We start from the raw sequence: 177,928 nt of genomic DNA on the forward strand, positions 1-177,928 counted from the left end.
GAGCCGCCGTGGTAGTTTCGTTCTACGGGTGCAGCCGTTGTATGCTGCTCCGGTTGCCCGATCCGATCGGGCCTCTCCCCCCGGTAACGCCACTCAGATTCCGCAGGGCTCCTGGAGCCCGGGATTTTGATCCCGGCCTGCCGGGATCAACCGTAAGTGCATCTGAAGTCTTTGGAGTGACCCGTGGCTGCCAACTGCGACGTCTGCGGCAAGGGGCCGGGCTTCGGCAACAACATCTCGCACTCGCACCGCCGTACGCCTCGTCGCTGGAACCCGAACATCCAGCGTGTACGTACCGTGGTCGGTGGGACGCCGAAGCGCGTGAACGCCTGCACCTCGTGCATCAAGGCCGGCAAGGTCTCGCGCTGACGCTTTCGCTGAGCGCGCGGCCATAGTCGGTTTCGCCGCAACCAGCCGGTCCACCTTGGGGTGGGCCGGCTTCTTGCTGTGGCCGACGTGTTCGCGGGGTGCCCGGCGTCGTCGGCCGGGGCGGGTCTGCGCAGCCCGCCCCTTGCAGGGCGTCTCCCCCGCTCCCGGCTTCGTTCGAGCGGGCCCCATCACCCCGGGGGCACCTCCCGGGCCCTTAAGGCACCGGGGGGACACGACTGCCCGCGGGAACGGCGTCGGCGGTCATCCGCGGCCGGCGGGACGGGTTCAGGTTCCAGGCGTGGTTCACCGGGCCTATGCCCGCGCCCAGGGCGAAGCCGGATGCTATCGCTCCGGTGACGTAGGCCTTGGCCGTCGTCACCGCCTCCGGCACGGACCGGCCCTTCGCCAGTTCCGACGCGATCGCCGACGCCAGGGTGCAGCCCGTGCCGTGGGTGTGACGGTTGTCGTGCCTGGGGGCGCGCAGCCAGTGTTCCTCGGAGCCGTCGGTGAGCAGGTCCACGGCGTCGCCGGACAGGTGACCGCCCTTGATCACCACCCAGCGCGGCCCGAACGCCAGCACCGCCCGGGCCGCCCGGCGCATGTCGGGTTCCGACCCGACCCGTACGTCCGTGAGCTGTGCCACCTCGTCCAGGTTCGGCGTGGCCACGGTCGCCACCGGCAGCAGCCTGGCCCGCACGGAGTCCAGCGCGGAGGACGCGAGCAGCGGGTCCCCGTGCTTGGAGACCCCCACCGGGTCGACGACCGCCGGCGCGTCCGTACCGGCGATCAAGTCGGCCACGGTCTCGACGAGTTCGGCGGAGGACAGCATGCCGGTCTTGACCGCCTGCACCCCGATGTCGTCGACGACGCTGCGGTACTGGGCCCGCACCGCCTCCACGGGCAGTTCCCAGGCGCCCTGCACGCCCAGGGAGTTCTGTGCGGTCACCGCGGTGAGCACGCTCATGCCGTGCACGCCGAGCGCCAGCATCGTCTTCAGGTCGGCCTGGATTCCCGCGCCGCCGCCGGAGTCGGAGCCGGCCACGGTGAGCACCCCGGGCGGCGCGCTCATGACTCGATGTCCCCGAAGTGGTCCCAGCCGCCCTGGGTCGTCCAGGGCGCCCCGTCCACCGTCACCTGGGGCAGCGCCGACGGGTTGAGCACCTCGCCGATCACCTTCCAGCGGGCCGGCAGCTTCACGTCCGGCGGGAAGGTGGCCACGATCGCGTGGTCCTCTCCCCCGGTCAGCACCCACTGCATGGGGTCGACGCCGACGGCCTGGCCGATGTCGTGCATCTGCGAGGGGATGTCGATCGCGCCGGAGCGGATGTCGATGCGGACCTTGCTGGCCTCGGCGATGTGACCGAGGTCGGCGATCAGCCCGTCGCTCACGTCGCACATCGCGGTGGCGCCCAGCCCGGCGGCCGCGGGCCCCGCGTGGTACGGCGGTTCGGGACGCCGGTGCGCCTCCACGAAGGCACGCGGCGAGCGGAAACCGCGGGAGAGCACCGCGTGCCCGGCCGCGGACCAGCCCAGCCAGCCGGTCACCGCGACGAGGTCACCGGGCTGCGCGCCGCCCCGGGTGACGGGCTCCTGGTTGCGCAGGTCACCGAGCGCGGTGATCGACACCATGATCGTGTCGCCGCGTACGACATCGCCGCCGACGACCGCCGCGCCTGCCACCTGGCACTCGTCGCGCAGGCCGTCCATCAGCTCGCTGGGCCAGGTCACCGGTAGCTCCGCCGGGACGACGAGGCCGAGGAGCAGCGCGGTCGGCACGGCGCCCATGGCGGCGATGTCGGCGAGGTTCTGCGCGGCGGCCTTGCGGCCGACGTCGTAGGCCGTGGACCAGTCGCGGCGGAAGTGCCGGCCCTCCAGCAGGATGTCGGTGCTGGCCACGACCCTGCGGTCGGGCGCGGAGACCACCGCGGCGTCGTCGCCGGGGCCGACCCGGACCGCCGGGGTGGTGGTGAGGCGGGAGGTGAGCTCCCTGATGAGCCCGAACTCCCCGAGCTCACCAACAGTGCCCTTCATTTCCCTTTCGACCCTCTCTATCCCTGTCCGTGCCCGGTCGCGAGTCGTTCGAGTCCTCGCTACGGTCGAAGTGACCGTCAACTTCTCTCGTGCCTGTGCCCCGGCGCGCAAGGCCCGGTTTTCGCGGGTCTCCCCGCGAGGAGCGGCGACGCGATACCGTGGCGTTCCTTTTCCCCACATGATCCTCGTGGCCGCCCTGGAGGTTCCGTGGTACAGGCGTACATCCTGATCCAGACGGAGGTCGGCAAGGCGTCGTCCGTCGCCGAGCTGATCGGCAAGATCCCTGGAGTCGTCCAGGCCGAGGACGTGACCGGACCGTACGACGTGATCGTGCGCGCCCAGGCCGACACCGTCGACGAACTGGGTCGCATGGTGGTAGCCAAAGTCCAGCAAGTGGACGGCATCACCCGAACCCTGACCTGCCCGGTCGTCCATCTGTAGCCCCCCGTCTACCCTGTGCCGGTGAACTCTTCCCGTCACCGGCACACCGTCCTGTCCGCGCTCGCGGTGCTGGTCACCGTCGCGGGCTGCTCCTCGGCAGACGACAGCGCGTCCGCGGCGGTTCCCCGCCCGGACGCGAAGGTCACCGAGCTGTGCCGGAACCTGGACGAGGCCCTGCCGGCGAGGGTGGACGGTGAGAGTCGCGACGATCCCGAACCCGCGTCCGAACTGACCGCGGGCTGGGGCGGCGTGGCGATCATACTGCGGTGCGGCGTCGAGCGGCCGCCGAAGATGACCGACCCGAAGGTGGCCAACGGCAACGACGCCGACGCGGTGCCGGGCGGAGTGAACGGCGTCGACTGGCTCATGGAGAGGCGAAGCGACGGCGTGCAGCGCTTCACCACCGCCAACCGCGAGGCGTACGTCGAGGTCGAGGTGGCCGACGGACGGGACAGCACGGGCGTGCTGATCGACCTCGCCCCGGCACTGAGAAGGACGATCCCCGAGGGGATCGCCCCCTGACGCGTGCGTGCGCGGCTCAGCGCAGTCCGGTCGACCGGCGCAGTGCCGCCCGCACCAGCAGGTCGACCAGCTCCGGGTAGCTCACCCCGGTGGCCTGCCACATCTGCGGGTACATCGAGATGGGCGTGAAACCGGGCATGGTGTTGATCTCGTTGATCACGAACTCGCCGTCCTCGGTGAGGAAGAAGTCCGCGCGGACCAGCCCCTCGCAGGAGGCCGCGTCGAACGCCTCCACCGCGAGCCGCCGCACCTCGGCCGTCTCCTCGTCGGTCAGCGGCGCGGGCACGATGCCGGGCGTGGAGTCGATGTACTTGGCCTCGAAGTCGTAGTACGCGTGCGCGTCGGGCGGCGGGATCTCGGCCGGCAGCGAGGCGCGCGGGCCGTCCTCGAACTCCAGCACACCGCACTCGATCTCCCGGCCGCGCAGCGCCGCCTCGACGAGGATCTTCGGATCGTGCCGCCGGGCCTCGGCGATCGCCTCGTCCAGGCCGGACAGGTCGTCGACCTTGGTGATGCCGATCGACGATCCCGCGCGCGCGGGCTTCACGAACAGCGGCCAGCCGTGCTCGCCGGCGAAGTCGACGATCCTCCTGCGGGCGGCGGACTCGTCCCGCTCCCACTCGCGCGGCCGGATCACCACGTACGGGCCGACCTTCAGCCCGAAGGAGGTGAACACCCGCTTCATGTACTCCTTGTCCTGGCCGACGGCCGAGGCGAGCACGCCCGAGCCGACGTAGGGGACGCCGGAGAGCTCCAGGAGCCCCTGGAGGGTGCCGTCCTCACCGTAGGGGCCGTGCAGCACCGGGAAGACCACGTCGACCTCGCCGAGCGCCTTGGGCACCGAGCCCGGCTCGCTGTAGACGACTTCGCGGTTGGCGGGGTCGACGGGCAGCACCACAGCGCCCTCCGCCGACTCGGCGAGCTGGTCGACGCTGGGCGTACTGCGGTCGCTGATCTCCATGCGTTCCGGCTCGTCGGCGGTGAGCGCCCAGCGGCCGCCGGGGGTGATGCCGATCGGCAGGACGTCGTACGCGGTCCGGTCGATGGCCCTGAGGACGGCTCCGGCGGTGACCACGGAGATCCCGTGTTCGGAGCTGCGCCCGCCGAACACGACGGCCACACGCGGCTTGCGGGACGGCTGCTCGGGGCTCTGGGGGAGGTTCTCGGTGCTCATATCGCGATGAGGGTACCTGCCCGCGGTGCCGGGACACAGCGCCCGCAACGCCGTCCGTGAGCCGAACGGAGGGGGCCGTCGCTCAGCGTCGTTCGGGCTTCGCGCTGCGCGACATCAGTTCCTCGACGGCGACCGCCGGGGGCTTGCCCTCGTGCACGATGGAGACGACCGTTTCGGTGAGCGGCATGTCGACGCCGTGCCGGCGGGCCAGGTCCAGCACCGACTCGCAGGACTTCACGCCCTCGGCGGTCTGCTTGGTGACCGCGACGGTCTCCTCGAGGGTCAGGCCCTTGCCGAGGTTGGTGCCGAAGGTGTGGTTGCGCGACAACGGCGAGGAGCAGGTGGCCACCAGGTCGCCCAGGCCCGCGAGTCCGGAGAAGGTCAGCGGGTCGGCGCCGAGCGCGACTCCGAGCCGGGTGGTCTCGGCGAGGCCGCGGGTGATGAGCGATCCCTTGGCGTTGTCGCCGAGCCCCATGCCGTCCGCGATGCCGACGGCCAGCCCGATCACGTTCTTCACGGCGCCGCCCAGCTCGCAGCCGATGACGTCGGTGTTGGTGTACGGCCGGAAGTACGACGTGTGACAGGCGGTCTGGAGGCGACGGGCGACGGCTTCGTCGGGGCAGGCCACCACGGCGGCGGCGGGCCTCCGGGCGGCGATCTCCCGGGCCAGGTTGGGACCGGTGACCACGGCGATGCGGTCGGCGCCGACCTTGACGACGTCGTCGATCACCTCGCTCATCCGCATCGCGGAGCCGAGTTCGACGCCCTTCATCAGCGACACCAGGACCGTGCCGGGAGCGAGCAGCGGCGCCCAGTCGGCGAGGTTGCCGCGCAGCGTCTGCGAGGGGACCGCGAGGACGGTGAAGTCCGCGCCGCGCGCGGCCTCGGCGGCGTCCGCGGTGGCCCGCAGGTTCTCCGGGAGTTCGATTCCGGGCAGGTAGTCGGGGTTGGTGCGGGTGGAGTTGACCGTCTCGGCGAGTTCGGGGCGCCGCCCCCACAGCACGACGTCGCAGCCCGCGTCGGCGAGGACCATGCCGAAGGCCGTGCCCCACGATCCCGTGCCGAAGACGGCCGCCTTGACCGGCTCACTCACGTGCTCAGCCCTTCTTCCCGTGCGGCGGTCCTGCCGCCGCGCGTCCGTTCCTGCGCCCGCTCGTCCCGCCGCTGCGCGTGCGTCCTGCGGCGCTGCTCGACCCGCTCACGGCGCGGGTCGTACGGCGTCTCGGGGGCCTTCTCACCGCGGATCTGCTCCAGCTGGCGCGTGACGGCCGCCATGATGACCTCCGTCGCCTCCTTGAGCAGTTCCGGGGTCATCTCCCGCCCGTAGAAGCGGTCGAGGTCCACCGGCGGACCGGCCAGCACGCGGTGGGTCTTGCGCGGCAGCAGGCTGGGCTTCCTGGCGTACGGCGGCAGCAGTTCGTTGGCGCCCCACTGGGCGACCGGGATCACGGGGCACCTGGTCTGCAGGGCGACGCGCGCGGCACCGGTCTTGCCGGTCATGGGCCAGCCGTCCGGGTCGCGGGTGAGGGTGCCCTCGGGGTAGAAGGCGACGCACTCGCCGCGCTCCACGGCGTCGATCGCGGCCCGGAAGGCGCTGAGCGCGTCGGTGCTCTCGCGGTAGACGGGGATCTGCCCGGTGCCGCGCATCGCGGCACCGATGAACCCCTTGTTGAAAAGCCCGCTCTTCGCCAGGAATCGCGGAACACGTCCGGTGTTGTACTGAAAGTGCGCGTAGGCGAAGGGATCGATGTGCGAATTGTGGTTCACCGCGGTGATAAATCCACCCTCGGCCGGGATGTTCTCCATTCCGCGCCAGTCCCGCTTGAGCAGAACCACCAGCGGCGGTTTGCAGAGAACCGCGGCGAAGCGGTACCAGAAGCCGATTCTGCGGCGCGGCACAAGTACACCTTCCTCTTCCGAATGACAGGCCCAGGGCCCGGCCCCGGCGGCCCGGCGGGCCGCACAAGTGTCGCCCCGGACCGCCGGTCTGTCGAGAACACCGTACGCCCCGCCCCCCTCGCCGCCCCGTGTGCCGGGTGACAATGGCCGCGACAAGAGAGGGACGTAACACTCGTGCAGTGGACCTTGGTGGTACCCCTGAAGCCGCTGGACCGGGCCAAGAGCAGGCTCTCGGACACCGCGGACGACGGCCTGCGCCCGGGCCTGGCGCTCGCCTTCGCCCAGGACACGGTGGCGGCCGCGCTGGCATGCCCGGCGGTACGGGATGTGGTGGTCGTCACGGACGACGCCCTCGCCTCCCGGGAGCTGGCCGCGCTGGGGGCCGGAATCGTCCCGGACGAGCCGCGCGGCGGCCTCAACGCGGCTCTCGCCCACGGTGCGACGGTGGCGGGCACCGCTCGCCGCGCGGCCTGCGTCGCGGCCCTCAACGCCGACCTCCCGGCGCTCCGCCCGCCGGAACTGGCCCGTGTCCTCGATGCGGCCGCCACGTTCCCGCGCGCGTTCCTCGCCGACACGGCCGGGCTCGGCACGACGCTGCTGGCCGCGAGCCGGGGCCGGGAGCTGCGTCCGTTCTTCGGCCCCGGTTCGCGGGTCCGGCACCGGGAGTCCGGAGCCGTGGAGCTGGACCTCGACGGGGTGGACTCGGTGCGGCAGGACGTGGACACCGGCGACGACCTGCGGGCGGCGCTGGCGATGGGCGTCGGCCCCCGCACGGCCGCGGTCGCCGCGCGGTCGCTCATCACGGAGCAGTAGGCTGCCGGCATGCAGGCCACCGCGTACACCTACGACCCCGACAGCCGCAGCGGTCAGGTGCTCCTGGACGACGGCACACCGGTGCCCTTCGACGCCCCGGCGTTCGACGCGGGGGGTCTGCTGCTGCTGCGCCCCGGGCAGCGGGTGCGCATCGAGACCGAGGGCGAGGGCGGGGCCCGGCGGATCACCCTGGTGACGCTCCAGACGTTCTGACCGCCCGGGGCGCCGGACGGACCCCGGAACGCACCGCGGGCCGGGCTCCCGAGGGAGTCCGGCCCGGCGCGTGAGTGCCGCTTGTCCGAAGGGACGGACCAGGGCCCGCTACTTCTTGCGGGTGGTGGTCTTCTTGGCGGTGGTCTTGCGCGCGGTCGACTTCTTGGCGGGCGCCTTCGTGGCCGTCGCCTTCTTCGCCGGGGCCTTGCTGGCGGTCGTCTTCTTCGCGGCGGTGGTCTTCGCCGTCGCCGCGGTCTTGGCGGGCGCCTTCTTGGCCGTGGTCTTCTTGGCCGCCGCCGTCTTGGTGGTGGCCTTCTTCGCCGTCGTCTTCTTGGCCGCCGCCGTCTTGGTGGTGGCCTTCTTCGCCGTCGTCTTCTTGGCGGCGGCCTTCTTGACCGTGGCCGAAGCGCCGCCGCTCAGGCTTCCCTTGGGGGCCTTCTTGACCGAGACCTCACCACCGCGCGGCAGCTTCTTCGAGCCGCTCACCAGGTCCTTGAAACCCTGGCCCGCGCGGAAACGCGGAACGGAGGTCTTCTTGACCCGAACCCGCTCGCCCGTCTGGGGGTTACGGGCGTAGCGGGCCGGGCGGTCGACCTTCTCGAACGAACCGAAGCCGGTGACCGAGACCCGCTCCCCCGCGACGACCGCGCGGACGATGGCGTCCAGTACGTGGTCGACGGCGTCGGCGGCCTGCTGGCGGCCGCCCACCTTGTCGGCAATCGCTTCTACGAGCTGCGCCTTGTTCACGTATTCCCCTTCGGAGACATCGCCAGAACGAAAGTGTTCAAGCTTTTTCGCACGTTAGGCAGATATATACCGCAAATCAAACACGAAACGGGCTAATCACCCTTGTGCCGCAACGGACTCGGCCGCCTCGACCGGTTCAGCGTTCCCCTTCGGGGAATCGACCCCTGTCGAGGTCCTCGGCGAACCGCTCCAGACGCCCTGCCGCACCGGCGAGATCATGTTTGGCCACGGCCGTAATGACCAGCAGCTTCCGGGTCAGCGCCATCCGTACGCCCTCCGGGACTTGCAGTGCGCGCACCTTCGCGTGCGCTTCCTTGAGCTGGACCGCGACCGCCGCATAGAGCTGGAGTTGGCCGTCGTGTTCCATGCACAGATTGTGCCATCTGGGGCGAGTTGTCGCCTGCGCAGGGGGCAACTGCCGCCTCGGACGGCCATCCGGACACACGCGCGGATCACGGGCACGTGACACGTGTACCCCAACAACCACCTTCTTAACGTGGCAAGTTGAAGGACATCAAGGAAGCACGCGGGGCCGAACGGGTGCAGACATGCCCGTACCCCCGATCGGGGCGATCGGGGGTACGGGAGGGTGTTCCGGTGGCCGAAAGTCGACCTATGGAGAGGACTTCGGCCGCGGTGCGGGTCAGGCCGTGAGCGTCCTCGGCTTGAACGACGGGCGCTTCGCCTCGTACGCGGCGATGTCCGGCTCGTTCTGCAGCGTGATGGAGATGTCGTCGAGCCCGTTCAGCAGCCGCCACCGGGAGTTCTCGTCGAGCTCGAAGGCGGCGGTGACGCCCTCGGCGCGCACCTCGCGGGCCTGGAGGTCGACGGTGATCTCCGCGGTGGGGTCGGCTTCGGTGAGCTCCCACAGCGCGTCCACGGTCCTCTGCTCGAGGACGACCGTCAGCAGGCCGTTCTTCAACGAATTGCCGCGGAAGATGTCGGCGAAGCGGGAGGAGATCACGGTCTTGAAGCCGTAGTTCTGCAGCGCCCAGACGGCGTGCTCACGGGAGGAGCCGGTGCCGAAGTCGGGGCCGGCGACCAGGACGGTCGCGCCCGCGCGCTCGGGCTGGTTGAGGACGAAGGACGCGTCCTTGCGCCAGGCCTCGAACAGTCCGTCCTCGAACCCGTCCCGGGTCACCTTCTTGAGCCAGTGGGCGGGGATGATCTGGTCGGTGTCGACGTTGCTGCGGCGCAGCGGGACGGCCCGGCCGGTGTGGGTGGTGAATGCTTCCATGACTGATCAGACTCCAGCGGGCGTACGGGCGTCGGCGTCGGCGAGGTCGGCCGGGGAGGCCAGGTGACCGAGGACCGCGGTGGCGGCTGCGACCTGCGGGGACACCAGGTGGGTGCGGCCGCCCTTGCCCTGCCGGCCCTCGAAGTTGCGGTTGGAGGTGGAGGCGGAGCGCTCACCGGGGGCGAGCTGGTCGGGGTTCATGCCCAGGCACATCGAGCAGCCCGCGTGCCGCCACTCGGCGCCGGCCTCCTTGAAGACCACGTCCAGGCCTTCGGAGACAGCCTGCAGACCCACCCGCGCGGAGCCGGGGACGACCAGCATCCGTACGCCGTCGGCGATTTTCCGGCCCTTGATGACGCCCGCGGCGGCGCGCAGGTCCTCGATGCGGCCGTTGGTGCAGGAGCCTACGAAGACGGTGTCCACGTTGATGGAGCGCAGCTCCTGGCCGGCTTCCAACCCCATGTACTCCAGAGCCTTTTCGGCGGCGTGGCGCTCCGAGGCGTCCTCGTACGAAGCCGGGTCGGGGACGGAGGCCGAAAGCGGGGCGCCCTGGCCCGGGTTGGTGCCCCAGGTGACGAACGGCGACAGTTCGGCGGCCTCGATGACCACCTCGGCGTCGAACTCGGCGTCCTCGTCGGACTTCAGCGTCCTCCAGTAGGCGACGGCCGCGTCCCAGTCCTCGCCCTTCGGGGCGTGCGGACGGCCCTCCAGGTAGGCGAACGTCGTCTCGTCGGGGGCGATCATGCCCGCGCGGGCGCCGGCCTCGATCGACATGTTGCAGATGGTCATCCGGGCCTCCATCGAGAGCTTCTCGATGGCCTCGCCACGGTACTCCAGGACGTAGCCCTGGCCGCCGCCGGTGCCGATCCTCGCGATGATCGCCAGGATCAGGTCCTTGGCCGTGACGCCCTCGGGCAGTTCGCCGTTGATCGTGATCGCCATGGTCTTCGGGCGGGCCATCGGCAGCGTCTGGGTGGCCAGGACGTGCTCGACCTGGGAGGTGCCGATGCCGAACGCCAGAGCGCCGAAGGCGCCGTGCGTGGAGGTGTGCGAGTCACCGCAGACGACGGTCATGCCGGGCTGGGTCAGACCCAGCTGCGGGCCGACGACGTGCACGACGCCCTGCTCGACGTCGCCCAGCGGGTGCAGCCGCACGCCGAACTCGGCGCAGTTCCTGCGCAGCGTCTCCAGCTGGACCCGGGAGACCGGGTCGGCGATCGGCTTGTCGATGTCGAGGGTGGGGGTGTTGTGGTCCTCGGTGGCGATGGTGAGGTCGAGACGGCGCACCCGGCGACCGTTCTTGCGCAGGCCGTCGAAGGCCTGCGGGCTGGTCACCTCGTGCAGCAGGTGCAGATCGATGAAGAGGAGGTCGGGCTCGCCCTCGGCGCGCCGGACGACGTGGTCGTCCCAGACCTTCTCCGCGAGTGTCCTACCCATCGCTGTCCCTCCGGCCGGCAGATGGTGCGCCGGCCCAACTAGATCTGTGGGGAGACGGCGCCCGCACCCCTGCTTCCGGGCGTCCGCCGCCAGGCCCGGTGGTCCACGGGCCGCATTGCTTCCGTGCGTCCAGAGTGGCGGGTTCCACGAAAAATTGAACTTGCGTTTCACAGAGTGAGACGCAAGTATCGTTGCATGGACAACAGTAGCGGCGTCGGCGTTCTGGACAAGGCAGCCCTCGTCCTGAGCGCTCTGGAGTCCGGTCCGGCCACCCTCGCGGGGCTGGTCGCGGCGACCGGACTGGCACGACCCACGGCCCACCGCCTGGCCGTGGCGCTGGAACACCACCGCATGGTGGCGCGCGACATGCAGGGCCGGTTCATCCTCGGTCCGCGCCTGGCCGAACTGGCCGCGGCGGCCGGCGAGGACCGGCTGCTCGCCACGGCGGGCCCGGTGCTCACGCACCTGCGCGACGTGACCGGCGAGAGCGCCCAGCTCTACCGCCGCCAGGGCGACATGCGCATCTGCGTCGCCGCGGCGGAGCGCCTCTCGGGCCTGCGGGACACGGTGCCGGTGGGCTCCACGCTGACGATGAAGGCCGGTTCCTCGGCGCAGATCCTGATGGCCTGGGAGGAGCCGGAGCGGCTGCACCGGGGCCTGCAAGGCGCACGGTTCACGGCGACGGCCCTCTCGGGCGTACGGCGCCGGGGCTGGGCCCAGTCGATCGGCGAGCGCGAGCCGGGCGTGGCGTCCGTCTCCGCGCCGGTGCGCGGGCCGTCGAACCGCGTGGTGGCCGCCGTCTCGGTCTCCGGCCCCATCGAGCGCCTGTCCCGCCACCCGGGCCGGATGCACGCCCAAGCCGTCATCGACGCCGCCGGCCGCCTGTCCGAGGCGCTGCGCCGCTCCTGAACCCCGTCCGTACCGTCCCGTGGGAACGGGACCCGCCTCAACGCCGCGGCGGGCCCTTCCCCGGTCCCGGATACGGCCTCGTGCCGACACGCCGAAGGCCCTCCACCGAGGTGGAGGGCCTTCGCTGTGTACCCCCGACCGGATTCGAACCGGCGCTACCGCCTTGAGAGGGCGGCGTGCTAGGCCGCTACACAACGGGGGCGTGGATCACGCGTTGCCGCGGATCCTGCTGGTCTACCTGGACTCGAACCAAGACTAACTGAACCAGAATCAGTCGTGCTGCCAATTACACCATAGACCAATGATGGTTTAGACCAGTCAGTACCCCCGACCGGATTCGAACCGGCGCTACCGCCTTGAGAGGGCGGCGTGCTAGGCCGCTACACAACGGGGGCCCTAGCGGTCCCGAGATGATCGGAACCAGTACCCCCGACCGGATTCGAACCGGCGCTACTGCCTTGAGAGGGCAGCGTGCTAGGCCGCTACACAACGGGGGCTTTGCGGATCAGATCCGCAGGTGCAGATGAGCTCTGCGAGCTGGCCTACCTGGACTCGAACCAAGACTAACTGAACCAGAATCAGTCGTGCTGCCAATTACACCATAGGCCACTGGAACGCAAGCCCCTGGGGGGTTCTTGTTCTAGTTCGACGCTTGGGGTTCCGGCCTTTCGGCCCGCTCCCCGCGGCGCAGGAAGAACATTACCCGAAGGTGGACGGGGCTCCAAAACGAGTATCCGCGGCGAGTACCGCGGGAAGTTCGGAGAGGGAGGCGATACGGCGTGGTCCCACGGGCGGCTCGACGGCCACCCACGCCTTCCCCCGGTCGATCCACACCGACAGCAGCCCGGCCTCCGCGGCGCCCCGGGCGTCGATCTCCGGGTGGTCGCCGACGTACGCCACCTGGTCCGGGGGCAGCCCCAGCGCGTCACAGGCGGCGAGGAACGCGCCGGCCTCGGGCTTGGAGACGCCCAGCTCCGCGGCGCACAGGATGGCCTCGAAGCGGTCGTGGACACCGAGGGCGCGCAGCTTGCGGTCCTGGACGTGGAGGCTGGAGTTGGAGAGCACGGCGTGGCGGTGGCTGGCGGCGAGGGCGTCGAGGACGGGCAGCACGTCCGGGAAGAGGCTCCAGGCGGACTCGTAGTGCGTGACGTACCGCCGGAACCAGTCGTCGGCCTCGGCGTCCGTCAGCTCCGGCCGGCCCAGGAAGACCCGGGTGCGGTCGCGCCGCTGCGTCTCGAAGTCCACCTCCCGCGCGGCGAACCGCGCCCACTGCTGCTCGGTCGCCTCCCGCCACCGCTCCAGCGCCTCCTCGGCCGATCCGTACCCGGCGAGGAGCCCTTCGGCCGCCAGGTGGGCACGCATGCCCTCGCGGTCGGCGGTGGTGTAGTCGAAAAGTGTGTCGTCCACGTCCCAGACAACTGCTCGGATCACCATGGGGCCGACGGTACCCGGGAACGTGAAGGGGCGGGACCCGGATGATTCCGGGCGCCGCCCCTTCACGCCCTGCGGCTACGCGGTGAGCTTGGCCAGCGCCGCGTCGATCCTGGCCAGCGTCTTCTCCCTGCCCAGGACCTCCAGGGACTCGAAGAGCGGCAGGCCGACCGTGCGGCCGGTGACGGCGACGCGGACCGGGGCCTGGGCCTTGCCGAGCTTGAGGCCGTGGGCCTCGCCGGCGGCCAGGACGGCCTCCTTGAGGGACTCGGGGGACGTCCAGTCCGCCGCGTCCAGCTTCTCGCGGGCCGTGCGGAGCAGGGCGTCGCTGCCCTCCTTCATCGCCTTGTTCCAGGACGCCTCGTCGAAGACCGGCTCCGGCAGGAACAGGAAGTCGACGTTGTCCGTGATCTCGGAGAGGACCTTGAGACGGGTCTGCGCGTGCGGGGCGATGGCCTGCCACTTGGCCTCGTCGAAGGCCTCCGGGTCCCAGGGCGCGAAGGGGGCCTTGAGCCAGGGCGCGCAGCGCTCGGTGAAGTCCCTCCCGTCGAGCATGCGGATGTGGTCGCCGTTGATCGCCTCGCACTTCTTCAGGTCGAAGCGGGCCGGGTTCGGCTGCACGTCCGTGACGTCGAAGGCCGCGATCATCTCGTCGATCGAGAAGACGTCCCGGTCGGCGGAGAGCGACCAGCCGAGCAGGGAGAGGTAGTTGAGCAGGCCCTCGGGGAGGAAGCCGCGCTCGCGGTAGAGGTTGAGGGACGACTGCGGATCGCGCTTGGAGAGCTTCTTGTTGCCCTCGCCCATCACGTACGGCAGGTGGCCGAAGGCGGGGGTCCGCTTGGCGAGGCCCAGCTCGGTGAGCGCCTTGTAGAGGGCGATCTGGCGCGGGGTGGAGGAGAGCAGGTCCTCGCCGCGCAGGACGTGGGTGATCTCCATCAGGGCGTCGTCGACCGGGTTGACCAGCGTGTACAGCGGGGCGCCGTTGGCGCGGACGATGCCGTAGTCCGGGACGTTCTCCGGGGTGAAGGTCAGCTCGCCGCGGACCAGATCGGTGAAGGTGATCGTCTCGTCGGGCATCCGGAAGCGGACGATCGGCTCGCGGCCCTGGGCCTTGTACTCCTCGACCTGGGCGCCGGTCAGCTCGCGGCAGTGGCCGTCGTAGCCGGAGGGCTTGCCGGCGGCGCGGGCGGCCTCGCGGCGGCTGTCCAGCTCCTCCTGGGAGCAGTAGCAGTGGTAGGCGTGACCGGCGTCGAGCAGCTTCCGCGCGACGTCCTTGTAGATGTCCATGCGCTGCGACTGGCGGTACGGCGCGTGCGGGCCTCCGACCTCGGGCCCCTCGTCCCAGTCGAAGCCCAGCCAGCGCATCGAGTCGAGCAGCTGGTTGTACGACTCCTCGGAGTCGCGGGCCGCGTCGGTGTCCTCGATGCGGAAGACCAGGGTGCCGCCGTGGTGCTTGGCGAACGCCCAGTTGAACAGGGCGGTGCGGACCAGGCCCACATGGGGGTTGCCGGTGGGCGACGGGCAGAAACGTACGCGTGGGGGTACCCCCTGCGCGAGCGGAGTCGAGGGCTTGGGGGAGGGTGCGCTAGCCACGCTTGACAACCTTGTTGGTGAGAGTGCCGATGCCTTCGATGGTGACGGCGACCTCGTCGCCGACGTTGAGGGGGCCGACCCCGGCCGGGGTGCCCGTGAGGACGACGTCGCCCGGGAGCAGGGTCATGGCCTCGGAGATGTTGACGATCAGGTCCTCGATGGAGTGGGTCATCTCGCTGGTGCGGCCGAGCTGGCGCTGGGCGCCGTTGACCGTGAGCTGGATGGTCAGGTCGCCCGCGGCGGCGATGTCGATGTCCGTCTCCACCCAGGGACCGAGCGGGCAGGAGGTGTCGAAGCCCTTGGCCCGTGCCCACTGCTTCTCACGCTTCTGGACGTCGCGCGCGGTGACGTCGTTGGCGCAGGTGTAGCCGAAGATCACGTCCTTGACCCGCTCTCGCGGGACCTCTCGGCACATCCGGCCGATCACCACGGCCAGCTCGGCCTCGTGGTGCACCTCCTGGGAGAAGGAGGGGTACCGGATCTCGTCGCCGGGGCCGATCACCGAGGTGGAGGGCTTGAAGAAGGCGAAGGGGGCGTCGGGTACCTCGTTGCCCATTTCCTTCGCGTGGTCGGCGTAGTTGCGGCCGAAGGCGACGACCTTGTTGGGGAGCACCGGGGGCAGCAGCCTGACCTTGCTCAGCGGGACCTTGGTGCCGGAGAGCTCGAAATCCGCGAACGGGATGCCCTTGATGATGTCCAGGACGAGTTCGTCCTGCCGGTCGCCCTCGACCGCGCCGAAGGCGACGTTCCCGTCGATGGAGAATCTGGCGATGCGCACGGGATGCTTGTCCCCTTGACCGATCGGCTGAAGTCTGACGCCCCAGGCTAACGCGCAGGGGTCCTCGCCCCGTGCAACGACGAGGGGCGCCCCCCTCGTCGGGGGGCGCCCCTCGTTCAGCGGGCCTTGAGCGCTTCGCGGCCGGTGTGCGTGTGAACCGGTGTCACTGCGCGGCGTCGGCCGCGACCGGGATCTCCATGAGGACGGTGCGCCTGGGGTTGGCGGTCTGGGCCGGGAGGTCGACGGTGTGCTCCTGCTGGACCGGCGCCTGCAGTCCGTCTGCGCCGTCCAGGTGGGCCAGCGTGGTGCGCCGCGGGTTGGCGATCTTGTGGAACATCGTCGTCGTCTTCACTGTTTACTCGACCCTGTCCTGTTCACGGGCGCCCGGAGGGGGTAGGAGACCCCGGTGAGGGCGCGGATTGTCGGTTCTGCCGTCCCTGTAAAGCGTCAGGCTAAACATCCGATTCCCCGCCGACTGAGGCCGGAGGCCCTGATCAGGGTGTGAGTTTGCTCACGACTCACCGGACAAACCGGCTATTTCACTCCGGTCTCCGAGGAGACGGAATCGGACATTGACTCCCTGAAGCCATCATTCCGCTCCCGATCATGGCGACTGGGACAGGAGGGCCGCCCTGCCGACTCGTGGACATACGTCCCTTATGGGAGAGGTCGCTTTCTACCCGTGGTGACTCGCCACTCACGTGGTGTCACGTATCCCACCTGTAAGACGGTGGGCCTTGTTGGAGATCCTGCACTGTGCTGGAATTCCACGGAACCGCCGCAGGATCGAGCCGGCGCACAGGGGGCGCACAGACGCGCCGAGTGGCGGGCGAGAAGGGGGAACCAGCGCCGGTCACTCACGACCACCACGGGGGCGTATTCAGGGCGCCCCTATGACGCCGACACCGTGCCTCGCCGTTCACGCGGAGGGGTGCCTGGTTCAGAGGTTGCGACGCTAGTGCAGGGACGTTTCAAGAGGGATGGCAGCGCTTCGGCGGAGCCGGAGCCGCACGGCGGGACTGGCCCCAAGGCCGTCAGCTCCTCGCCCCAGCACGCCCAGAACCAAGGCCCGACCACGCCCGGCAACGGCGGCGAAGACTCCGCCGCGCCGGCCGGAACACCGGACCCGGCGTCGGCCGCGCCGAAGGATCCGACCGGTCCGGGGCCGCGAATAGCCCTGCGGAACTGGCGGATCTCGACCCGTCTGGTGTCGCTGCTCGCCCTCCCGGTGGTCGCGGCCACCTCGCTGGGCGCGCTGCGCATCAACCAGTCGATGGACGACATCCAGCAGCTCGACAACATGAAGCTGCTGACGGACATGACCAAGCAGGCCACCGAACTGGCCCACGCGCTCCAGGAGGAGCGCGACCAGTCGGCCGGCCCGCTGGCGCACGGCGGCAAGGCCACCGACTTCTCGGTCAAGGGCTACCGCGAGAAGACCGACCGGGCGCGCAACGTCTTCATCGACAGCTCCGAGGAGATCGACAACGCCAGCAAGGACGGCGATCTCAAGGGCGTCCGCGACAACCTGGTGCAGCTCGCCGGTGAACTGGGCGAGCTCGAGAGGATCCGCAACACGGCGTTCCAGTCGAAGGACAACTCCACGCAGACCGTCGAGGGGTACCACCGTCTGATCGAGAAGCTGGTCGAGCTCTCGCAGGACATGGCGGAGGCGACCAGCAACCCCGAGATGATCCAGCGCACCCGCGCCCTGGCCTCCTTCTCCTCCGCCAAGGAGTACGCGTCGATCCAGCGCGCGGTCCTCGCCGCGGCGCTGCCCGCCAGCAACACCACCAAGGGCAAGCTCTCCGACAACGACCGGCTCTACGCCGAGTCGGCGCTGGCGAGCCAGAAGTCCGAGATCCGCAGCTTCAAGAGCATCTACGGCGATGTCGACGCCACCGAGCTGCTGCTGCCGATCGAGGAGGGCAACAGCACGATCAAGGCCACCGACGAGTACGCCGGGCGTGCCCTGGCCTCGGAGTTCGGCCTCTCGTCGGTCGGCGAGCGGTCCTACCGCGACTGGCTGGACGACAGCTCCACCAAGATCCAGCAGATGAAGAACATCGAGCTCACGCTGCTCGAGGACATGGAACAGCAGGCCCGTGAGCTGCGCAGCGCCACCGAGCGCGACGCGATCATCTCCGGTGTGCTGATCCTGCTCGTGCTCGGTGTGTCGCTGGTCGGCGCCTTCGTCGTGGCCCGCTCCATGATCCGCTCGCTGCGCCGGCTGGAGGAGACCGCCACCAAGGTCGCCCAGGAGCGTCTGCCCGAGCTGGTCAAGCAGCTCTCCGAATCCGACCCGCAGGACGTCGACACGTCCGTGGAGTCGGTCGGTGTGCACTCCCGGGACGAAATCGGCAAGGTGGCCGCGGCCTTCGACGACGTGCACCGCGAGGCGGTCCGCCTCGCCGCCGAGCAGGCCCTGCTGCGGGGCAACGTCAACGCGATGTTCACCAACCTCTCGCGCCGCTCCCAGGGTCTGATCCAGCGTCAGTTGTCGCTGATCTCCGAGCTGGAGTCCCGCGAGGCCGACCCGGACCAGCTGTCCTCGCTGTTCAAGCTGGACCACCTCGCCACGCGTATGCGCCGTAACGGTGAGAACCTGCTGGTCCTCGCGGGCGAGGAGCCCGGCCGCCGGTGGACCCGTCCGGTCCCGCTGGTCGACGTGCTCCGAGCCGCGGCCTCCGAGGTGGAGCAGTACGAGCGCATCGAGCTGGCCTCCGTGCCGAGCAACGAAGTGGCCGGCCGCGTGGTCAACGACCTCGTGCACCTGCTCGCCGAGCTGCTGGAGAACGCGACCTCGTTCTCCTCGCCGCAGACCAAGGTCAAGGTCACCGGTCACGCGCTGCCCGACGGCCGGGCGCTGATCGAGATCCACGACACCGGTATCGGTCTGTCGCCGGAGGACCTGGCGGCGATCAACGAGCGGCTCGCCGCGCCGCCCACCGTGGACGTCTCCGTCTCGCGCCGCATGGGTCTGTTCGTGGTCGGCCGTCTGTCCCAGCGCCACGGCATCCGCATCCAGCTCCGTCCGTCCGACTCCGGTGGCACGACCGCGCTGGTCATGCTGCCCGTCGACGTCGCCCAGGGCGGCAAGAAGCCGCAGGGCAAGCCGGGTCAGCCGGGCGGCGGTGGCCCCGCCGCCGCGCAGGCGGCCGCGGGCGCCGCGGCCGCACGGCGTGCCGCCGGCGCCGGTCAGGCCGCCGGCGGTGCTCTCGGCGCCGGCGCGCCCGGCGGTGGCCGGCTCGGCGCCGGCCAGGGGCCGCGGACCGCGCTGCCCGGGCGGGACGGCGCGGGCCGACCCGACGGGGCGCAGGGGCCGCAGGGCCAGCCGGGCAACTCCACGCCGTCGCTGTTCGACCGGGGTGCTCCCGGTGCGGCTCCGCAGGGCCGTCCGGCTCCGGCCGGCTTCGGCGGTCAGGCGCCCGGCGCCCCGCAGGGCATGCAGGCCGGGGGCCCGGGCGGACAGCAGGAGCAGGATGCCTTCGGCGGCGGTCGCGGCCAGGTGCCACCGCAGCGCGGCGGCGGAAAGCCCGAGCGCGGCCGCCGTCCGCAACTGCCGCCGCGCGGTGGTGCGCGCCCGGAGCTGCCCGGCGGTGACCAGCAGCAGCCGCGCGTGCCCAGCTGGAGCGACGAGAACGCCCAGCCGCCGGTACCGCGCGCCTCGCTGGACGCCCCACGCGGTCACGAGGAGCCGGACGCCGCCCGCACCTCGGCCCTGCCCCGGTTCGACGACCGGCAGGGCTCCGGCGCGACGACGGAGATGCCCCGGTTCGACGAGTACCAGAACCCCGGCGCGCCCGCCTACGGCGCCGACGCCCCGCAGAGCACGGACCAGTACGCCCAGCCCGGCACACACGACGCCCAGAACACCGGCCAGTACCCCCAGCCCGGCACACACGACGCCCAGAACACCGGCCAGTACACCCAGCCCGGCACACACGACGCCCAGAACACCGGCCAGTACGCCCGCGGTGACATCTTCGGCGCCTCGCAGGGCGGTCCGGGCGGGCAGGATCCGGCCACGACGAGCCGGTTCCCCGCCTCGCAGGGCTACGACAACGGCTCCACCGGCCAGTTCCCGATGTCGGACCAGGACAACGGTGCCACGGGCCGTCACTCCCTCCCGGAGCGTCCGAACGCCGCGGACCCGGCCGTCACCGGTCAGTTCGAGCATCCGCAGCCGAACGGCGCACACCGAGCCGGCCCACTCGCCCCGCGTCCGTCGGCCCCGCAGCAGCGACCGGTCCAACCGGAACCGCAGGGTGACGGCGATGCCGCGCGGCGGCCCGGCCAGCGCGCGGTGTCCGACGCGTGGGCGCTGCCGCCCGCGTCCGGTCCGGGCGACGGTCGTACGCCGCTGTACGACACGCTGGAGACCAACTGGTTCCACGGCAGCGGGCAGGAGCAGGGCAACGGCTCGGCTCCGACGTCCCAGCAGCCGCAGCAGCCCCAGCAACAGCAGCAGCCGCAGGGCCCCACCGGCCCGCAGCGGTCCGCTTCCACCGCTTGGCGCAGCTCGCCCAACGACGAGCTGGTCCGGCAGGCCGAACGCGTCCGGCAGCCGGCCGCGGGCGGCGTCACCACCTCCGGCCTGCCGCGCCGGGTGCCCAGGGCGAACCTCGTCCCGGGTACGGCTCAGCAGCAACAGCACCAGAGCGGTCCTCAGGTCTCGCGCGCCCCCGATGACGTGCGCGGCCGGCTGACCAATCTCCGCCGGGGTATCGCACAGGGTCGTCAGGCCGGCACCACCCAGACCGGCACCTTCCCGAACCCCACTCACCAGCAGGAGCGTTAGTTGAGCCCGATGAGCCAGGCGGCACAGAACCTCAACTGGTTGATCACCAACTTCGTGGACAACACCCCAGGGGTGTCCCACACCGTCGTCGTGTCCGCCGACGGTCTCCTGCTGGCCATGTCCGAGGGGTTCCCGCGCGACCGCGCGGACCAGCTCGCGGCCGTCGCTTCGGGACTGACCTCCCTGACGGCCGGCGCCTCCCGGATCTTCGAAGGCGGCAACGTGGCACAGACGGTCGTCGAGATGGAGCGGGGATTCCTCTTCCTCATGTCCGTCTCGGACGGCTCCTCCCTGGCCGTTCTCGCACACCCCGAATGCGACATCGGCCTCGTCGGCTACGAGATGGCTCTCCTGGTCGACCGCGCGGGGGCGGTCCTCACCCCGGACCTGCGCGCCGAGCTACAGGGAAGTCTGCTCCACTGATCGGCCCCGGCACCACCCGTCTCACCACATCACCGTCCGGCCGCCACACTCCCCCCACCGGCCCCGTCAGACGGCTTGACTGCCCGACTTGCTGTCCCGTCCGGAGGACCCATGACCCCGCCCACCGCCTCTCATGATCCGTACGCGGAACCGTACGAGGACGAGGGCGATCAGCCACTGGTACGTCCCTATGCGATGACCGGTGGCCGGACCAGGCCGCGTTATCAGCTGGCCATCGAGGCACTGATCAGTACGACGGCCGACCCGGCAGCGCTCATGGGGCTCCTTCCGGAGCACCAGCGCATCTGCCACCTGTGCCGTGAGGTGAAGTCGGTCGCCGAAGTCTCGGCGCTGCTCAACATGCCGCTGGGTGTTGCCCGGATCCTGGTGGCCGACTTGGCGGAGGCGGGTCTCGTCGCCGTGCACCAGCCGGGCGGCGACGAGACGACCGGCGCCCCGGACGTGACACTGCTCGAAAGGGTGCTCAGTGGACTTCGCAAGCTCTAACGGCGGGGCGGTCTCCGACAACCGTGCCACCACCTCGGCGAAGATCGTGGTGGCGGGTGGCTTCGGCGTGGGCAAGACCACGTTCGTCGGGGCCGTTTCGGAGATCAACCCGCTGCGCACGGAGGCCGTCATGACGTCTGCTTCGGCAGGCATCGACGACCTCACCCACACCGGGGACAAAACGACCACGACGGTCGCCATGGACTTCGGCCGCATCACACTGGACCAGGACCTGATCCTGTACCTGTTCGGTACACCCGGCCAGGACCGCTTCTGGTTCATGTGGGACGACCTGGTGCGCGGCGCCATCGGCGCGGTGGTCCTGGTGGACACCCGCCGGCTGGCGGACTGCTTCCCGGCGGTGGACTACTTCGAGAACAGCGGGCTGCCCTTCGTGGTCGCCCTGAACGGCTTCGACGGGCAGCAGCCCTACCAGCCGGAAGAGGTGCGCGAAGCGCTGCAGATCGGGCCCGACACCCCGATCATCACCACCGACGCGCGGCACCGCGCGGACGCGAAGTCGGCGCTGATCACCTTGGTCGAGCACGCCCTCATGGCGCGCCTCAGGTAGGAGCGCACCAGGACGGGAAGCGGTGTACGGCGGTTGTCGTAGCCGCACCGGGGCCGGCTGTGTCCTCCGACACGGCCGGCCCCTGCGTTCATAACGTTTCGGCAGAGGAATCGGGGAAGTCCGACACGCGACGCGGTCGCGCGGTACCGCTGCGCGCACGAACGGCCCGCCTTTTGCCGGTGCTCGCTCTGTATGACCGTTTTATCTGGGACTTACATCACTCGGGTTTCCCGCCTTCCAGTGTTTGGAAGAGCGTTGGTCGGCATGCTGAAATGCCTGAACTGCCCAATAGTCAAAGACGTAATACTCAGTCGATGGCACACCGGGCTCTGAGATACAGCGGCACAACGATGGTGCCGACCGCCGAGAGGTTGTTGGTCGAGTGAGGCGAAGCAAGAACAGTCCCGAGCCGTCGTCGGCCCGGGGCAACTTCACGCCGCCGCCGCGCACAGCGGCACCCGCCCCCGTTCCCGGACCGACGGCCGTACCCGCCAGGAGCGGAGGACGCCTCTCCCCGCGCAACTGGCGCGTGACGACCAGGCTGAACGCGATCCTGCTCATACCCGTGCTGGTCGGCCTGGTCATGGGCGGCTTCCAGGTGAAGAGCTCGATCGACACCTGGAACGAGGCCGAGGACGCGGAGAACACCGCCCACCTGGTCCAGGCCTCCCTCACCTACGCCAACGCCCTCTACAACGAGCGGGACATCACCGCGGTCCCGCTGTTGCAGGGCAAGGGCAAGGACGACCCGGACGTCACCAAGGCCCGCGCCGCGACCGACAAGGCCGCCGACGCCTTCGACGAGGCCGCGCAGAGCATGCCGGACAAGCCCGGCCTGGAGCGCCGGCTGAAGCTGTTCCGCGAGGCCGAGCCCCAGCTGACCTCGCTGCGCGCCGCGGCGTACACCTCCAAGCTCAAGGGCGTCGCGACCGAGGAGGGCTACGTCTCCGTCGCCCACCCCCTGATGGAGTTCGCCAACGAACTCGGTCTCGGCACCGGCAACATCACCAGCTACGGACGTACGGTCTACGCGATCTCGCTGACCAAGTCGGCCCTGTCGCTGGAACGCTCCATCGGCATGCACCTGCTGGTGAAGCCCGGCCCGACCGACAGCCAGCTCGCCAGCCAGCGCGTCGCCCTCTCCTCCTACGCCTACCTCGAGCGCATCGCCGTCGAGGAGTACAGGGGCGGTGGCACCGAGGCCGACGTGGAGAAGCTGGAGCAGACGGCGCAGCGGATCCAGGCCGAGGGCACGGCCATGGCCCAGGAGGCCAAGCGGAGGGACCCGGACTACGTGGCGCCGCCCGCGAAGACGGAGACCATGATCTCCGAGCTGAGCCGGCTCTCCTCCACGGACGCGTCCGCACGCGCCGAACTCGCCGCCCAGGGCATCACCCCCGCCAACTGGTGGTCCGTGAACACCCTCAAGTTCGACGGTTACCGCGAGATCGAGTCCGACCTCGCCGGCGCCGCGGTGAGCGAGGCCTCCCGGATCGCCGACGACGCCCGGCGCGACGCCTTCATCACCGGTGCCGCCGTCGTGGTCGCCCTGCTCGCCGCGTTCATCCTGGCCGGCATGGTGGCCCGCCAGATGATCCGCTCCATGCGCCAACTGCGCAACGCCGCCTTCGACATCGCCGAGCAGCGGCTTCCGATGCTCGTCGACCAGCTCTCGCGCACCGACCCCGGCCGGGTGGACACCAAGGTCGTGCCGATCCCGATCTCCTCGACCGACGAGATCGGCGAGGTCGCCCGCGCCTTCGACCAGGTGCACCGCGAGGCCGTCCGGCTCGCCGCCGAACAGGCGCTGCTGCGGGGCAACATCAACGCGATCTTCACCAACCTGTCGCGCCGCAACCAGTCGCTGATCGAGGGCCAGCTGACCCTGATCACCGACCTGGAGAACAACGAGGCCGACCCGGACCAGCTGGAGAACCTCTTCCGCCTGGACCACCTCGCGACCCGTATGCGCCGCAACGGCGAGAACCTCCTCGTCCTCGCCGGCGAGGAGCCCGGCCGCCGCTGGGACCAGCCGGTGCCGCTGGTCGACGTGCTGCGCGCCGCCTCCTCCGAGGTGGAGCAGTACGAGCGCATCGAGCTGTCCGGCATCCCCGAGGCCGAGATCCACGGCCGCGCGGTGACCGACCTCGTGCACCTGCTCGCCGAGCTCCTGGAGAACGCCACCACGTTCTCCTCGCCCCAGACCAAGGTCCGCGTCACCGCGACCCGTCTCCCCGACGGCCGCGTGATGGTGGAGATCCACGACAAGGGCATCGGCCTCACCGCCGAGGACTTCGCCGACATCAACCACAAGCTGGCCAACCCGCCGACCGTGGACGCCGCGATCTCGCAGCGCATGGGTCTGTTCGTGGTCGGCCGGCTGTCCGACCGGCACGGCATCCGGGTCCAGCTGCGCCCCTCCGGCGAGCAGGCCGGCACCACGTCGCTGGTCATGCTGCCGGAGGCGATCACCCACGGCGGTGGCGGCGAGCAGCAGGTGGACCGCGACGAGTTCACGGTCTCGCAGATCATCCCGGAGCAGAACTCCCCGGGTGAGGACTTCGGCCGGCAGCCGCTGCGCACCGCCGCGGAGCTGGGCTTCGACGACACCCGCTACTCCGAGGTCCCGGACGACATCCGCGATCTGGACCCGGTCGGCCGTTCCCTGATGCGCGAGGAGCGCCGGACGCCCCTGGAGTCCCAGGCGCAGCCCGAGCCGACCGCCGCGAACGCCCAGGAGGCTCCCGAGGCGCCCGCCTACCCGGACGAGTTCGCCGCCCCGCAGGGCTACGGCGACGGCCAGGGCTACCACGGCGACGGCCAGGGCTTCGACGGCGGCTACCAGGAGCAGCAGACCGCCGGGTACGACCAGCAGGCGTACGGCAACGGGCAGCGGGGCACGTACGAGCAGCCGCAGCAGCAGACGTACGGCGAGGGGTTCCACGCGCCGAACGGCGGCCCGGCGCAGAACGACGGCTTCTCGTCCAACGGTGGTTACCCCGGCCACTCCTACACGGAGCCGGTCCAGGACGGCAGCACGGCGGCGGGTGCCGCCGACCCCTTCTCGTCCTTCACCGGACGACGCCAGGAGGACGACTGGCCGCAGCAGGACGGTTACCGGAACGATCATCCGGACCGGTACCCTGCTCAGGCCCCGGAGCCGGAGAGTGCGCAGGCCGCTGACGCGCGTGAGCAGGACAGCGTAGGCTTCGGCCGTCCGGGAACGACTGCCTCCGACGCCCACGCGTTGACCGACACCGGCCTTCCCCGCCGTGGCTCCACCGCGGGCGACACGAACGGCTCGGGCGGCGCACGGCACATGGACCAGGAGCCGCCGGCTTCCACTCCGGAGGGCGCCAGCGGCTGGCGTTCGGCGAACGACGAGCGCTGGCAGCAGGCATCGTCGCTCCGGAAGCCCAAGGCGGGCGGAGTGACCTCCTCCGGCCTGCCGCGGCGGGTCCCCAAGGCCAACCTGGTCGAGGGCGCCGCCGAAACCACCCCTCAGGGAGGCCCCCAGGTCTCCCGCGCCCCGGAAGACGTCCGGGGCAGGCTGAGCAACCTGCGACGCGGTGTCCAACGGGGCCGCAGCGCGGGCAGTGAAACGAACGGTCAGGGCTTCGGTTCTGACAGCACCTACAACCAGGAGCGTTAGTGTGAGCCCGATGAGCCAGGCGGCACAGAACCTGAACTGGTTGATCACCAACTTCGTGGACAACACCCCGGGGGTGTCCCACACGGTGGTGGTCTCCGCCGACGGACTCCTTCTGGCGATGTCCGAAGGCTTCCCCCGTGACCGCGCCGACCAGCTCGCGGCCGTCGCCTCCGGTCTGACGTCTCTGACGGCAGGCGCCTCCCGGATCTTCGAGGGCGGCAGCGTGAACCAGACGGTTGTGGAGATGGAGCGGGGATTCCTGTTCATCATGTCCATTTCCGACGGTTCGTCGCTCGCGGTTCTCGCACATCCGGAGGCGGACATCGGCCTCATTGGGTACGAAATGGCCCTTCTGGTCGACCGGGCGGGTACGGTCCTGACCCCGGATCTCCGAGCGGAGCTCCAGGGGAGCCTTCTCAACTAGAGGACAGACGGTGCGTTTCGGCGTCCCGGGGCCGTAAGGTTTCGGGACGCGGCTCCACAGTGATGGGTGCGAGGCACAGTCGGAGGAGGAGAAAGTGGCAACACCCCCAGGCGGTTCATCCGTGGGCGACTGGTCGTACGGTCCTGCACAGGGCCAGAACGACGGCGCCCAGAGCGGGTACGGCTACCCCTCCACCCCGAACCACCGGCAGCCGTACGCGCCGCAGGGCCCCGGCCCTTCGCCGTACGACCAGCCGCACGCCCCGCACGTCCAGCCGCAACGCCGAGCACCCGAACCGGCGCCCGCCGGGGCGTCGAACAATCCCCTGGTGCGCCCGTACGCGATGACGGGCGGTCGCACCAGGCCGCGGTACCAGCTCGCCATCGAGGCGCTGGTGCACACCACCGCGCAGCCGCACCAGATGCAGGGCCAACTGCCCGAGCATCAGCGGATCTGCCACCTCTGCCGGGAGATCAAGTCGGTGGCCGAGATCTCGGCCCTGCTGACCATCCCTCTCGGCGTGGCCAGGATCCTCGTCGCCGACTTGGCGGAGGCGGGACTGGTCGCCATCCATCAGCCCGGCGGCGACGAGAGCGCCGGCGGCCAGCCAGACGTGACACTGCTCGAAAGGGTGCTCAGTGGACTTCGCAAGCTCTAGCGGCGGTCCTTCCCGCTCCACCACCTCGGCGAAGATCGTGGTGGCGGGTGGCTTCGGCGTGGGCAAGACCACGTTCGTCGGGGCCGTTTCGGAGATCAACCCGCTGCGCACGGAGGCCGTCATGACGTCTGCTTCGGCAGGCATCGACGACCTCACCCACACCGGGGACAAGACGACCACGACGGTCGCCATGGACTTCGGCCGCATCACACTGGACCAGGACCTGATCCTGTACCTGTTCGGTACACCCGGCCAGGACCGCTTCTGGTTCATGTGGGACGACCTGGTGCGCGGCGCCATCGGCGCGATCGTGCTGGTGGACACCCGGCGTCTCGCCGACTGCTTCCCTGCGGTCGACTACTTCGAGAACTCGGGTCTCCCCTTCGTGATCGCCCTGAACGGCTTCGACGGGCAGCAGCCCTACCAGCCGGACGAAGTCCGGGAGGCGCTGCAGATCGGGCCCGACACCCCGATCATCACCACCGACGCGCGGCACCGTGCCGACGCGAAGTCGGCGCTGATCACCCTCGTGGAGCACGCCCTGATGGCCCGCCTCCGCTAGTCGGCCGGCCTGCGCCACTGGGCTGCCGGGGGCCGTCGCATGCCGGGGGCGGGGGGCCCGCGGCTTGCCGCGCGGTTCCCCGCGCCCCCGGGAGGCGTCGCGCCGGCCGGGGTACGAAGAAGGGCCCCTCCCTTTGTGGAGGGGCCCTTCTCGTCGATGAGGTCAGCGCCAGCTGTGGGGGGCCCGGAAGCCCGGTTCGCGTTCCAGACGGCGCCAGCCGGCCCGGGCGCGGCCACGGTGGACCGGGGCCGCCGGCTGCGCGGCAGCCCTGGCCAGCAGGATCGCCGTGATCGCGGCGACCTCCTCCGGCCCGGCGTGCCCCTTCTCGACACGGATGTCAGGTGTGCTCATGGCTATCGGTCTCCCTGGGAGAGATGTCCGCCGGATCACTGCGGCGGGTTGCCGTGCTTGCGGGACGGCAGGTCGGCGTGCTTGGTCTGCAGCATCGCCAGCGAACGGATCAGCACCTCACGCGTCTCGGCGGGGTCGATCACGTCGTCGACCAGACCGCGCTCGGCCGCGTAGTACGGGTGCATCAGCTCGGACCTGTACTCCTTGACCATGCGGGCCCGCATGGCGTCGGGGTCCTCGGCCTCGGCGATCTGGCGGCGGAAGATGACGTTGGCCGCGCCCTCCGCGCCCATCACCGCGATCTCGTTCGTCGGCCAGGCGTAGGTGAGGTCGGCGCCGATGGACTGGCTGTCCATGACGATGTAGGCGCCGCCGTACGCCTTGCGCAGGATCAGCGAGATCCGCGGCACCGTGGCGTTGCAGTACGCGTACAGCAGCTTCGCGCCGTGGCGGATGATGCCGCCGTGTTCCTGGTCGACGCCCGGGAGGAAGCCGGGGACGTCCAGGAAGGTGAGGATCGGGATGTTGAAGGCGTCGCACATCTGGACGAAACGGGCGGCCTTCTCGGACGCCTCGATGTCCAGCACGCCCGCCAGCGACTGCGGCTGGTTGGCGACGATGCCGACGACCTGGCCGTCCATCCGGGCCAGGGCACAGATGATGTTGCGCGCCCAGCGCTCGTGGACCTCCAGGTACTCGCCGTCGTCGACGATCTCCTCGATGACCTTGGCCATGTCGTACGGCCGGTTGCCGTCGGCGGGGACCAGGTCCAGCAGGACGTCGCTGCGGCGCTCCGCCTCGTCGGAGCACTCCACGCGCGGCGGGTTCTCCCGGTTGTTCTGCGGGAGCAGGGAGAGGAGGTAGCGCACCTCGTGGATGCACGTCTCCTCGTCGTCGTAGGCGAAGTGGCAGACGCCGGAGGTCTCGGCGTGCACGTCCGCGCCGCCCAGGCCGTTCTGGGTGATCTCCTCGCCGGTGACCGCCTTGACGACGTCCGGGCCGGTGATGAACATCTGCGAGGTGTCGCGGACCATGAACACGAAGTCGGTGAGGGCGGGACTGTAGGCCGCGCCGCCCGCGCAGGGGCCGAGCATCACGCTGATCTGCGGGATGACGCCGGACGCCTTGGTGTTGCGCTGGAAGATGCCGCCGTACCCGGCGAGGGCCGACACCCCCTCCTGGATGCGGGCGCCGGCGCCGTCGTTCAGCGACACCAGCGGCGCGCCGGCCGCGATGGCCATGTCCATGATCTTGTGGATCTTGGTGGCGTGGGCCTCGCCCAGCGCACCGCCGAAGATCCGGAAGTCATGGGCGTAGACGAAGACCGTACGGCCCTCGACGGTGCCCCAGCCGGTGATCACGCCGTCCGTGTACGGCTTCTTCTCCTCGAGACCGAAACCGGTGGCCCGGTGCCGGCGCAGCTGCTCGACCTCGCGGAAGGACCCCGCATCCAGCAGCAGTTCGATGCGCTCCCGCGCGGTCAGCTTGCCCTTGGCGTGCTGCGCCCGGGTCGCCTTCTCGCTCGGGCCGGCCAGCGCCTGGGCACGGATCTCGTGCAGTTCGGCCACGCGTCCGCGCGCATCGGTCGGCTCACCCGGCGCCTCATCCAAAACGGTCATGTAGTGACCTTACGAAGCCCACCCGTGAATGCGAGCCGTTCACTCCTCACAGTCCTTGGGGTGTTTTCCTGGTACCCCTGAACAGAACCTGGGCGGCATGCAGCCGTTCCGACTGCTCAGAGGGCATCCGGCTTGTAGGAGTCACACAAAGACGTCACCTGGGAGCCGCCTCGCATTCATGGGCGGCGCGTGCACCCGTTCGGGTCGGTCCGCCCCTGGAGCGTAGCGGTGGCCGCGGCCCGCCCCTCCCCCGGGGTCTCAGCCGAAGCGGTTCAGGAGCTTGCGGTAGAGGCCGGGGGTGAGGGCGCGCACCCGGGAGGGGAGGGCGAGCCAGGCGGGGATGTAGGTGTCGTCGCGGCTCCGGGAGACGGCGCCCCAGACGGCGGCCGCGACCCGGCCGGGTGAGGTGGGGCGCGGGTGGGAGCGGCGGTACGGCGTGCCGCGGCGGGCGAAGAAGCCCGTCTCGACGGGGCCGGGTACGACGAGCGTCACCCCCACCCCCGTACCGCGCAGTTCCTGCCGGAGCGCCTCGGCGAACGCGGCGAGCCCGGCCTTGGCCGCGGAGTACACCGCCTCCTCCCGTACGCCCACCGAGCCGGCCACCGAGCCGACGAGCACCACCCGGCCGCCGCCGGCCTCCACCATCGCGGGCAGCACCTCCCGCACGAGGTGCAGCGTCGCGTTGAGGTCCAGGAACAGCACCCGGTCGATGTCGGTGTGCGGCATCGTCAGGAACGGCCCCGCCCAGCCGATGCCCGCCCCGGCGACCAGCACGTCGATGCGCCCGGTCTCCCGCAGCGCGGCCTCCGCCAGCATCCTCGCCCCGTCCGGCGCGGCCAGGTCGGCGGGCAGCAGGACCGCCGAGGTGCCGGCCGCCGTCTCCTCCAGCCGCCGGCGGTCCCGGCCGCTGAGCAGCAACTGCCAGCCCCCGGCGGCGAAGCGCCGCGCGGTGGCCGCGCCGATGCCCGAGGAGGCGCCGGTGACGAGGGCGACGCGCCGGTCCGTGTGCGGCGGCCCGTGGCCGTGCGCCGCCGGGGCCGGTGCGGCGGCGCCGCGTGCGGGGTCCGCCGGGGGGTCGTAGGTGGAGCCGGAGCCGGTGGTGGTCACGAGTCGGTCTCCCATGCGCTGTCGCTGCGGGTCCTCGTCATCCAGGACACCCCCACTCCGGTGTGCCGCGCCAGCGCTGGAGTCCCGTCGGCCCGGTCCGCCCCGGCCGCCACCGGCGGGCGGTTTCCGGGCTCCCGGGCCCTGTGCGCCGCGCCGCGGGACCACCCCTGCGGGCCGTGGGATGCGGCCAGGCGGGCGTACGGCGGGCGGGTGCGCGACCTCGTGCGCCGGGACGTGAGCGTACGGATCGAGGGGTGCGCCGCCGGGGAGGCGTCGGGCAGACGCTCCGGGAAGCGGGTGGCGCTCCACGCGGAGTGCTCCCGGCACTTCGTCCGGCGCAGCCGCCGCACCCACTCCACCGGAACCGCGACCGGGGACCCCACCCACTGCGGCGGCCCGATCGCGCCATCCTCGCCAGACATGTTGAAAGTTCAACGTAATGGGTCTACGGTGGACCTCGTCGAATTAGTTGAACGTTAAACCTCACTCTTCCAGGAGGAACACCATGGGTATCTTCGGCCGCAGGAACGACGAGACCGCCACCGTGACCACCGGCTCCACGGTGAACCCGGACCTGACCGGGCTGACGGGCGAGTACACGATCGACCCCGCGCACTCCACGTTCGGCTTCGTCGCCCGGCACGCCATGGTCACCAACGTCAAGGGCAGCTTCCAGGACTTCACCGGCACGCTGCACCTGGACGGCGCCGACCCGTCCAGGTCCACGGCCACCATCGACGTGGTGATGGACAGCATCGAGACGGGCAACGCCGACCGTGACGGCCACCTGAGGAGCGCCGACTTCTTCAGGACGGACGAGTTCCCGACGATGACCTTCCGCACCACCACGGCGGAAGCCCTCGGCGGAGACGACTACCGCATCACCGGCGACCTGACCGTCCTGGGCACCACCAAGCAGCTCAGTATCGACCTGGAGTTCAACGGCGCCGCGAAGGACCCCTTCGGCAACGAGCGCGTCGGCTTCGAGGGCAAGGCGGAGATCCTGCGCTCCGAGTGGGGTCTGACCTGGAACGCGGCGCTGGAGACGGGCGGCGTCCTGGTCTCCGACAAGATCAGGCTGAACTTCGACATCTCGGCGATCCGCAACGCCTGATCCCTCCGACGGCTCCCCTCCCGGCGCCTCCCGAGCACGCCCGCCCCGCCCCCGTACGGGAGGGCGGGCGCTCGGCATGTCCGGAGGGGAACCCATGACGGCTCAGAAGTCCCCGCCGAAGCCGCCTCCCCCGCCGAAGCCGCCACCGAAGTCGCCGCCGCCGCCGAAGCCGCCGCCGCCGAAGCCGCCACCGAAGTCGCCGGCGTCGAAGTCCGCGCCGGAGACGTCGCCTCCCTCGTAACCGCCGAAGTCGCCGTAGCCGGCGCCGTAACCGGCGCCGTAGGCGGGGCCGGCCATCATGCCGCCGAGCATGGTGCCGACGAGCAGGCCGGGCAGCAGGCCGCCGCCGAAGTAACCGCCGGCCCAGGGGCCGTACGCGGGGCCGGCGTCCCAGTAGGGGCGGCGCCCGTAGTCGGTGTCGACCTCGCGGACGACGGGGTCCAGACCGTCGGCGAGACGGGTCCGGTCGGCCGCGCAGACCGGGACCTCGCGCTCGGCGCCACCCGGCGGCGTCCAGACGGCGTCGGCGACCGAGGGGCCGTGACGCGGGTCGAAGAAGCAGGGCGGACGGCGCTCCGGCAGCGGCCGTCCCTCCCGGCGGGCGGCGAGGGAGGCGAGGGCGAAACGACCGTCCTCCACGGCGTGGGTGACGGCCCGGACGTCCTCCGGTTTGCGGGCCGCGGCCATGAGCGACTTGGACCGCTCGTAGTCGTCCAGCGCGTGCGCGTAGTCCGCGCGCATCGCGTCGTCCGCGCCGGGTTCGCCGGGGTGGAAGTCGAGGCGGTCGAGCTCCTCGCCGAACGCGGTGATGTCCTCGTCCACCACCACCCGCAGCTTCTCCAGCGCGGCCCGCTGCTCCTCCTCACGGCGGCGCCGGTTGCGGCGGGACACGGCGTAGACGCCCGCGCCGCCGGCCGCCACCAGCGCACCGACGGTGATCAGCCCGCCGACGGGGACCTCACCCGAACCGTCGCTCCACGAGTTCGGCGCGGAGCCGCCGGTGTTGCGCAGCGCACTGTCGACGAAGTCGTTCAGCTGGGCCTTGGCGTCACCGGCGCCCTGCACGGACATGACCAGGTTCCGCACGCCCTGGCGGCTGAGCACGCTGCTGTCGGCGCGCGCGTCGAACCGGTCGCCGAGGCGGATGCCGTACAGACCGGTGACACCGGTCTCGGTGCGCAGGTTCTGGAAGAGGTTCTGCGTCGGGTGGTCCGCCGGGAGGACCGCCACGAAGACGGGCTCGTCCGCCTCCTCGATCTTGTCGGCGAGTGCCTCGGCGTCGGACTCCGCCAGGATGTCCCGGGCCGCGGGATCGACGTAGACGGGGCTCTCGCGCAGCGCGCGGGCGATCTCCGAGACGTCGGTGGCCGCCTGCGCCCCCGGCGCACCGGCCGTCAGGACCGCCAGTACGGCGGTCACCGGCACGATCAGCAGGCGTACGAGGGTACGCATCGTCGCGTCCTTCATATCTTCGAAGCTACCCCAATCCATCCGCAAACGGACATCGGGGCCGGCGGGGGCTCCGGAGACACCCCTGCCGGACGGTCCCGTACGGGGTCCCCTATGCGGCCGGTTCCACGCCTGCCCGCAGCAGCCCGTACGCGTAGGCGTCCTCCAGCGCCTGCCAGGACGCGGCGATGACGTTCTCGGCGACGCCCACCGTCGACCACTCCCCCGCCCCGTCGGACGTGGAGATCAGGACGCGGGTGGTGGACTGGGTGCCGTGCTTGCCCTCGAGGATGCGGACCTTGTAGTCGACCAGCTCCAGTCTGGCGAGCTGCGGGTAGATCCTCTCCAGGGCGACGCGCAGGGCGCGGTCCAGGGCGTTGACCGGGCCGTTGCCCTCCGCGGTGGCGACGATGCGCTCGCTCTTGGCCCACAGCTTCACCGTGGCCTCGTTGGCGTGGGTGCCGTCGGGGCGGTCCTCGACGATCGCGCGCCAGGACTCGACGTCGAAGTACTTCAGCGGCCTGCCCTCGGCCTCCGCGCGCAGCAGCAGCTCGAAGGAGGCGTCGGCCGCCTCGTACGTGTAGCCCCTGAGTTCGCGCTCCTTGACCCGCTCGACGACCCGGCCGACCAGCTCGCGGTCGCCGCCGAGGTCGATGCCGAGTTCCTTGCCCTTGAGCTCGACGGAGGCGCGCCCGGCCATGTCGGAGACCAGCATCCGCATGGTGTTGCCGACCTGCTCGGGGTCGATGTGCTGGTAGAGGTCCGGGTCGACCTTGATCGCGGAGGCGTGCAGGCCCGCCTTGTGCGCGAAGGCGGAGACACCGACGTACGGCTGGTGCGTGGACGGGGTGAGGTTGACCACCTCGGCGATGGCGTGCGAGGTGCGGGTCATCTCGCGCAACCGGCCCTCGGGCAGGACCCGCTTGCCGTACTTCAGTTCCAGGGCCGCCACCACCGGGAACAGGTTGGCGTTGCCGACGCGCTCGCCGTAGCCGTTGGCGGTGCACTGGACGTGGGTGGCGCCCGCGTCGACGGCGGCGAGGGTGTTGGCGACCGCGCAGCCGGTGTCGTCCTGGGCGTGGATGCCGAGCCGGGCGCCGGTGTCGGCGAGCACGGTGGAGACCACGGCCTGGATCTGCGCCGGAAGCATGCCGCCGTTGGTGTCGCACAGGACGACGACGTCGGCGCCGGCCTCGGACGCGGCGCGGACCACCGCCTTCGCGTACTCGGGGGCGGCGCGGTAGCCGTCGAAGAAGTGCTCGCAGTCGACGAAGACCCGGCGGCCCTGTTCCTTGAGGTAGGACACCGTGTCGCGGACCATCTCGAGGTTCTCCTCGAGGGTGGTGCGCAGGGCGAGCTCGACATGGCGGTCGTGGGACTTCGCGACCAGCGTGATCACCTGCGCACCGGAGTCGAGGAGCGCCCTGACCTGCGGGTCCTTCGCGGCGATGGTGCCGGGGCGACGGGTGGCGCCGAAGGCGACCAGCTGGGCGTGCCGGAACTCGATCTCCTGCTGGGCGCGGGCGAAGAACTCGGTGTCCCGCGGGTTCGCGCCGGGCCAGCCGCCCTCGATGAAGCCCACGCCGAACTCGTCCAGGTGCCGGGCGATGGCGAGCTTGTCGGCGACCGTGAGGTTGATGCCCTCGCGCTGGGCGCCGTCGCGCAGGGTGGTGTCGAAGACGTGGAACGAGTCGTCGGGCTCGCTGGGTGCGGTCATGGTCTGAAGGCTCCTGAGTTGATCTCGGTCTACCGGAATGACCGGTTCCGCCGTTCCCTCATGGTCCCCCACGCCCCGCTCCCTGGCTGTGGGTGGGCCAGGAAACAGAAAAACCCCTCGCGGGTGCGAGAGGTCTGCGCGCGGGTCGAGGACGACGGTGTCCGCCCGTACCGTGTCGTACGTGCGGTCACTGCGGACCGGCGCGCCTGCTGCCAATAATCGTGGCGAACGAGAGCACGGGGGGAGTCTGGCACAATCCGCCCCCGCGCTCACGGTCCGTCTCAGGATGCGGGCGGTACGTGCTCGGCGCAGACGGCGGGCGAAGACGTCCCGCAGGCCGTCGGCGTCGTCCGGGACCAGGTCGGCGGCCCGGCTGCCGAGAGCCTCGACGCGTCCGTCGCGGCTCATCGCGACGGACGCCCCCACACGGCTCTCTGTACGGCCCCCCTGCTTACCCGTTTCCCCGCTCCCCCATGGACGCTTCTCCCCCCTGCCCCGCGCCGAGGGCTCGCCCGGGCCGACCGCGCCGTCGGGTACCCGGTCGATCCGCTGTTTCGAGTACGGCCCGGGCGCTGGTCCACACGTCCGCGAAGAGCGTCTCCACGAGGCCACTCAGGCCGGAGGGCGCGAAGCCGGAGCCACAGAAACCGGAAGGCACAGAACCGGAGGGCGCGGAGCCGGAGCCAGAAACCGGAAGGCACAGGGCCCCGCCCGGCCCCGCACCGGCGTCGGGCGCCCCGGTCAGCCCAGCCGGTGCATCCAGCCGTGCCTGTCCTCGGCGGTGCCGCGCTGGATGTCGAGGAGGGCCTGGCGCAGCCGGAGGGTGACCTCGCCGGGCTCGCCGTCGCTCTGCCGCCATTCGGCCCCGGCCCGCTTCACCGTGCCGACCGGGGTGATGACGGCCGCCGTACCGCAGGCGAAGACCTCGGTGAGGGTGCCGTTCTCCGAGTCGCGCTGCCACTGCTCGACGGAGACGCGCTCCTCGACGGCCTCGTAGCCGAGGTCACGGGCGACGCCCAGCAGGGAGTCACGGGTGACGCCCTCCAGGATGGAGCCGCTGAGGGTGGGGGTGACGATCCTGTCGCCGTAGACGAAGTACAGGTTCATGCCGCCCAGTTCCTCGACCCACCGGTGCTCGACCGCGTCGAGGTAGCAGACCTGGTCGCAGCCCTTGGCGGCGGCCTCGGCCTGGGCGAGCAGGGAGGCCGCGTAGTTGCCGCCGGTCTTGGCGTCGCCCATGCCGCCGGGGACGGCGCGGACGCGGTCCTCCGAGACCCAGATGGAGACCGGCTTCACGCCGCCCGGGAAGTAGGCGCCGGCCGGGGAGGCGATGACCAGGAACAGGTACTCGTTGGCGGGCTTCACACCCAGCCCGACCTCGGTGGCGATCATGAAGGGGCGCAGGTAGAGGGACTCCTCGCCGCCGTGCGCCGGCACCCATGCCTTGTCCTGCGCGACGAGGGCGTCGCAGGCCTCGATGAAGGTCTCGACCGGCAGTTCGGGCATCGCGAGGCGCCTGGCGGAGCGCTGGAAACGCTCGGCGTTCTTCTCCGGGCGGAAGGTGGCGACGGAACCGTCGGGCTGGCGGTAGGCCTTCAGCCCCTCGAAGATCTCCTGCGCGTAGTGCAGGACGGTGGTCGCGGGGTCGAGGGGGATCGGCGCGTACGGGACGAGCCGGCCGTCGTGCCAGCCGCGGCCCTCGGTCCACTTGATCGTCACCATGTGATCGGTGAAGCGGCGGCCGAACCCGGGGCTGGCCAGGATCGCCTCGCGCTCTGCGTCCGAGAGCGGGTGCGCCGAGGGCTTGAGCTCGATCGTGGGCGTCGTCATGAGTGGTTGTCCTTCACCGGTTGTAGTGACGGGCCGCGCACGCGTCCGCACGGCCGGTGGCCAGTACTAGGACGTCCGAGCATTCCCTCATTCCGCGGCTCCGCGTCCGATTATCGCCCGGAGGCGACGGCGGAAGGAACAGGGTGGATGCGGCCCGGTGGTCGATGGTGGCACCCGGCGGGACAGGGGGAGGCCGCCGGGTGCGGATGCGACCCGGCGGCCTCGAATGTTTTCGACAGGGCGCGCCGGGTCAGCCGGCTACTCGCGCGGCGAGCGCGTCGCCGATCTGGGAGGTGCTCCGGGCGGGCAGAGCGCCACGCTCCGCGAGGTCGGCGGAGACGGCGGCCTCGATGCGGGCCGCCTCGGCGTCGTGGCCGAGGTGGCGCAGCAGAAGGGCGACGGACAGGACCGTGGCACTGGGGTCGGCCTTGCCCTGACCGGCGATGTCCGGGGCCGAGCCGTGCACGGGCTCGAACATGGACGGGAACTCGCGGCTGGGGTTGATGTTGCCGGAGGCCGCGACGCCGATGCCGCCGGAGACGGCCGCGGCGAGGTCGGTGATGATGTCGCCGAAGAGGTTGTCGGTGACGATGACGTCGAAGCGGGCCGGGTCGGTGACGAGATAGATCGTCGCGGCGTCGACGTGGATGTAGTCGGTGGTGACCTCGGGGTACTCCTTAGCCACCTTGTCGAAGACGTTCGTCCACAGGTGGCCGGCGAAGGTCAGCACGTTGTTCTTGTGGACCAGCGTGAGCTTCTTGCGCGGGCGGGCCTGGGCGCGGGCGAAGGCGTCGCGGACCACGCGCTCGACGCCGAAGGCCGTGTTGACGGACACCTCGGTGGCGACCTCGTGCGGCGTGCCCTTGCGGATGGTGCCGCCGTTGCCCGTGTACGGCCCCTCGGTGCCCTCGCGGACCACGACGAAGTCGATCTCCGGCTGACCGGCGAGCGGGGTGGCGACACCCGGGAGGAGCTTCGACGGACGCAGGTTGACGTGGTGGTCGAAGGCGAAGCGGAGCTTGAGCAGGAAGCCGCGCTCAAGGACGCCGGAGGGGACCGACGGGTCGCCGATGGCGCCGAGCAGGATGGCGTCGTGCCGCCTCAGCCCGTCGAGGTCGGCGTCGGTGAGGGTCTCACCGGTGGCGTGGTAGCGCTTGGCCCCGAAGTCGTACTCCTTGGTCTCCAGCTTCACATCCTGCGCAAGGACGGCGGAGAGGACCTTCAGGCCTTCGGCCACGACTTCCTGGCCGATGCCGTCACCGGGGATCACTGCGAGATCGATGCTGCGAGACATGCGGGCACCCTACTCTTCGTCCCACGGGATGACATGCGACGTCCGGCATGCGGACGCCGACGGGGTGTCAGTGGCCGGTCGAGCCGCCGTTGTCCCTGCGGTCGAGGGCGCGCTGGAGCGCCGCGGCGGCGTTCTTGCGGTCGGATTCGCTGGTGCGGGAGGTGTGACGGACGCGGCGGACGGTCGTCTCGGCCATGGGTCATCGACTCCTTCGGCATACGTGGAGCGCGGGAAGGGGGTTGCGAGACACCGGAAGGGGCGGGGAGCGGCGGGCCGCAGGGATTGCCTGCACGGGGCCCGGCTCACAACCGCCGTTCGCTTGGTCGAGCGAGTCGTTCGGCTCCTACAAAGTTAGAGGAGCGGACTGCTTCCGTCTGCACAATTACTCGGACTTCCTACTATCTGAGACGGTGGACCGGGCCGCACCGCTCCCGCCTGCGAGAACACCGGACGGGCCAGGTCGGGGGCGACCTGGCCCGTCCGGTGTCGGGGTGGGCGTCAGCCCATGTGCGGGTAGCCGTAGTCGGTCGGCGGGACCAGCGTCTCCTTGATGGCGCGGGTCAGCGTCCAGCGCATCAGGTTCTGCGGGGCACCGGCCTTGTCGTTGGTGCCGGAGGCGCGGCCGCCGCCGAAGGGCTGCTGGCCGACGACGGCGCCGGTCGACTTGTCGTTGATGTAGAAGTTGCCGGCCGCGTAGCGCAGCTTCTCCATCGTGTACGCCGCCGCCGCGCGGTCGTTCGCGATGACCGAGCCGGTGAGGGCGTAGTCGGAGACCGACTCCATCTGGGTCAGCATCTCGTCGTACTTCTCGTCCTCGTAGACGTACACGGCGAGGATCGGGCCGAAGTACTCGGTGCGGAACACCTCGTTCTCCGGGTCGGTGCACTCGATGACGGTCGGGCGGACGAACCAGCCGACCGAGTCGTCGTAGGAGCCGCCCGCGACGATCGTGCAGGCCGGGTCCTCCTTGGCACGGTCGATGGCGGCCTTGTTCCTGGCGAAGGACCGCTCGTCGATGACGGCGCCGATGAAGTTCGACAGGTCGGTGACGTCACCCATGGCGATGTGGTCGACCTCGGCCGCGAACTCCTCCTTGAAGCCGGAGTTCCAGATCGACGCCGGGATGTACGCGCGCGAGGTGGCGCTGCACTTCTGGCCCTGGTACTCGAAGGCGCCGCGGGTCAGGGCGGTCCTCAGCACCGCGCGGTCGGCGCTCGGGTGGGCGACGACGAAGTCCTTGCCGCCGGTCTCGCCGACCAGGCGCGGGTAGGTGCGGTACTTCTCGATGTTCTGGCCGACCGTCTTCCACAGGTACTGGAAGGTCCTGGTCGAACCGGTGAAGTGGATGCCGGCCAGGTCCCGGTGTTCCAGGGCGACCTTGGAGACCTCGATGCCGTCGCCGGTGACGAGGTTGATGACGCCCTTGGGCAGACCGGCCTCCTCGAGAAGGCGCATCAGCAGCACGGCGGCGTGGGTCTGGGTGGGGGACGGCTTCCAGACCACCACGTTGCCCATGAGGGCCGGCGCGGTGGGCAGGTTGGCGGCGATCGCGCTGAAGTTGAACGGCGTGATCGCGTAGACGAAGCCCTCCAGCGGACGGTGGTCGAGGCGGTTCCACACGCCCGGCGAATTGGCCGGGGGCTGCTCGGCGAGGATGCCCCGCGCGTAGTGGACGTTGAACCGCCAGAAGTCGACCAGCTCGCAGGGGCTGTCGATCTCCGCCTGCTGGGCGGTCTTGGACTGGCCCAGCATGGTGGAGGCGGCGATGGTCTCACGCCAGGGACCGGCCAGCAGCTCGGCGGCGCGCAGGATGATCGCCGCGCGGTCGTCGAAGGCCATCGCGCGCCAGGCGGGCGCGGCGGCGAGGGCCGCGTCGATGGCGTCCTGGGCGTCCTGCTGGGTGGCGTTGGCGTACGTGCCCAGGCGGGCCTTGTGGTTGTGCGGCTGCACGACGTCGAAGCGCTCGCCGCCGCCCATCCGCTGCTCGCCGCCGATGGTGCAGGGAAGGTCGATCGGGTTGTCGGCCAGTTCCTTGAGCCTGGCCTCCAGCCGGGCGCGCTCGGGCGTCCCGGGGGCGTAGCCGTGCACCGGCTCGTTGACGGGGGTGGGGACCTGGGTCACAGCGTCCATGGGTTCCGTGGCTCCTTATCTGAGCGGTGTGGTGTCAGCCCTTGGTGATCATGCTTCGCGCGAAGAACCGCAGGTTCGCGGGCTTCTCCGCCAGTCGCCGCATGAAGTAGCCGTACCAGTCGGTGCCGTAGGCCGTGTAGACGCGCATGCGGTGGCCCTCGGCGGCCAGTCGCAGGTGCTCGTCGCCGCGGATGCCGTAGAGCATCTGGAACTCGTACTCGTCGAGCTTGCGTCCGGCGGTGCGGGCCAGTTCCTGGGCGATGGAGATCAGGCGCGGGTCGTGGGACCCGATCATCGGATAGCCCTCGCCCTCCATCAGCGTCCGCAGGATGCGCACGTACGCCTTGTCGATCTCGTGCTTCTGCTGGTAGGCGACCTCGGCGGGCTCCTTGTAGGCGCCCTTCACCAACCGTACGCGGCTGCCGGCCGCGGCGAGGCGGCGCGCGTCCTCCTCGGTGCGGAAGAGGTAGGCCTGGATGACGCAGCCGGTCTGCGGGACGTCCTTCCGCAGCTCCTCGTGGATGGCGAACATCGAGTCGAGGGTGGTGTGGTCCTCGGCGTCCAGCGTGACCGTGGTGCCGATCCCCGCGGCGGCCTCGACGACCGGGCGGACGTTGGCGAGCGCCAGCTCGTGGCCGCCGGGGAGGGCCTGCCCGAACATCGACAGCTTCACCGAGAACTCGGCGCGGGCGCCGAGCTCCAGCGGCCTCAGCCGGTCGATCAGTTCCAGGTAGGCGTCCCGCGCGGCGGCGGCCTGCCCGGGGGTGGTGATGTCCTCGCCGACGACGTCCATCGTGAGTTCGAGGCCGTTGCCGGTGAGCTCCCGGATGATCGGCAGGACCTCGTCGACGGTCTCCCCGGGGATGAACCGGTCCACGACCTGTCTGGTCACCGGGGCCGCCGAGATCAGGCGTCGCATCCGGTCGCTGCGCGACGCGGCGAGAATCACGGGACCCAGCACGGGGCACCTCCACAAGCTGCACGAGGCCGTCACCCGACGCTTCGGGAACGGCACGGAGAACCACCGTGAAACCTACGGATGCCCCCGATCGTGGGCCATCGACAGCTGTCACGCATCCGTGCCACGGATCTCGGACAGATGTATGAAGACTCCGCGGTTCTGCGGCAGAATGCCCGGGTGACACCGGAACACAGGGACGACTACCAGGAACTGGTGGACGAGATCTCGGAGCTGCTGGGCGCTCCGGCGACCCTGGAGAACCGCGACTTCGAGCTGATCGCCTTCGGGGCGTACGACAGTGAGGGCGACCTCGATCCGTCGGCGCTGGACCCGGTGCGCACCCGCTCGATCCTGACCCGCCGTTCGACGGCCGCCGTCCGCGCCTGGTTCGAGGGCTTCGGCATCACCCGCGCGACCGGCCCGGTCCGCATCCCGCGCACCCCCGAGGCGGGCGTCCACCGGGGACGCATCTGTCTGCCGGTACGCCATCGGGGGGTCGTCCTCGGGTACGTCTGGCTGCTCGACTACGACCCGGGCCCCTCCGGGCGGCAGCTGGACGCGGCCATGCGGGTGACGGCCCGCATCGGGGCGCTGCTCGCGGACGAGGCGCAGCACGGCGCCGACCTCACGCGGGAGCTGCGGGCGGTGCTGACCGCGGAGCGGGACTGGCAGCGGGAGATGGCCGTCGCCGAGCTGCGCACCGCCCTCGGCAGCCGCGCCGAGGGCCCGCACACGGTGGTCTGTGTCGCCCCCTGGCCCTCCGCCGACCCGGACGACGCCCCGTCGGTCCGTACGGTGCCGGGGGCGACGGCGCTGTGCACCCTGCCGTGGGGGACGACCGGCCTGTCCCTGGCCCTGCTGCTGCGGCTGCGCTCGGCGGACGTACTGGCCCCGGCGACGACGGCGGCCTCACGGCTGCTGGAGCGGGCGGGTTCGAGCGGTCCCGGAAGCCGGGGCGGCCCGTCGGCGGCCGCGGGGATCGCCGCGCCCCGCGCGGGTCTCGCCGCACTGGGCGCGGCCTGGGCGGAGGCGGAGGCGTCGGCGCGGGCGGCGCTGGCCGAGCCCCGGCTCGGACCGGTCGCCCAGTGGGCGTCGCTCGGCCCCTTCCGCCTGCTGACCGCGCTGCCCCGGGGCGCCGCCCACGATCCCGTCGTCGGCCCCCTGCTCTCCCCCGCCCACGCCGAACTGGCCCGCACCGCCGAGGTCTACCTCGACCTCGCGGGCCAGGCCGGCCGCACGGCGGCCGAACTGGGCATCCACCGTCAGACCCTCTACTACCGCCTGTCCCGGATCGAGCAGCTCACCGGCCTGGACCTGGACGACGGGGAGGACCGGCTGCTGCTGCACATGGCGCTCAAGGCCGCGCGTCTGTAGCGGCGGCCTCGATCACCCGGCGTCCTCTGCTTCGCGGTCCCGGAGATCAGCGCGGACCTGCAGCCGAGCGGCACGCAGCAACTGTGGATCTTCGACATCTACGCCTTCGCCGTGGCCGGTCCCCTGATGACCATGGGCCCGGTGGGCGATCGGATCGGCCGCCGCAGGCTGCTGCCGGCCGGCGCCGCCGGGTTCGGCGCCGCCTCCCTGGTGGCGGCGTACGCGCACAGCGCCGAGACCCTGCTCGTGGCCCGCCCGCTGCTCGGCATCGGTGGTGCCACCCTGATGCCCTCCGCACTGGTCCTGGTGCGCTCGTTAGGAGCGCTCCGGAGGCGGCCCCCGTGGGCACTGGTGCCGTCGGTTCCCATCGGCTTCACGGCACCGTTCGCGGCCCGTCCGGTGCAGAAGGGCGTCAACCGCGCCCATGTGGTGACGGCGGGCTTCGCCACCGCCGTGTGCGGTTACGCGGTGCTGCCGTTCGTGGACACGGACGACCTGGTACTCGTCCTGGTGGCCTGCGGTGTGCTCGCCATGGGCGTCACCGCGGTGATGTCCCAGGTCATGGACCTCGCGCTGGGCGCCGCTCCGGTGGAACGGGCGGGCTCCGCCTCCTCCCTGATGGAGACCGGCTCCGAGTTCGGCGGGGCGCTGGGCATGGCGTTCCTCGGCTCCATCGGCACCGCCGTCTACCGGGACGGGGTGCCGGACTCCGCTCCCGCGGCGGCCCACGAGACGCTGGGCGGCGCGCTCGCCGTCGCCGAGCGTCTGCCGGAGCAGGCGGGGGGCACCCTCGCGACGGCGGCTCGGGAGGCCTTCACACAGGGGATGAACGCGGCGGCGATCGCGGGTGCCGTGGTGTTCGCCGGGGCGGCGGTCCTGGCGTCGGTGGCGCTGCGCAGGGTGCGGGAGGAGGCGGACGCGGAGAACGCCGGACGGGCTGATCTGGTCAGCCCGTCCGGCGTCTGAGGACGAGCCCGTCCGGGGCGGACGGGGAGGGCGGGGACGGAGCCCCCGGACAGGTCAGACCAGGTTCACCGACCGCGCCGACGTCGCGCCGATCTCCGCCGACAGCTCGGCCAGAACCCCGGCGGCCACCGTGTCGTCGACCGTCAGCACGGCGAGCGCCTCGCCGCCGACCGCCGCGCGGGCGACCTGCATGCCGGCGATGTTGATGCCGGCCTCGCCGAGGATGCGGCCCACGGTGCCGACGACGCCCGGACGGTCCTCGTAGCGCAGCACGACCATGTGGTCGGCGAGCGCGAGGTCGACGTCGTACTCGCCGACCGCGACGAGCTTCTGGACGTGCTTGGGACCGGCCAGCGTGCCGGAGACCGAGATCTCCTCGCCGCCCGAGAGGGTGCCGCGCACGGTGACGACGTTGCGGTGGTCGGCCGACTCCGAGCTGGTGGTCAGCCGGACCTCGACACCGCGCTCCTGGGCGAACAGCGGGGCGTTGACGTAGGACACCGTCTCGTCGACGACGTCCTCGAAGACGCCCTTGAGCGCGGACAGCTCCAGTACCTTCACGTCGTGCTGGGTGATCTCGCCGTACACCTCGACGTCGAGGCGGGCCGCGACCTCGCCGGCGAGCGCGGTGAAGATCCGGCCGAGGCGCTCGGCGAGCGGCAGGCCCGGCTTGACGTCCTCGGCGATGACACCGCCCTGCACGTTCACCGCGTCCGGGACCAGCTCGCCGGCGAGGGCGAGGCGCACCGAGCGGGCGACGGCGATGCCGGCCTTCTCCTGCGCCTCGTCGGTGGAGGCGCCGAGGTGCGGGGTGCAGACGACCTGGTCGAACTCGAACAGCGGGGAGTCCGTGCAGGGCTCCTTCGCGTACACGTCCAGGCCGGCGCCGGCGACCCGGCCCTCCTTGAGCGCCGAGTACAGCGCCTCCTCGTCGACGATGCCGCCGCGCGCGGCGTTGACGATGCGCACGCTCGGCTTGACCTTGCGCAGCGCCTCGTCGCCGATGAGACCGACGGTCTCGGGGGTCTTGGGCAGGTGGACGGTGATGAAGTCGGAGACCTCGAGCAGTTCGTCCAGCGACAGGACCCTGACACCCATCTGCGCGGCACGCGCGGGCTGGATGTAGGGGTCGTAGGCGACGACCTTCATGCCGAAGCCGGACATGCGCTGGGCGACCAGCGCGCCGATGCGGCCCAGACCCACGACACCGAGGGTCTTCTCGGCGAGCTCGACGCCCGTGTACTTGCTGCGCTTCCACTCGCCGTTCTTCAGCGCGGCGTTGGCCTGCGGGATGTGGCGGGCGGTGGCGACGATCAGACCGCAGGCCAGCTCGGCGGCGGTCACGATGTTCGAGGTGGGGGCGTTGACGACCATCACGCCGGCCTTGGTGGCGGCGGAGACGTCGACGTTGTCCAGACCGACGCCGGCGCGGGCGACGACCTTGAGTCTGTGCGCGGCGGCGATCGCCTCGGCGTCGACCTTGGTGGCCGAGCGGATCAGGATCGCGTCCACCTCGGCGATGGCCGGGAGCAGTTCGGCGCGGTCCGCGCCGTTGCAGTGGCGGATCTCGAAGTCCGGACCGAGTGCGTCGACGGTGGCGGGCGACAGCTCTTCAGCGATGAGTACGACGGGTTTCGAGCTCACGTGAGTCCTCACAAGTCCAATGCGGACGGCCGTCCCGACGGCCGCAGGCGGTGAAGAAGTGCTAGCCGCGTGGAAGACGCACGACGTTGTGGGCCTGACGCGTTGTTGTACGGCAGTCTAGTGGCGCGGGGCGGGTCGTCCTGCGCCTCTGCGGAACGACCACCCGGAAGTGGCCGTACGAGCCGGCCGCCTGAGTCGACTCCTCCGGCGGGGTCCCGGGCGAAGCCCCGCGACGGCGCCGGGAACCACCGGCGCCGTCGCGGGGCGCAAAGGCTTACGCCTCCTCGTCGACCCAGCTCATGAGCTTGCGCAGCTCCTTGCCGGTGGTCTCCAGCAGGTGCTCGGAGTCCTGCTGCTTGTACTCGTTGTACTTCTTCAGACCGCCGTGGTACTCGTCCATCCAGTTCTTGGCGAAGGTGCCGTCCTGGATCTCGGCGAGGACCTTCTTCATCTCGGCCTTGGTGGCGTCGGTGATGATCCGCGGGCCGGTGACGTAGTCGCCCCACTCGGCGGTCTCGGAGATCGACCAGCGCATCTTCTCCAGGCCGCCCTCGTACATGAGGTCCACGATCAGCTTCAGCTCGTGCAGGCACTCGAAGTAGGCGATCTCCGGCTGGTAACCGGCCTCGGTCAGGGTCTCGAAGCCCGCCTTGACCAGCGCCGCGGTGCCACCGCAGAGGACGGCCTGCTCACCGAAGAGGTCGGTCTCGGTCTCCTCGGTGAAGGTGGTCTTGATGACGCCGGCGCGGGTGCCGCCGATGCCCTTGGCGTACGACAGGGCCAGCGCGAAGGCGTCGCCGCTGGCGTCCTGCTCGACGGCGGCGATGCAGGGGACGCCGCGGCCCTCCTCGTACTGACGGCGCACCAGGTGGCCCGGACCCTTGGGGGCGACCATGCAGACGTCCACGCCGGCCGGGGGCTTGATGAAGCCGTAGCGGATGTTCAGGCCGTGACCGAAGAACAGGGCGTCGCCGTCCTTCAGGTTGTCCTTGATGTGCTCCTCGTAGACCTGGGCCTGGATCGGGTCCGGGACGAGGATCATGATGACGTCGGCCTCGGCGGCGGCCTCGGACGGGCTCACCACGCGCAGGCCCTGCTCCTCTGCCTTGGCCCTGGACGTGGAGCCCTCGTGCAGACCGACGCGGACGTCGACGCCCGAGTCACGCAGCGACAGGGCGTGGGCGTGGCCCTGGCTGCCGTAACCGATGACCGCGACCTTGCGGCCCTGGATGATGGACAGGTCGGCGTCGGCGTCGTAGAACAGCTCGGCCACTGGGTTCTCTCCTTGTGTGCAGGTGTTGCGTCCCACCGTATGACGGTGAGGGAGGGGGAAGGTTGGGGGTCTCGCGATACGGGCGGACGGTCGTGTCCCGGCCGCCCGTTTCAGGTCCTACGCCGACCGGTCCAGGGCACGCAGCGACCGGTCCGTGATGGAACGGGCACCGCGTCCGATCGCGATCGTGCCGGACTGGACGAGCTCCTTGATGCCGAACGGCTCCAGCATCTTGAGCATGGCGGACAGCTTGTCGCCGCTGCCGGTGGCCTCGACGGTCACGGCGTCCGGGGAGACGTCCACGGTCTTGGCGCGGAACAACTGGACGATCTCGACGATCTGGGAGCGCGTCTCGTTGTCGGCGCGCACCTTCACCAGAACGAGTTCGCGCTGGACGGCCTGCCCGGGTTCGAGCTCGACGATCTTCAACACGTTGACGAGCTTGTTGAGCTGCTTGGTGACCTGCTCCAGCGGGAACTCCTCGACGCTCACCACGATGGTGATGCGGGAGATGTCGGGGTGCTCGGTGACGCCGACGGCGAGCGAGTCGATGTTGAAACCGCGGCGGGAGAACAGGGCGGCGATGCGGGCCAGGATTCCCGGGGTGTTCTCCACCAGGACGGAGAGCGTGTGCTTGGACATGATCTGCTTCCTCTGCTTGAAGGTCCTGACGGCTCTCAGTCGTCCTCGTTGTCGCCGAAGTCGGGACGGACGTCCCGGGCGGCCAGGATCTCGTCGTTGGAGGTGCCGGCGGCGACCATCGGCCACACCATCGCGTCCTGGTGGACGATGAAGTCCACGACGACCGGGCGGTCGTTGATCGAGTTCGCCTCCTCGATGACCTTGTCGAGGTCGGCCGGGTCCTCGCAGCGCATCGCGTAACAGCCCATGGCCTCCGCCAGCTTCACGAAGTCGGGGACCCGGGTGCCGGCGCTCCTCTCGGCGGCGTCCGCGCCGGGACCGGAGTGCAGCACCGTGTTGGAGTACCGCTGGTTGTAGAAGAGGGTCTGCCACTGGCGGACCATCCCGAGCGCGCCGTTGTTGATGATGGCGACCTTGATCGGGATGTTGTTCAGGGCGCAGGTGGTGAGCTCCTGGTTGGTCATCTGGAAGCAGCCGTCGCCGTCGATCGCCCAGACGGCGCGGTCGGGGGCGCCGGCCTTGGCACCCATGGCGGCCGGGACCGAGTAGCCCATGGTTCCGGCGCCGCCGGAGTTCAGCCAGGTGGCGGGCCGGTCGTACCGGATGAAGTGCGCGGCCCACATCTGGTGCTGGCCGACACCGGCCGTGAAGATCGTGCCCTCGGGCGCCAGCTGTCCGATGCGCTCGATGACCTGCTGCGGGGAGAGCGAACCGTCCTCGGGCAGGTCGTAGCCGAGCGGGTAGGTCTCGCGCCAGCGGTTGAGGTCCTTCCACCAGGCGGTGTAGTCGCCGTGGTTGCCCTCGGCGTGCTCCTTCTGGACGGCCTGGACGAGGTCGGCGAGGACCTCGCGGGCGTCACCGACGATCGGCACGTCGGCGGCGCGGTTCTTGCCGATCTCGGCCGGGTCGATGTCGGCGTGGACGACCTTGGCGTGCGGGGCGAAGCTGTCCAGCTTGCCGGTGACGCGGTCGTCGAAGCGGGCTCCGAGGGCGACGATCAGGTCGGCCTTCTGCAGCGCGGTGACGGCGGTGACCGAACCGTGCATGCCCGGCATCCCCACGTGCAGTTCGTGACTGTCGGGAAACGCGCCGAGTCCCATCAGGGTGGTGGTGACGGGGACTCCGGTGAGTTCGGCGAGGACCTTCAGCTCGGTGGTGGCGCGGGCCTTGAGGACGCCGCCGCCGACATAGAGGACCGGCCGCTTCGCGGCGGTGATCAGCTTGGCGGCCTCGCGGATCTGCTTGGCGTGCGGCTTGGTGACGGGCCGGTAGCCGGGCAGGTCCATGGTGGGCGGCCAGGAGAAGGTGGTCTTCGCCTGGAGGATGTCCTTGGGGATGTCGACCAGGACCGGTCCCGGGCGGCCGGTGGAGGCGATGTGGAACGCCTGCGCGATCGCCCGGGGGATGTCCTCCGCCCTGGTGACCAGGAAGCTGTGCTTGGTGATCGGCATGGTGATGCCGACGATGTCCGCCTCCTGGAAGGCGTCGGTGCCGATCGCCTCGGACACGACCTGCCCGGTGATCGCGACCAGCGGCACGGAGTCCATGTGCGCGTCCGCGATCGGGGTGACCAGGTTGGTGGCGCCCGGACCGGACGTCGCCATGCACACCCCGACCCTGCCGGTGGCCTGGGCGTAACCGGTGGCCGCGTGGCCCGCGCCCTGCTCGTGGCGGACCAGCACGTGGCGCACCCGCGTGGAGTCCATCAGGGGGTCGTACGCCGGCAGGATGGTGCCCCCGGGAATGCCGAATACCGTGTCGGCGCCGACCTCCTCGAGAGAGCGAATGAGGGACTGTGCGCCCGTGACGTGCTCGACGGGGGCGGACTGTCCTCCGGATCGGGGCCGGGGCTGCGGGTGATGGGCCCCGGTGGCCTGCTCGGTCATCGGCATTCTCTTCTCGATGCTGAGGGTTTTCTGCGAAGTTCGTGCGGGTTGCGCGTGCTGCTCGGCGGGTGCCTGTGCAACAAAAAACCCCTCGTGCCATGAGGCAAGCGAGGGGAGCGCGTCGGGTGGTGGTCGCTGAGCGGTCGAGGCTCAGCGTCAGCCGACGCGCTTTCCAAGTACGAGAATTCGGGTGCGCATGGCACTGACCCTCCCCCCGGCGCGCACTCACTGTCAAGTGGGTGGGACGGGAGTCTCATCATGTGAGCGCAGTGCCGCACCGCCCTGGAGTACGGCGGTCACTCCGGTGGGGTACACCCCGGCACTCCCGCCGACGAACACCGGTTCGGTCGGTCCGGACGGCACCGGATAGTGCCCGGCGGCCAGCGCCCTGCGCAGCCGGTACTCGTCCAGTGGCCCGGAGAAGGCCTTGCCCTGCCCGTGCGTGCAGCCCATCGCGCGCAGGGCCGCGACCTGCTCGGGCCGGTCCACGCCGTCGGCCACGGACTGCGTCCCGAGGTCGGAGGCGATTCGCAGCAGACCGCTGGTGATCTTGCGCAGCCGCGCGGACTCCACCACGCCGTCGACCAGGCCCCGGTCGAGCTTCAGCACGTCGACGGGGAGCCGCCGCAGGACCGTGAACGCCGCGGGACCGCTGCCGAAGCCGTCGAGCGCGATCCGGACGCCGAGCCGCTTGAGCACGGTCAGCCGGCGCTCCAGTTCGTCGAGCGACACCCTGGGGTCGGTGTCGGCCAGCTCGACGACCAGGGAGCCGGACGGCAGCCCGTGCCGGGTCAGCAGGGCCTCGATCGAGCCCAGGGGCAGCGACCGGTCCAGCAGCCGGTGGGCGCTCAGCCGGACGGCCACCGGGACGGGCAGACCGGTCGCGTGCCGTTCGGCGGCCTGTTCGACGGCCTCCTCCAGCACCCAGCGGCCCAGCTCGGCGGTCTTCTCGCTGTCCTCGGCCACGCGCAGGAACTCCGCGGGGGTGAACAGCACCCCCTGGGAGGAGCGCCAGCGCGCCTGGGCGCAGACCGAGGTGATCCGGCCGTCCTCCAGGCACACCACCGGCTGGTGCAGCAGGGCGAACTCGCCGTGGTGCAGCGCCGCGCGCAGCCGGGTGGCCAGCTCCGCCCTGCGCACCACGTCCTGCTGCATCTGCGGCTTGTACAGCTCCACGCGGCCCTTGCCGGCCGCCTTCGCCCGGTACATGGCGAGGTCGGCGTTGCGCAGCAGTTCGCCCGCGCCGAGGCCGGGTTCGGCGAAGGCCACGCCGATGGAGGCGTTGACCCGGACATCGTTGCCGTCGATGACGTAGGGCTGGGAGAGGGTCGCTCTCAGGCGGTCGGCGAGCTCCAGGATGTGCCGCTCACGGGCGTCCCGGTCACGGACGCCGTCCCCGACGATCAGGGCCGCGAACTCGTCGCCGCCCAGCCGGGAGGCGGTGTCGCCCTGGCGGACCGCGTCCTGGAGTCTGCGGGCGGCCTGGACGAGCAGCTCGTCCCCGGCCTGGTGTCCGATGGTGTCGTTGACGCCCTTGAAGCCGTCGAGGTCGATGAAGAGCACCGCCGTGCCTCTGAGGGCGGCCCCGCGGTCCGAGGCCCGGCGGCCGGACAGCGCCTGTTGGACGCGCCGGGTGAACAGGGCGCGGTTGGGCAGGTCGGTGAGCGGGTCGTGCTCCGCGTTGTGCTGGAGCTGCGCCTGCAGCCGCACCCTCTCGGTCACGTCACGGCTGTTGAAGATCAGGCCGCCCTGGTGCCGGTTGACGGTCGACTCGACGTTCAGCCAGCCGCCGTCACCGGAGCGGAAGCGGCACTCGATGCGGGTGGTGGGTTCCTCGACCGGGCTGGCGGCGAGGAAGCGGCGCACCTCGTGCACCACACAGCCCAGGTCCTCGGGGTGGATGAGACCGGCCAGTTCGGTCCCCTCCAGTTCCTCCGCGGGCCTGCCGTACACCCCGGCGGCGGCCGGGGAGACGTAGCGGAGGATGCCGCTGGGTGCGGCGATCATGATGACGTCGCTGGAGCCCTGCACCAGGGAGCGGAAGTGGTTCTCCTTCTGCGCCAGTTCCTGGGTGAGGGTGATGTTGTCGAGCAGCATGATGCCCTGGCGCACGACGAGCGCGAGCACCACGGTGCCCCCGGTGAGCAGCACGACGCGGTCGACGCTGCGGCCGTTGAGGACGTTGTAGAGGATCCCCAGGGTGCACACGGCCGCGGCGAGGTACGGCGTGAGCGCGGCGAGGGAGCCGGCGATGGGCCGGGAGAGCGGATACCGGGTGTGCTCGCCGGGCGGCGGCCCGTGGTGGTGGTCCGGCACGTCGTGCCGCCCGGGCAGGTGCTCGCGGACCACGCGCGTGTGCCCCTCCCGCTCGGGCCGTCCACCGCGAGGCGCGGTCCAGGGGGCGTAGGCCAGGAGCAGCGAGCCGGCGAACCAGCCCGCGTCGAGCAGTTGTCCGGAGCGGTAGCCGGCCTGCAGCAGCGGGGAGGTGAACAGGGCGTCGCACATCACGGTCAGCGCGAGCGCGCCGACCGCGGTGTTGACCGCGGACCGGTTGACCGCCGAGCGCCGGAAGTGCAGCGCGAGCACCATGCTGACCAGGGCGATGTCGAGCAGCGGATACGCCAGGGACAGCGCGGTGCGCGCGACGCCCGGGCCCTCGGCCCGCGCGGCCTGGGCGAGCGCGAGGCTCCACGCGAGGGTGAGCAGGGAACCGCCGATCAGCCAGGCGTCCAGGGCGAGACAGACCCAGCCGGCCTTGTTCGCGGGCCGTTTGGCGAGTACCAGCAGTCCCACGATGGCGGGCGGCGCGAAGCACAGGAAGAACAGGTCGGCGTAGCTGGGGCTGGGCACGGGAAGCCCGAGGACGACCTCGTACCACCCCCAGACCAGGTTGCCCAGGGACGTCATGGCCGAGGAGAGGCCGAACAGCAGCCAGGCGGGCCGGAACCGGGTGCGGGGGCTGCGGGCGTAGACGAAACAGGACACGGCGGCGGCGCCGGCCGCGGCGCTCAGTCCGAAGTCGCCCATGATCAGCGCGAGGCGCTCCGAGCCCCAGCCGAACGCGGCGCCGACGGCGTAGGCCGCGCAGACCAGGGCCAGCACGAGTTGGGCGGCCGGGCCGGGCCGGCGGCCGGCGGCCGGCGCACCCGGCAGCGGTGCCGTGGGCGCGGACTGCTGCCTCGGTGCTCCGTCCCGCGTGGAGGTGGAGGTGGCGGTGCTCACCGGCGCCTCCCGGTCCGCTCCGCTCCCGGGTCACCCGGCCCCCGGCGCGCCGGGGGGTCCTGCCGTCCGCGGCTGCCGTGCACGGGGCGGCGACGGCCGGGGCCGTCGTGAGGGCCGCTGTGCCGGATGCGGTGGCCGCCCTCGTGACCACGGCCGCGCGCGGCCGTGCGCCACGGTCGTCGCCGACGGCTCCGCCGCGTCGGATCGCTCGTCCACAGGCCGTGCATCGTCCGTCGCCCCCCTCACTGTCCGCAGTGTCCTGCCCCGCGCCGTCGGTCAGCGGCGCGGCCCCTGTCGGGACGATACACCAGTGTCGTCACTCAGGGACATAGGCTCTCTACGCTGCGTAACGATCAACTGATGTATGAGTACCCCCCGTTCCCTGCTCGACGCGGACGGTACTCGAAGTGGGCTACAGGTCCTCCGCTCCCGTCACCAGGATCACGTTGCCGAGCTCCTCCTGGTTCAGGTAACGGCGCAGCTGACGGACCAGCAACCGCTCGGCGCGCGGCCGGAAGGCCGAGGTGGGCCCGCCGACGTGCGGACTGATGAGGACGCCCGGCGCCCGCCACAAGGGGTGCTCCGAGGGCAGCGGTTCGGGATCGGTGACGTCGAGGGCCGCGGTGACGCGGCCGCTCTCCAGCTCGGTGAGCAGCGCCTCGGTGTCGACGACGCCGCCGCGGGCCACGTTCACCAGCAGGGCGCCGTCCTTCATCCGGGCCAGGAACCCGGCGTCCACGAGGTGCCGGGTGGTCTCGGTCAGCGGTGTGGAGAGGACGACGACGTCCGCCTCCGGGAGCAGGGCGGGCAGTTCGGTGAGCGGGTGCACCGGCCCGCGCTCCGTGGTGCGTGCGGAGCGCGCGACGCGCACCACCCGCGCGAGCTCGAACGGAACGAGCCGGTCCTCGATGGCCGCGCCGATCGCGCCGTACCCCACGATGAGCACGTTCTTGTCGGCGAGCGCGGGCCGGAACCCGCCGCGCCACTCCCCCTCGTCCTGCGCCCGCACGAAGTCGGGGATGCCGCGCAGGCAGGCCAGGATCAGTGCGAGCGTGAGCTCGGCGGTGCTGGCCTCGTGCACGCCGCGCGCGTTGCACAGCCGTACGCCGGGGGGCAGGTCCCTCAGGCCGGGCTCCACGTGGTCGGTGCCGGCCGACAGGGTCTGCACGACGCGGACGGAGCGCATCAGCGGCAGCGGCCGCACACCGACCCCGGCGGGCTTCATGTAGGGCACGACGTAGAAGCCGCAGTCGGCCGGGTCGGCGGGGAACTCCTCGTCGCCGTCCCAGAAGAGGTAGCGCGGCCCCTCGGGGAGGCCCTCGATCTCGTCCGGCGGGAGGGGAAGCCATACGTCAGCAGTGGTCATGGTCCGGAGGCTAGTTCAGGGGCCGGGGAGGGCGCGGGTTAGGTTGGGGAACCGGAGAGGGAGGGTCACGACCAGGTGGAGCGCAGGACGATCGGCGCGGGGGCGCTCGCGGTGGGGGCCGTCGGACTCGGGTGCATGCCGATGAGCTGGGCCTACAGCACCTCCCGGCAGCGCGACGAGGAATCGCTCAGGGCGGTGCACCGGGCGCTGGACGTGGGCTCGACGCTCCTCGACACCGCCGACATGTACGGCCCGTTCACCAACGAGCTGCTGCTCGGGCGGGTGCTCAGGGAGCGGCGCTCCGACGCCTTCGTGTCGACCAAGGCCGGGCTCCTGGTGAGCGATCAGCACATCGTGGCCAACGGCCGCCCCGGGTACGTGAGAAGGGCCTGCGACGCGTCGCTGCGCCGCCTCCAGACCGATGTCATCGACCTCTACCAGCTGCACCGCGCCGACCCGGAGGTCCCGGTCGAGGAGACCTGGGGTGCGATGGCCGATCTCGTACGGGCGGGAAAGGTGCGGGCGTTGGGGCTGTGCGCGGTGGGGGCGCGCCCGGCGCGGCGGCCGGGGGCGCGGCTGCACGACGCGACGGTCCGGCTGCTGGAGCGGGTGCAGCAGGTCTTCCCGGTGAGCGCGGTGGAGGCGGAGCTGTCGGTGTGGTCGCCGGAGGCGCTCCGGGCGCTGCTGCCGTGGTGCGCGTCGCGGGGGATCGGGTTCCTGGCGGCGATGCCGCTGGGCAACGGCTTCCTGACCGGGACGCTGACGCCCGGCGTGGGCTTCGAGGCGGACGACCTGCGCGCCCGGCACCCCCGCTTCACGGCCGAGATGACGGCCGCGAACCAGCCGATCGTGGTCGGCCTGCGCCGCGTCGCCCGCCGGCACGGCGAGCACGTCACCCCGGCGCAGGTGGCGCTGGCCTGGGTGCTGAGCCGGGGCCGCCAGGTGATCCCGGTCCCCGGCGCCAAGCGGGAGCGGTGGGTCGTGGAGAACGCGGCCGCGGTGGACCTGCGCCTGACGGGACGCGATCTCGCGGAGATCGCGGAACTGCCCGCGGCACAGGGGTCGTGGGACTGAGCGGCGGACCTGCGGCGGCGATCCGGCGGTTCGGGGTGCCCCGATCGGGAACTTCGGGAGCACGAGCGGTGTATGACAGGTAGGACCCCGCCGCGTCGAAGGGACGAGATCGTGCAACGACGAGCCGTGACGGCCGTACTGGCCGCCGCCGCGCTCCTGCTGACCGCCGGCTGCTCCTCCGACGACGGAGCCCCGCCGGGCGCGGACGACAGCGCCTCCCCGACCGGTACGGCGGCGACGTCGTCCGCGTCGCCGGAGGGGAGCGCGGAAAGGACACCGCCCGCGAAGGGCTCGGTGAAGGTGGTCCGCACGGTGACCACGGGCCTGAGCTCCCCCTGGGGCCTGGCCCCGCTGGCCGACGGCGACCTGCTGGTCTCCTCCCGTGACGAGGCGACGATCACCCGGGTCGACGGGAGGACCGGCGAGAAGACCGAGGTGGGCGAGGTGCCCGGGGTGTCGCCGTCCGGCGAGGGCGGCCTGCTCGGCATCGCCCTCTCCCCCGACTACGCCTCGGACCGCATGATCTACGCGTACTTCACCTCGGCCTCCGACAACCGCATCGTCCGCATGGTCCACGACGAGGGGAAGCCGGCCGGCGAGCAGCTGGGCGCGCCGGACACGGTCTTCCGTGGCATCCCCAAGGGTGAGATCCACAACGGCGGCCGGATCGCCTTCGGCCCGGACAGGATGCTGTACGCGGGCACGGGCGAGAGCGGTGACACGGGTCTGTCCCAGGACAAGGAGTCCCTGGGCGGCAAGATCCTGCGGCTGACCCCGGAGGGCGAGCCGGCCCCGGGCAACCCGTTCCCCGACTCCGCGGTGTACTCGTACGGCCACCGCAATGTGCAGGGCCTGGCGTGGGACCGCAAGCAGCGGCTGTTCGCCTCGGAGTTCGGCCAGAACACCTGGGACGAGCTGAACGCGATCAGGCCGGGCGACAACTACGGCTGGCCGGAGGCGGAGGGCGAGTCGGACGACGGCGGCTTCCACGACCCGGTCCACCAGTGGAGCACCGACGAGGCCTCCCCCAGCGGCATCGCGCACGCCGAGGGCTCGGTCTGGATGGCGGGACTGCGCGGCGAGCGGCTGTGGCGCATCCCGCTGAAGGGCACGGAGACCTCGGCAGACCCGCAGGCCTTCCTGGAGGGCGAGTACGGCCGGCTGCGCACGGTGGCGGCGGCGGGCGACGGCAGGCTGTGGCTGGTCACCAGCAACATGGACGGTCGCGGCAACCCGAAGGAGGGGGACGACCGGATCCTGGAGCTGCAGGTGAGCTAGCCGCTCATTCCGCGTCGGCGCGCGGCGGCCACCGTGCCCAGCCGGCTGCCGGTGAGCGAGACGAGGCCGAGGGCCGCGGAGACGACCGCGGCGGCGCCCTGTCCGACGCCGGACGGGGCTCGGTCCTCGCTCCCCGGTGCGTCCCGCGTCGCTTCCGCTTCCGTCTCCGTGGCGTCGGCGTCGCCGGACCCGGTGGCGTCCGCCGCCGTCTCGTCGTGCGCGGTGCCGGCCTCGGTGTCGGTCCCGGTCCCGTCCACTGTCCTGGTTCCCATGCCCCGCACCGTACGGACGCCGTCTGAGAGTCCGCTCAACGCTCCTCGTGCGCCGCGCGCCACTCCGGGGCGAGCACGGACCACACCTCCAGGTCGTGGCGTACCCCGTGATGGAGGTGGGCCTCGCGGCGGACGCCGTCCCGGGTCATCCCGAGCCGGCGGGCGACGTCGATGCTCGGCCCGTTGCCGGACGCCGCGACCCATTCGACCCGGTGGATGCCGCGCCGCTCGACCGCCCAGTCGATGAGCACCCGCATCGCGCGGGTGACGAGCCCGCGCCCGGTGGCGGCGGGCTCCAGCCAGCAGCCCACCTCGCAGCTGCCGTTCGCGGCGTCGAAGTTCAGGGTGAGCACCCCGCCCACGAGCGTGTCGTCCAGCCACAGCCCGTGCAGCGAGGCCGTGTCCGCGGCGCGCCAGTCGGCGTAGCGCTGGAGCACCTCCCGGGCGCCGGTCACGTCCGTGGCCCTGGCGCCGAAGGGGACGTACTGGTTGATGAACTCCCGGCCCCGGTCCAGATGGGCCAGGAACTCCTCGGCGTGCCAGGGCTCCAGGGGGCGCAGTTCCGCTCCGTCGTCACCCAGTGGTATCGCGTACATCCCGTCGCTGCTCCTCCTCGGCCGGCACGTCCGCCGCCTCGGCGTCCGTGGTGGCGGCCAGCCTCTCATGGGCGGCACGGCCTCGGGCGGCCCGATGCCGACGCGCGGCACGATCCGGCCCAGCGGGCGCGGCAGCCACCCGTCGGCACCGCCGAGGAGGTGCATGAGGGCGGGGGCGAGCAGGGGGCGCAGGACGAAGGCGTCGAGGGCGGCGGCCGCGGCGAGCGCGACGCCGAGCATGGCGATCACGCGGTCGCCGGTGAGGACGAAGGCGAGGAAGACCGAGATCATGATCACGGCGGCGGAGTCGATCACCCGGCTGGTCTCGGCGGGGCCGACCCGGACGGCGCGCCGGTTGTCGCCGGTCTCCGGCCATTCCTCGTACCTCCGGCTCACCAGGAAGACCTGGTGGTCCATGGAGAGCACGAAGAGGACGGAGACCATGATCACGGGCAGGAAGGGATCGATCGGACCTCCCGCGCCGAGGCCCAGTACGTCACTGCCCCAGCCCCACTGGAAGATCGCGACGACGGCGCCGAACGTGGCGGCGACTGCGGCCACGTTCATCGCGGCGGCCTCCAGCGGGACGGCGAGCGAGCGGAAGCCCACCAGGAGCAGCAGACAGCCCAGGCCGATCACGACACCGACGAAGAGGGGCAGCTTGTCGACGATGACGTCGTACCCGGCCGTCACGCCACCGACGCGCACGTCGGGCGAGGTGCCCGTCCCGGCCCGCGGCAGCACGTCCTCGCGCAGCCGGTCGACCAGGTCACTGGTCCGCTTCGACTGCGGGGACGGCTCCGGTACGACGGTGAGGTACGCGGTGTCGCCGCCCGTGCCGTAGGTCGCCTCCCGCTCGGCGCCTTCGGCCCGAGTGTCCGGGCCGGTCCGGAATCGACACGTCCGCTCATGGCGCGCGAGCGCGGCGCCCTGGGCCAAAAATCCGGATGCGGGAGCACGGGGACGGCTGCTAGCATCCGCCGGTCCGACGTTCCGCGGCAGTCCGCCGCCGACCGAAGCAGGTGCTTCGATGCTTGTCCGCCCGGTCTCCGACGCGTCCCCTTCCCTCTTCACGGCCCCGAGGAGCCCGTTCACCGATGCCGGACATCACACCGAACACCCCGCACGAGGATCTCGCTAGCCGCATCGCCCTGCCCCGGTACCCCCGCAGCAGCGCCTACGACGCCCGCTGGGCCGTCGACAACCAGATGGGCCCGCACGCGCTGTGGCTGCTGGAGTGGCTCGCCCCGGCCCTCGGCCTCGACGCCCTGCGCCCCGGCGCACGCGTGCTCGACCTGGGCTGCGGACGCGCCATGACGTCGGTCTTCCTGGCCAGGGAGTACGACGTCCAGGTCACCGCGGCCGACCTGTGGATCAAGCCGGACGACAACGCGCGCCGCATCGCCGAGGCGGGCGTCGCCGACCGGGTCTTCCCGGTCCTCGCCGAGGCGCACGACCTGCCCTTCGGCGAGGAGAGCTTCGACGCGATCGTCTCCGTCGACGCGTACCAGTACTTCGGCACCGACGACCTGTACCTGCCGACGCTGGCCCGGCTGCTGAAGCCCGGCGGCCGGATCGGGGTCGTCGTCCCGGCGCTGACCGAGGAGATCGGGGGCAGCGAACCACCGGAGCACATGAAGCCCTTCTGGGACCCCGCGTTCTGGTGCTTCCACAGCCCCGCCTGGTGGCGCCGCCACTGGACCCGCAGCGGGGCCGTGGAGGTCGAGACGGCCGACTGGCTGGAGGACGGCTGGCGGGAGTGGCTGCTCTGGTGCGACGTCGTCCACGAGGAGAGCAGGGAGGAGTTCCACGTGCGGACGAGCCGGGAGAGCGCGGAGATGCTCCGCGCGGACCGGGGCCGCACGCTGGGCTTCGCACGCGTGGTGGGCAGCCGCCGCTGACCGCGTGACGGCACGACCTCATGAGGGAGGGGGCGCATCGAACCCGATGCGCCCCCTCCCGTCGCCTTCGGGGATCAGCCCTCGTCGACGCCCAGCTTCTGAAGGATCAGTTCCTTCACGCGGGCCGCGTCCGCCTGCCCGCGCGTGGCCTTCATGACCGCGCCGACCAGGGCGCCGGCCGCGGCCACCTTGCCACCGCGGATCTTGTCCGCGATGCCCGGGTTGCCGGCGATGGCCTCGTCGACGGCGGTGCCCAGGGCACCCTCGTCGGAGACGACCTTCAGACCGCGCCTGTCGACCACCTCGTCCGGGGTGCCCTCGCCGGCGAGGACGCCCTCGATGACCTGACGGGCCAGCTTGTCGTTCAGATCGCCCTTCACGACCAGCTCGGCGACCCGGGCCACCTGCTCCGGGGTGATCGCCAGCTCGTCGAGCCCCTTGCCGGACTCGTTGGCGGCGCGGGCCAGCTCGCCCATCCACCACTTGCGGGCGGACGCCGCGTCGGCTCCGGCGTCGATCGTGGCGACGATCGGGTCCAGCGCACCGGCGTTCAGGATGGCCTGCATGTCGGTGCCGGAGACGCCCCACTCCTCGCGGAGCCGGTTGCGGCGCACCAGCGGCAGCTCTGGCAGGGCGGAGCGGATCTCCTCGACCCACTCCCGGGACGGGGCGACCGGCACCAGGTCGGGCTCCGGGAAGTACCGGTAGTCCTCGGCCTCCTCCTTCACGCGGCCCGAGGTCGTGGACCCCGTGTCCTCGTGGAAGTGGCGGGTCTCCTGGACGATCGTGCCGCCGGAGGAGAGCACGGCGGCGTGCCGCTGGATCTCGAAGCGGGCCGCGCGCTCCACGGACCGCAGCGAGTTCACGTTCTTGGTCTCGGAGCGGGTGCCGAACTTCTCGGCGCCGTGGGGGCGCAGCGACAGGTTGACGTCGCAGCGCATCTGGCCCATCTCCATGCGGGCCTCGGACACGCCGAGCGCCCGGATGAGCTCGCGCAGCTCACGGACGTAGGCCCGCGCGACCTCGGGGGCGCGCTCGCCCGCTCCCTCGATCGGCTTGGTGACGATCTCGATCAGCGGGATGCCGGCGCGGTTGTAGTCCAGCAGCGAGTGGGACGCGCCGTGGATGCGGCCGGTGGCACCGCCGACGTGCGTCGACTTGCCGGTGTCCTCCTCCATGTGGGCGCGCTCGATCTGCACCCGGAAGGTCTCCCCGTCCTCCAGCTGCACGTCGAGGTAGCCGTCGAAGGCGATCGGCTCGTCGTACTGGGAGGTCTGGAAGTTCTTGGGCATGTCCGGGTAGAAGTAGTTCTTCCGGGCGAAGCGGCACCACTCGGCGATCTCGCAGTTCAGCGCGAGACCGATTCTGATCGCCGACTCGACGCCGGTCGCGTTGACGACCGGGAGCGCGCCGGGCATGCCGAGGCAGACGGGACAGGTCTGGGTGTTCGGGGCGGCGCCGAGCGCCGTCGAGCAGCCGCAGAACATCTTGGTGTTGGTGCCGAGTTCGACATGGACCTCTAGGCCCATGACGGGGTCGTACGACGCCAGCGCGTCCTCGTACGACACCAGGTCAGTCGTGGTGGTCACGGTGAAACTTCCCTCTCAGCCCAGCAGGACGTCGTCGTCGCCGAGGCTCTTCAGCTCGCGGTAGAGGATGGCGAGGTTGGTGACGACCGCGGCGCCGGTGACGACGGCGTCGAGCAGCCGCAGCGTGTCGTTCTCGCCACGCGCCTTCTTGATCTGCTTGTACACACCGACGGCGCCGAACGCCGAGGTGGCCATGGAGACGTACAGACCGGACTTGGACTTCTTGAAGCCCATGGCCTTGGACAGGGCGCTCACAGCGACGGTGCCTCCTCGATCAGCGGGTGGCCCCACTTTTCCACGAAGGCGGCCTCGACGGCGGCGCCGACCTTGTAGAGCCGGTCGTCCTTCATGGCGGGGGCGATGATCTGCAGACCCACCGGCAGGTCGTCCTCCGGGGCGAGGCCGCAGGGCAGCGACATGGCCGCGTTGCCGGCCAGGTTGGTGGGGATGGTGCACAGGTCGGCGAGGTACATCGCCATCGGGTCGTCGGCGCGCTCGCCGATCGGGAAGGCGGTGGTCGGGGTCGTCGGGGAGACGATCACGTCGACCTGCTCGAACGCCTGCTCGAACTCCTGCTTGATGAGGGTGCGGACCTTCTGGGCGCTGCCGTAGTACGCGTCGTAGTAGCCGGAGCTGAGCGCGTACGTGCCGAGCATGATGCGGCGCTTGACCTCGTCGCCGAAGCCGGCCTCACGGGTCAGCGAGGTGACCTCCTCGGCGGAGCGCGTGCCGTCGTCGCCGGTCCGCAGGCCGTAGCGCAGGCCGTCGAAGCGGGCGAGGTTGGAGGAGCACTCGGAGGGCGCGATCAGGTAGTACGCGGAGAGCGCCAGGTCGAAGGAGGGGCAGTCCAGCTCGACGACCTCGGCGCCCAGCTCCTTGAGCAGCTCGACGGACTCGTCGAACCGCTGGACGACACCGGCCTGGTACCCCTCACCGCGGAACTGCTTGACGACGCCGACGCGCATGCCGGCGACGCTGCCGTTGCGGGCGGCCTCGACGACCGGCGGGACCGGGGCGTCGATGGAGGTGGAGTCCATCGGGTCGTGCCCGGCGATCACCTCGTGCAGCAGGGCCGCGTCCAGGACCGTACGGGCGCAGGGACCGCCCTGGTCCAGAGAGCTGGAGAAGGCGACCATGCCGTACCGGGAGACGGCGCCGTACGTCGGCTTCACGCCGACGGTGCCGGTGACGGCGGCCGGCTGGCGGATGGAACCGCCGGTGTCGGTGCCGATGGCGAGCGGGGCCTGGAAGGAGGCGAGCGCGGCGGACGAACCACCGCCGGACCCTCCCGGGATCCTGGTCAGGTCCCACGGGTTGCCGGTCGGCCCGTAGGCGCTGTTCTCGGTGCTGGACCCCATGGCGAACTCGTCCATGTTGGTCTTGCCGAGGATGACGACGTCGGCGGCCTTCAGCCGCTTGGTGAGCGTCGCGTCGTACGGCGGGATCCAGCCCTCGAGGATCCTGGAACCGACGGTGGTCGGGATGCCCTCGGTGGTGAAGATGTCCTTGAGCGCGAGCGGGACGCCGGCCAGCGGACCGAGCTTCTCGCCGCGGGCCCGCTTCTCGTCGACGGCGCGCGCCTGGGCGAGGGCGCCCTCGCGGTCGACGTGCAGGAAGGCGTGCACCTTCTCGTCGACGGCCTCGATCCGGGCAAGGTGCGCCTCGGTGACCTCTACGGCCGTGAGCTCACCGGAGGCGATCTTCTCGGCGGTCTCGGCGGCGGTGAGCCTGATGATGTGATCGCTCATGGCGGGTTACTCCTCCCCCAGGATCTGCGGCACCTTGAAACGCTGCTGCTCCTGGGCCGGGGCGCCGGAGAGCGCCTGCTCGGGGGTGAGCGAGGGACGGACCTCGTCCGCGCGCATGACGTTCGTCAGCGGGAGCGGGTGCGAGGTCGGCGGTACGTCTTGGTCGGCGACCTCGCTGACGCGGGCGACCGCGCCGATGATGTCGTCGAGCTGGCCCGCGAAGTGGTCGAGCTCTTCGGGCTTCAGCTCCAGACGCGCCAGCCGGGCGAGGTGGGCGACCTCCTCGCGCGTAATGCCAGGCATGCAGCGATCCTCTGGGGTGAGTGTGTGTGGTTTGGGGCCAATCCTATGGGGCGGCGGGCCGTGCCCGTGAAACCCTTTCCGGGGACCCGCCCCGTCGGCCGCCGTACGGCGTTTCCCCGGCCCGCGGGCGATGCCCCTCGTTGCCGCTGAGCGGGGTGGCTCTGCAGCCCGGCGCCCCTCGTCGGTGCGGGCCGGATGAGGTTCACGCGGCCCGGCGCCTTGCGGGGTGCCCCGCGGGCGCTGTCACGTGGCCCGGCGCCTTGCCGGCGCCCCGCGCCGGTATGGACCGGGGGGTCGCGCGCCCGGCGCTCACGGGCTGCCGTCGCGCCCACCCGTGCCGCCCTGCGGCACGACCGCCCGCGGGAGCGGCGGCAGGCGGCCGCGTACGGCGGGAAGGGGACGGGGCGGGGGCGCCCGCCCGCAGCGGCCGGCGCGTCCGCGCCCCGTCGGAGGAACGTGATCCGCGCCGGTCCGAGGACGGACACCCCCGACACGGCCCCGCCCCACCCACCGACCACAGGCACCACCCGACCCCCCGCCGGACCGAACCCTGCGCCGCAAGCACAGAAACCCGCACCCGGCGCGGGCTATTCGTCGGCCGCGGTCGTCGCGGCCGGGAGCGCGGCGGCCGGGCGCTGCCAGCCGCGGGAACCGCGGGCCAGCAGCCAGGCCGTGGTCTCCTCCGGCGGCATCGCCGCGGCCACCAGCCAGCCCTGCACCGCGTCGCAGCGGAGATCGCGCAGCCGCTCCCACGTCTCGTCGTCCTCCACCCCCTCGGCGACGACGAGCAGCCCCAGGGAATGCGCCAGGTCGATGGTGCAGCGCACGATCTCCGCGTCCTCGGCGTCCAGGGCCAGCCGGGCCACGAACGACCGGTCGATCTTCAGCTCGCTCACCGGCAGCCGCCGCAGATGCACCAACGACGAGTACCCCGTGCCGAAGTCGTCCAGCGACATCTTCACCCCGTGCCCGGTCAACGCGTTCAACGTGTCGGCCGCACGCTGCGGATCCTCCAGCAGCACGTGCTCGGTGATCTCCAGCTGCAGCGCCCCCGCCGGCACCCCGTGCCGGGCCAGCCGCGCCGCCACGGAGCCCGCGAAACCGGGCGTGTGCACATCGCGCGGGGACACGTTCACGGCGACCGGGACGAACAGCCCCTGGGCGCGCCACTGTGCGACCTGCCCCAGCGCGGTCTCCAGCACGTACTCGGTGAGGTGCGGCATCAGCCCGGACGACTCGGCGATCGCTATGAACTCGTCCGGCGGCACCTTCCCCCGCTCCGGATGCACCCACCGCACCAGCGCCTCGAGCCCCGCGACCTGCCCGTCGAAGCGGACCTTCGGCTGGTAGTGCAGCTGCACCTCACGGGCGTCCAGCGCCCGCCGCAGATCCCCCAGCAGTCCCAGCCGGTCAGGGGTGTTGGAGTCCCGCTTGGACTCGTACGCCTCGACCCCCGTACGGTCCCGCTTCGCCTGGTACATCGCCACGTCCGCCCGCCGCAACAGCCCCTCCGCGTCGTCCGCGTGGTCGGGGAAGACGGCGACCCCCGCACTCGCCTCCAGGACGAGGGTGAGCCCGTCGAGGTCGAGCGGGGAACCGAGGGCGGCGACGAGGCCGCGGGCGACGCGGGTCGCGGACGTCGTGGAGTCGGCGACGGGCAGTAAGACGGCGAACTCGTCACCGCCGAGCCGCGCGGCCTCCGCCCCGCGCGGCAGGGCGAGTCTGAGCCGGTCGGCTATCTGCAGCAGCAGCCGGTCGCCGGCGAGATGACCGAGGGTGTCGTTGACCGACCGGAACCGGTCCAGGTCGATCAGCATGAGTGCGGCACGGGCGCCGATCCGCTCGGCGTCGTCCAGCGCGGTCCAGATGCGTTCCAGCAGCCACTGCCGGTTGGGCAGCCCGGTCAGCGGATCGCGCAACTGCTCCTCGGCCCGCGCGCGGGCTATCCACAGGGTGGAGTCGAGGGCGATCAGCGGAATGGAGAAGAGCGGCAGCAGCACCGGCTTGGCGACCGCGACCACGCACACCAGGGGCGCTATGCCGAGCAGGGCGACCGCGACGAGCCCCTGCCGGAGCAGAGCGGTGCGGGCCGCGGTGGGCAGCCCCGCGCGCGGGGTGTGCAGGTACCAGAACAGCGTGCGCGTGACCACGAGATACGTGACGGCGGCCAGCACCACCCCCGGCGCGGTGTACACCGTCCAGGTGTCCGGAGTCGACGGCGACTCGACGGACGGCACCCAGCCGAACGCGGCCAGCACCAGCGCGCCGGCGCCGATGCCGAGCAGGTCCACCGCACCGTGCAGCACGCCCTGTCGCCAGCGGCCCCGCCGGGCCGTGCCGACCAGCACGACGACCGTGAGGCTGACCATCCCGGCCGGGAGCCAGCCGTACAGCAGCAGCACCGCGAGGGTGAGGGCGGCGCCGGAACCCGTGCCGCCCCACCACCGGGAGCGGCCCAGCATCACCAGATGGCCGACGATGATTCCGGTCAGCACGGCCAGGGACCAGCCGACGGCCCCGGACGGGAAGAGCGCGTGTCCTCCGGTGAACGCCCGCAGGAAGCCGGCCCCCAGCACGAACCCGGCGGCGGCGACGACCGCCGTCGGCAACGCGGGCCAGGACGGGTGCCGTTCCGTGTCCGCCTCGGACAGCTCGGCCAGCCCGGGACCGCGCCCGACGATCGGCTGCCCGGCACCGCGCACGTCCGCACCGCGCGCAGCCGTCCCGCGCACGTCCGCGGTACGCGCTCCGGTGCGCGCCGTCGCGCCCGGTCGTCCCGCGGGCCGCCCGTCCCCACGGCCGCGCCGCCATGCGACCGCCATGCGACGCAGACGCGGCCGTGAGCCCGGGGCGGCGCTCTCGGTCGGTTCCATTCCCGTCCCTCTCCCAGCCGGCGGTGCCCACGCCACGCGGCCCGATGCCCGACGACCCTCAGCGGCTCCGCGTTGGAAAGCCCTTACCCCCGACCCCTCACGAGTACGGGGCTGCCCCGACCGCAGCTGGGCACGGCAGGCGCACATCTCAACAGTAGGCCGCACAGGGCCTGCACGGGCACCGGTCGCCGACGGTTGCCCGAATGCGCCCCACTCACCCGTATGCATCTGGTATGCGCCGATCGGGCGGACTTCAACCGCTACTCCTCGGCCGAGAGAGCGACCTCCGCCGCGGCCTCCGGGCCCTGTCCGAGGAGGACGGCAAAGCCGTCCTCGCTCAGAACCGGAACCTTGAGCTGCATGGCCTTGTCATATTTCGTCCCGGGGTTGTCCCCCACGACGACGAACGACGTCTTCTTCGAGACGGACCCGGTCACCTTCGCCCCCCGGCTCTGCAGCGCCTCCTTCGCGCCGTCCCGGGTGAAGTTCTCCAGGGTCCCGGTCACCACGACGGTGAGCCCTTCCAGCGGACGCGGCCCCTCGTCCTCCCCCGAGCTCTCCTCCTCCATCCGTACGCCGGCCGCCCTCCACTTGCGGATGATCTCGCGGTGCCAGTCCTCGGCGAACCACTCCTTCACGGAGGCGGCGATGATGTCGCCGACCCCCTCGGTCTCCGCCAGCTCCTTCTCCGTGGCCTGCTCGATGCGGTCGACGGAGCGGAACTCACGGGCCAGCGCCTCTGCCGCGACCGGCCCGACATGACGGATCGACAGGCCGGTCAGCACGCGCGCCAGCGGACGCTCCTTGGCCGCCGCGATGTTCGCCAGCATCGCGACCGCGTTCTTCCTCGGTTCGCCCTCCTGGTTGGCGAAGACGGTGGCGATCTTCTCCTCGCCGGTCTTCGGGTCCCGCTTGGGCAGCCCGCTGTCCTGGTCGAGGACGTACGCCTTGATGGGCAGCAACCGGTCGACGGTGAGGTCGAACAGGTCCCCTTCGTCCTTCAGCGGCGGCTCCTCCGGCTCCAGCGGCCGGGTCAGCGCCGCCGCGGCGACATAGCCGAAGTGCTCGATGTCCAGCGCCTTGCGCCCGGCCAGGTAGAACAGCCGCTCCCGCAACTGGGCCGGGCACGTGCGGGCGTTGGGGCAGCGCAGGTCGACGTCGCCCTCCTTCATCGGCCTGAGCGGCGTACCGCACTCGGGGCACTCGGCCGGCATCACGAACTCCCGCTCGCTGCCGTCGCGCAGGTCGGCGACCGGGCCGAGGATCTCGGGGATGACGTCACCGGCCTTGCGCAGCACCACCGTGTCGCCGATGAGGACGCCCTTGGCCTTGACCACGTCCTGGTTGTGCAGTGTGGCGAACTCGACCTCGGACCCGGCCACCGTGACCGGTTCGACCTGGGCGTACGGCGTGACCCTGCCCGTGCGTCCCACGCCCACACGGATGTTGACCAGCTTGGTGTTGACCTCCTCGGGCGCGTACTTGTACGCGATGGCCCAGCGCGGGGCGCGCGAGGTGGTGCCGAGACGGCCCTGGAGCGGGATCTCGTCGAGCTTGACGACGACGCCGTCGATCTCGTGCGCCACGGAGTGCCGGTTCTCGCCGTAGTGCGCGATGAACTCCCGTACGCCCTCGAGGTCGTCGACCACCCTGTTGTGCGGGGAGGTCGGAAGCCCCCAGGTCTTCAGCAGGTCGTAGCCCTGGGAGAGGCGGGTCATGCCCTGGTAGCCCTCCAGGACGCCGATGCCGTGCACCACCATGTGCAGCGGGCGGGTGGCGGTGACCCGGGGGTCCTTCTGCCGCAGTGAACCGGCCGCCGCGTTGCGCGGGTTGGCGAACGGCTTGTCGCCGGCCGCGTTCAACCGCGCGTTGAGCTCCTGGAACTTCTCCATCGGGAAGTAGACCTCGCCGCGGATCTCCACGAGGTCGGGCACCTCGTCGCCCTTCAGCCGGTCCGGGATCTCGGCGATGGTGCGCACGTTGGGCGTGATGTCCTCACCGGTGCGGCCGTCGCCGCGGGTCGCCGCGCGGACGAGCCGGCCCTTCTCGTAGGTGAGGTTGACGGCGAGGCCGTCGACCTTCAGCTCGCACAGGAAGTGGAACTTCTGCGTGCCCAGTTCCCGGTGGATGCGCTCCGCCCAGGCGGCGAGGTCGTCGTCGTTGAAGGTGTTGTCGAGGGAGAGCATGCGCGAGCGGTGCTCGACGGAGGTGAACTCCGTCTCGTACGCCCCGGCGACCTTCTGGGTCGGCGAGTCGGGGGTGCGCAGCTCGGGATGCTCCTCCTCCAGCGCCTCCAGTTCGCGCAGCAGCCGGTCGAAGTCGGCGTCGCTGATGACGGGGGCGTCGTTCACGTAGTACCGGAAGCGGTGCTCCTCGATCTGCTCAGCGAGCGTGGCGTGCTTCTCCCGTGCCTCGGCGGGCACGCTCGTCGTCTCCGCTTGCTTGTCGCCGGCCACCGTGTGTCCTCCCGTTACTCTGGGTTGTCCGCGAGTGATCTCGCCGCCAGGACGCAATGGGCGAGGGCCCTGCGCGCGTACTCCGGGGAGGCCCCCGCGAGTCCGCACGCCGGAGTGAGCGTGACCGCTTCCGGGAGGAGTCCCGGCCGCAGCCCCAGCCTGCGCCAGAGCGTCCTGACACCCATGACGCTACCTCCCGGGTCCGACAACGGGCCGTCCGTGCCCGGGACGACACCGGCGAACAGCCTGGTCCCGCTCTCCACCGCTTCCCCGATCACCTCGTCGTCACGCTCGGTGAGGAGGGAGAAGTCGAAGGAGACCGCCGCCGCGCCCGCCCGGCGCAGCAGGGCGAACGGGACGTCCGGTGCGCACGAGTGGACCACGACGGGACCGCCGTCGTGCACCCCGACGACGTCCCGCAGCGTGGCCTCGACGATCTGCCGGTCCACCGCGCGGTGGGTGCGGTAGCCGCTGGCGGTCCTCACCTGTCCGCGCAGCACGGCGGTGAGGGAGGGTTCGTCGAGCTGCAGGACGATCTGTGCGCCGGGGACGCGCCGCCGGACCTCGGCGAGGTGCAGGCGCAGCCCCTCGGCGAGCGAGGCGGCGAGGTCGCGGCAGGCGCCGGGATCGGAGAGGGTGGCCTCGCCGTTCCTCAGCTCCAGGGCGGCGGCGAGTGTCCACGGGCCGACCGCCTGGACCTTCAGCCGGCCCTGGTACTCCTGGGTGAACTCCTCCAGCGCGTCGAGGTCCTCGCCGAGCCAGGAGCGGGCGCGCCTGGTGTCGCGGCCCGGGCGGTCGCCGAGGCGCCAACCGCTGGGCTCGACGCGGGCGTAGAGCTCGACGAGCAGGCCGGCGGTGCGGCCGATCATGTCCGCGCCGGGGCCGCGGGCGGGGAGTTCGGGGAGGTGGGGGAAGGTCTCGAAGCTGCCGGTGACCGTTCTGGCGGCCTCGCGGGCGTCCCCGCCCGGCATGGAGCCGATGCCGGTGGCGGGGCCGAAACTGAACTGGCTGTTTTCGCTCACCCGTAGAGCGTACGGAGGTTTTCCGCCCCCGGCGCCCCTGCCCGCCCCTCCCCCGGGGGGCGCCGCCCCCGGCCCCCCCGCTCCTCGGGGGCCGGAGGGGCCGGCCCTCACCGCCCCGGTCGGACCGTCAGGTCGTTGATCTCCGCGTCGGCCGGCAGGTCGAGGGCCGTCACGATCGTCGTGGCGACCGACTCGGGGTCGATCCACCTGGCCGGGTCGTACTCCTTGCCCTCCTGCTGGTGGACCCTGGCCTGCATGGGGCTGGCCGTGCGGCCGGGGTAGACCGAGGTGACGCGGACGCCGCCCGCGTGCTCCTCCTCGCGCAGGGAGTCGGCGAGGGCCTTGAGACCGTGCTTGGAGGCGGCGTAGGCGGACCAGCCGGCGTGGGCGCTCAGGCCGGCGCCGGAGTTGACGAAGATCACGTGACCCCGGCTCGCGCGGAGCTGGGGCAGGAAGTGGCGGGTCAGCTCGGCGGGGGCGATCAGGTTGACGTCGAGCTGGTGCCGCCAGGTCCTCGGGGTCAGCTCGCCGACCGGTCCGAGGTCGACCACGCCGGCGATGTGGAGGAGGGAGTCCACCCGGTCCGGGAGCGACTGGTGGGAGAAGGCCCAGGAGAGCCTGTCCGGGTCCGCCAGGTCCCCGACGAGGGTGCGGGCGCCGGGGAACCGGGCCGCCAGTTCCTTCGCCCGGCCCGCGTCGCGAGCGTGCAGGACGAGTTCGTCCCCGCGTGCGTGCAGGCGGCGGGCGACGGCCTCGCCGATGCCGGAGCCCGCTCCGGTGATCACATGTGTAGCCATGTCCGCCATGCTCGCATCACCGGGCGGTCACTCCACGCCCAGGCTCTCCTCCAGGTGGGCCAGCGCGCCCACCGGCTCCTCGGCGAAGAACACCAGGTCGGTCAGCGGGCGGGGCAGGAAGCCCTCGTCCTCCATGCGGCGGAACTGCTCCTTGAGGCCGTCGTAGAAGCCCGCGGTGTTGAGCAGGACCACCGGCTTCTCGGTGTGCCCGTGCTTCTTCAGCTCCAGGATCTCGGTCGCCTCGTCGAGGGTGCCGGTGCCGCCGACCATGACGACCACCGCGTCGGCCTTCTCCAGCAGCAGCCGCTTGCGCTCGGCGAGATCCCCGGCGATCACCATCTCGTCGACGCCGTCGCGGGCCTTCGCCGCGAGGAACTCCACGGAGACGCCGCAGAGCCGGCCGCCCGCCTCCTCCACGCCGTCGGCGACGACCTTCATCAGGCCGGTGTCCGAACCGCCCCACACCAGCGTGTGACCGCCCTTGCCGAGCAGCCGCCCGAACTCCCGCGCGGGGCGTGTGTAGCGTTCGTCGAGGTCGGCGGCGGAGAGGAAGACACAGATGTTCACGGACCCACAGTACGGGCCCGGTCGGACATCACGGTCAGCCGCATCTTCGACTGCCGGTGCGGCAGCCTCTCCCAGTCGTCCATGAACCGGGCGGCGAGGCCGTGGCAGGCGGCCAGTTCCACCAGCGTCTCCGTCCGGTAGTAGAAGTCCTCGTGCAGCACCTGGTGCTCCTCGCCCTCCGTGCGGTCGAAGGTGAAGTCGAAGAACCCGCCGGGCGCGAGCACCCTCCCGACGTGCGCGAAGCACTCCTCGACGACGTGCCGGGGCGAGTGCGAGAAGACGCTGTGCGCGTGGACGACGTCGAAGTGCCCGTCGGGCAGGAAGGCGAAGGTGAGGTCGTCCGCCAGGGTGAGGTACGGCATCCTGGCCTGGAGTCCGTCGCGTACGAGGGTGTCCTGGGCGGCGAGCAGGATGTGCGGCGAGATGTCGATGCCATAGTAGTGGCCGGGTTCCAGGTGGCCGATGAAGAGGCGTCCCGCGCGCAGGTTGCCGCAGCCGATCTCCAGCATCCGGTGGTGCGGCTCCAGACCGTGCCGCAGCAGGTAGTCGAACTGCATCCGGCCGATGCGCGCCCACTGCTCGCGCGAGGGGTTGTGGCCGACCGCCGCCTCGGTGCTGCGGGCCGCGTCGGAGGCCATCACCGCGCGGTAGTAGGCGATGTGGTCGCGGTGGAGCAGCCGCAGCCAGGTGTCGCGCAACGCGCGCCGCGCGTGGGCGGGGACGCGCCGCGGGTGGCGCAGGGCGTAGCCGGCCCGGTGACCGAGGGTGCCGCGGTTCCGGCCGGTGTCCTTGGCTCCCATGGATCCTCCTCCGGGTCCTCGGGAAGAAGTCCGCTTCAGGGTGCGCTGTACCCGTGGAGTCGGCCACCCGAGGAGGACGATCGTGACCACAGGCCACCGCATCACCATCGAGAAGAGCGACCGGCACGTGCGCGTGGTGCACGGCGGGCAGGTGCTGGCGGAGAGCGACCGGACGCTGGTGCTGCGCGAGACGGGCTGTCCCGCGCGGTACTACATCCCGCCCCAGGACGTACGGCTGGACCTGCTGACGCCCTCCGCAACGCACACGCACTGCCCCTTCAAGGGCACCGCGTCCTACTGGTCGCTGCCGGGCTCGGCGGATCTGGTCTGGGCGTACCCGGAGCCGAAGCCGGAGGTCACGCGGATCAAGGACCACCTCTGCTTCTCCGAGGTGGAAGTCGGCTGATCAGGTGAACGGGTGGTGATGGTCGAACGCGCCGCCCGCCTCACCGATGAACGCCGCCCCGTGCGGCAGTCTGGCGTGACATGGACAAGAACATCTCTTCGCGTGACGGCACCTCCCTGGCGTACGAGAGCGCCGGGCGGGGCGCCACGATCGTTCTCGTCAGCGGCGCGATGTCGACGGGCGGCACGGTGGCCCCGCTGGCGGCCCGCCTCTCGGAGGGGTTCCGGGTGGTCGTGTACGACCGCCGGGGCCGGGGCGGCAGCGGGGACACGGCGCCGTACGCGGTGGAGCGCGAGGTCGAGGACCTGGCGGCGCTGATCGAGGCGGTGGGCGGCGCGGCCGCGCTGTACGGCGTCTCCTCGGGCGGCGCGCTGGCGCTCAGGGCGGCGGCGAGCGGACTCCCGGTGCACCACGTCGCCGTGTACGAGACACCGTACGCGATGTCGTCCGACGCCCTGGAGGAGCGCGCGCGGTACACCGAGCGGCTGACGGCGGCGCTCGCCGAGGGGCGGCGCGGGGACGCGGTGGAGCTGTTCCTGCGGCTGACCGGCCTCGGCGAGGACGTCATCCAGGGCGCGCGGCAGTCACCGATGTGGGCCGGGATGGAGTCGATCGCACCGAGCCTCGCGTACGACGACGCCGTGATGGGCGACGGGAGCGTGCCGCGCGGGCTGCTGGCGTCGGTCCGCGTCCCGGTGCTGTCGATCGCGGGCGACGCGAGCCCGGCGTGGATGCGCGAGGCCGCGCGGGCGATCGCGCAGTCCGTCCCCCGGGGCACGTGCCGCACCCTGGGAGGCCAGACCCACATGGTGGAACCGGACGTCCTGGCGCCGGTGCTGGCGGAGTTCTTCAGAGGGTGAGGCCGGCCGTGCGGCCGTCGGGGGCCGGGTCGTGCCGGATGCGCCCGGCGGGCAGCCCGAGTGCGGCGAGGCGCCGGACCACCGCGGTGATCATGGCGGGTGGGCCGCTGACATACGCGACGTGCCCGGTGAAGTCGCCGTGCCGGGTGATTGCCGCGTCGACGGTGCCGTGCTCGGACGGGGCGGCGCCGCCCTCGGTCACCCGGACCACCCGCAGCCAGGGGCAGCGCTTCTCCAGCCGGGCGAGGGCCGGCGCGTCGTACAGCTCGTCGGCGGTGCGGACGCCGAGGAACAGGTGCGCCGAGCGGCCCGGGGTACGACGCGCGGCCAGGTCCTCCAGCAGCGCCCTGGCCGTGGCCCAGCCGGTGCCGCCGGCCACGATCAGCACGTCCTGCGCGAGGGGGTCGTCCAGGGTCGTGGTGCCCTGGGCCGGGCCCAGCAGCAGGGTGTCGCCGACGTCGGTGCCGGTCACGAGGGCGTCGCTCACACCGCCGGGACCGGTGCGTCGCACGTGGAACTCCAGCTCGCCGTCGGTCCCGGGCACGCCGGCCGGGGTGTACGGACGCCAGGTGTGCGGCAGCAGCGGGCTCTGCAGCCTCGCGTACTGGCCGGGCCGGCAGGGGTACGGCTCGGACGGGCGGACGCGTAGAACGGCGAGGTCCGGGCGGCGGCGCCGGTGATACGTCACCGTGCCGCTCCAGTAGGACGGTTCGCGGAGCGCGTCGTCCGCGCCGCGCACCATGGCCGCGGCGGCGAACCGCGCCATGCGCAGCCACGCACCCGTGACGTCGCCGCCGAGCCGTCCCCCGGCCTGCCGCTGCAGCGCCTCCAGGAGCGCCTCCTCGAACACCTCGTAGTGCACCGGGAGCACGCCGAGTTTGCGGTGGTCGCGGCCGAGGCGGGTGAAGAAGGCGGTCGCCTCGTCGGGGCGGCCGAGGTTCTCGATCAGGTACCGGAGGGCCCGCTCCAGGTGGGCCATCTGGAACTCCATCGACGCGGGGAACAGCTGCCTCAGGTACGGGTGCCGCTCGAACATGGCGTCGTAGAGGTGGCCGATGAGCGCGCCGAAGGGCGTGACCTGCGCCAGGTTCCGAACGATCACCTCCTGGTCGGCGGGCCCGGCAAGGACGGCCCGGAGGCCGGCCGCCGCGGTGGCCGGGGAGGCGTGTGGTGCCCCGTGCCCGGCGGGGGCACGCAGCCGGGCACGCAGGCGCATGGCCTCCTGGCGGGCGAGCAGGCTGTGGTAGTCGGTGGTCACGCGCCCACCCGCCACGTGCTCCGGGCGGGAGACACCGGGGAGGCGGCTGGGGCGGGGACGGCTGTGCGGGGCATCGCGGCGTTTCCTGTCGGCTCTGTGTCATGGTGCGTGCGCCCCGGCCGGTGGACGGCGTCGCAACGGGACCGGCGGGCGCGTCCGCATCACACCACGGCGGGCGGCGGGCGGGGCGCCGCCGACGGTCCCCTTCAACAGGGCCGAAGGACCTTGGTCCGCAGCCGTGCCTCAGACCGCCGGGGTCGCTTCCCCGGCCCGCACCGTCGAGGCGATGGTCGCCGAGCCGACCACGCGGGTGCCGTCGTACAGGACGATCGCCTGGCCGGGGGCGACGCCGCGGACGGGCTCGGTGAACGACACCTCCAGGGACCCGTCGACGAGTTCCGCCGTCACCTCGGTCTCGCCTCCGTGGGCGCGCAGCTGGGCGGTGTAGGTGCCGGGGCCGGTGGGGGCGGCGCCGCACCAGCGGGGCCTGACCGCGGTGAGGGCGGTGACGTCGAGGGCCGCGGCGGGGCCGACGGTGACCGTGTTGGTCACCGGAGAGATGTCGAGGACGTAGCGGGGCTTGCCGTCGGGGGCGGGGGTGCCGATCCGCAGGCCCTTGCGCTGGCCGATGGTGAAGCCGTAGGCGCCCTCGTGGGTGCCGACCTTGGCGCCGGACTCGTCGACGATGTCCCCCTCCGCCCTGCCGAGGCGGCCGGCGAGGAAGCCCCGGGTGTCACCGTCGGCGATGAAGCAGATGTCGTGCGAGTCGGGCTTCTTGGCGACGGCCAGTCCCCTGCGCTCGGCCTCCGCGCGGATCTCCTCCTTGGTGGTGACCGTGTCGCCGAGGGGGAACATGGCGTGGGCGAGCTGGCGGTCGTCGAGCACGCCGAGGACGTAGCTCTGGTCCTTGGCCGTGTCGGAGGCGCGGTGCAGCTCGCGGGTGCCGTCCTCGCGCAGGATCACCTGGGCGTAGTGGCCGGTGCAGACCGCGTCGAAGCCGAGCGCCAGCGCCTTGTCCAGCAGGGCGGCGAACTTGATCTTCTCGTTGCAGCGCAGGCACGGGTTGGGGGTGCGGCCGGCCTCGTACTCGGCGACGAAGTCCTCGACGACGTCCTCGCGGAAGCGGTCGGCGAGGTCCCACACGTAGAACGGGATGCCGATGACGTCGGCGGCGCGGCGGGCGTCGCGCGAGTCCTCGATGGTGCAGCAGCCCCGCGCCCCGGTACGGAACGACTGCGGGTTCGCGGAGAGCGCGAGGTGGACGCCGGTCACGTCGTGGCCCGCTTCGGCCGCGCGGGCGGCGGCGACGGCGGAGTCGACTCCGCCGGACATGGCGGCCAGGACGCGGAGGGGGCGGGAGCGCTGCGAGGTGTCAGTCATAACCCCTCCAGGGTACGGGGCCCGGGAACCACGGCCGCCGGGTATCCGTTCAGGATCATGTGGGGACGAGAAGAGCATCCGCGGACGGGGACCGGCGCATCGGGCGGCGGGCCCTGATCGTGGGCGGGGCGGCGACAGCGGCGGGCGCGGCGGTGCTGGCGCGGGACGAGCTGGCGCGGTGGTGGTGGCGCGTGCCCGGGATCGAGAAACCGCGTGAGCAGGGCGCCGTCGACTACACGGGCGCCCGCTGGGTGGCGGCCTCGGACGCCAACTGGCGGCGTGCGGACCGGCCGGACGACTTCGGCGTCGACATGGTGATCGTCCACGTCACCCAGGGCAGCTTCGACAGTGCGGTGCAGGCGTTCAAGAACCCGGAGCACAAGGCCGCCTCGCACTACATCGTGGGCCAGGACGGCCGCGTCGCCCAGATGATCCGCGAGCTGGACGTGGCGTACCACGCGGGCAACCGCGACTACAACGAGCGCAGCGTCGGCATCGAGCACGAGGGGTTCGTGGACCGCCCCGAGGACTTCACGGACGAGATGTACGCGGCCTCGGCCCGCCTCACGGCCCGCATATGCGCCCGCTACGACATACCCGTCGACCGCGACCACGTCATTGGCCACGTCGAGGTCCCGGGCACGGACCACACCGACCCGGGCCCGCACTGGGACTGGGACCGCTACATGAAGCTGGTCCGGCGGGCCCGTACGGCGCAGGCGGACACCGGCCCCTCCGGCTCCCCGTCGGCCACGGCGGGCTAGGTCAGTCCCGCCGCCCGGGCCCGTTCCACCGCCGGGCCGATGGCCTTGGCCACGGCCTCCACGTCGGCCTCCGTGGAGGTGTGCCCCAGGGAGAAGCGGAGGGTGCCGCGGGCCAGGTCGGGATCGACCCCGGTCGCCAGGAGGACGTGGCTGGGCTGGGCGACGCCGGCGGTGCAGGCGGAGCCGGTGGAGCACTCGATGCCCTGGGCGTCCAGGAGGAGCAGCAGGGAGTCGCCCTCGCAGCCGGGGAAGGTGAAGTGCGCATTGGCCGGAAGACGCCCCCCGGGCGTGGGGTCGCCGCCGAGGACGGCGTCCGGCACGGCCTCGCGGACCGCGGCGACCAGATCGTCGCGCAGCCTCCCGATCTCACGGGCGAACCACTCCCGCTGCTCGGCGGCGAGCCGTCCGGCCGTCGCGAAGGAGGCGATGGCGGGGACGTCGAGGGTGCCGGAGCGGACGTGGCGTTCCTGGCCGCCGCCGTGCAGGACGGGCACGGGGGTGTGCTCACGGCCCAGGAGCAGCGCGCCGATGCCGTACGGCCCGCCGATCTTGTGGCCGGACACGGTCATCGCGGCGAGTCCCGACGCGGCGAAGTCCACCGGGAGCTGTCCGAAGGCCTGGACCGCGTCGGAGTGCAGCGGCACATCGAACTCGGCGGCCGTCTCGGCGAGCTCGCGGACCGGCAGGATCGTCCCGATCTCGTTGTTGGCCCACATGACGGTGGCGAGGGCGACGTCGTCGGGGTTGCGGGCGATGGCCTCGCGCAGGGCGTCCGGATGCACCCGGCCGTGGGGGTCGACCGGCAGGTACTCGACGGTGGCGCCCTCGTGCTCGCCGAGCCAGTGGACGGCGTCGAGGACGGCGTGGTGCTCGACGGGGCTGGCGAGGACCCGGGTGCGGGCCGGGTCCGCGTCGCGGCGGGACCAGTACAGGCCCTTCACGGCGAGGTTGTCGGCCTCGGTTCCGCCGGAGGTGAAGACGATCTCGCTGGGCCGGGCGCCGAGCGCCTCGGCGAGGGTCTCGCGGGCCTCCTCGACGGTGCGCCGGGCGCGGCGGCCGGCCGCGTGGAGGGAGGAGGCGTTGCCGGTGACGCCCAGGTGCGCGGCGAGTGCCTCGACTGCCTCGGGGAGCATCGGGGTGGTCGCGGCGTGGTCGAGGTAAGCCATGGTGGAGCCGATTCTACGGGGCCCCGTGCACCGGCCACGGAGCACGGTCGGCCAGGGTGCGGCATCCGCTCGCAAGCTCCACGAGACCGCGCTGTCCACCTGCGTGAACGCCGCGGGACCGGGTGTGCGCACTGATCGGGTGGGGCGGGGGCGGGTGAGGGGGGTCCGCCTCACCCGCCCCTGCCCGTCCCGTACCCGGTCCCGCCGCCCCCGGCCCCCGCTCCTCGAACGCCGGACGGGCCGGTCGGTACCGGACGGGCCGACGGGGGTCAGGCCAGGCGGGCCCGTGCCAGCTGGCGGGACTGGGCCACCAGGCGGTCGGTGCTGTCCCAGACCTCGGCGTCCTCCTCCAGGAAGCCTCCGGCGAGGTTGCGAGTGGTGATCGAGACGCGCAGCGGGCCCGGAGCCGGGCGGCAGCGGACGTGGACGGTCAGCTCCACCGTCGGGACCCAGCCGGTGAGCCCCAGCTCGAAGGCGGTCGGCGGCAGGGCGTCCACCGCGAGGAGCAGCGCGAACGGGTCGGGGTCCCGGCCGTCGGCGAGACCGAACCAGGCCCGCATCTCCCCCTTGCCCGACGGCTGCCCGAGCGTCCAGCCCAGGGTCGAGGGGTCCAGCTTGAGCATCAGGCGCTCGGTGATGGCGGAACCGCCCTCAACCGGGGTGGGACCGTCCTGCGGGCCGAAGCACTGCTCCATCGGCGGTATCGCGGGCGGCTCGGCCGTCGTACGGACGTCGTCGGGGAGGGAGTCCAGGTCTCCGTAGGAGGCGAGGACGCGGATGCGCTCCACCTCGCGCCCCTCCCCGTCGATCTGGAAGAGGGAGGCCTGGCCGGTCGACAGCGTCCGTCCGGTGCGCACGGTCTCGGTGCGGACGACCGCCGGACCCGGCCGGGAGGCGGTCAGATAGTGCGCGGAGACGGTGAACGGGTCGGTGTGCGGCAGGGTGTCCGCGAGTGCGCGGCCCAGGACGGCCAGCAGATAGCCGCCGTTGACGGCGTTGGCGATCGTCCAGCCGGCGGAGAGGTCGATGTCGTAGACGCCTGGCGCACGCGGGGTGAGCGCGGTGTCGCGGTCGAACTCGCTGGCGCCGATGGCGGCCCGGGTGGGCTGGGCGGAGGCTGCTTCTGGCATGACCGAACAGTACAAGAAGACGATACTAAGCGGTAGCTTTGTCCGTGCGTTCCGGAGGACTACTCCTCCTGGACCGTCGAACGGCGGTGCCACGCGCGCGGGGCCCGCCAGTGGTAGCGCATCGCGAGCAGCCGCAGCACGAAGGCCGTGACCACGGCGAGGCTGCTGGTCCCCGCGTTCAGCACGTCGTAGCGGATGCACAGCGCGGTCAGGGCGGCGCCGACGACGGCCGGGACGGCGTACAGGTCGCGGTCCCAGCGCAGCAGCGACGGCACCTCGTTGGCGAGCACGTCGCGCAGCACACCGCCGCCGACCGCGGTGGCCAGCCCCAGACAGGCGGAGGCGGTCAGGCCGAGGCCGTAGTCGTACGCCTTGGTGGTGCCGACGACGCAGAACAGACCGAGGCCGGCCGCGTCGAACACGTTGACGCCGGTCTGGATGCGCTCCACGTGCGGGTGGAGGAAGAACACCAGGACCGTGGCGAGCAGCGGGGTGACGAAGTACCCCAGGTCCGTGAAGGCGGCGGGCGGTACGGCGCCGATGACCAGGTCGCGGAAGAGTCCGCCGCCGAGCGCGGTGACCTCGGCGAGCACGGCGATGCCGAAGACGTCGAAGTTCTTGCGGACGGCCAGCAGGGCGCCGGAGATCGCGAAGACGAAGATGCCGATCAGGTCGAGCGTATGCAGGACGGACGGACTGAACAGTTGCTGGAGCACCCTTGTATTCTCACTCAGCAAGAACCCCTCGCCTTGCAAACCAAGGCGAGGGGTGGTGTGAACTTGCTGTCCGCAAACCGTTCAGCGGAGCCGTACGAGGCTCCGAGAAGGACGGCGGCCCGTCAGTCGGTCTTCTCCCGGTCCTTGTCGGACCTGTCCGGTTCCGCGGCGTCGAGGTCCCTCGCGACGGCATCGGCCGTCCGGTCGCCCGAGGCCTCGACCGCCGACGGCACCTTCTCCTCGACCGCCGTGGCGTCCGGCTTGGTCGTCGAGTCGGCCGGCAGGAGCACGGCGGGGACCTTCGCCTCGCCCTCGGTCTGCTCGACCACCGCGTCCTCGCCCTCCGTGACGGCCTCGGTGCCCGTGGGCCGGGTCAGCGCCAGCTTTCCCGACTCGATCTCCTCGGCGAAGTGGCAGGCCACCCGGTGGCCGCCGCCGAGGTCCCGCAGCTGCGGCCGCTCCGTCGCGCACCGCTCGGCCCGGGCCCAGGGGCAACGCGTGTGGAAGCGGCAGCCGCTGGGCGGGTTGGCCGGGGAGGGCAGGTCACCGGTGAGCAGGATGCGCTCGCGCCTGTCCTCCACCTCCGGATCGGGCACCGGCACGGCCGACATCAGGGCCTTGGTGTACGGGTGCTTCGGCTCGGCGTACAGCGCGTCGCTCGGCGCCTCCTCGACCAGCGACCCCAGGTACATCACGCCGATCGTGTCGGAGATGTGCCGGACCACCGCGAGGTCGTGGGCGATCACCACGTAGGTCAGGCCGAGTTCCTCCTGGAGCTCGTCCAGCAGGTTGATGACCTGGGCCTGGACCGACACGTCGAGCGCGGAGACCGGCTCGTCGCAGATGATCACGTCCGGTTCGAGGACCAGCGCGCGGGCGATGCCGATGCGCTGGCGCTGGCCGCCGGAGAACTCGTGCGGGTAGCGGGCGAGCGCGTTGGAGGGCAGGCCGACCTTGTCCAGGATCGCCTTGATCTTCTCCCGGCGCTCCTCCTGGTCCTTGCCGACGCCGTGGGCGATCATGCCCTCGGACAGGATGGACTCGATGTTCTGCCGGGGGTTGAGCGAGCCCAGCGGGTCCTGGAAGACCATCTGGAGCCGGCGTCGGAAGCGGCGCATCTCCTCGCCGGGCAGCTTCGCCAGGTCGGTGCCGTCGAGGACGACGGAGCCCTCGGTGATGTCCACCAGCCGCAGCACGGACCGCCCGAGGGTGGTCTTGCCGCAGCCGGACTCGCCGACCAGACCGTAGGTCTCGCCGGCCTCGACCTTCAGGGAGACCCCGTCCACGGCGTAGACGTGACCGACCGTGCGGTCGACGAAGACGCCCTTCTTGATGGGGAAGTGGACCTTGACGCCGTCCAGTTCGAGCAGGCTCATGCGGTGACCTCCTCGGCCTTCGCGTCGTCGAGTACGGGGTTGACGCACCGCACCTGGTGGCCGGCCGCGCGCGGTTCGGTGAGCTGCGGGGTGCCGGTCAGGCAGCCCATCTCGTACCGGTCGCAGCGGGGTGCGAAGGCGCAGCCGTCGGCCCAGGCGATGCGGTCGTTGATGGAGCCCCGGATGGGGGTGAGGGGTTCGCCCCGGGGAGCGTCCAGCCGCGGGATGGAACCCAGCAGTCCGTGCGCGTAGGGGTGGGTCGGGTGCCCGAACAGCTCGCGGCGCCCGGCGGACTCCACGGTCTTGCCCGCGTAGAGCACGTTGACCTGGTCGCAGAGGCCGGCGACCACGCCGAGGTCGTGGGTGATCATCAGCAGGGCGGTGCCCTCCTGGTCCACCAGCTCCTTGAGCAGCTCCAGGATCTGGGCCTGGATCGTCACGTCGAGGGCCGTGGTGGGCTCGTCGGCGATGAGCAGGCGGGGGGCGCAGGCCACCGCCATGGCGATCAGCGCGCGCTGGCGCATACCGCCGGAGAGCTGGTGCGGGTACTCCTTGAGCCGCCGGGTCGGGTCGGGGATGCCGACCCGGTCCAGCAGGTGGGCGGCCTCCTTGCGGGCGGCCTCGCCCTTCAGTCCGCGGTGGCGCTGCAGGATCTCGGTGACCTGCACGCCGATCGGCACGACCGGGTTGAGCGAGGACAGCGGGTCCTGGAAGATCATCGCCATCTCGCTGCCGCGCAGGTCGCGGCGGGCGGACGGGTTCATCGTGAACAGGTCCGTGCCGTCGAACTCGGCACGGCCGCCGATGGTGACGCCCTTGCTCGGGAGCAGGCCCATCAGGGCCAGGGAGGTGACGGACTTTCCGCAGCCGGACTCGCCGACCAGGCCCACGACCTGGCCCTGGTCGACCTCGAAGGAGACGCCGTCGACCGCCCGGGACTGCTTGCGGCCGCGGCCGCCGAAGGCGATGGTCAGTTCGTCGACAGTGAGCAGAGACATGGTGGTTCAGCCCTTCAGCTTCGGGTCGAGGGCTTCCCGCATGGCCTCGCCGAGGAGGGTGAAGCCGAGGGCGGTGATGATGATGCCGACGGCGGGGTAGACCCCCATCATGGGGGCGTAGCTGAAGAAGCGCTGCGCCTGGGCGAGCATGACCCCCCACTCGGGAATGGCCGGGTCGGGGTTGCCGAGGCCCAGGAAGGACAGTGCTGCCGCCTCGATGATCGCGGTGGCCAGGGAGAGCGTGGCCTGCACGATCACCGGGCTGAGCGAGTTGGGCAGAATCTGGGAGAGCACGATCCGACGCTTGCGGACACCCAGGGACTTGGCGGCGAGCACGTAGTCGGCGCTCCCCTGGACCAGCATGGCACCGCGCAGCAGCCGGGCGAACACCGGCACCTGGACGACACCCACGGCGATCATCACCGTGGTCAGCGACTGGCCCATGACGGCGGCGACGGACACGGCCAGCAGCAGCGAAGGCAGCGCCAGCATCATGTCGATGAAGCGCATGATGACGGAGTCGACGCGCTGCCCGGCTTCCCCGCCGAGGGTGGCGGCGGCTCCGGAGGCGATGCCGATCACGAAGCCGGCGACCAGGCCGATGAGCGTCGCGACGATGCCGACGAGCAGGGTCTGACGGGCGCCGACCAGCATGCGGGAGAACAGGTCACGGCCGAGGTGGTCGAGGCCGAACCAGTTGTCACCGCGCGCTCCGACGAACTCTCCCCTGTTCGGGAACACCTCGCCGCGCCAGGTCTGGGCACTCGGCGAGTACGGAGCCAGGAGCGGTCCGACGAGCGCGACGACGACGAACGCCGCGATGATCACGGCGCCGATGATCGCCATCTTGCTGGACTTCAGACGGCTGAAGGCCTCCCGCCACAGACTGGCGCCGGTGCTGGTCTCGTTGCCGGCCGTCAGTTCCGCGAGGCGCTGGATCTTGTCGGTCTTGGTGGCGACACTCATGTCAGTGCACCCGCACTCTCGGGTCGATGATGCTGTACGCCACGTCCACCAACAGATTGATCAGGACGTACACCATCGCGATGAACATGATGAACCCGACGAGCACGGGGTAGTCGCGTCCGTCGATCGACGTCTTGATGAAGTTGCCGATGCCGTTGAAGGTGAACACGGACTCGGTGAGGACCGCTCCGGACAGCAGGGAGCCGGTGAGCAGACCGACCGAGGTGATCACGGGGAGCAGAGCGTTGCGCAGCACGTGCCGGCCGCGGACGACGCTCCGCTTGAGGCCCTTGGCCTCGGCGGTGCGGACGTAGTCCTCGTCCTGGACCTCGAGGACACTGGCGCGGGTCATGCGCACGATGACCGCGAGCGGGATGGACGCGAGCGTGACGGCCGGCAGGATCAGGTGGTGGATCGCGTCCCAGGAGGCGTCGAACTCACCGGTGAGGACGCCGTCCAGTACGGCGAAGCCGGTCACGTCGGTGGCGTTGATGCCGGTGTCCATGCGCCCGTAGCTGGGGAAGAAGCCGAGCTTCACGGCCAGGAGCTCCTTGAGGACCAGGCCGAGGAAGAAGACCGGGATGCAGATGCCGACGAGTGAGCCGGAGACCGCGCCGATGTCGATCCAGCCACCGCGCTTGCGGGCGGCGAGATAGCCGAGCGGAATACCGACCACCACTGCCATGACCATGGCCAGCAGGGACAGCTCCACCGTCGCCGGGAACCTCAGGACGAACTCGTCCCACACCGGCTGCCCGGTCTGAACGGACGTGCCCAGGTCACCCTGGAAAATACGCTTCAGGAAACGCCAGTACTGGACGTGAACGGGCTGGTCCAGCCCGAGCGCGCGGTTGATGCGCGCCACTTCGGCCTCGGTGGCCTTCTCCCCCAGGATCGCTGAGGCGGGTCCACCGGGCAGACGGTCGAGCCACAGGAAGAGCAGAACCGACAGGCCGAGCAGCGTGGGTATGAGCTGGAGCAGTCTTCGTACGACGAGACGCAGCACCCCGCATGCCCCTTTCTTGCGTGATGTCTTACATGAATGGACCCGCCCGGCCGCCGAGTTGCGACGACCGGGCGGACCCCCCGTTTTGGTTTCCTACCGCTGCTCGCCTACTTGAAGGAGGTCTCGGCGAAGACTTCCTGCGTCAGCGGGGAGACGTTCGGCGGGTTCACGTTCTTGGCGAAGGCGATGGCCGGCGGGGAGGACGAGACCGGGACACCCGGGAGGTAGTCCATGATGACCTCGTTGGCCTTCTCGTACGCGGCGATGCGCTCCTCGGCCTTGCCCAGCTTCGAGCCGGCGTTCACGGCGTCGAAGACCTTCTTGTCCTTGAAGCCCCACTGCTTGTCGTACCCGGCGAACCAGGTGCCGATGAAGTTGTAGCCGTCGTTGAAGTCACCGGTCCAGCCGAGCATGTGCAGGTCGCAGGAGCCCGCCTCGGTGGCGTCGATGTAGTCCGGGGCCCACTTCATGGCCTTCGGCGTGACGGTGATGCCGGCCTTCTCCAGGTCGGACTTCATCAGCTCGAACAGGTCCTGCGGGGCAGGCATGTACGGGCGGGTGACCTCGGTCGGGTAGCAGAACTCGACCTTGAGCTTCTCCTCACCGGCCTTCTTGAGGAGTGCCTTGGCGGCGGCGGTGTCGTACGGGTACTGCTTGACGTTCTTGGAGTAGCCCGCGATGGTCTCCGGCACGAACTGGTCGGCGACCTTGCCGCCCTCGGGCAGCTGGGTCTTGACCAGGTTCTCCTTGTCGATCGCCTGCGCGATCGCCTGGCGGACTTCCTTCTTCTTGAGGGCCTTGTTGGCCTCCTGGCTCATGCCCACGTAGAAGAGGTTGAAGACGCCACGGGTCGGGACGACGTAGCCCTGGTCCTCGAGGGTCTTGACGTCGGCCGGGGCGACGAGGTCGTAGCCGTCGATGTCACCGGCCTGGAGCGCCTGGCGGCGGCCCTCTTCGGTGTCGATGGTGCGGAAGACCAGGTTCTTGATCTTCGCCTTCTTGCCCCAGTAGTCGTCGAAGCGCTCAAGGGTGACTTCCTTGTTGCCCTTGTTCCACTTCGTGATCCGGTACGGGCCGGTGCCGGCGACCGTGCCGGCCTCCTGGCTGTACTTGGGGTACGTGATGGCGTCGCCCTTGGCGGTCGCCTCTTCCTTCTCGTACTCCTTGAGGGCCTTCGGCGAGTGGATCGCCAGGGCCTGGAGGGAGAAGCCGCCGGGGAGGTTGGCGGAGGGCTTCTTGACCTCGATGACGGCGGTGTTCTCGTCCTTCGCGGTGCAGGACTTGTAGTTCGCCTCGGGCGTCTCCTTGTCCTCGTTCTTCGCGAAGCCGCCCATGATGGTCTGCCAGTAGTACGAGACCGCGCTGGACTGGTAGGTGCCCTTCCAGTTGAACCAGTGGTCGTAGTTGGCGCAGACCGCCGCGGCGTTGAACGTCTCGCCGTCGTGGAACTTCACGCCCTTGCGGAGGTTGAAGGTCCAGACGGTGCCCTGGTCGTTGCTCGACCAGGTCTCGGCGAGGCCGCCGACCAGCTCGGTGCCGCCGGACTCGTGCTCGAGCAGGGCCTCGAACGCCTGACGTGTCACGCGGAAGGTTTCACCGTCGCTCGCGAGGGCAGGGTCCAGGGAGCCCGGGTCACCTGCACCGGCGAATACGAAGGTGTCCTTGTCGCCACTGCTTTCGTTGTCAGCGTCCCGTTCGCTTGAGCAGCCCGTGGCGATCAGGCCGACCGCCACCGCGGCCGTGATCGCCCGAGCGGTTCGGGACTTGAATATGCGCATATTGGGGCCACTCCGGGTCCGCTATGTGGATGCATCTTGACCGGCCGAACACTACAGACGTTCACAGTCGGTCAGGAACAGTCCGGATAGCGGTGATACCTACCTGAGATCTGAACAGTTGACATAAGGGACGGTTCAGGCGTCCCCCCACCAGGATTTAACCCGCCGGACACAGAATCACCTTTCCGACAGGCGCCCAGGTGATGCCGGACGGCGTGAAGAACGGGTGAAACCGCAGGTGACGGGCGGTCAACAGGCTGTCGCTGAATGCGCATGGCCGAAAATGTGGCAGGAAATCGACGGCGCACGACAGACCGGGCGGATGCATCGGTTCCGGCTCGCGCCCCCTGTCCGCTTCGTGGACGGTGACGCTCCGTCACACAGTGGTGTACGGGCCGGTCAGCTCCTGTGCGCGGGCGGATAGCCGTAGGCCGCGGCGGGGGACGGCACGGCGCCGTGGGCCTCGCGGTCGTAGAACGGGCGGGAGTTGGCGCGCAACCACATCGCGACCGGATCGTGCTCGTCGGACATCGCGACGGTCGACACGGGCAGTCCGTCCGGGACCGCGCCGAGGGACTGCTGCATCATCGCGCGCACGGCGTCCACGGCGGGCGGGGAGGTGTCGTACACGTCCAGGCCGATGGCGAGGTACGGGGCGCCCAGCGCGGGCTGCACCCAGGCGCGGCGCAGAGTGCGGACGGCCGGGGTGCGGTGGGCGTTCTGCGCGAGGAGGGCGTAGAACTGAGGGATCTCGATGGCCGGTTCGGACAGCCGCAGCGGGCCGGCGGGCCGGTGGTCCAGACCGCCGGCGATCCGGCGCAGGTCCAGCCAGGGGATGCCGACGCCGCCGCCGGGGGCGTGCGGGTTGAGCCAGAGCCCGTAGTGGTCGGGGTAGAGCGCGCGGGCCACTTCGAGGCCGTCGACCACCTCGTACGACCGGTTCCAGCCGCTGGCGGAGAGCTCCTGGGCGGAGGTGACGCAGGGCGCGTAACCGAGGCCGCCGACCTCCATGTTTCCGTACTGGGCGTCCGGGGAGCCGGCCTGGCCGTGCCAGAGCAGCATCCAGACCTGGCCGGAGGCGGGGGTCGCGAGAGCGCGCAGCAACGCCTCGTACGCGTCGTAACGCCCGGGCGTCACCTGGCGCAGCATGTGCTCGACCTGTCCGGCCGCCGCGGTGCCAGCGCTCACTTGTATCGCCCCTCCGTACCTCGCCGGCCAACGAACCTAGCTTAAGCCGACGCCGTGCGGTGGGCTGCTGTGCGGCGAGCGCGGAAAAGTTCGGGACTGCGGCACCGTAAACGGATGCGGCGCCATGGACGGACGCGGCACCGTGGACGGACGCGGGCCCGTTGCGGTTTGTCGCGCGGTTCCCCGCGCCCCTGGGGGCCGGCCGCGCCCACGCGGCGGAGCCGCACACCGGCGCCGCCCCGCGCCCTTCAGGGGGTCGCTGCGGGCGTTCGTGGAACGTGCGCGCGGACCCACGCCCCCTCCACGGGTCACCGCCGGCGTTCGTAGAAGGGGCGGACCCTGGTGCGCAGCCAGTCGCCGACCGGGTCCTGGGCCACGTCCAGGACGATGAGGTTGACCGGCCAGGGAGCGGGGGCCCGGCCGAGAGCCCGGCCCAGGGCGTTCAGCGGGAGGGTGCGGGCGTCGTCCTCCCACTGGGAGAGTTCCACGCCGATGAAGAGGACCGGGTCGGCCGTCTCGATCGCGGCGAGGCAGCGGCGGGCGGTGGTCACCACACCGAGGGCGTCGAACTCCGCCGAGGCGGCGGCGAGGAAGTCCAGCGGGTCGTCCTGCCAGTCGGGCTCGAACAGCCGGACCCGGCCGCCGGACGCCGGGCCGTCCAGCGGGGTGCGTCCGGCCCGGCACAGTTCGGCGACGGCGGGCGGCGGCAGCGGGATGCCGACCACGCCGCCGGGGTTCACCGCGATCCCGGCCTGCGGCGGCAGACCACGGGCGAACTCCACGGCGGGCGCGACCGTGTACGACAGGTGGGGGCCGACGACCTGGCGGAACTGCTCCTCGGAGCTGAAGACGGGGACGTAGGCCTGGCCGTCGATCTCCAGGGTGGGCAGGTCCAGCGGCCCGCTGTCCGGGCCGCCGCCGTTCGGCAGCGGGACCCAGACGGAGCTGCGGCCCAGCACCTCGACGATCCTGCCGCCCGCCGAGGGGACGCCCAGGGAGGCGGAGAGCACCTCCTCCAGCTCGTTGCCGGGCCATCCGCCGTGCGGATGGGGGTGCGCCTGCGCCGGGAAGTCCGCCGGGAAGTCCATCTGCCTACCGCCTGCTGCCTGAAACCACTGCTGTGGCTGGAAAGGCTATCCGGTCAGCCCGCGAAGCCGACCCGGCACAGTGTGTCCGCCGCGTCCCGGTCGATCAGGACCGCCGAACCGCAGCCGGCCGGCAGGGCGCCCCGCTCCACCGCGCGCAGCAGCCGCTCGCTCGCCGCACGGTGGCGCAGGAACGCGTACCGGGAGACGCCGCGCCCGCGTTCGCGCTGGCCGGCCAGGGCCTGCTGCGGGGTGACGTCGAGCAGCAGCAGGTGCAGGCTCGCGCCCCGGCGACGGGCCTCGCGGGCCAGCCAGCGGCGCACCCAGGCCTGCGTGCCGCAGTCGTGCACGACGACCGGCCCTCCGGCCCGCAGCACGCGGCGCAGTCCGGCGTAGTGGGCGAGACGGACCAGCGGGCGGTAGACCGCGTACGGCAGGAGGCGCGGCATGCGGCGGTCCCAGCGGTCCCGGGTGTCCTGCGAGTCGACGCGGGTCCCGCGCACCGTGCGCCGCATCAGCGTGGACTTGCCGCTGCCGGGCAGCCCGGTGACCACGATGAGGTCCCGGGGCCCGAAGAGCAGGGCGCGCGGGCTGCGACCGGACCGCGCGCGCAGATCGCGGACGACGAGCGCCGGCAGCGTGCCGCGGGCCCCCCGGGCCTGGGCGGCCGGCTGCTGGGGCAGCGTGACGCCCGTGGTGGCGGCGCACGCCGTGGTCCTGTTCACCGTGATCGTCCTCCCCTGGGGCCGGGTACGAGTACCGATCCCCGCCGAGTGTAAAAAGAAAGTAATGCCGGGTGTCCGTCGTTTCCGTCCGTTTCCTGAAACAGGCGTGTCACAGCTCCCTGTGGCGGCGCCCGCACCCTGTGCACCCCCTGGGAAGGGTCCCCCTGCCACGCCCTCGCGATGCGTGCAATGATGTGCGCGCCAACTGCATACCGGCCGTTTGAATCCGCGCGGGAGAGTCCCCGGCACCGTTTGCCGCCGGGGCGCCGAAGGAGCAAGTCCCTCCCTTGAATCTCTCAGGCCCCGTTACCGCGCGGGCGAGGCACATCTGAAAAGCGGGCCGCCGAAGGGCATCCAGCAGTGCCCCGGCGGCTCCACCCAAGGTGCAAGCCAGGACCGTCCCCGCGTGGGCGTCGTGGCGAACCTCTCAGGTTCCGATGACAGATGGGGAGGAACGTCCTCGCCCTCCCCCACGCTCGGATGAACTCGGGCGGGGGGCCCATTGCCCTGGGAGACCGACCGATGAGCAGTACCGAACCCCGCCGGACCGCGCTCGATGCCCTGCATCGGTCGCTCGGCGCGACGATGACCGACTTCGCCGGCTGGGACATGCCCCTGCGCTACGGCTCCGAGCGCGACGAGCACAACGCCGTGCGCACCAGGGCCGGCCTCTTCGACCTCTCGCACATGGGCGAGATCACGGTCACCGGCCCGGAGGCCGCCGCGCTCCTCGACTTCGCCCTGGTCGGCGACATCGGGAGGGTCAGGCCCGGCCGCGCCCGCTACACCATGATCTGCCGCGAGGACGGCGGCATCCTGGACGACCTGATCGTCTACCGGCTGGACGACACCGCCTGCATGGTGGTCGCCAACGCCTCCAACGCCCAGGTGGTCCTGGACGCCCTGCGGGAACGCTCGGCCGGCTTCGACGCCGAGGTCCGCGACGACCGCGACGCGTACGCGCTGCTCGCCGTGCAGGGCCCCGAGTCCCCGGCGATCCTCGCGTCGCTCACCGACGCCGACCTGGACGGCCTGAAGTACTACGCCGGTCTGCCCGGCACGGTCGCCGGCGTCCCCGCGCTCATCGCCCGCACCGGCTACACCGGCGAGGACGGCTTCGAGCTGTTCGTGAAGCCCGAGCACGCGGTGGAGCTGTGGCAGGCGCTGACCAAGGCCGGCGAGGGTGCGGGCCTGGTCCCGTGCGGGCTGTCCTGCCGGGACACGCTGCGCCTGGAGGCGGGCATGCCGCTGTACGGGAACGAGCTGAGCACCGCCCTCACGCCCTTCGACGCCGGGCTCGGCCGGGTGGTGAAGTTCGAGAAGGAGGGCGACTTCGTGGGCCGCGCGGCGCTGGCCGAGGCCGCCGAGCGGGCCGCCGAGCGGCCGCCCCGCGTCCTGGTCGGCCTGGTCGCCGAGGGCCGCCGCGTCCCGCGCGCCGGGTACGCGGTCGTGGCCGGCGGCGAGGTGATCGGCGAGGTCACCTCCGGCGCCCCCTCCCCCACCCTGGGCAAGCCGATCGCCATGGCGTACGTCGACCCCGCGCACGCGGCGCCCGGCGCCGAGGGCGTCGGCGTGGACATCCGCGGCAGCCACGAGCCGTACGAGGTCGTGGCGCTGCCGTTCTACAAGCGGCGGAAGTGACACCGTCGACAGACGGCTTCCCGCGCGTGAGGTGAGCACATCGTGCCTGCTCACGTGCGCCGTGCGCAGTTCCCTCAGTCATCCGCAGTCCCCCCGTACAGGAGAATCCGGACCATGAGCAACCCCACGCATCTGCGTTACAGCAAGGAGCACGAGTGGCTGTCGGCCGCCGAGGACGGCGTGTCGACGGTCGGCATCACGGAGCACGCGGCCAACGCGCTCGGCGACGTGGTCTTCGTCCAGCTCCCCGAGGTCGGTGACAGCGTGACCGCGGGCGAGACCTGCGGCGAGCTGGAGTCCACCAAGTCGGTCAGCGACCTGTACTCCCCGGTCAGCGGTGAGATCACCGAGATCAACGAGGAGGTGGTCAGCACCCCGGCGCTGGTGAACTCGGACCCCTTCGAGGCCGGCTGGCTGTTCAAGGTGCGCGTCACCGACGAGCCGGCCGACCTGCTGACCGCCGCCGAGTACGACGCCGAGATCGCCGGCTGAGGAGTCCGTAGCCGCATGTCCGTTCTGAACACGCCCCTGCACGAGCTCGACCCGGCGGTGGCCGCCGCGGTCGACGCCGAACTGCACCGCCAGCAGTCCACCCTCGAGATGATCGCCTCGGAGAACTTCGCCCCGGTCGCGGTCATGGAGGCCCAGGGCTCGGTCCTCACCAACAAGTACGCCGAGGGTTACCCCGGCCGCCGCTACTACGGCGGCTGCGAGCACGTCGACGTGATCGAGCAGATCGCCGTCGACCGGGTCAAGGAGCTCTTCGGCGCCGAGCACGCCAACGTGCAGCCGCACTCGGGCGCGCAGGCCAACGCCGCCGCGATGTCCGCGCTGCTCAAGCCCGGCGACACGATCATGGGTCTGGACCTCGCGCACGGCGGGCACCTGACTCACGGCATGAAGATCAACTTCTCCGGCAAGCTCTACGACGTGGTGGCCTACCACGTGGGCGACGACGGCCGGGTCGACATGGCCGAGGTCGAGCGCCTCGCCAAGGAGAGCAGGCCGAAGCTGATCGTCGCCGGCTGGTCGGCGTACCCGCGTCGGCTGGACTTCGCCGCGTTCCGCCGGATCGCGGACGAGGTCGGTGCGTACCTCATGGTCGACATGGCGCACTTCGCCGGTCTGGTGGCCGCGGGTCTGCACCCGAACCCGGTCCCGCACGCCCACGTCGTGACGACCACCACGCACAAGACCCTCGGCGGTCCGCGCGGCGGTGTGATCCTGTCCACGGCCGAGCTGGCCAAGAAGATCAACTCCGCGGTCTTCCCCGGTCAGCAGGGCGGTCCGCTGGAGCACGTGATCGCCGCCAAGGCGGTCGCGTTCAAGGTGTGCGCGTCCGAGGAGTTCAAGGAGCGCCAGCGCCGCACCCTGGAGGGCGCCCGCATCCTGGCCGAGCGGCTGGTCGGGGACGACGTGAAGGCCGTGGGCGTGGACGTGCTGTCCGGCGGCACGGAGGTGCACCTGGTCCTGGTCGACCTGCGGAACTCGGAGCTGGACGGTCAGCAGGCCGAGGACCGGCTGCACGAGGTCGGCATCACGGTCAACCGCAACGCGATCCCGGACGACCCACGCCCGCCGATGGTCACCTCGGGTCTGCGCATCGGCACGCCGGCCCTGGCCACCCGCGGCTTCACCGCCGAGGACTTCACCGAGGTCGCGGACGTGATCGCCGAGGCGCTGAAGCCGTCCTTCGACGTGGACGCGCTCCGGGCCCGGGTGGCGGCGCTCGCCGCGAAGCACCCGCTGTACCCCGGTCTGCAGTAATTCCGTACGCTTTCCCCCGTACGGACGTCAGGGGCATCGCGCACACTGGGTCGGTGGGCGCGGTGCCCCGCGCCATGCACCCCGCATGAACGTTCCCTCTCCCGTGAACCACCTCTTCCCGGTGGACAGCGCCGTCCGCCGAACCCTTAGGAGTCCTCCCGTGGCCATCTCGGTCTTCGATCTGTTCTCGATCGGCATCGGCCCGTCCAGCTCGCACACGGTCGGCCCGATGCGGGCGGCCCGGATGTTCGCCCGGCGGTTGCGCAACGAGGACCTGCTGGGCTCCGTCGCCTCGGTCCGGGCCGAGCTGTACGGCTCCCTGGGCGCCACCGGCCACGGCCACGGCACGCCCAAGGCGGTGCTGCTGGGCCTGGAGGGCGACTCGCCGCGCACGGTGGACGTGGAGTCGGCCGACGAGCGGGTGGAGAAGATCAGGGACGGTGGCCGGATCCGGCTGCTCGGCGAGCACGAGATCGCCTTCTCCTTCGACGACGACCTGGTGCTGCACCGCCGCAAGGCGCTCCCGTACCACGCCAACGGCATGTCCCTGTGGGCCTACGACGCCTCCGGCACGGAGCTGCTGACCAAGACGTACTACTCGGTGGGCGGCGGTTTCGTCGTCGACGAGGACGCGGTGGGCGCGGACCGCATCGTGCTGGACGACATGGCCCTGAAGCACCCCTTCCGCACGGGCGACGAGCTGCTGCGCCTGACGCGGGAGACCGGCCTGTCCATCTCCGCGCTGATGCTGGAGAACGAGCGCGCCTGGCGGAGCGAGGAGGAGATCCGCGAGGGGCTGCTGGAGATCTGGCGCGTGATGCGGGCCTGCGTGGACCGGGGCATGTCCCGCGAGGGCATCCTGCCGGGCGGTCTGAAGGTGCGCCGCCGCGCCGCGAACACCGCGCGCAAGCTGCGCTCGGAGGGCGATCCGCAGGCGCTCGCCATGGAGTGGATCACCCTGTACGCCATGGCCGTGAACGAGGAGAACGCGGCCGGCGGCCGGGTCGTCACGGCGCCGACGAACGGCGCGGCGGGGATCATCCCGGCCGTCCTGCACTACTACATGAACTTCGTCCCCGGCGCCGACGAGGAGGGCGTGGTCCGCTTCCTGCTGGCGGCCGGCGCGATCGGCATGCTCTTCAAGGAGAACGCCTCGATCTCCGGCGCCGAGGTCGGCTGCCAGGGCGAGGTCGGCTCCGCCTGCTCGATGGCGGCGGGCGCCCTCGCGGAGGTGCTGGGCGGCTCCCCCGAGCAGGTGGAGAACGCCGCCGAGATCGGCATGGAGCACAACCTCGGCCTGACCTGCGACCCGGTCGGCGGCCTCGTCCAGATCCCGTGCATCGAGCGCAACGGCATGGCCGCGGTGAAGGCGGTCACGGCGGCCCGGATGGCGATGCGCGGCGACGGCTCGCACAAGGTGTCCCTGGACAAGGTCATCAAGACGATGAAGGAGACCGGCGCGGACATGTCGGTCAAGTACAAGGAGACGGCGCGGGGCGGGCTCGCGGTGAACATCATCGAGTGCTGAGGGGACGGGGGGCGTCCCGCGGCGGCACGATCCGGCCACGGGCGGCGGCCCGGCCGGGGCGGTGGGCGGTGCGCACCCGCCGGCGGTGTCCCCCGGTCGGCGTGTCATGCCGGCTCCGGCCGACGGAAGCGGGGCGGAGCCGTCCGCCTCCGAGGCGGTTCGGGTGCGGCAGACGGCATGCCCCCGAAACGGGGGGCGAGCGGCCTTCGGCCCGGCGGTGTCGTGGCCGGGAGGGCTTCCGCGATCCCGGGCAGGGGTGTCGTGCCGTCGGGGAGGGGAACTGTGCCGTCACCGCTGGACTGTGAAGCCACAACGCCCAGTTGGCCGACCTGGAGCGGTGGCGCTCCGTGATCGGCGCCCCCACCGTCACCGGCGCGCACCCCGGGCTCACGTCCTGGGCGTGAATTCCGGCAGGGTGAAGGCCGAGTCGGCCGGTCGTCCCCCGGCGGAGGGGAGGGCACTGAGTTCGCGCAGCCTGTTGTTCCGTTCTTCCAGGACCTGAGGGGTGGTCGGGAAGAGCGTGGCACCGCCCTTGCCGACCAGCGCCTGGTTCATGGTCACGAACTCGCGGGTGCCGTGTTCGTAGGCGGCGAAGCCCGTGACATGGTCCCGGTGGGCCAGGGAGCCGGCGAGCATGTAGGCGCCGACGAGCGCGAGGCTGGTGCCCTGTCCGGTGAGGAACGAGGGTGCGTACGCGGCGTCGCCCACCAGCGCGACCCTGCCGCTGGACCAGCGGGGCATCCGGATCTGGCCGACCGCGTCGAAGAACAGGTCGTCCGCGTCGCGCAGGGCGGCCAGCATGCCCGGGACCTCCCAACCCGCGTCGGCGAAGACCGAGGCGACCAGCTCCCGTTGGGCTTCCGGGTCGCGGAACGCGTCGAACGGCGGTTCCGGGTGGGCGAAGTTCAGGAAGGCGTGCACTTCGTCGTCCCCCACGGCGTAGAGCGCCGCGGCCCTGCCCGGGGCGTTCCACATCACGGTCTCGTGCGAGAGCTTGAAGGTGTTGGACATGGTGAACACGGCGAAGCAGTGGCCGAGGTAATGGTGGAACTGCTCCTCGAGGCCGAACAGCGTCTCCCTGGTGGACGAGTGCAGACCGTCCGCGCCGAACACCATGTCGAACGTGCGCCTGCCGCCCCTACGGAAGGTGACGTCGACTCCGTGGCCGGACTGTTCGAGAGTGTCGACGGAGTCGCCGAACATGAACTCCACGTCGTCACGGACCGCCGCGTAGAGGGCGTCGGACAGATCCCCGCGCCGCACCTCCAGGTCCCGTCCCGCGGCACCGCCGGTGACGTCGTGCGGGTGGAGCGAGGCCACTTCGCTGCCGTCGCCCTCCAGGAAGGTCAGCCGGCGCAGGTCGATGTGCGCGTCCCGCAGTCGCGGCAGGATCCCCATCCTCGCCACGACGTCCACTGCGGTGCCGCGCACGTCGACGGGGTAACCACCGCCACGGAGCGTGGGCGCCTTCTCGACCACCGTGACCGCGTATCCGTAGCGGTTCAGCCAGAACGCCAGGGCGGGGCCCGCGATACTGGCCCCCGATATCAGGACCTCGCACCTCGGCGTGGTACGGGTACCTGTCGGTCGATCGGTGCGGGTCATCCCTTGACTCCTTTGTCCATGGTGCGGGTGACAAGCAGGGCCGACGCCGTGACGGCGCCGGCTATGACGAAGCCGGTGACGTAAGCAGATTCGGCCGCGACATCCGACCCGGAGGGGGTCGCGGCGGTGAGGAGCGCACCACTGAGCTGCCCGCCCACGGCGTAGCCGAGCACGCGGCTCACCAGGATCAGGCTGGTGGCGATGCCGGTGTCACCCCGGTCGACGGATGTGGCGGTGCTGGTCATCATCGCCGTGACGCACAGGCCGTTGGCCAGCGCGATCAGCGCCTTGCCGACGACGAGGTGCCAGACCTCGGTGTGCACGGCCGCCAGGGCGACCAGAGAGGCGGCCGTGAGGACGACCCCGGCGGTGACCACGGCACGCGAGCCGAAACGCCGGTCCCCGATACCACCGAGCGGCCCGGCCAGCGTCGCGGCGATGGCACCGGGCAGCAGGAAGAAGCCGATCTGGGTGGCGCTGGCCCCGAAGCCGTATCCGTCGCCGGTCTCGTCGAACAGCTGCGGAACGAGATAGACCGCCATCGAGGTACCGAGGCATATCACGAACGTCAGCGCGCACGCTTTCCATATCGCAGGCCGTGCCAGCATGCGCAGGTCGATCATCGGTGCGGCCGCGCGCCGTTCGACGGCCACCCATCCGGTGACGGAGGCGGCCAGAGCCACGACGAGGGCGCAGAGCACGAGTGGCCGCGAGGCGAGGTCGGGCGCCAGCGCGAGGACGAGCATGAGCGTGACCAGCGTCCCGCTCAGCAGGAGCAGGCCGGGCCAGTCGATCCCGGCGTCGTCCGACCGGCCCGGTGGATCGTTCGGCATCAGCCGGTGCACCAGCAGGGTGGCCCCGATGACCGCGATCGTCGGCAGCGCGAACATCCAGTGCCGGGAGAGCGCTTCCGCCACGGGCCCGGCCATCAGCGTGCCCACCATCCCGCCCCCGACGAACAGTCCGCTGACTACCCCGATGGCCACCTTCGACTCTCCCGCGGGGAGGTTCTTGCGCACCACGATGAACGACAGGGGCAACGCGCCCACCATCGCCCCCTGCAGTACCTGGCCGAGCAGCAGCACGGGCAGGTTCGGCGCCAGGGCAGACACCAGGCCGCCCACCGAGACCACCGCCATCAGCAGGATCAGGATCCGTTTCCCGCCGTAGCGGTCGCCGAACTTGCCTGCCAGCGGTGTGACGAGCGCGCCGGTGATGAGGAGCACGATGCTCAGTAACGCCCCTTCGGCCGGACTCATGTCCAGCTCGCGTTGGAGGAGCGGGAGGGTCGGCGTCACCACCGACTCCAGGGCACCGGTGGAGAGTGACAGCATGCCGAGAGCCCCGACAGCTGCCTTCCCGATGCGGACCGGGGGGAGCAGGGTTTCGGTCATGAGCGTCCTTATCTTTCGTTGCCGGGCGAGTGAGGGGGCGGGCGGCAGGCGCAGCGCTACCGTCTTCCGGCCCGCGCCGGAGACCGGCCGGGGCCGCTGCGGCAAGACGCGCTCGCTGCTCCGCGGCCCCGCGCCCGAGAGGTCGTACGGAGCGGAAGCCGGCGTGAGGCCGGCTGCCGCCCGTACGAACGCGCTACGACCAGCGGCGCAGCACTGCCCGCGCCGGTAGCGTGACCGCTAGCAGCGCCAGAACGACGCCGGCGGCCGCGAAGGATCCGTACACCAGCGGGGGCACGTACGGCCCCTCGCCGGTCATGCCGCGCATCATCGGGATGAGCGTGGCCGCGGCGATCGCGGAGCCGAGGACCACGCCCACCGCGGAGACCAGCAGGCCCTCCCAGCGGAGCATCGTCATCACCTGGCGCCGGGTGGAGCCGACCAGGCGCAGTGTGCCCAGCTCACGGCGGCGGTCGAGGACCGTCATCACCAGGGTGTTGGCGGCGGCGATGGCGGCGAAGCCGCCGAGGACCGCGGCCATGGTGTTGTTCATCCAGGCGCCCAGCTTGGCGTCGAGGTTCCGCTCGGTGGCGTAGCCGGAGGCATCGGTGACCTCGCCCAGGGCGGTGAGTGCCTTCTCCGAGCCGCCCCTCACCAGCAGCGTGCTGTCGAAGGCCGCGGTGACGTGCCCGTCCAGGGACGCCCGGTCCATGGTCACCGTGGCCAGGCCGAGGCCGCGGCCGTAGACGGCGACGATCTCGGGGCCGGCCTCGGTGCCGTCGGGGAGGTGGAGCGGGAGCCGGTCGCCGACGCCGGCGCCCGCCGAGTTCGCGAGGGTCCTGTCGATGGCGATCCGGCCCTTGCCGAGCCGGTCGAGGCTGCCTTCGCGTACGTCCAGGTCCTGGACCTTCGCCAGCTCGGCGCCGGAGCCGGTGACGCCCTGGGTCGCCGCGCCCTGGAGTGACTTGAACTCGCCGGAGCCGGTCGGCACCAGCACCCGTGTGTTCAGCAGTCCGACGGCCGCGTCCACACCCGGTGCGCGGGCGGCCTGTGCGGCCGCGTCCACCGGGAGCCCGGCCGGGTCCGTGACCACGTGGTCCGCGATGATGCCCGCGCGCAGCTGCTTGTCGGCGGCGTGGGTCTCGCTGGTGTGCATGAACACGAGGGTCGAGGCGAAGGCCATGGCGAGGACGATCGGGGTGATCGCGGAGGCGAGGCGGCGGGCGTTGGTACGGGAGTTGGCGGCCGCGAGCTGGGCGGCCGGGCCCGCGCCCCGCAGGGGGAGGCCGAACAGGCCCGCGCACAGCCGCGCCACCAGCGGGCCTAGCAGTGCGACGGCGAGCATGAAGAGCATGACGACGCCGAGGGCGGCGCCGGCCGCGTCGGATCCCGTGGAGCTGGCGGAGAGGCCGGTGAGGAACCCGCCGCCGACCAGGGCGCCGATGCCCAGCATCGTACGGATCAGGCCGGGCCGCAGCCGCTCCACCGACGCCTCGGCGAGCGCCTGTCCCGGCTTGATCCTCGCGGGCCGACGCCCGGCCGTCCAGCCGGCGGCGAGGGCGGTGAGCAGTCCCGTGCCGACGGCGACGAGGAGGGGGAGCGCGGAGACGTGCAGGTCCACGGCGTGCGGGATCGCGCCGCGGTCCTGCAGCTGCCCGAACCACCAGCGCGCGAGCCCGATGCCGGGCAGGCAGCCGACGATCCCGGCGAGCGGCGCGACGAGTAGTGCTTCGGAGGCGACCGCGCGGCGGATCTGCCGCGGGGTGGCGCCGATGGCGCGCAGCAGCGCGAATCCGCGGGAGCGCTGGGACACGGACAGGGTCACGGTCCCGGCCGCGGTGAAAACCGCGACGATGGCGGCGATGCCGCCGAAGGAGCCGCCGATTCCGAAGAGAGTGTCCTTGGCGTAGCCGAGGCCCGGGTCCTCGACGGCCCCGCGGTCGTCGCCGGTGTGCACCTGGGCTCCGGAGCCGGCCAGGGCCCTCCTCACGGAGTCGGCGAGGGTGTCGGCATCGGTGCCGTGCCCGGCCAGCACGGCGATGGCGTCGGCCTTGCCGGGGTGACCGGCGAGCGTGGGTGCCTGGGCGTCGGCGAACCAGGCCAGGGCGCCCGCGGCGCCGGCGTTCCGGGCGGTGCCCTCGGTTCCCGGGTCGGCGACGCCGGCGACGCGGAAGTCCTGCTGCCCGGCGGCGGTCTGCAGCACGACGGTGTCGCCGACGGCGGCCTTCGCGGCGCGGGCCGTACCCGCGTCGAGCACGACTTCGTCCTCGCGGGGCGCGGAGCCGGTGGTCAGCGCGGTGCCGGTGAAGGCGTGCGAGCCCCATCCGTGTGCGGTGAACACACCGCCCTCCACGGACAGTTCGCGTGTGCCGGGACCGGCCCCTTCGTGCGCCGCGCGCACCGGGAAGGTGAAGTCCGGGACGGCGGTGGCCGCGCCCGGCGCCTCGGCGGCCTTCGCCGCCAGCCCGGCGTCCACCCGCGCGGTGTCCGGCAGCGGGACCGCCTCCTTCTCACGGTCCTCACCGCTGCCCGTGACGATGTACTCGTACTGGTCCGCCGCCGCGACGACCGGCGTCTTCGCGTACCGCTCGGGCGGCACCGACGCGCGCAGGCTGGTCTCGAGCAGGATTCCGCAGGTCGAGACGATCAGTGCGGACATCAGCAGCGCGAGGAAGGTCCCCGCGAAGGACGCGGGCTTGAAGCGGACGGCCTCACGGGCGAGCCCGTTGGGAAGCCTCATGCCGCCGCACCCGCCATCGCGCCCGTACGGGAGGTGAGCACGGTTATCCGCGCCGCGATCTGCTCCGCCGAACCGCGTTCCAGGCCGTCGGCGAAGGCGCCGTCGGCGAGGAACAGCACGCGGTCGGCCCAGGCGGCCGCGGCCGGGTCGTGGGTGACCATGACGACGGTGGCGCCGAGGGTGTCCACCGCGTGCCTGAGCAGGCCGAGGACCTCGGCGGCGGTGCCGGTGTCGAGGGCGCCGGTGGGCTCGTCGGCGAAGATCACGTCGGGGCTGGTGACCAGGGCGCGGGCGACGGCCACGCGCTGCTGCTGGCCGCCGGAGAGCTCGCCGGGCCGGCGCTTCGCCTTGTCGGCGAGCCCGACCTGCGCGAGCACCGCGGCCGCCCGGTGGCGGTTCTGGCGCTGCCCGGCGAGGCGCAGGGGCAGCAGGACGTTCTGCTCCACGGTCAGCGACGGCAGCAGGTTGAACGCCTGGAAGACGAAGCCGAGGCGGCTGCGGCGGAGCTCGGTGAGCTCGTTCTCGCTCATACCGGTGATCTCCGTACCGCCGAGGCGCACGGACCCCGCCGACGGCCGGTCGAGCCCGGCGGCGCACTGCAGGAAGGTGGACTTGCCGGACCCGGACGGGCCCATGACCGCGGTGAACGTGCCGCTCGGGAGGGCGAGGTCGACGCCCGCGAGGGCGTGCACGGAGTCCGCGCCGCGGCCGTACTGCCGCCGGACGCCGCGCAGTTCGACGGCGAGACCGGGTGTGGCGGCCGGGTTCTCCGGTCGGTCGTCCGCCTTCTGTCGCTTGCCGCTGCGTAGCCTCATGTTCCGCCCTCTCACGCTCTCTTCTTCCCGACGGGGTGAAGAGTGCGGGGACGGCTGCGCGCCGGGCGTCATACCCCGGAGCCAATGTGGAGGTGCTACCCCGGTAGGGGGTGGGGAAGGCAGGCCCCTGCGCCGGAGGCGGGGCGGTCGGGCCGGCGTCGGCGCGACGTGCACGGGTCTCGGCCCGGCGCCGCCCTGCGCCGGGGTCCGGGTGGGGAGGCGCCCTCGGCGAGACCTCGGCCCGCCCGACGCGGCTCACGGTGCCGGTGCCGTGCGCGTGTCCGGGGCCGTCCTACTCGCCCGGGGTCACCAGTCCCGATTCGTAGGCGAAGACCACCGCCTGGGCGCGGTCGCGCAGGTCGAGCTTGGTGAGGACGCGGCTCACGTGCGTCTTCACCGTCTGCTCGGCCAGCACCAGCGTCGCCGCGATCTCCGCGTTGGACCGGCCGCGGGCCACCAGGGTGAGGACCTCGGTCTCGCGTTGGGTCAGGGCCTTGAGCCGCAGCGCGGGCTTGCCCCGGGCGGCGGGACGTTGCCGGGCGAAGTCCGCGATGAGACGGCGCGTCACGGAGGGGGCGAGCAGCGCGTCGCCCGAGGCCACGATGCGTACCGCCGCGATGAGGTCGGCCGGCGGCGCGTCCTTCAGCAGGAAGCCGCTCGCGCCGGCCCGCAGCGCCTCGTAGACGTAGTCGTCGACGTCGAACGTGGTGAGCATCAACACGCGCGGCCGGTGCTCCCCCACCGCCCGAAGGGCGTGGGCGGTGCCCCCACCGCCCGGCGGGGACGCGAGGATGCGGCGCGCGGCCTCGAGGCCGTCCATCTCGGGCATGCGGACGTCCATCAGCACGACGTCCGGACGGGTGCGCCGGCTCAGCTCGACGCCCTGCGCGCCGTCGGGGGCCTCGCCCACCACGTCGATGTCGCTCTGGGCGGCCAGCAGCGCGGCGAAGCCGGCCCGCACCATGGCCTGGTCGTCGACGATGATGACGCGCGTCGTCACGTGAGGTCCTTTTCGGTCAGGGGTATCTGGGCGGCCACCCGGAAGCCGCCGTCCGGCAGCGGCCCCGTGTCGAGGGTGCCGCCGGCGAGCCGCACCCGCTCGCGCATGCCGACGAGGCCGTGCCCGGTGCCGCCCTCCTCGATCGGCGCGGCGGGTGGCTCGGGCGGCGGCCCGTTGACGACGAGGACGGTGAGCCGCGCGCCGTCCTGCGCGACGGACTCCGACACCGACACCTGCGTCGGGGCACCCGGCGCGTGCCGCACGACGTTCGCGAGGGCCTCCTGGACGATGCGGTACGCGGAGAGGCCCACCGCCTCGGGCACGTCGGCGTCGCAGGGGGTGAACTCCACCGGCATGCCCGCCCTCACCGTCGCCTCCACCAGCTGCCCGATCCGCGTCAGGCCCGGCTGGGGCGCGAGCTCGCCGTGCGCCTCCTCGTTGCGCAGTACGCCGAGGAGCCGTCGCATCTCGCCGAGCGACTCGCGCGCGGTCGCCGCGATGGACGTGAACTCCTCCTGCACGTGCGGCGGCAGCCTGTCGAGGCGGTACGCCGCGGTGTCCGCCTGCACCGTGATGACGGACATGTGGTGCGCCACCACGTCGTGCAGTTCGCGTGCGATGCGGGCGCGTTCCTCCAGCAGCGTCCGCCGGTCGCGTTCGGCCTCGCTGATCGTCTCCTGCTCGGCCAGCCTGCGCTGCGCCTCGTACCGCTCGCGGAGCGCACCGGAGAGCAGGAGCGTGATGCCGCTGAGCATCGTGAGCACCGTGCTGTTGCTGCTCGTACCGTCGGGAACGACAGACCCCAGACCGATGCCCGCGCCCGCCGTCGCCAGCCACACCAGCACCAGCGTCCGGCGCCGCTCGCGCAGGCCGAGGGCGAGGCAGAGGCCGACGTACCCGACGATCTCCATGGGCGGGAACGGCCACAGCAGCCGCTCCTCGAGGTCGACGGTGAGCAGGACGAGCGCCCCGGCCACGTCCGCGACGAAGACCACGTACCACGCCTGCAGCGGGCGGACGACGGCGAGCAGCAGCGGCGCCGCCTGCGCCACGGCCAGCGCGCTCGCGACGCCGGCGTTCAGGCCGTAGTCGGCGGTGAGGACCTGGATGGTGGTGGGCAGCAGGGCGACGCACAGCACGAACGCCACGCCCCACGGCAGCAGCCGTACCCATCGGCGCGAAGCCCCCGCGAACAGCGCGCGCGGCGGCTTCTCCTGCGCTGGCGTCATGGGAGCCACCTTATGTGCGGCGGAACGGCGTCAGGAGACGCACAGCGGTTCTCCCCCTTCGCGCAGGTGCCGCAGGGCCTGCCGACAGGAGTCGACGAGGCCGGTCTCCGCGCGGGAACGCCCAGGTCACGGCGGTGGGTCCGCACCATGGACCGGGCGAGCCCCAGGGGACGGGGATGCCGGGAGATCAGGAGGTGCTCGATCCGGTCGCGATCGCCTCCGCGATCCGCTCGGACTCCAGCACGCTGCCCGCGGGGCCGGCCGGGTTGATGTAGAGCGCGTGGCCGGGGGGCAGGCGGTCCAGGAGGGACGGGACGGTGACGCGTTCGAAGGCGAAGCCGCCGACGCTGTCGAGGTGGGTCGGGGAGGTGAAGACCGGGACCACGAGCCCGCCGTCCTCCACCGCGGCGGTCACCAGGGATCCGTCCGGCAGGATCAGTACCGCCACCTCGGCGGCGGCCAGTACGCGCAGGACGTCCTCGGCCGGTCCGTAACCGGTGACGGCGAGCTGGAGGGCCGCGTCGACGTCGTCGGTGGGATCGGGCCAGCCGAGCGCTTCCGGGGAGGGGCGGTACGCCTCGTTGTCCTCCCACTCCTCGATCTCGCCGGTCGCTCCCGTGCGCCAGCGGCCGACCACGACCCGGTCGGGCGGCACGCCCTCGCCGTCCCAGCCGGGGTCGATCATGCTGATCCAGTGCTCCGGCGCGAGCCGGGCGGCCTCGACGATGTCCTCGGGGGGCGTGGGCATCGCTGTCCCGCCGCGCTCAGTCGTCTCGTTCATCCGCACGCGCTCTCCCGACACACATGACTGTCATTCGTCGCTCCACTCGTCCACCATTCCGAGACTCTCCCGGAACCGGGCGGCGAGGCGCGCGAGCGTCCGGGGGTCCGTCCCTTCCGCCGCCAGGAGGTCGGCGAGGCGGCGCACCGCGTCACGGTACGCCTCCGCGGCGTACCGCCAGTCCGCGAGCACCAAGTCCGGGTCGCCCGGCAGGAGCAGCCCGAGGGCCGTGTCCCACACCCGGGCGGCGTCCGTGTCCGGGAACGCGTTCCGGAAGTCGGTGAACGCCGAGCGCCAGATCCGGCGCGCCGCCGTGGCCGCGACGGCGTCGAGGGCGTCCGGCCACGGGCCGGGGCGGGCCAGCAGCAGCCGCACCTGGTCGAGCGGCGCCAGTCCACCGCCCCGTACGCCTCCGCCGAGTTGCGCCTCGACGTCCATGCCGGGGGTGATCCCGATGCCCGCGTCCCTCAGTTCGTCCAGGGTGACGGTCTCGGCGCCGGTGAACCCCGGCGGGTCACCGGGCAGGTCGTCCGCGACCACCTGGCCGGCGATCCACCGGCGCCGGTCCTCCTCGGAGGGCGGTTCCTGGAGCGGGGCGCCGTCGCCGGTCGTGATGACGTCGGGGGCGGGTGCGGAGGGCGGTTCCTGGAGCGGGGCGCCGTCGCCGGTCGTGATGACGTCGGGGGCGGGTGCGGAGGGCGGTTCCTGGAGCGGGGCGCCGTCGCCGGTCGTGATGACGTCGGGGGCGGGTGCGGAGGGCCGGTCCGTCAACGCGGGCGGATTCGTCCGCGACCAGTGCGCTCCCGTGTCGTCCTGGGGAGAGGTCAGCACGAGGAAGCTCTCGTTCGCCGCCGGCCGCCGGTCGAGGAGCCGGAGGGGCCGCGTCGGCAGCCACACCGTCCGGGCGGCCCCCGTCCGGGCGGCGATCGCCTCGGCCAGGTCGGCGTCCCCCGTCCCCGCCCCGACGGGGACGACCGTGACGTCCCGGTCCAGTTGCGCCAGGACGGGGTCGTGGGAGAGCAGCTCGGCGATCTCGTCGTAGGGCACCGGGCGGGTGGTGCCGTCCGGCCAGGGCATGTCGACCTGTCCCGGGGTGGTGCCGCTCATGTCCAGTACGTATCCGCCGGGGTGGTCGCTCCTTCCGGCGCCCTTCCGGTGCCAGGGCGCCAGGGCCCCGCGGCTGTTGTTCAGGCCGCCGTCGGGCGAGATCACGTAGCGGTCCGCCCACATGCGGCTCGGGGCGGGCCTCCCCGTCCAGTTGCGGCCGGCCTCGGTGCCGTTCACGGAGGTGATGAGGGTGCGGTCGCCCAGCGCGCCGTGGCGTTCGAGGTCGTACGCGGCGAGCGCGGTGGGGTCGTGGACGTCGCGGCCGAGGGCCGCCGCCGTGGCCGCCATGGCGAGCAGGTCCGTCCGCAGGGTCTCGTCCCCCGGGTTCTCACCGGTGCCCAGGTGGAGCGCCTTCGTCGCCAGGGCGTCGGGGTCGGGATGGTCCTCCACGCTCTCCACGGCCTGGACCGTGGCCCACAGCGCGTGCTGCCGGTCGGTCGCGGTGACGTGTGCCGACGGACGCAGTCCCAGCACCTGACGGGTCCACTGGTCCGGGTCGTGCCGGCCGATCAGTTCGCGGGCCCGGTCCACGGAGGGCAGGGGGACGAAGTCGGGCAGCGCGGCCCCGGGGTCGGCGGCCAGCCTCGACGAAGCGGCCTCCAGCATCGTCCGTACGTCGTCGGGGTCCGGCGGCGCGGGACGGGTGCCGGGGGCGGTCGTCAGGCCGTGATGCGCGCGGGTGACCCGGTCGAGCAGGTCGAGCGTCAGCTCGCCGTACTCCCGCAGGTTCCCGTCCCCGCGGCGCATGACCTCCAGGGCACCGATCCCGCGCAGCAGCCGGTGGTACGTGCCGGGCGGGGCGTCCTTGTCGACCTCCACGTCGACGCCGAACGTGGCCCGCAGGGCGCGGACCAGGCGCAGTGCCGTGTCCCGGGCCATGGCCGGGGTGAGGTCCGGGGACGTCTCCAGGCCGGCCCGCACGGCCAGGGCGTCGAGTTCGTCCGGGGTCGGTTCGGGGCGCAGCTTCACCATGTCCACCGGGTCGTTCGCCGGGGTGGTGGGGATGCCGTGGTCGTACAGCTTCCCCTTCGCGAGATAGCTCAGGTGCTCCCGGTTCGGGGCGTAGACGTCGCGCCGTGTCGTGTTGGAGGCGTCCTGGGCCGCCGACGAGACGGCGAGCGGGTCGGGGACGAACGGGCTGCTCCGCTTCAGGGCGGCGGCGGTGTGTCCCTCCGGTCCGCTCGCCCAGCAGGACAGGAGCACGATGGGGGTGTCCCGGTCCAGTCGGCTCACGCTGGGGCGCCGTCGGAGGTAGCCGCCGGTTTCCGTGCCCCGGACCGGGACGTTGTTCTGGAACATCCGCTCGACCATGACGGTCTGGCCCGGCAGACCGTGGACCATGAAGAAGTAGGGCCTGCGGCCCTTCCACGGCACCGGCCGGGGACTGCCGACCGGCTCACCGGTGACCGGGTCGTAGACGAACCACTCCGTCGACCGGATCAGATCCTGGAGCCATGGCTCGCGCTTGAACAGGTCGGTGCCGTTGAGCACCGCGCGGCCGACGGGCCGGCCCTCGTCGGTGAGGGTGTAGGTCTTGACCTCCGCGTCCCGGAGGGTCTTCCCGTCGATCGTGCGCAGGACGGCCTCCCCGGGTTCCGGCAGGCCCTCGTCCGGCCCCAGGTCGTCCGGCCCACTGCCGATCCACTCGCCCAGCGGCTCGCTGCCGAAGACCCGGTCGTCGGTCACCTCGACGCGGTGCCGGCCGGTGTCGGGGTGCGGCTTCAGGGCGACCTCGCCGCTGTGCGACCACAGCGTCCTGCGCGTCCGGGCCGCGGCCCCGCGAGGCAGGTCCAGTCCCATGGCGCCCGCGTTCGGTGAGACGAGCACCACATCGGCGGCGTCCTCACGGGAGGTCATCTCCCCGTCCTGCGCCAGCAGTTCGGTGAACTCCTCCGGCGACAGCCGCCATCGCCTGCTGCCGTCCGGCAGGGCCAGCCCGACCTTCGTGTGATCGCCTTCCTTCGTCGCGATCACGTAGGGGAGAGGAGCGTCCGGCCGACGTGCCCACGGCGACGGCCGGGCGTCCCGGCTGCCGCCGTCCACCACGTCGTACGAGGAGACGTCCAGGTCCCGGGCGGGCCGGCCCGTCCAGTTCCGGCCCAGCGGCGTGCCGTCCGGTGCGGTGAGGCGGGTGGCGTCGGAGAGCAGGCCCTGCTTGCCGAGATGGTAGGCGGTCAGCGACGTCCGGCTGGCCGCCCGGCCTGCCGCCATCGCCTCGGCCGTCAGCTCGTACAGCCGGCGGACGCGGTGCGACAGGGCGTCGACGTCGAAGCGCACCGGTGCGCGGGCGGAGTCCGTGGATCCGCCGTCCGAGTCGCTGTCCGAGTCGCTGTCCGAGTCGTCGTCCGAGTCGGGGTCGTCCCCGGGGTTGTCGTCCAGGTGCAGGAGGTTGGTGGCGAGCCGGTCCGGACCGGTGGAGTAGTCCTCCGGGCCGAAGTCCTCCGGGCTCAGTTCCGCCAGCCGGGCGACGGCCTCCGACAGGGGGGAACGGTCGACCGTGACGACCGCCTGTCGCCGTGCCGCCCTCCCGGTGGCGCCGTCGATCGGGCCGACGGCTCCGATGTCCCGGCCGCCGCTCTCCGTGGTGACCGTGAAGTCCTCGGCCCGGACCGTGCCGCCGCGCACGTCCGCGACATCGCGCACGGCCTGTCCGTTGAACCCCAGTTGACGCCGTATCTCGTCGAGGAGGAGGTCGCGCACGGCCTCCGCCCGTTGCCGGCCGACCGTCTCGGCGTGCTCGACGGCGGCACCGGACAGCGCGAAGCGCGGACCGTTGCTGTAACCGGTGACCGTGATCGTGGGGAGCCGGAGACCGGCCCTGAGGTCCCGCAGACCGGACAGCACGATCTGCTGGGCCAGGTCGGCGAGTTGGCGGCGCTGGTCCGGATCGGTGACGTCCCGGTGCCGGTACTCGAAGGCGACCCGGGACCGGGGCGGGGAAAGCGCCGGTGCGGGTCCGGCGGGTCCGCCGTCGTCCGGCACCGCCACGCTCCCGGCCTCGTCGTCGAGATCGGAGTCGAGGTCGGGGTCGAGGTCGGGGACGGTGTCCGACAGCGCCCCCCGACCGGTCGGCCGCGGCACCGTGTCCGTCGGGGCCTGGGAGTCGGGGGAGACCGGCGGCGCGGCGGGGGCGGTGGGTCCTGCGGCGTCGGAGGGAGTCAGCAGGCCGGCACGTGCGGCGTGCAGCAGGTGTGCCAGGGAGCCGGCGGTCAGCGACCGGTCCCAGCCCTGCCGGGCGGCGTACTGGCCGACGGTGTGCCGGAGCCCGCCCCAGGTGAGCAGGCCGGGGTCGGTGTTGCCGGCCGCCTGGAACCGCAGCCCTTCGAGGGCGCCGAAGCCCTCGATCAGCTCGTGGAACTCCGCCTCGCGGGCCGGGTCGGAGTCGATGTGGACGCCGTGGGTCTGCCGCAGGGCCCGCACCCAGTGCCGGGCGCGGTCGGCGCGGTCCGGCAGCCGGTCGGGCAGTCCGCCCAGGTCGGCGAGCGCGTCGAGGGCGACGGTCCCGGGCTCGGGAGGGAACTCCTCGATGTGACCCACGGGGTTGTCGGGGGCGTCGTCCAGGACCAGGCGCGGCGGCAGGACGCCCTCGGCCTCGCTCGGCGAGATCTGCCGGTCCACGGTGAAGGCGGTGCGGCGGGTCTCGTTGGCGACGTACTGGGCGGAGGGGGGATGGGCGAGCAGGTCCTGGTCGGCGCGCGTCATGGACATCTCGCAGATCAGCAGCCACACCGGCTGCTCGGGAGGCAGCGCCTGCAGGCTCCTGCGCCGCGCCAGCATCCGGCCCAGCTGCTGGGGGTGGACCGCCTGGTTGGCGCGGGTGCTGCGGCGGGGCACGGTCGTGCGTCCGCTGTCGCCGTGGCCGACGAAGACGTAGGAGTCGGCCAGGCCGCGCGGCAGGGGCAGCAGGCCGCCCTGCCGCGCGGGGTACACACCGGGCAGCCCTTCCACCTCATTGGTGTAGTGCTGGACGGCGGACACCACCCGCAGGGCCTCCTCCCGCATCGCCATGTCGTGCGCGTTGAGGAACGCCCGCCCGGTCAGCGTCTGCCCGTCGACCGTGACCAGCGGGTAGGAGTGGATGTCGGCGTCGGGGAAGACGGTGCCGTTCGCGGCCCTGACGGTGGCCGCCGGGTCGTCCGGGACCAGCCCCGGGTCGGCGGGGACCCAGGTCCCCGCCGGATCGCTCCCGGAGGCAGGCGCGGCCAGGACCGGCACCCGGCGGCCGTCCGGGGCCCTTTCGAGCCGCAGGTCGCCGTAGGTGAACCAGGTGCGGGCGCCGGTGCGGTCGGCGATCACCCGTGCGAGGGCCTCGTTGCGGCCGTCCTCCTCCCCGATCAGGATCACCACGGGCGCGTCCGGCCGCCGCCCCGGGTCGTGCAGCACCAGTTCGGCGAACTCCTCGTCCGACACCGGCTTCCCGTCCGCCAGCACCATGCCCTCGGCGTTCCGTTCGGCCAGCACCGCGTGAGCGGCGGGGCCCCAGGGCGCGGGGTGGACGCCCCGGGGGTCGGCGACCACGTCCAGGTACAGGTGGATGTCGGGACGTCCGGTCCAGTTCCTGCCGTACGGCGCGCCGTCGTCCCTGCTGAGCACGGACTGCTCCGGGTAACCCTGCCGGGTCAGCCCGTAGGCGGCGACGGCGTCCAGGCTGCCGCTGCGACCCCGGCGATGGGCACTGCTCACGAGGGTGAGGGCGTCGTAGTGCCGGGCCGCGTCCACCGGCGCGTCCGGTGCCAGGTGCAACAGCGTCCGGGTGATGCCGTCCAGATCCAGCGGGCCGCGGCCGAAGCGCGGGTGCCGGGCGCGCACCGACTCGATCACGCGCAGCGAGTTGAACAGCCCGTTGCGCAGCTCCGGTGAGAGCGGCTGGGAGCCGAAGGTGGCGTCGACGAGTGCCCACAGTTCCCGAAGACGCTGCTGGACCGCGTTGTCGGTGGGCGGCGGTGCGGCGGCGGACCGTGTCTCCGGCACCAAAGTGGGGGACGGCAACGGCAACGGCGCGGGGGTGTGCGGCTGCGGCGCGTGCGCGCCGGTGGTGCCGTCCCACAGGGCGCGCACGGCCACGTAGGAGTCGCTGCCGTCACCCGGGGCGCCCTCGGCGACGTCCCACAGCGCACGGGCGCGGGCCAGCGCCTCGTTCTCCACGTCGGTGGCCTCGACGGGGTTGACGTCCGCCGGACGCGCCCCGCGGGGACGGGCGGGTTCGACGCTGCGCGGGTGGCGGGTCCGGGGCTTGGGGCCCTCGCCGTACAACCGGCGCAGCAGGGGGTACAGGGCGGGCTGGTGGGTGCGCACCCACTCCGGGCCGGCGTTGTTGCGGGGCAGCCCGGTGTAGGGGTCGTTGCCGCCGTTGGCCATGAGGTAGACGTTGCTGAGCTGGGCGAAGAACTCGCGCTCGTCATGGCTGCTGTAGTTGGGGGCGCTGCGGCGGCCGTCGGCGTCGTAGCCGTAGAGGGGGCCGTCGGGCCAGTTGCCCGCCTCGCCGGCCCGTGTGGTGGTACGGAAGGTGTTGGTGATGCGCTGCCGGTCGACGGGGCCCAGACCGTGCAGGTGGATGGTGTGGGCGAATTCGTGCAGGGTGGTCGAGTAACCGTCGGGATACGCGGACGTGCCGGTGCCGACGGTGGTGCGCTCGCCGAGCAGGTTCTCCTCGGTGACGGCCGCGGTGCGCGTGCCGACACCGCGGACGTCGTCCCAGGGTCGGCTGTCGCCGGTGAGGGCGCCCCGCAGGAAGCGGAAGGCGTCCAGGGAGGTCATGGCCTCGCCCCTGGGCACCACCAGGACCCGCGAACCGCCCTTGAGCAACCGGGCCGCGACGTCCGGGTCCTGCAGCATCCGGGCGATCTGGGCACGGGCCCGGTCACCGGCGGATACGGGCTGTTCGACTCCGTCGGGCACCTGCGTCATGAGGCGCGCCGCGACCGGGGCGAACTCGGCCGGGGTGATCCCGGCGCGCAGGGCGTCCACGAGCGCGGGGTCGGAGGCCAGCCGCTCGCGGTGCGCGGGCGGCAGCGACGCCAGAGCCGCGTCGCGGTCGGCGGCGGACAGGCCGGGCAGCCGGGCGACGAGCGCCCGGACCGGGTCCGCGGCCACCTCCGGGCGGACCCGCAGCCCGTCGGCCAGTGCGGTCAGCTCGGCGCCCAGCGCGGGCAGGTCGGAGTCGGTGACGCCGAGGGCGCGCCAGGTCTCCTCGTGGCGGGCGAGGGCGTCGGGGTCCAGGGCGGCGGAGTCGAGCAGTTCACTGAGCCGTACGGCGAGGGTGGGAGCGGCGCCGGCGGGCCGCGCGGAACGGTAGGCGTCCTCGCGCAGGAGAGCAGGCGCGACCGTACCGGGGCCGTCGGCGGGGATGCGGTGCAGCGCCCACAGCAGGTCGAGGAGGTCGCGTCCGCGCAGCTCCGGGTCGGTCCCGGTGGCCAGAGCGAGGGCGGCGTCGGCCAGGGAGTCCGCGGGGGCCGGCACGGTGAAGCCGTCGGCCGTGACCGTGCCGGAGGCGGGCCGGTCCACCGCCGTGACCGTGATGTCGACTCCGTTCACCGACAGGCCGAGGACCCGGCCGCCGTCCGTGCCGGGCAGGACCCGCACCGACGCTCCGGGCAGCTCCCGCTCCAGCGCCGCGCGGATCCCGTCGACGGCGGGCAGGGTGGCCGCGGGCAACTGGAACTCCACGGCGCCCAGCGGCCGGGACTGGCCGAACTGCACCCGGCCCCGGGCGGCTCCGGCCAGCACCGCGGGATGGCCGAGGCCGTGCAGTACGGCGCCGACCCGGCGCGCGACGTCCAGCTTGCCGGTGTCGTCACCGGACGGCGTGCCCGGCGTGTCCGAGGGGGCCGGGACGCTCCGGCCGGCCGGGGCGGCGGTGGGCGCCGACGGCGGGGGCGGGGGTGCGGACGCCGGCGGGGGCGGGGGTGCGGACGCCGGCGGGGGCTGCGCGGGTTCCCTCGGCGGGGCCGGGGGCGGTGCGGGGACGGTCGCGGCGGTCTTCACCTGGTCGGTGCGGACGACGACGCCCAGCCGGTCGCTGAACAGGGCCGCCACGTTGGCCAGCCAGTCGGCGGCCTGCGCGGCCTCCAGGCCGGGCCGGACCGTCTCGCTCATGTAGCGGCCCGACTTGTCGTTCACCACCCAGGAACGCAGCTTCTCGCTCCAGCGGAACTCGCCGGACACCCGGCTGCGGCCCGGCAGCGTCCGGCCGGCCGTCCTACCGCCGTCGTCGGCGAAACCGGCGGCGATGCCGGTGTGGCCCAGCCCGTCCAGCGTCCTGCGCAGCGCCTCCGCCGTCAGATCGGGGTCCTTCTCCCGCATCCCCGCCAGCAGCGCGTCGAACTGCTCCGGCGTGACGATCCCGCTCAGGTCCTCCGTGCCGAGGATCACCCGCCCGTCATCGGTGACCGTGTACAGCCATACCGCGTCCCGGTTGCCGGTGATCAGCAGGTCGGGATCGACCTCGTCCAACGGCACCCACAGGGGGTTGAGCCGTACGTCGCCGTCCTGGTCGCGTTCCTCGTCCTTGATCCGCTTCGGGAGGACCGGGTCACCGAACCGGTCGCGGGGTTCGGCGTCGCTGCCGTCGTAGTGGTTGACGCCGTTGTAGTAGACCTCCGTCTGCCGCGTGGCGTTGTCGGGCCCGGCGCCGGTGACCCGTCGGGGGCCCGAGGGGAGCGACCGCACCACGTCGACCCGCAGGTCGAACGCGTGCGCGAGGAGAGGCAGGAAGATCTCCCCCGCCGGCGTCCCCCAGCGCCGCTCCCAGTTGACGACGGCGTCCAGGAGCACGGGCAGCTCCGTGTCGTCCAGCGGCGCGGCGCTCTGCGTGTAGGCGGTGCGGAGCAGACGGCCCAGTGCAGTGTCGTCGAGGTCGCGGGGCGCCGGCAACAGGCCGTGCTGCTCGAGGTACTCGAACATCCGGCGCGGGCCCAGATCCTCGGCCTCCGCCTCCACGACGGCCCGGACGTCCTGCGGGGAGACGGCCGGATCGGCGGGCTGCGACGCCGTGCGGGCGTCGACGTACCGCCTGAGGAGATCGGCGGGGTCGAGGGCCTCGGGAACGGTGACGCGCCGGACGCCGTGGTGGTCGAGGAGGGAGAGCATCCCGGCCCGGTCCGTTCCCCGGACGCGGGCGGCGAACGCGTCGGCGACCGTCTGCCGGAACTGGCCGACGATCTGCGGGTGCAGCCGCCCCGCGCTGCGGGCCACGTGGTCCTCCACGTGGGACCGCATCGCCCGGAGCACGGTTCGCGACGGCCCGGTCGTGGCGCCGGTCGCGGCCTGACGGCGCAGGTCGTCGCGGACCGCGTCGGGATCCCCCAGCCAGTCGTACGCGGCGCGGTCAGTGGCGGCGAGGCCGGGCAGACGGCCGCGGATGTGCACGGGGTCGCCGGCCATGAAGGAGTACAGGAGGCACTCCCCCGTGCCGGGCACCGGCACCCGGCGCCCTCTCGCCCGGCCGCTGTCGCTCTCCGGCGCGGCACCCTTCTTGCCGTCGCCTTGGGGCGGGTTCGGCTTCAGGTCCGGCTCCGGCTCCGGCTCCGGCTTCGGAACAGACGGCTTCGACTCCGACTCCGGCTTCAGCTCCGACTCCGGCTTCGGAGCAGGCAGCTTCAGGTCCGGCTCCAGCTCCGGAACAGGCTTCGGAACAGGCGGCTTCGACTCCGGCTCCGGCTTCGGAACAGACGGCTTCGACTCCGACTCCGGCTTCAGCTCCGACTCCGGCTTCGGAGCAGGCGACTCCGGCTTCGGAGCAGGCGGCTTCAGGTCCGGCTCCAGCTCCGGAACAGGCTTCGGAACAGGCGGCTTCGACTCCGACTCCAGCTCCGGAGCAGGCGGCTCCGGCTCTGGCGCCGGCTCCGGAACAGGGTTGGTCGGCAGGGCCAGTTGGTAGTGGCGGTCGTCGAGGCTGAGCACCACGTGGGCGCCGGAGTGTGCGGAGGTTTCGACGAGTCCCCGGAGGTCGTCCGTCGGATCCTCGGGGACGAAGTCCTGGAAGCCGCCGTCACTCCCGACCACCGTGACGCGCACGCCGAAGGAGCGGGCGGCGAGCAGCGGGAGCAGGTCCGCCGCACCGTGGTTCCAGCCGCCCTCCGACGGGGCGTCACCTCGTCGGAGGAGCTGGGTGACCGCCAGCTCGGCCCGTACCTCGGGGGGCAGATCGGCGATGTGCGGGATCAGACCGCCGAGGCCGTCGAACTCACGGCGTGCGGGGGTGTCCGTTCCGAGGTCCAGGCCCGCCGCGGCGATCTCCTCCGCGCTGAAGGCGTCGGTGTGGTCGGGGGCGACGGCGGCCAGCAGGGCCTCGTCGGCGTGGTCGGTGAGCCAGGAGGCCACCCTCCGGCGCATCTCGGACATCGCCCGCGGGCCGGCGGGGTCGATGCCCTGCGCGGCCAGCAGCCCCGGAGCGACGCGTTCGAGGCCCTGGGCGAGCGCGCGGAAGAAGGCGTCGCCGTCCCTCGGCACGTCCTGGAGCGTGTACGTCTCGTTCGTGGGGGACGTGAGGACGGTGTCCGGTCCCTCGACCTTCCTGGTGTAGCGGGGCGGGGCCGGGGGCTTGGCCGCGGGTGCCTTGGGCGGGGCCTGGTAGGTCACCTCGGGCGGCTCGGCGAGACCGTCCAGCTCCTCGCGGCCCTCCGCGGTGGCCGCGAGCCGGTGCCAGCGGGTGAGCTGGTCCGCCCCGGACCGTACCCGGTGGTACTCCGCCACGGCCTTCTCCGCCGTGTCCCTGAGCGCGTCCAGTTCGGCGCGCCGGGTCTCGAAGGCGTCGCGTGCCGCGTCCCGGCGGGCGGTGGCGTCGTCGAGGTCCCGGCCGGGCGCCCTCGCGGACAGCAGGGCCGCGTCGAGCCGCGCGTCGGCCGCCGCCTTCTCGGTGCGCGCGGTCTCCAGCCGCAGGTCGGCCGCCTTCCGCAGTTCCCCGGCGGCCTCCCGCGCGTCGGCCAGGCGGGCCAGAGCCGCGTCCTCCTCCTCCCGCAGGACCTCCGCCCAGCCGTCGTGCTCGGGTGCGGCGCCGTACGCGTTGTCGGCGAACGCGTCGACTTCGGCCTGCGCGGCGGCCACGGACCTGTCCGCGAGGTCGTGGTCGCGGCGCGCGTCGCTCTCGGCCTGCCGCAGGGCGGTGTCCGCGGCGTCGGCGTCGGCCCGGGCCAGGTCGACCGGGCGGGTGGCCGCACGAGCGACCCGAGCGGCCTTGTCGAGGGCGGCCTGCGCGGCGTCGAGGTCCGCGCGCAGCCCGCCGGAGGAGCGCCGCTTCTTCCAGTAGGCCTTGTCGGCGTCGACCCACGCCTTGCTCGCCTTCCCGACCGCGTCCCACGCCTTCGAGACGCGTTCGGGGAAGTTCGTGTCGGTGATGATCCGCAGATCGCGGGCGACGTCCTCCCGGACCCAGGTGACGACGTACGCCTCGGACCTCATCGCCTGCGGACCCGATCTGGCCTTGGCGAAGGTTCCGCCCCGGACCCGGTTCGCGAACTTCGAGTCCACGATGTTGCGGTGCACGTCGCCGACTCCGACCCAGGTGGCCGGGACGGCGAACAGGAAGGACCGGCCCGTCGTGGGCTTGAGGTTGCGCGAGGTCAGGTGGTCGTCCCCGACCGGCATGCCGTCGCCGTCGAGGTCGTTGGGGCCGGGACCGAAGGCTCCGATCTGGTTGAGGCCCACGTTGTGGGGGGAGTCGTACAGGAAGGCGCCGCCGAGGCTCGAGGACTGGCTGTGCTCGACCGACGCCGACGTGCCGGCGTTGTCCCCGTACCGTCTGAGCACCTCCAGCTTCTTGCCGTCGGCGACCGTCAGCAGCAGCGCGCGGCTGAAGTCGGGCGCCGAGCGCAGTGACAGCTGTCCGGTGTCGGTGCCCATGAGGGACTTCTCGGTCAGCCCCGCCACCTGGTAGCCGCCCGGTTCGGTGGTGCGGGGGAAGAACGCCGTGACCGCCGTGGAGCTGGTGCCGTCCTCCAGCGCCTGCGCCGAGCCGGTGCCGAGGCGGGTCAGCCCGGTCTCCCTGGTCCTGCGGAGGAGTTCGGTGAGGGCGGTGGCGCCGGAACCGTCCCCGGCCTCCAGGCTCTGGAGGGGGAAGCCGACGTCGTACGCCTTCGTGAGGAGGAGCTCGCCGGCCATGCGGATGTTCTCGGTACCGATGATCCCGCGGGGGTGCATGCCGTTCTCGGGGAAGACGAACGGCCTTACCACACCGTCCCCGTCCCGGACCGTCAGTTCCGCCACCGCCCTGGAAAGGGGTATCGGCCGGGGCGGACCGGCCAGGGCGGGGTCGGCCGCCGGGTCGGGCGCGGGCAGCAGCCGGCCGGTCCCCTCGTCCTCCCGCGACCGCACCGGCTCCATCAGGCTGAGCGGCACGTGCTCGCGCAGCTCGCCGACGTCGGCCTCCTCGGTGATGCGCAGCCGGCCCCGGAAGCGGTCGAGGGCCGTGGACTTCGCCTCCGCCGGCTCCGTGCCGGCCGGCGCGCCGGTGTTCGGGGTGTCGTCGGCCTCCAGGGTGATCCGCATCCGGTACGGGGTGACGACCTCCGCGTGCGGTTCGGTGGACGCCGCCCGGTAGATCGTGACGGTGGTGACCGTGTGACTGGACGAGACCGTCTTCCGGTTCGATCCGCCCTCGGTGTACGTGGGACCGGCGGCCGCGACCTGCGCGTTGCCGGTGTACACCAGCTGGTTGGTCAGCAGGCCCACGTCCGCCCCGGAGGAGAACTCCGAGTTCTCCTGGGCGGTCTCGATGGCCCGCCGGTTCTCCTCCAGCTCCGCGCTGTGGTCGAGTCCCTCGAACACGGGTGTCCCGGGGATCAGTTCGACGCGCGCCCGCACCCGCCGGCTGCCGATCCGGATGCTGTCCCAGCCCCAGCCTCCGGCCTTGACCAGCGTCGACGGGGCGGTGGTCGTCATCTCCCCCTTCAGCGCCCGCGTGGCGCGGGCCGTCACCAACTGCCGGATCCGCTCCCGGCTCTCGTCGTCGAGCCCCAGTCTCCCGATCCGCCTGTCGAACGCGAGGAGTGCGTCGGTGGGGTCCAGCGGGTTCACCGCGTACGTGCCGAAGGCGGTGCCGCGCATCCAGGGCTGCGGCGTCCAGCCCTGACCGGTGTAGCGGGGGACGTCGCCCAGCCCGTCGTCGATCAGCCCCATCCGGTGGGCGCTCTTCTCCGGCAGGTGCCCCAGCAGTCCGCCCCGGCTGGTCAGCGCGGTCCCCGCCGCTCCGGCGAAGAGGCTCGGCACGTAGGTCCTGGCCGCCGCGGCCGTTCCGGTCCGGCCCGCGCCCAGCCGGCTGGTGAACAGCGCGAACCAGTGCTGCACGTCGCCGGCCACCAGCACCTGGTGGGTGAAGCCCTTGCGGTTCATGTCCGCGACGACCGTGCGTACGACGCTGCGGCTGCGCGTGTGGGACGTCGACACGGGGTTGGCGACGAGGCCGTACGCGCCCATGAGGCCGTGGCCCGGGTTCTGGGCGACGGAGTAGACCAGCTGGCCGCCGAAGACGAAACCGGTGCTGTTGCTGACCTTGCCGGCCGCCTGCCGGGTCCCGCCGAGCGTCATCTCGGTGTCCATGGACATCGACGGGGTGAGGGCCCGCAGGTCCCCGACCGCCGTGGCGTACCGGAAGGTCCCCCACAGCTCGCCGTACGGCCCCTTGCCCAGCAGGCCGCTGCCCACCAGGCCCAGCGGCCCCGAACTCTGGTCGAAGCCCGACGCCAGGGACTGGGGGGTGAAGGAGCGGACGATCGCGTCCCGGGTGGCGGCGCCCTCCTTCATCAGCTGCCAGGCGTTGCCCGACGCCGCCCCCAGGACCCGGTCCACCTCCGCGAGGAGGGCGGGTGACACCACCATGTTCACGATGACGAACGGGTGCTGCCGGAAGTCCCTGAACTGCTCCGTCCCGCGGTCGGCGAGCCGGCCGGCGGGCTGGCTCGCGTCGGGGCCCGCGGGCAGCACGAGGTCGCCCTTGGCCAGGGCGAGGGCGACCTCGGTGGTCATGTGCGTGGGGGCGGACTCCTCGGACAGGTAGGGGTTGAGCGCCCCGTCCGCGTGCGGGTCCGCGTCGGGGGTGTGCTGCACGGGGACGCCGATGAGCACCTGCCCGGTTCTCGGGCCGCCGCCCCGCAGATGGCCCAGCGGCGTCCGGCCGAAGAGCACGTTGACCGGCTCGTCCAGGACCAGCAGACCCGGCAGCCCGAGGCCGAGACCGCGGATCAGGCCGCGGGGCCGCCAGTAGCCGGTCGCGGCCGCGGTGAGGGACAGGTCGTAGCGGTACAGGTGGGTGGGCTGGTTGCTCACCGACATCGGCTCGTTGGTGACGGTCGAACCGAAGCCGGTCTCCGTCTCCCACTGCCAGCCCCCGCGTACGCCCAGGGTCAGCCCGAGCGTGTTGCGGGGCAGGCCCGCGAGGTCGTCGACGTTGTTGTCACGGCCCGAGAACGTGCCCTCGAAGCCCAGCTCCAGGCCTCGTTTCGCGCTCGTCTGGCCGTCGACCCGGTCGACGCCCTGGGCGCTGAAGCGCATGCCCTCGCTGTCGTCCCTGCCCTCGTACCGCCGCCCGGTCAGCGTCCCGTGCACCCGGACGGTGTAGTAGGTCTGTCCGACGGTGCCGGGGTCCGTGAGTCTGATCGGCAGGCCGACCGTGGTCAGCGCCTCCAGGTTCGCGGTGACGTTCTGCTGGGACAGCACGCCGAGGACCTGCAGGGTGTTCTGGAGCGCGATCCGGTACTTGACGGGGTCGGTCCAGCGGGGCGGCATGGGCAGGCTCTGGGCCGCCTGGAGCACCTGGTCGGGCTCGCGCCCCAGCAGGTCGCCCAAGCGGGCGCGCCAGCCCTTCGGCAGGTTCGGCGGCAGCAGCTGGTCGAGGGGTACCACCAGGCCCTGACGCAGGTGGGAGAGGGCGTCGACCACGCCGTCGGCGAACGCGTCCAGCAGGGTGCGGCCGATGCCGTCCGCCGCGTCCGGTGTGACACGGGTGCGCCGGCCGTCGTCGAAGGCGAACTCCTTCACCCGGTGCATGCCCAGGGTGCGCGGCCGGTCCACGGTCAGATAGGCGGGCACGAACGGCGGGGCGACGCCGTTGCGCAGGGCGAGTGTGGTCCCGTCGTCCCATCCGGCCAGCCGCCGTGCCTCGGAGCTGGTCATCCGGTCCAGGCTCCAGGTGAGGAAGCGCGTCGGCGGTGCGTTGTCACCGGACCGCCGCACCCGCACCGACTTCACGACCAGGTAGAGGGCGGTCCTGGGGCCCTTGACCTGTCCGGCCGACTTCAGGGTGCCGGCCCCGCCGAGCCCGACCGACCAGGTCTTCGCGAACGAGGCGTGGAGGGTCGGTCCCCACTGGAGCCGCAGGTCGAAGGGGGCCGTGCCGGGGTCGTGGAAGTTGAAGGCGGGTCCGGCCACGGCCTGCAGCAGCAGACTCCTGCCGTGGGCCCGGCTCCGCTCGCTGCGGACCGTCGAGGTGTTGATGTCCCGCATCTCGGCCTGGTCGGTCTCGCCGACGAGCACCGCCGCCTGCGGGATCAGTTCCTCCACCACGAAGGCGCCCAGCGGTGACTTCTTCCTGTCGTCGGCGAACAGCTGCGGGGTGGTGACGCGGCCGCGCGCCATCGTGCCGCCGTGCCGCTGGAAGCTGTCGCCGGAGAAGAAGCTGTCCAGCTCGATGTAGGCCGAGCTGCCGGGCAGGGCTCCGATCCGGGCGGCCGCCCAGTCCCGGATCGCGGCGACCGGGCCGAAGCCCTCGATACGGACGAAGCGGTACTGGGAGTCGCGGTCCAGGGTCATCGACCGGGGGATGCGGCCCGGCTTCGGAATCCTGGTCACGCTGTCGGGCAGGCGCACGCGCAGGCCGTTGCGGATGCCGAAGGCGAACCGGGCGGGCGGGACCGGTCCGGTCCTGGTGCCGGTGCCGGTCCTGGTCCTGGGCTTGTCCGTATTGGCGTCGGTGCCCGTGATGTCCCGCCCGGCGGCGTCCGTGATGCGTATCTCGTAGTGGATGTCGTCCAGGTACGCCCGTGACTTGTCCAGCGTCCGGGTCTCCATCTGGTTCATGCGCTGGTCGGTCAGGGTGTATCCGACCTTGTTGATGAAGCCGAACCGCACGGCGAGCCGGCCGAAGCCGCCGAACGCCGCGCTGCCCGCCGGGCCGATCGGTCCGCCGAGACCGTACTGGGAGTTGGCCTGCATGTTCTTGGTCAGCCCGAAGGCCGCGGCCGCCCGGTGCATGCTGTCGATCTTCGTCGAGTCGCCGACGCCGTCGTCGAACGGGGTCCAGTTGCCGTAGTGACGCGCTCCGACCCACAGGACGCGCTTCTTTCCGTCCGCGTTGACGTACGGGAAGGGGCGCCCCTTGCCGTCCGCCAGCGTCTTCGGCTTGTCCCGGAGCGTCTGCCGGACGTCGTCCAGCAGCCGTGCGCCGTCCTTGGGCCGGGCCTGCGGCCGGGCCCCCAGTTCGCGGTCGATGGCGTCCAGGGCCTGTTCGTAGCCCCGCAGGACGACCGTGCTCTGGCCGAAGGTGCTCGGGTTGGCGAGGAGTTGTTCGAGCTCCGCGGGGGACAGGTCGGACGGCAGCAGCGACCGGAGGTCGTCGACGTACGCGGGCATCCGCCTGCCGTCCTCGAACCGGGCCGGGGTGCGGCGTACCGGCGGGGGCTCCATGACGGGGTCGAGGCGCGGGGCGTCCGGAGACGGCGGATCCGGCTCCGGGGGCGGAGGCGGGCCGGGAGGTGTGCCGGTTTCGCCCCCGGCCGTGGCCGTGGTGGGTGACAGGCGGGTGTCCGCCGGGGACGCGGGGGCCTGCCGGACGGCCGACCAGTCGGCGGCCTGCTGGCGCCGGCCGTCCGCCATGGGGAGCAGGGAGAGGACGTGCGGCTTCGACGGGTCGTTCTGGGCGATCAGACCCACGGCCCCCGGTGAGGTCCACACCCCGCGGCCGGTCCCGGCGCCGACGAGGGCCCGCCGGTCGGTGGCCTGCGGGACCGTCGGGGCCGGGGTCATGGAGGCGAGGACGATGTCGGCCGTGCGCGGGAAGTCGTTCAGCGCCGGGTCCACCGCGAGCAGTTCGGCGATCTCCTCGTAGGGGACCGCGGCGCGGAATCCGCCGGGCAGCTCCATGGTGAGGTGGTCCGGCCCGGCCTCGCCCCGCACCAGGAACGGGGCGGGCCCGGTGGTGCCGGTGGTGCCGGTGGTCCACGGCATCCTCGCCCGGCGCAGCGGGCGGTGACCACCGTCCGGTGTCTCCGCCATGACGAGGGCGGCGTCGACGTCCACCGCCGCACCCGGTGGACCCGGCGTCCAGCTCCGCCCCGCCGGGGCGCCCGAGTCGTCGAGCAGCAGGGTGTCCGGCGCGAGGGCGCCCAGGGTCTCCAGGTGGAACACGCCCAGCGCGACCGGGTCGTCCACGTCGACGCCGACGGCCGCCGCGCGCGCCACCAGGTCCAGGAGGTCGGGCAGCCGGGACGGGTCGGGCCGGCCCAGGTGCAGCACCCTGCCGGTGAGGGCGACCGGGTCGGGGGTCCGGCTCTCCCACTCCAGGGTCTTCACGGTCGCCCAGAAGAACCGGGCCCGCTCGGGCGCCCCGATGACCACCTGGTCCGGGTCCAGCCCCAGGAGCTGGGCGGTCTCGTCGTTCACCTCCTCGTCCGTGAGACCGTCCAGCCCTTCGGCCACGGTGGTCACGTGCGGCAGGGTCACGAAGTCGGTGAGCACGGCGCCGGGGTCCCGACGCACGGCGTCGGCGGCCCTGGCCAGCAGGTCCCGGTAGGCGTCGGGCCCCAACTCGCCGTCCGGGTCGCCGTGCTCCGTCGCCCGGATCTCGCGGGCCGCGCGCTCGAACAGGTCCAGGCTGAACGGAATGACGTCGCGCAGCACCGGGTCGGCGGCGCGCAGGGACTCCAGAGCGCCGATGCCCGCGAGGAGTTCGCCGTAGCGGCTGTCGTCCTCGATCGCCACCCCGAACGTCTGCCGCAACGCGCGCACCAGCCGCATCGTCCGCTCACGGACCTCCTCCGAAGCCGGTCCCACCGGGTCGGGGTGCAGGCCCGCCGCGCGGGCGCGGTCGTCGAGCGCGGCGTCGCCGGGTTCCGGCCGGTGCTCCACCCACCGGCCGCGCCGGCCCCGCGAATCCGTGAGGATGTAGTGGGAGACCCGGCCGTTCTCCCCGAATCTGAAGCCGACCTCCTGGGTGGGCCCGTGAACGGTCCGGCCGGTCTCGTTGGCCACGTGCTGGCTCTCGCCGACGTCGGCCAGCGAGTCGGGGACGAACGTGTCCGTGACCAGCTTGCGCCTGCGGGTGAGGCTCGGCGGTGTCGCGGCGAAGCACTCCTGCATGACGATGGCGTGGTCCTTGGGGAGCCGCGCCACGCTCGGACGGCGCCTGAGCATGCCGCCCGTCGCCCGCTCCCGTTTCCGGTGGCGGGGGTTCGACCGGGTCGGCAGCGCCGTCTCGCCGGGATACCCGTGCGCGGCGAAGACGTACACCGGCTTGCCGGCGAACGGGACGGGTTCGTCGTCCCTGGTCCAGGTCCCGTCCTGCCGGTTGAAGTGGTAGAGCTCGGTCGCCGTCGCCGCGTGCCGGAACCCCCGCAGCAGTTGCGCGCGCTCACCGTCCTGGAACACGGCCCTGCCGATCGGCCCCCGGTCGGTGACGATGGTGTGGGACTGCAGGTCCTGTTCCCAGAAGGGGGCGCGGGCGGACTCCGCGGGGTCGGGCAGCAGGCCGGGGGAGCTGCGGATCCAGTCGGTGCGGTCGCTGCCCCGGCCGCTCCGCAGGGGCACGACGTACGGGTGGGAGGCGTTGCCGTCCGGACCTTCGGCGACGTCCACGACCCCGTTGGCCGCCCAGACGTCCCTGCCGATCCGGTCCGCCGCCCGTCGCGGCAGTTCCAGACCCCCTCCGCCGGCGTCGGAGACGAGCAGCAGCACCGGCACGTCCGCCGGGAGTCCGCTCAACTCTGCATCGAGGGCGAGCAGTTCGGCGAACACCTCGAGGGGCACCTCACGCGGGGCGCCGTCGTGGCCGCGTACGACGACCTGGTCACGGTCGCCGTCCGCCCGCACGACGTAGGGGTCCGGGCCGCCGGGCCGGTGCCAGGGCGCAGTCCCCACCTCGTCGCGTGACAGGCTGCCGCCGGCCCGGGGCCCGATCCTTCCCGTACGGGTGAGGTCCAGGTCGTCGAGCCCGTCCTTGCCCCGGGTCCAGTCGCGGCCGCGGGGGCGTCCGTCGGGGCCGGTGGTCATGGCGTGGGTGGACGACAGCACGCCCTGGCGCTGGAGGTGGAGCGCGGCGAGGGCGGCCAGACCGCCCGCCGCCTGCGCCGCCTGCGCCGTGGCCAGCCCCAGCAGTCGGCTGCGCTGCACGTTGCTCACCGGGTCGGCGGGGTCCAGGAGCAGCACCCGGCGGGCCACGGCGTCCAGGTCGAGCGGGCCGGAGTCCAGCAGAGGGTCGGTCCGGCGGAGCCGGTCGAGGCGCGCGAGGCCTTCACGGATGTCCGGGTACAGAGGGCTCGACATGACGTCGGGGCCGTAGACGTCCGCCAGCAGTTCCCGGTGCCGGGCTTCCTCCGGGGTCGGCTCCTCCGCCCGGTCCCCGTCCACGCCGTCGTCCTGGTGATCGGACAGCAGGGCGTCGAAGCCGTCCAGCAGGCCGTCCAGGCTCGGCAACGGGGTGTCGAGGCCCCCGACCGGTCCGGGATCGAGAAGGTCGGCGAGGGCGGCGGGCGGCTCGGACGGTGCCTCGTTCCCGTGACGGTCCGCGAAGGTGACGTCGTCCACTCCGGTGTCGCCGGTGCGGGGCGCGATGGGGTCGCCGGGCCGGAGGGCCGCCCAGTCGGCCGCCGCGGGGCGCCCCGGTGCGCTGGGCAGGAGGGAGGGGACGTACGGCCGTGACGGCCCGGCCGGTGCCAGGCTCACACTGCCCTGCGTGGCCCATACGGTACGGCCGGTCCCGGCGCCGACGACGGACCGCGGATCGGTGTCCGGGGTGCCGCCGGCCGGTCCGGCGGACGCCGTGGCCGCCTTCGGGACGGCCAGGACGATGTCCGTGGTGTCCTCCGGGCGGGTGTTGAGCACCGGGTCGCGGGCCAGCAGCTCGGCGACCTCGTCGTAGGGGACCCGGGCTCGGAAGCCGCCGGGCAGGGTCATGAGGAGGTGGTCCCGGCCGCCGCCCGCCCACACCAGGTAGGCCGGCGTTCTGCCGGGGGCGCTCCACGGCGGGCTTTCCTGGCCCACGGCCCGGTAGCCGCCACCCTGTTGCGGGGCGGCGACGACGACACGGTCGGTGAGTGCGGTCGTGGCCGCGCCCGGCGGGGCCGGGGACCAGCGTCGCCCGGTCGGCACGCCGTTGAGGTCGAACAGTTGGGTCCGGGGCGCGAGGGCGCCCAGGGTCTCCAGGTGGAACGCGCCCAGCTCGGTCAGGTTGTCCACGTCGACACCGACGGCCGCCGCCTGGGCGACCAGGTGGAGCAGTTCGGGCCGCCGGGCCGGGTCGGCCCGGTCCAGGTGCAGCACCCTGCCGGTGAGGGCGTCCGGGTCGGGGGTCCGGCTCTCCCACTCCAGGGCCTTCACCGTCGCCCAGAACAACCGGGCCCGCTCGGGCTCCCCGACAACCGCCGGGCCGCCGTCCAGGCGCAGGACGCGGGCGGCCTCGGTGTCCAGCTCCTGGTCCGTCAGACCGCCCAGCCGCTGCGCGGCGGCGGTGACGTGGGGCAGGGTGACGAAGTCGGAGAGCACGGCGCCCGGCTGTCTGCGTACGGCGCCGGCGGCCCGGTCGAGCAGGTCCCGGTAGACGTCGGTGCCCGGACCGCGCTGCCCGCCTGCGTGGGCCGCGCGTTCGAACAGGTCCATGGAGAACGGGCCGAGATCGCGCAGCACCGGGTCGGCCGCCCGCAGGGACTCCAGCGCGCCGATCCCGGCGAGGAGATCGCCGTACCGGCTGTCGTCCTCGATCGCCGCGCCGAAGGCCAGCCGCAGCGCGCGCACCAGCCGCAGGGCCCGTTCGCGGGTGGCGTCCGTGACGGGCTGCGCGGGGTCGGTGTGCAGGCCGGCCGCGCGGGCGCGGTCGTCGAGCAGGTCACCGACGGGTTCGGGCCGGTGCTCCACCCACTTCCCGTGCCGGCCCCGCGAGTCCGTGTAGAGGCGGTGGACGAACTTCCCGTCCGGCAGCGTCGCGAAGCTGACCATGTGGGTGCCGCCGTACGCCGTGCGCCCGGTCTCGTTGGCGACGTGCTGGCTCTCGCTGACGACCGCCAGCGGGTCAGGGACGAAGGTGTCGTCGATGCCCCTGCGGGTGCGGACCACGCCCGGCGGCTCGGCGCTCGAACACGCCTCCATCAGCACGGCGTGGTCCTCGGGGAGCCGGGCCAGGCTCGGGCGCCGCTTGAGCATCCCGCCGGTCTCCCGCTGATGGGTGTGGTGCCTCGGGTCCGTCGTGGTCGGTACCCGGATCGCGCCCGGCCGGGCGTGGGCGCTGAAGACGTACACCGGCTTGCCGGCGAACGGAACCGGCTCGTCGTCCTTGACCGCTTCCTTGGTGACCGGGTTGTAGTGCCACAGCTCCGACGACTCCGTCGCGAGCTTCAGCACCGCGATCCGGCGCGGGGCCTCGGTGTCCTCGAACACGCCTCTGCCGATGGTCACGCCCCCGTCGCCGACGACGCTGTGCGACAGCATCTCGCGCTCCCACTGCGGCGCGTCCTCGCGCTCCGCCGGGTCGAGCACCTGGCCGGGGGTGCTGCGGATCCAGTCGGCGCGCAGCAGCCCCTCCCCGACCAGCAGGGAGACGACGTGCGGCTGCGACGGGCCCTGTTGCGGGGAGACCTTCACGGTGCCGTTGGCCGACCAGACCTCCCTGCCGATCCGGTCCGCCGCCTGGCGCGGCAGGTCCAGACCGCGGGCGCCGGCGTCGGGGACCAGCAGCACCACGGGGGTGCCCGGGGACAGCGCCGCGAGCCCGGGGTCGCGGGCCAGCAGTTCGGCGAACACGTCGATCGGCACCAGACGCGGGGCGCCGTCGTAGCCGCGCACGACGATCCGCTGGTGGTCGCCCTGCGCCATGACGACGTACGGCTTCGGCTCACCGGGCCGGTGCCAGGGCGCGGGCTGTACGTCGCCGCGGGCCAGGGTGCCGTCGGGCTGCCGGAACACCTTCCCCACCTCGGTGAGGTCGAGGTCGGAGAACCCGATGCTCGCCCAGTTGCGGCCCCAGACGCCGCTGTCGTCGGTCAGCGCCTGGGTGGGGGACAGCACGCCGCGGAGCTCCAGGTGGAAGGCGGCCAGGGCGGCCAGGCTGCCCGCCGACTCCACCGCCGGGTCCATCGCCACCCGGAACAGCTCACTGCGCTGCGCGTCGGTCACCGGATGGGCGGGGTCCAGGAGCAGTACCTTGCGGGTCAGGCTGTCCAGGTCGAGCGGGGCGTTCCGCAGGGCGGGATCGGCCTGCCGGAGCTGGTCGAGGTGCGTCAGGGCGTCGCGGAGGGCGGGGTGGAGGGGGTTCGTCGCGATCGCGGGGCCGAACACGTCCGTCAGCAGCCGGTCGTACAGCGCCTCGGTGGCGGGATCCGGCTCGAAGTCCGGCTCGGACGCGTCCTGGTCGTTCTCCCAGTCCATGATCATGTCGACCGAGTCCGGGGAACCGGGCTCGGAGGACTCCCCGGTCGGGACCTCGGCCGGTGCCCGGGAGCTGAGCGGTGTCTCGTCGACGGTGACGGGCTGGGTGGTGGCCGGCACCTCGCGGGAGACGACCGGGGTGGGCTCCGCCGTGGGGCCGGTGGCGGCCGGCAGTTCCCCGGACTCGGTGCGCACGGGCCGGTAGGGCTCCGGGACGTCGGACGTGGTCCGGGTCTCGGTCTTCGGCACCGCGGAGGACGGACGGGACTGCCCGGACTCCTCGGGCGCGGGGGACTGCCCGGACTCCTCGGACGCGGAAGCGCGGATGTCGTCCGGGTCGGCCGTGTCCGGGTTCGGCGTCTCGGCGGTGACCGCCGGGTCGCCGGACGGTGTGGTCTGGGGCCGCGACTGCGGGGTGGCGTTCGGTGAGGCGTGACCGCCCGGGGACGTGGTGCTCGACGGGGCGGGCGCGAGGGGCGCCTGCGGGTTCTGCTCCTGTTGCTGTCGCTCGTCGGAGGTGAACCGGCTCGTGTCGCCGTCCGTCGACCGCTGTCGTTCGGTCCCGTCCGGTACGGAGTTGTCGCCGCCCGTCTGGGTCGAGGGCAGTACGGGAACGGTGGAGCCGCCGGTGGCCGGCTTGTCCACCGGCGGGGTGTGGTCCGTGTCGGTGTTCCAGTCGGTCCCCGGGGTCCTGGTCACCGACGGGTTCAGGGTGGAGAAGACGGCGTCGGTGTCGGTATCGGTGTCGCCCACCAGAGGGTCCCGGTAGGCGTCGCCGTACGCGTTCGACGGAGGGGCGTGGTACGACGGCTTGCCCGCGCCCGTCGCCCCCGGGAGTCCGTGGGCGTTGACGTCGTCGCCGGCGCCGCGACCCGTGCCGTAGTCCGGGAGGGAGGAGACGGACGAGACGGACGAGACGTCGCTGGTATCACTGAAGACCGACGAGACGTCGCTGGTGTCGCCGAAGACCGACGAGACGTCGCTGGTGTCGCCGAAGACCGACGAGGCGTCGCCGGCGCCGCGACCCGTGCCGTAGTCCGGGAGGGAGGAGACGGACGAGACGGACGAGACGTCGCTGGTATCACTGAAGACCGACGAGACGTCGCTGGTGTCGCCGAAGACCGACGAGGTGTCGTCGGCGTGGGAGACCGAGCCGTCGTTGTCCGACCGGTACGGCGACGTGGAGGAGGAGGTCGGGACGTTGTAGACGTCGCTGTACGTGTTGTCGTGGATGTCCTGGTACGGGCTTCCGCCGTCGTACGCGCCGTCGTACCGGTTCTCGTACTCGTACCGGTCGCCGCTCGCGCTCGTGCCGCCGTTCCCACTGCCGCCGCCCAGCAGGTCGTTGACGCCGTCGGAGCCGAAGTCGGTGTTCTGGAAGTAATTCTTGTAGACGAACTTCCCGCCGAACTCCGCCCCGGTCGACGCCGCTTCGAAGACCAGGCCGCTGAGGCCGGCGCTCAGGAACGTGCCGGGGTTGAGGGTGAACGTGCCCAGGAAGATCAGGCCGGTGAAGGCCTCGGCGAAGGTCTCCGCCTGTCCCTCGTTGATGAAACTGAACGGGAGCTCGGAGGCCTCCTTCCAGAAGTTGTTGTTCTTGAAGTACTTGTTGATGAACTTTCCGCCGACCTCGCCGAAGATGCCTCCGAAGAGTCCCGCGAACGCGCCGGCGACCGCCGACTGGCCGATGTCCTTCCAGTCGAACTTGATGCGCCGGCGCTCCGGGTCGTCCGGCGCGGTCATGGAGATCAACTGCGAGGCGAACGCGACGAACGCCTCCTGGATCGCCTCCAGCAGCACCGAGAGCGGCGTGGGGATGGCGCGCCCCAGCCGCTGGAGGATCAGCAGGATGGTGAGCGCGGTGCGCGCCTTCTGGATGACGATCTCGGTGAGCGACGTACCGCCGGTGAAGACCGCCAGCGCGGCGATCAGGGCCAGCTCGATGTTCATCAGGATGAACTCGATGAGGATCTGGTACTTCGCCTCGGACAGCTTGATGGAACGGTTCACCTGCTGGGCGCCCAGGTCCCGGAGCTCGTCGGAGAACTTCTGCAGGTGGTTCTGGCCGTTGTCGTCGACGAAGAGCTTCATCGCGGCGACGAACTCTTTGGCGATCTGCGGGGGGAGCGAGTTCCCGGCGGTGGAGATCGCTCCCTTCATCGCGTCGGAGAGGTCCCGGATGTCGTCGGCCAGCCGTGTGTAGGGGTTACGGCTGTCGAAGCCCCGGTCCTCGTTGCCGGTGGCGACGTTCGCCCCCACCCAGACCTCGATGAACTCCCGCAGACCGGGCGGGAACATGATGGCCATTCAGCGCCTGTTCTCGCTCTCCGAGCCGTGCGCCTCGATGTCCTCCACTGCCTGGACCTGCGGCCGCTGCACGTGGTCGGCCTCCGCGGCGACCGCGTCGACCAGCGCCGTGAACCCGCTGGTGATGGACAGGACCGTGTCCCTCACCTGCTGCTGTTCGCGCCGGACCTGCTCGCCGACCGCGTTGGCGAAGTCGTCGTCGCCGCCCTCCTCGCCCCACCAGCCCGCGTATTCCGCGCAGCCGGTCTCGAACCGGGGCAGCATCTCGTCGCCGTAGCGCACGGCGTCGGCGAGGTGCCGGGAACCCTGCAGGATCGCCTGGATGTCGGCGGAGTAGTTGCCGGCCATGGTCACGCGCCTTCCTGTCGTCCCCGTCGTCCGTCGCCCGCGGCGCGGGCCGCCCCGGGTGGGGCCGTGGGTTCCTCGTCGTCCTCGACGATCTCGTCGCGGAGCCTGCTCATCGCCGTGGGTCCCTTCGTCACGGCGGTCTCGCTGAGCAGCGAGCCGAAGACCGAACCCCAGTCGACGCCCATCCGCTCCGGGGCGGCACCACGCGCGGTCATCCTGGTGAGCGGGTCGAGCACGTCGACGACCCGGCGGGCCATCTCTGCCCGCGCCGTGTTCGCGGCCTCCAGCACCGCCGCGGAGAGCTGTGCGGCGGCCATGGTCCGGTACTTGCCGTCGAGGAACTCCAGGCTGGTCAGCTCCCCCTTCGCTCCGACGGAGACCCGCACCGACCGGTCCGCCGAACGCGCGGTGACCGACGCCGCGTCCAGCTCGGCCCGTGCCGAGGCCGCGGCCTCCTCCGCCGCCTTGAGGTGGGCCATCGCCTGGGCCACCCGGTCCTCCATCGGCTGACTCATCCCGCTCCCCTTTCCCTCAACGCCCCAGGGCCTGCGGCGCGCCGCCCTCGTCGGTGCCCCAGACGTCCTCGTCCTCGGCCAGCCACGTGGTCCGTTCCCTGTCCCCGCTCTCCGTCTGCGGCTTGTCCCCCGCCCCGCCCATGGGCCCCATCGGCGGCATGAAGGGCGAGCTGCTGCTGGTCTGCGTGGTCCTGGGGACGACGCGGTGCTCCTCGTCCTCGACGGTCTGCGCGGCGGCCGTCCGGCCGGAGCGGCCGACCCCGGGCTCGATGACGGCCCTGGTGCGCTCACCGCTGCCGCCGCCGGCCTCGCCGCCCGCGCCGCGCATCATCGGCGGGTACATCCCCGGCGATCCCGATCCCGTGCCGGTGCCGTCGGCGGAGCCCGCCAGGGCGTCGCTGCCCTGCGGACGCCCGAGCGCCGAGGCGAGGTCGTCCTGGTTGTAGAGGTTGTCGTTGAACGCGGAGGAGTACGCGGAGCCGGCGGAGGCCGTGGGGCCGCCCCCGTTGTAGGCGGAGAGATCGGGGGGCTGGGGGAGGTCGGCGATGCGCTGCCGGATCAGCTCGTCGATGTTCTTCTCACCGGCGTTGATCCGGTCGTACTCGGCCTGGACGTCGCGCATGCGCTGGTCGTAATCGGACTTGGCGTCCTTGCGCGCCTGCTCGGCCTCGGTACGCGCCTCCTCGCGGTCCGCCTGGGCGTCGGCCTTCGCGCGGTCGTACTCGCTCCTGGCCTCGGCCTCGGCGGCGTCCGCCCGTTCGAGGGCCTCCCGCTCGGCGGCGTCGATCTCAGCGATCCGCCGGTCGTACTCCTCGCGGGCCTCTTTCTCGTCGGTGCCGGCGGCGATCTCCCGCTCGTACTCCCGGCGGGCCTCGGCGCGTTCCTGTTCGGCGTCCTGGCGCGCCTGGTCCCGCTGTTCCTGGGCCTCGGCCTTCTCCTGCTCGTACTCCTGTCGCGCCGCCGCCTCCTGCCGGTCGGCCTCCTGGAGGGCTGCGTCGCGCTCGGCGCGGGCCTCGGCCTTCTGCTGCTCGTAGTCGGCCTGCGCCTCGGCCTTGGCGTTCTCGGCGTCCAGCCGGGCCTGCTGCTTCTCCTGCAGGGCCTCGCGGCGGGCCTCCTCCTGCTGGGCCTCCGCCCTGGCCCGTGCGTCGTCCTGGTCCTGCTTGGCGGCTTCCCGTTCGGCGGCGGCCTCCGTCCTCGCGGCTTCCTGCTCGCGCTCGGCCTCCGTCCTGGCGGCCTCCTGCGCGGCCTTCGCCTCCGCCTTCTCCTTCTCCGCCTCCGCCTTCGCCGCCTCCTGCTCGCGCTCGGCCTCCGTCCTGGCGGCCTCCTGCGCGGCCTTCGCCTCCGCCTTCTCCTTGGCCGCCTCTTCCTTGGCCGCTTCCTGCTCGGCCTTGGCCTCCGCCTTCTCGGCCTCCTGCGCGGCCTTCGCCTCCGCCTTCTCCTTGGCCGCCTCTTCCTTGGCCGCTTCCTGCTCGGCCTTGGCCTCCGTCCTGGCGGCTTCCTGCTCGGCCTTCGCCTCGGCCTTCTCCTTGGCCGCCTCCGCCTTCGCCGCTTCCTGCTCGGCCTTGGCCTCCGTCCTGGCGGCTTCCTGCTCGGCCTTCGCCTCGGCCTTCTCCTTGGCCGCCTCCGCCTTCGCCGCTTCCTGCTCGGCCTTGGCCTCCGCCTTCTCGGCCTCCTGCTCGGCCTTCGCCTCGGCCTTCTCCTTGGCCGCCTCCGCCCTCGCCGCCTCCTGCGCGGCCTTGGCCTCCGCCTTCTCGGCCTCCTGCGCCGCCTTCGCCTCGGCCTTCTCCTTGGCCGCCTCTTCCTTGGCCGCTTCCTGCTCGGCCTTGGCCTCGGCGCGGTCGACTTCAGCCTGGGCCGCGGCTCGTTCCCGCTCCTTCTTCGCCTCGTCCTGCGCCTTCTGGTTCTGCGCGAGGGCGAACGCCTGCTGCTCGGCGGCCGCCTGCTTGGCTTCGGCCTTCTCCTTGGCCGCCTCTTCCTTGGCCGCTTCCTGCTCGGCCTTGGCCTCCGCCTTCTCCTTCTCCGCCGCCGCCTTCGCCGCCTCCTGCTCGGCCTTGGCCTCCGCCTTCTCGGCCTCCTGCGCGGCCTTCGCCTCCGCCTTCTCCTTCTCCGCCGCCGCCTTCGCCGCCTCCTGCTCGGCCTTGGCCTCCGCCTTCTCGGCCTCCTGCTCGGCCTTGGCCTCCGCCTTCTCCTTCTCCGCCGCCGCCTTGGCCTCGGCCTTCTCCTTCTCGGCCGCCGCCTTCTCACGGTCCCGCTCGGCCTTGGCCTCCGCCTTCTCCTTCTCCGCCGCCGCCTTGGCCTCGGCCTTCTCCTTCTCGGCCGCCGCCTTGGCCGCCGCCGCTTCGGCCTCCGCCTTCTTCTTCTCGGCGTCGGCCTCCTCCTTGGCGGAGATCTCGGAGAGGGGGCGGTCGTCCCTGTCGGTGATGCTGGTGTCGAACGCCTTCTCGGCTTCCTTGAACGCCTTGTTGATGGCCACGATGGCCTCGGCGCCCTTCGTGCTGAGCCAGTCCTGCACGGACTGTTCCCACCGGCGCACCGCCTCGTCGGCGATCGCCTTCCACGTGGTCATGTCACTCGGCTTGCCGTACGACTTCTCCCCGATGACGATCTCGTTCCGGAAGTTGGCGGTCGACACCACGTAGTTGTTCCAGGTGGTGTACGGCCCGGAACCACTGGACACCGTTTCGAAATCCGTCTTGTCGAACTGGTTGTCGATGAGGTTGAACCGGGCGTCCTGCAGCATGTCGTAGAGCCAGCGCTGCGGATTGCTCTCGGCCCTCCACGCCACCCAGGCGTCGCGCAGATTCTGCGCCTGCTCGAGGACGACGCTCTGGGCCGCGGCCAGCGCCCGGGCCGGCTCGGACGTCACCGTCACCGTGTCGATGGTGACCGCGGAGCCCCCGGTGCCCTTGCCGTCGAGCTGATCGGCGTACCCCTCGTAGTTCCGGGCCAGCTTGTGGATGAGCTCCTTGAAGATGGCGGCCGACGTGCCGTCCCAGGAGTCGCTGCCCTCTCCGATGTTCTCGGTGTCCCACTTGCCGATGGTGACCGCGCTGTCCTCGAAGAACTTGACGACCCGGTCGAACGCCTGGGCCGTCTTCGTGAAGGTGAGCAGGTCGACGTAGGTGCCGTCGCCCACCGTGATGCCGCGGTTCTCGAATCCGTGGGTGGAGTAGGGCCACATCGTCAGCTGATCGAGGGCGGCCTTGGAACCGTAGATGTACTGGACCAGGGCACTGGTGTCCCAGTCGAGCTTCTCGCCTTCGCTGTTCGAGCCGCCCTTGTCCATCAGGACCTTGCTCGTCTTCTCGAACTTCGCGATCACGTTCTCCCCGCTCGGGGGCGCGGCCGAGGGTGTGGCGAGAAAGGTGATGTACACGCGGTACCGGTAGAGGTAGCTGCCTTCGGCGACGTCCGTGCCGTTACCGGCCGGCTGGTAGTACGGGATGGTGTAGTTGGTGTTGTGCGTGCCCCAACCCCCCGAGGACAGAAAACCCGACGAATAGCCCGGACCGCCCTCGTCCTCCACCCGGACGTGGATCATCGGGATGTCGTCGTTGCCCTTGAGGGTGTCGAACAACGTCTTCCGCTCCGGCAGGACGTAGCCGGTGAGCAGGTCGACTGCTTTCTTCCAGTAGTCGTCGTTGTTGTCCTGGGGGCTGGCCACTGCCGAACTCCGTTACTCTTCCTCTTCGGTGCCACCCGGATTGTCGAGATCACTGTCGACATCCTCGAAGATGTCCATGAACTCGTCCGCGGTGATGTTCTCGAGGTTCTTGCCCTGAGCCTTGGCCAACTCGTCGATCGTGTCCCACAGCGCCTGTTCGAGGTCCTCGAAGAGGACCGTCTGGTCCTCCAGGATGCGTTCGACCTCGCCCGCGCCCTGCCGGATGACCTTGTTCAGGGCTCCCCCGCCGACCACGCTGTTCTCGTCGGCCATGGGGCCGAGGACGAGCGGTTTCGAGGACAGGATCGTCGTGGTCGAGATGCTGTCCGCGATGAACGAGATGGCCGGGCCGGCGGTCGGGCTGTCCTTGAGGATGTTCTCCAGGGACGTCCGGAAGTCGTCGATCTGGTTGTTGATGAAGTTCTTCAGGAACGTGCTGTCGAGGACCGTGACGGCCACGCGATCACCCTTCCGTCACCGGCCGGCGTCAGCGGCTGCCGATCCTGATGTCGCCCCACCGCTGCGACAGGTTCTGCTCCGTGTACCGGTAGTTGTTGGAGATCTCGGTGAGCAGGCCGGAGTGGTTGGCGAGCAGGGTCTTGATGTTCTCGACAGCGTTGTCCCACTTCGCCTGGACCTCGCTGTAGACGTCCCGGTCGTCACCGATCCAGCTGTTGCGGAGTTCGGCCAGTTCCATCTCCAGGTTGGCCAGGATGCTCATGATCGCCTTGGACTGGCTGATCATGTCGTCCGCCGCGCCTTCGGCATGGTTGTAGTCGACGTAGATGTAGCCGTCGGAGAAGTCCATCGGATTCCTCGATTCACCGGGAGAATGACGAGTGGGGGAAGGGGCGGTTCCTGGCGGGTGCGCCGAGGATCAGTTCGACGACGTGCTGGTGCCGTTGAGCTCGTCGAACACCTGCGTGGAGCGCGAGTACTCCGCGTCGATCGCGTCGTTGCTGGATCCCTGCACCAGCCCGTGCTCCCGGAGGGTGCCGTTGAGCTCGTCGACCATCCGGTCCAGGTTGACCAGGATGGTGTCGACGTGCTCGTCCCACTGCTCCAGCAGCTTCTTGTACTTTCCGCCGTCCGCGCCCCCGTAATTCGAGGCGAGCGTGTGTGACGTGGTCTGCACGTCCTGCTGGCAGCGCTGAACACCGGAGAAGGCCTGTTCCAGCGCCAGGATCCCGTTGCGGGTCGCGCGTTCTTCGGACTGCTGCATGGCCATGAGAGAACTCCCTTTCGGCACAACTCGCCGGGCTGCGGCCCTCACTTCGCCCTGCGGGCAGACAGGGCTTCCCTGCGGTCACGAATGACGCGCCGGGGTCATGGGGTGGCCAGATGCTATGCAGGCCGCAACTTGTTTGGCAATTACAGACGGAACCGTGGAGTCCCTTACCGGGAAGCTCAGTTGAGCAATATCCCGGAATTTACGCCGCTCAAGTGAGCGGCACGGTGAATCCGGCCGGACAGATCGGGCATCGGCGCAGTCCGCCGGACACCGCCGAGTGCCCGGCTTAACGCGAGGTGGCCGGGCGGGCGTCAAGAATTTCCCTTCCGGACGGTCGCCGGCGGGGCCCGGCCGCCCCCTCCCGCCCGCTAGCGCCCGGGACACCGCAGCGTCACCCGCGCCTCGCCCTCGGACGCCGCCTCGGGGGTCAGGTCCGGGCCGCTGGGCAGCATGGCCAGCATCGGGGACGGCATCGTGCGTGCCTCGACGCCCTCGTAGCCCAGCGCCGCCACCGCCTCCTGGGACAGCAGCCGGTACTTCACGCCCTCGTCCGTCACCAGGTACGTGGTGTCGCCCAGCGCGCTGCCGCTCGCGCTCAACGCCCTGACCAGCGAGCCCTTTCCGGCCCGCACGGCGATGGAGTCGACCTTCAGGCAGCCCGGTTCTACCTCGGGCGCCGGCGCCTGCGCGGCCTCGGGCAGGGCGCTTCGGGGCAGCACCGAGGCGCCCACCCGCACGCCGGAGGCCGCGGAGTCCACCTCGGCGCAGGCCACCGAGCCGGTGGCGACGGTGAACGCCTTCGGCGGCGTCGCGGGCAGCCTCGCCGACTCCGTGCTCCGCGCGTCGGGGGCGAGGTGCCCGGCCAGGGTGTCCGCGCCGAGCGTCGCCACGGTCGCGGCGTCCCCGCCGTACGCCTCCCCCCGCGTGCGCGGGTCGCCCAGCAGGAGGGTGGCGCCGGTGTCGGTGAGGGGGACGAGGCCCTCTCGCGTGAGCAGGTGGTAGCGGGCGGCGGAGCCGGGTACGTCGACCTTGAAGAGCTGCCCGATCCTGGTGCTCCGGCCGGCCAGCTCGGGCCCCTTGTCGCCCCGGCCGGGCACCTCGGCGGGGGCCAGGTCGGGTCCCAGCGGGAAGGCGTCGAGGAACGCCGCGGAGACGGGACGCGGGGTGACGTCGCCGTACCCGAGGGCCTGGGCCGCCTTCGCCCGCTCGTCCAGCCGCAGCCGGCTGCCCTGCCACAGCAGGTACGTGGCGTCGTCGGGGCCGGTGACCAGCATGCCCTCGTCCTCGCCCAGCCGCCTGCCGCCGGGCACGTCCTGCGGGGCGTCGGCGCCGAGGGCGAGCGTCGTGGTCGCCGTGACGACGCCCGTCGTCCGCGGCAGGACGTCCGAGCACACCAGCCAGGGGCTGCCGTCCAGGTCGCCCGCGCCCGGCAGCGCCTCGGGCGCGTCGGGGATGCCGACGGGCGTACCGTGCGGGGTGCCGGCCAGCGAGGACGTGCCCACCGTCGTGACGCCGACCTCGCCTCCGGTGACCAGCCGGGCGGAGGCGTAGTTGCGCACCGGGCGCAGCCGCCCGTCCAGGTACAGGTAGCGGGCGCCGGTCTGCTTGTCGACGATCAGGTTCTCCCCCGAGCGCCACGAGTCGTTGCCGCCGGGCCGGATGAGACCGAAGACGAAGGCGCCGGCGCACACCAGCACAGCGATGATCACGCCGATCGCGGCGCCGCGGTTGGTCCGGCCCAGCGGGCTCTCCGGGGAGTCCGGATCGGCGCGCAGCATGGCCGAGGCCAGCCGCCCCATGATGAAGAGATGCGCCTGTACCTGGTCTCGTTTGCTGTGCATGTCGCCGTTCTCCCGGGTCAGCCGTTGATGCCGCGGAGCCAGCCGTAGACGCCCATCGACCAGAGCGTCAGCGGCAGGATGCTGAGGGCGGCGAGCGAGTGCAGCAGCTCGGCGGCGCGCCCCCAGTACGGGACGAGCCGCCGTCCGGGCACCGTCCACGAGGCGATGACGATCGCGGCGGCCAGCCCCATCAGCCCGGCCGTCAGGGTCAGCCGGTCCGCCGGGTCGAGGGAGCGCGCGGAGACGAACAGCAGCAGGACCACGCCCCAGGCCCCGGCGCAGGTCAGCGCCATTCGTTGCCAGACGTTGCCCAGCCCCCTGCTGTGCAGCAGCAGGAGGAGGGAGAACGCCACGACGGTGAGGATCTCGGCGAGGCCGGGTGAGGCCATGAGCGCCACCAGGCAGGGCAGGCACACCAGGCCGATGGCGCCGTAGAGGGCGGTCATCCAGCCGTCCGCCAGCGCGGAGCGCGCATCGACGTCCGAGGAGGAGTACGGGTCGATGCCCTGCTGCAGTTGCTGGACGTTGGTCGGCAGGGGCGGCATCCGCATGCCGGCCAGCCGGAACGACAGGGACGGGACGAACCCGCCGAAGAGCACCACCACGACGGCCACCACACCGGCCGCCTGCTCCGGCGCCAGGTCCAGGGTGATCAGCGCGGCGCCGAGCGCACCCGCCGCCGCGATGCAGGCCGCGCCGATGAACAGCGCCGGGTACACCCCGACCGCCGCCAGGGCGAGCACCGCGCCCGCGCCGCCGGCCGCGGACGCCGCCAGCAACCGTGCGCCGAGGACGGCTTCGCCGTCGGCGCCGCCCAGGTCGCCGCCGGGCAGCAGCCAGCCCGCCAGGGCGAAGTAGGGGGCCGCCATGAGACCGAGCACCGAGCCGGCCCCGGCGTCCCCGACGGCGCGGGAGGCGGAGCCCGCCCCGGCGATCAGCAGCAGTCCGACGGCCGAGGCGGCGACGGCCCGTATCCAGCCCGCCGTGCCCGGCATGGCCAACAGCACGATGCCCAGTGTGAGGGTGGCCGCGGCCAGTCCGCGCAGCAGCCGCCGGCCTGCCTCCGGGCTCCAGCCGTGCGGTCTGCGGCCCATGCCGTCGGCGATGCCGTCGACCAGGTCGTCGATGTGCACCTCGGGCAGCGTCTCGGTGCGCGGCCGCAGATAAAGCTCCTCTCCGTCCCGCAGACCGAGGGAGTCCAAGGTACTCTCGGGGTCGAGCGGTGGACCGCCGAGGCGCTGGAGTACCCAACCTCCGTGCTCCAGACCGGACTCCTCCAGGTCGTCGCCTCCGTAGCCGATCACTGTGGGCAGCAGATCGGCGACGGGGACGTCGGAGGGCACGGCCAGGTCGACGGTCCTGGCCGGAGCACGTACGGTGACGCGGCACAGGCTCGCCGTCTGATTCTCAGTCATGGCTTCGGGGTTCACACTTTCTGGCGGACCACGCGATGTGCGGTGGCTGGAAGGTGGCAGCGGCACACCGGCCGGTCGCCGAACGCGACGGAAAAGTCGGACGGGGCATGCGCCGACGAGTTTGACCGTATGCCGGGCTTTTCGCAACACCACTCCGGGAGTTCGGCGTCACGGCACCTCCCGGCCATTTTCCCGACGCCGTCGCGCGGGACTCTGACTCATTACGGAAAAACCCGCGACGTCCCCGCGGGGTTTCCCCGGAATTCCTTCCGAAATCGTTGAGGAGGACGTTCGTTGAGCGTGATCCTGTTCCGCCGCCCGGCCCGCCGTAAAGGGCCGGAAATGCCGTCGGGGGAACTGAGTCTTCAGGAGCCGCCCACGCTTCCGGAAGTCGTGCCGGACAGTTCCGCGGTGTGGACGTATCTGCCGATGGCGCTGATGTCGGTCTCCATGATGCTGATGTTCATGCGGCCGGGGATGAGCCAGAGCAGTGGCGGGTTCATCTACATCGCGCTCGGTGTGATGGTGATCGCGTCGGCGGGCATGATGCTCGGCCAGGTCATGCGCCGCAACGGCGAACGCAAGCAGCGGATGAAGGGCGAGCGCCGCGACTACCTGCGGTACCTGCGGCAGACCCGGCGCATGGTGCGGGCGTCCATCGTCGAGCAGCAGCGCGCCCTCGCCTGGCGCCATCCTGAACCCGACGCCCTGTCGTCGCTGGTGCGCAGCACCCGGCTGTGGGAGCGGCGGTCGTCGGACGAGGACTTCGCCGAGGTGCGGATGGGCGTGGGCGACCAGCGGCTGGCGATGAAGCTGACGCCGTTGTCGACCAAGCCCGTCGAGGACCTGGAGCCGCTGTCGGCGCACGCGCTGCGCAGCTTCACCCGGGCCTACTCCACCGTCAGGGACCAGCCCATCGCGATCTACCTGCGGGCCTGGTCGAAGGTGCTGTTCCGCGGGGACGAGGAGCGGATACGCGCCCAGGCCCGGGCCCTGCTCGCGCAGTTGGCGGTGTTCCACTCCCCCGACGACCTGTGGATCGCGCTGTGCGTCTCGGACGAGCGGCGTGCGGAGTGGGAGTGGGCGAAGTGGCTGCCGCACAGCCTGCACCGGCACGAGGAGGACGGGGCCGGACCGGCCCGTCTGATCGCCTCGGCCTTCACCGAGCTGGAGAACCTGCTCGGCGCCGAGTTCCTGGAGCGGCCGGGCGCCGACCCCGACGCGGTCCCGGGACGTGAGGAGCCGTACACGGTCGTCGTGATCGACGGCTGCACGGTGCCGGCCGGGCACCGCTTCGACGGCCACGGGTTCCGCAACGCGGTGGTGCTCGACCTCACCGGGGCGCTCGCGTGGAAGCCCGGCCGGACCACGCTGCGCCTGGAGGTGGACGAGGGCGGTGTCGCGCTGGTGCGCACCGACCGCGACCGCAAGGAGCAGTCGACGGTGCTCGGCCGGCCCGACCGGCTGGGCACGGTGGGCGCGCTCGCGCTCGCCCGGCTGCTGGCGCCGTACCGGATGAGCGTGGGCGGCGACGACTCCAAGCCGCTCGCCGACGACGTCGAACTGACCTCGCTGCTGAACATCCCCGATCTGCACCGGCACGACCCGGCCACACTGTGGGAGAAGGCGACCGGCAGCGCCCGGCTGCGGGTGCCGATCGCGGTGAGCGGTGAGGGCCGGCCCGTGGAGCTGGACATCAAGGAGTCCGCGCAGGGCGGTACGGGACCGCACGGCATGCTGATCGGCGCCACCGGCTCCGGCAAGAGCGAGCTGCTGCGCACGCTGGTGCTGGGACTGGCGCTGACCAACTCCTCCGAGACCCTGAACTTCGTCCTCGTCGACTTCAAGGGCGGCGCGACCTTCCTCGGCCTCGACGAACTGCCGCACACCTCGGCGGTCATCACCAACCTCGCGGACGAGGTGGCGCTGGTGGCGAGGATGCAGGACGCCCTGCACGGGGAGCTGATCCGGCGGCAGGAGCTGCTGCGCGCCGCCGGGAACTACACCTCCGCGCTGGAGTACGAGAAGGCGCGGCAGTCCGGGACGCCGCTGCAGCCGCTGCCCAGCCTGTTCGTGGTGGTCGACGAGTTCAGCGAACTGCTGGCCTCGCACCGCGACTTCATGGAGCTGTTCGTGATGATCGGCCGGCTCGGGCGCAGTCTCGGGGTGCATCTGCTGCTCGCCTCGCAGCGGCTGGACGAGGGCCGCATGCACCAGCTGGAGAGCCATCTGTCGTACCGGATCGGTCTGCGGACGTTCTCCGCGATGGAGAGCCGGGGCGTGCTGGGTGTGCCGGACGCCTACGAGCTGCCCGCGCAGCCGGGCGCCGGTTTCCTCAAGAGCGGCGTCGACGCGCTGACCCGGTTCCGGGCCGCGTACGTCTCGGGGCCGTACCAGCGGCGCCGGGCCGTCGTGCAGGCGCAGGTGGCGCGTCAGGTGGTGCCGTGGTCGGCGGAGTGGGTGGTGCCGCGCGCGCCCGCGGACCCGGACCCGGCCGGCGAGCACGACGAGCCGGAACCGGAGGGCGAGGGGGACGGCGGCGGGGAGACGCTGCTGTCGGTGGCGCTCGACCGGCTGCGCGGGGCGGGGCCGCCCGCACACCAGGTGTGGCTGCCGCCGCTGGGCCGGCCGGCCACCCTGGACCAGATCCTGCCGCCGCTGGCACCCGATCCGCGCTACGGCCTGACCACGGCCGACTGGCCGCTGCGGGGGCGGCTCACCGTGCCGGTGGGCGTCGTGGACCGGCCCTTCGACCAGCTGCGCGACCTGCTGACCGTGGACCTGTCGGCGGCCGGCGGCCACGTGGCCATCGCCGGGGGCCCGCAGAGCGGCAAGAGCACGCTCCTGCGGACCCTCATCACCGCGCTCGCACTCACCCACACCCCGCGCGAAGTCCAGTTCTACTGCCTGGACTTCGGCGGCGGCACGCTGGCCTCGCTGGACGAGCTGCCCCATATGAGCGGGGTCGCGGCGCGGGTGGACACCGAGCGGGTGGGCCGTACGATCGCGGAGGTCACCACGCTGCTCGCCCGGCGGGAGCGGTTCTTCCTGGAGCACGGCATCGACTCCATGGCGACGTACCGCAAGCGGCGCGCGGCGGGCGAGTTCCCCGACGAGCCGCACGGGGACGTCTTCCTGGTCATCGACGGCTGGGCCACCGTGCGCCAGGACTTCGACCGGCACATCGCCACGTTCAACGCGCTGGCCGCCCGCGGGCTCAACTACGGCGTCCACCTGATGGTCACCACCGCCCGCTGGGTGGAGCTGTCGTCCTCGGTGCGCGACCAGACCGGGACCCGGCTGGAGCTGCGGATGGGTGATCCCATGGACTCCCAGATCGACTCCCGCAAGGCGGCCACGATCCCGCGCAGCGCGGGACGGGGTCTGACCCCGGACAAGCTGCACTACCTGTCGGCACTGCCGCGCGTCGACGGGGTCGAGGACGCCGACGACCTCGCGGACGGGGTCGCGGGGCTGGTCGCCGCGATCACCGAGAACTGGACGGGGCCGGCCGCGCCCCGGGTGCGGATGCTGCCGGCGAAGCTGCCGGTCGAGGAGCTGCCCGAGGCGGAGGGCGAGAACGGCCTGCGGATCGCCATCGGTCTGGACGAGAACGAACTGGCGCCGGTGTGGCACGACTTCACCGAGAACCCGCACATGATCATCGTGGGCGACACGGAGAGCGGCAAGACCAACCTGCTGAAGCTGGTCGCACGCGGCATCACCGAGCGGTACACGCCGGCCGAGGCGCGGATCATGACGGTGGACTACCGGCGGGAGCTGGTGGAGAGCGTGCCCGAGGCGTACCGGCTCGGGCACGCCGTGTCCCTGGACATGCTGAGGGATCTGGTGGACGGGGCGGCGCGGGCGGTCAAGCAGCGGGTGCCCGGGGAGGACATCGCTCCGTCGCGGATGCGGTTGTGCGACTGGTGGCAGGGGCCCCGGCTGTTCATCCTGGTCGACGACTACGACATGGTGGGCGGCGGGCCGATGACGCAGCCGTTCGCTCCGCTCCTCGACCATCTGGCGCTGGGGCACGAGGTGGGACTGCACCTGGTGGTGGCACGGTCGTCGGCGGGCGCCGGGCGCGGGCTCAACGAGGCGTTGCTGCGGAGGCTGCAGGAGGTCAACACGCCCGGACTGCTGATGTCGTGTCCGCCGAGCGAGGGGTACCTCTTCGGGAGCGTGAAGGGGCGGGAGCTGATTCCGGGACGGGCGGTCCGGATCGCCCGGCGCAAGACCTTGCAGGTGCAGACGGGGCTCGTGGGGGACGCGTCCTGATGTGCCCCCGTCGGACGGCCGTCGGCGGACGGTGGGCGGCCCGGCTCCTGCGGGACGGGCCGGGAGGTGGTGACGAGGCCCCGCGTCGGCGGGGTGCCTCCCCCGCTCCCGGCTCCGCTCGGGCGGGTGGACCCCCATCGCCCGCCCGTGCCGCCCTGCGGTACGGGCGGGCGCGGATCGCGGCGGCGGTGGGCACGGCGGCGGCCTCTTCAGGAGGCGGTCGGGGGGCGCCAGTTCCTGGTGCGGCCCCGGGGGATCACCGCGGCCAGGGCCGCCAGGAGGAGGACCGTCGTCAGGCCCACGGCCGCGATCGTCAGGGAGCGGATGTGGGGGGCGGGGTCGGCGGGGGCCGGCATGCGGACGGGGGCGGGGGCCCGCACGGCGGGCTTCGCGCGCTCCTGGACCAGGGACAGGGCGGCGTACGGGTCCAGTCGGGGGGTGTCCGAGGGGTAGGCGGTGTCGAGAAGGCGGCGGGTGACCTCGGCCGCCGTGAGGTCGGGGTGGTAGGCGCGGACGAGCGCGGCGGTGCCCGCGACGCCCGCCGCGGCCAGCGAGGCGCCGGAGCCGATGTAGTGGCCGGTGCCCCCGGGGCCGACGCTGACCATCTCGCCGCCGGGCGCGGACAGGTCGGGCTCGTGGGCGGGCGGCGCGTTCTTCTGCCGTACGCCGCCGGGGCCGAAGTCCACGACGGCGAGCGCACCGGGCGCGGCGGCCGGCCAGTACGGGCCCTCGGGCATCTCGCCGTCGGGTCCCTGCTCCTCGCGGGGCACGGCGTCCGGGGCGGCGGGGGCGACGACCAGCGCGTCGCGCCGGGTGGCGTGAGCGACGGCCGCGGTGAGTTCGTCCTTGCCGGTGCGCAGGGTCTGGCCGACGTAGATGACCTGCGCGCCACGGTCCGCCGCCGTCCGGATGCCGGCGGCCACGCGTTCCACGGAGGGCACCCCGCGGTCGTCGGTGCCCGGCAGCGCGAGGATCTCCGCCTGCGGGGCGACCCCGGCGATGCCGCTGCCCTTCTCCGGTGCGGCGGCGATCAGGCCGGCGGCGAACGTGCCGTGGCCCACGCAGTCGTCGGCCGCCGCGTCGACGGCCTCCACCCTGCCGGACAGGCTGGGGACGCCGGTGGAGACACCGGTGTCGACCACCGCGACGGTCACGCCGTCGCCGCGCGAGATCCGCTGGGCCCGGGACAGTCCGAGCGCCGTCTGCGACCACGCCGCTCCGGTGGCCGTCTGCCCCGAGGTCCCGGTGCACGGGCTGCCCTCGCCGAGCCGGACGGGCAGCGGGGGCAGCAGCGTGGCCCCCGGATCGCCGGCATCGGGGCTCCCCGACGGCGCGGCCGGGGCGGCGGGGAGGGCGAAGGCCGGCCCGCCGGCGGCCGGCAGGACCACGGCGATCGCCAGCACACAGCCCGCACCCCGGCTTTTCATGACATTCCGCATGAGCCGCATGATAGGCACACAAGATGTACGACACACAACGCCAACTACCGCAGCAGCACAAGGAGATTCGAGGCGTGGCACGGCAAATACTCACGGTCGGCCCGGAACGGTCGGACGGATTCCAGACGATCGGTGAGGCCCTGGCCCAGGCCCGTACCGGGGCGGTGATCCGGGTCCGTCCCGGCCGCTACGCCGAGAACCTCGTCATCCGGCACCGGGTGACGATCGTCGGCGAGGGCGAGCCGGGCACCGTCGAGCTCTGCCCTCGGAACGGCACCGCCGTCACCCTCATGGCCGACGCCGTGATGCTCAGCGCCCTCACCCTCCGGGGCCGCGACAAGGAGGCCGCGGTCGTGGACGTGCCCGCAGGGCAGGCCGCCCTCGACGGATGCACCGTGACCGGCGCCGGATGGACGGCGCTGCTGGTCCGCGGCAAGGGATCGCTGGCCGCCCGCGGCTGCCGGATCGGCAACCCCGGCGGCGCCGGGCTCGTCGACTCCTCGGAGTCCGAGAGCGTCGTCGAGGACTGCGTGTTCGAGAACTTCGGCACCTCCGCGGTGGTCATCGGCGAGAGCGCCGGACCCCTGGTCCGCGACTGCCGCATCCGCGGCGCGCGGGCCAACGGCGTCCTGGCGAGCGGCGAGGCGCGGGGCACCGTGGAGGGCTGCGACATCTCCGGCACCGACAAGCCGGCCATCGCCCTGGAGGGCCACAGCTCGACCCGGGTGCTGCGGTGCGTCGTGCACCACACCTCGGTGGGGATGCTGGTGACCAGCATGTCCCGCCCGGAGATCGAGGAGACCTCCTTCGAGTCCATCGCGCAGAGCGGCATCGTCATCTCCGGCGGGGCCGACCCGATGCTGCGCGGATGCGTCACCCGGCGCACCAAGACCAGCGGGCTGCTCGTCCTGGACCGCTCGCGCGGAACCCTGGAGAACTGCTCGTTCCACGGCTCCACCGAGGGCGCCGTGCGGGTCGTCGAGGGCAGCGCCCCGCTGCTGCGGGACACCGTGGTGAGCGACTGCGCCGACACCGCCGGGGCGGTGCAGCTCTGGGACGACTCCACGGCCGAGTTCGAACGACTGGAGGTCCTGGACGCGGCGGGGGTCGGCGTCTCCGTGCGCTCCGCCGCCAACCCCCTGCTGCGCCACGCCCGCATCACCGGCGCGGGCGGCCACGGCGTCGAGTTCACCGACGACGGCCGCGGCCGGCTCGAGCACTGCGAGATCGAGTCCGCCGGCGGCTGCGCGCTGCACATCGACGACGACTCCGACCCCGAGATCAGCGACACCGTGCTGAACTCCGCCGCCCGCTCGGGCCTGCTCGTCGGCGAACGCGGCCGGGGCACCCTGCGGGACTGCGAGATCGGCGACAGCGCCGACGCCGGGGTCGGGGTGCGGGACGGCGCCGAGATCACCCTGGAGAGGGTCCGGGTGCACGGCTCGAGGGCCCACGGCGTCCAGGTGTCGCGCGGCGGCCGGGCCGTCCTCGACGCCTGTGAGATCACCGGGAGCACCGGCGACGGCGTACGGGTCGACAGCGCCGAGCCGGTCGACGTCACCCGGTGCGTCGTGCGCGACAACCGGGGCGCGGGACTGCGCCAGAGCCGCGCGAGCGAACGGCTCACGGTCGAGCTGCTGACCAGCGCGGACAACGGCCTGCCGGACAGCTGGGGCGAGTCGGCCGAGGCCACCGGCGCGGACGGCGCCCCGGGCGGGCCCGGCAAGGAGCAGGAGCCCGAGGGCCCGCTGGCCCAACTGGAGGCGCTCGTCGGCCTGGAGAACGTCAAGCACCAGGTGACCACACTGGTCAACCTGAACCAGCTCGCGGAGCGCCGGCGCCGGCTCGGCATGCCGGTCCCGTCCATGAGCCGGCACCTGATCTTCGCGGGGCCGCCCGGCACCGGCAAGACCACCGTCGCCCGTCTCTACGGCAGCATCCTCGCCGACCTGGGCGTGCTCAGGAGCGGGCACCTGGTCGAGGTCGCCCGCGCCGATCTCGTCGCACAGGTCATCGGCGGTACGGCCATCAAGACCACCGAGGCGTTCAACAGCGCGCTAGGCGGGGTCCTGTTCATCGACGAGGCCTACACCCTCACCGTCGAGGGAACGTCCAACGACTTCGGCCGCGAGGCCGTCGACACCCTGCTGAAGCTGATGGAGGACCACCGCGACGACGTGGTCGTGGTGGCGGCCGGCTACTCCGAGCAGATGGAGTCGTTCCTCACCGCCAACCCGGGTCTCGCCTCCCGGTTCACCCGCACCATCGAGTTCGGCAACTACGCGGTGGAGGAACTGGTGACGATCACCGAGAGCCTCTGCCACCGCCACCAGTTCGAGCTCGGGCCGCTGACCCGGGAGGCCCTCGCCGTGCGCTTCGAGCAGATGACACGCGACGCGTCCTTCGGCAACGGCCGTGCGGCCCGCGGCGTGTTCGAGGACATGGTGGACCGGCAGGCGTTCCGGCTCGCCGCCATGACCGACCCGGCGGAGAACGACCTGACGCTGCTGCTGCCGCAGGACGTCGGCGACGCGGAGGCGGCGGCCGTCGGCGGCGCGGCGCAGGACGCCGACGACGCGTCCGACCCGATGGCCGAGCTCACCGCCATGGTGGGGCTCGCCGCCGTGAAGCGGGAGGTCGCCGATCTGGTCAGTCTGCTGACCAACGCCCGGCAGCGGATCGCCGCGGGGCTGCCCGCCCCCCGGATCAGCAACCACCTCGTCTTCAGCGGACCGCCCGGCACCGGAAAGACCACCGTCGCCCGGCTGTACGCCAGGCTCCTGCACTCCCTGGGGGTGCTGCCCCGCGACTCCCTGGTGGAGGTGGCGCGGGCGGACCTGGTGGGCCAGTACGTCGGCCACACCGCCCAGCGCACCAAGGAGGTCTTCACCAGCGCGCTGGGCGGGGTGCTGTTCATCGACGAGGCCTACACCCTGACCCCCGAGGGGTCGTCCAACGACTTCGGCCGCGAGGCCGTCGACACCCTGCTGAAGCTGATGGAGGACCACCGCGACGAGATCGTGGTCGTCGTCGCCGGATACACCGAGGAGATGGGGCGCTTCCTCGCCTCCAACCCCGGCCTGACGTCCCGGTTCTCCAAGTTCGTGACGTTCGAGGACTACAGCACGGACGAACTGGTCACCATCGTGTCCCGGCACGCCGCCGCCTCCGGGTACGAGTGCGCCGACGCCACCGTCGAGGCGTTGCGCGCCCATGTGGACGCCATCCCGCGCGACCGGTCCTTCGGCAACGCGCGGCTCGCCCGGCAGCTGCTGGAGGCGATGATGACGAGCCAGGCCCGCCGGCTGGGCGGGCTGGGTTCGCCCAGCCTCGCCGACCTCACCACCCTGCTGCCGGAGGACCTGCCCGTCCGACAGCCCCTGGGGCAGCAGCCCTCCTGGTGAGGACGGACGCCCGCCGGCCGGGGCCGGCGGGCGTCCGCTGCGCCGGCGCGTCCCTCAGAGGTTGAACTTGACGCTCTCCAGCCACTTGTCCGGCTCCAGCGACCCGCCGAACCTCCAGCCCTTGGACGACTCGCACAGATAGGCGCCCCAGTCGTGCCCGCCGAGCTTGTGGTGGTGGCAGACGTTGCCGTCCGCGACGCCGACGGCGTAACCGCTGAGGTTCGGCGCGTTCGGGGAGTCGCTGCCCAGCGTCAGGTCCGTCCCGTCGGCCGCACTCGACCAGGCGGTCGTCCATCCGTCCTTCTGGACGTACTCGTTGGCGGACACCCTCGTGGCGCCGACCACCGCGATGTTGATGGCCGTGATCGGCAACCCCTTGCCCGACATGGCCCCGTCGCACCTCGGGGTCGTCCAGCCGGCCCCCTTTCTGTGGACCCGGTAGCAGATGTGCCGGCCGGGACTCGACGCGGCCAGTTGGCGGGCGGCGTAGGCGGCGGTGTTCGCCGGGAGTTCGGGAGCCTCGCGCTTCTCGATCCGGGGCTCCTCCTTCTCCTTCTCCGTCTCCTCCTCCTTCTTCTTCTCCGGCGCCTTGGGCGACTCGCTGACCGGGGACGCCGAACTCACCACCGGGGGCGCCTTCTCGACGACGGGGCTCGGTTTGGCGGAGGGCTTCTCCGTCGAGGGCTCCGGCGTGGGCTCCGCCGGGGCGTAGTCGCCCTTCGGCACCTCCAGGGGCTCCTCCTCGAGCAGCGTGTCGGACCCGGCGGCCACCGCCACGTCCTCCTTCTTCTTCTGCCGCGGTTCGTCCGTGGCCCAGATCAGCAGCGGCACGGCGAGGAGGACGACGCCCGCGATGCCGGCGGCGGCGAGCAGGGGCTTCTTCGGGTTCCCGGACGGCGGTCCGTCCGCACCGGCGGCAGCGGCGGCGGCGGCGGTTCCACCGACCCCACCGGCCCCGGCGGCTGCGGCGGCCCGGACGGCGGTGGCCTGCTCGGCGGCGCTCCCGCTCTCCGTTTCCGACCGCTGTGCTGCGGCGGCCGCGGCGGGTGCGGCGGCCGTCGCGGCCTGTTCCCCGGCCGTAGCGCCCGTGGTGGCGGGCCGCTCGGGAGCGGCCCCGCTCCCGGCGGTGTCCGGGGCCGGCCGTGCCGTCTGCGCTCCCCCGGTGCCGCCCTCGTCCGGCTCCGGTGCGGCCGTACGCCGTGCGGACGGCGCCAGCATCGGGCCGGGGTCGGCCGCCGCCGACCCGAGCGAGACGGCCCTGCGGACGGACGAACCGCCCGTGCCGCCGGGCCCGTCGGGAGCGGGCGGCTTCTTCTGACTTGCCATCGTTCTCCTCGATCTGTCTGTGTGGACTGTGGGGTGATGGGTGGTCGGGTGGTGCGCCCCGCTCGCTATCCGTCCTGGCCCACGGGCCCGGAACAGCGTTCCGGCCACTGCGGGCCGTCACCGACGCGGAAGCCCTTGGCCAGCGCCTCCTCGAGGTGCGTGAGGGCCTTGAGGTCCAGGCCGCTCAGTTCCTCCGACCCGTCCATGTAGGCGGTCGCGTTCCCGGGGAGCTCACGCAGCAGTACGACGGAGGGGCCCGCGGGCACGGTCCGCACCCCCAGCACCCGGAAGCCGGTCCCCGGGACGAAGACGATCTCCTCGTGCGTCTCCGTGGGGCCGCCCGGCCGGTCGAGCAGTTGCCGTACCTTGCGGCCGGTGACGGACCAGATCGCGTAGCGCACGGGGGACCCGGTGGGGAGCGCCGAGGTCCCGGCCAGGGCGCTGACCGGGGCGGGGTCGTGCAGCAGTGCGCCGAGCGCCGGTTCGGGGCCGTCGGTGTCCCCGCCGCGCAGGGCCACGCCCCGGTAGGAGGGCAGCCGGCGCAGGGCTGACGCCAGGCAGCCGGCATAGGGCAGCAGGCGCCCCTCACCGGTGTGCAGGTCCCGGATCAGCTCGCGGTGGTGCAGCGGCCCTTCCCCGGCGGTGAGGTAGGCGTGCGCGGCGACGAGGTCGGTGCGCGCCGCCTCCAGTTCGTGACCGCGCAGGGCGGGCATCCGGGTGAGCACCCGGGACACGGCGGCGGCGTGTCCCTCCCAGGCGCCGGCCGCGGCGTCCCGGAACGCGGCGCGCTCGGCGGCCCCGCTGACGTGCCCGGGCACGAACGGAAGGGCGGCGCGGTCCGGGGCGGGCGCCTCACCGCCGCGCCCGCGCGCTCCCGTCCCCGCCCCGGCGCGTCCGGCCCGGCCACCGTCCGGGCCCGGACGGCTTTCCTCGCCGGCGGTTCCGGAGCGCGGCCCGGCCGGGGAGGCGGACCGGGGCCCCGTGCCCCCCGGCCCCGTCCCGCCGTCCGGCGCCGCACCGGCCCCGGAGGCCCCCCGCTCGCTCCCACCGGCGTCCCCGGCCTCCGAGGACGCGGCGGTCGCGGCCCCTTCCGCGGACCGCCCCCGTGGACCGGACTCCGGGGACGCGACGGGCACGGGCGCCCCAGGCTCCGCTTCCTCCGGGCCCGCGGCCCCGCCGTCCTGGGAGGCATCCGGCGACGGTGCGGACCCGCCCTCCCGGAGGGACCCCGGCGGCACGGGCCCTCCGGCACCGGCGACCGGCAGGCGGGGAGCATCCGCGTCCACCCGGACGTCCGGCAACGCCACGGGCGCGGCGACCGAAGGACCATCCGCTTCCACGACCCCGCCATCCTGAGAGGCATCCGGCGACTCGACGGGCGGGGGCGCCGGCACCCCGGGCTCGGCGGCCCGTGGACCGGCGGTCACACCGTCGGGGCGGGCCGCTCCGGGTCCGGCGGCCGGCGGGCCACTCACCGTCGCACCGGGCCGCCGACGGGCCGCTCCGGCGGCCGGAGGGGCGGTGGTCGCACCGGGCCCCTGAACCACCCCGCCGGGGACCGGAGCCCCGCCGGGCCCGCCGGCCTGCGGGCCGGCGGCAGCCGACGGGCCGACGACAGCCCCGCCGGCACCCCGGTCCGCCCCGGCGCCGGACTCGGCGACCTGCGGAGCAACGGCCGTACCCGCCCCCCGGACCACCTCACCGAGCGGCGGCGTCCGGCCGGGCCCGACAACCTCCGGACCACCGGCACCCGCACCGGGCCCCCGGCCCGACGCACCGGGCGGCACGGCACGGCCCACTCCGGCGGCGGGCGGGGCGGCGGCCGTACCGGGACCGTGGGCCCCGGCCGGAACAGCCCGGCCGGGCCCGGCGGCAGGGCCGGGCCCGTGGGCCGCCCGCCCGGGCGGTGGGACGCGGCCGGGCCCCGCGGCCGGGCCGGGGCGCGTGGGCCGGCCGCCGGTGACGTAGCGGATGCCCGGTATGCCGTGTTCGGCGGCCAGGCGACGCAGGGCGCCGTCGCCCGCCAGGAGCCTGCCGCGGACCAGCAGGGTGGTGCGTGACCGGACGTCGGTTCCCAGGCCGCGCACGAGGCGGGACAGCGCGGGCAGCAGGGAGTCGTCCAACGGCTGACCGGGCATGCCCAGTTCGATGGCGCACACCTCCGGGTCGACGGCCGGCCCGAGCGGCCCCGGACGGGGGCCGTCCGGCGTCCACAGGGCGAGGCCGGCCCGGGTCACCGTCGCCTGCCAGCGGTCCGTCAGCCGTACCGTCCCCCGCTCTCCGCCGCCGAGGATCCAGTCGGGCGGGTGGAGCTCCGTCGGCCTGGGGACGGGAGCCCGCCCCTCGGAGTCGACCGGACCGCAGACCACGGACGGCACGAACGGCCGCCAGCTCGGTCTGCCGTCCAGCCCGACCAGCGTCGGCCGGGGCGGTGTTCCGGGCGGTGCGTGGTCGTCGAGCAGCGGCAGGCCGGTGAGCACCTCCACCTCGGCGCCCAGCAGATCGGCGACCGACTGCCCGAGCCGCAGCAGGTCGCGCCGGCCGCCGGGCGCGAGCCGGGCGCGGGCGCGCTCCGCCTCCGGCAGCCCCGCCAGGACGGCGGCGACCTCGTCGGCGGCGACGTCCTCCGCCTGCGGTGCGCCGACCAGCACCGTCAGCCGTTCGAAGTCGACGGGCACGGAGAAGCACAGGTCGTCGGGGGCCGGTTCGGGCGCCTCGGCCGGGCGGATCACCACGCCCGCCGGCACACGGTCCACGACACAGCCGCCGGCCGTGCGCACCGGCACCCCGTCCAGCGCCTCCTCCCAGACGGGCACCGGGGCGCGCCGGCCCGCCTTCCGGGGCTCCGCACCGGGCGCGAACCGCCACCACGCGCATCCGGGGCGGGAGCCGTCATGGACGAAGAGCGCTCCCCCGGGCGTGATCAGGACGGCCCCGTCCGGAGCCGTCACCTCCAGTTCCCAGGCGTCCGCGATCCTGCGGGCGACGCTGGGCCGGTCCGGCCGGTCGTCACCGGCGCCGGACATCACGAGCCGGACCCGTCCGGCGCCCCGCGCGCGCAGGGAGTCGAGCAGTGCGCCCAGCCGTGCCCAGTGGTCGGCGTCGGGCCCCCCGCCCCCGGCGGCGGAGCCCACGATCACCGTGACGACGTCCTCCTCCCGCCCGACGGCACCCGCCACCTCGGCCACGACGTCCAGCGGGAACGAGTCGTCCTCGACCGAGCGCACCAGCAGCACGCCGTCGACGTCCTCGACCGGCGGGCCGCCGACGCCCCGGTTCCCTGTGCCGTTCGCGCCGCCGGCCGGGCTCGCCGTGCCGCGGCGGCCCGTACCGGAGCCGGACCTGCGTCCCCGGCCCGGCATCACGGACGACCAGCGGCTCACGCGTCCGTCCCCCGCACGGGGTGGACGGCCTCGGTCAGCACCCGCGCGGTGCGGTCCGCGGGCGCGGCGGCGGGCCGCGTCCCCGCGTCCGCACCGCCTCGGACCGCGTCGCGCACGGCGTCGGGGTCCAGCAGCATGCTCACCGCGGCCGAGGGGTTCAGGTACAGCACGTGCCCCTCGGGGACGCGCGCCACGAGGTCGTCCGCGCGGACGAGTTCGAACGCGAAACGCCCCGCGGTGTGCAGGAAGACCGACGAGGTGAACACCGGGACGACCGGTGTCCCGTCCGGCGCCGCCGCACTCAGCGGACCGCCGCCCGGCGCCGTCAGCACGGCCACCTCGCGTCCCACCAGCGTGGCCGGCACCGCCTCGCCGGGCCCGTACCCGGTCGACGCGAGCTGGACGGCGCGGTCCACCTCGTCCTCCGGCTCGGGCCAGCCGAGCGCACGCGGGGACGGCCGGTACTCGGGGTTGTCCTCCCACTCGACGATCTCCCCGTCGAGGCCGGACCGCCACCGGCCGGTCATCGCCCACTCCGGGGGCCTCCCCTCCCCGGACCACGTCGGGTCGACCACCCCCAGCCAGTGGTCCGGGGCGAGACGGCCCGCCTCGCGGATGTCGTCCGGAACGGGCGGGAGCGCCTCGTCCTGCTGGCTCATGCTGTCCTCATTCGGTGGATCGGGACGAAGACGCGGTCCGTGCCGGGTCGTCCGGGTCGTCGTGCCAGAGGAGGCGGCGCGCGGTCGTGGCGTCCGTGACGACTCCGGTGAGCAGTCCGGACCTCAGCGCGGCGCGGACCGCCCCGGTGCCGCGTCCACCGGCCGTGACGCCGATCAGCTCCGTGACGCCGCGGAGTTCCGCGGCGCTGACGGCGATCGTGCGGGCGTTCAGCTCGGTGGGGATCACCTGGCCCGTGGTGTCCAGGACGTGTCCGGCCACCTCGGCGCACGCTCCCGCCTCCTGGAGCGTCTCCCGCTCCCGGTCGGACAGGGCGTCGTACACCGTGGAGTGCGGGGCGTCCCACGCCACGATGCCGACGACGGCCTTGGTGACCAGGCCGAACCGGTCCAGCGTCTCGGCGGTGGCGGGCTGGCTGCGCAGGACGGCGGCCGTCACGGCGTCGGGCAGGAGGAACGGGGTGTGGAGCGGGAACGCCCTGCCGCCGCCCGCCGCGGCCGTACGGCGGACCGCGGTGATCGCGGCGTCGTGGGCGAGGTCCCGCCCGCGCACCCCGGTCAGCTGGACCACGTCGCACAGCGGCAGCCGGGTGACCGCCTCGCTGAGCGCGTCCACCGCGTGACTGCCGTCCAGCCCGAGGACGTCGCCCTCCTCGACGATCTCCGAGATCAGCCGGGCCGCAGCCGTGCCGAGCCAGCGACCGCTCTGCCGCTGGTCCGCCGACGCCGCCGTACCGTCCTCGCCGCGGCCCAGGTTGACGACGATGCCGTGCCGGAGTCCGAAGCGCTCGGTCAGCGCCCGTCCGAGCGGGACGTCGATCTCGGCCGGGACGGTGATGTCGATCCGCACGATGTCGTGGGCCACGGCCGCGTCGAGCAGGCGGGCCACCTTGAACCGGCTGATGCCGAACTCCTTGGCGATCTCCACCTTCGACCGCTGCTCCAGGTAGAAGCGCCGGGCGACGGCGGCGGCGAGGAGCGTGTCGATCGGTGCGGGTAACGCCACAGCCTCAGCCGGTTCGGCCATGTCGTCTCTCCACGCTCTGATCGTTCGTCAACACACATCACTTCTCCGGCTAGTTCATCTGTACGAAGTGAGCGGAACATGACGGACAAGCGACATCGTAGTGACACCGGAGACGTCAGTGACCTCCGAGGCCGGACTTTCCCCGCCCCGGACGGGTCGCCCGTGCCGGGGAGGGGAAGAAATCATTCCGACTCCCCTCCCCCCACCAGCACCTCAGGGAGCCCCATGCTGCGCGGCATCGACGTGAGTGCGTACCAGTCGTCCTCGTACGGCACCGACGGCCTGTCCTTCGTCCTCGTCAAGGCGACGGAGGGCCGTTCGTACACCAACCCCAAGCTCTCGGCCCAGACGGAGAGGGCCCGCGACGCCGGCCTGGTCGTCGGCTTCTACCACTTCCTCTGGCCGGGCAACCTCACGGCCCAGGCGGAGCACTTCGTGCGCAAGGCCCCGGAGAAGCGGGGCGACATCCTCGCGGTCGACTGGGAGACGACGGGCGAGGGAACACATGCGAGCAACGCGGAGAAGGACCGCTTCATCCGGAAGGTGAAGGAGCTGCGGCCCGGCAACAGGGTGATCCTGTACTGCAACAGGAATTTCTGGCTGAACGTCGACACGACGTCCTACGCGGGCGACGGCCTGTGGATCGCCGACTACGTCACCGCCGGGAAGCCCCGCATCCGGGCGAAGTGGCGCTTCCACCAGTACACCGACGACCCGCTGGACAGGAACGTCGCGGACTTCTCCAGCAGATCGGCGCTGAAGGAGTGGGCCGAGGGCGCCTGACCCCCGGCCCGCTCCGGGACCAGGCCTACTTGTTCAGGTGCACCCAGAACTCGTCGAAGGACAGGACCTTGTCGCCGTTCAGGTCCCGGGACTTGATCACGGCCTCGGCGACCGCCTCGGTGACGTTCCAGTCGCCGCCCTGCGCCAGGGCGGTCTTGAACTCGGCAGCGGTGATGACCCCGTCCCCGTCCGTGTCGATCCGCTCGAACTGCTTGCGCGCTTCCTCGATGTCCGCCACCGGTCCGCCCCTCGTCTCGTACTTTGCCGTCTTGCTGACGCAGGGCAGATTATCGGGCCACCTGAGCCTTCGGTGCGGCGACCACCCACCCGGACCCCTCCTCGTGGGCGGACGGGGGCCGCGGGCCGGCGGCCCGGGGGCCTGTTGCTGCGCGGCCGGGGACGTCGCACCGCCGAGTGCGTCAGCGGTCCGTCACACGGATCTCGAACCAGGTGGTCTTGCCGCGGGGCAGCAGGTCGACGCCCCAGCGGTCGGCGAGCTTGTCGACGAGGAAGAGACCCCGGCCGCTGATGTCCATGTCCTGGACCGGCATGAGACAGGGCAGTCCGCGGGAGGGGTCGCGGACCTCGATCCGGATCCAGCCGCGTCGGTGGCGCATGCGGAGGCCGAAGACCCGTGCGCCGGTGTGCCGCACGGCGTTGCCGACCAGTTCGGAGACGAGCAGGACGGCGGCCTCTGCGGTCTTGGCGGTGAGGCCCCACTCCCGCAGGACGATCATCTGGACGATCCGGCGGGCGGTGGCGGCGGACTCGGGACGGGACGGCAGCGGAACTTCCGCCTCCGTCGGATTGCCGAACAACTCCAGCGCCTTCAGCGCGTGTTCGTCCTCGACCGTCGGCGACCAGCGCGACACGGTCGCACGTCGGTCTCCCCGCGGCTGTTCCATGCCCTCCAGCCCCGCCATGCCCCCATCATGGCCGTCCGGGAAGTCCCCGGAGGCCGTTCCGGGGGAATGCGCCCCCCGCGCACCCCCTCCCGACAAGGGGCCGACGACATGTGCCGATGACACCTCGGAGCCCTCGGGAGCCCTCCCGACCGGCGAGAACGGCTCACTCTCGGGCAATCGACGGGCTCCCTCGACACGGACGGCTTAAGGGTGCACCAAGGCTCCCACAATCCGCCCCATCGAGGGACCCCAATCAGACATCGCGTCAATTGCGGGACCCCGGAAGCACTCTCACCGGAACTTCGCCTTGCCGGGCCCTTCCTCCACGAAGCTGCGCATCCCCCGCTCACGGTCCTCGGTGGCGAACAGGCCCGCGAACCAGTTCCGCTCGACGGCGAGGCCGGTGTCGATGTCCGTCTCCAGTCCGGTGTCGATCGACTCCTTCGCCGCGCGCAGCGCGATCGCCGGCCCCTGCGCCAGCTTCGCGGCCCACGCGTGCGCCTGCGCGTGGACCTCGCCGGCGGGCACCACCCGGTCCACCAGACCGAGCGCCAGCGCCTCGTCGGCCCGCACCTGACGTCCCGTGAAGATGAGGTCCTTGGCCTTGGACGGCCCGATCAGCCGGGACAGCCGCTGGGTGCCGCCCGCGCCCGGGATCAGACCGAGCAGGATCTCGGGCTGGCCCAGCTTGGCGTTCTCCCCGGCGATCCGGTAGTCCGCGCAGAGCGCCAGCTCGCACCCGCCGCCGAGCGCGTAGCCGGTGACGGCGGCCACGACCGGCTTGGGGATGCGGGCCACGGCCGTGAAGGAGTCCTGGAGGGCCTTGGAGCGCAGGACCATCGCCGTGTGGTCCATGGCCTGCATCTCCTTGATGTCCGCGCCCGCCGCGAACACCTTCTCCCCACCGTGGATCACCACGGCGCGCACGTCCTCGCGCCGCGTGACCTCCTCGGCGAGCTCCTTCAACCGGTCCTGCGAGGCGATGTCCAGCGCGTTCATGGGCGGCCGGTCCAGCCGCAGCGTGCCGACGCCTTCGGCGACTTCCAGATGTACGGTCATGCCCCGCAGGTTAGCGGTCGTTCACACACGGAGGTACCGGGGGTGCGTCGCGGGCGCCCGGTGCGGTCCCCTCACCGGGCGCACCCGCTCCGGCGACGCGTCCGGCACGGGTTCCGGCCGGGGACGCGAGCCCGGCGACGGGCGGCCGGTGCCGCCGTCGGCGTCATCCGCCGGCCGCGTCCGGATTCCCGGTCGTGGTGGCGCGGCGGCCGGCCCCGGGGGCTCCCGGGCGGACGGGCGTCGGCAGGGTCCGCCCCAGGCGGGCGAGCGGGGAGAGCGCCATCAGCACGGGGGACAGCAGCAGGCCGGCGGCCGTCACCAGGAGGCCGGTGCGCAGGCCCCACTGCTCCGCGAGGAGGCCGCCGAGCAGGGAGCCGAGCGGGGTCAGGCCCATGCCGGCGAAGGTGATCGTCGCCGCGACGCGGCCCTGCATCCCGTCCGGGGTGACGGCTTGCCGGACGGCCATGACCGTGACGTTGACCAGTTGGCCGAAGGCGCCGAACACGAGGTTGACCGCCACGAGCACGGGGACCGTCACCGCGGCGGGTCCGTGCAGCACGGGTACGCACAGCAGCACGCCGTCGCCGAGCACCGCCGCGGACACGAGCACCGTGCCGTAACCGAACCGGCCCGGCAGACGGGCGGCGAGCAGCGCCCCCAGGAGCGCGCCCGGCCCGGTCGCCGCGAGCGCCAGCCCGACGGCGGTGCCCGACAGGTGCAGCTCTCTGGGCAGAAAGAGCAGGTAGACGGTCATCATGGCCGCGAAGGAGAACTGGAAGGCCGCGGAGGCGAGACCCACGGCCCGCAGCACGGGATCGCCGGCGACGAAGCGGAGGCCCTCCTGGATCCGCCGCCGGACCCCGGCGGGCCGCTCCACGCGCCCGGACGTCGATTCGCGGCGGATCCGCCGGATCGACAGGAACGACAGCACGAAGAACAGCGCACCGGACGCGAGGGCGACCGGCGCCGACAGCAGGGACACCAGCGCGCCACCGAGAGCGGGGCCGCCGATCTGGGCCGCGGACCGGCTGCCCTCCAGCGCGCTGTTGCCCGGCTGCAGCTGATCGCGTCTCACCAGGCGTACCAGGGAGGTCTGGTACGCCACGTCGAAGAAGACGGAGAGGGCCCCGACGGCGAAGGCGGCCACGAGCAGGGACGGCAGTCCGAGGACGCCGAGGAGTCCGGCCGCGACGACGGCGCCCAGCACCACGGCCCGGCCGGCGTCCGCCTGCGCCATCACCGTACGGGTCCGCCACCGGTCCACCCACGCGCCGACGAAGAGCGAGAGCAGCAGGATCGGCGCCTGCCCCACCGCGCGCAGGACGCCCAGCCGGCCGGCGTCGACGTGGAGCGTCAGGACGGCGGTCAGCGGCAGCACCACCAGGCTCACGTGCTCGCCCAGCTGGGAGACGCTCTGGCCCACCCAGAGCCGGCGGAAGTCGGCGTCCCGCCACGGACCGGAGGGGGCGGAGCGACGGGGAGCGGAGGAAGGACCGGACGGCACGGGACCCCTTGAGCTGCCGAGGAGACGAGACCCGCCACCCGGCGCACGACAGGGTGCGCCGACGGTTCGGGCAGGGAAGGCTCGCTGTGCCACGGCTCGAGGGCGGCACGCGATGACGGGCCGACGACGGCCCACGACGTCAACGCGCGCTCGGACGACCGACCATGTTCTCCACTCCTCGTGGGTCACTCACCACCCGCACAGTAGTCCGCGGCGCTCCGACGGGAAACCGGTTACGGGCCGGGACGGACGTCCCTGTGCGGCCCCGCCCCCCGGACGGGGCGCGGGCGTGGACGGCAGCGGCCCCGGTGCGGTACCTCGCACCGGGGCCGGACGCGTCGCGCGCGGGGCCTAGGCCTTCCACTTCTCCCAGGACATGTTCCAGCCGTTGAGGCCGTTGTCCGGGGCGATGGTGGCGTCGTTGGAGTTCCTGACCTCCACGACGTCGCCGATCAGGGAGTTGTTGAAGAACCAGGCGGCCGGCGCCTGCTTGTCCCACCCGCCGCGGACGTCGCGCAGGCCGACGCAGCCGTGGCTGGCGTTGCGGTTGCCGAAGGCGTCGCCGCCCCAGTAGTTGCCGTGGATGAAGGTGCCGGAGGTGGACAGGCGCATGGCGTGCGGGACGTCCCTGATGTCGTACTCGCCGCCGTAGCCGACCGTCTCGCCGTTCATCCGGGTCACCGTCAGCTTCTCGGTGATGACCATCTTGCCGTTCCAGGTCTCGTAGCCGGGCGCGCCGGTGGTGACCGGGATGGTCCTGATGACCTTGCCGTCCCGCTCGACCTTCATCGTGAGCTTCTTGGCGTCGACGACGGAGACCTGCTCGCGGCCGATGGTGAAGGAGACCTTCTTGGACTGCTCGCCGTAGACGCCGTCGCGGCCCTCGACCCCGTCGAGGTCGAGGTCGACGGTGACCTTGGTGCCGGCCTTCCAGTACTTCTCGGGGCGGAAGTCGAGGCGGTCGTTGCCGAACCAGTGGCCCTCGACCTCGACGGCCGGCTCGGTGGTGATGCGGATGGCCTTCTCGACGTCCTCGGGGTTGGTGATGCCCCGGGTGAAGCGGAGCGAGAACGGCATGCCGACGCCGACCTTGGAGCCGTCCTCGGGGGTGAAGTGACCGATGAAGGTGTTCTTCGGCGTCAGGGTGGTGAAGCTGGAGTCCTCGGCGGCGGTGCGGCCCTCGGAGTCCTTGGCGACCGCGTGCACCGTGTACTCGGTGGAGGCGGCCAGATGGGTGGACGGCGTCCAGGTGGCGCCGTCGCCGGATATCTCGCCCTCGACCTCGTTTCCGTCCGGATCCTTGACGACGACCTCGGTGAGCCTGCCCTTGCTCGCGCTCACCTTCAGCGCGCCGCTGGTCCCGACGGACTTCGCGCCGTCCTCGGGCGCGATGCCGACCACGGCCTCGGACTGCCCGCTCTGCGCGGCGGTGGAGGCCTTGCCCTTGCCGTCGCCCGAGCCGGCCCCCGGCTCCGGGCCTCCGCCGCCGCAGGCGGTCACCGCCAGCATCACGCCGAGCGCCAGCGCCGCCAGCCTCCTGCCGCCACGCCCCCGTGCGCCACCCGGCGCCGACCCCGATATGGGCCCCACGTTCACTTGTTTCTCCCCTCGGCGGGCCCAGTCCCTGCCGGACCCGCGCCCCCGCGCGCCCCTCGCGCGCTCGGGCATAGTAACCACAGGCCAGAGGGGTTCGGGGCGACGGATTCGTCACCGTTCCGTCTCAAGTTCGACGGGCCCGCCGGGGTTCACTTCACCGCGCTGCCCGCCTTCCACTCCCTCCAGTTCATGTTCCAGCCGCCGAGGCCGTTGTCCGGGGCGACCTTCCGGTCCTCGCTGTTGACGACCTCGACGACGTCGCCGACGAGGCTGCGGTCGAAGAACCAGCCCGCCGGGGTGTCCGCCCCGCCGCCCTTCACGTCGCGCAGACCGACGCAGCCGTGGCTGACGTTGGAGTCGCCGAAGACCTCGGCGTCGGCCCAGTAGTTGCCGTGCAGGAAGGTGCCGGAGCTGGTCAGGCGGATGGCGTGCGGGACGTCGGGGATGTCGTACTCGCCGCCGAAGCCGACCGTGCGGCTGTCCATCCGGGTGACCTCGAGCATCTCGGTGATCACCATCTTGCCGTTGTACGTGGGCGTCCTCCGCGCCCCCGCCGTGATCGGCACGGTGGCCAGCAGTTCCCCGTCCCGCCGCACCCGCATGGTGTGCGCGGCGGCGTCGACCACCGAGACCTGGCTGCGGCCGACGGTGAAGGCGAAGGTGCGGCGCTGGAGACCGTAGACGCCCGGCGCCCCCTCGACGTCGCGCAGGTTCAGGTCGACGGTGACCTCGGTGCCGGGCTTCCAGTACTCCTCGGGGCGGAAGTCCAGCCGGGAGTCGCCGAACCAGTGCGGGCGGATCTCGACGGCCGGGCGGGCGGTGACGCGGACGGCGCGTTCGACGGCCGCACGGTGGACGATCTTCCGGTTGAACTCCAGGGAGACGATCATGCCGGTGCCGACGGTGGAGCGGTGCTCCGGGGCGACGTAGCCGATGAAGCGTTCCTCCGGGACCCAGGTGGTGAAGGTGGTGTGCCGGGCGGAGCGGCGGCCGCCGCCGTCCACGGCCACCGCGTCGACGGTGTACTCGGCGGCCAGCGCGAGCCGTTCGTCGTCGGGCTTCCAGGTCAGTCCGTCGGCGGAGACCCGCCCGGGGACGGGCGACTCGCGCGCGTCCTGCTCCACGACGACTCTCACCGACTCCAGCCGCCCGTCCGGCACGCGCACCCGCAGCGCCGTGTCGGGACGCACGTCCTTGCTGCCGTCGTCGGGCGACACGCGGATGGCGTCCTCGGCGGCCGGGGGCCCGAGCGCCCCGCCGACGGTGCCCTCCCCGGTGCAGCCGACGGCTCCGGTCAGCAGTCCTGCCCATGTCACTACGGCGGCCAGCGCGGCCCTCGCGCGCCGTGCGCGCCCTTGTACGTACCTCACGCGGTACCCAACGACGGGCCTCGTCTCCGGGAAACGACCATGCCGTCCCCGGGGAAACGTGAGTGCGAGGCGCCCTCTGGGCAGAACCCTGGAAGGACGACGCGCCGGGGAGCCTCGGCCGGGCCGATGACCGGGCCGTGCACCCCTGTCCGCCGCCGTCCCCCACGAGCCGCGGGAGGCTGACAGGTGTCCAGCGCAGCCGAGCAGGAGGCGGTGGCCGCAGAGCGGGCCACCGGGGAGGGGCGCCCGGCGGCGGTCGTGAACGGCGCGCGGCCTGCGCCGCCCGTGCCCACGGCGCCGGTGCGGCCGGGCCGGCCGACGCCGCTGGGCGCCCGGTTCCGGACCGGCCCGGACGGGGTGGCGGGGACCAACTTCGCCCTGTGGGCGGGCGGGGCGGAGGGGGTCGAGCTGTGTCTGTTCGACGAGCGGGGCGGGGAGAGCAGGGCCCGGCTCACCGAGCTGACGCACGGGATCTGGCACGGCTTCGTGCCGGATGTGCTGCCCGGCCGGCGCTACGGCTACCGGGTGCACGGCCGCTGGGACCCGTGGACCGGCGCCCGCTGGAACCCCGCGAAGCTGCTGCTCGATCCGTACGCCCGCGCGGTGGACGGGGACTTCCGGCTGCCGCCCGAGGTGTACGGGCACGTCCGCGACTGGCCGGAGCAGCACGTCGCGGACACCGTGCGCGACGACCGGGACTCCGCGCCGTACGTCCCCAAGGGGGTGGTCGTCCACGACGACGACGACTGGGCGGACGACCGCCGGCCGAAGACGCCGTGGGCGGACTCGGTGATCTACGAGCTGCACGTCAAGGGCTTCACGCAGCGGCACCCGGGCGTCCCCGAGGAGCTGCGCGGCACCTACGCCGGTCTCGCGCACCCCGCCGCGATCGAGCACCTGGTGGGACTGGGCGTCACGGCCGTGGAGCTGTTGCCGGTGCACCAGTTCGCGCACGAGGACCACCTGCTGCGGCGAGGGCTGCGCAACTACTGGGGCTACAACTCCGTCGGCTACTTCGCGCCCCACGCGGGTTACGCGGCCTCCGGGACGAGGGGGCAGCAGGTCGGCGAGTTCAAGCGGATGGTGCGCGCCCTGCACGCGGCCGGCATCGAGGTGATCCTCGACGTGGTCTACAACCACACCGCGGAGGCGGGCGAGCTGGGCCCCACGCTCTCCCTGAAGGGCGTCGACAACCGCGGCTACTACCGCCTCCAGCCGGACGCCCGCCGGTACGCCGACTACACCGGCTGCGGCAACACCCTGCACGTCGTCCAGCCGCACGTCCTGCGTCTGATCACCGACTCCCTGCGCTACTGGGTGACGGAGATGGGCGTCGACGGCTTCCGCTTCGACCTGGCGGCGGCGCTGGCCCGCTCGATGCACGACGTCGACATGCTCTCCCCGTTCCTCGCGGTGATCGCGCAGGACCCGGTGCTGCGCCGGGTGAAGCTGATCGCCGAGCCGTGGGACGTGGGCTCCGGGGGCTACCAGGTGGGCGCGTTCCCGCCCCTGTGGACGGAGTGGAACGACCGGTACCGCGACGCCGTGCGGGACTTCTGGCGGCACGCGCTGCCGGACGTGCGGGAGATGGGCTACCGGCTGTCCGGCTCCAGCGACCTGTACGCCTGGGGCGGGCGGCGGCCGTACGCCTCGGTCAACTTCGTCACCGCGCACGACGGTTTCACCCTGCGCGACCTGGTGTCGTACGGGCGCAAGCACAACGAGGCGAACGGTGAGGGCAACCGGGACGGCACGGACGACAACCGGTCCTGGAACTGCGGCGCGGAGGGGGAGACGGCGGACGAGGGCGTACGGGCCCTGCGGCGGCGGCAGCTGCGGAACCTGCTGACCACGCTGCTGCTGTCGACGGGCGTGCCGATGCTGGTCGCGGGCGACGAGATGGGCCGCACCCAGCGCGGCAACAACAACGCCTACTGCCAGGACAACGAGATCGGCTGGGTGGACTGGACGCTCGTGGACGACCCGGACTGGCGGCCCCTGCTGGAGCTGACCTCCCGGCTGATCGCCCTGCGCCACCGGCACCCGGTGCTGCGCCGCCGGTCCTTCTTCTCCGGCCGGACGCACTCCGCGGACGGGCTGCGCGACTTGGCCTGGTTCACCCCGCGCGGCACGGAGATGACCGAGGACGACTGGTACGCGCCGGCCGCCACGCTCGGCATGTACCTCTCCGGGCGGGACATCCCGGGGCGCGACGAGCACGGGGCGCCGATCCTCGACGACAGCTTCCTGGCCGTCCTGCACGCGGGGCACGACCCGGTGGAGTTCGAGCTGCCGGGGCCGCCGTGGGCGGGACGGTACGAGGTGGTCGTCGACACCGCGCGGGAGGAGCAGGACCGGGCCCCGGCCGTGGAGCACCGCGGGGGGACGCGGATCACGGTGCCGGACCGGACGGTGCTGCTGCTGCGGGTACGGACCTGACCGGCGGTGGTGCCGCCGCTCAGCCGAGGATGCCCCGGTCGTACCCCACCGCCACCGCGGCCGCGCGGTCCTTGGCGCCGAGCTTGCCGAAGATGTGGGTGAGGTGGGTCTTCACCGTCGCCTCGCTGATGAACAGTTCGCGGGCGATCTCGCGGTTGCTCGTGCCCTTGGCGACCAGGGCCAGCACCTCGCGCTCGCGGGTGGAGAGCGGCTCGTTGCCGGGGGCCGCGGGGGCGCGGACGGCGGAGACCAGGCGGGAGGCGACGGCCGGGGAGAGCACCGTACGGCCCCGGGCCGCCGCGCGGACGGCGGTGAACAGCTCCTCGCGGGGCGCGTCCTTGAGGAGATAGCCGGTGGCGCCCGCCTCGAGGGCGGGGATCGTGTCGGAGTCGGTGTCGTACGTGGTGAGGACGAGGACTCGGGCGCGGGCGCCGCGCCGGGACAGTTCCCGGATGGCGTCGACGCCGCCCCCGCCCGGCATCCGCAGGTCCATGAGGATCACGTCGGGGTCCAGGGCGGCGGCCCGTTCCAGCGCCTCGACGCCGTCGGCGGCCTCACCGAGGACGCGGAATCCGGACGCGGTGTCGAACATGCCGCGCAGGCCGTCCCGTACGACGGGGTGGTCGTCGACGATGAGGAGGGAGATCACGGCGTCATCGGTCATGGCGGACCAAAGGTACGCGAGCCGAGACCGCCGTGCCGCCGCCGGGTTCGGACTCGATGGTGAGGGTCCCGGCGACGCGTTCGGCGCGGGCCCGCATGCCGTCGAGGCCGAAGCCGCCGCTGGGGGTCCCCCCGCTCGTGGGGGTCCCCCCGCTCGAGCGAAGCCGAGGGTGGGGGAGAAGCCTAGGGTGGGGGAGAAGCCGGGAGTGGGGAAGGGTGCGCGCGGGGACGGCGGGCGGGTCGAAGCCCCGGCCGTCGTCGCGGATGTCGAGGGTGACCTCGTCGCCCATGTAGGACAGGGTGACGCCGACCCGGGTGGCGTCGGCGTGGCGGGCGGCGTTGGACAGGGCCTCCTGGACGATGCGCAGCAGGGTGGCCGCCACCTCGTCGTGCAGCGGCTCGGTGGTGCCGGTGACGGTGAACCGGGCCTGTACGCCGGTGCGTTCGCCCCACTCCGTGACGGTCTTCTTCAGCGCGTCCGGCAGTCCGCCGTCGGCGAGCGCGACCGGGGAGAGGTTGTGCACGGAGCGGCGGGCCTCACCAAGGCTGTCGCGGGCCAGGGCGAGGGCCCGGCCGGTGTGCACACGGGCCAGGTCGGTGTCCCGGGTGTTCGCCACCACCTGGAGCTGGGCGATGATGCCGGTCAGGCCCTGGGCCAGGGTGTCGTGGATCTCCGCGGCCAGCCGTCGGCGCTCGTCGACGACACCGGCTTCTCTAGCCCGGACGAGGAGTTGGGCGTGCAGGGCGGCGTTCTCGTCGAGAGCCTGCTGCAACGCCGTGTTGGTGCGCTCGAGTTCGGCGATGGTCTCCAGGCGGGCCCGGCCCCGGGCCTCCTCCAGGCCGGCGAAGTGACCGAAGAGGAGGACCAGGACGCTGTTGGCCGCGAGAAGGGCGCCGAAGAGCATCCAGCCCAGCCCGTCGCCCGGCGGCAGCCCGCCCGACTGGGAACCTGCCATGGTCACAGCGGTGGCGAACAGACCGGCCTTGCGCAGACGGCGGGGAAGCAGGCGCTCGACGCTGAAGTAGCCGATGACGGCGTAGAAGGCGAACAGCGGGTTCAGCCAGGTGAGGGCGAACCCGGTCGCCCAGCGCAGGGCGTAGTGCCGGGCGCTCGCCATGGACGGCCCGGGACGGGCGGACACTCCCCTGGCCCACCACAGCTCCAGCGCGACGGCCACGACGATCAGGACACCGCACACCCCTCGCTCACCGGTGCTCATGCCGAGGGCGTCGGCGGTCGCCCAGGCGATCAGGGTGCCCATGACCAGGAGTCCGTAGGGGCCCCAGCGGTCGAACACGGCCCACCGGTCCTCGAGCGCCGTCGTCTCCGTCATGGCGTCATTGTCGGCCACGTCCGCGCATCCGCTCCGCGTCGTCACTCCCAGCGGAACCAGCGCGAGGCCGCCGCCGTGAGCAGCACCGTCCAGACCGCCAGTACCCCGAGGTGGCTCCAGGCCGGCCAGCCGCCGGCCGCGGCCTCGTTCAGGGACTGGGCGGCGGCGCCGAACGGGGTCCAGCCGATGATGTCGGCCAGCGCGTCCGGCATGGCCTCGACCGGCAGCCACACACCCGCGCAGAACATCGTGGGGAAGAGCGCGGTCGACCCGATCGCGGTGGCGATCTTCGCGGTGCGCGCCAGGGCGGAGAGCACGGAGCCCAGGGCGAGGGAGGCGAGGAGGGCGAGCAGCAGGGCGAGGAGGTAGCCGAACGCCTGCTGGGGCAGCGCCACGCGGAAGGCGAGCCGGCCGACCGCGAGGGTGATCAGGGCGGAGAGCAGCGAGGCGGCGCCGAGCACCAGCATCTGCGCCGTGAGCAGGGCGGCGGGACGTACCGGAGTGGTGGACATCCGGCGCAGGACGCCGGTCTCCCGGTAGCCGGTGAGGGTCGGCGGCATGCCCTGCAGTCCGCCGACGATCAGCCCGAGGAGGACGGTCACCGGCACATAGGCGTCGACCGGACGCAGACCGCCGAGGTTCGGGGCGGACTCGCGGAAGGACGGGATGGAGCCCAGGACCACCAGCAGCAGGGTGGGGAAGAGCAGGACCCAGAAGATGCCGGCGGGTTCGCGCCGGAAGAGGCGGAACTCGGTCCGCAGGACGGCGGTGTCGAGGACGGCGGTGCTCATGCCGTGGCCTCCGTGAGGTCCAGGAAGGCGTCGTCCAGCGTGGCGTCGGTGACGCGCAGTTGGTGGGCGGTGACGCGGGTGCGGGCGAGGAGGGTGATGACGGCGTTGACCGTCTCGTCGGTGCCGGACAGCGTGACGCGGCCGTCCTTGTGGTGCACCGAGGCGAGCTCCGGCAGCGCGCTCAGGTCGGCGTCGTCCAGCGGGACGGACGGGGTGAAGCTGATGACGGTGGCGCCCGCCGAGCGGCGGATCAGTCCTGCCGGGGTGTCCAGTGCGGCGACCCGCCCTCTGTCGACCACCGCGATGCGGTCGCAGAGGCGCTGCGCCTCCTCCATGAAGTGGGTGACGAGGAGGACGGTGACGCCGCCCGCGCGGATGTCCTCGATGAGTTCCCAGGTGTCGCGCCGTGCGCGCGGGTCGAGGCCGGTGGTCAGCTCGTCCAGCACCACGATCCGCGGATTGCCGATCAGGGCGAGCGCGATGAACAGGCGCTGCTTCTGGCCACCGGACAGCCTGGCGAACCGGGTGGTCAGCTTCGGGGTGAGACCGAGCCGTTCGGCGAGCGGACGCCAGTCGGCGGGACGGGGGTAGAAGGAGGCGTACAGCTCCAGGGCCTCGCGGACGGTGAGCTTGGGCTGCAGCTCGCTCTGCTGGAGTTGGGCGCCGAGGACGCGGGTGACCTCCTCGTGGTCGGTGACGGGGTCGAGGCCGGTGACGCGGACGCGGCCCGCGTCGGGGACGCGCAGGCCCTCGACGCACTCCACGGTGGTGGTCTTGCCGGCGCCGTTCGGGCCGAGGATTCCGAAGATCTCGCCCTCCTCGACGGCGAAGGAGACACCGTCGACGGCCGCACGGCCTCCGTAGGACTTGCGCAGATCGGTGACGTCGATGACGGACATGGCTCCAGCGTCGCCGTGCCGGGGCCCCGGCACATCGGCCGGTGCGCTCGAACGGGTATCGGCCGATCGGCTGATACGGGGGTACGACTTCGGTGTCCGAGCAGGTCGTAGGACCAGCGGCCGAGGCCGGTCCGGTCAAAACCCGGTGGGCAGGGTCAGCAGCGATCCGTAGGCTCACCGCTGATGCCCACTACGCCTTCTCCCCCGGAACCCCGCTCCGTCGTGCGTACGCTGCTGCGGCTGTGGCCGTACGTACGGCCCGTACGGGCGCGGCTGTTCACCGCCGCGTCCATCGCGATCGTCGCCTCCTGCATCGGGCTGGTCATCCCGCTCGTCCTGAAGTGGATGGTCGACGGGCCGATCGCCGACCGGGACCCGGCGGGGGTGTGGCTGGGCGCGCTGTACCTGCTGCTGCTCGGGCTCGCGGAGGCGCTGCTGTTCGGGCTCCGGCGGTGGCTGGTGGCGCGCCCGCTGGCGCACGTCGAGGCGGAGATGCGGGCGGCTCTGTACCGGCACCTGCAGCGGCTGCCGGTCGCGTTCCACGACCGGTGGCCGTCGGGGCAGTTGCTGTCGCGAGCCACGACGGATCTGATGCTGCTGCGGATGTTCCTGGCCTTCCCCCTGACGTTCTTGCTGGTCAACGGGGTGACGATTCTCGTCGGCGTGATCATCATGCTGGTCCAGGACTGGACGCTGGGGCTGGTGATCCTGGTCCCGGCCGTGCCGGTGCTGATCACCTGCGTGGTGTTCGAGAAGCGGTACTCCGGGGCGGCGCGGCTGGCGCAGGACCAGGTGGGCGATCTGACGACGGTGGTCGAGGAGAGCGTGCTCGGCGTCCGGATCATCAAGGGGTTCGGGCGGCACCGCAGCCAGGCACGGGCGTTCCGGGAGCTGTCGGGGAAGCTGCGGGGGACGGAGCTGCACAAGGCCCGGCTGCTGGCGACGATCCTGGGCGTCATCGTGACGCTTCCCGAACTGGCGATCGGGGCGGCGCTGGTGCTGGGGGCCGTACGGGTGGCGGACGGGTCGCTGTCCGCGGGAACGCTGGTGGCCTTCCTGTCGACCGCGCTGGCGCTGCGCTGGCCGGTGGACTCGATCGGCTTCCTGCTGGCGATGAGCCAGGAGGCGGCGACGGCGACGGCGCGGTACTTCGAGGTGATGGACGAGGAGCCCGAGTCCCGCGCGACTACGGGCGGGCGTGCCGCCGGGGCGGCGCGGGCGGGCGCAGCGGCGCGGGCGGCCGGGACGCTGGGACGGCACGACCGCCCGCGCCGTGGCGGGGACGGCCGGGACGGCCTGGTTTTCCACGAGGTCGCCTTCCGCTACCCGGACGCGCCCTCCGGCACGGCACCCGTCCTGGACCGCATCGACCTCCACATCCGCCCCGGCGAGTCCCTCGCCCTCGTCGGCGCCACCGGCAGCGGCAAGACCACCCTCACCGCCCTCGTGCCGCGCCTGCACGAGGTGACCTCCGGCCGGATCACCCTCGACGGGAGGGACATCACCGAGATGCCGCGGGAGGAGCTGCGGTCCCGCGTCGCCGTCGCCTTCGAGGAGCCCACCCTCTTCTCCGCCAGCGTCGGCGAGAACGTGCTGATGGGCGGCGGAAGCGGCGAGGCGGACCTGGAACGCGCCCTCGCCGTCGCGCAGGCCGACTTCGCGCACGCGCTGCCGCAGGGCGTGGACACCCAGGTCGGCGAGCAGGGGCTCAGCCTCTCCGGTGGTCAGCGGCAGCGGCTCGCGCTGGCCCGGGCCGTCGTCGGGCGCCCCGACTTCCTGGTCCTCGACGACCCGCTGTCCGCGCTCGACGTGCACACGGAGGCCGCCGTCGAGGCCGCACTGCGCCGGGTGCTCGCGGACACCACCGCCCTCATCGTGGCCCACCGTCCCTCCACGGTCCTGCTCGCCGACCGCGTCGCCCTGCTCTCCGGCGGCCGGATCACCGCGGTCGGCACCCACCACGAACTGCTGCGCGACAACCCCGAGTACGCGCACCTCATGTCCGGCGCCCCCGCGGGGAGACAGGAGGACGAGCGATGACGGCTGCCACCACCGCACCCACCGAGGACGAGGACGAGGACCGGACCCCGCCGTCCGGCGACCCCTTCGACCAGGACCGGCTGCCCACTCCCCCGGGCGCCACCGGCGTACTGCTGCGTTCCCTGCTGTCGCCCCTGCGCGGCAGGGTGGCCGTCACCGCGCTGTTGCTGCTGCTCCAGCAGGCCGCCGTGCAGGCGGGGCCGCTGCTGGTGGCGTACGCCATCGACCGGGCCGTGCCCGCGTTCCGCGACGACGACAACGGGCCGCTGATCGCGGTGGCGGTGGGCTACCTGCTGTGCGCGGGGGCGGCCGGAGCGCTGCAGTACGGGTTCGTCACCGCCTCCGCCCGGGTCAGCCAGGACGTGCTGCTCGATCTGCGCGGCCGTATCTTCCGCCACGCGCAGGCGCTCAGCGTCGACTTCCACGAGCGCTACACCTCGGGCCGTCTCATCTCCCGCTCCACCACCGACGTCGAGTCCCTGCGGGAGCTGCTGGAGGAGGGCCTGCAGGAACTGGTCACGGTCGTCCTGTCGGCCGTCTACATCTCGGTGCTGCTGCTCTGGCTGGACCTCGGGCTCGGCGCCGTCGCGGTGGCGTCCTTCGTGCCGCTGTACCTGCTCGTACGGTCGTACCGGCGTCGGGCCGGGCGGGTGTACCGGAAGCGGTCGACGGCCATCGCGGCGGTGATCGTGAAGTTCGTCGAGACGATGAACGGCATCCGGCCGGTGCGCGCCTTCCGCCGGGAGGCCGCCAACGACGCCGACTTCGCGGTGCTGAACCGGCGGCACGAGCGGACCAACGGCGACGCGCTGCTGGAGATGGCCCGCTACGTCGTCGGTTCCCGGGTCACCGCCAACATCACCGTCGCGCTGATCGTGCTGTGGGGCGCCTACCGCGTGGCGGACGGGTCGCTGGAGCTCGGCGTGCTGGCGGCGGCGGTGCTGTACCTGCGCCGGCTGTACGACCCGATCGACCGGCTCGGCATGTTCCTGAACTCCTACCAGTCGGCGGTGGCCTCGCTGGAGAAGATCGCCGGGCTGCTGGCGCAGACCCCGTCCGTGCCCGAGCCGCCGGCCCCCCGTGAGCTGCCGGTCCGGCGCTGCGGGCTCCCCGGCCGCGAGGTCGTCTTCGACGACGTCCGGTTCGCGTACCGCACCGGCGACGAGGTGCTGCCCCGCTTCGGCCTCACCCTCCCGGCCGGGCAGACCGTCGCGGTGGTCGGCTCCACCGGGGCGGGCAAGTCGACCCTGGCGAAGCTGCTCGCCCGCTTCTACGACCCCACCGACGGCCGGGTGCTGCTCGACGGGGTGGACCTGCGCGACGTCACGGGACGCGATCTGCGGCGCGAGGTGGTGATGGTGACGCAGGAGGCGTTCCTGTTCTCCGGCACGGTCGCCGAGAACATCTCGATCGGCCGGCCGGACGCCACCCGTGAGGAGATCGAGCAGGCGGCGAAGGAGATCGGCGCGCACGACTTCATCGCCGCCCTGCCCGACGGCTACGACACCGACGTGCGCAAGCGGGGCGGCCGCATCTCGGCCGGTCAGCGCCAACTGGTTTCCTTCGCACGGGCGTTGCTGGCCGACCCGGCGGTCCTCATCCTGGACGAGGCGACCAGCTCGCTGGACGTCCCCGGTGAGCGGGCGGTGCAGCGGGCGATGGCGACGGTGCTGAGGGGCCGTACGGCGGTCGTCATCGCCCACCGGCTGTCGACAGTGGAGATCGCGGACCGGGTGCTGGTGATGGAGCACGGACGGATCGTGGAGGACGGCAGTCCGGCCGAACTCATCGCGGGCACGGGCAGGTTCGCCGACCTGCACCGGGCCTGGCGGGACAGTCTGGCGTAGCCGCGACGGCGCACAGGGGGACGGGCGGTGACCGACGCGCGCACGAGGGCCCCGGCACGCCCGACCGCCGAGGCGGGGCCCGCTGCCTGTGGTGGCCGGTGCCGCGGCAGTCGGGGCGGTGTGCGGCGGGCCTTCGCAGGCGTCCAGGTCCTGAACGCGCCGGCGGCCCTGGCACGGGGACCGGCCCGCACCCTTCCCGTAACGGTTCGCATACCGAACATGAACCTCCGGACAACGAACGGTTTCCGGACAAAGTTCTGACGCGCTCCTGACAGAAGTCGCGATTCCCTGCCACTCTTCCCACGGCCGCTCCACAGCAACCCCACCGCTGTCCGGCGGCCACGGCTCAGAGCACTTCCGTTCTGCCCGGCCGGCCCACCCGCCGTCCGGTCTCCCCAGGCCGCGCGACCCGCGGCCCCGCAGAAGGAGTCAGCGTTGAGAAGCAGGCCGTCCCACAGACGCACCCCCCGCACCACGCACCGCCGTGCCGCCGCCGTCGCCCTCGCCGGGGTGGCCGCGCTGATCGCCACGGCCGTGCAGTCGGGCACCGCCACCGCCGTCCCGGAGCGGACGCCGGCGGCGAGCAGGGCGAAGCCGGGTTCCGAGTCGGTCACCCTCACCCCCGCCCGGCGCGCCGAGCTGATCCGCGAGGCGAACGCCACCAGGGCGCAGACCGCGAAGGACCTCGGTCTGGGCGCGAAGGAGAGGCTCGTCGTCCGTGACGTCCTCAAGGACCGCGACGGCACCGTGCACGTCCGCTACGAGCGCACCTACGACGGCCTGCCCGTCCTCGGCGGCGACCTGGTCGTCCAGGGCGACACGGCCGGCGCGGCCGACTCCGTCGTCAAGGCCGCCCGGGCCGCGCTGAAGCCCGCGACCACCACCGCCGAGGTGCCGGCCGCGAAGGCCGAGCAGCAGGCGCTGTCCGCCGCGAAGGCCGAGGGCGCCGACGTGGACCGGGCCCCGCGCAAGGTGATCTGGGCCGCCGGGGGCGAACCGGTCCTGGCGTACGAGACGGTCGTCGGCGGTCTCCAGCACGACGGCACCCCGCAGGAGCTGCACGTCGTCACCGACGCCACCACGGGCGAGAAGCTGTACGAGTGGCAGGCAGTCCGGAACGGGACCGGCCACACCGTCTACAGCGGCACCGTCGACCTGACCACCACCCGGTCCGGGTCGTCGTACAACCTCACCGACGGGGCGCGCGGCGGACACAAGACGTACAACCTGAACCGGGGCACCTCCGGCACCGGCACGCTCTTCTCCGGCTCCGACGACGTCTGGGGCGACGGCAGCCCCTCCAACCTGGAGTCGGCCGCCGCCGACGCCCACTACGGGGCCGCGCTGACCTGGGACTACTACAAGAACGTGCACGGCCGCAGCGGCATCCGCGGCGACGGTGCGGCCGCCTACTCCCGGGTCCACTACGGCAACAACTACGTCAACGCCTTCTGGTCCGACAGCTGCTTCTGCATGACCTACGGCGACGGCTCCGGCAACGCCAACCCGCTCACCTCGATCGACGTCGCCGCGCACGAGATGACCCACGGGCTGACCTCGAACACCGCGGGCCTCAACTACAGCGGCGAGTCCGGCGGCCTGAACGAGGCGACCAGCGACATCTTCGGCGCGACCGTCGAGTTCTACGCCGACAACCCCTCCGACGTCGGTGACTACCTCATCGGCGAGGAGATCGACATCAACGGCGACGGCACCCCGCTGCGCCACATGGACAAGCCGAGCAAGGACGGCGCGTCCAAGGACAACTGGTACTCCGGCATCGGCTCGATCGACGTGCACCACTCGTCCGGCCCCGCCAACCACTTCTTCTACCTGCTGAGCGAGGGCAGCGGCACCAAGACCGTCAACGGTGTCACCTACGACTCGCCCACCTCCGACGGCCTCCCGGTCACCGGCATCGGCCGCGCAAAGGCGGAGAAGATCTGGTTCCGCGCGCTGACCACCAAGTTCACCTCCACCACCAACTACGCGGGCGCCCGCACCGGCACCCTGGCGGCGACCGGTGAGCTGTACGGCACGGACGGCGCCGAGTACAAGGCGGTGCAGGACGCGTGGGCGGCCGTCAACGTCGGCTCGCGCTCCGGCGACGGCGGCGGTGGCGGTACGTCCTTCGAGAACACCGCAGACGTGTCGATCCCGGACGCCGGCTCCGCGGTGACCTCCTCGATCACCGTCTCCGGACGGGCCGGCAACGCGCCCTCCGACCTCCGGGTCTCGGTCGACATCGTGCACACCTACAGCGGTGACCTGGTCGTCGACCTGCTGGCCCCGGACGGCACGGCGTACCGCCTGAGGAACCGCACCGGCGGCTCGGCGGACAACATCGACGAGACCTATACGGTCAACGCCTCCTCCGAGACGGCCAACGGCACCTGGAAGCTGCGGGTGCAGGACGCGGCGCGGTACGACACCGGCTACATCAACGGCTGGAAGCTCACCTTCCCGTAAAGAGCCGTGGTCGGAGCGTCGCCCCGGGTGGTCGGGCGCCTCCGGGGCGACGCTCCTTTTTTGCCGAGCCCATACGTTCCACTGGTTGGGCCTTTACCGAGGTCAGGCTGTTTTACACGCTCGCAACGTTCACCTCGGCGACTACTTTCGGCCAACATCATTCGACCCTCATGACATGTACGCGTCGTTGATGTCACTCTTCCTTCGCTCGCCGCACCACCGCACCACCCCGGTCGGCCCCCCGACCGCCCGGACCCCCACTTGGCACAAGGAGCTCGAGTGACTCCCTTCTACGCGCGTCACCAGCGCACCGCTCTGGCCGTCGCCACCACCGTCGTGGCCGGAGCCCTGCTCACCGTCGGTCTGACCACCGGTACCGCAGCCGCCGGCCCCGCGCCCGCCGGCAAGCCGGCACCGGCCGGCGCCCCGGTGCTGCTGTCCGCCTCCGCCCGCACCTCCCTCATCCGGGAGCAGCAGGCGTCGGCCGCCGAGACCGCCGACGAGATAGGTCTCGGCGTCAAGGAGAAGCTGGTCGTCAAGGACGTCGTGAAGGACGCCGACGGTACGGTCCACACCCGCTACGAGCGCACCTACGACGGACTGCCCGTGCTCGGCGGCGACCTGGTCGTGCACGAGCCGGCCTCCGGCGGCGCCAGAACCGTGACCAAGGCCGTCAAGGCGGCCGTCAGGGTGTCCTCCGTGACCCCGAAGATCGACGCGGGCAAGGCCGAGACGCAGGCGGTCGCCGCCGCCGAGGCGGCCGGGTCGGAGAGGACCGAGGCGGACTCCGCGCCCCGCAAGGTGGTCTGGGCCGCCGCCGGCACGCCCGTCCTGGCCTATGAGACCGTGGTCGGCGGCCTGCAGGACGACGGCACCCCGAACGAGCTGCACGTGATCACCGACGCCGCCACCGGCGAGAAGCTGTACGAGTGGCAGGGCGTCCACACCGGCACCGGCAAGGGCCTGTACTCCGGCACCGTCACCCTGGGCACCTACAAGTCGGGGACGACGTACCAGCTGTACGACACCGGCCGCGGCGGTCACAGGACCTACAACCTGGCGCGCGGCACCTCCGGCACCGGCACCCTGTTCACCGACGCGGACGACACGTGGGGCACCGGCACCGCCTCCAGCTCCTCCGCCGACCAGACCGCGGCCGTGGACGCCGCCTACGGCGCCCAGGTGACCTGGGACTTCTACAAGAACACCTTCGGCCGCAACGGCATCAGGAACGACGGCAGGGCCGCCTACTCCCGGGTCCACTACGGCAACAACTACGTCAACGCCTTCTGGTCCGACAGCTGCTTCTGCATGACCTACGGCGACGGCTCCGGCAACACCCACCCGCTGACCTCGCTGGACGTGGCCGCGCATGAGATGAGCCACGGCCTCACCTCCCACACCGCGGGCCTCAACTACAGCGGCGAGTCCGGCGGCCTCAACGAGGCGACCAGCGACATCCTCGGCTCGGGCGCGGAGTTCTACGCGGCCAACTCCTCCGACACCGGTGACTACCTCATCGGCGAGGAGATCGACATCAACGGCGACGGCACCCCGCTGCGCCACATGGACAAGCCGAGCAAGGACGGCGCCTCGAAGGACTACTGGTCCTCCGGCCTCGGTTCGGTCGACGTGCACTACTCCTCGGGCCCCGCGAACCACTTCTTCTACCTGCTGGCCGAGGGCAGCGGCACCAAGACCGTCAACGGCGTGACCTACAACTCACCGACGTACAACGGCTCCACCGTCACCGGCATCGGCCGCGCCAAGGCACTGCAGATCTGGTACAAGGCGCTGACCACGTACTTCACGTCGACGACCAACTACAAGGCGGCCCGTACGGGCACCCTGAACGCGGCGTCGGCCCTGTACGGCTCCACCAGCACCGAGTACAAGGCGGTCGCGGCGGCCTGGACCGCGGTCAACGTCAGCTGATCCGTCCCCTCGCACGCCGGGCGGCACCCGGAGCGCTCCTCCGCTCCGGGTGCCGCCCCGGACGCGTCCCCGGGACTTCGGCCCCCTGGCCCCCGGTCCCCTCTAGTCTTGGGTCCCATGTCTTCGGCGGACTTCACCTACGACCACGTCGGCGGGACCCGTGAGCGGGGCTTCTGCCCTCCCGGCTTCCATCCGATGCACGTGCGCACGCGGCTCGGCGAGGGCGAGGACGTCTTCCGGCAGGCCGCTCGGGCGCTGCTCACCTGGGAGCTGCACCGCGAACTGGGGGTCGGCGTCGACACCGCCGCCGACCGCGCGGCCCCGGACGTCGACGTCACCATCACCCTCGCCGGGGTGGTGAAGGCGCCCTGCCGTGTGGTGTGGACGGTGGAGGAGCACCGCAGGGCCGGCTGGGCGTACGGGACCCTGGCCGGGCACCCCGAGTGCGGCGAGGAGTCGTTCGTCGTGGACCGCACCGGCGACGGGACGGTGTGGCTGACGGTGGAGGCGTTCAGCAGGCCGGCCCGCTGGTACTCCCGCGCGGGCGGCCCGGCCACCCGCGCGATGCAGCACGCGTACGCCCGCCGCTGCGGCAAGGTCCTCCGCCGCCTGGCCACGAGCGGCGTCGAACAGGACTGACCGCGCAGCCCCCGCAGCCTGCGGGCAGTCGCGCTTACCCCTGCCACCCTGACCTGCGGGCAGTCACGCCCACCCCCGCCACCCTGACCTGCGGGCAATGGTGCCTCCTCCAGCGCCTCGAAGGCCCGGGGCGGCGCCCCCAGGGCGGCACGGGTGGACGCGGGCGGCATCCGAGCGGTGTCGCACCACCGCCCCGCCATCGCAGGATGCGCCTCGGTGGGTCGTCCCCGCCGCCCCGCCCCGTCCCCGGGGGCGCCGCCCCGGACCTCCGCCCCTCGGACGCCGGAGGGGCTGAATGCAGCCGGAGGCTGCTACGACCTCACCTCATCAGCAGTCCCGCCGACTCCACCACGTCCTCCGACGGCACCGCGACCAGTCCCAGTTCCGCCCTGGACGCCAGCAGCCGGTGCCCGGGCAGGATCCGCACCGTGTACCCGAAGGGTCCCGTCCGGTCCAGGACCAGCGGCCCCTCGTACACCCAGCGCCCCTCCGGATCCGGCGACCCCACCGGCTTCAGCGGCACCGTCGTCGCGTCGGCGATCCGGTCCTCTCCGTCCACCCGCCCGGACACCGCCTGCACCTCGACGTCCTCCGGTTTCAGACCACCCAGCCCCACCCGCACCCGCAGCCCGAGCGTGGTGCCGAGTTCCGCGGTGGCCTCCGTCACGGACGTTTCGACGTGATCGACGGTCACACCGTGCCACGCCGCACGCACCCGCGCCTTCCACCCGGCGAGGGAGCGCGCGGAGTCCGGGTCCATCGCACGGTGCGCGTGCGCGGCGGGCGCGTACAACCGCTCCACGTACTCCCTGACCATCCGCCCGGCCAGCACCTTCGGCCCCAGCAGGCCCAGCGTCCGCCGCACCATCTCGATCCACCGGTCCGGCAGCCCGTCGCGCCCCCGGTCGTAGAAGCACGGGGTGATCCGCTGCTCCAGCAGGTCGTACAGCGCCGCGGCCTCTATGGCGTCGCGCCGGTCCGGGTCGGTTCCCGCGCCGTCCGCCGTGGGGACGGCCCAGCCGAAGTCGGGCTGGAACCACTCGTCCCACCAGCCGTCGAGGACGGACAGGTTGAGGCAGCCGTTGAGCGCGGCCTTCATCCCGCTGGTGCCGCACGCCTCCAGCGGCCTGAGCGGGTTGTTCAGCCAGATGTCGCAGCCGGGATAGAGCTTCTGCGCCATCGCCATGCCGTAGTCGGGCAGGAACACGATCCGGTGCCGTACGCGCGGGTCGTCGGCGAACCGGACCAGCTCCTGGATGAGCCGCTTGCCGCCGTCGTCCGCCGGGTGCGCCTTGCCCGCGACCACGATCTGCACCGGCCGCTCGGGGTGCAGCAGCAGGTCCGTCAGCCGGTCCCGGTCGCGCAGCATCAGCGTCAGTCGCTTGTACGACGGGACGCGCCGGGCGAAGCCGACGGTCAGCACGTCCGGGTCGAGCACCCCGTCGATCCAGCCCAGCTCGGCCGTGCCGGCGCCGCGCTGCCGCCAGGAGGCGCGCAGCCGCTCGCGCACCTCCAGCACCAGCAGTTCGCGCAGGGACCGGCGCAGCTCCCAGATGTCCTGGTCGGCGATGTCCGCGACGGAGTCCCAGCGGTCGGAGTCGCCGACGCTCAGCGCCTCCTCGGTGCGCCGGGCGCCGATCTGCCGGGCGCCGAGCCGGAACACCTCGGGGGCGACCCAGGTGGGCGCGTGCACCCCGTTGGTGACGGAGGTGATGGGCACCTCCTCCGGGTCGAAGCCCGGCCAGAGCCCGGCGAACATCTCTCGGCTGACGTGGCCGTGCAGCAGGGAGACGCCGTTGGCGCGCTGGGCCAGGCGCAGGCCCATCACGGCCATGTTGAACAGGTTGGGCTCGCCGCCGGGGTAGCTCTCCGTGCCCAGCCGGAGGATGCGGTCGACCTCCACACCGGGCAGTTCGGCGTGCGGGCCGAAGTGGCGGGCGACCAGTTCCCGGTCGAAGCGGTCGATGCCGGCCGGGACGGGGGTGTGCGTGGTGAACACGGTCCCGGCGCGCACCGCCTCAAGGGCCGCGTCGAAGTCCAGTCCCTCGGCGTGCAGTTCGGCGATGCGCTCCAGGCCGAGGAAGCCGGCGTGGCCCTCGTTGGTGTGGAACACCTCGGGTGCGGCGTGCCCGGTCAGCCCGCAGTACGCACGGACCGCGCGCACCCCTCCTATGCCGAGCAGCATCTCCTGGAGCAGCCGGTGCTCGCTGCCGCCGCCGTAGAGCCGGTCGGTCACCCCGCGTTCGCCGGGGCCGTTCCCCTCGACGTCGGAGTCCAGCAGGAGCAGCGGGACCCTGCCCACCTGGGCCAGCCAGATCCGGGCCCGCAGGGAGCGGTCGCCGGGCAGGGCGAGGGTGACCTGGGCGGGTGTGCCGTCGGGCTGTTCGAGCTGGTCCAGGGGCAGCTCGTGGGGGTCGAGCACGGGGTAGTGCTCCTGCTGCCAGCCGTCCCGGGACAGGGACTGCCGGAAGTAGCCGTGCCGGTAGAGCAGGCCGACGCCGATGAGGGGGACGCCGAGGTCGCTGGCGGCCTTGAGATGGTCGCCGGCGAGGATGCCGAGTCCCCCGGAGTACTGCGGCAGGGCGGCCGTGATGCCGAACTCCGGGGAGAAGTAGGCGACGGCGGCGGGCAGCCGGTCGGTCTGCGCCTGGTACCAGCGGTCGCCGGTCATGTAGGCGTCCAGATCGCCGGCGACCGTGTCGAGGCGGTCCAGGAAGTCGCGGTCGCCGGCCAGCTCGGCGAGCCGCTCGGTCGTCACGCCGCCGAGCAGCCGTACGGGGTCGCAGCCGGCGGCGGCCCAGCGCTCGGGGTCGACGGAGCGGAACAGGTCACGGGTCCCGGTGTGCCAGGACCAGCGCAGGTTGCGGGCCAGATCGCTCAGGGGCCGGAGGGGTTCGGGGAGCACGGGTCGGACGGTGAATCGACGGATCGCCTTCACAAGCCACCTCGGCGGGTTCGTGAGAGACGCGGTGTGCGTCCGGGTATCGTTGCCGACAGTACCGGCGTGGACACGCACCGCGCGGGAAGCCGGAGGACACGGGTACCTCCATACCCCCGGCCAAACGATTCGCCTCGGGACGGACATGGCCGATTCCGCCCCCGTGGGCGTCCCTGCCGCACCTCGCCCCGCGCCGGACGCTTCCCTTTCGGCGACTCGCCGGCGGACGTGAGACAGGCCCTGCCGGTCGGCGCCACCGACCGGCGGGACAAGAAACCGGCCTTTTCCCACTTCGGCTCCGCCCCGACCCGTTCGCCCCGGGATCTCGATTCGCCCCGGGATCTCGATCGCCTCGGCCTGCGCCGCGGGCGGCACCGCGCGGGCCGCCCGCTCCGGCACGTCGCTGGCGTCCCCGCACGTGCCGGGCGCGGCGGCGCCGTCCCTCGCCGGGCACCGGCGGGCGGTCCCGGCCCGGGCGGCGGACGCACTGGTCAAGGGGGCGGCGAGCGGGAGGGTGGCCGGGCACGGGCTCGGTTCGCCGAACCGGCTGCTCCGGGTTCCGCGCGCGGGGCGGCGCCCCCGTGCGGTGCCCGGCACCGGCCGTCCGGAACGGCACCGCGGCCGTGGGAGCGTGCCCAGCGACGGCCGGGTCCGTCCCGTGCGGGCGAGGCCGGTCTTGTGTGTCGACATACGCGTGAGTAGTTAACAAAGCGCCGGATTGCCCACCCGAACAGTATGGGAAGGCTCCTGCGGGTACTCCCTCGACAGCACCACGCAGGACCCACCTCCCCACAGTCATCCGCCCACCCACGTTGACGCGGACAGGAGCGGTCATGCCCGCCAAGCACCACTCGTCACCCCCTCCGACACCAGGCGCCCGGACCCCCGTGAAGCGCGGCGCCGGATCCTCCCCGGCCCGCCCCGCCGAGACCGGACCCCCGCCGCCGCCCTCCTCCGTGACACCGCCCTCCTCCGTGACACCGGCCCCCGCGCGCCCGTCCACGGGCCCCGCGACCACCGTGGGGCGCATCCCCGTCCTCGACGTCCGGCCGATGGTCCGGCAGGGGCGCCGGCCGGCCAAGGCCGTCGTGGGCGAGGCGTTCGAGATCTCGGCGACCGTGTTCCGTGAGGGCCACGACGCGGTGGCCGCCAACGTGGTGCTGAGGGATCCCGAGGGGCGTCCGGGGCCGTTCACGCCGATGCGGGAGCTCGCGCCCGGCACGGACAGGTGGGGGGCGACCGTCGCCGCCGGGGAGCCGGGACTGTGGACGTACACCGTGGAGGCGTGGGGCGATCCGGTCACCACCTGGCGGCACCACGCCCGGATCAAGATCCCGGCGGGCATGGACACCGAGATCGTCCTGGAGGAGGGCGCCCGGCTGCACGAGCGGGCGGCGGCCGACGTGCCCGGCTCCGAGTCCAGGGGCGTCCTGCTCGCCGCCGTGGACGCCCTGCGCGACGGGAGCCGTCCGGCCGCGT

124 protein-coding genes, 5 tRNA genes, 1 pseudogene and 2 riboswitches are annotated in these 177,928 nt (G+C 72.4%); of the genes and pseudogenes, 37 read left to right on the top strand and 93 right to left on the bottom strand.

Going from position 1 to position 177,928, the window contains the following annotated elements:
* Nucleotides 1-183: 183 nt before the first annotated feature.
* The gene (gene rpmB, locus KYY02_RS16705) at nt 184-369 is read left to right on the top strand and encodes a 50S ribosomal protein L28 (RefSeq protein WP_004924906.1); all 186 of its coding nucleotides are present in this window, start codon (nt 184-186) and stop codon (nt 367-369) included.
* Nucleotides 370-583: 214 nt separating this feature from the next.
* Here the strand turns inward: rpmB and thiD are convergent, their stop codons facing one another.
* Together thiD and KYY02_RS16715 are read right to left on the bottom strand one after the other, a co-directional pair.
* Nucleotides 584-1,438 carry a bifunctional hydroxymethylpyrimidine kinase/phosphomethylpyrimidine kinase gene (gene thiD, locus KYY02_RS16710; protein ID WP_371238754.1) on the bottom strand — a complete coding sequence of 285 codons (855 nt, stop codon included), beginning with the start codon at nt 1,436-1,438 and terminating at the stop codon, nt 584-586.
* The gene (locus KYY02_RS16715; protein WP_371238755.1) at nt 1,435-2,400 is read right to left on the bottom strand and encodes a thiamine-phosphate kinase; all 966 of its coding nucleotides are present in this window, start codon (nt 2,398-2,400) and stop codon (nt 1,435-1,437) included. The genes thiD and KYY02_RS16715 overlap by 4 nt, the downstream gene beginning before the upstream one ends.
* Before the next feature lie 207 nt (nt 2,401-2,607).
* On the opposite strand from KYY02_RS16715, the gene KYY02_RS16720 reads away from it, so the two are divergent.
* A complete protein-coding gene (locus tag KYY02_RS16720) occupies nt 2,608-2,841 on the top strand; it encodes an Lrp/AsnC family transcriptional regulator (protein ID WP_371238756.1) in 234 nt (77 codons plus the stop codon).
* Between the two features lie 21 nt (nt 2,842-2,862).
* Nucleotides 2,863-3,363, top strand: a complete 501-nt coding sequence (locus tag KYY02_RS16725) for a DUF3515 domain-containing protein (protein ID WP_371238757.1) — start codon at nt 2,863-2,865, stop codon at nt 3,361-3,363.
* A 16-nt stretch (nt 3,364-3,379) separates the two neighbouring features.
* On the opposite strand, the gene KYY02_RS16730 is transcribed toward KYY02_RS16725, so the two are convergent.
* From KYY02_RS16730 to KYY02_RS16740, 3 genes are all read right to left on the bottom strand, one after another.
* Nucleotides 3,380-4,537: a D-alanine--D-alanine ligase family protein gene (locus tag KYY02_RS16730; protein ID WP_371238758.1), complete on the bottom strand. Its 1,158-nt coding sequence runs from the start codon at nt 4,535-4,537 to the stop codon at nt 3,380-3,382.
* A gap of 82 nt (nt 4,538-4,619) precedes the next feature.
* Nucleotides 4,620-5,630: an NAD(P)H-dependent glycerol-3-phosphate dehydrogenase gene (locus KYY02_RS16735; protein WP_371238759.1), complete on the bottom strand. Its 1,011-nt coding sequence runs from the start codon at nt 5,628-5,630 to the stop codon at nt 4,620-4,622.
* Nucleotides 5,627-6,436, bottom strand: a complete 810-nt coding sequence (locus KYY02_RS16740; RefSeq protein ID WP_371238760.1) for a lysophospholipid acyltransferase family protein — start codon at nt 6,434-6,436, stop codon at nt 5,627-5,629. Before KYY02_RS16740 ends, KYY02_RS16735 begins: the two co-directional genes overlap by 4 nt.
* Before the next feature lie 174 nt (nt 6,437-6,610).
* Here KYY02_RS16740 and cofC point away from each other — a divergent pair, with 174 nt between their 5' ends.
* Nucleotides 6,611-7,249 carry a 2-phospho-L-lactate guanylyltransferase gene (cofC, locus tag KYY02_RS16745; protein ID WP_371238761.1) on the top strand — a complete coding sequence of 213 codons (639 nt, stop codon included), beginning with the start codon at nt 6,611-6,613 and terminating at the stop codon, nt 7,247-7,249.
* A gap of 9 nt (nt 7,250-7,258) precedes the next feature.
* Nucleotides 7,259-7,462, top strand: coding sequence for a hypothetical protein (locus tag KYY02_RS16750; protein ID WP_030824720.1), 204 nt, complete (start codon nt 7,259-7,261; stop codon nt 7,460-7,462).
* 108 nt (nt 7,463-7,570) lie between these two features.
* On the opposite strand, the gene KYY02_RS16755 is transcribed toward KYY02_RS16750, so the two are convergent.
* The 4 genes from KYY02_RS16755 to leuC form a co-directional block, all read right to left on the bottom strand.
* On the bottom strand, nt 7,571-8,209 hold the full coding sequence (locus KYY02_RS16755; RefSeq protein WP_371238762.1) for an HU family DNA-binding protein: 639 nt from the start codon (nt 8,207-8,209) through the stop codon (nt 7,571-7,573).
* Nucleotides 8,210-8,345: 136 nt separating this feature from the next.
* Nucleotides 8,346-8,576, bottom strand: coding sequence for an SCO5555 family protein (locus KYY02_RS16760; protein ID WP_371238763.1), 231 nt, complete (start codon nt 8,574-8,576; stop codon nt 8,346-8,348).
* Nucleotides 8,577-8,852: 276 nt separating this feature from the next.
* Nucleotides 8,853-9,446, bottom strand: a complete 594-nt coding sequence (gene leuD / locus KYY02_RS16765; protein WP_371238764.1) for a 3-isopropylmalate dehydratase small subunit — start codon at nt 9,444-9,446, stop codon at nt 8,853-8,855.
* A 6-nt stretch (nt 9,447-9,452) separates the two neighbouring features.
* Nucleotides 9,453-10,883 carry a 3-isopropylmalate dehydratase large subunit gene (gene leuC / locus KYY02_RS16770; protein ID WP_371238765.1) on the bottom strand — a complete coding sequence of 477 codons (1,431 nt, stop codon included), beginning with the start codon at nt 10,881-10,883 and terminating at the stop codon, nt 9,453-9,455.
* A gap of 195 nt (nt 10,884-11,078) precedes the next feature.
* Between leuC and ndgR the strand changes: the two genes are divergently transcribed.
* Complete coding sequence (gene ndgR / locus KYY02_RS16775) at nt 11,079-11,792, top strand: IclR family transcriptional regulator NdgR (RefSeq protein ID WP_030824707.1); 714 nt, start codon at nt 11,079-11,081, stop codon at nt 11,790-11,792.
* A 129-nt stretch (nt 11,793-11,921) separates the two neighbouring features.
* On the opposite strand, the gene KYY02_RS16780 is transcribed toward ndgR, so the two are convergent.
* The 9 genes from KYY02_RS16780 to KYY02_RS16820 all read right to left on the bottom strand — a co-directional run bounded on the left by KYY02_RS16780 (nt 11,922) and on the right by KYY02_RS16820 (nt 15,946).
* Nucleotides 11,922-11,994: transfer RNA gene (locus KYY02_RS16780), tRNA-Glu, on the bottom strand.
* Nucleotides 11,995-12,021: 27 nt separating this feature from the next.
* Nucleotides 12,022-12,093, bottom strand: a tRNA-Gln gene (locus KYY02_RS16785).
* A 21-nt stretch (nt 12,094-12,114) separates the two neighbouring features.
* A tRNA-Glu gene (locus KYY02_RS16790) sits at nt 12,115-12,187 on the bottom strand.
* A 29-nt stretch (nt 12,188-12,216) separates the two neighbouring features.
* Nucleotides 12,217-12,289: transfer RNA gene (locus KYY02_RS16795), tRNA-Glu, on the bottom strand.
* Nucleotides 12,290-12,329: 40 nt separating this feature from the next.
* A tRNA-Gln gene (locus tag KYY02_RS16800) sits at nt 12,330-12,401 on the bottom strand.
* Nucleotides 12,402-12,491: 90 nt separating this feature from the next.
* The gene (locus KYY02_RS16805) at nt 12,492-13,226 is read right to left on the bottom strand and encodes an HAD family hydrolase (RefSeq protein ID WP_371238766.1); all 735 of its coding nucleotides are present in this window, start codon (nt 13,224-13,226) and stop codon (nt 12,492-12,494) included.
* A gap of 75 nt (nt 13,227-13,301) precedes the next feature.
* Nucleotides 13,302-14,816 carry a glutamate--tRNA ligase gene (gene gltX / locus KYY02_RS16810; protein ID WP_371238767.1) on the bottom strand — a complete coding sequence of 505 codons (1,515 nt, stop codon included), beginning with the start codon at nt 14,814-14,816 and terminating at the stop codon, nt 13,302-13,304.
* Nucleotides 14,809-15,594, bottom strand: a complete 786-nt coding sequence (locus tag KYY02_RS16815) for a fumarylacetoacetate hydrolase family protein (RefSeq protein ID WP_371238768.1) — start codon at nt 15,592-15,594, stop codon at nt 14,809-14,811. The genes gltX and KYY02_RS16815 overlap by 8 nt, the downstream gene beginning before the upstream one ends.
* Nucleotides 15,595-15,757: 163 nt before the next feature.
* Nucleotides 15,758-15,946, bottom strand: a complete 189-nt coding sequence (locus KYY02_RS16820; protein WP_371238769.1) for a hypothetical protein — start codon at nt 15,944-15,946, stop codon at nt 15,758-15,760.
* A gap of 606 nt (nt 15,947-16,552) precedes the next feature.
* Here KYY02_RS16820 and KYY02_RS16825 point away from each other — a divergent pair.
* From KYY02_RS16825 to KYY02_RS16860, 8 genes are all read left to right on the top strand, one after another.
* The gene (locus KYY02_RS16825) at nt 16,553-20,395 is read left to right on the top strand and encodes a sensor histidine kinase (protein ID WP_371238770.1); all 3,843 of its coding nucleotides are present in this window, start codon (nt 16,553-16,555) and stop codon (nt 20,393-20,395) included.
* A gap of 9 nt (nt 20,396-20,404) precedes the next feature.
* Nucleotides 20,405-20,818 carry a roadblock/LC7 domain-containing protein gene (locus tag KYY02_RS16830; protein ID WP_003973453.1) on the top strand — a complete coding sequence of 138 codons (414 nt, stop codon included), beginning with the start codon at nt 20,405-20,407 and terminating at the stop codon, nt 20,816-20,818.
* 111 nt (nt 20,819-20,929) lie between these two features.
* Nucleotides 20,930-21,325 (top strand): DUF742 domain-containing protein, encoded by a 396-nt coding sequence (locus KYY02_RS16835; RefSeq protein WP_004924977.1) that lies wholly within the window; start codon nt 20,930-20,932, stop codon nt 21,323-21,325.
* Complete coding sequence (locus KYY02_RS16840) at nt 21,306-21,896, top strand: GTP-binding protein (protein WP_371238771.1); 591 nt, start codon at nt 21,306-21,308, stop codon at nt 21,894-21,896. Before KYY02_RS16835 ends, KYY02_RS16840 begins: the two co-directional genes overlap by 20 nt.
* A gap of 382 nt (nt 21,897-22,278) precedes the next feature.
* Nucleotides 22,279-25,548 carry a sensor histidine kinase gene (locus tag KYY02_RS16845; protein ID WP_371238772.1) on the top strand — a complete coding sequence of 1,090 codons (3,270 nt, stop codon included), beginning with the start codon at nt 22,279-22,281 and terminating at the stop codon, nt 25,546-25,548.
* Nucleotides 25,549-25,558: 10 nt separating this feature from the next.
* On the top strand, nt 25,559-25,972 hold the full coding sequence (locus tag KYY02_RS16850) for a roadblock/LC7 domain-containing protein (RefSeq protein WP_004983065.1): 414 nt from the start codon (nt 25,559-25,561) through the stop codon (nt 25,970-25,972).
* 94 nt (nt 25,973-26,066) lie between these two features.
* On the top strand, nt 26,067-26,630 hold the full coding sequence (locus KYY02_RS16855) for a DUF742 domain-containing protein (protein ID WP_371238773.1): 564 nt from the start codon (nt 26,067-26,069) through the stop codon (nt 26,628-26,630).
* A complete protein-coding gene (locus tag KYY02_RS16860) occupies nt 26,611-27,192 on the top strand; it encodes a GTP-binding protein (RefSeq protein WP_030216560.1) in 582 nt (193 codons plus the stop codon). The genes KYY02_RS16855 and KYY02_RS16860 overlap by 20 nt, the downstream gene beginning before the upstream one ends.
* Before the next feature lie 162 nt (nt 27,193-27,354).
* Here the strand turns inward: KYY02_RS16860 and KYY02_RS16865 are convergent, their stop codons facing one another.
* From KYY02_RS16865 to KYY02_RS16880, 4 genes are all read right to left on the bottom strand, one after another.
* Nucleotides 27,355-27,543 (bottom strand): acyl-CoA carboxylase subunit epsilon, encoded by a 189-nt coding sequence (locus tag KYY02_RS16865; protein ID WP_371238774.1) that lies wholly within the window; start codon nt 27,541-27,543, stop codon nt 27,355-27,357.
* 35 nt (nt 27,544-27,578) lie between these two features.
* On the bottom strand, nt 27,579-29,162 hold the full coding sequence (locus KYY02_RS16870) for an acyl-CoA carboxylase subunit beta (protein WP_371238775.1): 1,584 nt from the start codon (nt 29,160-29,162) through the stop codon (nt 27,579-27,581).
* A gap of 258 nt (nt 29,163-29,420) precedes the next feature.
* On the bottom strand, nt 29,421-30,269 hold the full coding sequence (locus KYY02_RS16875) for an SDR family NAD(P)-dependent oxidoreductase (RefSeq protein ID WP_371238866.1): 849 nt from the start codon (nt 30,267-30,269) through the stop codon (nt 29,421-29,423).
* Nucleotides 30,266-30,691 (bottom strand): hypothetical protein, encoded by a 426-nt coding sequence (locus tag KYY02_RS16880; protein ID WP_371238776.1) that lies wholly within the window; start codon nt 30,689-30,691, stop codon nt 30,266-30,268. Before KYY02_RS16880 ends, KYY02_RS16875 begins: the two co-directional genes overlap by 4 nt.
* 83 nt (nt 30,692-30,774) lie before the next feature.
* Between KYY02_RS16880 and KYY02_RS16885 the strand changes: the two genes are divergently transcribed.
* Nucleotides 30,775-31,383 (top strand): YceI family protein, encoded by a 609-nt coding sequence (locus KYY02_RS16885; RefSeq protein WP_371238777.1) that lies wholly within the window; start codon nt 30,775-30,777, stop codon nt 31,381-31,383.
* A gap of 102 nt (nt 31,384-31,485) precedes the next feature.
* Here the strand turns inward: KYY02_RS16885 and KYY02_RS16890 are convergent, their stop codons facing one another.
* The 7 genes from KYY02_RS16890 to KYY02_RS16920 all read right to left on the bottom strand — a co-directional run bounded on the left by KYY02_RS16890 (nt 31,486) and on the right by KYY02_RS16920 (nt 40,764).
* Nucleotides 31,486-32,850, bottom strand: a complete 1,365-nt coding sequence (locus tag KYY02_RS16890; RefSeq protein WP_371238778.1) for a hypothetical protein — start codon at nt 32,848-32,850, stop codon at nt 31,486-31,488.
* A gap of 94 nt (nt 32,851-32,944) precedes the next feature.
* On the bottom strand, nt 32,945-34,549 hold the full coding sequence (cimA, locus tag KYY02_RS16895) for a citramalate synthase (RefSeq protein WP_371238779.1): 1,605 nt from the start codon (nt 34,547-34,549) through the stop codon (nt 32,945-32,947).
* A 741-nt stretch (nt 34,550-35,290) separates the two neighbouring features.
* A complete protein-coding gene (locus tag KYY02_RS16900; protein ID WP_371238780.1) occupies nt 35,291-36,379 on the bottom strand; it encodes a branched-chain amino acid aminotransferase in 1,089 nt (362 codons plus the stop codon).
* 250 nt (nt 36,380-36,629) lie between these two features.
* Entirely contained in the window at nt 36,630-37,673 is a 1,044-nt protein-coding gene (locus KYY02_RS16905) for a 3-isopropylmalate dehydrogenase (RefSeq protein WP_371238781.1), read from the bottom strand.
* Nucleotides 37,674-37,740: 67 nt separating this feature from the next.
* Nucleotides 37,741-37,869 (bottom strand): hypothetical protein, encoded by a 129-nt coding sequence (locus KYY02_RS16910; RefSeq protein ID WP_371238782.1) that lies wholly within the window; start codon nt 37,867-37,869, stop codon nt 37,741-37,743.
* Between the two features lie 302 nt (nt 37,870-38,171).
* Complete coding sequence (pruA, locus tag KYY02_RS16915) at nt 38,172-39,803, bottom strand: L-glutamate gamma-semialdehyde dehydrogenase (RefSeq protein WP_371238783.1); 1,632 nt, start codon at nt 39,801-39,803, stop codon at nt 38,172-38,174.
* A 34-nt stretch (nt 39,804-39,837) separates the two neighbouring features.
* Nucleotides 39,838-40,764, bottom strand: a complete 927-nt coding sequence (locus KYY02_RS16920; RefSeq protein ID WP_371238784.1) for a proline dehydrogenase family protein — start codon at nt 40,762-40,764, stop codon at nt 39,838-39,840.
* 138 nt (nt 40,765-40,902) lie between these two features.
* On the opposite strand from KYY02_RS16920, the gene KYY02_RS16925 reads away from it, so the two are divergent.
* Together KYY02_RS16925 and KYY02_RS16930 are read left to right on the top strand one after the other, a co-directional pair.
* Nucleotides 40,903-42,138: a helix-turn-helix domain-containing protein gene (locus tag KYY02_RS16925; RefSeq protein WP_371238785.1), complete on the top strand. Its 1,236-nt coding sequence runs from the start codon at nt 40,903-40,905 to the stop codon at nt 42,136-42,138.
* A 45-nt stretch (nt 42,139-42,183) separates the two neighbouring features.
* Nucleotides 42,184-43,104, top strand: coding sequence for an MFS transporter (locus KYY02_RS16930; RefSeq protein ID WP_371238867.1), 921 nt, complete (start codon nt 42,184-42,186; stop codon nt 43,102-43,104).
* Nucleotides 43,105-43,158: 54 nt separating this feature from the next.
* Here KYY02_RS16930 and serA read toward each other — a convergent pair whose 3' ends face one another.
* The 6 genes from serA to KYY02_RS16960 all read right to left on the bottom strand — a co-directional run bounded on the left by serA (nt 43,159) and on the right by KYY02_RS16960 (nt 53,137).
* The gene (gene serA / locus KYY02_RS16935; RefSeq protein ID WP_371238786.1) at nt 43,159-44,748 is read right to left on the bottom strand and encodes a phosphoglycerate dehydrogenase; all 1,590 of its coding nucleotides are present in this window, start codon (nt 44,746-44,748) and stop codon (nt 43,159-43,161) included.
* 274 nt (nt 44,749-45,022) lie between these two features.
* Nucleotides 45,023-46,021 (bottom strand): ketol-acid reductoisomerase, encoded by a 999-nt coding sequence (ilvC, locus tag KYY02_RS16940; protein WP_371238787.1) that lies wholly within the window; start codon nt 46,019-46,021, stop codon nt 45,023-45,025.
* A 117-nt stretch (nt 46,022-46,138) separates the two neighbouring features.
* A complete protein-coding gene (gene ilvN / locus KYY02_RS16945) occupies nt 46,139-46,663 on the bottom strand; it encodes an acetolactate synthase small subunit (RefSeq protein WP_371238788.1) in 525 nt (174 codons plus the stop codon).
* A 35-nt stretch (nt 46,664-46,698) separates the two neighbouring features.
* Entirely contained in the window at nt 46,699-48,549 is a 1,851-nt protein-coding gene (locus KYY02_RS16950) for an acetolactate synthase large subunit (protein WP_371238789.1), read from the bottom strand.
* A 231-nt stretch (nt 48,550-48,780) separates the two neighbouring features.
* A complete protein-coding gene (locus tag KYY02_RS16955; protein ID WP_371238790.1) occupies nt 48,781-51,771 on the bottom strand; it encodes a putative bifunctional diguanylate cyclase/phosphodiesterase in 2,991 nt (996 codons plus the stop codon).
* 412 nt (nt 51,772-52,183) lie between these two features.
* Nucleotides 52,184-53,137, bottom strand: a complete 954-nt coding sequence (locus tag KYY02_RS16960; RefSeq protein ID WP_371238791.1) for a 2-hydroxyacid dehydrogenase — start codon at nt 53,135-53,137, stop codon at nt 52,184-52,186.
* A gap of 75 nt (nt 53,138-53,212) precedes the next feature.
* On the opposite strand from KYY02_RS16960, the gene KYY02_RS16965 reads away from it, so the two are divergent.
* Together KYY02_RS16965 and KYY02_RS16970 are read left to right on the top strand one after the other, a co-directional pair.
* A complete protein-coding gene (locus KYY02_RS16965) occupies nt 53,213-54,211 on the top strand; it encodes an aldo/keto reductase (RefSeq protein ID WP_371238792.1) in 999 nt (332 codons plus the stop codon).
* A gap of 72 nt (nt 54,212-54,283) precedes the next feature.
* Nucleotides 54,284-55,489, top strand: coding sequence for a PQQ-dependent sugar dehydrogenase (locus KYY02_RS16970; protein WP_371238793.1), 1,206 nt, complete (start codon nt 54,284-54,286; stop codon nt 55,487-55,489).
* On the opposite strand, the gene KYY02_RS16975 is transcribed toward KYY02_RS16970, so the two are convergent.
* The 3 genes and pseudogenes from KYY02_RS16975 to KYY02_RS16985 all read right to left on the bottom strand — a co-directional run.
* Complete coding sequence (locus KYY02_RS16975; RefSeq protein WP_371238794.1) at nt 55,486-55,761, bottom strand: hypothetical protein; 276 nt, start codon at nt 55,759-55,761, stop codon at nt 55,486-55,488. The genes KYY02_RS16970 and KYY02_RS16975 overlap by 4 nt on opposite strands.
* 35 nt (nt 55,762-55,796) lie before the next feature.
* Complete coding sequence (locus KYY02_RS16980) at nt 55,797-56,426, bottom strand: GNAT family N-acetyltransferase (RefSeq protein ID WP_371238795.1); 630 nt, start codon at nt 56,424-56,426, stop codon at nt 55,797-55,799.
* A pseudogene (locus tag KYY02_RS16985) lies at nt 56,335-57,203 on the bottom strand (MMPL family transporter); the annotation flags it as partial. The gene KYY02_RS16980 and the pseudogene KYY02_RS16985, both read right to left, overlap by 92 nt.
* A 251-nt stretch (nt 57,204-57,454) precedes the next feature.
* Here KYY02_RS16985 and KYY02_RS16990 point away from each other — a divergent pair.
* Nucleotides 57,455-58,258, top strand: coding sequence for an SAM-dependent methyltransferase (locus KYY02_RS16990; RefSeq protein ID WP_371238796.1), 804 nt, complete (start codon nt 57,455-57,457; stop codon nt 58,256-58,258).
* Nucleotides 58,259-58,332: 74 nt separating this feature from the next.
* On the opposite strand, the gene gatB is transcribed toward KYY02_RS16990, so the two are convergent.
* From gatB to KYY02_RS17040, 10 genes are all read right to left on the bottom strand, one after another.
* On the bottom strand, nt 58,333-59,847 hold the full coding sequence (gatB, locus tag KYY02_RS16995; protein WP_371238797.1) for an Asp-tRNA(Asn)/Glu-tRNA(Gln) amidotransferase subunit GatB: 1,515 nt from the start codon (nt 59,845-59,847) through the stop codon (nt 58,333-58,335).
* Nucleotides 59,848-59,862: 15 nt separating this feature from the next.
* Nucleotides 59,863-60,102 (bottom strand): hypothetical protein, encoded by a 240-nt coding sequence (locus KYY02_RS17000; RefSeq protein ID WP_371238798.1) that lies wholly within the window; start codon nt 60,100-60,102, stop codon nt 59,863-59,865.
* Nucleotides 60,099-61,595: an Asp-tRNA(Asn)/Glu-tRNA(Gln) amidotransferase subunit GatA gene (gene gatA / locus KYY02_RS17005; RefSeq protein ID WP_371238799.1), complete on the bottom strand. Its 1,497-nt coding sequence runs from the start codon at nt 61,593-61,595 to the stop codon at nt 60,099-60,101. Before gatA ends, KYY02_RS17000 begins: the two co-directional genes overlap by 4 nt.
* A gap of 6 nt (nt 61,596-61,601) precedes the next feature.
* Complete coding sequence (gene gatC, locus KYY02_RS17010) at nt 61,602-61,898, bottom strand: Asp-tRNA(Asn)/Glu-tRNA(Gln) amidotransferase subunit GatC (RefSeq protein ID WP_006130840.1); 297 nt, start codon at nt 61,896-61,898, stop codon at nt 61,602-61,604.
* A 587-nt stretch (nt 61,899-62,485) separates the two neighbouring features.
* Nucleotides 62,486-64,771 carry a putative bifunctional diguanylate cyclase/phosphodiesterase gene (locus tag KYY02_RS17015; protein WP_371238800.1) on the bottom strand — a complete coding sequence of 762 codons (2,286 nt, stop codon included), beginning with the start codon at nt 64,769-64,771 and terminating at the stop codon, nt 62,486-62,488.
* A gap of 260 nt (nt 64,772-65,031) precedes the next feature.
* Nucleotides 65,032-67,227 carry an NAD-dependent DNA ligase LigA gene (ligA, locus tag KYY02_RS17020; RefSeq protein ID WP_371238801.1) on the bottom strand — a complete coding sequence of 732 codons (2,196 nt, stop codon included), beginning with the start codon at nt 67,225-67,227 and terminating at the stop codon, nt 65,032-65,034.
* Between the two features lie 14 nt (nt 67,228-67,241).
* Entirely contained in the window at nt 67,242-68,249 is a 1,008-nt protein-coding gene (locus tag KYY02_RS17025; RefSeq protein WP_371238802.1) for a methionine synthase, read from the bottom strand.
* Between the two features lie 107 nt (nt 68,250-68,356).
* The gene (locus KYY02_RS17030) at nt 68,357-69,055 is read right to left on the bottom strand and encodes an SDR family oxidoreductase (protein WP_371238803.1); all 699 of its coding nucleotides are present in this window, start codon (nt 69,053-69,055) and stop codon (nt 68,357-68,359) included.
* Nucleotides 69,056-69,073: 18 nt separating this feature from the next.
* On the bottom strand, nt 69,074-69,613 hold the full coding sequence (locus KYY02_RS17035; protein ID WP_371238804.1) for an LOG family protein: 540 nt from the start codon (nt 69,611-69,613) through the stop codon (nt 69,074-69,076).
* Entirely contained in the window at nt 69,610-70,413 is an 804-nt protein-coding gene (locus KYY02_RS17040; RefSeq protein WP_371238805.1) for a class I SAM-dependent methyltransferase, read from the bottom strand. Before KYY02_RS17040 ends, KYY02_RS17035 begins: the two co-directional genes overlap by 4 nt.
* 82 nt (nt 70,414-70,495) lie before the next feature.
* Here KYY02_RS17040 and KYY02_RS17045 point away from each other — a divergent pair, with 82 nt between their 5' ends.
* Nucleotides 70,496-70,819, top strand: a complete 324-nt coding sequence (locus tag KYY02_RS17045; protein ID WP_371238806.1) for a DUF427 domain-containing protein — start codon at nt 70,496-70,498, stop codon at nt 70,817-70,819.
* Nucleotides 70,820-70,899: 80 nt separating this feature from the next.
* Nucleotides 70,900-71,679: an alpha/beta fold hydrolase gene (locus KYY02_RS17050; protein WP_371238807.1), complete on the top strand. Its 780-nt coding sequence runs from the start codon at nt 70,900-70,902 to the stop codon at nt 71,677-71,679.
* On the opposite strand, the gene KYY02_RS17055 is transcribed toward KYY02_RS17050, so the two are convergent.
* Both KYY02_RS17055 and mnmA read right to left on the bottom strand, forming a co-directional pair.
* A complete protein-coding gene (locus KYY02_RS17055; protein WP_371238808.1) occupies nt 71,669-72,937 on the bottom strand; it encodes a globin domain-containing protein in 1,269 nt (422 codons plus the stop codon). The genes KYY02_RS17050 and KYY02_RS17055 overlap by 11 nt on opposite strands.
* A gap of 243 nt (nt 72,938-73,180) precedes the next feature.
* Nucleotides 73,181-74,317, bottom strand: coding sequence for a tRNA 2-thiouridine(34) synthase MnmA (gene mnmA / locus KYY02_RS17060; protein ID WP_371238809.1), 1,137 nt, complete (start codon nt 74,315-74,317; stop codon nt 73,181-73,183).
* Between the two features lie 59 nt (nt 74,318-74,376).
* Between mnmA and KYY02_RS17065 the strand changes: the two genes are divergently transcribed.
* Entirely contained in the window at nt 74,377-75,081 is a 705-nt protein-coding gene (locus KYY02_RS17065; protein ID WP_371238810.1) for an N-acetylmuramoyl-L-alanine amidase, read from the top strand.
* Here KYY02_RS17065 and KYY02_RS17070 read toward each other — a convergent pair.
* The 11 genes from KYY02_RS17070 to KYY02_RS17120 form a co-directional block, all read right to left on the bottom strand.
* Complete coding sequence (locus tag KYY02_RS17070; protein WP_371238811.1) at nt 75,078-76,247, bottom strand: cysteine desulfurase family protein; 1,170 nt, start codon at nt 76,245-76,247, stop codon at nt 75,078-75,080. The genes KYY02_RS17065 and KYY02_RS17070 overlap by 4 nt on opposite strands.
* 269 nt (nt 76,248-76,516) lie before the next feature.
* Nucleotides 76,517-77,377, bottom strand: a complete 861-nt coding sequence (locus KYY02_RS17075) for a thioesterase family protein (RefSeq protein ID WP_371238812.1) — start codon at nt 77,375-77,377, stop codon at nt 76,517-76,519.
* A gap of 59 nt (nt 77,378-77,436) precedes the next feature.
* Nucleotides 77,437-78,093, bottom strand: a complete 657-nt coding sequence (locus tag KYY02_RS17080) for a trimeric intracellular cation channel family protein (protein ID WP_371238813.1) — start codon at nt 78,091-78,093, stop codon at nt 77,437-77,439.
* Nucleotides 78,094-78,215: 122 nt separating this feature from the next.
* Nucleotides 78,216-79,469, bottom strand: coding sequence for an ABC transporter ATP-binding protein (locus KYY02_RS17085; RefSeq protein ID WP_371238814.1), 1,254 nt, complete (start codon nt 79,467-79,469; stop codon nt 78,216-78,218).
* Entirely contained in the window at nt 79,466-80,467 is a 1,002-nt protein-coding gene (locus KYY02_RS17090) for an ABC transporter ATP-binding protein (RefSeq protein ID WP_371238815.1), read from the bottom strand. The genes KYY02_RS17085 and KYY02_RS17090 overlap by 4 nt, the downstream gene beginning before the upstream one ends.
* A gap of 6 nt (nt 80,468-80,473) precedes the next feature.
* A complete protein-coding gene (locus tag KYY02_RS17095; RefSeq protein ID WP_371238816.1) occupies nt 80,474-81,433 on the bottom strand; it encodes an ABC transporter permease in 960 nt (319 codons plus the stop codon).
* Between the two features lies 1 nt (nt 81,434).
* Nucleotides 81,435-82,439 carry an ABC transporter permease gene (locus KYY02_RS17100; protein ID WP_371238817.1) on the bottom strand — a complete coding sequence of 335 codons (1,005 nt, stop codon included), beginning with the start codon at nt 82,437-82,439 and terminating at the stop codon, nt 81,435-81,437.
* Between the two features lie 107 nt (nt 82,440-82,546).
* Complete coding sequence (locus tag KYY02_RS17105; RefSeq protein WP_371238818.1) at nt 82,547-84,217, bottom strand: ABC transporter substrate-binding protein; 1,671 nt, start codon at nt 84,215-84,217, stop codon at nt 82,547-82,549.
* A gap of 399 nt (nt 84,218-84,616) precedes the next feature.
* Complete coding sequence (locus KYY02_RS17110; RefSeq protein WP_371238868.1) at nt 84,617-85,366, bottom strand: enhanced serine sensitivity protein SseB C-terminal domain-containing protein; 750 nt, start codon at nt 85,364-85,366, stop codon at nt 84,617-84,619.
* 347 nt (nt 85,367-85,713) lie between these two features.
* Nucleotides 85,714-86,493, bottom strand: a complete 780-nt coding sequence (locus KYY02_RS17115) for an enhanced serine sensitivity protein SseB (protein WP_371238819.1) — start codon at nt 86,491-86,493, stop codon at nt 85,714-85,716.
* A gap of 53 nt (nt 86,494-86,546) precedes the next feature.
* The gene (locus tag KYY02_RS17120; protein WP_371238820.1) at nt 86,547-87,215 is read right to left on the bottom strand and encodes an AAA family ATPase; all 669 of its coding nucleotides are present in this window, start codon (nt 87,213-87,215) and stop codon (nt 86,547-86,549) included.
* A gap of 221 nt (nt 87,216-87,436) precedes the next feature.
* Nucleotides 87,437-87,537: riboswitch (glycine riboswitch) on the top strand.
* Nucleotides 87,538-87,669: riboswitch (glycine riboswitch) on the top strand.
* A gap of 68 nt (nt 87,670-87,737) precedes the next feature.
* Here KYY02_RS17120 and gcvT point away from each other — a divergent pair.
* The 4 genes from gcvT to KYY02_RS17140 all read left to right on the top strand — a co-directional run bounded on the left by gcvT (nt 87,738) and on the right by KYY02_RS17140 (nt 92,151).
* Nucleotides 87,738-88,856, top strand: a complete 1,119-nt coding sequence (gcvT, locus tag KYY02_RS17125; protein WP_371238821.1) for a glycine cleavage system aminomethyltransferase GcvT — start codon at nt 87,738-87,740, stop codon at nt 88,854-88,856.
* A 114-nt stretch (nt 88,857-88,970) separates the two neighbouring features.
* On the top strand, nt 88,971-89,348 hold the full coding sequence (gcvH, locus tag KYY02_RS17130) for a glycine cleavage system protein GcvH (RefSeq protein ID WP_371238822.1): 378 nt from the start codon (nt 88,971-88,973) through the stop codon (nt 89,346-89,348).
* A 15-nt stretch (nt 89,349-89,363) separates the two neighbouring features.
* Nucleotides 89,364-90,623 (top strand): serine hydroxymethyltransferase, encoded by a 1,260-nt coding sequence (gene glyA, locus KYY02_RS17135; RefSeq protein WP_371238823.1) that lies wholly within the window; start codon nt 89,364-89,366, stop codon nt 90,621-90,623.
* Nucleotides 90,624-90,783: 160 nt separating this feature from the next.
* Entirely contained in the window at nt 90,784-92,151 is a 1,368-nt protein-coding gene (locus KYY02_RS17140; protein ID WP_371238824.1) for an L-serine ammonia-lyase, read from the top strand.
* Nucleotides 92,152-92,538: 387 nt separating this feature from the next.
* Here KYY02_RS17140 and KYY02_RS17145 read toward each other — a convergent pair whose 3' ends face one another.
* The 16 genes from KYY02_RS17145 to eccD all read right to left on the bottom strand — a co-directional run bounded on the left by KYY02_RS17145 (nt 92,539) and on the right by eccD (nt 135,701).
* The gene (locus tag KYY02_RS17145) at nt 92,539-93,756 is read right to left on the bottom strand and encodes an FAD-dependent monooxygenase (RefSeq protein WP_371238825.1); all 1,218 of its coding nucleotides are present in this window, start codon (nt 93,754-93,756) and stop codon (nt 92,539-92,541) included.
* Nucleotides 93,753-95,150, bottom strand: coding sequence for an MFS transporter (locus KYY02_RS17150; RefSeq protein ID WP_371238826.1), 1,398 nt, complete (start codon nt 95,148-95,150; stop codon nt 93,753-93,755). Before KYY02_RS17150 ends, KYY02_RS17145 begins: the two co-directional genes overlap by 4 nt.
* A gap of 193 nt (nt 95,151-95,343) precedes the next feature.
* A complete protein-coding gene (locus KYY02_RS17155) occupies nt 95,344-97,887 on the bottom strand; it encodes an FtsX-like permease family protein (protein ID WP_371238827.1) in 2,544 nt (847 codons plus the stop codon).
* Nucleotides 97,884-98,702, bottom strand: a complete 819-nt coding sequence (locus KYY02_RS17160; RefSeq protein ID WP_371238828.1) for an ABC transporter ATP-binding protein — start codon at nt 98,700-98,702, stop codon at nt 97,884-97,886. The genes KYY02_RS17155 and KYY02_RS17160 overlap by 4 nt, the downstream gene beginning before the upstream one ends.
* Nucleotides 98,703-98,994: 292 nt before the next feature.
* Nucleotides 98,995-99,702 carry a response regulator gene (locus KYY02_RS17165; protein WP_371238829.1) on the bottom strand — a complete coding sequence of 236 codons (708 nt, stop codon included), beginning with the start codon at nt 99,700-99,702 and terminating at the stop codon, nt 98,995-98,997.
* Entirely contained in the window at nt 99,699-100,931 is a 1,233-nt protein-coding gene (locus tag KYY02_RS17170; RefSeq protein ID WP_371238830.1) for a sensor histidine kinase, read from the bottom strand. Before KYY02_RS17170 ends, KYY02_RS17165 begins: the two co-directional genes overlap by 4 nt.
* A 187-nt stretch (nt 100,932-101,118) precedes the next feature.
* Nucleotides 101,119-101,712, bottom strand: a complete 594-nt coding sequence (locus KYY02_RS17175; protein ID WP_371238831.1) for a type VII secretion system-associated protein — start codon at nt 101,710-101,712, stop codon at nt 101,119-101,121.
* Nucleotides 101,713-101,742: 30 nt separating this feature from the next.
* Nucleotides 101,743-126,687, bottom strand: a complete 24,945-nt coding sequence (locus KYY02_RS17180) for a lonely Cys domain-containing protein (protein ID WP_371238832.1) — start codon at nt 126,685-126,687, stop codon at nt 101,743-101,745.
* A complete protein-coding gene (locus KYY02_RS17185) occupies nt 126,688-127,041 on the bottom strand; it encodes a hypothetical protein (protein ID WP_371238833.1) in 354 nt (117 codons plus the stop codon).
* On the bottom strand, nt 127,038-127,550 hold the full coding sequence (locus tag KYY02_RS17190; RefSeq protein ID WP_371238834.1) for a YbaB/EbfC family nucleoid-associated protein: 513 nt from the start codon (nt 127,548-127,550) through the stop codon (nt 127,038-127,040). Before KYY02_RS17190 ends, KYY02_RS17185 begins: the two co-directional genes overlap by 4 nt.
* A gap of 16 nt (nt 127,551-127,566) precedes the next feature.
* Nucleotides 127,567-131,214 (bottom strand): AAWKG family protein, encoded by a 3,648-nt coding sequence (locus KYY02_RS17195; RefSeq protein ID WP_371238835.1) that lies wholly within the window; start codon nt 131,212-131,214, stop codon nt 127,567-127,569.
* Nucleotides 131,215-131,226: 12 nt separating this feature from the next.
* Entirely contained in the window at nt 131,227-131,673 is a 447-nt protein-coding gene (locus tag KYY02_RS17200) for a type VII secretion system-associated protein (protein WP_371238836.1), read from the bottom strand.
* 28 nt (nt 131,674-131,701) lie between these two features.
* Entirely contained in the window at nt 131,702-132,022 is a 321-nt protein-coding gene (locus KYY02_RS17205; RefSeq protein WP_371238837.1) for a WXG100 family type VII secretion target, read from the bottom strand.
* Between the two features lie 69 nt (nt 132,023-132,091).
* Nucleotides 132,092-132,442 carry a hypothetical protein gene (locus KYY02_RS17210; RefSeq protein WP_371238838.1) on the bottom strand — a complete coding sequence of 117 codons (351 nt, stop codon included), beginning with the start codon at nt 132,440-132,442 and terminating at the stop codon, nt 132,092-132,094.
* A gap of 371 nt (nt 132,443-132,813) precedes the next feature.
* Nucleotides 132,814-134,286 (bottom strand): type VII secretion protein EccB, encoded by a 1,473-nt coding sequence (gene eccB, locus KYY02_RS17215; RefSeq protein WP_371238839.1) that lies wholly within the window; start codon nt 134,284-134,286, stop codon nt 132,814-132,816.
* A 17-nt stretch (nt 134,287-134,303) separates the two neighbouring features.
* Complete coding sequence (gene eccD, locus KYY02_RS17220; RefSeq protein ID WP_371238840.1) at nt 134,304-135,701, bottom strand: type VII secretion integral membrane protein EccD; 1,398 nt, start codon at nt 135,699-135,701, stop codon at nt 134,304-134,306.
* A gap of 342 nt (nt 135,702-136,043) precedes the next feature.
* Here eccD and eccCa point away from each other — a divergent pair, with 342 nt between their 5' ends.
* The gene (gene eccCa, locus KYY02_RS17225; RefSeq protein WP_371238869.1) at nt 136,044-139,982 is read left to right on the top strand and encodes a type VII secretion protein EccCa; all 3,939 of its coding nucleotides are present in this window, start codon (nt 136,044-136,046) and stop codon (nt 139,980-139,982) included.
* Between the two features lie 209 nt (nt 139,983-140,191).
* Here eccCa and KYY02_RS17230 read toward each other — a convergent pair whose 3' ends face one another.
* Complete coding sequence (locus KYY02_RS17230; RefSeq protein WP_371238841.1) at nt 140,192-141,421, bottom strand: S8 family serine peptidase; 1,230 nt, start codon at nt 141,419-141,421, stop codon at nt 140,192-140,194.
* A gap of 74 nt (nt 141,422-141,495) precedes the next feature.
* On the opposite strand from KYY02_RS17230, the gene KYY02_RS17235 reads away from it, so the two are divergent.
* The gene (locus KYY02_RS17235; RefSeq protein ID WP_371238842.1) at nt 141,496-144,825 is read left to right on the top strand and encodes a right-handed parallel beta-helix repeat-containing protein; all 3,330 of its coding nucleotides are present in this window, start codon (nt 141,496-141,498) and stop codon (nt 144,823-144,825) included.
* Between the two features lie 54 nt (nt 144,826-144,879).
* Here KYY02_RS17235 and KYY02_RS17240 read toward each other — a convergent pair whose 3' ends face one another.
* From KYY02_RS17240 to KYY02_RS17255, 4 genes are all read right to left on the bottom strand, one after another.
* Entirely contained in the window at nt 144,880-146,151 is a 1,272-nt protein-coding gene (locus KYY02_RS17240) for a hypothetical protein (protein ID WP_371238843.1), read from the bottom strand.
* A 65-nt stretch (nt 146,152-146,216) separates the two neighbouring features.
* Nucleotides 146,217-149,534, bottom strand: a complete 3,318-nt coding sequence (locus tag KYY02_RS17245; protein WP_371238844.1) for a hypothetical protein — start codon at nt 149,532-149,534, stop codon at nt 146,217-146,219.
* Nucleotides 149,531-150,193: a type VII secretion system-associated protein gene (locus tag KYY02_RS17250; protein ID WP_371238845.1), complete on the bottom strand. Its 663-nt coding sequence runs from the start codon at nt 150,191-150,193 to the stop codon at nt 149,531-149,533. Before KYY02_RS17250 ends, KYY02_RS17245 begins: the two co-directional genes overlap by 4 nt.
* A 7-nt stretch (nt 150,194-150,200) precedes the next feature.
* A complete protein-coding gene (locus tag KYY02_RS17255) occupies nt 150,201-151,238 on the bottom strand; it encodes a sugar-binding transcriptional regulator (RefSeq protein WP_371238846.1) in 1,038 nt (345 codons plus the stop codon).
* 225 nt (nt 151,239-151,463) lie between these two features.
* Between KYY02_RS17255 and KYY02_RS17260 the strand changes: the two genes are divergently transcribed.
* Complete coding sequence (locus KYY02_RS17260) at nt 151,464-152,021, top strand: glycoside hydrolase family 25 protein (protein ID WP_371238847.1); 558 nt, start codon at nt 151,464-151,466, stop codon at nt 152,019-152,021.
* 25 nt (nt 152,022-152,046) lie between these two features.
* On the opposite strand, the gene KYY02_RS17265 is transcribed toward KYY02_RS17260, so the two are convergent.
* The 6 genes from KYY02_RS17265 to KYY02_RS17290 form a co-directional block, all read right to left on the bottom strand.
* A complete protein-coding gene (locus KYY02_RS17265) occupies nt 152,047-152,259 on the bottom strand; it encodes an EF-hand domain-containing protein (protein ID WP_371238848.1) in 213 nt (70 codons plus the stop codon).
* A 181-nt stretch (nt 152,260-152,440) separates the two neighbouring features.
* The gene (locus KYY02_RS17270) at nt 152,441-152,944 is read right to left on the bottom strand and encodes an ATP-binding protein (protein WP_371238849.1); all 504 of its coding nucleotides are present in this window, start codon (nt 152,942-152,944) and stop codon (nt 152,441-152,443) included.
* Between the two features lie 273 nt (nt 152,945-153,217).
* Nucleotides 153,218-153,985 carry an enoyl-CoA hydratase/isomerase family protein gene (locus tag KYY02_RS17275; protein ID WP_371238850.1) on the bottom strand — a complete coding sequence of 256 codons (768 nt, stop codon included), beginning with the start codon at nt 153,983-153,985 and terminating at the stop codon, nt 153,218-153,220.
* Nucleotides 153,986-154,148: 163 nt separating this feature from the next.
* Nucleotides 154,149-155,489, bottom strand: coding sequence for an MFS transporter (locus KYY02_RS17280; RefSeq protein ID WP_371238851.1), 1,341 nt, complete (start codon nt 155,487-155,489; stop codon nt 154,149-154,151).
* A 351-nt stretch (nt 155,490-155,840) separates the two neighbouring features.
* Nucleotides 155,841-157,085, bottom strand: a complete 1,245-nt coding sequence (locus KYY02_RS17285) for a L,D-transpeptidase (protein WP_371238852.1) — start codon at nt 157,083-157,085, stop codon at nt 155,841-155,843.
* A gap of 149 nt (nt 157,086-157,234) precedes the next feature.
* A complete protein-coding gene (locus KYY02_RS17290) occupies nt 157,235-158,455 on the bottom strand; it encodes a L,D-transpeptidase (protein WP_371238853.1) in 1,221 nt (406 codons plus the stop codon).
* A gap of 186 nt (nt 158,456-158,641) precedes the next feature.
* Here KYY02_RS17290 and glgX point away from each other — a divergent pair, with 186 nt between their 5' ends.
* Nucleotides 158,642-160,894, top strand: a complete 2,253-nt coding sequence (gene glgX / locus KYY02_RS17295) for a glycogen debranching protein GlgX (protein WP_371238854.1) — start codon at nt 158,642-158,644, stop codon at nt 160,892-160,894.
* A 19-nt stretch (nt 160,895-160,913) separates the two neighbouring features.
* Here the strand turns inward: glgX and KYY02_RS17300 are convergent, their stop codons facing one another.
* From KYY02_RS17300 to KYY02_RS17315, 4 genes are read right to left on the bottom strand one after another with little or no spacing between them, the layout of a single operon-like run.
* Complete coding sequence (locus KYY02_RS17300) at nt 160,914-161,558, bottom strand: response regulator (RefSeq protein ID WP_371238855.1); 645 nt, start codon at nt 161,556-161,558, stop codon at nt 160,914-160,916.
* Entirely contained in the window at nt 161,548-162,891 is a 1,344-nt protein-coding gene (locus KYY02_RS17305) for a sensor histidine kinase (RefSeq protein ID WP_371238856.1), read from the bottom strand. The genes KYY02_RS17300 and KYY02_RS17305 overlap by 11 nt, the downstream gene beginning before the upstream one ends.
* Before the next feature lie 41 nt (nt 162,892-162,932).
* Nucleotides 162,933-163,682 (bottom strand): ABC transporter permease, encoded by a 750-nt coding sequence (locus KYY02_RS17310; RefSeq protein ID WP_371238857.1) that lies wholly within the window; start codon nt 163,680-163,682, stop codon nt 162,933-162,935.
* The gene (locus KYY02_RS17315) at nt 163,679-164,581 is read right to left on the bottom strand and encodes an ABC transporter ATP-binding protein (RefSeq protein ID WP_371238858.1); all 903 of its coding nucleotides are present in this window, start codon (nt 164,579-164,581) and stop codon (nt 163,679-163,681) included. The genes KYY02_RS17310 and KYY02_RS17315 overlap by 4 nt, the downstream gene beginning before the upstream one ends.
* 183 nt (nt 164,582-164,764) lie before the next feature.
* Here KYY02_RS17315 and KYY02_RS17320 point away from each other — a divergent pair, with 183 nt between their 5' ends.
* The 5 genes from KYY02_RS17320 to KYY02_RS17340 all read left to right on the top strand — a co-directional run bounded on the left by KYY02_RS17320 (nt 164,765) and on the right by KYY02_RS17340 (nt 173,511).
* The gene (locus KYY02_RS17320; protein ID WP_371238859.1) at nt 164,765-166,621 is read left to right on the top strand and encodes an ABC transporter ATP-binding protein; all 1,857 of its coding nucleotides are present in this window, start codon (nt 164,765-164,767) and stop codon (nt 166,619-166,621) included.
* Nucleotides 166,618-168,468: an ABC transporter ATP-binding protein gene (locus tag KYY02_RS17325; protein WP_371238860.1), complete on the top strand. Its 1,851-nt coding sequence runs from the start codon at nt 166,618-166,620 to the stop codon at nt 168,466-168,468. Before KYY02_RS17320 ends, KYY02_RS17325 begins: the two co-directional genes overlap by 4 nt.
* A 435-nt stretch (nt 168,469-168,903) precedes the next feature.
* A complete protein-coding gene (locus KYY02_RS17330; protein ID WP_371238861.1) occupies nt 168,904-170,937 on the top strand; it encodes a M4 family metallopeptidase in 2,034 nt (677 codons plus the stop codon).
* 279 nt (nt 170,938-171,216) lie between these two features.
* Nucleotides 171,217-172,872 (top strand): M4 family metallopeptidase, encoded by a 1,656-nt coding sequence (locus tag KYY02_RS17335; protein WP_371238862.1) that lies wholly within the window; start codon nt 171,217-171,219, stop codon nt 172,870-172,872.
* Nucleotides 172,873-172,989: 117 nt separating this feature from the next.
* Entirely contained in the window at nt 172,990-173,511 is a 522-nt protein-coding gene (locus KYY02_RS17340) for a DUF1990 domain-containing protein (protein WP_371238863.1), read from the top strand.
* A 319-nt stretch (nt 173,512-173,830) separates the two neighbouring features.
* Here the strand turns inward: KYY02_RS17340 and KYY02_RS17345 are convergent, their stop codons facing one another.
* Complete coding sequence (locus tag KYY02_RS17345; protein ID WP_371238864.1) at nt 173,831-176,449, bottom strand: glycosyltransferase family 1 protein; 2,619 nt, start codon at nt 176,447-176,449, stop codon at nt 173,831-173,833.
* An 833-nt stretch (nt 176,450-177,282) separates the two neighbouring features.
* Between KYY02_RS17345 and KYY02_RS17350 the strand changes: the two genes are divergently transcribed.
* On the top strand, nt 177,283-177,928 hold a 646-nt coding region (locus KYY02_RS17350; RefSeq protein WP_371238865.1), incomplete at its 3' end, for a maltotransferase domain-containing protein.

The organism is Streptomyces pimonensis (assembly GCF_041380215.1).
Lineage (GTDB): Bacteria > Actinomycetota > Actinomycetes > Streptomycetales > Streptomycetaceae > Streptomyces > Streptomyces pimonensis.

Excerpts from the sequence above, each read along its gene's own strand:
- thiD (WP_371238754.1), bottom strand. The coding sequence starts at position 1,438 with ATGAGCGCGCCGCCCGGGGTGCTCACCGTGGCCGGCTCCGACTCCGGC.
- KYY02_RS16715 (WP_371238755.1), bottom strand. The coding sequence starts at position 2,400 with ATGAAGGGCACTGTTGGTGAGCTCGGGGAGTTCGGGCTCATCAGGGAG.
- KYY02_RS16730 (WP_371238758.1), bottom strand. The coding sequence starts at position 4,537 with ATGAGCACCGAGAACCTCCCCCAGAGCCCCGAGCAGCCGTCCCGCAAG.
- KYY02_RS16750 (WP_030824720.1), top strand. The coding sequence starts at position 7,259 with ATGCAGGCCACCGCGTACACCTACGACCCCGACAGCCGCAGCGGTCAG.
- KYY02_RS16760 (WP_371238763.1), bottom strand. The coding sequence starts at position 8,576 with ATGGAACACGACGGCCAACTCCAGCTCTATGCGGCGGTCGCGGTCCAG.
- leuD (WP_371238764.1), bottom strand. The coding sequence starts at position 9,446 with ATGGAAGCATTCACCACCCACACCGGCCGGGCCGTCCCGCTGCGCCGC.
- leuC (WP_371238765.1), bottom strand. The coding sequence starts at position 10,883 with ATGGGTAGGACACTCGCGGAGAAGGTCTGGGACGACCACGTCGTCCGG.
- ndgR (WP_030824707.1), top strand. The coding sequence starts at position 11,079 with ATGGACAACAGTAGCGGCGTCGGCGTTCTGGACAAGGCAGCCCTCGTC.
- KYY02_RS16805 (WP_371238766.1), bottom strand. The coding sequence starts at position 13,226 with ATGGTGATCCGAGCAGTTGTCTGGGACGTGGACGACACACTTTTCGAC.
- KYY02_RS16830 (WP_003973453.1), top strand. The coding sequence starts at position 20,405 with ATGAGCCAGGCGGCACAGAACCTCAACTGGTTGATCACCAACTTCGTG.
- KYY02_RS16835 (WP_004924977.1), top strand. The coding sequence starts at position 20,930 with ATGACCCCGCCCACCGCCTCTCATGATCCGTACGCGGAACCGTACGAG.
- KYY02_RS16850 (WP_004983065.1), top strand. The coding sequence starts at position 25,559 with ATGAGCCAGGCGGCACAGAACCTGAACTGGTTGATCACCAACTTCGTG.
- KYY02_RS16865 (WP_371238774.1), bottom strand. The coding sequence starts at position 27,543 with ATGAGCACACCTGACATCCGTGTCGAGAAGGGGCACGCCGGGCCGGAG.
- KYY02_RS16870 (WP_371238775.1), bottom strand. The coding sequence starts at position 29,162 with ATGACCGTTTTGGATGAGGCGCCGGGTGAGCCGACCGATGCGCGCGGA.
- KYY02_RS16880 (WP_371238776.1), bottom strand. The coding sequence starts at position 30,691 with ATGTCTGGCGAGGATGGCGCGATCGGGCCGCCGCAGTGGGTGGGGTCC.
- KYY02_RS16885 (WP_371238777.1), top strand. The coding sequence starts at position 30,775 with ATGGGTATCTTCGGCCGCAGGAACGACGAGACCGCCACCGTGACCACC.
- KYY02_RS16890 (WP_371238778.1), bottom strand. The coding sequence starts at position 32,850 with ATGAAGGACGCGACGATGCGTACCCTCGTACGCCTGCTGATCGTGCCG.
- cimA (WP_371238779.1), bottom strand. The coding sequence starts at position 34,549 with ATGACCGCACCCAGCGAGCCCGACGACTCGTTCCACGTCTTCGACACC.
- KYY02_RS16900 (WP_371238780.1), bottom strand. The coding sequence starts at position 36,379 with ATGACGACGCCCACGATCGAGCTCAAGCCCTCGGCGCACCCGCTCTCG.
- KYY02_RS16905 (WP_371238781.1), bottom strand. The coding sequence starts at position 37,673 with ATGTCTCGCAGCATCGATCTCGCAGTGATCCCCGGTGACGGCATCGGC.
- KYY02_RS16910 (WP_371238782.1), bottom strand. The coding sequence starts at position 37,869 with ATGGCCGAGACGACCGTCCGCCGCGTCCGTCACACCTCCCGCACCAGC.
- pruA (WP_371238783.1), bottom strand. The coding sequence starts at position 39,803 with ATGGACGCTGTGACCCAGGTCCCCACCCCCGTCAACGAGCCGGTGCAC.
- KYY02_RS16925 (WP_371238785.1), top strand. The coding sequence starts at position 40,903 with ATGTATGAAGACTCCGCGGTTCTGCGGCAGAATGCCCGGGTGACACCG.
- ilvN (WP_371238788.1), bottom strand. The coding sequence starts at position 46,663 with ATGTCCAAGCACACGCTCTCCGTCCTGGTGGAGAACACCCCGGGAATC.
- KYY02_RS16950 (WP_371238789.1), bottom strand. The coding sequence starts at position 48,549 with ATGACCGAGCAGGCCACCGGGGCCCATCACCCGCAGCCCCGGCCCCGA.
- KYY02_RS16960 (WP_371238791.1), bottom strand. The coding sequence starts at position 53,137 with ATGACCACTGCTGACGTATGGCTTCCCCTCCCGCCGGACGAGATCGAG.
- KYY02_RS16970 (WP_371238793.1), top strand. The coding sequence starts at position 54,284 with ATGACAGGTAGGACCCCGCCGCGTCGAAGGGACGAGATCGTGCAACGA.
- KYY02_RS16975 (WP_371238794.1), bottom strand. The coding sequence starts at position 55,761 with ATGGGAACCAGGACAGTGGACGGGACCGGGACCGACACCGAGGCCGGC.
- KYY02_RS16980 (WP_371238795.1), bottom strand. The coding sequence starts at position 56,426 with ATGAGAGGCTGGCCGCCACCACGGACGCCGAGGCGGCGGACGTGCCGG.
- KYY02_RS16990 (WP_371238796.1), top strand. The coding sequence starts at position 57,455 with ATGCCGGACATCACACCGAACACCCCGCACGAGGATCTCGCTAGCCGC.
- gatA (WP_371238799.1), bottom strand. The coding sequence starts at position 61,595 with ATGAGCGATCACATCATCAGGCTCACCGCCGCCGAGACCGCCGAGAAG.
- gatC (WP_006130840.1), bottom strand. The coding sequence starts at position 61,898 with ATGCCTGGCATTACGCGCGAGGAGGTCGCCCACCTCGCCCGGCTGGCG.
- KYY02_RS17015 (WP_371238800.1), bottom strand. The coding sequence starts at position 64,771 with ATGGAACCGACCGAGAGCGCCGCCCCGGGCTCACGGCCGCGTCTGCGT.
- KYY02_RS17030 (WP_371238803.1), bottom strand. The coding sequence starts at position 69,055 with ATGGCGGACATGGCTACACATGTGATCACCGGAGCGGGCTCCGGCATC.
- KYY02_RS17040 (WP_371238805.1), bottom strand. The coding sequence starts at position 70,413 with ATGGGAGCCAAGGACACCGGCCGGAACCGCGGCACCCTCGGTCACCGG.
- KYY02_RS17050 (WP_371238807.1), top strand. The coding sequence starts at position 70,900 with ATGGACAAGAACATCTCTTCGCGTGACGGCACCTCCCTGGCGTACGAG.
- mnmA (WP_371238809.1), bottom strand. The coding sequence starts at position 74,317 with ATGACTGACACCTCGCAGCGCTCCCGCCCCCTCCGCGTCCTGGCCGCC.
- KYY02_RS17070 (WP_371238811.1), bottom strand. The coding sequence starts at position 76,247 with ATGGCTTACCTCGACCACGCCGCGACCACCCCGATGCTCCCCGAGGCA.
- KYY02_RS17075 (WP_371238812.1), bottom strand. The coding sequence starts at position 77,377 with ATGCCAGAAGCAGCCTCCGCCCAGCCCACCCGGGCCGCCATCGGCGCC.
- KYY02_RS17085 (WP_371238814.1), bottom strand. The coding sequence starts at position 79,469 with ATGAGCCTGCTCGAACTGGACGGCGTCAAGGTCCACTTCCCCATCAAG.
- KYY02_RS17090 (WP_371238815.1), bottom strand. The coding sequence starts at position 80,467 with ATGTCTCTGCTCACTGTCGACGAACTGACCATCGCCTTCGGCGGCCGC.
- KYY02_RS17095 (WP_371238816.1), bottom strand. The coding sequence starts at position 81,433 with ATGAGTGTCGCCACCAAGACCGACAAGATCCAGCGCCTCGCGGAACTG.
- KYY02_RS17105 (WP_371238818.1), bottom strand. The coding sequence starts at position 84,217 with ATGCGCATATTCAAGTCCCGAACCGCTCGGGCGATCACGGCCGCGGTG.
- KYY02_RS17110 (WP_371238868.1), bottom strand. The coding sequence starts at position 85,366 with ATGCTGCGCCAGGTGACGCCCGGGCGTTACGACGCGTACGAGGCGTTG.
- KYY02_RS17115 (WP_371238819.1), bottom strand. The coding sequence starts at position 86,493 with ATGGACTTCCCGGCGGACTTCCCGGCGCAGGCGCACCCCCATCCGCAC.
- gcvT (WP_371238821.1), top strand. The coding sequence starts at position 87,738 with ATGAGCAGTACCGAACCCCGCCGGACCGCGCTCGATGCCCTGCATCGG.
- gcvH (WP_371238822.1), top strand. The coding sequence starts at position 88,971 with ATGAGCAACCCCACGCATCTGCGTTACAGCAAGGAGCACGAGTGGCTG.
- glyA (WP_371238823.1), top strand. The coding sequence starts at position 89,364 with ATGTCCGTTCTGAACACGCCCCTGCACGAGCTCGACCCGGCGGTGGCC.
- KYY02_RS17145 (WP_371238825.1), bottom strand. The coding sequence starts at position 93,756 with ATGACCCGCACCGATCGACCGACAGGTACCCGTACCACGCCGAGGTGC.
- KYY02_RS17150 (WP_371238826.1), bottom strand. The coding sequence starts at position 95,150 with ATGACCGAAACCCTGCTCCCCCCGGTCCGCATCGGGAAGGCAGCTGTC.
- KYY02_RS17155 (WP_371238827.1), bottom strand. The coding sequence starts at position 97,887 with ATGAGGCTTCCCAACGGGCTCGCCCGTGAGGCCGTCCGCTTCAAGCCC.
- KYY02_RS17160 (WP_371238828.1), bottom strand. The coding sequence starts at position 98,702 with ATGAGGCTACGCAGCGGCAAGCGACAGAAGGCGGACGACCGACCGGAG.
- KYY02_RS17170 (WP_371238830.1), bottom strand. The coding sequence starts at position 100,931 with ATGACGCCAGCGCAGGAGAAGCCGCCGCGCGCGCTGTTCGCGGGGGCT.
- KYY02_RS17175 (WP_371238831.1), bottom strand. The coding sequence starts at position 101,712 with ATGAACGAGACGACTGAGCGCGGCGGGACAGCGATGCCCACGCCCCCC.
- KYY02_RS17180 (WP_371238832.1), bottom strand. The coding sequence starts at position 126,687 with ATGGCCATCATGTTCCCGCCCGGTCTGCGGGAGTTCATCGAGGTCTGG.
- KYY02_RS17190 (WP_371238834.1), bottom strand. The coding sequence starts at position 127,550 with ATGAGTCAGCCGATGGAGGACCGGGTGGCCCAGGCGATGGCCCACCTC.
- KYY02_RS17205 (WP_371238837.1), bottom strand. The coding sequence starts at position 132,022 with ATGGACTTCTCCGACGGCTACATCTACGTCGACTACAACCATGCCGAA.
- KYY02_RS17210 (WP_371238838.1), bottom strand. The coding sequence starts at position 132,442 with ATGGCCATGCAGCAGTCCGAAGAACGCGCGACCCGCAACGGGATCCTG.
- eccB (WP_371238839.1), bottom strand. The coding sequence starts at position 134,286 with ATGCACAGCAAACGAGACCAGGTACAGGCGCATCTCTTCATCATGGGG.
- eccD (WP_371238840.1), bottom strand. The coding sequence starts at position 135,701 with ATGACTGAGAATCAGACGGCGAGCCTGTGCCGCGTCACCGTACGTGCT.
- eccCa (WP_371238869.1), top strand. The coding sequence starts at position 136,044 with ATGCCGTCGGGGGAACTGAGTCTTCAGGAGCCGCCCACGCTTCCGGAA.
- KYY02_RS17230 (WP_371238841.1), bottom strand. The coding sequence starts at position 141,421 with ATGCGGAATGTCATGAAAAGCCGGGGTGCGGGCTGTGTGCTGGCGATC.
- KYY02_RS17240 (WP_371238843.1), bottom strand. The coding sequence starts at position 146,151 with ATGGCAAGTCAGAAGAAGCCGCCCGCTCCCGACGGGCCCGGCGGCACG.
- KYY02_RS17250 (WP_371238845.1), bottom strand. The coding sequence starts at position 150,193 with ATGAGCCAGCAGGACGAGGCGCTCCCGCCCGTTCCGGACGACATCCGC.
- KYY02_RS17255 (WP_371238846.1), bottom strand. The coding sequence starts at position 151,238 with ATGGCCGAACCGGCTGAGGCTGTGGCGTTACCCGCACCGATCGACACG.
- KYY02_RS17260 (WP_371238847.1), top strand. The coding sequence starts at position 151,464 with ATGCTGCGCGGCATCGACGTGAGTGCGTACCAGTCGTCCTCGTACGGC.
- KYY02_RS17270 (WP_371238849.1), bottom strand. The coding sequence starts at position 152,944 with ATGGCGGGGCTGGAGGGCATGGAACAGCCGCGGGGAGACCGACGTGCG.
- KYY02_RS17275 (WP_371238850.1), bottom strand. The coding sequence starts at position 153,985 with ATGACCGTACATCTGGAAGTCGCCGAAGGCGTCGGCACGCTGCGGCTG.
- KYY02_RS17300 (WP_371238855.1), bottom strand. The coding sequence starts at position 161,558 with ATGACCGATGACGCCGTGATCTCCCTCCTCATCGTCGACGACCACCCC.
- KYY02_RS17305 (WP_371238856.1), bottom strand. The coding sequence starts at position 162,891 with ATGACGGAGACGACGGCGCTCGAGGACCGGTGGGCCGTGTTCGACCGC.
- KYY02_RS17310 (WP_371238857.1), bottom strand. The coding sequence starts at position 163,682 with ATGAGCACCGCCGTCCTCGACACCGCCGTCCTGCGGACCGAGTTCCGC.
- KYY02_RS17315 (WP_371238858.1), bottom strand. The coding sequence starts at position 164,581 with ATGTCCGTCATCGACGTCACCGATCTGCGCAAGTCCTACGGAGGCCGT.
- KYY02_RS17320 (WP_371238859.1), top strand. The coding sequence starts at position 164,765 with ATGCCCACTACGCCTTCTCCCCCGGAACCCCGCTCCGTCGTGCGTACG.
- KYY02_RS17325 (WP_371238860.1), top strand. The coding sequence starts at position 166,618 with ATGACGGCTGCCACCACCGCACCCACCGAGGACGAGGACGAGGACCGG.
- KYY02_RS17340 (WP_371238863.1), top strand. The coding sequence starts at position 172,990 with ATGTCTTCGGCGGACTTCACCTACGACCACGTCGGCGGGACCCGTGAG.